This window comes from Phocaeicola sp. HCN-6420, assembly GCF_037890145.1.
Lineage (GTDB): Bacteria > Bacteroidota > Bacteroidia > Bacteroidales > Bacteroidaceae > Phocaeicola.
In genome coordinates, this window is the sequence record NZ_JBBKBJ010000002.1 from 57,672 (window position 1) to 254,368 (window position 196,697).

At 42.0% G+C, this 196,697-nt stretch carries 152 protein-coding genes, 9 tRNA genes and 2 pseudogenes (1 of these 163 only partly in view); 70 read left to right on the forward strand and 93 right to left on the reverse strand.

The window, feature by feature from the left end; genetic code table 11:
- Positions 1–554: the 5' portion of a 4-phosphoerythronate dehydrogenase PdxB gene (gene pdxB / locus WKT12_RS02025; RefSeq protein WP_340318639.1), read on the reverse strand. It extends 457 nt beyond the left edge of the window; only the first 554 of its 1,011 coding nucleotides appear in the window; its start codon is at positions 552–554; its stop codon lies off the left edge, out of view.
- Positions 555–705: 151 nt separating this feature from the next.
- Between pdxB and WKT12_RS02030 the strand changes: the two genes are divergently transcribed.
- From WKT12_RS02030 to WKT12_RS02055, 6 genes and pseudogenes are all read left to right on the forward strand, one after another.
- Positions 706–1,422 carry a glycosyltransferase family 2 protein gene (locus tag WKT12_RS02030; protein WP_204461083.1) on the forward strand — a complete coding sequence of 239 codons (717 nt, stop codon included), beginning with the start codon at positions 706–708 and terminating at the stop codon, positions 1,420–1,422.
- A gap of 11 nt (positions 1,423–1,433) precedes the next feature.
- Positions 1,434–2,900, forward strand: coding sequence for a glycosyltransferase (locus WKT12_RS02035; RefSeq protein ID WP_340318640.1), 1,467 nt, complete (start codon positions 1,434–1,436; stop codon positions 2,898–2,900).
- A pseudogene (locus WKT12_RS02040) lies at positions 2,897–3,737 on the forward strand (alpha-1,2-fucosyltransferase). Before WKT12_RS02035 ends, WKT12_RS02040 begins: the two are co-directional and overlap by 4 nt.
- A gap of 14 nt (positions 3,738–3,751) precedes the next feature.
- A complete protein-coding gene (locus WKT12_RS02045) occupies positions 3,752–4,660 on the forward strand; it encodes a glycosyltransferase family 2 protein (protein ID WP_445323111.1) in 909 nt (302 codons plus the stop codon).
- Positions 4,661–4,669: 9 nt separating this feature from the next.
- Positions 4,670–5,569 carry a beta-1,6-N-acetylglucosaminyltransferase gene (locus tag WKT12_RS02050; RefSeq protein WP_340318641.1) on the forward strand — a complete coding sequence of 300 codons (900 nt, stop codon included), beginning with the start codon at positions 4,670–4,672 and terminating at the stop codon, positions 5,567–5,569.
- 67 nt (positions 5,570–5,636) lie between these two features.
- Positions 5,637–6,620 (forward strand): glycosyltransferase family 2 protein, encoded by a 984-nt coding sequence (locus tag WKT12_RS02055; RefSeq protein WP_340318642.1) that lies wholly within the window; start codon positions 5,637–5,639, stop codon positions 6,618–6,620.
- Here the strand turns inward: WKT12_RS02055 and WKT12_RS02060 are convergent.
- From WKT12_RS02060 to WKT12_RS02070, 3 genes are all read right to left on the reverse strand, one after another.
- A complete protein-coding gene (locus WKT12_RS02060) occupies positions 6,617–7,894 on the reverse strand; it encodes a glycosyltransferase (RefSeq protein ID WP_340318643.1) in 1,278 nt (425 codons plus the stop codon). The genes WKT12_RS02055 and WKT12_RS02060 overlap by 4 nt on opposite strands.
- Before the next feature lie 4 nt (positions 7,895–7,898).
- On the reverse strand, positions 7,899–8,852 hold the full coding sequence (locus WKT12_RS02065) for a glycosyltransferase family 2 protein (protein WP_340318644.1): 954 nt from the start codon (positions 8,850–8,852) through the stop codon (positions 7,899–7,901).
- Positions 8,853–9,164: 312 nt separating this feature from the next.
- On the reverse strand, positions 9,165–10,997 hold the full coding sequence (locus tag WKT12_RS02070; RefSeq protein ID WP_340318645.1) for an ABC transporter ATP-binding protein: 1,833 nt from the start codon (positions 10,995–10,997) through the stop codon (positions 9,165–9,167).
- A gap of 127 nt (positions 10,998–11,124) precedes the next feature.
- Between WKT12_RS02070 and WKT12_RS02075 the strand changes: the two genes are divergently transcribed.
- A complete protein-coding gene (locus WKT12_RS02075) occupies positions 11,125–12,039 on the forward strand; it encodes a lysophospholipid acyltransferase family protein (protein WP_118483840.1) in 915 nt (304 codons plus the stop codon).
- A gap of 4 nt (positions 12,040–12,043) precedes the next feature.
- The gene (locus WKT12_RS02080; RefSeq protein ID WP_340318646.1) at positions 12,044–12,754 is read left to right on the forward strand and encodes a glycosyltransferase family 32 protein; all 711 of its coding nucleotides are present in this window, start codon (positions 12,044–12,046) and stop codon (positions 12,752–12,754) included.
- An 83-nt stretch (positions 12,755–12,837) separates the two neighbouring features.
- On the opposite strand, the gene WKT12_RS02085 is transcribed toward WKT12_RS02080, so the two are convergent.
- Entirely contained in the window at positions 12,838–14,199 is a 1,362-nt protein-coding gene (locus WKT12_RS02085) for a metallophosphoesterase family protein (protein ID WP_340318647.1), read from the reverse strand.
- 160 nt (positions 14,200–14,359) lie between these two features.
- Here WKT12_RS02085 and WKT12_RS02090 point away from each other — a divergent pair, with 160 nt between their 5' ends.
- Complete coding sequence (locus WKT12_RS02090; protein ID WP_340318648.1) at positions 14,360–16,324, forward strand: LTA synthase family protein; 1,965 nt, start codon at positions 14,360–14,362, stop codon at positions 16,322–16,324.
- A gap of 121 nt (positions 16,325–16,445) precedes the next feature.
- Here WKT12_RS02090 and typA read toward each other — a convergent pair whose 3' ends face one another.
- Entirely contained in the window at positions 16,446–18,248 is a 1,803-nt protein-coding gene (typA, locus tag WKT12_RS02095; protein ID WP_340318649.1) for a translational GTPase TypA, read from the reverse strand.
- Positions 18,249–18,553: 305 nt separating this feature from the next.
- Between typA and rpsO the strand changes: the two genes are divergently transcribed.
- Positions 18,554–18,823 (forward strand): 30S ribosomal protein S15, encoded by a 270-nt coding sequence (gene rpsO, locus WKT12_RS02100; protein WP_007560687.1) that lies wholly within the window; start codon positions 18,554–18,556, stop codon positions 18,821–18,823.
- Between the two features lie 86 nt (positions 18,824–18,909).
- On the opposite strand, the gene WKT12_RS02105 is transcribed toward rpsO, so the two are convergent.
- Positions 18,910–19,389, reverse strand: coding sequence for an S-ribosylhomocysteine lyase (locus WKT12_RS02105; RefSeq protein WP_007566136.1), 480 nt, complete (start codon positions 19,387–19,389; stop codon positions 18,910–18,912).
- A gap of 16 nt (positions 19,390–19,405) precedes the next feature.
- Entirely contained in the window at positions 19,406–20,101 is a 696-nt protein-coding gene (locus WKT12_RS02110; RefSeq protein WP_340318650.1) for a 5'-methylthioadenosine/adenosylhomocysteine nucleosidase, read from the reverse strand.
- Between the two features lie 97 nt (positions 20,102–20,198).
- Between WKT12_RS02110 and WKT12_RS02115 the strand changes: the two genes are divergently transcribed.
- Positions 20,199–22,694: a hypothetical protein gene (locus WKT12_RS02115; protein ID WP_340318651.1), complete on the forward strand. Its 2,496-nt coding sequence runs from the start codon at positions 20,199–20,201 to the stop codon at positions 22,692–22,694.
- A gap of 172 nt (positions 22,695–22,866) precedes the next feature.
- On the opposite strand, the gene WKT12_RS02120 is transcribed toward WKT12_RS02115, so the two are convergent.
- The 9 genes from WKT12_RS02120 to metG all read right to left on the reverse strand — a co-directional run bounded on the left by WKT12_RS02120 (position 22,867) and on the right by metG (position 33,918).
- Positions 22,867–24,402, reverse strand: coding sequence for a M48 family metalloprotease (locus WKT12_RS02120; RefSeq protein WP_340318652.1), 1,536 nt, complete (start codon positions 24,400–24,402; stop codon positions 22,867–22,869).
- Between the two features lie 72 nt (positions 24,403–24,474).
- Positions 24,475–25,230, reverse strand: coding sequence for a glycosyltransferase family 2 protein (locus WKT12_RS02125; RefSeq protein ID WP_021971600.1), 756 nt, complete (start codon positions 25,228–25,230; stop codon positions 24,475–24,477).
- Positions 25,223–26,485: a glycosyltransferase family 4 protein gene (locus WKT12_RS02130; RefSeq protein ID WP_340318653.1), complete on the reverse strand. Its 1,263-nt coding sequence runs from the start codon at positions 26,483–26,485 to the stop codon at positions 25,223–25,225. Before WKT12_RS02130 ends, WKT12_RS02125 begins: the two co-directional genes overlap by 8 nt.
- Positions 26,486–26,537: 52 nt before the next feature.
- Entirely contained in the window at positions 26,538–27,449 is a 912-nt protein-coding gene (locus WKT12_RS02135; protein ID WP_340318654.1) for a glycosyltransferase, read from the reverse strand.
- 3 nt (positions 27,450–27,452) lie between these two features.
- On the reverse strand, positions 27,453–28,346 hold the full coding sequence (locus WKT12_RS02140) for a glycosyltransferase family 2 protein (RefSeq protein WP_340318655.1): 894 nt from the start codon (positions 28,344–28,346) through the stop codon (positions 27,453–27,455).
- Between the two features lie 22 nt (positions 28,347–28,368).
- Entirely contained in the window at positions 28,369–29,376 is a 1,008-nt protein-coding gene (locus tag WKT12_RS02145) for a hypothetical protein (RefSeq protein WP_340318656.1), read from the reverse strand.
- Positions 29,377–29,383: 7 nt separating this feature from the next.
- Complete coding sequence (locus tag WKT12_RS02150; protein ID WP_340318657.1) at positions 29,384–30,316, reverse strand: glycosyltransferase family 2 protein; 933 nt, start codon at positions 30,314–30,316, stop codon at positions 29,384–29,386.
- Complete coding sequence (locus WKT12_RS02155; RefSeq protein WP_340318658.1) at positions 30,313–31,764, reverse strand: lipopolysaccharide biosynthesis protein; 1,452 nt, start codon at positions 31,762–31,764, stop codon at positions 30,313–30,315. Before WKT12_RS02155 ends, WKT12_RS02150 begins: the two co-directional genes overlap by 4 nt.
- Positions 31,765–31,875: 111 nt before the next feature.
- Positions 31,876–33,918: a methionine--tRNA ligase gene (metG, locus tag WKT12_RS02160; RefSeq protein WP_340318659.1), complete on the reverse strand. Its 2,043-nt coding sequence runs from the start codon at positions 33,916–33,918 to the stop codon at positions 31,876–31,878.
- A gap of 210 nt (positions 33,919–34,128) precedes the next feature.
- On the opposite strand from metG, the pseudogene WKT12_RS02165 reads away from it, so the two are divergent.
- Positions 34,129–34,359 (forward strand): annotated as a pseudogene (locus tag WKT12_RS02165) (helix-turn-helix domain-containing protein); the annotation flags it as partial.
- A gap of 268 nt (positions 34,360–34,627) precedes the next feature.
- Here WKT12_RS02165 and WKT12_RS02170 read toward each other — a convergent pair.
- The 5 genes from WKT12_RS02170 to xerD all read right to left on the reverse strand — a co-directional run bounded on the left by WKT12_RS02170 (position 34,628) and on the right by xerD (position 40,998).
- Positions 34,628–35,518, reverse strand: coding sequence for an EamA family transporter (locus tag WKT12_RS02170; protein WP_021970676.1), 891 nt, complete (start codon positions 35,516–35,518; stop codon positions 34,628–34,630).
- 54 nt (positions 35,519–35,572) lie between these two features.
- Positions 35,573–37,111, reverse strand: a complete 1,539-nt coding sequence (locus WKT12_RS02175; protein ID WP_340318660.1) for a YifB family Mg chelatase-like AAA ATPase — start codon at positions 37,109–37,111, stop codon at positions 35,573–35,575.
- Positions 37,112–37,124: 13 nt separating this feature from the next.
- Positions 37,125–38,141: a thioredoxin-like domain-containing protein gene (locus WKT12_RS02180; RefSeq protein ID WP_340318661.1), complete on the reverse strand. Its 1,017-nt coding sequence runs from the start codon at positions 38,139–38,141 to the stop codon at positions 37,125–37,127.
- A 103-nt stretch (positions 38,142–38,244) separates the two neighbouring features.
- Positions 38,245–39,921, reverse strand: a complete 1,677-nt coding sequence (locus WKT12_RS02185) for a tetratricopeptide repeat protein (RefSeq protein WP_340318662.1) — start codon at positions 39,919–39,921, stop codon at positions 38,245–38,247.
- 159 nt (positions 39,922–40,080) lie between these two features.
- Entirely contained in the window at positions 40,081–40,998 is a 918-nt protein-coding gene (gene xerD / locus WKT12_RS02190; RefSeq protein WP_340318663.1) for a site-specific tyrosine recombinase XerD, read from the reverse strand.
- Between the two features lie 65 nt (positions 40,999–41,063).
- Here xerD and aroQ point away from each other — a divergent pair, with 65 nt between their 5' ends.
- The 5 genes from aroQ (at position 41,064) to WKT12_RS02215 (ending at position 45,278) form a co-directional block, all read left to right on the forward strand.
- A complete protein-coding gene (aroQ, locus tag WKT12_RS02195; RefSeq protein WP_021970681.1) occupies positions 41,064–41,489 on the forward strand; it encodes a type II 3-dehydroquinate dehydratase in 426 nt (141 codons plus the stop codon).
- Positions 41,490–41,512: 23 nt separating this feature from the next.
- Entirely contained in the window at positions 41,513–42,973 is a 1,461-nt protein-coding gene (gene pyk, locus WKT12_RS02200; protein ID WP_340318664.1) for a pyruvate kinase, read from the forward strand.
- 10 nt (positions 42,974–42,983) lie between these two features.
- Positions 42,984–43,625 (forward strand): O-methyltransferase, encoded by a 642-nt coding sequence (locus WKT12_RS02205; RefSeq protein WP_340318665.1) that lies wholly within the window; start codon positions 42,984–42,986, stop codon positions 43,623–43,625.
- A gap of 8 nt (positions 43,626–43,633) precedes the next feature.
- A complete protein-coding gene (gene rbfA, locus WKT12_RS02210; protein WP_021971811.1) occupies positions 43,634–43,969 on the forward strand; it encodes a 30S ribosome-binding factor RbfA in 336 nt (111 codons plus the stop codon).
- A gap of 79 nt (positions 43,970–44,048) precedes the next feature.
- The gene (locus tag WKT12_RS02215; protein ID WP_340318666.1) at positions 44,049–45,278 is read left to right on the forward strand and encodes an FtsX-like permease family protein; all 1,230 of its coding nucleotides are present in this window, start codon (positions 44,049–44,051) and stop codon (positions 45,276–45,278) included.
- Positions 45,279–45,545: 267 nt separating this feature from the next.
- On the opposite strand, the gene rnr is transcribed toward WKT12_RS02215, so the two are convergent.
- Positions 45,546–47,696, reverse strand: coding sequence for a ribonuclease R (rnr, locus tag WKT12_RS02220; RefSeq protein WP_340318667.1), 2,151 nt, complete (start codon positions 47,694–47,696; stop codon positions 45,546–45,548).
- A 158-nt stretch (positions 47,697–47,854) separates the two neighbouring features.
- On the opposite strand from rnr, the gene WKT12_RS02225 reads away from it, so the two are divergent.
- Both WKT12_RS02225 and WKT12_RS02230 read left to right on the forward strand, forming a co-directional pair.
- Entirely contained in the window at positions 47,855–48,865 is a 1,011-nt protein-coding gene (locus WKT12_RS02225) for an NAD-dependent epimerase/dehydratase family protein (RefSeq protein WP_340318754.1), read from the forward strand.
- A complete protein-coding gene (locus WKT12_RS02230) occupies positions 48,856–49,830 on the forward strand; it encodes a phosphatase PAP2 family protein (RefSeq protein ID WP_021971687.1) in 975 nt (324 codons plus the stop codon). Before WKT12_RS02225 ends, WKT12_RS02230 begins: the two co-directional genes overlap by 10 nt.
- A gap of 6 nt (positions 49,831–49,836) precedes the next feature.
- Here the strand turns inward: WKT12_RS02230 and dusB are convergent, their stop codons facing one another.
- From dusB to WKT12_RS02245, 3 genes are all read right to left on the reverse strand, one after another.
- The gene (dusB, locus tag WKT12_RS02235) at positions 49,837–50,820 is read right to left on the reverse strand and encodes a tRNA dihydrouridine synthase DusB (RefSeq protein WP_340318668.1); all 984 of its coding nucleotides are present in this window, start codon (positions 50,818–50,820) and stop codon (positions 49,837–49,839) included.
- Positions 50,821–50,987: 167 nt separating this feature from the next.
- Positions 50,988–52,622, reverse strand: coding sequence for a RagB/SusD family nutrient uptake outer membrane protein (locus tag WKT12_RS02240; protein WP_340318669.1), 1,635 nt, complete (start codon positions 52,620–52,622; stop codon positions 50,988–50,990).
- A gap of 17 nt (positions 52,623–52,639) precedes the next feature.
- Complete coding sequence (locus WKT12_RS02245; RefSeq protein ID WP_340318670.1) at positions 52,640–55,741, reverse strand: SusC/RagA family TonB-linked outer membrane protein; 3,102 nt, start codon at positions 55,739–55,741, stop codon at positions 52,640–52,642.
- Positions 55,742–56,089: 348 nt separating this feature from the next.
- On the opposite strand from WKT12_RS02245, the gene WKT12_RS02250 reads away from it, so the two are divergent.
- A complete protein-coding gene (locus tag WKT12_RS02250) occupies positions 56,090–57,352 on the forward strand; it encodes a peptidase U32 family protein (protein ID WP_340318671.1) in 1,263 nt (420 codons plus the stop codon).
- A gap of 292 nt (positions 57,353–57,644) precedes the next feature.
- Here WKT12_RS02250 and WKT12_RS02255 read toward each other — a convergent pair whose 3' ends face one another.
- The 8 genes from WKT12_RS02255 to ribD form a co-directional block, all read right to left on the reverse strand.
- Positions 57,645–58,871 (reverse strand): anaerobic sulfatase-maturation protein, encoded by a 1,227-nt coding sequence (locus tag WKT12_RS02255; RefSeq protein ID WP_340318672.1) that lies wholly within the window; start codon positions 58,869–58,871, stop codon positions 57,645–57,647.
- Positions 58,872–58,923: 52 nt separating this feature from the next.
- The gene (murI, locus tag WKT12_RS02260; protein WP_340318673.1) at positions 58,924–59,754 is read right to left on the reverse strand and encodes a glutamate racemase; all 831 of its coding nucleotides are present in this window, start codon (positions 59,752–59,754) and stop codon (positions 58,924–58,926) included.
- 105 nt (positions 59,755–59,859) lie between these two features.
- A complete protein-coding gene (locus WKT12_RS02265; RefSeq protein WP_340318674.1) occupies positions 59,860–60,408 on the reverse strand; it encodes an OmpH family outer membrane protein in 549 nt (182 codons plus the stop codon).
- 81 nt (positions 60,409–60,489) lie between these two features.
- Positions 60,490–61,002: an OmpH family outer membrane protein gene (locus tag WKT12_RS02270; protein WP_021970091.1), complete on the reverse strand. Its 513-nt coding sequence runs from the start codon at positions 61,000–61,002 to the stop codon at positions 60,490–60,492.
- A 118-nt stretch (positions 61,003–61,120) separates the two neighbouring features.
- The gene (gene bamA / locus WKT12_RS02275; protein WP_021970092.1) at positions 61,121–63,760 is read right to left on the reverse strand and encodes an outer membrane protein assembly factor BamA; all 2,640 of its coding nucleotides are present in this window, start codon (positions 63,758–63,760) and stop codon (positions 61,121–61,123) included.
- Positions 63,761–63,763: 3 nt separating this feature from the next.
- Positions 63,764–64,501 (reverse strand): isoprenyl transferase, encoded by a 738-nt coding sequence (locus WKT12_RS02280; RefSeq protein WP_340318675.1) that lies wholly within the window; start codon positions 64,499–64,501, stop codon positions 63,764–63,766.
- A 17-nt stretch (positions 64,502–64,518) separates the two neighbouring features.
- On the reverse strand, positions 64,519–65,979 hold the full coding sequence (locus WKT12_RS02285; protein ID WP_340318676.1) for a DUF6242 domain-containing protein: 1,461 nt from the start codon (positions 65,977–65,979) through the stop codon (positions 64,519–64,521).
- Between the two features lie 133 nt (positions 65,980–66,112).
- Positions 66,113–67,147 carry a bifunctional diaminohydroxyphosphoribosylaminopyrimidine deaminase/5-amino-6-(5-phosphoribosylamino)uracil reductase RibD gene (gene ribD / locus WKT12_RS02290; protein ID WP_021970095.1) on the reverse strand — a complete coding sequence of 345 codons (1,035 nt, stop codon included), beginning with the start codon at positions 67,145–67,147 and terminating at the stop codon, positions 66,113–66,115.
- A 34-nt stretch (positions 67,148–67,181) separates the two neighbouring features.
- Between ribD and prmC the strand changes: the two genes are divergently transcribed.
- The 8 genes from prmC (at position 67,182) to WKT12_RS02330 (ending at position 72,047) form a co-directional block, all read left to right on the forward strand.
- Positions 67,182–68,024: a peptide chain release factor N(5)-glutamine methyltransferase gene (prmC, locus tag WKT12_RS02295; protein ID WP_021970096.1), complete on the forward strand. Its 843-nt coding sequence runs from the start codon at positions 67,182–67,184 to the stop codon at positions 68,022–68,024.
- A complete protein-coding gene (locus WKT12_RS02300) occupies positions 68,021–68,500 on the forward strand; it encodes a regulatory protein RecX (protein ID WP_340318677.1) in 480 nt (159 codons plus the stop codon). The genes prmC and WKT12_RS02300 overlap by 4 nt, the downstream gene beginning before the upstream one ends.
- Complete coding sequence (locus WKT12_RS02305) at positions 68,484–69,173, forward strand: ComF family protein (RefSeq protein ID WP_340318678.1); 690 nt, start codon at positions 68,484–68,486, stop codon at positions 69,171–69,173. The genes WKT12_RS02300 and WKT12_RS02305 overlap by 17 nt, the downstream gene beginning before the upstream one ends.
- 99 nt (positions 69,174–69,272) lie before the next feature.
- Positions 69,273–69,908, forward strand: coding sequence for an orotate phosphoribosyltransferase (pyrE, locus tag WKT12_RS02310; RefSeq protein WP_021970099.1), 636 nt, complete (start codon positions 69,273–69,275; stop codon positions 69,906–69,908).
- Between the two features lie 104 nt (positions 69,909–70,012).
- Positions 70,013–70,438, forward strand: coding sequence for an SRPBCC family protein (locus WKT12_RS02315; RefSeq protein ID WP_021970100.1), 426 nt, complete (start codon positions 70,013–70,015; stop codon positions 70,436–70,438).
- A gap of 18 nt (positions 70,439–70,456) precedes the next feature.
- Positions 70,457–71,797, forward strand: coding sequence for an argininosuccinate lyase (gene argH, locus WKT12_RS02320; protein ID WP_340318679.1), 1,341 nt, complete (start codon positions 70,457–70,459; stop codon positions 71,795–71,797).
- 76 nt (positions 71,798–71,873) lie between these two features.
- Positions 71,874–71,946 (forward strand) — tRNA-Gly (locus tag WKT12_RS02325).
- 16 nt (positions 71,947–71,962) lie between these two features.
- Positions 71,963–72,047: transfer RNA gene (locus WKT12_RS02330), tRNA-Leu, on the forward strand.
- 443 nt (positions 72,048–72,490) lie between these two features.
- Here WKT12_RS02330 and WKT12_RS02335 read toward each other — a convergent pair.
- The 6 genes from WKT12_RS02335 to WKT12_RS02360 all read right to left on the reverse strand — a co-directional run bounded on the left by WKT12_RS02335 (position 72,491) and on the right by WKT12_RS02360 (position 76,642).
- The gene (locus tag WKT12_RS02335; protein WP_445323114.1) at positions 72,491–73,960 is read right to left on the reverse strand and encodes an arylsulfatase; all 1,470 of its coding nucleotides are present in this window, start codon (positions 73,958–73,960) and stop codon (positions 72,491–72,493) included.
- Between the two features lie 286 nt (positions 73,961–74,246).
- The gene (locus WKT12_RS02340) at positions 74,247–75,194 is read right to left on the reverse strand and encodes a 2-hydroxyacid dehydrogenase (RefSeq protein WP_021970150.1); all 948 of its coding nucleotides are present in this window, start codon (positions 75,192–75,194) and stop codon (positions 74,247–74,249) included.
- A gap of 59 nt (positions 75,195–75,253) precedes the next feature.
- Positions 75,254–76,180, reverse strand: a complete 927-nt coding sequence (locus WKT12_RS02345; protein ID WP_021970151.1) for a magnesium transporter CorA family protein — start codon at positions 76,178–76,180, stop codon at positions 75,254–75,256.
- A gap of 190 nt (positions 76,181–76,370) precedes the next feature.
- Positions 76,371–76,444: transfer RNA gene (locus tag WKT12_RS02350), tRNA-Asn, on the reverse strand.
- A gap of 25 nt (positions 76,445–76,469) precedes the next feature.
- Positions 76,470–76,543 (reverse strand) — tRNA-Asn (locus tag WKT12_RS02355).
- A 25-nt stretch (positions 76,544–76,568) separates the two neighbouring features.
- Positions 76,569–76,642: transfer RNA gene (locus tag WKT12_RS02360), tRNA-Asn, on the reverse strand.
- Positions 76,643–76,720: 78 nt separating this feature from the next.
- On the opposite strand from WKT12_RS02360, the gene WKT12_RS02365 reads away from it, so the two are divergent.
- Both WKT12_RS02365 and WKT12_RS02370 read left to right on the forward strand, forming a co-directional pair.
- Positions 76,721–77,707 carry an adenosine kinase gene (locus WKT12_RS02365; RefSeq protein WP_021970595.1) on the forward strand — a complete coding sequence of 329 codons (987 nt, stop codon included), beginning with the start codon at positions 76,721–76,723 and terminating at the stop codon, positions 77,705–77,707.
- 40 nt (positions 77,708–77,747) lie between these two features.
- On the forward strand, positions 77,748–79,448 hold the full coding sequence (locus WKT12_RS02370; RefSeq protein ID WP_021970596.1) for a S41 family peptidase: 1,701 nt from the start codon (positions 77,748–77,750) through the stop codon (positions 79,446–79,448).
- 721 nt (positions 79,449–80,169) lie between these two features.
- Here the strand turns inward: WKT12_RS02370 and WKT12_RS02375 are convergent.
- From WKT12_RS02375 to WKT12_RS02400, 6 genes are all read right to left on the reverse strand, one after another.
- Complete coding sequence (locus WKT12_RS02375) at positions 80,170–82,014, reverse strand: 4-hydroxy-3-methylbut-2-en-1-yl diphosphate synthase (protein WP_340318682.1); 1,845 nt, start codon at positions 82,012–82,014, stop codon at positions 80,170–80,172.
- Positions 82,014–82,523 (reverse strand): 5-(carboxyamino)imidazole ribonucleotide mutase, encoded by a 510-nt coding sequence (gene purE, locus WKT12_RS02380; RefSeq protein WP_021972038.1) that lies wholly within the window; start codon positions 82,521–82,523, stop codon positions 82,014–82,016. Before purE ends, WKT12_RS02375 begins: the two co-directional genes overlap by 1 nt.
- 15 nt (positions 82,524–82,538) lie before the next feature.
- Positions 82,539–82,919, reverse strand: coding sequence for a glycine cleavage system protein GcvH (gene gcvH, locus WKT12_RS02385; RefSeq protein ID WP_021972037.1), 381 nt, complete (start codon positions 82,917–82,919; stop codon positions 82,539–82,541).
- Between the two features lie 44 nt (positions 82,920–82,963).
- Entirely contained in the window at positions 82,964–83,560 is a 597-nt protein-coding gene (locus WKT12_RS02390) for a hypothetical protein (protein ID WP_340318755.1), read from the reverse strand.
- Between the two features lie 113 nt (positions 83,561–83,673).
- Entirely contained in the window at positions 83,674–85,155 is a 1,482-nt protein-coding gene (rpoN, locus tag WKT12_RS02395) for an RNA polymerase factor sigma-54 (RefSeq protein ID WP_340318683.1), read from the reverse strand.
- Positions 85,156–85,266: 111 nt separating this feature from the next.
- Positions 85,267–86,940 (reverse strand): nucleoside kinase, encoded by a 1,674-nt coding sequence (locus WKT12_RS02400; protein WP_340318756.1) that lies wholly within the window; start codon positions 86,938–86,940, stop codon positions 85,267–85,269.
- 81 nt (positions 86,941–87,021) lie between these two features.
- Between WKT12_RS02400 and WKT12_RS02405 the strand changes: the two genes are divergently transcribed.
- Positions 87,022–88,716, forward strand: coding sequence for a Na/Pi cotransporter family protein (locus WKT12_RS02405; RefSeq protein WP_340318684.1), 1,695 nt, complete (start codon positions 87,022–87,024; stop codon positions 88,714–88,716).
- 353 nt (positions 88,717–89,069) lie between these two features.
- Here the strand turns inward: WKT12_RS02405 and WKT12_RS02410 are convergent.
- Positions 89,070–89,142: transfer RNA gene (locus tag WKT12_RS02410), tRNA-Phe, on the reverse strand.
- A gap of 182 nt (positions 89,143–89,324) precedes the next feature.
- Here WKT12_RS02410 and WKT12_RS02415 point away from each other — a divergent pair.
- The 9 genes from WKT12_RS02415 (at position 89,325) to WKT12_RS02455 (ending at position 95,159) form a co-directional block, all read left to right on the forward strand.
- Positions 89,325–89,397: transfer RNA gene (locus WKT12_RS02415), tRNA-Pro, on the forward strand.
- Between the two features lie 659 nt (positions 89,398–90,056).
- Complete coding sequence (locus tag WKT12_RS02420) at positions 90,057–90,662, forward strand: phage integrase SAM-like domain-containing protein (protein ID WP_340318685.1); 606 nt, start codon at positions 90,057–90,059, stop codon at positions 90,660–90,662.
- Between the two features lie 264 nt (positions 90,663–90,926).
- Complete coding sequence (locus tag WKT12_RS02425; protein ID WP_340318686.1) at positions 90,927–91,361, forward strand: hypothetical protein; 435 nt, start codon at positions 90,927–90,929, stop codon at positions 91,359–91,361.
- Positions 91,362–91,417: 56 nt separating this feature from the next.
- Positions 91,418–92,407 carry a virulence protein RhuM/Fic/DOC family protein gene (locus WKT12_RS02430; RefSeq protein ID WP_340318687.1) on the forward strand — a complete coding sequence of 330 codons (990 nt, stop codon included), beginning with the start codon at positions 91,418–91,420 and terminating at the stop codon, positions 92,405–92,407.
- Positions 92,408–92,509: 102 nt separating this feature from the next.
- Positions 92,510–93,100 carry a DUF6043 family protein gene (locus tag WKT12_RS02435; protein WP_340318688.1) on the forward strand — a complete coding sequence of 197 codons (591 nt, stop codon included), beginning with the start codon at positions 92,510–92,512 and terminating at the stop codon, positions 93,098–93,100.
- A gap of 3 nt (positions 93,101–93,103) precedes the next feature.
- On the forward strand, positions 93,104–93,337 hold the full coding sequence (locus tag WKT12_RS02440; protein ID WP_340318757.1) for a DUF6043 family protein: 234 nt from the start codon (positions 93,104–93,106) through the stop codon (positions 93,335–93,337).
- Between the two features lie 192 nt (positions 93,338–93,529).
- Positions 93,530–93,844 carry a helix-turn-helix domain-containing protein gene (locus WKT12_RS02445; protein ID WP_340318689.1) on the forward strand — a complete coding sequence of 105 codons (315 nt, stop codon included), beginning with the start codon at positions 93,530–93,532 and terminating at the stop codon, positions 93,842–93,844.
- A gap of 61 nt (positions 93,845–93,905) precedes the next feature.
- Positions 93,906–94,094 carry a hypothetical protein gene (locus WKT12_RS02450; protein WP_340318690.1) on the forward strand — a complete coding sequence of 63 codons (189 nt, stop codon included), beginning with the start codon at positions 93,906–93,908 and terminating at the stop codon, positions 94,092–94,094.
- Positions 94,095–94,115: 21 nt separating this feature from the next.
- A complete protein-coding gene (locus WKT12_RS02455; protein ID WP_340318691.1) occupies positions 94,116–95,159 on the forward strand; it encodes a DUF3987 domain-containing protein in 1,044 nt (347 codons plus the stop codon).
- Between the two features lie 109 nt (positions 95,160–95,268).
- On the opposite strand, the gene WKT12_RS02460 is transcribed toward WKT12_RS02455, so the two are convergent.
- From WKT12_RS02460 to sppA, 16 genes are all read right to left on the reverse strand, one after another.
- Positions 95,269–96,183 (reverse strand): helix-turn-helix transcriptional regulator, encoded by a 915-nt coding sequence (locus WKT12_RS02460; RefSeq protein ID WP_340318692.1) that lies wholly within the window; start codon positions 96,181–96,183, stop codon positions 95,269–95,271.
- A gap of 12 nt (positions 96,184–96,195) precedes the next feature.
- Positions 96,196–97,089, reverse strand: coding sequence for a hypothetical protein (locus WKT12_RS02465; RefSeq protein ID WP_340318693.1), 894 nt, complete (start codon positions 97,087–97,089; stop codon positions 96,196–96,198).
- A 52-nt stretch (positions 97,090–97,141) separates the two neighbouring features.
- Positions 97,142–97,336, reverse strand: coding sequence for a hypothetical protein (locus WKT12_RS02470; protein WP_340318694.1), 195 nt, complete (start codon positions 97,334–97,336; stop codon positions 97,142–97,144).
- A 30-nt stretch (positions 97,337–97,366) separates the two neighbouring features.
- Positions 97,367–97,819, reverse strand: coding sequence for a DIP1984 family protein (locus WKT12_RS02475; RefSeq protein ID WP_340318695.1), 453 nt, complete (start codon positions 97,817–97,819; stop codon positions 97,367–97,369).
- Between the two features lie 524 nt (positions 97,820–98,343).
- Entirely contained in the window at positions 98,344–100,035 is a 1,692-nt protein-coding gene (locus WKT12_RS02480; protein ID WP_340318696.1) for a LeoA/HP0731 family dynamin-like GTPase, read from the reverse strand.
- Positions 100,022–102,352, reverse strand: a complete 2,331-nt coding sequence (locus WKT12_RS02485) for a GTPase (protein ID WP_340318697.1) — start codon at positions 102,350–102,352, stop codon at positions 100,022–100,024. The genes WKT12_RS02480 and WKT12_RS02485 overlap by 14 nt, the downstream gene beginning before the upstream one ends.
- A gap of 41 nt (positions 102,353–102,393) precedes the next feature.
- Positions 102,394–102,651: a hypothetical protein gene (locus WKT12_RS02490; protein ID WP_340318698.1), complete on the reverse strand. Its 258-nt coding sequence runs from the start codon at positions 102,649–102,651 to the stop codon at positions 102,394–102,396.
- 32 nt (positions 102,652–102,683) lie between these two features.
- Entirely contained in the window at positions 102,684–103,286 is a 603-nt protein-coding gene (locus tag WKT12_RS02495) for a hypothetical protein (RefSeq protein WP_340318699.1), read from the reverse strand.
- A gap of 1,411 nt (positions 103,287–104,697) precedes the next feature.
- Entirely contained in the window at positions 104,698–105,918 is a 1,221-nt protein-coding gene (locus tag WKT12_RS02500) for an IS256 family transposase (RefSeq protein WP_445323112.1), read from the reverse strand.
- A 376-nt stretch (positions 105,919–106,294) separates the two neighbouring features.
- Positions 106,295–106,594: a hypothetical protein gene (locus tag WKT12_RS02505; protein ID WP_340318701.1), complete on the reverse strand. Its 300-nt coding sequence runs from the start codon at positions 106,592–106,594 to the stop codon at positions 106,295–106,297.
- 74 nt (positions 106,595–106,668) lie between these two features.
- The gene (locus WKT12_RS02510) at positions 106,669–107,901 is read right to left on the reverse strand and encodes a site-specific integrase (protein WP_340318702.1); all 1,233 of its coding nucleotides are present in this window, start codon (positions 107,899–107,901) and stop codon (positions 106,669–106,671) included.
- Positions 107,902–108,121: 220 nt separating this feature from the next.
- Positions 108,122–108,194: transfer RNA gene (locus WKT12_RS02515), tRNA-Phe, on the reverse strand.
- Positions 108,195–108,371: 177 nt separating this feature from the next.
- Entirely contained in the window at positions 108,372–109,412 is a 1,041-nt protein-coding gene (gene thiL, locus WKT12_RS02520) for a thiamine-phosphate kinase (RefSeq protein WP_340318703.1), read from the reverse strand.
- 7 nt (positions 109,413–109,419) lie between these two features.
- Entirely contained in the window at positions 109,420–110,229 is an 810-nt protein-coding gene (locus tag WKT12_RS02525) for a purine-nucleoside phosphorylase (protein ID WP_022231264.1), read from the reverse strand.
- Complete coding sequence (lpxK, locus tag WKT12_RS02530) at positions 110,186–111,295, reverse strand: tetraacyldisaccharide 4'-kinase (protein ID WP_340318704.1); 1,110 nt, start codon at positions 111,293–111,295, stop codon at positions 110,186–110,188. The genes WKT12_RS02525 and lpxK overlap by 44 nt, the downstream gene beginning before the upstream one ends.
- Positions 111,296–111,309: 14 nt before the next feature.
- Positions 111,310–113,076: a signal peptide peptidase SppA gene (gene sppA, locus WKT12_RS02535; RefSeq protein ID WP_340318705.1), complete on the reverse strand. Its 1,767-nt coding sequence runs from the start codon at positions 113,074–113,076 to the stop codon at positions 111,310–111,312.
- A gap of 557 nt (positions 113,077–113,633) precedes the next feature.
- Here sppA and WKT12_RS02540 point away from each other — a divergent pair.
- Positions 113,634–114,044 carry a PH domain-containing protein gene (locus WKT12_RS02540; protein WP_340318706.1) on the forward strand — a complete coding sequence of 137 codons (411 nt, stop codon included), beginning with the start codon at positions 113,634–113,636 and terminating at the stop codon, positions 114,042–114,044.
- Positions 114,045–114,130: 86 nt separating this feature from the next.
- Here the strand turns inward: WKT12_RS02540 and WKT12_RS02545 are convergent, their stop codons facing one another.
- Genes WKT12_RS02545 through WKT12_RS02570 form a run of 6 tightly spaced genes read right to left on the reverse strand, consistent with a single transcriptional unit; the run spans position 114,131 to position 124,538 of the window.
- Complete coding sequence (locus WKT12_RS02545; protein WP_340318707.1) at positions 114,131–116,494, reverse strand: ABC transporter permease; 2,364 nt, start codon at positions 116,492–116,494, stop codon at positions 114,131–114,133.
- Between the two features lie 18 nt (positions 116,495–116,512).
- The gene (locus WKT12_RS02550) at positions 116,513–118,873 is read right to left on the reverse strand and encodes an FtsX-like permease family protein (RefSeq protein WP_340318708.1); all 2,361 of its coding nucleotides are present in this window, start codon (positions 118,871–118,873) and stop codon (positions 116,513–116,515) included.
- An 11-nt stretch (positions 118,874–118,884) separates the two neighbouring features.
- On the reverse strand, positions 118,885–121,239 hold the full coding sequence (locus WKT12_RS02555; RefSeq protein WP_340318709.1) for an ABC transporter permease: 2,355 nt from the start codon (positions 121,237–121,239) through the stop codon (positions 118,885–118,887).
- A gap of 34 nt (positions 121,240–121,273) precedes the next feature.
- Positions 121,274–121,903, reverse strand: a complete 630-nt coding sequence (locus tag WKT12_RS02560; protein WP_340318710.1) for a GIN domain-containing protein — start codon at positions 121,901–121,903, stop codon at positions 121,274–121,276.
- 12 nt (positions 121,904–121,915) lie between these two features.
- On the reverse strand, positions 121,916–123,166 hold the full coding sequence (locus WKT12_RS02565; protein WP_340318711.1) for an efflux RND transporter periplasmic adaptor subunit: 1,251 nt from the start codon (positions 123,164–123,166) through the stop codon (positions 121,916–121,918).
- 13 nt (positions 123,167–123,179) lie between these two features.
- Entirely contained in the window at positions 123,180–124,538 is a 1,359-nt protein-coding gene (locus tag WKT12_RS02570; RefSeq protein ID WP_340318712.1) for a TolC family protein, read from the reverse strand.
- Positions 124,539–124,738: 200 nt separating this feature from the next.
- Between WKT12_RS02570 and WKT12_RS02575 the strand changes: the two genes are divergently transcribed.
- Both WKT12_RS02575 and WKT12_RS02580 read left to right on the forward strand, forming a co-directional pair.
- The gene (locus tag WKT12_RS02575; RefSeq protein ID WP_340318713.1) at positions 124,739–126,115 is read left to right on the forward strand and encodes a sigma-54-dependent transcriptional regulator; all 1,377 of its coding nucleotides are present in this window, start codon (positions 124,739–124,741) and stop codon (positions 126,113–126,115) included.
- Complete coding sequence (locus WKT12_RS02580; RefSeq protein ID WP_340318714.1) at positions 126,105–127,409, forward strand: sensor histidine kinase; 1,305 nt, start codon at positions 126,105–126,107, stop codon at positions 127,407–127,409. Before WKT12_RS02575 ends, WKT12_RS02580 begins: the two co-directional genes overlap by 11 nt.
- A gap of 4 nt (positions 127,410–127,413) precedes the next feature.
- On the opposite strand, the gene WKT12_RS02585 is transcribed toward WKT12_RS02580, so the two are convergent.
- Positions 127,414–127,815 (reverse strand): hypothetical protein, encoded by a 402-nt coding sequence (locus tag WKT12_RS02585; RefSeq protein WP_340318715.1) that lies wholly within the window; start codon positions 127,813–127,815, stop codon positions 127,414–127,416.
- Between the two features lie 181 nt (positions 127,816–127,996).
- On the opposite strand from WKT12_RS02585, the gene rimP reads away from it, so the two are divergent.
- From rimP to WKT12_RS02625, 8 genes are all read left to right on the forward strand, one after another.
- Complete coding sequence (gene rimP, locus WKT12_RS02590) at positions 127,997–128,464, forward strand: ribosome assembly cofactor RimP (RefSeq protein WP_340318716.1); 468 nt, start codon at positions 127,997–127,999, stop codon at positions 128,462–128,464.
- A 4-nt stretch (positions 128,465–128,468) separates the two neighbouring features.
- Positions 128,469–129,725: a transcription termination factor NusA gene (gene nusA / locus WKT12_RS02595; RefSeq protein WP_340318717.1), complete on the forward strand. Its 1,257-nt coding sequence runs from the start codon at positions 128,469–128,471 to the stop codon at positions 129,723–129,725.
- Positions 129,726–129,790: 65 nt separating this feature from the next.
- On the forward strand, positions 129,791–132,715 hold the full coding sequence (infB, locus tag WKT12_RS02600) for a translation initiation factor IF-2 (RefSeq protein WP_340318718.1): 2,925 nt from the start codon (positions 129,791–129,793) through the stop codon (positions 132,713–132,715).
- A gap of 127 nt (positions 132,716–132,842) precedes the next feature.
- On the forward strand, positions 132,843–133,343 hold the full coding sequence (locus WKT12_RS02605) for a CvpA family protein (RefSeq protein ID WP_340318758.1): 501 nt from the start codon (positions 132,843–132,845) through the stop codon (positions 133,341–133,343).
- Positions 133,344–133,355: 12 nt separating this feature from the next.
- Positions 133,356–134,831 carry a Fe-S cluster assembly protein SufB gene (gene sufB / locus WKT12_RS02610; RefSeq protein WP_021971664.1) on the forward strand — a complete coding sequence of 492 codons (1,476 nt, stop codon included), beginning with the start codon at positions 133,356–133,358 and terminating at the stop codon, positions 134,829–134,831.
- Between the two features lie 15 nt (positions 134,832–134,846).
- Positions 134,847–135,599 carry a Fe-S cluster assembly ATPase SufC gene (sufC, locus tag WKT12_RS02615; RefSeq protein WP_340318719.1) on the forward strand — a complete coding sequence of 251 codons (753 nt, stop codon included), beginning with the start codon at positions 134,847–134,849 and terminating at the stop codon, positions 135,597–135,599.
- A gap of 2 nt (positions 135,600–135,601) precedes the next feature.
- A complete protein-coding gene (gene sufD / locus WKT12_RS02620; RefSeq protein ID WP_340318720.1) occupies positions 135,602–136,945 on the forward strand; it encodes a Fe-S cluster assembly protein SufD in 1,344 nt (447 codons plus the stop codon).
- A gap of 13 nt (positions 136,946–136,958) precedes the next feature.
- On the forward strand, positions 136,959–138,176 hold the full coding sequence (locus WKT12_RS02625) for an aminotransferase class V-fold PLP-dependent enzyme (RefSeq protein WP_021971661.1): 1,218 nt from the start codon (positions 136,959–136,961) through the stop codon (positions 138,174–138,176).
- A 560-nt stretch (positions 138,177–138,736) separates the two neighbouring features.
- Here the strand turns inward: WKT12_RS02625 and WKT12_RS02630 are convergent.
- The 7 genes from WKT12_RS02630 to WKT12_RS02660 all read right to left on the reverse strand — a co-directional run bounded on the left by WKT12_RS02630 (position 138,737) and on the right by WKT12_RS02660 (position 151,455).
- Entirely contained in the window at positions 138,737–140,659 is a 1,923-nt protein-coding gene (locus WKT12_RS02630; protein WP_340318721.1) for an MGH1-like glycoside hydrolase domain-containing protein, read from the reverse strand.
- A gap of 20 nt (positions 140,660–140,679) precedes the next feature.
- Positions 140,680–143,790, reverse strand: a complete 3,111-nt coding sequence (locus WKT12_RS02635) for a glycoside hydrolase family 2 TIM barrel-domain containing protein (protein WP_445323115.1) — start codon at positions 143,788–143,790, stop codon at positions 140,680–140,682.
- Positions 143,791–143,881: 91 nt separating this feature from the next.
- Positions 143,882–144,484 carry a lysine exporter LysO family protein gene (locus WKT12_RS02640; RefSeq protein WP_340318723.1) on the reverse strand — a complete coding sequence of 201 codons (603 nt, stop codon included), beginning with the start codon at positions 144,482–144,484 and terminating at the stop codon, positions 143,882–143,884.
- A complete protein-coding gene (locus WKT12_RS02645; RefSeq protein WP_021971657.1) occupies positions 144,481–144,759 on the reverse strand; it encodes a LysO family transporter in 279 nt (92 codons plus the stop codon). Before WKT12_RS02645 ends, WKT12_RS02640 begins: the two co-directional genes overlap by 4 nt.
- Positions 144,760–144,849: 90 nt before the next feature.
- Complete coding sequence (locus WKT12_RS02650; RefSeq protein ID WP_340318724.1) at positions 144,850–146,367, reverse strand: RagB/SusD family nutrient uptake outer membrane protein; 1,518 nt, start codon at positions 146,365–146,367, stop codon at positions 144,850–144,852.
- A 30-nt stretch (positions 146,368–146,397) separates the two neighbouring features.
- On the reverse strand, positions 146,398–149,523 hold the full coding sequence (locus WKT12_RS02655) for a SusC/RagA family TonB-linked outer membrane protein (RefSeq protein WP_340318725.1): 3,126 nt from the start codon (positions 149,521–149,523) through the stop codon (positions 146,398–146,400).
- Between the two features lie 309 nt (positions 149,524–149,832).
- Positions 149,833–151,455 (reverse strand): tetratricopeptide repeat protein, encoded by a 1,623-nt coding sequence (locus WKT12_RS02660; RefSeq protein ID WP_340318726.1) that lies wholly within the window; start codon positions 151,453–151,455, stop codon positions 149,833–149,835.
- Between the two features lie 174 nt (positions 151,456–151,629).
- On the opposite strand from WKT12_RS02660, the gene WKT12_RS02665 reads away from it, so the two are divergent.
- The 6 genes from WKT12_RS02665 to WKT12_RS02690 all read left to right on the forward strand — a co-directional run bounded on the left by WKT12_RS02665 (position 151,630) and on the right by WKT12_RS02690 (position 158,712).
- The gene (locus WKT12_RS02665) at positions 151,630–152,232 is read left to right on the forward strand and encodes a ribonuclease HII (protein WP_340318727.1); all 603 of its coding nucleotides are present in this window, start codon (positions 151,630–151,632) and stop codon (positions 152,230–152,232) included.
- 196 nt (positions 152,233–152,428) lie between these two features.
- Positions 152,429–153,862 carry a calcineurin-like phosphoesterase C-terminal domain-containing protein gene (locus WKT12_RS02670; RefSeq protein WP_021971652.1) on the forward strand — a complete coding sequence of 478 codons (1,434 nt, stop codon included), beginning with the start codon at positions 152,429–152,431 and terminating at the stop codon, positions 153,860–153,862.
- Positions 153,863–154,081: 219 nt separating this feature from the next.
- On the forward strand, positions 154,082–155,596 hold the full coding sequence (gene gpmI, locus WKT12_RS02675; RefSeq protein WP_021971651.1) for a 2,3-bisphosphoglycerate-independent phosphoglycerate mutase: 1,515 nt from the start codon (positions 154,082–154,084) through the stop codon (positions 155,594–155,596).
- A 316-nt stretch (positions 155,597–155,912) separates the two neighbouring features.
- Positions 155,913–156,431: a PH domain-containing protein gene (locus WKT12_RS02680; protein WP_340318728.1), complete on the forward strand. Its 519-nt coding sequence runs from the start codon at positions 155,913–155,915 to the stop codon at positions 156,429–156,431.
- On the forward strand, positions 156,415–157,920 hold the full coding sequence (locus WKT12_RS02685; RefSeq protein ID WP_340318729.1) for a PH domain-containing protein: 1,506 nt from the start codon (positions 156,415–156,417) through the stop codon (positions 157,918–157,920). Before WKT12_RS02680 ends, WKT12_RS02685 begins: the two co-directional genes overlap by 17 nt.
- A 210-nt stretch (positions 157,921–158,130) precedes the next feature.
- On the forward strand, positions 158,131–158,712 hold the full coding sequence (locus WKT12_RS02690) for a DUF3109 family protein (protein WP_021971647.1): 582 nt from the start codon (positions 158,131–158,133) through the stop codon (positions 158,710–158,712).
- A gap of 83 nt (positions 158,713–158,795) precedes the next feature.
- Here WKT12_RS02690 and WKT12_RS02695 read toward each other — a convergent pair whose 3' ends face one another.
- Positions 158,796–160,175: a FimB/Mfa2 family fimbrial subunit gene (locus WKT12_RS02695; RefSeq protein ID WP_340318730.1), complete on the reverse strand. Its 1,380-nt coding sequence runs from the start codon at positions 160,173–160,175 to the stop codon at positions 158,796–158,798.
- 232 nt (positions 160,176–160,407) lie between these two features.
- Positions 160,408–162,162, reverse strand: a complete 1,755-nt coding sequence (locus tag WKT12_RS02700; protein ID WP_340318731.1) for a gamma-glutamyl-gamma-aminobutyrate hydrolase family protein — start codon at positions 162,160–162,162, stop codon at positions 160,408–160,410.
- Between the two features lie 80 nt (positions 162,163–162,242).
- Here WKT12_RS02700 and WKT12_RS02705 point away from each other — a divergent pair, with 80 nt between their 5' ends.
- Both WKT12_RS02705 and buk read left to right on the forward strand, forming a co-directional pair.
- Positions 162,243–163,163 carry a phosphate acyltransferase gene (locus WKT12_RS02705; RefSeq protein ID WP_021971644.1) on the forward strand — a complete coding sequence of 307 codons (921 nt, stop codon included), beginning with the start codon at positions 162,243–162,245 and terminating at the stop codon, positions 163,161–163,163.
- Between the two features lie 12 nt (positions 163,164–163,175).
- Positions 163,176–164,237, forward strand: a complete 1,062-nt coding sequence (gene buk / locus WKT12_RS02710) for a butyrate kinase (RefSeq protein WP_340318732.1) — start codon at positions 163,176–163,178, stop codon at positions 164,235–164,237.
- Between the two features lie 108 nt (positions 164,238–164,345).
- Here buk and WKT12_RS02715 read toward each other — a convergent pair whose 3' ends face one another.
- From WKT12_RS02715 to WKT12_RS02725, 3 genes are all read right to left on the reverse strand, one after another.
- On the reverse strand, positions 164,346–164,663 hold the full coding sequence (locus WKT12_RS02715; RefSeq protein WP_340318733.1) for a DUF4491 family protein: 318 nt from the start codon (positions 164,661–164,663) through the stop codon (positions 164,346–164,348).
- A 7-nt stretch (positions 164,664–164,670) separates the two neighbouring features.
- Positions 164,671–165,129, reverse strand: coding sequence for an Lrp/AsnC family transcriptional regulator (locus tag WKT12_RS02720; RefSeq protein WP_021971641.1), 459 nt, complete (start codon positions 165,127–165,129; stop codon positions 164,671–164,673).
- Positions 165,130–165,243: 114 nt separating this feature from the next.
- The gene (locus WKT12_RS02725) at positions 165,244–165,651 is read right to left on the reverse strand and encodes a hypothetical protein (RefSeq protein ID WP_340318734.1); all 408 of its coding nucleotides are present in this window, start codon (positions 165,649–165,651) and stop codon (positions 165,244–165,246) included.
- Positions 165,652–165,848: 197 nt separating this feature from the next.
- On the opposite strand from WKT12_RS02725, the gene WKT12_RS02730 reads away from it, so the two are divergent.
- From WKT12_RS02730 to WKT12_RS02770, 9 genes are all read left to right on the forward strand, one after another.
- Positions 165,849–166,376 carry an NUDIX hydrolase gene (locus WKT12_RS02730; protein WP_021971639.1) on the forward strand — a complete coding sequence of 176 codons (528 nt, stop codon included), beginning with the start codon at positions 165,849–165,851 and terminating at the stop codon, positions 166,374–166,376.
- 29 nt (positions 166,377–166,405) lie between these two features.
- Complete coding sequence (locus WKT12_RS02735; RefSeq protein ID WP_340318735.1) at positions 166,406–169,429, forward strand: tetratricopeptide repeat protein; 3,024 nt, start codon at positions 166,406–166,408, stop codon at positions 169,427–169,429.
- Positions 169,426–171,090 (forward strand): TonB-dependent receptor, encoded by a 1,665-nt coding sequence (locus WKT12_RS02740; RefSeq protein ID WP_340318736.1) that lies wholly within the window; start codon positions 169,426–169,428, stop codon positions 171,088–171,090. Before WKT12_RS02735 ends, WKT12_RS02740 begins: the two co-directional genes overlap by 4 nt.
- A 227-nt stretch (positions 171,091–171,317) precedes the next feature.
- Positions 171,318–173,648, forward strand: a complete 2,331-nt coding sequence (gene topA, locus WKT12_RS02745; protein WP_340318737.1) for a type I DNA topoisomerase — start codon at positions 171,318–171,320, stop codon at positions 173,646–173,648.
- Positions 173,648–174,175, forward strand: coding sequence for a shikimate kinase (locus WKT12_RS02750; RefSeq protein ID WP_021971635.1), 528 nt, complete (start codon positions 173,648–173,650; stop codon positions 174,173–174,175). Before topA ends, WKT12_RS02750 begins: the two co-directional genes overlap by 1 nt.
- A gap of 28 nt (positions 174,176–174,203) precedes the next feature.
- A complete protein-coding gene (gene speA, locus WKT12_RS02755; protein WP_340318738.1) occupies positions 174,204–176,096 on the forward strand; it encodes a biosynthetic arginine decarboxylase in 1,893 nt (630 codons plus the stop codon).
- 20 nt (positions 176,097–176,116) lie between these two features.
- Positions 176,117–176,890 carry an acetylglutamate kinase gene (argB, locus tag WKT12_RS02760; RefSeq protein ID WP_340318739.1) on the forward strand — a complete coding sequence of 258 codons (774 nt, stop codon included), beginning with the start codon at positions 176,117–176,119 and terminating at the stop codon, positions 176,888–176,890.
- A gap of 65 nt (positions 176,891–176,955) precedes the next feature.
- A complete protein-coding gene (locus WKT12_RS02765; protein WP_340318740.1) occupies positions 176,956–177,465 on the forward strand; it encodes an RNA polymerase sigma factor in 510 nt (169 codons plus the stop codon).
- A complete protein-coding gene (locus WKT12_RS02770) occupies positions 177,455–177,919 on the forward strand; it encodes a hypothetical protein (protein WP_021970899.1) in 465 nt (154 codons plus the stop codon). Before WKT12_RS02765 ends, WKT12_RS02770 begins: the two co-directional genes overlap by 11 nt.
- Before the next feature lie 184 nt (positions 177,920–178,103).
- Here the strand turns inward: WKT12_RS02770 and WKT12_RS02775 are convergent, their stop codons facing one another.
- Positions 178,104–178,412 (reverse strand): hypothetical protein, encoded by a 309-nt coding sequence (locus WKT12_RS02775; protein ID WP_340318741.1) that lies wholly within the window; start codon positions 178,410–178,412, stop codon positions 178,104–178,106.
- Positions 178,413–178,719: 307 nt separating this feature from the next.
- On the opposite strand from WKT12_RS02775, the gene WKT12_RS02780 reads away from it, so the two are divergent.
- Positions 178,720–179,424 (forward strand): M48 family metallopeptidase, encoded by a 705-nt coding sequence (locus tag WKT12_RS02780; RefSeq protein ID WP_340318759.1) that lies wholly within the window; start codon positions 178,720–178,722, stop codon positions 179,422–179,424.
- Between the two features lie 60 nt (positions 179,425–179,484).
- Here WKT12_RS02780 and WKT12_RS02785 read toward each other — a convergent pair whose 3' ends face one another.
- From WKT12_RS02785 to WKT12_RS02800, 4 genes are all read right to left on the reverse strand, one after another.
- Positions 179,485–180,762, reverse strand: a complete 1,278-nt coding sequence (locus WKT12_RS02785; RefSeq protein WP_340318742.1) for a histidine phosphatase family protein — start codon at positions 180,760–180,762, stop codon at positions 179,485–179,487.
- Between the two features lie 2 nt (positions 180,763–180,764).
- On the reverse strand, positions 180,765–182,444 hold the full coding sequence (locus WKT12_RS02790; protein WP_340318743.1) for a RagB/SusD family nutrient uptake outer membrane protein: 1,680 nt from the start codon (positions 182,442–182,444) through the stop codon (positions 180,765–180,767).
- Positions 182,445–182,461: 17 nt separating this feature from the next.
- Complete coding sequence (locus WKT12_RS02795) at positions 182,462–185,434, reverse strand: SusC/RagA family TonB-linked outer membrane protein (RefSeq protein ID WP_340318744.1); 2,973 nt, start codon at positions 185,432–185,434, stop codon at positions 182,462–182,464.
- 504 nt (positions 185,435–185,938) lie between these two features.
- Positions 185,939–187,573: a DUF6377 domain-containing protein gene (locus WKT12_RS02800; protein ID WP_340318745.1), complete on the reverse strand. Its 1,635-nt coding sequence runs from the start codon at positions 187,571–187,573 to the stop codon at positions 185,939–185,941.
- A 196-nt stretch (positions 187,574–187,769) separates the two neighbouring features.
- On the opposite strand from WKT12_RS02800, the gene WKT12_RS02805 reads away from it, so the two are divergent.
- Positions 187,770–187,858: transfer RNA gene (locus tag WKT12_RS02805), tRNA-Ser, on the forward strand.
- A 221-nt stretch (positions 187,859–188,079) separates the two neighbouring features.
- Here the strand turns inward: WKT12_RS02805 and WKT12_RS02810 are convergent.
- The 6 genes from WKT12_RS02810 to WKT12_RS02835 form a co-directional block, all read right to left on the reverse strand.
- The gene (locus WKT12_RS02810; RefSeq protein ID WP_340318746.1) at positions 188,080–190,455 is read right to left on the reverse strand and encodes an ABC transporter permease; all 2,376 of its coding nucleotides are present in this window, start codon (positions 190,453–190,455) and stop codon (positions 188,080–188,082) included.
- An 86-nt stretch (positions 190,456–190,541) separates the two neighbouring features.
- The gene (locus tag WKT12_RS02815) at positions 190,542–191,219 is read right to left on the reverse strand and encodes an ABC transporter ATP-binding protein (RefSeq protein ID WP_022232926.1); all 678 of its coding nucleotides are present in this window, start codon (positions 191,217–191,219) and stop codon (positions 190,542–190,544) included.
- A 42-nt stretch (positions 191,220–191,261) separates the two neighbouring features.
- Positions 191,262–193,643: an ABC transporter permease gene (locus tag WKT12_RS02820; protein WP_340318747.1), complete on the reverse strand. Its 2,382-nt coding sequence runs from the start codon at positions 193,641–193,643 to the stop codon at positions 191,262–191,264.
- A 13-nt stretch (positions 193,644–193,656) separates the two neighbouring features.
- A complete protein-coding gene (locus tag WKT12_RS02825; protein WP_340318748.1) occupies positions 193,657–196,026 on the reverse strand; it encodes an ABC transporter permease in 2,370 nt (789 codons plus the stop codon).
- 301 nt (positions 196,027–196,327) lie between these two features.
- Positions 196,328–196,510 carry a hypothetical protein gene (locus WKT12_RS02830; RefSeq protein WP_340318749.1) on the reverse strand — a complete coding sequence of 61 codons (183 nt, stop codon included), beginning with the start codon at positions 196,508–196,510 and terminating at the stop codon, positions 196,328–196,330.
- Positions 196,507–196,697, reverse strand: a 191-nt coding sequence (locus tag WKT12_RS02835) for a hypothetical protein (RefSeq protein WP_340318750.1), incomplete at its 5' end; no start/stop codon positions are given. The genes WKT12_RS02830 and WKT12_RS02835, both read right to left, overlap by 4 nt.

Below are 196,697 nucleotides of genomic sequence, written 5' to 3' on the forward strand. Positions count from 1 at the left end.
GTCTGATATTTTCCACTTCTTTCCAATGGAGTATGAAAAGTTATAATATCACATTCGTGCGCCAGTGTACGCAAATCGACAAACCCTTTTTCTCCATGGTCGGCCCGAGGAGGGTCATTCAGGAGCACACGCATTCCTAAACGCTCTGCCAGTTGCCGGATGCGGCTGCCTACATGTCCTACTCCGACAATACCCAGACAGGCATCTTTCAGTGTGATATTTTTTTCCTGTTGTAACAATAAAAGTACTGAGTGTATATATTGTTCTACGGCACCGGCGTTACATCCCGGGCAGTTACTCCATGTAATACCAGCTTCGTGACAATAAGCTGTGTCGATATGATCGAATCCGATAGTAGCCGTTCCGATAAACTTTACCTTACTGCCAGCCAGCAAAGTACGGTCGCAACGAGTACGTGTACGGGTAATCAGTGCATCAGCATCTTTTACGACTTCCGGAGTAATTTCTTTTCCCGGCAAATAAACCACTTCATCGGCGAGCGCTTCGATAGCTTCCTTTATATAAGGTATTTTATTGTCAACGATAACTTTCATACTTACTTTTTCTAAAGTCGTGCAAAGGTAGTATTTTTTACATTTATAATTGGATGAAATGAAATCTTTGTGTAGATTTGAAAAATGTTGGTATTTTGTCTACCTAGTGTTGGTAATTTATCTACCTTTGTACTTTAATAATGATGTTCATATGAAATGTTTGCATATCATAACTCCAGTAAAAGATTCGATAGATTTTACTCTCGAAACAGTGCGTGCCATTTTAGCTTCCGACATTAAAGTTCCTTTTACTTATACGGTGTACAATGACTTCAGTACAGAAGAGAACACCAAACGTCTGGAGGAAGCTTCCAAAGAATTGAATTTTCGTCTGGTTAATTTATCCGATATCACAACTCATCCTTCTCCAAACTATCTGCTGGTACTTCAACGCTCTCAGCAAGAGGCTATTGCCGACGATGCAGGCCTGCTTATTGTAGAGTCGGATGTTGTAGTAAAGAAGAACACCTTACAGGATTTGTACGACGGAGCAGCAGCACGTAGCGGATGTGCCATTGCAGCAGCCGTAACTGTAGACGAGAATGGAGTTATCAACTATCCATATTTGCATGCCAAAGGTAATGAAGGTAAGGTGTATCCGGAAAAGAAGCATTGCAGTTTCTGCTGTTCACTGCTTACGCCGGAGTTCCTTCGTGCTTTCGACTTCCGTCAGCTTGATCCGACAAAAAACTGGTTTGATGTAACCATTTCACACGAAGCCTTGAAACAAGGTTTTCAGAACTATCTGTTTACCACCCTTCCTGTCTGGCACCGTCCGCACGGAAGTCGTCCGTGGAAACAGTTGAAATATAAGAACCCCTTGAAATATTATTGGTTGAAATATACGAAAGGACTCGATAAGATTTAATGATTGTATATATGGATAAATCCCCTTTGGTTTCGGTTGTAGTACCCGTATATAATATGGAGTCTTTTTTACCGGAAACACTCGACTCTATATTGGCTTCCGTTTATCCGAACTTTGAAGTGGTGGTGGTAGACGATGGTTCGAAAGATGCCTCGTACCGTATTGCATGCAGCTATGCCGAGAAAGATAAACGTGTACGTGCCTATACGCAACCTAACGGGGGAGCCTGTGCAGCCCGAAATCATGCTGTCCGGCTGGCGAAAGGAGAGTTTATTCTGCCTGTTGATGCAGATAATCTTATCGAACCCGGTTTAATAACCGATTCGGTAAAAGAAATCTTAAAAGATCCTTCTGTAAAGGTGGTCGCTCCTCGTGCTGATTTCTTCGGAGAACGGACGGGTGAATGGAAACTACCTCCTTTTTCCCTGCATTTATTGGCGAGAAAAAATATCATGGATACTTGTGCGCTTTATCGGAAGGTAGAATGGGAGCGTGCAGGAGGATATTGTGAAAGTATCATTGCGCGTGAAGACTGGGAATTCTGGATTGCCGTTCTGAAAGACGGGGGAAAAGTTGTTCGCTTACCGGAAATAGGTTTGCATTATCGCATACGCAATGTGTCGAAAAGAGTAACAGACAGATCGCTGAAGCGTCATGTTGTGAAAACGCTGAATGTTCGTCATCCAGAGTTCTTCGAGCGTGAACTGGGAGGACCGCTCCGTTACCGTCGTTCATGGTCGGTCTTGTTAAACCGTATTTACCGTTTGTTTCATCCGCGTAAAGTTTATGTCGATGCGGGCTTTTGCACATTGACGAGTTATGTAAAAGCCCTGCCTGCTCTGTTTAAATACGATAGTGGAACGGTGATTTATAAAGGACGCAACGAACTGCGTGAAATGGACTGGTACGGAACGAAAGTCGTAATCAAGTCCTTCCGTGTTCCTAACTTGATAAACCGCATCGCATACGGAGTGTTCCGTTCGTCGAAAGCACAACGTTCGTTCGAGTATGCCGAAATGCTCCGTCGGGAAGGAATCGGAAGTCCTGCTCCAGTAGCCTATTATACCGAGCGTAACGGACTGCTTTTCACACGCAGCTATTATGTCAGTCTGAAGTCGGAATGTCCGTATTCGTATGTCAATCTGATGCGAGGCGATTTTCCCGGTCAGGAAGAAATTTTGCGAGCCATTGCCCGTACAACGGCTGCACTCCATGAGAAAGGATATCTGCATAAAGACTATTCGCGAGGGAATATCCTGTTCCGTCGCACCGACAAAGGTGTAGAGGTAGAAATAATAGACCTGAACCGTATCCGTTTCCGCACGGTCGATATGGAAGAAGGATGCCGTAACTTTGAACGTCTTCCGGGGACACCGGAAATGTTTGCCATTCTTGCCGATGAATATGCCAAGGCAAGAGGCTTCGATGCCAACGAATGTTTGAAACTGATTTTGAAGTATAACAACGCCCAAATATGAGATTAATAAAAATGACAGGTGGCTTAGGCAACCAGATGTTTATATACGCCTTCTATCTGAAAATGAAGAAACTCTTTCCTCATACAAAGATAGACTTATCGGATATGATGCATTACCATGTGCATCACGGATACGAAATGAACCGGGTATTTGCTTTGCCTCATACAGAGTTCTGTATGAACCGTACTGGGAAGAAAATACTGGAGTTTCTGTTCTTCAAAACTATATTGGAACGAAAGCAGAAAGGATTGGAGTCGTTTTGGAAAAGTTATGTCTGGCCACTGGTTTACTTCAAGGGATTTTATCAGTCGGAGCGTTTCTTTGCCGATATCGAAACAGATGTCCGTAAGGCTTTTACATTTGATATGACTCAGGCCAGCGAGCGTTCCAAGGAAATGGCGGCACGTATGGACGCTGACCTGAATGCTGTATCGCTTCATATACGGCGGGGAGATTATCTGGAACCAAAGCATTGGGAAAATACAGGAAGCGTATGCCAGCTTCCTTACTATCGGAACGCGATTGCCGCAATCAAGAAGGAGCTGGACAATCCGGTTTTTTATGTGTTTTCAGACGATCTGGCATGGGTGAAAGAAAATCTTCCGCTCGACAACGCCGTATATATCGACTGGAATAAAGGTAATGACAGCTGGCAGGACATGATGCTGATGAGTCATTGTCGTCGTCATATTATATGTAACAGTACATTTAGCTGGTGGGGTGCATGGCTCGATCCACACAAAGACAAGACAGTAATTGTGCCTGAGCGCTGGTTCCCGTCATACAGAAACACCCTATATTTATCCTGAAGGCTGGACAAAAGTCCCCATCAATTAAAAAACGATAGCTTTATGAACCTGTTGTTGCTTTTAAAAAAGGTAGCCTGTGCGATAGCAGAGATGCCTTTCTCCTTGTGCAAAGTAAAAAATCCGGTAGTATGCATGACACTACTGGTAAAGAATGAAGAAGACATTCTGGAGCAAAACCTGATTTTCCATAAGCAGAAAGGGGTCGATTTTTTTATCGTAACAGACAATAATTCCACAGACAAGACTCCTGAAATACTGCGTAAGTATCAGGAAAAGGGGTGGATAAAAGAGATAATAGAGGAGAAAGCCACCGACTATCGTCAGAAAGTATGGGTAGACCGTATGGTGTGGCGTGCCAAGACTGTTTATAAAGCCGACTGGGTGATTAATGCCGATGCCGATGAGTTTTGGTATCCTGCATCATCTTCTTTAAAAGATACGTTGCAGCAGACTTCGGCAAACGTGATAAAATGTGCCATGTACTGTGTATATCCCGAAGAAGGAAAAAACTTTGAAGCATGGAGCTACACGGTCGACCCGGTTGAAGATATTGCAAAATATGATTTATCGCTCTATTCATTGTTTGCCCGTCAGATACCTAAGGTAATGCACCGTACCCGTGGATACATCCAGATTTCGATGGGAAATCATAAGGTAGCCATGTTCCCCAAGCGTTCCGGCAAGAGTGATATCCGTATTTATCATTATAATATCCGAGGCCGTCAGCAGTTTCTGGAGAAAATGATTAATGGCGGAAAGCAGCTGGAGCAGAATCCCAGCAAACATGGCGGACGTCACTGGCGCTATTTTTATGGCCTGTATAAAGAAGGAAAACTGAATGAGGAGTACGACCGTGTGATAGGAAGCCGTGTCTTCGACCGTTTGCAGGCAGACGGATATATACACAAAGACCATACAATGGCAGATTTTTTCAAGAACCTGAATAAATAATTGGAAGATATGAAGCATGCATACCTGATAATAGCTCATAATGAGCCCGACGTGTTAAAAACATTATTGCTCATGCTTGATGATGAGCGTAATGATATTTATTTGCATGTGGATGCCCGTGCCGTTGAATTATTCAATCAGTTCAAGAATTTTCAGTTGAAGAAAGGTAAATTGATAATTCTGCAAAACCGTATAGCGGTATATTGGGGTGACCTTTCTCAGGTTGAAGTAGAATATCGGCTGTTTGAAGCTGCGTTGCAAAATGGACCGTATGCTTATTATCATTTATTATCGGGAGTGGATTTGCCGATCAAGACACAAGATTATATCCATGATTTTTTTCAGAAACATGCGGGAAAAGAATTTATCGGATTCTGGAATGAACCAAGTCATCGTAAAGATGTATATCGTAAAGTTTATCGATACTATTTATTTACCCAATATTTTAAAGAAGGTTCTTCCTTTGTACATGGTATAACAGCTTTTACCCGTAATGTTTTTTTAGGTATTCAGAAATTGATCAAATTTAAATGGAAGCACGATTGGGATCATTTTTATAAAGGATTTACGTGGGTGAGTATCACTAATGATTTTTGTCATTATCTGGTTGACAGAAAATCGTATATCATGAAAACATTCAGATATACACTGTGTCCGGATGAAATCTTTATTCAATCCTTAATATGGAATTCTCCTTTTCGGCCGAATATTTATGATTTTTCGGATGCTTCGAAAGGTAGTGTAAGAGCTATTGACTGGCGACGCGGAAGTCCTTATGTCTGGAGGCTGGAAGATGTTGATGAGTTAAAAAATTCCCCTTGCTTGTTTGCCCGTAAATTCTCTTCCAAGTATCCTGATATTATAGAACGTTTGTTTACTTTTTATTCCAGTTCTGAACAGCATATATGATGAAAGTTCTATATGTCGTTATTTTTATTTATGTATTTTTGCTGTTGAAACGTAGATTTCTGTGTTTATGAATGAAAAAGCTCCATTGGTTAGTGTTGTTGTTCCCAATTATAATTACGCACGTTATTTGGATGCGCGCTTGTCGTCAATCTTGAATCAGACTTTTCAGGATTTTGAACTGATACTTCTGGATGATGCTTCTACGGACAACAGTTTAGAGGTACTTGACAGATATAAGGACGATCCTCATGTTTCTCACCTTGTCGTCAATGAACAAAACACAGGAAGTCCCTTCAAGCAATGGATGAAAGGTATTTTGTTGGCTAAAGGTGAATGGGTATGGATAGCCGAAGCCGATGATTTATGTGAACCTACGTTTTTGGAAACTTGTGTGGAACAGGTGCAGAAATACTCTAATGTATCTGTTTGCATGACGGCTTCTCGGTATATAGATGAAAAAGGTAATATATTACCACAAGAAGCCAATTATTGGGGGAAGAAGAAGCCGGCTGTATCTGCTTGTAGGTTTTCGGGAAAGGCTTATGCAGAGCATAACATGTATTGGAATTGTTGTGTTGCCAATGCCAGTGGCGTATTGTTTCGCCGTTCTTATGCTACCAATTTATCCGATTCTTCTTTTTTAAGCATGAGATACAGTGGCGACTGGTGTTTCTGGTTCCAGATGCTGCTTCAGGGAGATATGATTGAGGTTTATGAGGAATTGAATAAGTTCCGTCAGCATACCGCAAAAGTCAGTGTAGAAGGTGTCAAGTCGGGGAATCGTATAAAAGAAGATATCGATGTACTTTCTTTGATGGAGAGGACTTTTCCAGAGATGAAGAAGTATAAGCGCAGGCTAGCCCATGGTATGATATGCCGTAAAATAAAAAAGCTGAACGATGCAAAGAAAAGAGTTGAGCTTAGTGAGTATTTAAGTGAGCGTTTGGGAGGAAAAGCCTCCGATTTGAGACTTTTCCATCTGAATAATTATTTAAGATTCATTTGTCCGTGGCTGATTACGATCAAGCGTGACAGACTCAAAGTATGTTAGCCTTTTTCCTCAAAAATTTTGTTATATAGATTTAATCTTCTTTCTAACATTCTATTTTGATCATATTGTGCAAATAACTGTTTATTTGCTTGTGTAGCAAGTCTTTCTTGCAAATCTGGATTGCTTAAAAGATGAGTGATAGAATTGGCGAATTCTTGAGGAGTATCACTTATTATACATTCACTTTCATTTCTGAAATTTAGTCCTTCAACCCCTTTTGTTGTTGTAATTATTGGGGCATGGGCTATGATTCCATCTAAAATTTTCATTCGCATACCACTGCCAATGCGAATTGGCACAAGTAATATACTTCCATTTAAAAAGCTATGTAAGTCTTCTATAAATCCAACTAATTCAATTTCTGGATATTGACTTTCAAGCTCTTTGATAAATTTACTTTTCCAACTTCCAATAATTTGGAGTTTAAATTTTGTTTTCTGTTCTCTTAAGAAAGGGATTATTTCTTTAACAAACCAATTTATGGCATCTAAATTAGGATAGTGATTTTCACTTCCTACAAAAGTTAGTCGGTATGTTGTTTTGGTAAACGGTTTTATTTTGTTGGTATCTAATTTGACAACAGCAGGAGAAGTGTAAATCTGATGATTTTTCCCAATAAAATTCTGTAATATTTCTTTGTCTGTATCTGTAAGTGCTATTATATAGTTGTAGTTTTTTAAAGCGGCTTGTTCAAAATCTTTGGCTATTTTATAATATAAATAATCAATTGGAGTTGTTTTTTTGAATAGAGGTAATTCATTCTTATTATGAATATATCGTATTTCGTGATGGACAAAAATACTAGTTACAGTAGGAGGCAATAAATATCCTAATGATATTAGTTCATAGAATTCTACTTGTACGATATCAAAGTCTTTACAAAGTTCAATTACATACTCCATGTATTGAGTTGATAAAGGCTTAAAGTATGAATTAAAGATGGTAGTCTTTTCACGGGCTAAATCTTTTTCTTTAGATTTAAGTAGTAGTCGACGTATTTTGCGTGTAGCAGAATCTTTGATTTTTTTTAATATCCAATAGTAGCAAGGAGAAGAAACTTGTGGAGCCTTTTCCGTAAAAATATAAAAGTGTACATTATTCCATATTTTTTTTAAATCTTCTATATGCTTTCTTTCAGAAGAAGAATGTGGAGCTAGTAGTATAGATACATCTATTTTGTTACGGATATAATCTATCATATTAAAGAAAGCTTGATTTCCGCCAGAGTTTAATGGGTAAGGAATATACGGAATTATAAATAGAATTCTTTTCATATGGCTATTTGTGAAATAATTTAGTTTTAAAAAAATGTTTATACATTACTCTACATGAAAGTTGGATATTGAAGTTGAATAATATTCTGCATAGTTTATATAATTCTGATAGAGTAATATCCTTATTTAGTGAATGGCGTATAATTGTATATAAATATTTTTCTAATGCTTTTATTAAATTTTGATCAGTAGGAAGGTTTGCATATCTTTTAATAATCCATTGTATAAATAGTAAAGTTGCTTCGAATTTTTCTTTATTATACTGTGATGAATTGCTGATATTTTTATTTGTTGCATTTCTCCAAAGTACTGCATTACCAGAAAGAAAAACAATTTGTTTTGTGTATTCCGCAAATTTAACCCATGTTGCATCATCTGAGCACCAAGCCATAGGAAATTTTACAAATCCTAAATTTTTTTCGTAGGTGTCGCGGCTAAAAACAAATTCACAGGCGGCAGATTGAATTTTACCGTTTAGTTTATCTAATAGAAATTGATATCCTGATATAGACTGTTTAGTTTCTGTTATTGATTTGAATAGTATATTATTATTTTCATCTATTACGTTAAGTGGAAAGCGAAATAATATCTTATTTTCTCCATAAATAGCAAGCGCTTCCATAATACGAACTATCCCATCTTTAGGCATTATATCATCGTCAGAGAATAGCCATATAATAGGTTCATGAGAAAGTTTGATACATCTATCCCAATGACTAGTAAGATCCTGTTTTCCCATATTATCTTCAAATTTGTGATAGATAATATCTAATTGATTAATGTATGGGGAAACAATTCTTTGTAAATTATGAGGACTATTATCGTCTCCAATGTATACTCTGAAATTTTTACAAGTCTGTGAACTAATAGATTCTAATGTTTGTTGTAAAAAATCAGGCTTGAAAGCTGGAATGATGATGGCTATTTTTTTATTTTCTCTTTCCTTTGATATGTCCATATTAAAATGATTTTTTATTGGGATATTTATCGAGAAGGTTTAAAATACAAAGTTAAGATATTTAGTAAATACATGCAATTCTATATCTTTAAAATCTTTGTATTTATATATGTTATAGTATACAGTTCTCTTTTTATATGTAAAATGTTCTTTTTTTAAAAAAACTGCTTGTCCTTTTATTTTTTGTACAAATTCCAAAAACTTTTGTACAAAAATAATTGAAAGCGGCCGAAGAGAAAATAAAAGATCTTGTACCAAAGAAAAATAGTACAAGATCTTTTTGTTATATTATGCGTTTGGTATGGTAAGAATTTACAGAGCCTGCATATCGTTTAAGCGTTTGTAATAGCCGTTTTTCTGAAGCAGCTCTTCGTGTTTGCCGCTTTCTACGATACGGCCTTCGTAGAGTACATAAATACAGTCGGCATTCTTGATAGTCGACAAGCGATGTGCGATAGCAATAGTAGTGCGGGTCTTCATCAAACGTTCCAAAGCTTCTTGTACCAGACGTTCACTTTCTGTATCAAGGGCAGAAGTCGCTTCGTCTAGAATGAGAATGGCTGGGTTTTTCAAGATGGCACGGGCTATCGAGATACGTTGACGCTGTCCTCCTGAAAGACGGCAGCCGCGGTCGCCGATGTTGGTGTCGTAGCCTTTTTCACTTTCCATAATGAAATCGTGGGCATTGGCTATCTTGGCAGCAGCAACGACTTGTTCCATGGTGGCATTGTCTACACCGAAAGCAATGTTGTTGAAGAAACTGTCGTTGAACAGGATGGCTTCCTGATTTACATTACCTATCAGTCCGCGGAGGTCTTTTACTACCAGATCTTTAATGTTTTTTCCGTCTATCAGAATTTCACCAGCCTGCACATCGTGAAAGCGGGGAACTAAATCGACTAGTGTTGACTTTCCTGAACCACTTTGTCCTACCAATGCAATAGTCTGTCCTTTGCGTACTTTCAGGCTGACGTCGTGGAGTACTTCATGCGTGCCGTAGCTGAACGAGATGTTGCGGAATTCCAGTCCTTCTTTCATTTCGGTGATGTGTTCGGCATCAGGACGTTCTACGATGTTGTTGGGAGCCTTCAGAATCTTGTCCACACGTTCCATCGAGGCGAGTCCCTTCGGGATGTTGTAACTTGCCTTGGAGAAGTCTTTCAGTGGGTTGATGATGCTGTAAAGTATCACCATATAGAAAATGAAGGTGGAAGCGTTGATGGTAGAGTTAGCACTTAGAATCAGTGAGCCACCGAACCATAGTACAAGTACGATGAGTACGGTTCCCAGAAACTCACTCATAGGGTGGGCGAGGCTCTGGCGCATGGCTACTCGGTTGGTCGCATTACGGAATTCGTTGCTGCATTTTACGAAGCGGTTTATCATTTTATCTTCAGCGATAAATGCCTTGATGATACGCATGCCGCCCAGTGTTTCTTCCAGTTGTGACATGGTTTCACTCCATTTGTTTTGGGCATCGAGTGACTGACGTTTCAGTTGTCGTCCTACGCGTCCCATGATCCATCCCATTCCCGGTAGTACAATGATGGTAAACAGGGTAAGTTGCCAGCTGGTTACTATCAGGGTTGCAAAATACGAAATGATAAGAATCGGATTTTTCAGCAACATATCAAGTGAACTGGTGATAGAGTTTTCTATTTCGCCAACGTCGCCACTCATACGGGCAATGATGTCACCTTTTCGTTCGTCCGACAAGAAGCTGAGCGGCAGATACATTACCTTTGAATAAACCATGATACGAATATCACGTACTACACCTGTACGAAGCGGAATCATGATGGCTGTAGAGCCGAAATAGCATGCAGTTTTCAGCAATGTCATTCCCGCAAGGAAGAGTCCCAGCCACAGCAGTGTAGTGGAAGGGCCGAATGTGTCTATCAGTTGGGATACGTAATAGTAGAAGTTGTTTACGGCAACATCTTTTAGTTCGCCGCTTCCCCATTCCATGAAATGGTATACTTTTTCTGAATCTCCGGTTTTAAACAAGATGTTCAGTATCGGGATGAGGAGTGAAAAAGAGAAGACATTGAATACCGCGGACAACAGGTTTAGACCTACTGCGCCGATAACATATTTCTTGTAGGGCGAGATAAACCGCCGCATCATTTGGAAAAATTCTTTCATGCAGGAAATACTTCTGTTATAATATAGTGCACAAAGATAGTGTAATTTATTGTTTTCTTTGATACAAAGAAGGGGCTTTTGCATATTATTTTATAAATTTGCAACTTAACTGAAACATGGCAATTCAATGAAATTCATATATTATCTGGTTTTTTTCTTCTGGTATCTGCTCTCTTTGTTACCATTGAGGGTGCTTTATTTTATTTCCGATGTATTGTTCGTGCCGTTGTTTTACGGTTTAAAATATCGTCGGGATATCGTGCATCGTAACATTGCCGGTTCATTTCCTGAAAAAAGTGAAAAAGAGATTCTGAAGATAGAAAAGGAGTTCTATCATTTTTTCTGCGACTATGTGGTAGAAACTATCAAGTTGTTTTCCATGTCGAAAAAGCAGATGATGAAAAGGATGAATTTTACGGGATTGGATAAGGTGAAGGAAACACTGGAAAAGGAAAATAAGAAATGCTGTTTCCTATACTTGGGTCATTATTGTAACTGGGAGTATGTAGCTTCCTTGCAATACTGGTTCCCAGAGATACATTGCGGACAGATTTATCATCCTCTGTATAATAAAGCTTTCGATAAGTTGTTTCTCCGACTTCGCGGACAGTTCGGTGGTGAGTCAATTCCGATGAAGGAAACGTTGCGCCGGCTGGTGACGCTCAGCCGGGGAGAGAAGAAGGTGATGATAGGCTTTATTTCTGATCAGGCTCCGGGATGGGAGGGGATGGATCACTGGACAACATTCCTGCATCGGGATACAGCTTTCTTTCAGGGTACGGAACGTATCGGTCGGCGACTGGATGCTGCGGTCTATTATGTAAAGATTACCAGAGTAAAACGTGGGTATTATCATGGTACGTTTGAACTATTGACCTTGCATCCTGCCGAATTGCCTGAGTATCGGCTAACCGATATGTATTCGGAACACTTGGAACAACAGATAAAGGAAGCTCCGGCTTATTGGTTATGGAGTCATAACCGGTGGAAGCGGACGAAAGAAGAATGGTTGAAAATGTCGTGGAACACTAAAAAATCGTAATATCATGCCCCCGAAAATTATTCATTTGTGCTGGTTCAGCAAGGATCCTTACCCATTGGAAATTAAGATTTGTCTTGCAAGCTGGAAGCGTGTTCTTCCTGATTATAAGGTACGTGTCTGGACGTACGAGGATGCAAAGGCTATCGGTTGTAAGTATATAGACCAGGCGCTGTCAGTCCGAAAATGGGCGTTCGCAGCAGATGTTGTCCGTTTTTATGCTGTATATAAAGAGGGCGGTGTGTATATGGACAGTGATATTTATCTGCGTAAGCGTTTCGACCGGTTTATTCCTGAAACCGGATGTGCTACGTTTAATGAGCGGTGGGAAGAAGGAGAAACGGATTATGGTATTCAGGCCGCATTCTTTATCGGTTCAAAGGGAAATGATTTCTGTAAGGAGGTCTTTGAGTATTATCAGACGCGTGATTTTATTCGTCCCGACGGTTCGCTGGATCAGACGGTTTCGCCGTATATCATGCGGAGTATTGCGGAGCGCAGGGGATATGTCTGCAAGGAGGAGGAACAGCATCTGAAAGGTATCGATATTTATCCTACGCATTGGCTGTCTCCAAGAAGCCGCTTCAAGCATAGTCCAGATGCTTTTGGGGAACATCGGGTGTACGGGAGCTGGCGCGACCATAAGTTCGGCAGGAAGCTGGAACGTTCGTTCAAGCATTTCTGTAATGCCGTGAAGTTTTATTTGTTTGGCAGGTAAGATAGATATCCCGTTTGGGCTGTTAAAATACAGAAGAGTCGCATCATAACTCTCGATGATGAGTTTGATGCGACTCTTTTTGATTATCGGATACCTTTCCGCTGTTTGTATTCATCAATTCGTTTTTGGAAGGCTTCTTCTTTCTTTCCTCCGTTGGAATGGAATATCAGTGCTTCGGGAATTTCTTTTCCGCGGTCTTCCAGTCGGGATTTTCCGGTTTGATCTTTTATTATATCGACAGCATCGTATAAGTCATTGGTGGTGGCATCGTAGGCGTTCATGGTAAGTGTATCGCCATGCACACGGATTTGCTGGTAGTAACGGCTGCCTGTTCCGAACTTGTCGAACCGCTTGTCGAACTCGATGTAGTAGTTTTTGGGTGAGCAGTGACTGACTGTATAAACCGGTGCTTGGGCTTCTCCATTTTCACCGTGGGCAGTCATACGGGCATAAGCGTGTTCGTGTCCTTGCAGTACGAGATCGACACCATATTTCTCTACCAGTGGGTTGAACATGGTACGTTGAAACAAGTTGTTCATACTGCCTTTAATGGAGTATAGCGGATGATGAAGTACGACGATCTTCCATCGTGCATTGCTTTTCTTGAGCTGTTCTTCCAACCATTTTTTCTGAGTCCACAGGTAGAAGAACTCGCGGTTGCTGTCGAGACAGAAGATTTGCATATCGTTATACTTCAGAGTATATACCTGATTCTTTCCGACCATTGAGTCGAGATAGTATGAAAATACCAGTGAGAAGCGGCGTTCCAGTTTGCGAATGATGTATTTCAAATATTCATGGTTGCCGGTAACCGTAATGACAGGATAGCGTTGTCCGATGGAATCCAGTCCGCGATATGTTTCCTCCCAGCGTTGTTCGGTTGGACGTTCGGTCAGGTCACCCCCAAAGACAAGAAATTCGGTATCGGGATGGCGGCGCAGAGCTTCGCGAAAGAAATCGTTGGCTTTTCCATGGATGCTGTCTTGTACATCGCCCACATACATAAATGAATAGTCTTTTCGGGTTGATTGATTGTACGTATGGAAACTGTACCATGGCGAAGTCTTGTCTTCATTGCATACACGATAGGTGTAATAGCGGTCGGGCTGCAGGGAACGGAGTTTGGCTACATAGTAAGCAGCCATTCCACTGCGCGAACGGAAGGTTTCTCCCTGTGCCTCAATCTGTATAGTATCTTTAGAAAGGGTGTCTACCAGGTCGACGTGTGACGGTACGACTATGGAATCGTATTGCCAACTGATGTTGCGTGACAATTCGTTCTCGTCACCGAAAGTGAGCAGTACCCGTCCCGGTTCTGATAATGGTGCATAGGGAAGTTCTTCTTCGTTATGGAACCAGGCGCTCCAGCGCGAGTTGATCCAAAGTCCGAGTGCTACAATGACAACCAGTGTAATGCTAAGTCGGATGATAGTTTTCTTTTTCATGTTGTGATAGATTGGTATTCGGTTACAAATATAGAAAATGGTGTTTTAAATATCTTATTTTGCGTCCTGTTTTACAGAAAAGTTATTTTAAAATAAGGTCTTGAAAGGGTTTGGAAAAATATCGTTAACTTTGCCTTTCCTAATCCCAAAAACATTGGCAATGAAAAAAGAATTGTTTTCGAATGTGCTTTCCTTAATATGGAATTTGTTTGTTATTTATGTGTGTTATTCGCTTTGCCGTCTGACTTTCTTGCTCGAGAACTTCCGTCTGTTCAGTGAAAATCTGACGTTAGGGTATGCGCTGAACATGTTCGGGGCAGGCATTATCTTCGATACAACGGCAATTCTGTATAGTAATGCCTTGTTTATTCTGTTGTTTTTGCTACCGTTTCACTGGAAAGAAAATGTCAAGTTTTATAAGGTGGTCCGCTGGATTTTTACGGTAGTCAACGGTTTTTTCCTGATATCGAATCTGGTGGATTGTGTATATTTCCGTTTTTCCGGACGTCGCACAACAATGAGTGTTTTTCAGGAATTTGGCAATGAAGGTGGAGGAAATTTAGCTTCCATTTTTATGGATGAATTTATTTCGCACTGGTACCTGGTAGTACTGGCAGCGGTATTTTGCTATGCTATCTATAAATTATATCGTGCACCGCGGAATATTCCGGTATATAGTAAATGGCAATATTATCTGTTGCAGACGGTTACCTTACTGATTGCCATACCGTTTACGGTGTTTGGTATGCGTGGAGGTATGACGACTGCTACGCGTCCGATTACTATTAGTAATGCAAATCAGTATGTAGATCGTCCGCTGGATGCGGGTGTGGTACTGAATACACCGTTTTCTATTTTCCGTACACTTGGGAAAAAGGCTTTTATTGTTCCCGACTATATGCCCGACAGTGAAGCGATTGCTGTATATTCTCCGGTGCATGTTCCTGCCGATTCGGTACAGTTCAAGCCGATGAATGTGGTTGTAATCATCTGGGAGAGCTTTACTAAGGAATTTGTAGGCAGCCTGAACCGTGATCTGGATAATGGAAAGTACAAAGGGTATACGCCGTTTATTGATTCATTGTTGACGAAGAGCTTGAGTTTTACATATACATATGCCAACGGGCGAAAGAGTATCGAGGGAATGCCTTCGGTATTGTCGTCTATACCGAGTTTTGTTGAGCCGTTCTTCCTTACACCGGCTTCACTGAATGATGTGTCCAGTATAGCAGGTGAACTGACCAAAAATAAAGGATATTATTCGGCTTTCTTCCATGGAGCTATGAACGGTTCGATGGGATTTCAGGCATTTGCCCGTTCGGTAGGGTTTACCGATTACTTTGGGCGTACGGAATACAATGAAGACCCACGCTATCACGGGGATGATGATTTCGACGGTACATGGGCTATCTGGGACGAGGAGTTCTTACAATACTATTGTGATAAGATGACAGAGTTTAAACAACCTTTCGTAACCTCAGTGTTTACGGCAAGTTCACATCATCCGTTTGCTCTACCGAAACGTTATGAAGGTAAGTTCCCCGACGGACCGACTCCGCTTCAGCGTTGTATCGGTTACACGGATCATGCCTTACAACTCTTTTTTGAAAAGGCTTCTCGTCAGCCGTGGTATAACAATACATTGTTTGTGATAACTGCCGATCATACCAGTTTTGGTACATATCCTGAGTATCTGACTGACTTGGGACTGTATAGCGTTCCTATTCTGTTTTATGCTCCCGGGATGCCGGAGCTTCGCGGTATGGAGGACAAGATTGTAGAACAGATAGATATTATGCCTACCGTACTGGGATTGCTGGGTTACGACCGTCCGTATATCAGTTTCGGACAGGATGCCCTTCAGACTCCAGCAACTGATAAGTTTTCGGTAAACAATGTAATGGGTACAAATGTCTATCAGTTTGTGAAAGGAGATTATATGATTCAGTTTGACGGAGAGAAAGTGCTGAAGGCTTATCGCTACCGTACCGACCGTCTGTTGAAAGATGATGTGAAGGATACTATGCCTCAGGACACACTTCGAGCAATGGAAACACAACTGAAATCGTTTATCCAGCAGTATATGCAACGTATGAATTCAAATAATCTTATTTACAGAAAATAAATTTGCATTTATTGTATTGCGTGCTGGAGGATTAGCGAAAAACTATGATTATCAGAAATAAAAAAATGGCAAGCTTTACGAAGCCTGCCATTTTTTTGTATTTATATATATACTGCTGTTATCAGTTCTTGTTGGCACGTTTACGTTCTGTTTCGTCCAGAATGATTTTACGCATACGCATACTCTTCGGAGTTACTTCTACATATTCGTCCTCTTTAATGTATTCCAGAGCTTCTTCCAGTGAGAAGATTACCGGAGGGATGATACGAGCCTTTTCATCAGAACCGGAAGCACGCATATTGGTCAGTTTCTTCGATTTGGTTACATTGATGACCAAGTCGTTTTCGTGAACGTGTTCTCCCACTACCTGACCAGCATATACTTCTTCTTGTGGATAGATAAAGAATTTTCCACGATCTTGCAACTTGTCGATAGCATATGCAAATGCAGTTCCGCTCTCCATGGCAATCATAGAACCATTGGTACGGCGAGGAATATCACCTTTGTATGGCTGGTATTCTTTAAAGCGGTGAGCCATGATGGCTTCTCCCTGCGAAGCTGTCAGTACGTTTGTACGCAGACCGATGATACCACGTGAAGGCATATCGAATTCAATATTTACACGGTCACCCTGAGTTTCCATAGAAACCATTTCACCTTTACGGCGGGTTACCATATCAATCATCTTGCTGGCAAATTCTTCGGGTACGCTGATAGTCAGCTCTTCAATCGGCTCGCATTTTACGCCGTCTATTTCCTTGAAGATAACCTGAGGCTGTCCTACCTGAAGCTCGTAACCTTCACGACGCATGGTTTCGATCAGTACAGACAAGTGCAGCACACCACGTCCGGAAACAATCCATTTACCATCTTCATTTTCCGTCTTGCGTACGCGCAATGCCAGGTTCTTGTCGAGCTCTTTCATCAGACGGTCGTGAATATGACGTGAAGTAACGTACTTACCTTCCTTACCGAAGAACGGAGAATCATTGATGGTGAACAACATGCTCATGGTCGGTTCGTCGATAGCGATAGGAGGCAGTGGTTCCGGATTTTCGAAGTCACAGATTGTATCGCCGATTTCGAAGCCTTCTACACCTACGATGGCACAGATATCGCCCGAAGATACAGACTGAACTTTTTTACGGCCCAAGCCTTCGAATGTATGCACTTCTTTGATTTTTGATTTAACCATGGTTCCGTCGCGTTTGGCAAGTGTTATATTCATGCCTTCGCTGAGTGTTCCACGATGTACACGACCTACGGCGATACGACCTGTATATGAAGAATAATCGAGTGATGTAATCAGCATCTGCGGGGTTCCTTCCAACTGTTGAGGAGCCGGTATGTATTTTATGATGGCATCCAGTAGCGGGGTAATGGTTCCGGTAGGAGTTTTCCAGTCTTCGCCCATCCAGTTGTTCTTTGCTGAACCGTAAAGAACCGGGAAATCGAGCTGGTCTTCGGTAGCGTTGAGGCTGAACATCAAGTCGAATACCATTTCGTAAACCTCTTCCGGACGGCAGTTGGGCTTATCTACTTTATTGACAACCACGATAGGCTTCAATCCAATTTGCAAAGCTTTTTGCAGTACGAAGCGTGTCTGCGGCATCGGGCCTTCGAACGCATCGACCAACAGGATACATCCGTCTGCCATGTTCAAGACACGTTCTACTTCTCCACCGAAGTCGGCGTGCCCCGGAGTATCAATAATATTGATCTTTGTACCATTGTAGTTGATGGAAACGTTCTTTGAAAGGATAGTTATACCTCTTTCACGTTCCAGATCATTGTTATCCAGCACCAATTCGCCATTGGTTTGGTCATTGCGGAATAAGTGTCCCGCCAGCATCATCTTGTCCACCAATGTAGTTTTTCCGTGGTCTACGTGGGCAATAATGGCAATGTTTCTGATATCTTGCATACTATACCTAATAGAAATATTATTTGGAGTGCAAAGTTACGATTTTTCTTTGATATTTGTAGTGAAAATCTTGATTTTGGGTGAATAAAGTTGGCGGATTGCGATATAGCCGGGCTCTACAGGTGGGTGTTGAAAACGTGATACTTGAAATCCTTGTCGATGAATTTTGTGTGCAGATGACAGGCGCAGGAATATATTTCGGGGCGATTATCAATATTTTTTCGCTTAACTCATTGTTATATGGAAGATTATCTTTACCTTTGCACCGCAAAATCAAAATTTATATATTTTAAACAGTCAAAATTATGTATTTAGACGCAGCTAAAAAACAAGAAATCTTTGGAAAGTACGGAAAGTCTAACACTGATACTGGCTCACCTGAAGCACAGATTGCATTGTTTTCATACCGTATTTCTCACCTGACTGAGCACATGAAGCTCAACAGAAAAGATTATAGCACTGAAAGAGCTCTGACAACACTGGTAGGTAAGCGTCGTTCTTTGCTGAATTACCTGAAGAGCCGCGATATCGAAAGATACCGTGCCATTGTTAAGGAACTCGGTCTGCGTAAGTAATCCGTTACTTGCTGCAACGAAAAACAAATCGAGCCGCCTCCTCAAGGAAGAGCGGCTCGATTTGTTTTTATAGGATTCGTTTTGGTTTATTCCGGATATTGAAGTTGTGCTTCTGTAATGTTTTCCAGTACTTCGTGCAGATATTTTGCAGCTTCCCAGCGTGCCATCGGAAGATTCATCATCAGATAGTTGCCACAGTCCTTTGCGCTGGCTCCGGGTACATCTCCCTCATAACCGGCAATGAAGCGGAAAGTTTCTTGCATCAGCGGGAGGATATCTTTCGATTCGAGATCACCTTTTACTACCAGATAATTGCCGGTAAGACATCCCATCGGGCCCCAGTAGATGATTTTGTCAGCCCACACAGGATGATTGCGCAGGAAGGTAGCAGCCAAGTGCTCCATGGTATGGATAGCCGACGGGCTAAGACACGGTTCGCGGTTCGGCTCTTTCATGCGGATATCGAAGGTTGTTACGATTTCGTTTCCTACAGTATCTTTGCGTGATACATAAATACCACGTAACAGGCGGATGTGATCGACGGTAAAACTTGGTATTTTTTTCATAATTCTCTTGGTTTTATTATAATTTGTTTGGCAAAGCCTTTAAGAATGTTTCAGTAACGTGGAAGGAACGGTCGGCCATTTCTCCCCAGAAATTCTGGTATTGTTCGAAGTGCTTGTCTGCTCCCGGAGTATCACTGATAATGCGGAAACTGATGAAAGGGACTTTATACAGGTAGCAAACCTGAGCTATAGCTGCCGATTCCATGTCGACGGCAAGACCTTCGGGGAAGTTACCCTTAATGGCTTCCAGTTCGCTGCGGTCGGTTATGAACTTGTCACCGCTGCAAATCAGTCCGCCATGGATAGCTGTTTCCGTATCGAGCGACATAGCACAGTTGTAAAGCGTTTCGTTGCCGTTAAAGAAAGTAGGGAGTCCCTGAATTTGTCCGTATGCATTTCCTTCGCCACACCATACGTCGTGATATACAATCTGACGGCTTACTACTACATCCATTACTTTCAGGCAAGTATCTATTCCTCCTGCCACTCCTGTACTGATAATGCAGTCGGGCTCAAAATTGCGGATCAGTTCTACGGCTCCGGCTGCTGCATTCACTTTGCCTATGCCGCATTGCATCAGTATGATGGTATTGTTTCTGATGGTTCCTTCGATATAATTAAAAGGACCTTTGGTACATTCGGTTTTTTCTCTCAGTTGGTTAGCCAGTTGCTTCTGCTCTGAAGACATGGCGGTTATGATTCCTATTTTCATATTATTTTTATGATTTTCGGTGACAAAGTTACTATTTTTCATGGACTATTGTGTTATCTTTGCTGTCTGAAAACATTAATTAATAAACTATTTCTGTATGAATCAATTAAAGAAACTTATCCCTGATATTGTGGCGATTGTGCTCTTTGCTATTATATCGGTTGCTTATTTCTTTCCGGCTATTACAGAAGGACGTATTCTGGCACAGCACGATGCTGTAGCTGGCATCGGAGCGGGAAGAGAACATCAGGAATATTACGAAAAGCATGGTAAAGCTACCCGATGGACAAACTCGCTGTTCAGTGGTATGCCGACTTATCAGCTGGCTCCGGGATACGAATCGAGCCGTACGCTGAATTTTGTTCAGGAAATCTACCGGTTGTTCCTCCCTACTTATGCCGGATACATCTTTATCATGCTGCTGGGCTTCTACATCTTGCTGCGCGCATTCGACTTTAAAGTCTGGTTGTCTGCTCTGGGAGCGATTATCTGGGCCTTTTCTTCTTACTTCTTTATCATCATTGCTGCCGGACATATCTGGAAGTTTGTGACACTTGCTTACATACCGCCTACCATAGCTGGTATGGTCTTGATATACCGCGGTAAATATTTGTGGGGCGGTTTGCTGACTGCTTTGTTTGTTGCTCTGCAAATTGTGTCAAACCACATGCAGATGACATATTATTTTCTCTTTGTCATGTTGTTCATCGCCATAGCATACGGGGTTTCGGCATGGAAGGAAAAACGGTTCCCGCAATTCCTGAAATCGACCGGAGTACTGGTTATTGCCGGAATTTTGGGAATATGTGTCAACCTGTCGAACATCTACCATACGTATCAGTATAGTAAGGAGAGTATGCGTGGAAAGAGTGAACTGGTAAAAGAGCACTCTGCCAACCAGACGGGAAGCGGACTGGAACGTGACTATATTACGCAATGGAGTTACGGTATTGGTGAAACGTTCTCACTGCTTGTTCCTAACGTGAAAGGTGGTGCGTCTGTTCCTCTTTCACAGAACGAAACGGCAATGAAGAAAGCCGACCCGACTTACATGGGACTGTACAGTCAGATTGGTCAGTACTGGGGCGAACAGCCGGGTACATCGGGACCGGTATATGTGGGAGCTTTCGTGATGTTCCTGTTCATTTTGGGATGCTTCATTGTAAAAGGTCCTATGAAATGGGCTTTGCTGGGCGGTACGCTGTTCTCTATTTTACTGTCGTGGGGAAAGAACTTTATGGGACTGACCGATTTCTTTATCGATTATATTCCGATGTATAATAAGTTCCGTGCGGTATCGTCTATTCTTGTCATTGCCGAGTTTACAATTCCGTTGCTGGCAGTCATGGCATTGAAGGAAGTGATTGAACGCCCTTCTCTGTTAAAGGAAAAAGCAAAAGCTTTCTATATCAGTCTGGGACTGACAGGCGGACTGTCGTTATTGTTTGCCATTGCTCCGCGAGTGTTCTTCCCAACCTATGTTTCGAGCATGGAAATGAGTGCTTTGCAGAACGCCATTCCGGCAGAACAACTTGCTCCTATACTGATGAATCTGGAAGAGATGCGCGTAGCCATCTTTACATCGGATGCCTGGAGAAGTTTCTTTATTATTCTAATCGGTGCAGCGTTGCTGTGGGCGTATTGTGCCGGAAAGCTGAAAGCAGGTTTGCTGATAGCAACTTTGGCTGTATTGTGTCTGGTAGATATGTGGAGTGTCAACAAGCGTTATTTGTACGATGGGCAGTTCGTGGCAAAAGGTACCGAGATGCAGCCTTTCTTGCAACCTTCGGAAACGGATAAGAAGATTTTGGAAGATAAGACACTCGACTATCGTGTGCTGAATCTGGCAAGCAATACTTTCAATGAAAACGAGACTTCGTACTGGCACAAGAGCATCGGAGGTTATCACGCTGCCAAATTGCGCCGTTATCAGGAAATGATAGAAGAGCATATACAAGGCGAAATGGGTAATCTGTTTAAGGAGCTTCCTGCTGTAGGTGGCGATATGACTCAGGTCGATCCTTCTCATTTCTCTGTATTGAATATGCTGAATACCCGTTACTTTATCTTCCCGCTTCAGGGAGGTTCTACCGTTCCTATTTATAATCCGTATGCATTGGGTAATGCTTGGTTTGTAGATAAGGTACAGTATGTGAATAATGCCAATGAAGAGATAGAGGCTATCCATCATATCGATCCGGCAAAGGTAGCTGTAGTCGACAAGCGTTTTGCTGAAGAAGTGAAAGATTCGGGTGCTGGAAAAGATAGTCTGAGTACCGTCGTGCTAAAGAGTTACGAGCCTAACGAACTGATTTATGAGGTTAACTCGCAGAAGGGTGGAGTAGTTGTATTCTCTGAAATCTATTATCCGGGATGGGAGTCGTATATAGATGGCAAAGAAACTGTTCACGGACGTGCCGACTACATTCTCCGTGCGATGGATGTTCCGGCTGGAAAGCATACGGTACGCTTTGTCTTCGACCCGAAATCGCTGCATATAACCGAAGCCATTGCTTTTGTTGCACTGGGTATACTGGCAGTGGTAGCCATTGTGGCCATCGTATTGCAACTGCGTAAACGTAAAGAAGCATAAAGGAAATTTGGATAAATCCTTTTCAATCTATCGAAAGAATTTGTACAAAAGTTTTTTTCTTTTGTACAAAAAATAAAAAAATGTCAGGACATCTCATCGAAAATGTCCTGACATTTTTTTATGTATAATGGTATCTTCTGTTTTTCTCTGAAGTAATTCTTTTATGAATCAGTTACAGGATATACAGTTGCTTCATCAGTGTAGTAGCCCAATGATATTCTTTTGCCAGCCATTGTTCGTCCATTTCACTGTGAGGGGCCTGCTGGATATCATTCAATAACTTAATGTACTGGTTGACTTCGGTTACGGCATCCTTCTGCTTGTTGTCGCGGAGCAGTAAAAGAATTTTCTGTTTCGAGATATTCACATTGGGAAATTCACTCATCGATTCTGCTTTTTCCAGCAGTTTTTGGCTCTCCTGATTACTTTCCGTGGTATTGCTCTGCTTCATGATACATTTTGCCATTACCACATAATCGTCGGCACAAGCCATTTTGTTATCGATGTTCTTTTGAGCCAGTTTCATGGCCTGCATATAATCTCTGTTGTACTCCATCATGGATGCAGAAAAGCTCACCAGTCCACTGGTACGTTTCAGATAAATAGGGTCTTTACTCGTTTCCTTCAGCGGATAGTCTTTCTGCAATTTCTCCAATCTGTCTTCCAGACTGCTGTATATACCGTATTTTTCCAGTACACTTTTATCTTTTATCTCTTCGTAATATTGGAGAATTTTGTTCTGGGCTGAAACCAGTGCGGTCGGATCTTTTTTCATGAACTGCATGAACTGAATAGCGGTATTGTCCGCTTCTTTTTCCTGTTGCTTGGAGTAATCCAGTCCCATCCGGTTATAAATATCATGGTTTACCAGTACCTGAACAATGTCGTTGGTTGTAAAGACAGCTCCCGGAATATAATTTTCGTATCTGTTGTCGAGTGCAGCTTCTATGGCTGTGGTAGCAACATCGGCCACAGCTCCCCAGAACGCAGCCCGGTTGGCACGGCTTATGTTTTTATTGACGGTTATCACAGCGTGGTCGAGTACATAATGTGCAGTTTCTCTGGCAAGCATACTGAATAATTCATCTTCCGTGTCAAGCAGCGTAAGCAGTCCGCTTGAAACCAGCATACAGTTGTTGCTCAACATCACGATGTCAGGATTCGGAGATTTCAGGATACGTACATAAGGCATTCCATATCGGTCGGCGATGAATTCTTTGGGAATCATGCTCAGCATAAGGCAGTGTACATAGTCTTCCATGACAGCATCCTCGTAAATCATATTAGCTTTTTCCAGTTCGTCGAGGTATGTATTGGCTTCATTCTCCATTTCTTTTCTCATGGTTTCCTGAAGCCCTTTACTTTCGTAATAGGGTACCAGTCCGGAGTTGATTTGTGCGGCCAGCCAGAAAGTCGTCGGATCGGTAGGCGTAAACTCCAGTCTGTCCATGTTGTTCAGTGCTACGCCTTGCTGTTGACCGTTGACTATCAGGACTGCTTGCCGGTAGTTGGGATCCGTTGGTTGATATTGTGTTAATTTTACGAAGCGCTGGAGTGTGAACGGAGTGCCTGCCTTTATGTTTCCGATATCATCTTTTACAATACCTTCTATATGGATTGACGGGCTGAGGCTCGTAATATGTTTCTGGGCGATAATTCCTGTGCATGCAGTACACAAGAAGAACAAAGTGAGTGCGAATTGTTTCATTGTCCTGTTAATTTATGGTTTCTGCCGCGCAATGTACCATCTTTTATCACTTCATCCAACAAAATAGCGTTATTATTTGTGAAGCAGGAGGCGTAATGCAAACCATAAGTGTCGCAGGATGGTTGAAAAATATCCGTAATGCTTGCACATGATACGGAAACGTTCTTTCAGCGAAGCCTTGTGGTTGCGGGTTGTCATCCCTTCGTTCAGGTAATCTATCAGGGTGAGATGCGTATTATGAAGCGTCTTGCTCTGCTTCATGATACGGATGCACCAGTCGAAATCGGCAGAAAAGCGATAGCGCAGGTCGTAGTTTACCAGTCTGTCGCGGCGGGCAAAGAAAGCCTGATGGCAAACCAGCATTCCTTCACGAAAACTTTTCCAGGTCAGTTGTTCGGGAGCAGCAAGGCGTCGCATCCGCAGGAAATGTCCTTCTTCATCAACGATGGCGGTTTCTCCATACATTACGTCCGGCAATTCGTTGACGCCAGCCAATGAATGTACCATCAGTTGCAGAGTATCATCCTCGTGAAGTTCGTCGCCGGCGTTCAGAAAGCAGACATAATCTCCCGTTGCCAGTGCCATTCCCTTGTTCATGGCATCATATAATCCTTTGTCGGGCTCGCTTACAACGGTGTGGATATGCTCCTTGTAGCGGTTGACTATTTCCATCGTCTTGTCGGTCGACTTACCGTCTACGATGATATATTCTACGTTTCTGTAAGTCTGGGTAATAACACTCTGAATGGTATCTTCCAGAACGTTTTCAGCATTATAAGTTACAGTAATAATAGAAAACTTCGGATGCAGATGTGTAATGTTATGCATTTTCCCCTGTAATGTGATTATAAATCTTAATATATTTCATGGCAACATTCTGCTCGGAATAGGTTTCTACTGCTTTTCGGCGGGCTTCTTCGCTGAGGCTGGCGTAATCTCCTTCGTTCAGCGACCAGCATATACCGTTGGCAAGATCTTCCGACGATTTATATTGTGCTACGTAGCCATTGTGCAGATGATCGATCATCTGCGGAATACCGCCTATGTTGAAGCCTACACACGGTACCCCGCATGACATTGCTTCTACAATGGTATTTGGCAGATTCTCCTGTAACGATGGAGTAACAAACAAATCGACTGCATTATAAATGTTTACCAAATCTTTTTCATTGCCTACATAATTCAGGCAATAGATGGGGAAGGGGAAGAGATCGGCATATTGCTGCGATTCTTTTCCTACTACCACGACTCCCAGCGAATTGCAGAAATCCGGATGGTTTTTCTGAATCAGTTTGCATGCTTCTACCAGGTAATCTATACCCTTTTTAGGGTCGGTTATCTTCATGGAACTGAACAGAAGCAGTTTCTTGTCGGTAGGGAGGTTCAGGCTATTGCGTACCTGTGTCTTGTTCAACGGGCGGAAAAGGTTGGTGTTGATGGGATTGGGAATATTGGTTACGGTATGTCCCAGTGCCAGTACACTATGCTTGGCCAGTCCTTCGAGCCATTGACTGCATGCAACGAAAGTGATGTTTGCCTTTTTATATAGTTTCTGTTTCTTTAGGAAAACCCGATACGATAGGTCGTGCTTGTAGCCTTTGTACAGCAACGGACAGGTGTGGCATTGTGTCTGATACTTGGTACAGTCCTGTGCATGATGGCAAATACCGGTGATGGGCCACATATCGTGCATGGTCCATACAGCAGGTTTTCCTGAATCGATGATTTTCTGTATATCTTTCAGGGAGAGCATTCCTTGATTGATCCAGTGCAGATGTATTACGTCAGCTTGCTGAAATTCCGGCAGGGAAGTAATGTCTGTTCCCGTATTGGCAATGTCGACGGCAAAGAGATTGTGCTTCTTGAAGTGGTTGGCCTTCCAGATTACTACACGTTCCCATACGAATTGCCAGATGTGTCTCCACGACTTTTTCAATGGTACCACAGTAACCTGATCGGTTTGTTTGTCGCGTACCAGCATCTTGGCTTTTATACCTTGCCCTTTCAACGCTTCCATTAAGCGGTTTGCCGCTATTGCCGCCCCTCCGATTCGCTCGGAAGTATTAATGATTAATACTCTCATAGCTTCCTGAATTTTGTGCAAAGGTAATTTATTTTCTTTTTGCTTGTCTGCATCAAGCGCCAAAATCTCCCTTCAGAGTACGTTTGATGCGACGAATTGCTTTTGCCCAGAAACAATTGGTGTGGTGATAGTATTTTTCGAATACTCTTCGTGCTGCCTTGTTCTCTTCTATGGGAGAAATAAGTTTGACGGGAAGAGGTTGTTGCCACAGGGTAGAGTCGTACAGGCCACCTCCGCCGCAGTTGGTTCCGCTTCCATCGAATCCGGTGTTCTGAATCAGCGATTTTCCCACGTTCAACGATAAGATGTCGGCAAGGAACAGGCTGGCATTCCAGCGGATGGCCCATGAATTGTTTTGTCCTGCAATTTGCCGGCGTAACATTCGGGTAAAAGGATAGTTACCGTTGAAGTCGAAATATCGTGTGAGCTTGCGCTTTTCCAGTTGGGCAAGCAGTTTCTTTCCATCGGGGTTGAAGTATTTCCATGCACGGTCCCAGGTTCCCCATCCCCAGCTTCCCGTCCATTTAATCAGGAAGGTATCGGGCAGTGAAGTGTCTTTGGTAAAATCGCATGCCTGAATGTGCCCTACTCGCTGTTCGTTCTTGTAGGTTTCCAGTGCATCGTTCATGAACTTCAGGAAATAAGGAGCAACTATCAGGTCGTCTTCCAATACAATGACTCTTCCAAACTTATTGACCTGCGTTGTTACGCCGTCGATGATGTTACGGGCGAGTCCCCAGTTGGACTCACGTTCGATGATGGTAATACTCTTAAATCCGCTGATACGATGTATGTATCGGCGTACTTCCTGTACGGCAGCATCATTGTCGGGAGTTTTACTTTGATCGGCGTAAATAAACAGCGGACTTTCGGCTGCTTCCTGATTACGAAGCAGTGAAGAAACAACCTGACGGGTATGTTCCGGCCGGTTGTAGACGAATAACAGAATGGGTGCGTATGTCATGGCTTAAAGATAATTGGCGTAATTTTGTTTGGTTTGCTTACGGACTTGTATCACCGCCTTACTTTGTACAAGTAAGGTGGCAACTATAGAGATATATCCCTTGGCATATTTGAGGTTGCCTTTCGAGAGAGATAGAATCAGTTTTTTGATTCCTGCCAAGATGCCATAGGCAAATGCTTGCGTGAAACGATAATTGATATTGGCATATTCGGAAAGCAGGTAGACACGCTCTGCCCGGCAGAATCCTTCGAAAGATACTTTACGGAATTCGCGGTCGTGACAGCCATATACCGTCGGTAAATAACCTATCTTATATTGGTGGAAATGCAGGCGGTTGACATAGTCTTTGTCTTCTCCGTAATGATAAAATAGAGGAGAAAAGCCTCCTACCTTGTGCAAGGTACTGACTGGGATAAACCAGAAAGCTGCATTGATGAACGGACACGCTATTGGCTCCTGACTGGTAGTCAGGTCCTTCGTACTTGCAAGTTGGGCGTAGGATGCAAATCCCTTATCCAATTCACTTTTACTTCCGTTTAAATGTACCGGAGAAAGTATGCCAAACTCAGGATGCCGCATGGATTGTTCTGCAAGTGCAGCCAGTGTATCATTTCCTATCCAGGCATCCTGATTCAGCAGGAATACAGCATCATAACCTTCTTTCAGGGCAATCTGCATACCGATATTATTAGCTCTGCCAAAACCCAAATTTGCTTTGTTCGCAATCAGTCGAACCCGAGGATATTCTTTTTTGATGATTTCTACGGTCCGGTCTTTCGAACAGTTGTCTATCACGATGATATCCGTAGGATGGGATGAGGCTTGCAGGCTATTCAGGCATCGGCTTATCCATTTTTCGAAATTATATGAAACAATGATAGTCAAGATTTTCATCATACAAGTTGTTTGTCGTAAGTAGTTATTTCAACTTCATCCACAGGGTGGTTAGACGGTCTTTCAATCTCTTGTGCAGACTGATGTGGGGAATGCCCGTATATCTTTCTGCCTTTTTCCAGAAATTGGTTTCGTCGGTTATCTCTCCTTCATTTTTTTCGATTAACTTGTATAAATAAAATAATCCACGTTTCTTTTCATACGGCAAGTGCCATACCGGATAGTTTTCATCGCCCGGCTGTACATTGTTGAAATGAGGAGTAGTCCACATGCGCTTCACATACCGGTTGGCTGTTGTATTACGTATTTGTAAATGTTCGGCAAGCAGACTCAGTAAATGCGCTTCTTCATTTAACTTGAACGGATGCTGCTTTCCATACTCCAGGTTGAAAGCCCACAGTTCCGGAAATGCAGTATTGATTTTACTGATTACATCTTTTCGCAAGGCTACAAATTCGCCCCCGTAGTAAGTCATTGAACCTTTTACCTCTTTTCCATAACAGGCCCGGTACACTTCTTCCATTTGAGGAAGCGTAATTCCGTTGATGGAATATTGTCTGTCGGTAATGAATTCATAAAGAGCACTACCGTCTTTACGGACGGCCCCGAACAAGGTATTGAGAGAGGTATGGCACAGACAGTCGGCATCGCTGATTAGCAAAGTTTCATTTTCTTGCATGCGAGTGTCCATGTACCGTAAAATATCGTACAGGTAAAACTGGTTCTGCCATGCCGGATACCAGTCTTTGGGAGGTTTGCAAGTATAAGGCAATGTGATAACTTCCACCTCCAGTTTATCGAACAACCGAGTAAGATAATCGGGCAGATTTTCTTTTTTCAAATTAGTGAAAAAGATGAATTTTGCTTCCGGATTATAATGTTTGAATGTCACGAAGAAAGGTACTTGTATCTGCATGTAAATAGAATGTACAAGCGAAGAGTTACCTTTCTGTCCCAGTTGAGGATAGAAACTGGCTTCCTCCTTCGATTCTTTATAGAACCAGGTTGTTATGTAATTGACGGGTGTATGCATAAATTAGTTACTTACCTTTTAACTTCTTATTTAGTTCGTATAGATCCGTTTTTGTAATCCCTGCTAAGAATGTAATTATAAACGATGTATAAAGTTTTTTATAGAAAGGGAAAATACAGAAAGCTTTAAAAAATTCTCTGAATCCGATTTTATATTTTCTATTTATTAAAGCTCCTGACATTCGCCTTTTATGCCAAGAAGATAGAAAAAGCCGACTCCCTTTTTTATAAGAAATTTGTCTATATAACTCGTGAAACATTGCATCTAAAGGATCGTGGTCTTTGATTGTTCGGATACTTTTATTATCAGAGTTTGTTAGATAATATAAAGATGTTGGTTCTTTAGAATAAGCAAAGTCGCAGACTGCATGTAAACGAGCAAGTGTAATAATATCTTCTCCTGAAGGTATTCCTGAAGGGAATCCTCCGATTTCTTGTATAATTTCTTTCCGTACAGCATAGGCGCTTGTTTGCATCGGGAAGTCTGTACCAGATGCTAATTCATAATAATTGTCGAGTACTCCCTCAGTCCCGGTAAAAGGGAATTTATTAGGTAGAACAGGGAGAGTCGGGTTTTCATTCTCTCTTTTAAAAAAATATGATGTTCCAAAGACTCCGCATTCCGGATAGCATTCTGCTAACTGATGGATTACTTCCAGATGATTAGGAAGCCATTCATCATCTGCATCCAAAAACGCAATGATATTTCCTTTAGCAGCTTTAATACCTGTATTACGAGCAATGGATACTCCACTGTTCTTTTGATTTATTAATCTAATAAATGGATGTTGCCATTGCATTACCATTTGAGGACCATTGTCGGTAGAACCGTCATTTACTACCACAATTTCAAAATCTTGATAAGTTTGATTCAGAACAGAATTGATGCTGCGTTGAATAAACTTAGCTCCATTGTATAATGGTATAATAACACTAATCATTGTTCTGTAATTTTATGCTTAACCAAATAATTGAATATCTCTTTTTGTATTTGTAATCCTATTATTTGCATGATTCCTAAATAAAGAATTGCAGCGGTAATGATTTTTGTTAATAATACAAATATTGGCATTTTTATAGGAAGGGTAATGAGATAACTTAATAGTATACTTAAAGTTGCAGTACTAACAAAGGGAGCAATATCTTTTATTGCGTTCAACACACTTAGACCAATTTCTTTTTTTATAAAATATAGCCATATAAATAACCAGATAATATTAAGGCTACTATATATGGCAATCATCATATGAATTCCCCATTTATGTACTATTAGTATAGCTACGATTTGTATTATACTTATGCCAATGGTGTTCCACATATAAATATTGGATTTACCTTTACTGATAATAAGATTTGAGCAAAGTGTTGTTATGGGGAGAAAAGCTCCCCAAATACATAGGATTTGCAGAATAGGTACACACGGCATCCATTTATCTTGTATGGTTAAATAAATGAATTCTGGAGCAATAAGGGCTAATCCAAACATTGCAGGAAATGATAGATAAGCAGTGAATCGCAACATTTTTCGAAAGGCATTTTGCTGACGATCTTGGCTTTCTGATAATTGTGATAAAACTGGTTGAGCTACACTACTTATCATTCCTCCAATAAATGATGATCCCATTATGTTCCATTTATTAGCTTGTGTATAGAGACCTACTTCTTTGGGAGTAAATAGTCGTCCTATAATGGCAGAAAATATATTGTTATTAATTTGTAAGAATATGTTGGTTAATAACATTTTGCTACTAAATCCAAACATTTCTTTTAATGGGGCAAAATTGAATTGGAAAGTGGGACGCCATGGAGAAAAATACCAAAAACTTAGATTGATGATTGCAATATAAATGAGACTTTGGATAGCTATACCCCAATATGACATACCGTTTAATGCCATAATGATACCTATTGTACCTGATAGAAGTAATGCTGGTAATTGTGATATGGCTTTTTGTTTTACCATTAAATTTTTGAATAAGTAAGCATTATGGGCGGTTGCAGTACTGGAAATGAGAAAGCCTAAAAAAGTTAATCGAGCTAATGGTACCAAATCAGGTTGTCGATAATAATCAGCTATTAAAGGGGCGGAAAAGAATAAAATTGTATAAAGGCTTAAGCCCATTAAGGTACTGAACCAAAATACAGCATTATAATCTTTGTGTGAGATATTTTTTTTGTTGGCTAGAGCAACTGTAAATCCGCTTTCTTGTAACGTGCCTGCAATGGCTGTAAAAATAGTAAGCATACCCACCATACCGTAGTCGGCAGGAGTAAGTAGGCGAGCAAGAAATATACCGAAAATTAGATTTAGCAATTGTTGTATTCCGTTACTTACGCCTCCCCACAAAAGTCCTTTTGCGGTTTTTTCTTTTAGTGATTGTTCGGGCATGTCACAAAATCTTTTTAATAAGTAGATGGGTGTGGGTGGTAATGAAAGCGAAGAACCTCAAAAATAGAAATTTGAGATTCTCCGCTTCAGTTATTATAGGGAGAAGGAAGATTATTTCACTTCACTTCCTGGTTTTACTTCTTTCAGTACAGAAGTTACGGCGAGTGAACCGTCGAAATTTTCGGCAGACAGAATCATACCTTCACTTACCAGTCCGTTCTTGAACTGACGTGGGGCAAGGTTGGCGATGAACAATACCTGCTTTCCTACCAGTTCTTCCGGACGGTAGTGCTGTGCAATACCGCTTACGATTGTACGGTTTTCCAGTCCGTCTGCAATCTTGAATTTCAGCAATTTCTTCATCTTAGGAACTGCTTCACATTCCAATACGGTTCCTACACGGATATCGAGCTTTTCGAATTCTTCGAATGCGATAGTCGGTTTGATAGGATTAGCTTTGTAGTTGGCTGCTTCATTAGCTTTTTTCGTAGCAAGCAGTTTGTCTACCTGTGCCTGAATGGCGTCATCTTCAATCTTTTCGAACAGCAATTCCGGCTTGTTCAGCTGATGTCCGGCAGTCAGTAAGTCGGTACGTCCCAGTTGTTCCCAGTCGAAGCTTTCCATATTCAGCATGTGACGTAACTTTTCACTACTGAACGGCAAGAATGGTTCGAAAGCAATAGCAAGGTTAGCAACCAGTTGCAGAGCAATGTTCAAAATTGTTGCTACGCGGTTCATGTCTGTTTTGGCAAGCTTCCAAGGTTCTGTATCAGCCAGATATTTGTTTCCGATACGTGCCAGGTTCATCGCTTCCTTCTGTGCATCACGGAACTTGAAGACATTCAGCAGTTTTTCAACTTCAGCTTTTACGTCAGCAAATTCTTTCAATGTTTCACGGTCGTAATCATTCAGCTCGCCGCAAACAGGGACTTTACCTTCAAAGTATTTGTTTGTCAAAACCATGGCACGGTTTACGAAGTTTCCATAAACAGCAACCAATTCATTGTTGTTACGAGCCTGAAAGTCTTTCCATGTAAAGTCGTTATCTTTTGTTTCAGGAGCATTGGCAGTCAATACATAACGCAATACATCTTGTTTGCCCGGGAAATCTTGCAGGTATTCGTGCAACCATACAGCCCAGTTGCGTGATGTTGAAATCTTGTCGCCTTCCAGGTTCAGGAACTCATTTGCAGGAACATTGTCCGGCAAGATGTAACTTCCTTCTGCTTTCAGCATAGCAGGGAATACAATGCAGTGGAATACGATGTTGTCTTTTCCGATGAAATGGATCAGGCGTGTTTCAGGGTCTTTCCACCATTTTTCCCATGAGTCGGGCAATAATTCTTTTGTATTCGAAATGTAGCCGATAGGGGCATCAAACCACACATACAATACTTTCCCTTCAGCCCCTTCTACAGGAACAGGAATACCCCAGTCAAGGTCACGGCTTACGGCACGAGGTTGTAATCCCATGTCCAGCCAGCTCTTGCACTGTCCGTATACATTAGGACGCCATTCTTTGTGGTCTTCCAGAATCCATTTACGTAACCATCCTTCGTGTTTGTCGAGTGGAAGATACCAGTGCTTGGTTTCTTTCATGACAGGTTGGCTTCCGCTGATAGCACTCTTCGGATTGATCAGTTCGGTAGGAGAAAGTGTACTTCCACATTTCTCGCACTGGTCACCGTATGCACCTTGTGCGTGGCAACGTGGACATTCACCGGTGATATAACGATCGGCAAGGAATGTATGGGCTTCTTCATCGTAATACTGCATAGAAGTTTTTTCGATAAATTCTCCTTTGTCGTACAATTTACGGAAGAAAGCAGAAGCTGTATCGTGGTGGACTTGTGAAGAAGTACGTCCGTAAACATCGAATGAGATGCCGAATTCCTTAAATGAATCACGGATCAGCGTATGATAGCGGTCTACAATATCCTGTGGAGTAACTCCCTCTTTTTTTGCACGGATAGTGATAGGTACTCCATGTTCGTCAGAACCGCCAATGAAGAGCACATCTTCTTTTTTCAAGCGCAAGTAGCGCACATAGATGTCGGCAGGTACATATACTCCAGCCAGGTGTCCGATATGGACCGGACCGTTGGCGTATGGTAGAGCCGATGTTACGGTTGTTCGTTTGAATTTTTTTTCCATATACGTATAATGTATTATATTTTAATGCGCATTTATCGTGTGCAAAGATAACGATTTTATTGCTATTTATGATTGATTGCAGAAAACAAGTGAAAAAGAGTTCTTTCCAATCATTTTTTGAGGTCTCTTTATGGCGTATGGCTGGAAATTGTTTTTGCTGTTCGAACTGTGAAAATGTTATAGAAAAGAGGAATTTTCCACCGTAACCTACTTTTGAAAATTTCGCGTACCAAGTTCTATTATAAGGTAAAAGGACTTACAGGAGAAAATCCAAGTGTCTTTTTCAAAACTTATAAATTGAACCGTGCGGCAGAGTTGTTGAAAGAGGGTAAATATACGATTTCTGAGATAGCGGATATGACAGGCTTTAATACATTATCGCACTTCTCGAAATGTTTCAAGCAACAGTTTGGTATTCCTCCCAGCGAGTATCTTAAATAGATTGAGAAGAGGAGGTTATAACGTCGAGAGGCTTCTTTGATTTTTTGTACAAAAGATTTTAGTTTTTGTACAAATTTTCGGAAAATGTGCCGAGGTTTTGGAAGTTATAAACTGTAGCTTTCTCGTATATAAAGAGTTTTATTTGCCTTTTTGCCGATTACCTTGTTTGATATAGCGGGTTTCCTCTGCTTCAGACGGAGCAGGTGAAGGCTGTGAAAGGCTAAAAAGTTACTTTTTTGTTTTAAATAACTTGCAGGAGAGTAAGGTATTATCGTTTGGTTTTGGCAATCATGAAAGTTATGGCGGCTATAGAGAGCAGGATACCCACAATGATATTTGTTGTAAGAGCTTCCCCAAAAACAATCGTACCGATAAGAATGGCCGTAACGGGTTCGAAGACACCAAGGACAGAAGCTTTGGTGGCTCCGATATTTCGTGTCGCTATGGCCAGCGTGGCTGTAGAAACTACGGTAGGAAGGAGGGCAAGGCCAACCAGATTCAACCATGCCATGTTGTGCTCAATTCCTGCTGTAATATCAATATCCGATAGGATGATTTTTCCCAGAAAGATAATAGCACCTACCGTCAGCGCATAGAATGTCAGCAGGCTGTTTGATATGGAGCTGATAACTTTACTCCGGTTGATGATGACGATAAACAGTGCATAGACTAAGGCTGAGCCAAGAGAAAGAATGACACCTGTCGGGCTGATGGTTTGGGTGGAGTCACTTTGCGTCATAATGACGACGCCTGCAAAGGTCAGGATAATAGAAAGCCAGACTGGCCAGGAGGGAACGACTCGCAAGAAGACCATGATAATAGCTACAAGTACCGGATAAAGAAATATGATTGTGGTTGCAAGTCCCGAGGCGATATAGTTGTATGCTTCGAACAAAAATATGCTGCTTGATGTATAAAGTAGTCCGAGGATAAGCAATACTCCGGCTTGCTTCCACGAAATTTTAAAACTTTGTTTGCTTATTAAAAGAAAGGCGCCTAAGAATAATACGGCGATGGCATAACGGAAGAAAAGAATGGATTCGATTGCTGCTCCGTCTTTCATTAATGGGACACCGAACAAGGGATTCAGACCATAAGTTATGCCAGTGATTATTCCGGCTGGGTAACCGATTATTGCGTTTCTGCTGATATTTTTCATCTTGGTTGCTATATTAATCGCTTGATATTGGAGTTTAAAATCGTTTGTGTCTGTTCATCCAGCCCAGTTCTCGCGGTCAAGATTACGGTAGCTTATCGCTTCAGCCAGATGATGGGGGAGTATCTGTGCTGAGTCTTCCAGATCGGCAATGGTTCTCGATACCTTCAGGATGCGATCGTATGCACGTGCTGAAAGGTGAAAACGTTCCATAGCGTTACGAAGCAATGCAAGTCCTTTTTCATCGGGCAGTGCATACTGATGCAGTAGGCGTGATGACATTTGGGCATTGCAGTGAACTCCCGGATCGTTGGCAAATCGGTTGGCTTGTATTTGTCTTGCCCGAATAACTCGCTCGCGTATGGCTGCACTTGGTTCGCCGTTAGTGCGCTCGGACAGTTTTTCGAAGGGTACAGGTACAATTTCTATTTGTATATCGATGCGGTCGAGTAATGGACCGGATATCTTGTTCAAATATCGTTGTACTTGTCCGGGACTGCAAACGCAATGGCGGGTAGGATGATTATAATAACCACACGGACAAGGATTCATGGAAGCTATGAGTGTAAAGCTGGCAGGATATTCTAATGTATACTTGGAACGTGAAATGGTTATACGGCGGTCTTCAAGTGGCTGGCGAAGTACTTCAAGTACACTTCGGTTAAATTCCGGCAGTTCATCGAGGAAAAGTACGCCATTGTGTGCCAGACTGATTTCTCCCGGTTGGGGAGTGCTGCCTCCCCCTACCATGGCTACTTGTGAGATGGTATGATGTGGACTCCGGAAGGGGCGTACGGCTATCAGTGAGGATTCTTTTCCCAGTTTCCCGGCAACAGAGTGTATTTTGGTCGTTTCCAGACTTTCGGCGAGTGTCAATGGGGGGAGTATGCTGGGAAGACACTTTGCCATCATCGATTTTCCACTGCCGGGCGCTCCTATCATAATAAGGTTGTGTCCTCCGGCTGCTGCAACTTCGAGGGCACGTTTTACGCTTTCTTGTCCTTTTACGTCGGCAAAGTCGAACGGAAAATTAGTCTGGCTCCGATAGAATTCTTCGCGAGTGTTGACGATTGTGGGTTCCAGTATACGGTTGCCGTTGAAAAATTCAATGACTTCGGTTATATTTTCTACTCCAAAAACTTTCAGATTGTTTACGACGGCTGCCTCACGAGCATTCTGCTTAGGAAGGATTAATCCTTCTAACCCTTGCTGACGGGCACAGATGGCAATCGGAAGTGCTCCTTTAATTGGCTGTAAGTTGCCATCCAGGCCCAGTTCTCCAATAATAAGGTATCGGTTCAGCTTTTCAGATGCAACAGTTCCGGTGGCAGCCAGTATCCCGATGGCAAGTGGTAAGTCGTATGATGAACCTTCTTTTCGGACATCAGCTGGTGCCATATTTACCACTATCTGGCAGGTAGGAAACTTGTAGCCATTTACTTGCAAAGCCGACATTATACGTTCATGGCTTTCTTTAACAGCCGAATCGGGGAGTCCTACCAAAAAGAATTTTATGCCGCGTGAGCTGTTTACTTCGATGGTTACGATAGTGGCGTCAATACCTTGTACGGCTGCGCCGAATAGCTTGGTTAACATGAAGGTGTAATTTTTATTTCTTCTCTTCTTGAGTGAGTTGCTTTACTTTTGTATATAGGGTATTGCCATATAAATCTTTGTCAATGACTTTTCGGTTACGGTCTACTAAAATGTTGGTCGGTAACTTATAGATATTGTTTTGTTTGACAACTTGGTTGCCCCATCCTTTATAGTCGCATATTTCGAGCCATTGTTTGCTGTCGTCTTTGCATGCATCGAGCCATTTCTCTTTTTCATAGTCGAGAGAAATATTGAGGACTCTGAATTTGTCTTCTGGAAGTTTCTTGACCATTTCGGCAAGAGAGTCGCGGACTGTTATACTTTTTTTATCCCAGCTGGCCCAAAAGTTCAGCAATGTATAGCTGTTTTCTACTGAACTACTCCAGGTGATGTACTTTCCATTTCTGTCTTTGCAAGAAAAATAGGCAAGATATTTTTCGTCTCGTTCATTCTTGTTTTTCGGAGGAATTGATTTCAATACGACGCCCAGAATACGGCTGTCCTTTACGCTTCCTTCCAGTGGGTCTATCAGGTTGCGGATTTTTTCAATGTCTGGTTGAGGAACTTGTACGAAATATTCGTTGATAAGATATGCCGAAATGAATGATTGAGGATGGAGTGTGATAAACTCCTCTGCTTTTTTTGATACAGCAGTGTGGTCATCCTTGATGCTTTGTATACTTTCGAGGAATTTGCCATATTCTCCATTCTCACCGTCACCGCTGATTATCGGACTTTCAAAGGAGCCTGTTAAGGTCATATGCAAGGTCTTATCGGCAACAACAGGTATTGTCTTGCCGTTATTTGGAGATACCAGGCGGAATAATGTCAGTGTATCAGGCGCGAATGTATAAGTAAATTTTCCGTCTTTAGGAACGATTGTATCAAGTTTGGAAACAGGGTCATCGTATACTACCAGAATTTCGTCGGAAGTATAATCTTTAAGCTCTGCCTGCAAGACAAATTCGGGTTTCTTTTTGCAGGAAATCAAGCTGGTTATTACTAAGAGTAGAAATAATATTTTTCTCATGTTTCCGTTTTCTTTTCTGCGAAAGTACATAATTTATTTGTAATAAAAAAGCCGGAATACAATGGAATGTATTCCGGCTTTTCAAAAGATATGATAAAATCAATTATTTGATTTCGTTTGCATATTTAGCAAATTCACGGTCATTCTGAGCTTTTGCAGCCAGAGTTGCATCTTTCTGAGCAACCTTAGCCATGCTAGTCTTAACCAAGTCTGCATTGTTTGTTCTTGCACCAACGATAGCCATCAGGTAGTCAGTGTAAGCATCAGGATTCTGAACTGCATTCAAAGTATTTTTAGCTTTGTTGTAGTCTTTAGCCAGAATCTGAGCCAAAGCAGCAGAGTTAGTCTTAGTATCACCGAATGCTTGTACGGCACGGTCGTACTGACCTTGTTTGATATACAAGTTACCCAGAGCTTCGTTAGCAGTGTTAGCACCAGTTGACTTGCTCAAGTAAGTTTCAGCGTTAGCAACGTTACCCTTAACCATTTCGATATAACCAAGGTTAGTGTTAACTTCAGGAGCGTTAGCATTCTTGCTAGCAGCTTGTTTGAAGTAGTTTTCTGCAGTTGTAAAGTCACGGTTAGCGTAAGCCATCATACCCAGATTGTTGTATGCACGGAAATCGTTAGGATACAATTCTGTAGTTTTCTTGTAGATAGCTTCCTGACGAGCTTTATCGTTTGTCAGAGTTGCAGCGTACAGCAATTCGTCTACGCTCAATACCTTAGCATCTGTATCAAATGCTTCGTTGATTTCTTCATCGCTACGACCGATAACATCATAGTTTGCAGTCAAGCGAGCACGACGCAACTGAGGAAGAATTTCGTCAGCCAAAGTCTTGTAAACTGAAGAAATGTTCTTGATTTCAGTTTCACGCTGTTCTGGATCGTTGTACATAGAAAGAACACGCAAGATCAGGTCTTTATCCTGGATATTTGATTTAGAAACCAATTCCTGGAAACCTTCCCAGTCCTGAGCAGTGTATTTAGCATCTACTGTAGTTTCGATCTTACCTTTCTTCAATTCTTTATTCAAATACTTTTCAGTATTGTTCTGACGATTTTCAGCCAAAGTAGTATTCAGCTTAACACCACCATCAGGAGAAGCATAAGCAGAGATTTCGATGTTGTTCAGTTTGTAGTTCTTAGTATCACCAGCAACAGTTACAACCTGTTTGTTGAAGTCTTTCAAACCTTCAGACTTCAGTTCGCTTGCGCGAAGGTTAGCCTGCTGGATCAAGAACATAATCTGAGCTTCTTTAGCCTGCTTGATAATACGCTGGAAAGCATCCGGAGCCAAAGCTGCGTTAGCTGAGTTTACTGTAGGAAGTTCTGAAGTAGCGATTACACCATCAGCGATCTTTACAGAAGGAATAGTGTATTCTTTTTTACCTTTCTTGATTTTGAAATCAAGGTACAATTCAGATTTAGCCATTTCAGGAACATAGTCGAAAGAGGCTTTCATTGTATAAGTACCACCAGTCTTGTAAGAGATTGTCTGGTCGTTACCTTGTACTTTTTCGCCCTGGAAGGTAGCTGGCTGACCTTTAGCTTCACCGCCATCCCATCTCAAAACCGGAGTAACTTCAACGATAGCGTTCTTTTTGAAGTACTTTTCAGGGAATTTACCTGTAATAGTAACAGGAACCTTACCTCCAACTGCCTCTAACACTTCAGGATTTGTTGTGAAGTAATCAGCGGACAATTCGCCCATCTTGCCACATGAAGTGAAAGCAAGGACTAACAATGCCACTAAAGGCAAATACAACTTCTTAATCATGATTTTTTAATATTAGGTTTGTTATAAAAATATAATCTAGTCGTTTTTATCTTCTTTTGGGGGCAAAGATAAGAAAAACTCTATTAGGTGTTGACGTTTTGACCTCCTTTTTTTTAAGAGATATTAAAAAAAAGATTAAAATTCTCTGTTTTTCTTCTCCTATGCCTGCCGTTTGGCGTTTCTGGGGTGGTGCTCAATGATTTCTTGCCGCAATCTGTTCTTATCTATGTGAGTATAAATCTCAGTTGTCCCGATACTTTCATGTCCCAGCATGCATTGGATAGCTCTTAAATTTGCTCCTCCTTCCAGTAAGTGGGTTGCGAAGGAATGTCTAAAAGTATGTGGACTTATTTTTTTCTTTAGTCCAATTTGGCTGGCAAGTTCTTTGATAATATGGAATACCATAATGCGAGAAATGTTCTTTCCAAAACGACTGATGAAGACAAAGTCTTCGTATCCTGGTTTTATCAGTCCTGTATCTCTTTCAATAAAGTAATTTTGAATTTCTCTGATGGCTCGTGGAGATATTGGAACGAGTCGTTGTTTGCTTCCTTTTCCTTCTACCTTAATGAAACCTTCATTAAAATAGAGGTCTGAGATTTTCAAATTGCATAGTTCGGAAACTCGAAGTCCGCAACTATATAATGTTTCCAGTATTGCACAGTTGCGTTGTCCTTCACGTGTACTTCGGTCTATATTTCCGATTAGGGTATCAATTTCTTCAACACTGAGTACATCGGGTAGGTGCTTCCCTATTTGAGGAGATTCCAGCAACTCGGCCGGATCTTGTTGGATATAGTCTTCGAGAACCAGAAAATGATAGAAAGAACGTATCCCTGATAAGATGCGGGCTTGAGAGCGAGGATGAATACCTATATCGTGAAGCCCAGCGGAAAAAGCTTCCAAATCTTGTAAGGTAACCTTTGTATAATCGATGTCTTCTATGGTCAGGTAGGCAAATAATTTGTCCAGATCGGTGAGGTAAGCTTGTACTGTATTATTGGAAAGCGATTTCTCCAAAGTCAGATATTGCTTATACTTTATTATTATCTTGTCTCTTTTCTCATAAGTTTTCATTTCTTTTTCGTATCTTTGTCCCAAATTTCTCAACAAAGGTATTAAAAGTTTTAGTTTGAATAAGTATGAGAATACAAATAATCAATGGTCCCAATATCAATTTGTTGGGGAAACGAGAGCCGTCTATTTATGGTGCAGTTTCTTTTGAAGATTATTTGGTGACACTGAAGGCGCTATATCCCGATATACAAATAGACTATTACCAGTCGAATATAGAGGGAGAGATGATTAACAAAATTCATGAAGTGGGATTTTCCTATGATGGAATAGTGCTGAATGCAGGGGCTTATACACATACGTCGATAGCTCTGCAGGATGCGATTCGTGCAGTAACCACTCCTGTGATTGAAGTACATATTTCGAATGTGCATACCCGGGAAGAGTTCCGGCATAAGTCTATGATCTCTTGTGCTTGTATGGGAGTAATATGTGGCTTTGGACTCGATTCATATAGGCTGGGGATAGAAGCACTTTTACATGCAAAGAAATAATACATTTAGAATAAGAACAAAATATGATGCTCAAACAAACAAAAATCGTTGCGTCCATCTCGGACTTACGTTGTGAAGTAGATTTTATCAGAGATCTTTTTAATGCTGGTATGAATGTTGTACGTATGAATACAGCTCACGCCAGCCGTGAAGGATTTGAAAAATTAATCAGTAACGTGCGTGAGGTTTCAAACCGTATCGCTATCCTTATGGATACAAAAGGTCCGGAAGTACGTACTACTGCCAGTGCAGAAGGTCCTATTGACTTTAAGACTGGAGATAAAGTTCGTATTGTCGGCAATCCGGAACAAGAAACAACTCGTGAATGTATCGCTGTGACTTATCCGGGATTTGTTCATGACTTGTCGGTAGGTGCAGACGTTTTGATAGACGATGGTGAACTGGAGCTGAAGGTTGTAGAAAAGAATGATAATACATTGTTCTGTAGAGTATGTAACGATGCTACCTTGGGAAGCCGCAAGAGTGTAAATGTCCCGGGAGTACGTATCAATCTTCCTTCTTTGACAGAAAAAGACCGTAATAACATTCTTTATGCTATCGAAAAAGATATTGACTTCATTGCACACTCATTTGTACGCAATAAGCAGGATGTACTTGATATTCGTGAAATATTGGATGCGCACAATAGTGATATCAAGATCATCGCTAAGATAGAAAACCAGGAAGGTGTTGATAATATTGATGAAATACTTGAAGTGGCTGACGGTGTTATGGTTGCTCGTGGTGACTTGGGTATTGAAGTTCCGCAGGAACGTATTCCGGGTATCCAGCGCCAGCTTATCAAAAAATGTATTTTGGCAAAGAAGCCGGTTATTGTTGCAACTCAGATGTTGCATACTATGATTAATAATCCACGTCCGACTCGTGCAGAAGTAACCGATATTGCTAATGCTATTTATTATCGTACGGATGCGTTGATGTTGAGTGGTGAAACTGCATACGGAAAATATCCGGTAGAAGCTGTGAAGACAATGGCTAAGGTTGCAGCTCAGGCAGAAAAGGACAAGATGGAGGAAAACGATATCCAGATTCCTTTGACTCCGGAAAATACCGATGTCACTGCTTTCTTGGCTAAACAAGCTGTACGTGCGACTACGTTGATGCCGATTCGTGCTATCATTACTGACTGTTTCAGCGGTCTGACTGCCCGTAACTTGGCTGCTTTCCGTGGTAAATATCCGGTATTGGCTATCTGTTATAAGGAAAAGACCATGCGTCACCTTGCATTGTCTTATGGTGTAGAAGCTATTTACATGCCTGAAAAAGCAAGTGGTCAGGAATACTATTTTACAGCATTGCGTAAGTTGCTTGCCGATGGAGTTCTTTCAAATAAAGACATGGTAGCTTACTTGAGTGGCGGTAAGAAAGGTACTCATACTTCATTCCTTGAAATCAACCAGGTGGGTGATGTACTGGATAGTGAAGATGTTTATGTATTACCTAACCGTAACCGTTACTTATAATTAATAATGTATGAAAGAAACGGACGCTCTTGATGAGTATATACTTCAGCATATAGATGAAGAAGGAGATTATCTGAAAGCATTGTACCGGGCGACGCATGTAAAACTTCTGCGTCCCCGTATGGCTTCCGGACACCTGCAAGGACGTATGCTGAAAATGTTTGTACAGATGATTCGTCCGAAACAAGTGCTTGAGATAGGTACTTACAGCGGATATTCCGCACTCTGTCTGGCAGAAGGACTGGAAGAGGGAGCTATGCTCCATACTTTCGAAATAAATGACGAACAGGAAGATTTTACTCGACCATGGCTGGAAAATTCTCCATATGCAGATAAAATTAAATTTTATATTGGTGATGCATTGAAGATTGTTCCAGATATGGATGTAGTTTTTGATCTTGCTTTTGTAGACGGTAACAAGCGTTTCTATGTGGAGTATTATGAGATGATTCTGAAAAAGATGAACTCCGGTGGTTATATTATTGCCGACAATACTTTATGGGATGGTCACGTGTTAGAGGCTGAACCACATCACACAGACACGCAGACGATCGGAATTAAGAAGTTTAATGATTTGGTGGCGGCCGATGCACGTGTGGAAAAAGTGATCTTGCCTTTGCGCGACGGGCTGACCATTATACGTAAAAAGTAATAATTGATATGGAAACAACCAGACAAAATAAAATTGCCCGACTCATCCAAAAAGAGTTGAGCGATATTTTCTTGTTGCAGACCAAGGCGATGCACGGTGTGCTGGTATCAGTCAGCGTGGTACGTATCAGCCCTGATATGAGTTATGCTCGTGTGTATCTTAGTGTCTTCCCATCGGAGCGCAGTCAGGAAATTGTGAAAAACATTAATGATAATATGAAATCCATTCGTTTCGAACTGGGCAACCGAGTACGTCATCAGTTGCGTATTATTCCGGAACTGAAGTTCTTTGTTGACGATTCACTGGATTATGCCGCTCATATTGATGAGTTGCTGAAAAAATAAACTCTTGTTATTCACCACAGATCGTACTTAACATACTTTTGTATGATGGGGTACGGCCTGTGGTGAAAAATTATAAGCCATGAATTTTCCCTTCTATATAGCCCGAAGATATTTGTTTTCCAAGAAGTCGCACAATGCCATAAATGTGATTTCAACAATTTCTGTTTGTGGAGTTGCACTTGCTACATTGGCATTGGTATGTACACTTTCCGTATTCAACGGCTTTCAGGATTTGGTAGAAACTTTTTTTACGGCATTCGATCCGCAACTGAAGATAACAACAACTCATGGTAAGGTTTTTGATGGGCAGGACAGCAGAGTCCTTCAACTGAAAAAATTGCCGGAAGTAGAAGTTTATTCAGAATCATTAGAAGACAATGTGATGGTGCAGTATCAGGGAAGGCAGGCCATGGCAGTAATAAAGGGAGTCGAAGATAATTTCGATCAGCTGACACCTATAGATAGTATTCTTTTCGGAAGGGGAGATTTGTTGCTTCACGATGAAGTAGTTGATTATGCTATTCCCGGCATTCAGTTGCTTTCTACTTTAGGTTCGGGAATTCGTTTCCTTGATCCGTTGGAAATATATGCACCGCGACGTGGCGCGAAAGTAAATATGGCAAATCCTTCCACTGGTTTTGTTACAGGAAATCTATTTTCGTCGGGACTTGTATTTGCCGTAAATCAAGAGAAATATGACGCGTCGTATATCCTTACTTCCATGGATTTTGCACGCAAGTTGTTTCAGTATACTACCGAAGTGAGCGCCGTTAATCTGAAATTGAAAGATGGTGCCAGTACAGATGCTGTCAAGAAACGTATACAATCATTGCTTGGTGATGATTTTCGAGTACAAGATCGCTACGAGCAGCAAGCAGATACGTTTCGTATCATGGAAATAGAGAAACTGATATCTTATTTGTTCCTTACTTTTATTCTCATGATTGCCTGTTTCAATGTCATAGGCTCACTCTCAATGCTTATTATCGACAAGCGTGATGATGTGGTAACCTTACGTAATCTGGGCGCCAGCGATAAACAGATTGTACATATATTCTTATTCGAAGGTCGTATGATTTCTCTTTTTGGAGCTTTAGCGGGCGTGATATTGGGACTGCTGTTATGCTGGCTTCAACAGGAATATGGTCTGATTTCATTAGGCGATTCAGGAAGCTTTGTAGTTGATGCTTATCCGGTAAGCGTTCATGCTTCGGATGTTATAATAGTATTTGTAACCGTGCTGCTGGTGGGTTTCTTATCGGTCTGGTATCCGGTTCGTTTCCTGAGCAAGCGCTTGCTGAAGAAATAAGTACCATTGGGAAAGAAGTGGTAGTTTGCAAAGAAAAATATGAAAGAGGTTGTCTCAAAATAGAATTGCAAAAGTAAAATCTGATAGATTGAAATTTAGAAATAAAAAGATCTCCTACTTTTAGTCCTTTAATTGAAGAAAACAAAGACTAAAGTAGGAGATCTTTATGTCGTAACTTATAGATAAGTAAGCCTATCTCAGTTTCCCATTTTGAAACAGTCTCTTTTATTATATCAACTCAACGGATTGGTTCCTTTGAAATGTCTGCTATTCGTCGGCAAGAACGAAGTCCAGTTGTTTCTTTTCCAGATTTGTACGTGCCACTTTAATTTTTACCGGGTCACCCAGACTGAACTTGCGATGATGACGGCGTCCGATAAGGCAATAATTCTTTTCATCAAATTCATAATAATCATTGCCTAAGTCGCGCATGGAAACCATACCTTCGCATTTATTTTCATTAATTTCTACATACAGTCCCCATTCTGTTACTCTAGATATTACACCATCGTATACGTTTCCGATACGTTCACTCATAAATTCTACCTGTTTGTATTTGACGGAAGCACGTTCAGCACTTGCTGCTGTCTGCTCCATAGCAGAACTATGCTCACACAATTCCTCGTATTTGTCGGCCTGAGCACTGCGTCCTCCTGCGAGATAACGTGTTAGTAGGCGATGTACCATCAGGTCCGGATAACGACGGATTGGAGAAGTAAAGTGTGTATAATAGTCGAAGGCTAGTCCGTAGTGTCCGATGTTATAAATAGAGTACCTTGCTTTTTGCATAGCGCGCAATGAAACTGTTTCTATCAGATTCTGTTCTTTCTTGCCTTCTATATCGCTCAATAAGCGGTTGATCGATTTTGATACTTCTGCTTTACTTCCTCCTGTACGTATCTTATAACCGAAGCGGGCAATAAACTGGCTTAAGTTATCCAGTTTGTCCGGGTCAGGCAAATCGTGTATACGATAAGGGAATACTTTCGGCTTTTTGTTCTTAGGAACTTTTCCGATGTGTTCGGCAACCGTACGGTTTGCTAACAGCATAAACTCCTCAATCAGTTTATTTGCTTCTTTAGAAACTTTGAAGTATACGCTCAGCGGCTTGCCTTTCTCGTCAATTTCAAACTTAACCTCGCAGCGGTCGAAATTGATAGCTCCGGCTGCTATTCGTTTTTCACGTAAGATTTGAGCAAGTTTGTTCAGCTCCAGAATTTCTTCTTTGTAATCTCCCTCTCCTGTTTCTATAATATTTTGAGCTTCCTCATACGTAAAGCGACGGTTCGATTTTATGACAGTATGCCGGATACGATAGTCTTTTACTTCTGCCTTTTCATTCATATTGAAAATTACAGAGTAAGCCAGTTTCTCTTCATCAGGGCGCAGCGAACAGATGAAATTACAAAGACGTTCGGGCAACATAGGGATAGTACGATCTACCAGATAGACTGAAGTTGCTCGTTTTACTGCCTCCTTGTCGATAATGCTACCTTCTTTTACATAGTGTGAAACATCGGCAATGTGTACACCTACTTCCCAAAGTCCTGGCTTAAGCTGGCGAATAGAGAGTGCATCATCAAAGTCCTTAGCATCTTTCGGGTCGATAGTGAAAGTTACGACATCACGGAAATCCTCACGCTCAGCATAATCTTCAGGAGTGATCTCTGCCGAGATTTTATCGGCAGCAGCTTCCACCGACTGAGGATAAGTATAAGGTAAACCGTATTCTGCAAGAATAGCATGCATTTCAGTTGTATTTTCTCCTGCCTTACCCAGAATATCGATTACTTCACCGAATGGATTTTTAGCTTCTTCTGGCCATTCTGTAATACGGACAACTGCCTTGTCACCATCTTTGCCACCTTTCAGTTTTTCCTTTGGAATAAAAATATCGTTTGCCAGCGTATTTGTTTCTGTCAGCAGAAAGGCATAATTCTTACTTACTTTCAATGTTCCTACAAAGTTAGCATTGGCATGTTCCAGAATTTCGATAACCTGTCCTTCTACCTCATGACGGCGACGTTTGGCACACAGGGCAATTTTTACCTTATCATTATTCATGGCATGTGCCGAGTTGCGTTCTGCTACGAAAATAGGTTCACCTCCATCGTCAGGAATAAACAAGTTCTTTCCATTGCTTTTGCGCTGGAAGGTACCTGTCATGATCTGTCCCTTGTCATTCAGTTTATAATGCCCTTTCTCTGTTTCTATTAAAAAATTGTCTTCTACCATTTCCTGAACGATGTCGGCACAAAGCATTTTCAATGGATGCGTAGTCAGGTTTAATCCCGTAAACAACTGCTTCAAGCTGAAGCTTTCCATTGGCTTGATGCGGAAATAGTTGACCAGCAATTCTGCCAGTTCTTTCTTCTTCATGCGTTTTCCGCCTTTTTTCTCTTTCTTTTTCTTAGCCATAATCGTAATGTTTTATTTACTGCCGTCTTCTTTGGCGATATCTCGTATAAGTATCAGGCAGATGTTTCTTTTACAAAGTAAGCAAAATAAATGGAATAAAGATTCAATAACTCTCTATATTTTAAGGTAGAAAGATGAGAAACTATTATCTTTGCTGCATGGAGAAAAAAGTATTGGTAACCGGAGCAAGCGGCTTTATCGGAAGTTTTCTGGTAGAAGCAGGATTGGAACGTGACATGCAGGTATGGGCGGGTGTGCGTAAAAGCAGCAGCCGACGATATTTGCAAGATGCCCGTATCCGTTTTGCCGAATTAGACTTTACCGATTCAGACCGTTTGGAAGAACAATTGAAGAAACATAAGCAGGAACATGGGGGATGGGATTATATCATTCATTGTGCGGGGGTGACGAAGTGTTTGGATAAGGCTGATTTTGAAATCGGCAATTATTGGGCTACTCGTCATTTCATCGAAACACTGATGCGCCTGAATATGGTTCCTGATCAGTTTATTTACATCAGTTCGTTGAGTGTATTTGGCCCGATCCGTGAAAAAGATTATTCTCCTATTTGCGAACAAGATGTTCCTCGACCGAATACTGCTTATGGGGTAAGTAAACTGCATTCGGAAGAATATCTGCATACCTTGAAAGACTTCCCTTATGTCATCTTCCGTCCGACAGGTGTCTATGGTCCCCGTGAACGAGATTATTTTCTGATGGTAGAATCCATAGCACAGCATTTAGATTTTGCGGCAGGATTCCGTCGTCAAGACATTACGTTTGTCTATGTAAAAGATTTAGTTCAGGCTGTATATCTTGCGATTGAAAAGAAAGTTATACGGCGTGCCTATTTTGTAAGTGACGGACAAGTATACAGCAGCCGTACCTTTTCCGACTTGATTCGTAAGGAACTGGGTAATCCCTGGCTGATACGTTTTACATGTCCTCTGGCATTATTGAAAGTCATATCATTCTTTGCAGAAAACATTGCTCGCTTGTTCCATAAATCGAGTACGCTGAATTTGGATAAATATAAAATAATGAAGCAGCGCAACTGGCAATGTGACATTGCCCCACTGGAAAAAGAACTTGGCTATCGGGCAGAATACCCGTTGGAGAGAGGAGTAAAAGAGATTATTGCATGGTATAAGAAAGAAAAATGGCTATAAAACTATTTGAGCGTGTAGAAAGTGGAAGGGGACTGTTTGCTGTAGAAACAATCAGTTTGATCTACAATGCTTTAACATCCTTGCTGATATTATTGCTGTTTCCCCGTATGGATCATCCCGGTATGATGCTGCTGGAACGTTTGGGCATTGTTATCTTGACATTTGTTCTGATATTCTTATATCAGGCTTTTCCGTGTCGTCTGACTGCTTTTGTGCGTATGACTGTACAGATGAGCCTGCTTGCCTATTGGTATCCCGATACCTTTGAGTTCAATCGCTTGTTCCCTAATCTGGATTATTTGTTTGCTCATGCCGAACAGATACTGTTCGGTTGTCAGCCGGCAGTCGAGTTTAGCAAGCATTGTCCTTCCATGTGGTTCAGTGAGCCTTTTAATATGGGATATTTCTTTTATTACCCGATGATGCTGGTTGTAGTAGTATATTATTTCCTCAATCGTTTTGAATGGTTTGAGAAAATATGTTTTGTACTGGTTACTTCGTTTTTTATTTATTATTTTGTTTACATAATGTTGCCTGTAGCAGGTCCTCAGTTCTATTTCCCCGCTATCGGTATGGACAAAGTGAATGCTTGTGTTTTCCCCGCTATCGGCGATTATTTCAATACAAACGATTATCTTCTTCCCGGTCCGGGCTTTGAACATGGATTCTTTTACCAGTTAGTAGAAGCTTCTCAGGAAGTAGGGGAGCGTCCCACAGCAGCTTTTCCAAGTTCACATGTCGGAATTTCTACCATTGTGATGATAATGGCATGGCGTGTAAACAAGAAGCTTGCCTATGTACTGGCTCCTTTCTATATCCTTCTTTGCTGTGCTACTGTATATATTCAGGCACACTACCTGATAGATGCTATCGTAGGTTTCGTATCAGCGTTCTTTGTTTACCAGCTCGCTACGCTGATGTATAAAAGATGGTTTATCTCACCAGTCTTTAAGTTGATGGGATAAACACACTTATTCTCCAAACGTTTCTTCTATGTGGTCGAGTATACCGTTCAGGTCGGCCAGTGTTTCTGCACGGAGCATAGCAATACGTGTATCTTTAAAGTTGGGAATGCCTTTAAATAAAGGAGAAGCTGCCAGATGACGGCGGACATGCAAGATACCCCTGCGTTCATCAAGCAGATTAACACTGTCTTGCACTTCACGGCGCAACACATCCATTTTCCACTTGAACGATAAAGGAGGAAGTTCCTCACCGGTTTGCAGGAAGTGTTTTACTTCCTTGAATATCCATGGTCGTCCGAAGCTGGCGCGGCCTATCATGATAGCATCTACTCCGTAACGGTCGAAACATTCCTTTGCCCGTTGTGGAGTAGTGACATCACCGTTTCCTATAATCGGAATATGCATACGTGGATTATTTTTGACTTCACCTATCAGCGTCCAGTCGGCTTCGCCGGTATACATTTGTGCCCGCGTACGGCCGTGAATAGTCAGTGCTTCAATTCCACAGTCCTGTAGCTGCTCTGCCAGTTCGACGATAATTTTGTGTTCGGCGTCCCAGCCCAGACGAGTTTTTACCGTTACCGGAATTTTTACAGCATCTACAACAGCCTTGGTTATTTCCAGCATTTTCGGAACATTCTGCAACATTCCGGAACCGGCACCTTTACCTGCAACACGTTTTACCGGACAGCCGAAATTCAAGTCCAGAATATCAGGATTGGCCTGTTCTACGATACGTGCGGCTTCTACCATCGTATCAGTATCTTTTCCGTATATCTGGATAGCGACAGGGCGCTCTGCATCGCTGATATTCAGTTTCAGCATCGTTTTTCCTACCGAGCGGATTAAGGCATCGCTCGACACGAATTCGGTATATACCATATCGGCTCCGAACTCTTTACATAGTAAACGGAATGCAGGATCGGTCACATCCTCCATAGGAGCAAGCAGTACGGGTTTGTCGCCTAAGTCAATGTTTCTTATCTTCATTATAATATAATGTTCTATAGTGTTTTACTGCCAAAAGTAAATGACAGTTTGCATAAAATATTAACAGACTGTTGAAATCGCTGCAAAATTAATAAATAAAAGAAATCCTCCCAAACGGGAAGGGTTACCTTTCGTCTGGGAGGATTCTGTATTGTGAGAGTTATGGCTTATCGATAAATACTCAATTTAGGATGGTCATTGTACAAATTCTTGTTCTGGAGTTCTTCCTTTTCTGTGATACGGAACAGATAATATTTGCTGTTTGCTTCGAAATCTGAGTCATCGGGGAATTTCAAAGTAGAATGTCCGCTGATTAGCATACAGTTCTGTTCTTTATATTCATCTGTTGCATCTTTAGGAGCCAAAATTACATCGCCGTTCTCATCCAGTTTAGGAGTTCTTATTTCCTGGCCTTTGCTGTCGTGTGTAATGTCGGCCATTGCATATTCTTCGTATTTCTTACGGTCTACCGACTGCTGGTTACGGATGATGTCCGTCAGCGAGAAACCTTCTCCCCACAACTCTTTACGACGTTCCAGCCAGATTTCCTTCAACAATTCGTCACCGGTTGCTGTAACGACGGGCGATTCGAATCCTTCTTTCATACGTGCATCACGAAGTTCTTTCAGTAATGCTTGAGCTTCGCTTGTCTTGCCTGCCAGGTGTGCAGCCGCTTCTGCCTTGATCAGATACATTTCTGACACACGCATCATGATGACATCTCCCAGCATGTTGTTGATATCGGCGAACAGGAACTTGTAGTTCAGCATGGCACACTCGCCGTAACCAGTATTCAAGCCCCATTTGAACAGATCTCTACGGTAGTCGTTCTTGTCGAACAGTTCCTTAAAGTGAGGGTCTGTATTGAAGTTGGTATAACCACCACCCGGAGTCGTAGTATCCTTATAATAGAAGTTGTAGGCAGGAAGGTTGTCATCCAGTGTACAAGAATATCCCCACATCCATTCTTTGTTCAGTGCATTGTTGAAACCTGACTTGTATTCAGCTTCGCTCATCAGGTAATTATTTTTCAACTTCATGGCTTCATCTGCATACTTGTAAGCATCTTCCCATTTGCGGGCGTATAGACTGGTACGTGCCATCAAACCTGTTACGACAATGTGGTCGATTTTGTACTGGTCAGTTGCATTCGAGCCTCGGTTATAGTCTGTCGGAATCAGGTCGTAGCCCCATTTCAAGTCCTTCAAGGCTTGTTCGTATACTTCCGATACACTTGCAGCCGGCTTTCCGGTTGTCGCCATATCATAGTCGGTTGGTTCTGTATAGATAGGCACACATACAGCATCCGGATCTTTGTCGATAGCAAAAGAATAGTGGCTTGCCAACAACATATACAAGAAACCACGGGTAGCATAAGCCTGTCCTTTGATGCGGTTCTTTTCTTCCTGATCTCCCGAAATACCATCGATATTCTTGAGAACGGCGTTACAGTTGTTAATCGGGTCGTAAACCATGTCCCACATTACATCGTTTATTTCTCCACGTCCGTAGCCGTTTGTCAGTTTATAGCTGGAAGAGTAACCGTAGCTGGTAGTTCTTACTACATCGGAGCCGGCAAAGTCATCGTTTATCATGATAGCTCCGTAGCCGATAGAGGCATACGTAGAACCGGAATTAAAGATATAATTCCAGGCTCCTCTGATTACGCGGTCAGCATTTTCCAGATTTTTGAATACAGCGTTTGCTTCGAGTGAAGTTGTTGGAGCTGTGTCGAGATCGCAGGCTGTTACGGAGCAAGCAGCCAGTGCGGCAAGGCATATGTTTTTATAATTGAATTTCATATTTCGTCTATTTATTATTAAAGGGTTACATTAATACCAAATGAGAAAGTCTTCATGGCCGGATAGCGGAATGAAACGACACCGCTGATAGGCTGTTCCGGATCAAGACCTTGCTGGTGACTGAATGTCAGCAAGTTTTCTCCTTGAACAAAGATGCTGGCATCTTTCAGTGTAGCAAAATGTATCCAGTTCTTAGGTAAAGTATAGCTTAATGTAACTGTTTTCAAACGCAGGAATGAACGGTTTACCAGCCAGCGGCTTGAACTGCTGGTAAAGTAGCTGGTCTGGTCGTACGACAGACGTGGAATATCTGTGTATCGGTTTTCCGGAGTCCAGCGGTTCAGCATGTCTTCACTCATAGAACTACCGTTTCCGCCCTTAACGCTCATCATCTGTATTTTATCGTTGTTGTACAATTTACCGCCGATGGCATAAGAGAACAGCATAGACAGTGACAGGTTCTTCCAAGTAAGGTCTGACTGGAAACCACCGCTCAGTTTAGGAAGTGAACTGCCTACTTTTACCTTATCGTCCGGAGTCAGACTTGAGTAATCCTCAGTAACCTGACGGCTGCCGTCGCTGGCAGTATAATACCACTGCGGTTTACCGTTTTCCGGATTTACGCCAGCCCACTCATACAACCAGAAGTCGTACAACGAACCACCTTTTACCCATTTCTTTGAGCTCTGCCACATAACGTCGGTTGGCAGCTCAACAATTTCGTTTTTATAAGTTGTAGCATTCAAGCTGAGCTTCCAGGTCCAGTCTTTTGTCATGACCGGAGTACCACTGATGGTAAATTCCCAACCATAGTTTTTCAACTTACCGATATTGGCATCGATGCTTGCAAATCCTCCTGACGGAACCAGATCGCGGGCGAACAGCAAATCTTTAGAAGAACGCTGGAAGAATTCGATGGTACCATTCAGTCGGTTGCTCCAGAATCCGAAATCCAAACCTACGTTCAGGTTCAGGTTTGTTTCCCAACTCAAATCGGGAGTTTCCAGACGTGAAGCGTGCAGTGTCGATTCACCCAGTGAACTGCCGATTTCGTAAAGTGCCTTATAAGCATAGTAGCCTACATTGTCATTACCTTGTGCACCGTAACTTGCGCGGAGTGTCAGGTTGCTCAGCCAGTTGTTGCTTGCTGCTTCCAGAAATTTCTCACGTGAAATCTTCCATGAACCACCGAATGACCAGAAAGTACCCCAGCGATGATCCGGATGGAAACGTGAAGAACCGTCGGTACGTACCGAAGCTGATACGAAATATTTGCTCTGATATGAATACTCGGCGCTTCCGAAGAAACTCAACAACTTGTACTGGTCGCTGTTTCCGCCGAAGCTGCTCAATGTAGAGGCTACATCCGGCTCAAAATAACCGTCGGTAATAACACCGGTTCTTGAACCGTCGAAGTTAGAAGTATTGTATTCGTAATATTCCTGACCTGCCATCAGACGAACATCGTGATCTTCCTTGAAAGTATGGTTCCAGTTGATGACGTTGTTATAAGTCATACCGGTAGTACGGTCGTTACCTTTTTCAACGCTACCCGTCAACGGCTGCTTGCCGTAAGTCGGGTTACTGTAGTTGTGTGTAAACTTACTGTCGTAGTCAATGTTCAGCGACATTTTGTAGCTCAATCCTTCGAACGGAGTAATCTGCAAATATCCACGGATAGAAGCAGCATCACGTTTGTACTCCTTTTTATCGTACAGCATAGACTGTGCGAAGTTATAGCCGTTGTACGAACCTTTACGGTAAGTTCCATAATCATAAATGCGATTTCCGTTTTCATCCAGAATATATTCTCCGGTTGTCATGTCGCGTTCGTAAACCGGATAGAAAGAAGGTATATCGCGTGCAGCCAGTACGATATTGCCGATGGCTGTATCATCCTGTTTCGGATAGTTCTGAATAGAATGGCTGGCAGACACATTCAGTCCCACCTGCAACCATTTACGTAAATCGGTAGTAATGTTCGAGCGCAAGTTATAACGCTTGAATCCTGAACAGATATAAGCACCCTGATCGTCCAGATAACCTAATGAGAAATAATATTTGGTTTTTTCACTACCTCCAGAAACGCTTGCACTTAAATCGGTGTAGTGAGCATCCTGCGACAAAGCATCTTCCCAGCTATCATTCCACAAAGGAGTGGCACCGGCTACAATTTTTCCGTCTGTTCCTACCGGTTGTGGATAATTTGTACCATAAGGGTTGATACCCAGACCACCTGTTTGAGTTGTAGCAACAATATAGGAAGCTTTCTGTGCTGCGGCAACAGGATCTGATCCGTTGTCAATATAGCTGTTGCGCAATGCTTCCCATTGCAACATAAAATAATCGTCAGTACTCAGCTGGTCGTAATCGCGTACGGCACGGCTTGAGAAACCGTACTTGGCAGATAACTGGATAGTCGGGGCAGAACCGTTCTGTCCTTGTTTGGTTGTAATCATGATTACACCGTTTGCCGCACGAGAGCCATAAAGAGAAGCGGCAGCAGCATCTTTCAATACTGTAACAGAAGCGATATCCTGTGAAGAAATAGATGAAAGCTTACCGTCGTAGGGAACACCGTCGACTACATACAATGGAGTTTGTGAAGCATTTGCAGAACCTACACCACGGATATAGATGTCGGCGTCTTCACCCGGCTGTCCGCTGGTAGAGAAGGACTGCAAACCTGCTACAGTTCCCTGCAAGGCTTTTGATACACTTGAAACCTGTGATGCGGCTACAATCTTTTTGTCGATGACGCTGGCAGAACCGGTAAAAGTAGATTTTTTGGCAGTACCATAAGGCACGGCAATAACAACTTCATCGATAGCTACAGACGATTCTTTCAAATCGACGTTGATAACCTTCTGGCCTTTTACTGGCATTTCTACGGTTTCGTATCCGATGAATGAAAATACCAATGTACTTTTAGCATCTACTTGTAGTGAATAACTACCGTCTATGGAGGTAATTGTACCATGGGTTCCTCCCTTGACCGCTACTGTTACTCCCGGCATCTCTTCGCCGTTGGCCGTAACTTTTCCGTTCACAGTAATTTCCTGTGCGTAAGTCGCTACACAGATTAGCAAGCTGCATAGCAGTGATAAGAATTTACTCATAAATCTCTCTCTTAATGATTTTGGGTTAATATAATTTTTCGGTTCTTTCTTAGCTTATGCCTTATGTTTTCTTGTTTTCATCTTAATGAAAACATTGATACTTTTTTTAAAGGTTTTTGTGTCTTTTTGCCTTATGTTTTTTGTCGAACGACAAAGATATAAAATAATTTATATAAGATGTAATAAAAAGTAATATTTTTTGTTCGTTTTTCTACTTTCTGCATACTGACACTATATGTATGCTTTATTTATGTACTGTTTTAGAAAGATCGTTCAGGGGTTTCTGTCCGCTTGTTCGTGTGTTTGCCGGAAATTCGTTACCTTTGCGTCCGAAATCAATAAGAAAAGATGAATTACTCAATAAAGGACTTCGAAATTATGGCACCGGTCGGCTCCCGAGAGTCACTGGCTGCGGCTATTCATGCAGGGGCAGATTCAATCTATTTCGGCATCGAAAGCCTGAACATGCGTGCCCGTTCGGCAAACACTTTTACCGTAGACGATTTGCGCGAGATTGCCAAGGTCTGTGATGAAAACGGTGTAAAGAGTTACCTGACCGTGAATACTATTATCTACGATGAGGATATTGCTCTGATGCGGAAAATCGTGGATGCAGCAAAGGAAGCAGGCATCAGCGCAGTAATTGCTGCCGATGTAGCTGTCATGGCTTATTGTAACCAGATTGGGCAAGAAGTACATTTGTCTACTCAGTTGAATATCAGCAATGCAGAAGCTCTGAAGTTTTATTCGCAGTTTGCCGATGTCGTTGTGCTGGCACGTGAGCTGAACTTGAAGCAAGTGCGTAAGATTTACGATGCTATTCAGGAACAGCATATCACGGGACCTATGGGACAGCCGGTACGTATCGAGATGTTCTGCCATGGGGCTTTGTGTATGGCCGTGTCGGGTAAATGTTATTTGAGCCTGAATGAACTGAATGCTTCGGCAAACCGTGGAGCCTGCATGCAGGTGTGCCGCCGTGCATATATCGTGAAAGATAAGGAAAGTGATATCGAACTGGAAATCGATAACCAGTATATCATGTCGCCCAAGGACTTGAAGACCATTCATTTTATGGACGAGATGATAGAAGCCGGCGTTCGGGTATTCAAGATTGAAGGACGTGCGCGCGGACCTGAGTATGTACGTACTGTGGTAGAATGTTATAAGGAGGCTATTCGTTCGTATCTGGAAGGTACCTTTACGGAAGAAAAGAAGGCCGATTGGGATACTCGTCTTAAAACAGTATTCAACCGGGGCTTCTGGAATGGTTATTACCTGGGACAGCGCTTGGGAGAATGGAGCAAGAATTATGGCTCGGAGGCTACAGAGCGTAAGGTATATGCCGGACGCGGTATCAAGTATTTCTCGAATATCGGTGTGGCAGAATTCCTGATCGAAGCTTCTGAAATCAAGGTGGGCGACAAGCTCCTGATTACAGGACCTACAACAGGGGCAATGTATGTTACGCTGGACGAAGCGCGTGTGGACCTGAAACCGGTAGATGTAGTAAAGAAAGGAGTACATGTTTCGTTCAAGGTGCCCGACCGGATTCGTCCGAGCGACAAACTTTACCGCATTGTTCCTGCCGATGAACTGAAAAAGAAATAATCTTTATCGCTTATATAAGATATACCCCTTTGGCGTCTGTTTCCTCTTGTTTAAAAATCAAGTTTCCGGGAATGGGCGTGAAAGGGGTATTCTGTTTATGGGAACTTGCAGGGAGTTGAAAAAGATGTGGTGCTGTCTGGTAAAAAACGTCTTGACGTTTTTTTATTTTTTGTACAAAAAAATCGAAAGTTTGTACAAAAAAAGATGAACTCATGCCGATACCTTGAGAAAAGCCGGTATCGTGTGTCCGAGTTCATCTGTATCTTTGCTGGAAAGTGAGAGATAGTCAGTGTCAGAGTTCTCCCTTTCGGATAGCTTCCATGATATTGGCTGGCGGGCGCTGTGCCAGCAATTCTTTTTTCATGAAATCCATGTAAGGCGCTACATGGTCGAAGTACTGGTAGTATCCCTTGCACAGATAATTCAGTCCGGGCTCTCCGGAAGCGGTCTTGCAGAAACGGTTCTTCGGACATTCGCCGTTGCAGGCAAACAGATACTGGCATTCCTTGCACTGCGTAGGCAGCTTTTCCGATTTATCGCGACCGAATTGCAGTTGTTTTTCGCTGTACATCATTTCTACCAGCGATTTTGAATAGATATTGCCCAGCTTATATTGTGGAAAAACAAAATGGTCGCAAGCATATACGTCACCGTCAAATTCCATGACTCCCGCATGCCCACAGTTCTTTGCCAGTGTACAAATGCCGGGCTGTTCGCCTACCCAGTTGGCAAGGGTTGAGTCGAATAGCTGGATAAAATATTCGCCTACGTCATTTCGTACCCATTCATCGAATATGGTGCAGAGAAAGTTTCCCCATTGCTCGGGAGTAACCGAGAAGTCGGTTAGCGTTTCTTCAGCTCCTTCTTCTACCGAGGCAAGATAGCGTCCGTCGGCATGTCGGAAGATACGTTCCACAATCGGAGTAAACTGAATATACCGGCAACCTATTTCCTTAAAGAAATGATAAAAATCGAGCGGATAGTCGGCATTGAAATCGTTTACGACGGCCAGTGCATTCCATTCTACCTGATGTTTGTTCAGCAGATTGATTCCTTGCATGACCTTGACAAACGAAGGCTTTCCCTGTTTGTTTTTCCGGTATTCGTCGTGGAACTCCTGTGGCCCGTCGATGGAAACCCCTACCAGCCAGTGGTTATCGTGAAAAAAACGGCACCAGTCGTCGGTCAGTAAAGTACCATTTGTCTGGATGCAATTGTCTATGCTTCTGCCTCTGCCATATTTCTTTTGTAACATTATCACCTTTTTATAGAAATCGAGGGGACGCATCAAGGTTTCTCCGCCATGCCATGTAAAAAGAACCTGTGGCATGGTCTGACTCTCTATGTATTCTTTGATGAACTTTTCCAGCAGATCGTCACTCATGATTTGCTTGGGAGTGTCCTGATAAAGTTTGGCCTTTTCCAGATAGTAGCAGTAGTGGCAGGCCAGATTGCATAGTGAACCGGCTGGCTTTGCCATGATATACATCGGGCGTGCAAACGGGGCGAATGTAGTCATAGTATGATGGTTTAGTGTGATGTTAGCTGAATGGTAATTATATGTGTGAAGATTATTCTAAAGTAATGCTTCGTACGTGTACTTGCTGGTGCAGGAAAATAGATGCAGCTTCCTGAAATTTTTCGACCGATTCGGTCGTGAGAAACTCGCAGCTTCCCCCTGCCGTACAGCGGGTCCTTATTTCGGGATGACGGCGAAGGTAATCTTTCAGGCTATGTGCTACGTATTCTCCCTGAGCAATGAGGCGAATATGTGGCGGAGTAAACTGACGTATCTTGTCCATCAGCAGGGGATAGTGTGTACAACCTAATATAATGGTATCTATTTCCGGATCTTGTTCCAGCAATTGGTTGATGTACTTACGTACAAAGTAGTCGGCTCCCGGCGAATTGAACTCGTTGTTTTCTACCAGTGGAACCCAGAGCGGGCATGCTACTCCGGTGAGTTGTACGTCGGGATACAGCTTCCGTACTTCCAGCGGATAGGACTGAGATTTTACTGTTCCAGCTGTAGCAAGAAGTCCGACGTGGCGTGTAACAGTCAGCTCGCCTATACATTCGGCTGTAGGACGAATTACTCCCAGTACTCGCCGGCTTGAGTCGATATGCGGCAAGTCGTTTTGCTGGATGCTTCTTAAGGCTTTTGCCGAAGCCGTATTGCAGGCCAAGATAACCAGCGGGCAGCCTAACTCGAACAGTTTACGTACGGCTTGCAGGGTGAATTCGTAAACGACTTCGAAAGAACGTGTGCCGTATGGGGTACGGGCATTATCTCCCAGATAGATATAATCGTACTGAGGCAGTAATTCACGGATCTTGTCGAGGATAGTCAGTCCTCCGTATCCAGAATCGAATACTCCGATAGGTCCAGTAGTGGAAAACATGGGGAAATTTGATTAAGAGGTGAAAAAAAGAATTGTCATTGACCTTATCCGTTTCTGGGATAAAGCCAATGACAACTTTATTTTTGTTACGTTGAAAACACGTTTTTACTGAGCAGGAGTTGCTGCCGGTGCTGCAGCCGGAACAGCTGTCAGGCTGATACCTAACTTCGTCTTGATGTCGTTTGTTACATCTTTCGACATTGTTTCGTTTACGTAAGGGATGTCAGTACGGTTCAGGTCGAATACATAAGTATAGCCACCTGCAGTACCAATAGCTTTTACAGCATCTTCCAGTTTCTTATAGATTGGTTCCATCATATCGCTGTAAGCTTTCTGCAGTTGCTGCTGTGCATCCTGCTGGAACTGCATACCTTTATCAGAAAGTTCCTGAAGTTCTTTCTGACGACGTTCCTGAATATTTTGTGGAAGAGTTTTCTGTTCTTGCTGATATTCGGCAAATTTCTTGTTGAACTCATCAGATGCACGTTTGATTTCGTCTTCATACTGTTTCTGCAATGCCTGAATGTCAGTTTGAGCTTTTGCATATTCCGGCATAACCGGGATGATGTCCATAGACTTGAAGTGTGCGAACTTCTGTGCAAATACACTCATCGGAGCGATGAGTAAAAGTAATAAAGCAATTTTTTTCAACATAATCTTATTTGTTTCTATTGTGTTATTAATTTATTTTTGGTTTTACATGTTGTTTATCTTAGACTTTGCAAAAGTATAAAATTAATTTGAATATCCTAATTTGGCAAGGACTTCGTTGCTTATGTCTATACGTGGAGAGGCAAAAATCATGCTTTGTGCCGATGCTCGGTCTATTACTGCATCATAGCTCTTTTGTGTTGCGATTTCCTTTATGGCATTGTATATCGCATCCTGAATAGGGTTGATTAGTTCCTGACGCTTTTTCATGCCTTCACCTTCAGGACCAAAGTATTTTTTGCGCAAGTCGGCTGCTTCTTTCTCCTTTGCAATGATGGCGTTTTCTCGTTCTGTCTTTTGGGTAGCCGACAGCGTAGAAGCACTTTTCTGATAATTATCATACAGTGTCTTGGCTTCTTGAGTCTTTGCTTCTATTTCACTTTGCCACTGTTTTGAAAGGTTCTCCATTTGCTGGTTTGCTTGTTCGTAGGCAGGAATCTGCTTCAAAATGTATTCCATGTCTACCAAGGCAAATCGTTGTGCTTGTGTGGCGATGCTGCACACGAGCAATGCTGCTAAAAAGATGACTTTTTTCATAAGCGATGTTTTTAATATAATGAAGAATGATAAATGAAAAATCTGTCAGCCAAGCCGGCCTCTTGTTTTCAATTTTCATTTCTCATTCTTCAGTTCTTCATTAATTGGTCTTTCTTTTTTAGAATTCTTGTCCGATGATGAAGTGGAACTGACTTCCGCTGTACTGAGTAGAACCATTGATCTTGTCGAAACCATAGGCCCAGTCAATACCCATCATACCAATCATCGGCAGGAAGATACGTACACCTACACCGGCAGAACGCTTCAACTGGAACGGATTGAACTTGCTTACATCGTTCCATGCATTACCAGCTTCTACAAATCCCAGTGCATAGATACTGGTTGAATTTTCCAGCATCAACGGGTAACGTAATTCGGCTCCTAAGCGGATGTAAGCATAACCTTCACTTCCGTACGGAGTCAGAGAACCGTTTTCGTAACCACGCAGTGCAATGGTTTCAGAAGCATAGTTGTAACTGTATCCTGTCATACCATCACCTCCTACGTAGAAGGTTTCAAACGGTGAACGTTTATATTTATTGAAGTGTCCCAAAATACCAAATTCGGTACGTGTCATAATAACCGGACATTTCTGGATATCCATCAGGGCTGTATAAGTTTTTGCTTTGAATTTCCATTTGTGGTATTCAATCCACTTATACATGCTGGCTGCTTCTTCGTAGTTGTCTTTTCCGTAAGTAGAATAATCTTTCTTACTGAACAGTGAGTAAGGCGGAGTAATCTGTAAAGAAGCGCTGAATTCTGAACCGTAACGCGGGAAGATCGGGTTATCGGTTGAATTACGAGATAATGTTAAATTCAAGCTTAAGCTGTTACAGTTACCGGTATTCATATACTGTCCGTTGTTCAGCATGATGTACAAATAACTCCAGTCTTTCAACATGAATCGCTGGTATGACAATTCGGCTGTTAACGTGAAGTAGTCATCCGGCCAGCGAAGACGTTTACCCCAACCTAATGAAAGTCCGAACATCTTGATTGACTTGTCCGGGTCGTAGTAAGACTCGTAGTTATCATAATAACCACCATAGTAGTTTCCGTAACCGCTCAGATAGTTGTAATAGTTGTTCATGTAAGCAGAGTTATAATACTGACTGCTGACATCGGTCTGTACAGAGTAGAATGCTGATACAGATAATGAATTCGGACGTTTGCCTCCGAACCATGGGTCAAGGAATGAAATACTATACGACTGGTAGTACTGACCGTTGGTCTGACCACTGATGGTTAATGTCTGACCATCACCTTGTGGTAGGAAACCACGGAAATTATCGTTTTTGCGGAAGAGGTTAGCAAACGAGAAGTTGGTAAATTTCAAGCTCAACTTACCGATGATACCTGTTTGTCCCCAACCGGCAGAAAACTCTACCTGGTCGTTCGCTTTAGATTCCAGTCCCCAGTTGATATCAACTGTTCCATTTTCGTAGTTGGGCTGTACATCCGGTTTGATATTTTCTGGATTGAAATGTCCCATCTGTGCAATTTCACGATAGGAACGTTCCAGTGCTTCTTTACTGAATAAGTCGCCCGGACGAGTACGGAGCTCACGACGAACTACGTTTTCATACAAGCGGTCATTACCATTGATGCGTACATGACTAATACTTGCCTGTGGCCCCTCGACGATACGCATTTCCAAATCGATAGAGTCGCCGTCGATATTAACTTCTACAGGGTCGAGGTGATAGAATACATAACCTCGGTTATAATAGTTGTTACCGATAGCATCTTCATCGTTACTGATACGGTCATTCAAAAGTTTCTGGTTGTATACATCACCTCGCTTCATGCGTAACTGTTCGTTCAGCAGGTCGGAAGGATATACCGTATTACCTACCCATGTAATATCTCTCAGGTAATACTTGTTACCTTCGTATATTTTCATGTATACATCTACGGTCTTTTCATCGTATGGAGAAACACTATCTAATTCGATAATAGCATCACGATATCCCAACTCATTATATTTATCGATAATCTTCTGTTTATCTTCTTCATATCTTTCGTTGATAAACTTCTTGGCTCGGAACAAGTTAATCAGTTTACCTTTTTCGTTGGTCTTCTTCATGACACGCTTCAACTTCTTGTCACTCAGTACACTGTTACCATCGATCGTAATTTTGTGAACTTTTACCTTGTCCTTTTTGTCGATGTTTACGTCTACATATACTTGTTCTTTGTTTGCAGGATCTTCACGTTCTACGATATTGATTTCAGCATTCTTGAATCCTTTGTCGTCAAAGTGTCTTTTGATAATAATCTTTGCACGGTCTATCAGGTTAGGAGTAATCTGACTGCCTTTAGCCATACCCAGCTTTGCCTGCAAATCTTCGCGTTCACTCTTCTTTACTCCATTGAAGCGGATATCAGTGATACGTGGACGTAATGACAGATGGATGAACAAATAAATTTTGTTACCTTCTATTTTCTCTGCTGTGATTTTGACATCAGAAAACAGTCCATGACGCCAATAGCGCTTGATTGCACTTGTAATATCATCACCCGGTACAGTAATTGTCTGACCTACTGCCAGTCCTGATATACCAATCAAGACATAGTCTTCATAGTTCTCAATATCTGTAACCTTGATATCGGCTATTTCATACTTTTTGGGAGTGCCATTGTATAAAATTACCGGCTGGTCATTTTCTGTATTGTTGTTTTCTTGTGCATGTGCCGTTGAAAAACTGAATACACAAGCCAGAGTCAATAGAATGAGGTAAAAACAGTATCGCATTTCTTATTTCAATATTTGTTCACTTGTTTTGCCGAATCGGCGTTCTCTTCGTTGATAATCACAGATCGCTTTACATAGCTCTTCTTCCTTAAAGTCGGGCCAAAATGTATCGCAAAAATAAAGTTCGGAATAAGCACATTGCCATAACAGGTAATTGCTCAAGCGTATTTCGCCTCCCGTTCGTATCAGTAAATCCGGATCGGGCATGAAATTAGTCGCCAGATACTGGTCGATGGTGTGGTCGGTTATAGTGTCTATATCCAGTTCACCATTGGCAACTTTGCCGGCAATTTGCTTGACAGCCTGGGTTATTTCCCATTTGGAAGAATAACTCAAAGCCAGAACCAGACACATGCCTGTATTTTTTGAAGTACGTTCTATGCATTGATTCAGCCGCTTTAATACGTCGGCAGGTAGTTTTTCAGTTTCTCCGATGATTCGGAAACTGATATTGTTTTTCATAAATGTTTCTTCCTCGATGGAATCCATCAGGAGGCTCATCAAAGCTGCAACTTCATCTGCAGGGCGGTTCCAGTTTTCGGTAGAAAAGGTATAGAGAGTTAAATATTTTACTCCTAAGCGTGCCGCTTCTTCTGCAATGACATGAACTGTTTCCGCACCCGCTTGATGGCCAAACGAGCGGGCTTGTCCCCGTTGCTTAGCCCATCGTCCGTTGCCATCCATGATGATAGCAATGTGGGCGGGTATTCGTGTCTTGTCCACTTGGTCTTTATATAGCATAGCTTTTGAATTTAGATTTATTCCCATTTAGGAAGGAAGCCAAAATGATTTACACGACCTCTGCTCATATAGCCATCGTTCCAGATGATCCAGATAAAGTTGTTCTGGTCTACTACACATGAGTAGCTTCCTTCACCTTTGCTTTTTCCTCTATTATACAAGTCGACGAACGATGTACCTTCTGTAGCAAATGTCATATCTTCCTTTACAGGCTCCCATGTCAGTCCGTTATCTGTAGAATAGAATAATGCGCTAAATGGTGATTTATAATCGGTATAATCTTTACTTGTGATTTCACCACCGAATACATATAAATTCTTGTTATAATAAATGATAGATGGATCTACGATATTCGGACATCTGAATGTGTCTGCTTGTTCGTAGTTGTATGTACTCCACATCCTATCGTTTGTCATTCGTGTGGAAACGAAGCCGGAACCGTCTGCTTTGTCTGGATTATATCCCATAAGGACAGCACGGGTTAAGCTGCTATTATAAGATACAGGCAGGTTGGCAGAGAGGATTTTTTGTCCTTTGTCGGGAAAATCGGTAAGATTGAAATTCTCTGCAGTTCCTGTATTATTTTGTACATCGTATATGAATGATTCATTGTTGGCAGTACGGGCATAAAGTGAATTGTCTATACTTGCTAAAAGTTGGTCGAGGCCTACCGTTGTGTTGTGAGATTCATATCCACTTTCTGTCAGTTTATACAATGTCTGATTAGCAAGGAAGTAAATATTTCCCTGGCATAATGTAGCCGAATAAGTATCAGTTTGCTGCGGTAATTCGATGGCAGTCCATGTACTTCCCGGGTTGCCGTTTGATACAGTGGTATATTCGGCAACAGCTTTTCCTGCTGATGTTTTTCCGAATACATATATCTTATTATTTGTATAAATGGCTTTTTGTTTAATTAATGAGCCTGAAGTAAATTCACTGCCCATTGGCTCTTTGCTCCATTGTAATGAGTCTGGCTCCTGTTTGTGTACGTTGATTTTTACATGATAGGCTCTTCCTTTAACTCCGCTGTAAGCCCAAACTGTGAAAGCCAATCCTTCAGCAGGAGCAACTGCGAAGTTGATAGAATCGGTTGAAGTCCAAAGTGTATCGTGCGGCTCTGCTCCTTCCGAATCAATCTTACCATATAAAATATAGTTTGTGTCAGCTGTGAGATTCGTTATTACCCTTGATATATCTGTTCCTACCGGGAGAGAGTCTTTGTTCTCTATCGTTCTCATTGTCTGATCGATAGTAAACGGATAATTCGCCATGGAAATAGTATCGGTATACGTAGAATCTTCTCCTTTAGAATCTTTTCCTACTCGTTTAACGTGTAACGTTCCGAGTGAAAATGATGTAATACTGGTTTCCGAACTATAAGTAACTTGCTCAATATCACTGTCAAGACAAGAAGTCATAGTCGACATTGCTGTCAATAAACTAACCAGTAGTATAGGTAAAAACTTTATTTTCATTTATAAAATGGTCTTTGATTACAAGTTGCAAAAGTAGAAAGTTTTTTTTCGAATAGGAACTTTTATGTCAAGTTTTATATAAAATTATGGATAAGCGTAACTTTTTTATCTACGAACTGGCATATTTTTTTGCTTATCTCTCATAATGAGTTACTGTAACACCATCACGTAACAGAAAGTCTTTCTTATATCCGTTGGGTATGACAGGGCTTTTTATGCCATCTCCGAGGATTTTGACAGCGTGTTCTACGTAAATTTCATCCCAAAGTTCTTCGTCTATGAAAGATTGTAACAGTTGGCTGCCTCCTTCTACAAGTAATGCTTGCAACTTGTTTTCGTAAAGCTTTTGTAGAATTTGCGGAAGGATACTCTGGCTAAAGTCCAGTTTAAAATAAGTAACTTGTGGTGTAGAGGCTTTGTCGAGGGCTGTAAATACCCATGTCGGTGTACTTCCGTCGAAGAGTTTCAGTGATGCAGGAAGAGTAAGCTCCTTGTCTATTACCAGACGAACCGGATTTTTTCCATACCAGTTGCGTGTTGTTAGTGAAGGGTTATCCAATAATGCAGTTTTTCGGCCTACCAGAATTGCATGATGTTCTGCCCGCTGTTTGTGTACATACATCGATGTGATGGGGGTAGACAGGACAACAGGCTGGCCTTCTTTTCGGTTTATATCAATGAAACCATCTGCCGACTCGGCCCATTTTAAGGTAATGTATGGACGTTGTTGGGTGTTGAATGTTATGAAGCGTTTGATCAACTTACGGCATTCATCTTCCAGTATCCCTACTTTTACGTCGATTCCTGCATCTTTTAACTTTTGGATGCCTCTGCCTGAAACAAGCGAAAAGGGATCGACGCATCCCACTACTACACGAGGAATTCCTTTTCTTATAATTAAATCGGCGCAGGGTGGTGTCTTCCCATAGTGAGAACACGGTTCGAGACTGACATAAATGGTTGATTCCCGGAGCATACTTTCGTCTTTTACCGAACGAATGGCATTGACTTCGGCATGCCCTTCTCCACAGCGTGCATGATAACCTTCGCCGATAATGCGGTCGTTATGAACAATTACAGCTCCTACCATGGGATTAGGGGCAGCATTACACATTCCGTTGCGTGCCAGTTGAATGCAACGCCGGATATATTTTTCGTCTTTTGTCATAGTCCGTTTCTTTTTTATTCTTACATTTGTACCTATGCATCCTACATATACTTATATCAAGCAATCGCTCGCAGGCATATATTCCGATTCGGAAGCATCGGCATTGGCAAAGTGGATATTGACAGATGTGTTCTGTCTTTCCACAATAGACCTCTATGCGGGCAAAGATATGAATTTTTCTACGAAAGAGTGTGCCAAGCTGGAAGATATTCTCTCTCGCCTTAAAAGGTATGAACCATTACAATATATATTAGGTAAAACTACTTTTTGTGGCTTATCTTTTGAGGTTGCTCCTGGCGTGTTGATACCTCGTCCGGAAACGGAGGAGCTGGTAGACTGGATTGTGTCAGATTATGCGGACGAATCAGCAGTTCGGATACTTGATGTAGGAACAGGCAGTGGATGTATTCCTGTTGCACTGGCTAAACGTTTGACTAATAGTAGAGTGACATCATGGGATGTGTCGTCTGAAGCCTTGGCGATAGCAGAGCGGAATAAACGTTTGAATGGAGCTGAAATAACATTGGCTCAAGTTGATATACTCAGCACTACGCTTCCTGAAATTTATACTGACATTTTGGTTAGTAATCCACCTTATATTACAGAAAAAGAACGGAGCGATATGGAACGTAACGTTTTGGACTGGGAACCTGAGCTGGCATTGTTTGTTCCAGATAACGATCCTTTGCTGTTTTATAGAAGAATAGCGGAAGTGGGATGCAATATTTTATCTCCGAAAGGTGTATTATATTACGAAATAAACCGAGCTTATGGTAGAGAAACAGTTGAGCTATTGCAGCAGATGGGATATAAATCTGTCGAATTGCGGAAGGACCAGTATGGTAATGATCGTATGATAAAAGCATCCAGACCATGAAAGAATATACAGAAGACGAGTTGAAATATAAGGCTGAAGCATATTGTTCTACTACAGAACATTGTCCTGCTGAAGTAATGGCTAAGCTTATTCAATGGGGAGCTGATGGAGAAATGTCGGAGCGCATATTGGAGCATTTACAAAAAGAACGCTATGTAGATTCAGTTCGTTTTTGTCGAGCTTTCGTGCGCGACAAATACCGTTTCGCGCGCTGGGGAAGAGTAAAAATTGTTCAGGCATTACGTATGAAACACTTGTCTTCAGAAGAGATTGAAGCTGGAGTGGCTGAAATTGATGAGGAAGAATATGCAAAAGGCCTACGCGATTTGTTGCGTCAGAAAAGTAAGTCGGTCTCGGGGAAAAATGAATATGAGCGTAATACCAAGCTGATTCGTTTTGCAGTCGGTAGAGGATTTACGATGGGTGAAGTGTTACGTTACGTAAAGCAGATAGATCCCGATGAGTTTATGGACTGACATACGAGATTTTTTCTTTCCACGTTTGTGCTTGTCGTGTGGAAGAAAACTGTTAGTGGGAGAAGAAGGACTTTGCATATCCTGCTTTTCGTCATTGCCTTATACTAATTTAGGTAATACCCCCGGTAATGAAATGGAAAAATGTTTTTGGGGACGCTTTCCTATTGTTCGTGCCTCTTCACTCTTTTATTACGCCAAAGGAGGAGATGTAGCTTTGATTCTGTATGCTATGAAGTATCATGGACGTAAAACTCTTTGTTGCAAGATGGGAGAGTTGATGGCAGGTGAGCTGCTTGCTTCCGGCTTTTTTGAAGGAGTGGATTGTTTGTTGCCTGTTCCATTGTATCGTGCTCGTTTACGTCAGCGTGGATATAATCAGAGTGAGCTTCTTGCCAGTGGAATATCAAAGGTTACAGGTATACCTCTTGTTACGGATGCAATAATCCGTTCACGTAATAATGCTACACAAACCCATAAAAGCGGATATGCGCGTTGGAAGAATGTAGAAGGTTTGTTTCAGGCAACTGTAACAGCATCTTGTTTAGAGGGAAAGCATGTTTTATTAGTAGATGATGTGCTGACGACAGGTGCTACGTTGATAGCTTGTGCTGATGCTTTATTTGAACTGAAAAATATAAGAATAAGTGTGCTAACTTTGGCATGGGCAAGATAAATAATATGCTTTCTTTAACTAAAAAATGTACACATATATTTCATATTCACGTAGGATTTACATAATTTTGCACCAACGTTTATCAGATATATTAAGGTTATGAAAGCTTTGGAAAGATTATTTGCAGAGAAATTATTAAAAGTAAAAGCCGTAAAGATTCAGCCAGCTAACCCGTTTACTTGGGCTTCAGGTTGGAAATCGCCTATTTATTGTGACAACCGTAAGACATTGTCTTATCCTACTTTGCGTAATTTTGTAAAGTTGGAATTGTGTCGCGTAATTCTTGAAAAGTTTGGTGAGGTAGATGCTATTGCCGGTGTTGCAACAGGAGCAATTGCTCAGGGTGCTTTGGTGGCAGAAGAGTTGAACCTTCCGTTTGTATATGTACGTTCAAGCCCTAAAGATCATGGATTGGAAAATCTGATTGAAGGTGAGCTTCGTCCAGGTATGAAAGTGGTTGTTGTAGAAGATTTGATTTCTACAGGTGGAAGTAGTTTGAAGGCAGTTGATGCTATCCGTCGTAATGGATGCGAAGTTATCGGTATGGTTGCTTCTTTCACTTATGGATTCGATGTTTCAGTAGAAGCTTTCAAAGAAGCAAAGGTAGAATTGGTAACACTGACCAATTACAATGCTGTTTTGGATGCAGCTTTGAAAACTGATTATATCGACGAACAGGATATTCCGGTTCTTCAGGCTTGGAGAAAAGACCCTGCACATTGGACAGGAAAATAATTCAACGTTAAATATATTGGAGCACGGATTACACGGAGTGCACGGTTTCTCAGCAAATCGTGTTATCCATGCAATCCGTGTTCTTTTTTATGTAAAAACAGCTTATGGTACAATTTGAAAGCACTGTAAAGCATGTTCCTTATAGCCAGGAACGAGTATATACTAAGTTGTCCGACCTGAGTAACTTGGAATCAGTACGTGAACGTCTGGACATGATGAAGGAAAAATTGCAAGGAAAGGTGGAAGATTTGTCTTTCGATCGAGATTCTTTGACCGTGAAGGTACAAGGAATCAGCCTGACTTTGCGTATCATCGAGCGTGAACCGATGAAGTGTGTCAAATTCGAGGGAGATAAGACTCCTGTTCCTTTGAATTTGTGGATACAGATACTTCCGGTTACAGACGAAGAGGCTAAGATGAAAGTTACTATTCGTGCCGAAGTAAACATGTTTATGAAGGCGATGATTTCGAAACCGCTTCAGGAAGGAGTTGAGAAACTGGCTGATATGCTGGCTATGATACCGTATTAATATTAATCAATAAAAACTATGGCTCAGAAACTTTGGGAAAAGAGTGTTCAGGTAAACGAGGAAATAGACCGCTTTACCGTTGGGAGAGATCGTGAACTGGATCTTTATCTGGCAAAACACGATGTATTGGGTTCGATGGCTCATATCACGATGCTGGAGAGTATCGGGCTGTTGACTGCTGATGAATTACAAGTCTTGCTGAATGAATTGAAAAATATTTATGCATCTGCCGAACGCGGAGAGTTTATTATTGAGGATGGTATAGAAGATGTGCATTCTCAGGTAGAGCTGATGCTGACGCGTAAACTGGGAGATATCGGTAAAAAAATACATAGCGGACGTTCTCGAAATGATCAGGTGCTGGTTGATTTGAAACTTTTCACTCGTGAGCAGCTTAAGCAGATAGTTGAAGCTGTAGCAGACTTGTTTCATGTGCTGATTTTCCAAAGTAATAAATATAAGGATGTCTTGATGCCTGGATATACTCATTTGCAGATAGCTATGCCTTCCTCATTTGGTTTGTGGTTTGGGGCATATGCCGAGAGTCTGGTTGATGATATGATGTTCCTTCAGGCTGCATATAAGATGTGTAATCGCAATCCTCTGGGCTCAGCCGCTGGCTATGGTTCTTCATTTCCCCTCGATCGTGAAATGACAACTCGTTTGTTGGGATTTGACTCAATGAACTATAATGTGGTTTATGCTCAGATGGGGCGTGGAAAGATGGAGCGTAATGTAGCTTTTGCTTTGGCTTCTGTTGCGGGGACTGTTTCTAAGATGGCTTTCGATGCTTGTATGTTCAGTTGTCAGAACTTTGGTTTTGTGAAGCTTCCGGACGAATGTACTACGGGCTCCAGTATCATGCCGCATAAGAAAAATCCTGATGTATTCGAATTGACTCGTGCAAAATGCAATAAATTACAATCACTTCCTCAGCAGATTATGATGATAATGAACAATTTGCCGTCAGGATATTTCCGCGATTTGCAAATTATTAAAGAAGTATTTCTGCCTGCATTCGATGAGTTGAAGGACTGCTTGCGCATGTCTGCTTATATCATGGATAAAATTAAGGTAAACGAACATATATTGGATGATGATAAATACATCTATATGTTTAGTGTAGAGGAAGTGAATCGTCTGGCAGCAGAGGGTATGCCTTTCCGCGATGCTTATAAGAAAGTAGGGCTGGATATTGAAGCCGGCAACTTTACACATAGCAAAGAAGTACATCATACTCACGCCGGAAGCATTGGCAATTTGTGTAATGATAAAATTACCGAGTTGATGGAAAAAGTTTTGAAAGACTTTAATTTTGCAGCTGTTGAGCAGGCAGAAAAGCAACTTTTAGGTCGTTAAAAAAGTTTTTTTGATAAGAAAACGGGAGAAATGTTTGGAGCTTATTATAAAACTCCCTACATTTGCACCCGTAAACGCGGAAATAGCTCAGTTGGTAGAGCATAACCTTGCCAAGGTTAGGGTCGCGAGTTCGAGTCTCGTTTTCCGCTCTTTTTTTGAAAGGCTGCTCGAATGGTGGAATCGGTAGACACGAGGGACTTAAAATCCCTTGGCCATTGCGGCTGTGCGGGTTCAAGTCCCGCTTCGAGTACGATAAACGCTAACTGCTTGATGATGAGTAGTTGGCGTTTTTCTTTTATCTTTTGACCTGATGCTTTTGGCGTTGTTATTATGATGTTATTACCTTTGGAGAAACTATCTTTCTCATGATCGGATAAATCAGAATCTGTATTAAAACGCATTTGGGTAATCAGGCTTTGGCGTTCCTCATAGCTTAAAATAGATGTACCCTACTTCTCTTTAGCTGTTTCATGCATGGTAGTCGTCAAAGATGGTGAAAGAATTAATGCCCTATCAAGTGATAGCCACAAGCTTTGCGGCTATCACTTGATAGGGCACTGCATTATTGAAATGCTTATCTATGAGGTTTTTACTTTTTTGTCAAACTGACATTTGTTAGCGTATCTAATTGTAATTTGCAACACAGTTTGTTGTCCCCATTGTTATATATTTGCGTATGATTATGAATTGTTTTTAAAAATTAGGCAGTGTAACCTTAAACAATTCGCTGGGCTGATGTTCACGCTGGATAATACCTAACATGGTCTTTACAATCGATGGATTTTGTGCTGCTACATCATGGTCTTCGTGAATGTCTTCTTTCAGATTGTACAATGAAGGAACCCCTTTCTTGACAAGGAGTTTCCAGTCGCCCATACGTACTGCCATCTGATCGGTTTCATGGAACTCCCAGTATAGGAATTCATGTTCTTTCTGTTTTTTATCATTTCCAAGAAGCGTCGGGGCAAAGGAAATTCCGTCGAATTCATCTTTTTTATTTTTTTCGATGAACTTCTTGTCGCCAATCAATTCGCAGAATGTAGGCAGAATGTCGTAGAAAGCAAGCTGGTGGTCATTGGTGGTTCCGCTTGTAATATGTCCGGGCCAGCGTACGATAAATGGAATTCGGATTCCTCCTTCATAACATTGACGCTTAAGTCCTCTCAGTTTTCCGTCACGTCCGAAAAATGCCGGATCGGCTCCACCTTCTTCGTGAGGTCCGTTGTCGCTACTGAAGAATACGATAGTATTTTCATCCAAACCTTTTTCTTTGAGTTTTTTAAGTATTTCTCCGACATAACTATCCAGACGAGTAATCATTCCGGCGAAGTGGGCATGTGTATGATCTGAAGGATTATATCGTGATCCTTCTTCACCGCCCCACGTTTTGTCGGTAAAGAATTTCTTTTTATAATCGTTGAATATGGAATCGTGAGGCTGAGCCAGTTCGGCATGGGGAAGAGTATATGTAAAGATTCCACAGAACGGCTGATCTCCTGTTTGTGCATCCAGCCATTTCAGAGTTTCCTGATGGATGAGATCTGCCGAATATTGCGGACGCTTGAAATAGTCATCACCAAACATCGGATACTTGATATTTTCTTCCAGTACGATTCGTTTCACTTCCTTGTCACCTTTCGAGCGACTATAGCGGTTCAAGAAATTAGGATAGTATAAGTGTGCCTGGAACTGGCAAATATATCCGTAAAATTCGTCTACACCTCGTTTGTCGGGAGTAGACCAGGAACCTTCGTAGCCTCCTGCCCATTTACCGAACATTCCGGTTGTATAGCCATGCTTTTTCATGACCTCGGGCAGGATGACATGGGTAGAGTCATACGGCTCCTGACCAACGACAGCGTAATCTTTGTTCTCACCATAGGTTACGACAGCCGACTGTGTCCAGTATTCCTTGTTGCCTCTTACATGAGTATGTCCGCTGTGCTGGCCGGTCATCAGAGTTGCGCGTGAGGGAGCACTTACCGGACTTCCCGCATATGCTTGCGTAAAAAGCATTCCCTCTGCTGCCATTTGGTCAATATTAGGAGTGTTTATAAATTTTTGACCATAGCAACCTAAGTCGCCATATCCCATGTCGTCGCATAATATGAAGATAATGTTTGGAGCCTTATTATGCTGGGCGAAAGCTCCCGAAGCGACCATTAAAGCCGATAAAATCAGACCTTCTTTTTTCATAATATTTATATTCTTAGGGGTTATTTGCTTCTGTCCGATAAAAGTCCGGATTGTGTTTTCTTTTCGTGCTTCTTGTCGAAGCATATAATTTACAAATTTAGAAAAATATTATTGTAGTTCATTGCTCTGCTTTGAGATATATTATTCGACCGCAGGTTTGACAGGTGGGAATATGAAGCAAAAAGCCAGCCTGATTATGTATCGGGCTGGCTTTTTGCTATAGTTACTTCTATGTGAAAAGGTAAAAAATCATTTATAAAATGACATTCTGTTGCTTTCCTTCCATCCAGGTTTTAATATTCTGGAAAACGATTTCGGCACGGGCTTCCATCGATTCGGCTGAAGCGAACGCAACATGTGGAGTCACAATTGTATTTTTACTGTGCAGTAACGGGTGATTGGTATCGAGGGGAGGTTCATTTTCGAAAACATCAATACCTGCCCCACGCAGGCGGTCTTCGTTCAACGCTTGAGCCAGTGCTTCAGAGTCGACTACTCCTCCTCGGGAAGTATTGATCAGATAAGCTCCCGGTTTCATGTGGCTGATACGTTCTGCATTCATTAAATGATGTGTTTCGGGAGTAAGCGGGCAGTGGAGCGATACGATATCCGATTTTTCCAACAGCTCATTTAGCGCAACGAAATGAATGAACGAAGGTTCATTGCCCGTTACATGGCGTTTGTTGCCTAAGACCGTACATCCGAACGCATGACACAGTTCGGCTGTGCGAGTTCCTATAGCTCCTGCTCCTACGATACCGACTGTTTTCCCTCTCAGTTCACATCCTACTAAACCATCTTTTGTTTTTCCTTCCCTGCAGCGTTCTGATACCTGAGGGACATTTCGCAGCAAGGAGATCATCATGCAGAGTGCAAGTTCTGCTACCGATTGTGTAGAGTATCCTGCAGCATTGCTTACCTGAATTCCTTTAGCACGGGCGGCTTCGAGGGCTACATGATCTACCCCTGTGAAGGCTACGTCAATATATTTAAGTTTTGAACAGCTGTTGATAACTTCTGCGCTAAGTGGCATATTGGCTATCATGATAATGTCGGCGTCCTTAGCTTCTTCTATTTGAACAGCCGGATCTGTGTTTTTAGGATATGCCTTAAACTCGTGTCCGGCCTCTGTCAGCGGAGCTACATGACGTTGCAAAGAAGCTTCGCTAATTCCCAGCGATTCTAATAATACGATTTTCATTATTCTATTATTGTTTAATGTAGATGAATTTTCGGAATATGTGTATTATCAAATGGTCATCAGAACCATTTTATTCTTCGGAAAATGACAAATGCCATAGCCGAAAGGAAGATTGAAGAGAATACAATGATAGAAAAAGCATGAGGAAGCTCTTCTATATGTATGTCGACATTCATTCCGTAAAAACTGGCTATCAGTGTGGGTACCATCAAGATAATGGACAAACTTGTCATGCGTTTCATGATTGTATTCACATTATTCGATATGATGGAAGCAAAGGCATCCATGGTTCCGGTCAGAATATCACTGTAAATGTTTACCATGTTGTGTGCCTGTTTTAGTTCAATCAGTACGTCGTCTGTCAGTTCCGGGTTCTGATAATCTTTTTCATTAAAAATGTTTTGCAGCTTGCCAACCATAACTTCATTGCCACGAATAGAAGTATTAAAATATACCAATGTCTTTTGTAAGTTCATCAGGCGGAGCAAATCCTCGTTTCTGATACTTCGTTCAAGCTCTTTCTCGGCTGTACTTACTTCATTGTTTATCTGCTTCAGGTATTTCAGAAACCATACGGCCGAGGAATAAATGATACGTAAAATCAGTTCGTGCTTGTTGGGTACATTGATTGCCTTGCGGCGGGTATGCTGAATGAAATCAGGAATCATTTCGGTGGAATAATAGCAAATAGATACAATAATCTCGTTGTTGGTTATAATGCCGATGGGAACAGTTGTATAAGGTACTTTCTGGTTGCGTGTCTGTATAGGAATACGTAAGATCGTGAGCAACCAGTTCCCTTCCGTATCGGTACGGGGACGTTCATCGGTATCTGCTATATCGTTTAAAAAAGAAGTTGGGACTTTCAGTTCTTCCTGAAGAAATTTGAAATCATCGTCGGTAGGGCATTCTACGTTAACCCAGCAGTTGGGTTGCCAGTTGGGGATTTCCACAAATCCGGCTTCGCTGTAAAGATACTTTCTCATTGCATTGCTCCTTTCTTGTTTTGTGTCCGCCGGCAGCAGGCAAGGCAATGAAAGACAGATTCAAGCCTCGGCTTACTCCCGTAGGAGAAGGTTAATACTACATGTACACGTTCGCGAGTTTGAATCGTCCATAAATCGTTTTTTTTATTTTAGGTTACAAAAAAAGCTCGCCTTCTGACGAACTTTCTTGCTCTTCAGGTTGGACTTGAACCAACGACCCTCTGATTAACAGTCAGATGCTCTAACCGACTGAGCTACTGAAGAAGATTTAATATGTTTAAAAAGAATGCTCTTCAGGTTGGACTTGAACCAACGACCCTCTGATTAACAGTCAGATGCTCTAACCGACTGAGCTACTGAAGAATCATTTTGCAATCTGAGTTTTTAGCTCTTCAGGTTGGACTTGAACCAACGACCCTCTGATTAACAGTCAGATGCTCTAACCGACTGAGCTACTGAAGAAGGTTTTTCTCAATTGCGACGCAAAGGTAGTAGGATATTTTGAAATATGCAATATCTTTGCAAAAAAAATTAGAATAAATGGATAAAATTGTTGGAATGGGCAACGCTTTGGTTGATGTATTGGTCCTGATGGAAGATGATGGAATGCTTGAGGACCTGCATTTGCCTAAAGGGAGCATGCAGTTGATAGACGAAAAAACATTATTGGAAATACGGGAAAAGACAGCCGGACAACGGTTGCATCGGGCAACAGGTGGCGCTGCTGCCAATACTATATGTGCCCTTGCCGGTCTGGATGCTCAGGCAGGCTTTATCGGGAAAGTCGGAACCGATGAGTTTGGAAAGTTTTTTGAGCAGACATTGAAGAAAAGGGGAGTGGAAACTTCCTTGTTGAAATGTGATTGCCCTTCGGGGGTTGCTTCCACATTCGTGTCTGCTTGTGGTGAGCGTACGTTTGGAACATTTTTAGGAGCCTCGGCTACGTTGTGTGCCGATGATTTGACACGTTCTATGTTCGAAGGGTATTCTTATTTATATATAGAAGGGTATCTTTTGCAGGATCATGACCTTATTGTCAAGGCAATGCGTCTGGCAAAAGAAGTCGGTTTGCAGATTTGTCTTGACATGGCGAGCTTCAATGTCGTTGAGGCTGAACGCGATTTTTTCGATATGCTGATAACAAAATATGTTGATATTGTTTTTGCCAATGAAAGTGAAGCGCGTGCTTATACCGGAAAAGAGCCGGAAGAGGCTTTGGGAGAGATTGCTTCGAAATGCAGTATTGTAGTTATCAAGACAGGGAAAAAAGGGTCACTGATAAAAAAAGGTACGGAAGAAATTCAAGTAAAGCCCTTGCCGGTAAAGAAAGTTGTCGATACGACTGGAGCAGGTGATTTTTATGCAGCAGGATTCCTTTATGGATTGACGTGTGGTTATTCGCTCGAAAAATGTGCTCAGATAAGTACTATTCTGGCGGGATATGTCATTCAGACTGTAGGAACGGCTCTTACAAAGAAGAAATGGAACGAAATAAAGTTAAATATTGAAGCTGTTCTGCAAGCCTGAACGGAATAATGTGTTTATTTGTACGTTAAAATCATTGACTATGAATAAGAAAAGAACGTTGGTGGGAGCATTCGTCGTTTTATTGGGGCTGGGGTTGTCCAGCTTTAAGGACGATGACCGTAATTTTCAGATAGCAAAGAATCTGGATATCTTTAATTCTATTTTCAAGGAGCTTGACTTGTTTTATGTTGATACAATCAATCCTGAGAAAATGATTCAGAACGGAGTGAACGGTATGTTGGCTCTGACCGATCCGTATACCGAGTATTATCCTGAAGAGGGCGTCAGCAGTCTGAAGGAAATGATTACCGGAAAATATGGAGGTATAGGGGCTGCTATCCGATATTATAAGAAGAAAGACCGTATAGCCATTGTGGAACCTACGGAAGGTATGCCGGCGGCAGAAGCAGGACTGAAGGCTGGAGATATCATTCTTTCGGTGGGTGGAAAAGAAATGGTACGTGGCGATATGAAGCCTCAGGACTTTTCGTCGAAGGTAAGCGAAGCTTTGCGCGGAGAGCCGGGTACATCTTTTATTCTGAAAGTGCTCCGTCCGCTGAAGAACGACAGTACGGTGATGGAATTTAAGATAACCCGTAAGAATATTCGCAACAATCCGGTTCCGTATTATGGTATTCTGAAAGATAGCATAGGCTATTTGTCGCTGACAGGATTTACGGATAACTGTGCAAAGGATGTGAAGAAGGCATTCATCGAATTGAAACAACGTGGAGCTAAATCGCTGGTAATCGACTTGCGGGATAATGGAGGTGGTTCGTTGCAGGAAGCTGTCGACATCATAAACTTCTTCGTTCCGAAAGGTAAGGAAATTGTGGTGACGAAAGGAAAGATTCGTCAGGCGGCGGGTTCGTTCAAGACACAAAACGAGCCGATTGATACAGAAATGCCTCTGGCTGTACTGGTAAACGGCAACACGGCTTCGGCTTCCGAAATTTTGAGTGGCTCGATGCAGGATATGGACCGTGCAGTAATTATCGGTACGCGTACGTATGGTAAGGGGCTGGTGCAAACTACTCGTCCGTTGCCGTATAATGGTACGCTGAAGGTGACCACGTCTAAGTATTATATTCCAAGCGGCCGTTGTATTCAGGCTATCGACTATGCAAAAAAGAATGCGGATGGTTCGGTGGCACGAATCCCCGATAGTTTGACAACTGTTTTCCATACGGCTGCCGGACGTGAGGTTCGCGACGGCGGAGGTATTCGTCCGGATATTGAAGTGAAGGGAGATAAGTTCCCGAATATCTTGTTCTATCTGCTGAACGACGATTTGATATTCGATTATGCTACCCAATATTGTCTGACACATCCGGCAATTACTTCGGTCGATTCGATACAAATTACCGATGCCGATTACGCTGAGTTTAAGAAACAAGTCAAGGCTGCCAATTTTACTTACGACCGTCAGAGTGAGAAAATGCTGAAAACACTAAAGGAGGTGGCCGAGTTTGAAGGATATATGGAGGGTGCCGCAGATGAATTTAAGGCTTTGGAACAGAAATTGAACCATAATCTGGATCGTGATCTTGATTATTTTGCTAAACCGATAAAGGAGCAAATTGCCGAAGAAATTGCAACCCGTTACTTTTATCAGCGTGGAGCGGTTATGCAGCGTCTGAAGGATGATGAGGATCTGGATAAGGCTATTGAAGTCCTGAACTCTCCAGAAAAATACAAAGAGATATTGTCGGCTCCTGTAAAAGTTGCAGACAAGCAATAATTAATCGTTCTCAAGGTTTTCTAACCTGAGGAAAAAGCCCTGTTATTCTTCAGAAAATGAAGATTAAGAGGGCTTTTTTAGGTTCATCCTCCAAGGTATATAACTTTTTAGAGTTGCTGGCTTACATTCGGACCATTCTTTTTCCTATGTTAGCTTTGAGTATCACACAAAGAACAGTATCTATTATTTAATCGGTGAAATCATTTTTGTGAATGTCTCTTGATGTCTTTTTTATTTTTGTACAAAAACAAAAATCTTTTGTACAAATTTTGAAAAAAGAAGCCGAGGCTTTTTCTGAGGTTTTCAGGAATGTTAAATTAATTGATATGATCCTCTATCGATATGGAGATTTCTCCAACGTAAGATTACCTGATTTATTGGCTGATGGTGGTTGAGATGAGGATTGAAAAATTTCGGAAGAGAAAAATAGTTATTTCTAGTGGTAATATTCTTTTTCATAAATGAAGAGGAATTGGAACGAAAATTTTCAAAGAATTGATAGTGTAACGTAAATATGAGGAGGGGCCAAAACTGAAACGATTGCTTCGAAGTATAATCATAGCGTACAAAATGGTCATATCACATTCTATTTTGAGAGTGATATGACCATTTATTGTTTCTTTTAGAATGTTCAGATTTCAAATTATGAGTTCATAATCTCAAAAATTGAACATTGACACACATCCCATTTGGTCAAATTGTAAATCGAAAAAAATTTCGATTATTTTTCCTTGTAATCTCCGTTTGCCTTAATTAGTTCAATCAACTTTTCTACGGCCTGTTCTTCTGGAATATTTTTTTCGATACACTCCTTTTTCTTGTATAGGCTGATTTTACCTCGTCCGGCTCCTACATAGCCGTAGTCTGCGTCGGCCATTTCACCAGGACCATTGACAATGCATCCCATGATACCGATTTTCAGTCCTTTCAGATGAGAGGTTGCAGCTTTGATACGTGCAATGGTAGCTTCCAGATCGTAGAGAGTACGTCCGCAACCAGGGCAAGAAATATATTCTGTTTTTGAAGTACGTGCTCTACCTGCCTGTAAAATACCGAAGGCTGTTTCGTCAACTTTTGTGTCGGCGATGGCTTTCCCGTGATTATACAGCAAGATACCGTCGCAGAAACCATCGAATATAAGAGCTCCCATGTCGGCAGCCGATTTGATTTGTAAATCTTCGGTATTGTCTTCCTGATAGAATTGGAAAAATACCAGTGGGTTGGTCAGACCTTGATTCATCAACTGGTGTGCGATGCCTCGAAATTCACCAAGCCGGTTGGGGTGATTGCTTTGAGCAATGATGATAACTTCCGGATGCAGGCGTAAGCAGGCTGTCGCTTCTTCGTTCAGTCCCATATATGGAGTGAATAAAAACTTGACTTCCGCATTGCAGTGATGTAGTTCGACTAACTGTTGGTAATTAAAAGCAGGATAAGTACCTTTTTCTCCATCCCAGATATTAGCATCTACGATATAACCGATATCAGTGCGGCGTGCCTCTGGAAGATGCTGTCCGCAATAAATGTAATCCGGGCGGAATTGCTCTTCAATTTGCATATTACCGTCAAGACGGGCAGAAATGACAACTGGCACTTGCTCGCCTCCTATGTTCCTGACAGCTGTTGTTTTGCGTCGGCTCGGATTGGTATAATTGAATTCAGGTGCTTCTGCTCCGGGAATATAGGGATGGTTTTCCCGTTGAAGTATATAGTTTACTAACTTACGGGCTACCGGAATCTCTGCCTCGGGTGCTTCACTCAGTGATACACGGATAGTATCTCCCAGTCCGTCGCATAACAACGCTCCGATACCTAATGCCGATTTGATACGCCCGTCTTCTCCATCACCTGCTTCGGTTACTCCCAGATGAAGCGGAAATGCCATGTCTTCCTTTTCCATTTGTTCTACCAAAAGCCGGACTGTCTTAACCATTATGACGGTATTGGATGCTTTGATAGAAATAACGACATCCATAAACTGTTCGTCTACGCAGATACGCAGGAACTCCATGCACGATTCTACCATGCCTTCGGGAGTATCACCGTAGCGTGACATGATACGATCGGACAGCGATCCGTGATTTACTCCAATACGAATAGCTGTATGGTTTTCTTTGCAGATGTTCAGAAAGGGAATGAAGCGGTCACGTATCTTCTGAATTTCCTGAGCATATTCTTCATCTGTATATTCCAGTTTCTTGAATGTACGTGCGGCATCTACATAGTTTCCCGGATTGATTCGTACGCCTTCGGCATACAATGCTGCAACTTCGGCTACTTTGGGATTGAAGTGTACATCGGCTATCAATGGAGTGTTATACCCTTGTGAGCGCAGCCCGATGTTGATGTTTTTTAAATTCTCGGCTTCGCGTACTCCCTGAGTAGTAAGGCGTACATATTCACCACCCGCTTCGATGATGCGTTTGGCCTGCTCTACACATGCCTCGGTATCCATGGTTACCGTATTGGTCATACTTTGTATACGGATAGGATTAGTGCCACCCATAGGAGTGGCACCAACGTATACCTCATTTGCCTCTCGGCGTGAATAGTTGAAGTAATCCATTAATTTGTTTTATAAGCGTATTTTACTTCTTTCAGTTCTTCGTTTGCTTTGACAATCTTGTTTTTCAGTCCTTCCTTGTAAGCTGCAAATTTAGCTGCAAGCTCTTCGTCGGACAGTGACAACATCTGTACGGCAAGGATAGCTGCATTCATGGCACCGTTGATGGCAACAGTTGCTACAGGTATGCCGGGAGGCATCTGAATAATAGAATAAAGTGCATCTACTCCATCCAAAACAGAGCCTTTTACTGGAACTCCGATAACTGGGAGGGTAGTATTTGCTGCAATAACGCCGGGCAGTGCTGCTGCCATTCCAGCTGCTGCGATAATAACTTTAAGTCCTCGTCCCGCAGCTTCTTTCGCAAATTTTTCAACCTCGGCAGGTGTACGGTGTGCCGAAAGAGCATTCATTTCGAAAGGAACTTGCATTTCGTCGAGCAGTTTTGCCGCTTTCTCCATAACGGGAAGGTCGGATGTACTACCCATGATGATACTTACAATTGGTTTCATGTCTGTTATTTAGTTTTACTCATTAATGATCTGTTTGTATGCTTCGGCATCCAGCAGTTCATCCATTTCGGCGGTGTCTGTCGGCTTTATTTTAATAAGCCAGCCTTCACCATACGGATCTTTGTTGACCAGTTCCGGATGTTCTTCCAGTGCCGGGTTTATTTCAAGTACCTCTCCACCGATGGGGAGGAAAAGGTCGGATACCGTTTTTACAACTTCTATTGTACCGAATACTTCACCTTTATCTAATGTTTCACCTTCGGTTGTTACATCAACAAAAACGATGTCCCCCAATTGGTCTTGTGCATAATCAGTAATACCTACATAAGCTTCGTCACCTTCCAGGCGAATCCATTCGTGTTCGTTCGTGTACTTTACGTTAGTTGGGAAATTCATAATCTTAGTATTTTAGAGGTTAATGTTTAATTATTATTTCTGTTTCAAATAAACAAAATTCCGATGATACCGCAAAACAAACCGACCAAAAAACCGCCCCCTACTTCGTTTAAAGTATGTTGCCGGACGATGATTCGTGCCGATCCTAACATCCCTGCCAGCAAGATAAAACCACATAGCCACCAGATAGGATTAAACTGGAAGATGAAACTGTACGAAAGTAAGCCACCGATAATCATGCCGCAACTCGCCATGTGGGTACTGATTTTCCATTTCAGGTTGATGCTGGTACAAATAACCATGCAAAGCAGTGTCGCAATAATAATACCGCTCATATAGCGTGGAAGATGAATGCGGTACATTGTCAGGAAGCATCCGGTATAGCTCATGATCGTAATCAGGTAAGGAATGAAACGTTTCTTTCTGTTCCCCAGTTCCTGAAGGGTCCATCCGTTGATTTTCTGAAGCAGATAGATGCCGAGCATCGGAAGCAGGATGGTGAAACAATATACCATAATCAGAACAGTCAACTTATACTGCAAGGGGAGAACTCGCAGGTAAGTAAAGAAAAAGAGAAGCAGAAACGCGACAAAAGGAACCATGAAAGGGGTGAAAATGGCAGATATGATACGTGCCGCCATAAATAATGTGTCCCTCTGTTCTTCCTGGTTCCTGGGGGCAGGATCATGATATGTCAGTTGGTCGGGAATATTTGTTTCTTCCATTCTTGTGATTATATTTGTTGTCGTTTCATTTATCTTCTTAAGCGCGCAACAGGGATATTCAGCTGTTGGCGATATTTGGCGACAGTTCGTCGTGCTATCGGGTAACCTTTTTCTTTTAGCATGTCGGCCAGTTCATCGTCTGTATAAGGCTTTTCCTTATTTTCTTTATCAATACATTCTTTCAGGAACTGTTTGATTTCTCGTACAGAAAGCTCTTCTCCATTTTCGGTCACATATCCGTCGCTGAAAAAGAATTTAAGTGGATAGATACCGAAGTTGGTTTGTACATACTTGCTGTTACTTACTCGTGAGATAGTCGAAATGTCCAACTTTGCACGTTCTGCAACATCTTTCAAAATCATCGGGCGTAATGAGGATTCATCGCCGTCTTGAAAAAACGGGCGTTGCAAGTCGATAATAGCTTGCATGGTACTGAGCAAGGTTTGCTGCCGTTGCTTAACCGCATTGATAAATCCTTGAGCAGCGTCGACCTTTTGTTTCAGGAACATCATTGCATTTTTTGAATCCTTGCTTTGGTTAGCCTTATTGCGTGTATGCTCGTCCAGCATTTCTGTAAATTCACGGCTTAGGCGCAATTCGGGAATATTCCGGTTGTTGAGGCTCAGATTGATTGTGCCGTCCTCTTCCGTTTCGACAATGAAATCGGGAATAATCTGCTGTAAGTTCTTTCCGATTGCTTCTCCCATTGAACTTCCCGGGCGAGGGTTTAATTTTGTCAGTTCTGCTACGGCTGCATTATACTGTTCTTCAGTTATGCCTAATTTTTGCAGAATTTTATCTTTATTCTTTTTCGTAAAATCGTCACAGCACTTGCTGATGATGTCATACTCAATTTGTTTCAACGGGGAATTCTCTTTCCGTTTGATTTGCAATAGCAAGCACTCTTGCAGACTACGTGCACCGATTCCTGCCGGATCAAAATCCTGAATGATAGATAAGACATGCTCCAACTGTTCGGGAGTGGTGGAAATACCCTGGTAAATGGCAAGTTCGTCAATTAAGGCGTCTGTCGTTTTTCGCAGCAGTCCGTCATCGTCCAATGATCCGATGAGATATTCTCCCAATTGCTTTTCTTCGGGAGTAAGTTCCTGCATGTCGAGCTGTTCCTTTAATGTTTCGTAAAACGATACGTTGTCCGAAAAAGGGATCTCTTCGGGGGTTTCTCCTTTAGAACGATTGTTCTCCTGAAGTTTATAATCGGGTATGTCATCTTCAGTGCGGTAATCACCTAATGATAAATCTTCTTCATATTCGCCGGAAGTCTGTTCTCCGTCCTCATTGTTGGTATAATCGTCCTCATGGTCTTCCGCTTGTTCGGAAGGCTCTTTGCCTTCTTCTAAAGCCGGATTATCCAAAAGTTCAGAGTGAATACGTTCTTCCAGTTCCACTGTAGGAAGCTCCAGTAATTTGACAGCCAGAATCTGCTGCGGAGATAAAGTCTGCACTTGCTGCTGAGCCTGTGTTTGTACCTGACGTGAATTTATAGCCATAAAGATGAATTTGATTTATCGCTGCAAAAATAACAAAATTAGGTACGGATTACATGAGTTGGAGCGAATTTTATTTATGCGCCACCATGTAATCCGTACCAGAAGAATTTATCAATATCTGAAACTGCTTCCTCCCAAAAACTCACGTAACAGTGAAGTAGGAGGCAATTCCTTATCTTGTACCGATACAAAGTAAGCCAGGAAACGCAAGAGGCGATGTGCTTCTGAATAGGCTGGACAATTGTTAGGTACCTTGCGTAAGATAGGTTCTGCATAATCCTTCAATACGGCAAGTTCGAAAAGTAGAGCCGAATTGAACATTGCATCAGCATATTCCTGATAGGGGAATATCCATTTATCTTCGCCAGCACGTACACTTTCCCAGCGCTCGATGGTTGCCTCTGCCGAGTAATTACGATACCTGTAGTCGCGTATAATACGGCGGATCAGACGATTGTCGGTAGTCGGTATGTAATTGTGATTGTCAAGCTGGATAGTTGTCAGTGCCGATACGTATATTTTGTATTTATTTTCTGCCGGAATATTCGGAGTAAGTGCAGGGTTCAGGGCATGAATGCCTTCCAGAATCAATATCATATTGTCGTCGATACGCAACTTTGTTCCACTGTTTTCTCGTTTTCCTGTGGTAAAGTTGAATCGGGGAAGTTCTATTTCTTTGCCCTCCAGAAGTTCTTTTAACTGTGCTTCGAAGAAAGGTAAATCTAATGCATACAACGATTCGAAGTCATGTTGTCCGTTTTCGTCCAGCGGAGTATCTTCTCTGTTTACAAAATAATCATCCAGTGAAATGGGATAAGGTTTCATTCCGTTTGTCATCAGTTGAATACTTAAGCGTTTGCTGAATGTTGTTTTTCCAGATGATGACGGACCGGAAATTAGGACAAGCTTTACCCGTTTTCCATTCTGGTTCCGGTGAGTGATTTCATCTGCTATACGAGCTATTTTCTTTTCTTGCAGAGCTTCCGAAACCTTTATTAAGTCGGTGGCATGTCCTTCGTTGCATGCAATGTTAAAGTCGCCTACCGTACTGATACCTAAAATCTGATTCCAGCGATGATATTCCTGAAATACTTCCAGCATCTTTTCTTGCTTTACAAGTTCTTCCAGTTTTCTGGGATCCTTTCGGTTGGGGATACGAAGCAGTAAGCCATCGTAATATTTTACGATATCGAACAACTTGATGTAACCGGTGCTCGGAACCAGACTACCGTAATAGTAATCGATTGTATCGCCCAGTCTGTAATAGAACGTATACAACTGTCCGGAAGTTTTTAATAATTTGGCTTTATCGAGCATGCTTCTTTGACTGAATAATTCTACAGCCTGTTCTGTGTGACATTCGATGCGCTGGAAAGGAATATCGGCTTCAATAAGCTCCTGCATTTTTTGCTTAATGCGAGTTACATCGTCCAGTCCGATTGAACGGTCTAAATGTAATGTACAGTAATACCCCTTTGAAACAGGGTGCTCCAATGAGATGCTTCCTTGTGGATAAAGTTCTTCAACTGCTTTTACTAATATGAAGCAAAGCGAACGGAAGTAAGTGCGCATGCCTGAAGGGTTTGTAATATCGAGGAACTCTACATCTTTATTGTAGTAAACTTTAAAGTTGAGTCCTTCTACTTTGTTGTTAACTTTTGCACTGACAGGCCCGTAAGGCATGGATAGATTAAAACCATTATAAATATCCAAAAGCGTGCTCCCTTCAGGGAAATCTTTTGTTAAATTATTATTTTTGCAATATATTTGTAGCATAATTGTAATATGTGTTACTAACGTGGTGATTTGGCAATTAATTTACACATTAAACAATTAAAAGCCTACCCCCGACTTAATTAATTACAAATGGAATATACTTTTTATGATTTTTTAGCGTTACTCGGCTCGTTGGCGCTTTTCCTTTATGGAATGAAAATCATGAGTGAGGGGCTTCAGAAGTTTGCCGGTGACAGACTTCGTAGTATCCTGACTGCAATGACGACAAACAGAGTAACCGGTGTTCTGACGGGTGTGCTTATTACAGCCTTGATTCAATCTTCTTCTGCAACGACAGTAATGGTAGTCAGCTTTGTCAATGCAGGATTACTGACTCTTTCGCAATCTATAGGTGTAATTATGGGCGCCAATATCGGTACTACAGTTACAGCCTGGATTATTTCCGCTCTCGGCTTTAAAGTCGATATTTCCATGTTCTCATTGCCTCTTCTGGCGTTTGGTATTCCGTTTTTATTCTCTCAAAAGAGTTCCCGTAAGTCTATCGGTGAATTTATTTTTGGCTTTGCATTTCTATTTATGGGGCTTAATCTCTTGAAAACTAATGCTCCCGATTTGAGTGCAAATCCTGATATGTTGGCTTTTGTGCAGAATTATACGGATATGGGATTCATTTCTGTACTCTTGTTTGTTTTTATCGGTACTATTCTGACCATGATTGTGCAGGCTTCTGCAGCGACAATGGCAATTACACTTATTATGTGTGCCAATGGCTGGATTAGTTTTGAGCTGGGAGCTGCATTGGTTTTAGGAGAAAATATTGGAACAACCATTACGGCAAATCTTGCTGCTCTGACAGCCAATACGCAAGCACGGCGTGCAGCTATGGCTCACTTGATGTTTAATATATTTGGTGTTGTTTGGGTCTTGATTTTGTTCAAGCCATTCTTGTCAATGGTGGATTGGATTATTTCCGATTTAATGCATATCAGTGAAGCCGACGGAGTTGCGGTTTCGTTTAAACTTTCGGCTTTCCATACTTGCTTTAATGTGTGCAATGTGTTGATTTTGATATGGTTTGTCAAACTGATAGAAAAGACGGTTTGCAAATTGATTCCTCAAAAGGAGCAGGAGGAAGAGTATCGTTTGCAGTTTATTACGGGAGGTATGCTGTCTACAGCCGAATTGTCAGTATTGCAGGCTCGTAAAGAAATCAATTTGTTTGCAGAACGTATTCAGCGTATGTTCCGTATGGTACGCGACTTATTGCATACGGAAAACGAAAATGAATTTAACAAATTGTTTAGCCGTATCGAAAAATACGAGAACATCAGCGATAATATGGAAGTGGAAATAGCCAATTATCTGAATCAGGTATCCGAAGGTCGCTTAAGCTCTGAAAGTAAATTGCAAATACGCGAGATGCTTCGTGAGGTAACTGAGATAGAAAGTATCGGAGATAGTTGCTATAATTTGGCACGAACCATCAATCGCAAGCGTCGTGGTAGCATTGATTTTACAGAAAAGCAGTATGAACATATTCATCAGATGTTCGGGCTGACAGATAGCGCACTGACGCAGATGATCGCTTTGGTAGAAGATGTACATCATACGGTGGATGTGAATAAATCGTTCAACATCGAGAATGAGATAAATAATTATCGGAGTCAGCTGAAGAATCAAAATATAATTGATGTAAACAATAAGGAATATAGTTATCAGATGGGTATTCACTACATGGATATTATTGCCGAATGTGAAAAATTGGGTGACTATGTAGTAAATGTTGTGGAAGCACATTCTGATGTGAAAGAGAAAAAGGCATGAGTTCTTTCTGATAATTGTAGTGCCAAAACGTCGCCATGTTTTTTTAAAACGTGGCGACGTTTTTTTTATCCTTGGTGAGGAGTTGATAAAAACATCGGCTCGTTTTATTGGGGGCTTGGAGTGTTGTTTTGTTCAGAGTTGTGGGAAAATATGTGTCTATTGCTGATTCGGAGTCATTGGTATAATGATTTAACCGCATATTTTGCGGCTTATTATCCGCAAAATTATCATTGTTGCAGAAGAAGGGGGGGTAGTAATCTTATTTGCTTGTCAAGACAAGTTGGAAAGTCTTTGTTTGGTTTGGGATTGCTGAAAACAAAAAATCCCGATTCAAAAAGAATCAGGATTTTGAGTGGTGCCACCAGGAATCGAACCGGGGACACAAGGATTTTCAGTCCTTTGCTCTACCAACTGAGCTATGGCACCAATGTGTCGTTGCAAAGAATTTTTCTCGTTTGCGGTTGCAAAGGTAAATTAAACTTTTGGAGTATACAAATATTTTGGGAAAGAAATGATGAAAAATATTTTATGTAAATTTTTTCTTTATTTGTTTGGCTGTTTCTCAGAATATGCATATCTTTGCACCGCAAATCAGAAATGACTGCAATCGGAATGTAGCGCAGTTGGTAGCGCACTACGTTCGGGACGTAGGGGTCGGGCGTTCGAGTCGCCTCATTCCGACAGAAAAGGTTTAACTCTTCTCTCTGAGTTAAACCTTTTTTTGTGTCTGTTTGCAAACTGCTGTGCCGGTATGTAATCGGGATGAGAGCAGAGGCTGGGGTTTTATTAAGCGTGTGGAAGATGGAGTTTGCTTGAATTGAAAGGGTTGATGGTGCTTGTGAAGTCTTTTGTAGGTATGGATGGTGTTATTTTAAGCTTTGAAGGCGATTGTTTGTTTTTAGAAAAAGCGAATCTGTAGTTGAAGGTATTTGGGGTGATTGAGTTATGAAAGTGCGGGGTTGTATGTGTGAAAACAAAAAATCCCGATTCGGAAAGAATCAGGATTTTGAGTGGTGCCACCAGCACTATTAAAGTTAAACTTATATCAAGTATCTTAAAATCAAATTACATCTAATACACTGTGTTTCAATTACTATTAAGTGTATTAAATATAGAGTCGTTAAATCTGCGATAGATTTTATAGGTAACTTTTGGAAATAAATGTTACCTTTGCCATTGTAATAATAGCCTCTATTAAACGATTGTGCTATGGCAAAAACACTTTCCAGATTCTATTTCCTCAAAAAGGACGAGTATAAAGAGAAGGCTACACTATTTGTGAGGGTACAAGATCCAAGTAGAAAAATAGATGTACATTTACCACACGTATTCAAACAAGTGTGGTAGAATGGAAGGGTGCTGTAGCTGACGAGGATTCTTTGGCACGTCATCGAAAGCAGAACCCTAAGCTGCATGATAAGTTAGGTAGGATTGAAGTCATGTTAGAGCGTGAAATGTCAGCTCCAATATTTAATCGACAAAACATCAAATCAGAAATTCTCGCTATTGCAGATCCGGATAAGTTTGAAATCTTGCGTGTACAAAACGAAACAGAACAGAATGCGAAGCTGGAGGAAGAGCGAGCACGCAAGGAACAAGAAAAACTAATACAGGCCGGCATTGAAGCCGAACGTGCCAAGATTTGGAATTTCCTTTCTCAATTCTGTGCAGACATCAAGTCTGGTAAACGCTTAAATGGTAACGACAGATATTCTGCAGGAACGGTTAAGGCTTGGCATAGCTTTATGAGATTGTATGGCAACTTTGATAAGAAGCACCAATATACTTGGGAGATGGTTAATCGTGAGTTCGTAGCTAAGTTTCTTGCCTATATGGAGAAACAGAATTATATGGTCACGGCTCAAAACAAGTATCTGGTTACGCTCCGGGCATTGGTAGGCTACGCTTATACGGATGGCATACATAATAATGATAGAGCCACGTAGTGCTTTTCAAAAAAGAAAATAGAAGAAAAGGACAAGGCTGCTGAGATTTATTTGACCTCGGCAGAACTTCAAGCGTTGTATGAAATACCACTAACAGGGTGGCAAGACCAGGTACGTGATGTCTTCTTGGTTGGTTGTTATACTTGTCAGCGTGTTAGCGATTACAATAATATTTCCTCTGAAAGTTTCACAACGACAGCCAAAGGGACACCTATCATTAGGCTTGTCCAGCAAAAGATACGTAAAGAAGTGAAAATTCCTATAATGAATCCCAATTTGCAAGCAATCTGTGAGAAGTATAATTATAATCTTCCATCTGTGGTGGACGTTATCCTCAATCGCTACATTAAGGAAATATTGAAAGACCTTTCAGAGAAAGTGCCTTCACTTGCAGAACAAGTGCCGACCAAATTAACTATAAAGCAGAAGAAACAGGAAGAGGATGGCAGACTTTTGGTAGAACGTAACAGTAAGGGAGAGGTGATGATGCCACGTTATAATTGTGTCACCACGCATACGGCACGTCGTAGTGGGATAACGAATATGTATCTTTCCCACAAATACACTATACTCCAGATGATGCACGTTAGTGGTCATAAGACACAAAAGACATTTATGGATTACATCAAACTATCCTCCGATGAGATAGCAGATGAGATTGATGCTATTGCCAATGGTGCGAAAGCGGATGTGTTTTAGTGTTGATTAGAAGCAGGAAGTGTCGTATTTTCAAAACTTTATCATAACTTTGCTTTATGAATGCTCAGAATGAAATAGTAATTTATCAGATGCCCAATGGCGAGATGCAATTGGACGTGACTGTTAGTGGAGAGACAATATGGTTGACTCAGCGTCAAATAGCAGAATTGTTCGGCACGAAAGTTCCAGCTATCTCTAAACATCTAAAGAATATATTTGCCTCTGGTGAATTAGACCGAGATGCGACTATTTCCAAAATGGAAACAGTCGTGAACAGAGGATTTAGAGGAGCATCCATAGAGATAGTTGACCATTACAATCTTGATGCAATCCTTTCGGTTGGTTATCGTGTAAATTCAAAAAATGCTACAGCATTCCGCATTTGGGCAAACAAAATCCTAAAACAATACCTGCTCCAAGGCTATGCCATCAATGAACGTATTGCGGTGCAGAAATTTGATGAACTAAGCCAGTTGGTTAAGGTTCTTGGTCGTACTATTCAGAATCAGGAGAAGCTGACAGAGGATAGTCGCTCGCTGTTGAACGTAGTGGTGGATTACACATACGCCCTTGATACACTTGACCGATACGACTATCAAGAACTGAAGATTGAAAAAACGACAGAGAAGGTCGCATTTCACGCCACATACGAAAGTGCCATGGAGGTTATTCATGGACTGCATGAGAAATTTGGCGGCAGCGCATGGTTCGGTAATGAAAAAGATGATTCATTCAAAAGCTCCATCGGGCAGATATACCAGACCTTTGGTGGCATTGACCTCTATCCGTCTGTTGAGGAGAAAGCTGCCATGTTGCTGTATCTTGTTACAAAGAATCACTCATTCAGCGATGGCAACAAGCGTATTGCCGCTACACTCTTTCTGTGGTTTCTCAATGGCAACGGTATTCTTTACAATGAGGATGGAAGTAAACGCATTGCCGATAATACCTTGGTGGCGCTGACATTGATGATAGCAGAAAGTCGCACCGAAGAAAAGGACACTATGCTGAAAGTCATTGTAAACCTCATCAATCAGAACAACTAAGAGGGAAAATAATGCTTATGTAGCAGAATTTTGTTGTGCATTTCGTTCAGAAGTATGAATGGGCATAACTTTGTCATTTTCAAATCTCATATAGATAAGTTTATGAACAAAAATGACAAAGCGTTCAAAGAACGTATGGACGAAATCAAAACATGGATGGAGACACATCCACAAGAGTATTCGCAATTTGCGGAAAAAATGAGCCAAGAAGGGATTGGAGGAATATTAAAATTGGGAGAGGTTGCTCTTTCATCTTCGTCAAAGTTCAAGAAAGAAGTGGAGAAAATGATGGAAAGCGACTCGTTTGATAGCATTTCTCTTTTGGAGAGTCTTTCGATGTCCGACTTTGCTGCCGATTATTTCAGTGAAAAGAGTGATGACAGAATGGCTATGGCTGCCTGGATTAAGTATGGTGAGTCACCTGAACTGATTCTTGACGAGTTGGATAATGCAGTTGTACAACAGGAAAAGCAGAAATATAGAGAGATGCTATCCAACTTGGGTAGAATGCTTTTCGGCAGATTCTTCTATCGGAAAGAGCAACCAAACCGCGAATTCTACTATCAAAGACACCAGGCTCCGAGCAATAGCCCCTTTCTGGCATTACTTGCTTCCCACGATGAAGACCTCATAAAACGAATTGGAGAATGGGGTATTTATGGGGGTTATAGCGGAATGAACATAGCGCACTAGTATATCGCTCTTGTAGAAGCAGGAGAGATAAGCACCAAGTTACCATTAACGAAATTCTTGGATGCCATGAAAGAAACTTATCCTAAGCATCCCACTATTGGTGTACGTCAACTACAGAAAAGCGTATGCTACCTGCAAAACCTATCGCCCAACAAGAAACAGTATGGCAAGGATGAACTTGAACACCGCTATGCAATAGACCTGATAAAGTCGGAAGTCATTCTTGTAAACACCTAATCGGTAGCGTGAAATAGATTCGTTTCTATTCGTTTGCTTCGTTTTGAGGTTCGCGAACTAAACGAACTCTTATTTCTTTTTATTTCAATGGATTGCACTTTATATTTGCGTCATCGTTCCATGTCGGAGCGATGGCGTTTTCTGTTTCAGTCCGTCTGCAGAAACGTTCTTACAAAGACGGTATTGATTGTTATGGACAAATTATTCAATATTCTCAGTGACGGTAAAGCCCATGTGAAAGTGGAAATGAGTGCGGAAGACCTGAAAGCGTTTTCAGACGAGCTTATCCACCGTGCAAAGGATGAACTTGGCTTAATGGTTGAAGAAGCCCGGAAAGAACGGATGCTTTCCAAAACGGAAGTCAAGGAATTGTTCGGTGTGTGTGATGCTACACTTTGGCATTGGGCGAACAAGGGCATATTAAAACCTATAAAGACGGGCAATAAAGTGCTCTACCCAGAATATGAAGTACGAAAGGCTCTCGGACAGCGCAACGTAAAACTCTGAACTTATGGACAACAATATTTCTTTCCCTCTTGGCGTATTTCCGCAATCCATACTCCACATAGTGGAATCACTACAGCGGTATGAAGGCTACCAAGTGGATTTCACAGCCGCAGCATTTCTGACCGTATTTGCCGCTGCGATGGGCAATACATGGTCGGCACGGTTCATGACCGGATGGGTAAGCCGTCCGATAATTTACATGGTACTGGTCGGTCCGCCGAGTTGTGGAAAGACACCGTCACTCCGGTAGGCCGTATTTCCGTTATTGAAGTTGGACGAGGAATATGACCGTATCTATGTCCGTGAAATGAAAGAGTATCGCAAATGGGAACGGCTTACACCTAAACAGCGTAAACAACAGTCTCTGCCTGATGAAATGCCAATACCACTACGCAAATCACACGTGGTGGTCAATTCCACTATTGAAGCACTTATATCCGCCATGCGTGATAATCCCCGTGGAGTACTTATTTACAATGACGAGATTGACAGCCTGCTTTCCAACTTCAACCGTTACAACGGTTCGGACGAAAGCTATTTTCTAAGTCTGTTCAGCGGTACACCTTTCAAATACACCCGAAAGTCGAATAATGAGTACATTTTTCTGTCGCATCCCTACTGCTCAATCATCGGTTCTACTCAGCCCGGTATGCTCTCCACGCTGTTTGGTGGAAAACGCTCATTGAACGGCTTTTCTTCACGCTTTTTGAAAGTTTATCCAAACATATCCTCCATGCCGTCTTGGAATGAGGCTCCTATGCCGGAAGAAGTATTGATGGAATGGGAACGTATCATTCGCAAGGTGGATAGCTTTCAGCCTCCTTTGGGACAAGAGGGAAAAGTAAGTTCCTTTGAACTTCCATTTTCATCGTCAGCAAAACATCTGCTGATAAACTGGAAGAATGAAGTGAACAGTCGTATCTACTGCGAATCGGAAAGCGAAAATGAGAAAGCCCTGTGCGGTAAGTTAGAAACCTACCTTATCCGCTTTTGTCTGGTTGTTCAAGTCATGCGAGGTATATGTGGAGAAGCCGAAATGAATGAGATTGATGAAGAAAGTGCTATTCGTGCTATCCGGCTGACAGAATACTTCCGTGCCATGGAAAGTCGTATCACTCCAGAAATGGAAGTTGGAGTGTTGGATTTGCGTCATACCGAATTGCTTTCCCTCTTGCCACAATCATTCACAACCTCTGAAGCCGTTGCCATTGGTAAGAAACTTGGACTATCTGAATCCACTGTTAAAAGATTCCTGCGCGAAGGCGCACGTGAATTTATCCGTAAAGAAGCGCATGGGCATTATTGTAAATCGTAAAAAGTTAATGATACTTTGACATTTTTGATACGATGACACTACTTGATATTAATAATAATAACGATGCTTGATACTATGCCTTGGGGAATTTTAGAATTGGGACTCCATTTTACAAATAGTTTTTCAACATCGCTTCAATTAGTTCTTTGCACTCCTGCCGTACCCATTCAGGAGAAAGTATCTCTATCTCTGGACCATGCGAAAGAATCTCTTGAAAAAAGTCGTAGGTAGGATACAGGCGATAAGTAAAAATGGAATAATCCGAATGTCGTTCTGTTTCCTCCTGTGATACATGTAAGGGAAGCAAACGCAGGTATTTCCGCTTGTTGTTTTGGTCTGTTACCTTGATACGTATGGTCTCCACATCCAGCTCCTCGGGTATCACTATGATGCCGTAGCAGTTGCTGAAATAAGTTTCTGCATCAAAGCTGTCAGGGAAAATGAACGTCTCCTCTGTTTTCTCCAATTTCAGGATACGGTCAAGGGCGTAGATTTGGATATGGTCTTTTTGGAAATTACGGGCCACCATATACCACCGTTGCTTGAACACCTTGACGCAGTAAGGTTCTGCCATGACCGTAATCGGACAGTCGTGCTGGAAGCCCTGATAGGTCAGGCGGAGCATCTTGTTTTCCTGCATGGCCTCAATGATGCGCATCAGCGATTCATTTCCTGATGGAATGCGTTCGAATAGGATTCTTTGTTTCAGTTTGCGACTTTCCTGAATGCAGTTGTTTACGGCAAACGAACTGAGCAACCAACTCTTGATCGTGTCATTCCGTAAAATTTCCGCATCATATAGTTTGTATTTATAATCATCAGAAGCATCACACTGAATGTCAAGGTCGAAAGTTTCCTCTATTGCATGGCGATAATCATCGAAGGTACGCTTGGCAAGGGGAGTCCCTTCATCGTTCAATATGCTACGCTTCCATTCCTTCGCTAAATCCTTGTAAGAAATACCGCCGGTTGTGTATAGCTTGTTCACAATCCAGAGGTACTTTTTAAATCTGTCTTTTACCATCTTTATCAAAGTTTATCCCATATCTTTCGTCCATCTATGACTCTGTAGTGGATAGTTCCCAAATTCCTGTTGCTTTCGCTTTTCTTCCGCTTCTTCCTCGACCATGTGCCGTTCCCGTTGCTCGCAATCTTCGTGGCTATATTCCAGCGTTACGCTCACATTGAAATCATCCATGTGCAATAAGTCAGGAATTGAGTAAGGCAGATGGGTGCATACGGCATGTACGGCATAGCATACGCAAATGTCTTTGAATGCCTCGTGGTGCAGATACCCATCTGCCCAAGTGGTGTCGTCATCCATCATGTGGGCATTCGCCTCCAAGGCATTTTCTTCACCGAAATATAACGGACTAAAACCGTTTATCAGATTGGTATCCTTGGGTATCCTCTCTATTAAGTCAGATATAAGATGCAGCATATAGCCGAAGTCGGAACCGTAATACTCATCGTTTGCCATTTTTATCACGGCATCCTCGTCTCCCCATGTAAAGGTTAGTCTCTTTTCGAGGTTGTATGCCATGGTGTCCTGTTCCCGGTAAGGTGTATGATAAAACATCTTTATCATGTTCCGTTCCTGCCGATTAGCTTCTTGGGTTAACCGAAACAGTTTGTCGTTCTGATACCTGAACCGCTCCATCTCGTCCGATGTATGTAGCATCATTTCGTTCAGAATCATGCTGCGAGTAGAAACAAGAGATTCCAGTTCATCGGCTTCTTTTTCACTGAAAAGTTTGAAGAACCAATGCCTTTCTTCATTGCCGGCAATTTCTTTGATTGTGCGCTCCACCGCCAGCAATGCCTGTCGTTTTTCCTTTGTGCTGATACCGTCACGTATATAGTTGCATAATTCTCCTACGTCTGAATTCTCTTTCAAAGAATCCTTTAACATATCTTCAAAAGTCCTCATAAACCGGTTGTTTTAATAAATGAATATTCCGTATAAAATTTACATACTGATTTTATCCCGCTATCCCTCCCTCATTTTTCCGCTTTTTATAGTCGGCACATGGTAATGCACCATAATTGAGAACATTCTTGTCCTGATTTGCCCTTTGCAACCTATACGCCGTGCTGAATTTGCCGCTTGCATTTACGTCTTTCCATTCCAATGCATACGATTGTTTTCCTTTCGGAAGATTTGGTTGTACCGCCACTATATTACCGGAAAAACTACCTGCGTTACCTTAACGCAAATCGGTGTTCCAGTTCAAGCCTTGTATCTTTACATTCAGCTCCCTTAATTGACGGGCATAACCGTCTGTTTCTTTTTGCAGTTCGGACACGTTCACCTGTCGGATATACTTTAGCTCGTTTCTTCCAAAGCGGGTATCGTTCTCCGTAACGTGTTTCAACAATTCTCGCATCAATGCCACACGTATGGAAAGCACATCTTTCCGTGCCATCATGCGGGTAAGGCTCTCGCCTTCGCATAGTGTGTGCATATTGGTATCGTTAATCCGATAAATCAGCCCTTCCAGTTGCGCAAGCATCCCGTCCAGTTCGTTGAACAGTTCTTCCATATTCTCGGCAGGTTCATCACCCTCTTGTACTTTTGCACTATTTTTCATCCGAAGTTTCAGTAGGCTTACCCGTTTCTGTAAGTCGGCCTGCAGGCTGAGTGCTTCTGCAAGTTTCATATCCGTTCTTGTTTTAAGTTTACGAAGGCAAAGGTAGTAGAGGGAAAGTGCGCGAAAAACCTGCGTAGCTATGGCTTTTTTCAGATAAATGAGATATTTAATTTAGGCAGTTATATGCTAACCTATTGTATATAACTGCCTAAATTAGTTTCATACTGTATATGCATGAACTTCATTCACTTCTCTAGTTCTTTCCATATTTTCTTATAGACAATCTGGATCATTAAACCAAACGGTCCGGCAGGCCTTGTCCGAATACTTTTGCATTTCGGACAAGGTTGCGGCGTAGAGAACGCAGTTGCCATATATTCAACGTCTATTGCGAGAAAAAAGTGGCCGCAGTTGGTACATTTAAATAGTGTCTTACCTCTTATCATTACTTTATTTCCCTTTTTGGAATCCAATAACAACCGCAGCAATAAGGCTTGCGACAGCCAATCCGGCTTCTACAAGTTTACTCTTAGTTTTTTTCTCTTTCTTTTTAGTTTCAATACTCATAACATTCGTTTTTTAATGGCTATACTTTATATTTCATTGTATTCAACATATTCTCCAGATTTCTTCCACTGATCAATCTTTTGCTTGTATTGTTCCAGCTTTTTCACTTTCTGCTGTAAACTTTCAATCTCCTTATTTCGCTCATCCATTGTTTTGCATAACTCGATGTATGATGGGGCAAAGTTTTTATAATAAAGGTCTTCGGAGCCGAATAAGTTGAAAATGTCAGCCATACAATCGTTGACAGCCTTTTCCAATGCAGCCTTTAATTTTTCCAACTTCTTCTTATCTTTATGCTGTTTGTACCAGCCATATACTTCGAACGCAAATCCTAAACCAGCTCCTATCCATCCTGCCCATTTAGTGATACTCTTGCCTAAGTTGATTGCCCCCCATGGCTTAAATTTGTAACTGCTGGCGATAATATCACGAACGGCTTTTACCTGTTCTCCTGTTACAGTCAGGTTCTTCAGTCCATTTATACCAAACTTAACCGCTTCATTGAGCATTTCGTTTTGCATAGAATAACTGTTCTCCAATTTTACAACCGCAGTATTGACAGCTATTGCATTTGTATCACAGCACTGTTCTATGAGAGAGTTTATTTTCTCTTGAAAGACATAAAACGTAATTTTTCCGCCCTGTTCTCCCAAATAATTTGAAATAACTTCTCCTATAGTTTCCAAAGAAGCACTTTTGATTTCTCGCAAGGCATCGTTTTTCACTTCGTTTAATGCAGCTATAAGGTCACTTTTTGACAAAGAAAGTTCTTTCTTTAACTGCTTTTGATCTTCAGCAAGATCCTCGGCTGACTCCTTTATCTTGGAAAGAGCTTTATTTACTGGTTGGGTAGTTCCATCAATGGCTTTTCCTAAACCATCTACCACATCCTTAACAGATGTTTCATACGTTGAGGATGAAAGCGAGTCTGCATCGGTTTTGTCAACGACAGCGTTGATACAATTTCTCAAATCCTTTATGTGCGAACGTTCGTAATAGCTATCCATTTTGGAGAACCAATGTGCTAGTCCTTTGCCTTTGGGATCGGCAGCAATGCAAACGATATGCAAACGTTTCTCTTCATCTGGAGTCAAGTTAATTGTGCTGCGAAGTCGCGAGATGAGATTTGCTTTTTTAATCTCACAACCTCTGCTAAAATCATCGGTGTCTAACAAATCATAGCCTGCTTCATCCATTTTGTTGATTGCAAAGATGGTATTATCCAACTTATGATAATTGCGCATAATGCGGCTGATTATCTCCACATGGCTATCTTTTAATGGCACTACAGCATCACATACATATATAATAATTTGAGCTTCAGAAATGTATCGTTCGGTTATTTGGGAGAACTTGACATCTTTCCCATTTATCTCTTTCTCCTTTGTTCCAAAAAGTCCCGGAGTATCCACAATCTTAAAGCCTTTCTTTAAATCCTTTGGACGGTAAACAGTCAGTTCATCCGATGACTCATCGTTGTCAATTTTCATGTTATCCTCCAAACGGCCTAACAGCCCAGCAATTGCACTCGTTTTACCATCTGAGAAACTACCTAACAATACAATACTAATTTCACCATCGTTTACGTTGCTTATGATGCTGTTGATCTTGTCAATGTAGGTTTGCAATTCCGGGATGTTGCCAAGTCCAGACTCCAGCAAACGTTTTAACGATGTAAGTTTGCTGACACGCTTACTCAGTATATTAAATTCTTCCATATCCATTGTCTTTTAATCGTTTCACAAAAGCTTCTATTCCCTCATTAAAGCAGTCTATAGATTCATTCAGCATTTCTATGTTATTCAGTTCCCTCCTTGCTGAAGATTTAAGTTTTTTCTTTTCGTTCTCAATGCTTCTTAAAACAGGAGATAGTACTTTCTCTAAATTCTGTTTTGCTTTTCCCTTGGCTCTGCTGACTGCATCAGAAACGCTATTCTTTGCATTAGCTTTCCCTCCATCGCCACTGGCTGCATGAGCTATTCCTCCTATAGCAGCACCAACTACGGCACCTATTACAGTTCCTACACCTGGAATTATAGAACCGATAGCGGCACCTGCAGTAGCCGTTCCCGCTGTTTTGGTTACCCATCCTAATATATCATCTAAATCAATATCCAATTCAGACAGAGCTTCAGTGAAATCAATTTCCGCATCAAGGTCAACATTAGCATAAAAATTGATGGATGCCAAGCGAATACCATCAAGTTCTTTAATTTTTCGATTTGCGTTATTGTTCGCCCGTGAAAGTTCATCGCGAACAATATCTATAATACGACTTTCAAGTTCTTCCAATAAGCATTCTTGTATGCGCTCGACACGTTCCTTAATATCCTTTTCCTTATTATCTATAAGCTCAAAAACCTTAGCTTTTAAACTACCATATATACTATCTATTACATTCTTTGACTTATTTAAGATATTCCTATAAGCAGAATCAAGATAGTTGTTGCAAACCTCTCGTTCAACAATTTTCAAATTGTCACCTAATCTCTTCAAACCCTCCTTTTGTACTTTCATAGAAATAGAAATCTGAGTGGAAATCTTACCAGCTAGTGATGTCAATTTCTGCTTGTTGGCCTCCAAAATCTCTGAATGGAAGTTGGAGGCTTTTTGTTCTACAAGATTGATTAAAGTTTGAAACTGGCTGAATTGTAGAATTCGATCAGCACTCCCGAAATATCCAAGCAACTTTTGTTGAGTTTTAATCAAGTCTTCACGCTGTTCAGAAAAAACAGCCTTAGCACACATTGCCAAAAGAGCCTGCAACGTGATATGTCCGGCATATACATCACCCAATATTCTTTTAAACTCTATCTGGATCAGGTTTTCTGTCTTTAGGATACCTTCTGTCAAAAGTGCTTCACGCTCTTCCTCTTCATCGTAATTGCCAGCTCCACCACGCACATTATAAATAGAATATACCTTTACCCAGTCACCAAGATAATTCTTTATTTTCCTTGCAGTAGCTTCATCAGGCTTTTTATTGTGCCCTTGCACATAGAATACGCAATGAGCCTTGTGGAGCGCAACTTGAATGACATCTTTAAATTCCTCCTCATTACCTTCTATGCCAGGCACATCTATTAAGGTGAACTGGTGACCGCCAATAGACAATTTGTATTCCTCATAAGTTTTAGTGAAATCATGCCTGCCATCTCCGACAATCAATCCGTCTCCTCCCGGTCTATTTAAATCAAACAAAATACGAAAAGTTTCTATAATAGTACTTTTACCGGCATTGGTTTCTCCAAAAAATGCGATTACAAGATTATCCCAAACTGTATTATTTAACGCTTTAGACAGTTCCTTACCTGCTATTTCAACTTGTTCATTCAGTCTTTCTATAATATTTCGTTTAATGGTATTGAAAGAGGAATTTACTCCTTTCAGTTCCGAAACATCTTGTTGGGCATCACGGATTATATACAACAATTCATTATATAAGTTCTCAATACCTTTTTGAGTATTATCTGAGGTTTTGCTTTCCGTGTTTTGGGTTTGTTTAAAGTCACTATTTGTTGCATTGTTACAGTTTGATGTGGCGCGCTTTTCCAGTTTCTCTTGAATTGAATAAACAATGCTATCTACATCATGAGCACGTTTAGTAAGTTCTTTCTTTAACATCATAATCCCAAATTTTTCTTGAATCACTTCAATGAGTCTTTTCCAATCAATATGGTAATTTGAACCCAAGCATTCATGATAAATTCCTTCCCCATTCTCAATATGAGAATCATCGGTAATATCCAGCAGTATATTGACTTGGTCACCTGCTTCCCCCATTTCTATCTCTTCAAGAGTCCCTTCCAATAGAATGCCTTGAACTATTCCAGGCCTACCCCACCCAACTCTAACAGAATCATCCACATATACAGTACCAGTTGCAATTAACCCACTAACTACAGCCCTCCCATCATCTGTAGTAGACACATCATCAATAGTCATATAAAATGGAAGTTCCCTATAAGGGCAATCTTGAACCGACGGGCTTCTAAAACACTCGGCTATCGCCAACCAAATTTCCAACTTAGTCATTCTAAAATGTTATTGTAACAATTACTAAAAACTAATATCAATCACAATGCCGGCGCATGACTTCCCTTATTGCTTCCTTTCGGATGATAAGGACACGTTCCCCCTACCATCACTTGAATGGACGGAAACTGCTTGCCGCAATATTTACAAGTGTATTTTGTCATTTCGCTACCCTCATAGAGTTTGTGATACCCTTTATTACTGCCGTCAGGGTGGCGTAGACAGGTGCCTGTCGCAAACAATCTGACATTAGGGAACTTGTGACCGCAATACTCACAATAAAAATTCTTTTGTTCCATAACTTTTTGTTTTAAGATAAATATTAATCTGCCTATAATGTTCTATTGATAAATGCCTGCATCGCTTCATGCCAATAATCTGATGCAAAGCCTGCAGAGGGGTGTGTAATAGGCAGTACTTGCACGACATGGCCACTTGCTGTTTCATATGCCCATGTCTCGATATCGTCATTATCAGACAAAGTTAGGTCGGGAAGCTGGTAGCCTTTGCAGGGAAGGTGATTGTAAAGACGTTTGCCCCATACGATAATGTAGTCGGGGTGGTAGGTGTCAAACACTTCAAAGAAGGCCGTTTCGGATATGGCGAACTCTTCTTCGGTGGGGGCAATTCGGGCGGCTGGCAAGGGGACTTGCACATAATTGTAGAAAAGGACTGAATGCCAAAACGCTTTTTTCTCGTCAAAGGAGAGTGGCTTTCCCATCAAGGCATTGCCAAACTTTGTAAAGGTGTTCTTGTAGCTTTCATGCTCGCTGTTTGCATCAAGCAAATCTGTCATAACCCGGTTGGTGATTTGCGGTACGGCTTCTTCGGGGGAAAGGCAATAATGACTTTCGCCCAGCACCAGTATGCGTCTTTCGTTCCATCCGATCTGATAACGATCGCCTACCCAAGGCAAAAACTTCACGTGTTTCATATTTATAAGGTCTATATCTGTCCACGGCAACAAAAAAGAAAAAGGAGCACGTGCTCACTCTTCTCTTATTTATCTGGTTGGGTTCTGGAAAAACCGCGGAGTCTAAATAAGTTAAAGTCAGTCCATGCCCCTTGTCGGGGTACAGAACATGCTTTGACCAAATCATTATAGACTCCTATGTTTAAATTTTCCAGATTCAACCAGGTCTAATAATTCGTCAGTACAAGTTTTGCAATATGTGTAGAACTATTTCTGTTTCGTTGTTGTACTTCCTTTTTGTTTTTTCTTTACACAAAGAAAGCCATTTTCCTTGAAATCAGCAAATAAAATCCTACATTTTGTATCATGGACTGTTTGTTTCTGTCATTTTATCGCTGCAAAAATAGAGAAAAGGTACGCGAAAAGTCTGCGCAGGTAGTAAAAATAGATACTCTCACGTTCAGTAAAAATGTTAAAAAGGAATCAGGTTATAAAGTTAGCTGAGCATTTCGGGGTTGATGTTAATAAGATACTTGTTCTTTGGTTGGCTGATAAGGTTATCGATGTTTTTGAAGGCAAAGAAGTATTTGGACTTGAAGCTTTGGAAACCGTAAAATGTAGGTATAAAGATATTTAGGCCTTTGGTTTAGATAAACGATTTATGGGTAATGAATCTTTGTTTAGCGAGTGCAAAAGACTTATATATCAAAGTTGCTTTAACTGAGGTATTTTGTGGCCGTAGTAACCTCATATCATGTAGCTACGGATAGTCTAAAATGGTTCGTTCTTCAAAGAACAAACTTTTTCGCCTTGCGAAACAGCGATTCATTGCTCCGCTGCTCCGGCAGTCGGCAAGTCACTTTTGAAACCGCAAAACGAATTTTGTGGTGACAAAAGTACAACTTGCTAGGCAAATCCTGTAAGCCTGAATCATATTCTGAAAGGCTGTTTTTAGACTGGTTTATTGGGTAGAAACAAAGGTTACATTAACCGAGGTACTCATTTCCTCCATAATCATTAACTTAGGTTCAGCAGATTGCTGATTATTACATCTTGATTGATTGTGGAATATTGGTTACTTATATTGAGTTTGCTACAAACCGAGATACAATACCGGGAAGTTTTTTAAAGCCGGCATACGTAGGTTTGAAAGTTGTATGAACAGAGATAGAAAGGCATTTTGGATAGCGGTGAGCAAGAATAATAAAGATTGCACAAAAGTTCAATAAGTTCAAAATGTCATCGTGTCATTTGATATTTTGATAATTGTATGAATGCAAAAATGGGGCGAGAGGATAGTTGCTTTGAGTAGTGGCAATATAGACAAGAGGGAAATGAGTACTATCTGAAAAAGTAATGTAAGGAATGAAGATTTAAGACACTGTCCAAAATTTTGTGTAAATAGAAACAGGATTCAGTTGTAAGTTTCTTCTTATATCTGGATTCTGTTTTCAAAAATAAGCATAAATTGGTTCATAATCAATCCCCAGTTTGAAATAGGCATTGTCCATTTCTTTTCAATTTCCATAAGCGAAAGATATACGGTCTTTTTTACGGCATCGTCCGAAGGGAATGACAGCTTTGATTTTGTGTACTTTCTGATTTTTCCGTTCAGGTTTTCAATGAGATTAGTTGTATAGATTATTTTTCTGATTTCCAGCGGGAACTGGAAGAAAATAGTCAGATCATCCCAGTTGTTTCTCCATGAAAGTATGGCATATGGATACTTTCCTCCCCATTTCTTTTCCAAGTTGTCAAGTTCTGCGGCAGCAACTTCCTTATTGGGCGCAATGTAGATATTCTTCATATTCGCCGTAAACTCTTTCTTATCCTTATAAACGACATATTTACAGGAGTTTCTGATCTGATGTACCACACAGATCTGAGTGGATGACTGGGGGAATACGGTGCGGATGGTATCCGTAAATCCATTCAGATTGTCGGTACAGGTAATCAGTATATCCTGTACTCCACGGGCTTTTAAATCGGTCAGGACGCCCATCCAGAAAGAAGAACTTTCCGATTTGCCGACCCACATGCCAAGAACTTCCTTCAAGCCGTTCTGTTTCAGTCCGACACAAAGATAAACGGTCTTGTTTATGATCTTGCCGTTATCCCGTACCTTGAAGACAATACCGTCCATCCAGACAATGAGGTAAGCAGGATCAAGGGGGCGGTTCTGCCACTCCTGGGCCGCCTGATTGACTTTGTTGGTAATGATGGAAATGGCAGATGTAGAGAGCTCTATTTCATAAATCTCACGCATCTCTTCTTCTATATCAGAAACGCTCATTCCTTTGGCATATAGGGAGATAACAAGCTTTTCTATAGAAAGTCCACGGCTTTCATGTTTGGGCACTGCTATCGGTTCAAATTGGCCGTTACGGTCACGTGGAATGAAAATGGCAGACTCTCCATGTTCGGTCTGGATTTTCTTCGGATAGCTGCCGTTGCGTGAATTACCACTGTTATTACCGGCCACTGAGTTCTTTTCATAGCCCAGATGGGCATCCATTTCGCCTTCAAGCATCTTCTCAAGCACCTGGGCATGCAACTGTTTCAGAAACTTGCTCACATCGGCTTCTGTCTTGAACTGGCTAAGGAACTCCTTGCTTAACACCTCATCGGGCACTACTTGATTCTTTTCTTTCATAATCTTCTTCATTTTGCAAATCTATAAAATAAAAAATACGAGACTCTAAATTGAATCCCGTATTTCCATTTACACAATATATTTTATAGTGCCTCATATACAAGTATGTATCATTGATAAAACTTTTATTGGGGAAAGTAATTTTAAGGTGATATATCCTTCCGTATATTGTGATGATTATACGATTTAGTAGTTGGTTATAATCTTAAGTGTAGTAAGGAATGTTTCCCTTTAAATACTCTTATGCTATTGAGGTTAAAACGGATCTATACAATATGTTTCTAATTTTAAGGGTAATTATGTTAGGTACGCTATGTAGTATTAACCGCAAATTTTGCGGCTTATTATCCGCATGAAATAGTAAAATCAATATTTATCAGCATTTTAGATATGACTTATGATTTCCATTCACCATGCAGATAACCATTGACTTTTCAGATTGTAACAGTCTGCTTATTATATACTCACGTAATTGTTGTGCCGGATAAGTATTAATCTGAAAGGCAAGCGCAAATATCATTTCCAGGTTATAGACTACCTGATACCCCTCTTTTAACGGAATATGTTGTTCTGCGGTGAATGGTTGCAAAATCTCAAGTTTATATATTCTTTTTTTCGCTGCTCGTAAGGTCGGTGCAACCACATTGAACAAGCCGACAAGTTCGGCTTCGTCCATACGAATCTTATCAGGATGGACAGCAGGAATACAATTCTGCCGTCCTCCATATGGATAATTTCTCTTTTCATAAGCTACAGACAATTTGAAAGTACATCCCTTACATTATTCATATCTTTCAGAATGGAACTGTCGAGTACCCTTGCATAGTGCTGCGTCATCTTGATATTGGAGTGACCGAGCATTTTGGCTACATTCTCAATGCTTACCCCATTGGCCAAACAGACAGATGTGGCGTATGAGTGACGGGCGGTGTGGGTAGTCAGGTTCTTCTTTATCAGACACAGGTCGGCAATCTCTTTCAGATAGCTGTTCATCTTCTGATTGCAGGGGACAGGCAGCAATACTCCTTTCTTTTTGCAGGCCGGATAATCTGCATATTTTCTCAGGATTTCCAAAGGAATATCCAGTAGCGGAATGTTACACATGTTCTTTGTTTTCTGACGTGGCTTCCTGATCCACAGGTTTCCGTTGTTATCTTTTACGATGTGCCCTGGGGAAAGTTGTTGCACGTCGATGAAAGCTAATCCGGTAAAGGCGGCGAAAATAAAAACATCACGGACTACGGCGATTCGCTCCAGAGAAAACTCCTTGTGGTAGATAGTCAGCAGTTCGTCCATGGTAAGAAACTCACGGATTACTTCTTTTTCGTGGAACTTGATACCGATAAACGGGTCTTTGGCTATCCATTCATTAGCCAGTGCCAGATTGGTAATCTTCTTCAGACATTTCATATAACGGATGACGGTATTCTGCTGACATTCCTTTTCCGTCTTCAAATAAAATTCAAAGGCACGTACCAGCTCACCGTTGACTTCCGCCAGCGGCAGATCATCCTTTCCGTATTTCTGTCTGATAAGTTCGGCAAGATAGCGCTTGCAGCTTTCATAACGGCGAACGGTAATCAGGGCATAGTCTTTACCGACCAGGGCACGGCATTGGTCATTGTGTTCCTGCATGGTGCCGATGAGGGTGCGGACCACTTCCGGTTCTTTGTCCTGTCCGAAAAATATTTCCTGTAACAGACGTGCCGTTATAGGCTGGTTCTGTTCTTCCAGCTCACAAAAAATCTGATGTAATTTGATTCTCGCATTTTCGATATAGGCATTCAGATCACATGACTTGCGGCTTTTGCCTCTGGCGGATTCCTTAGCCTGACTCCAGAGAGACGGGTCAATGCTTTTGCGGATGTTGTTTTCAACTCGCGTACCATCTACAGTGATACGCATACAAACGGATGCTTCTCCGTTTTTCAGCAGCTTGGTCTTCTTCAAGAAGAAAAGCACATTGAATGAACTTCTTTTCATTTTCCTACAGTTTTTAGTTTGGACAAAAGTAGGAAACCGACCACGTTTTCTTGACACGCAAAATATTGCAAATCAGCGAGAAAGACTCTAATTCGGTGGAGATTTTTGCTTCACCTTTTATCTCCACCTTTTGCTCCACCTCGAACGGTAATATTTTGCCGTTTTTTGCGTGCCTGGGGAAAACAAAAAATCCCGATTCGGAAAGAATCAGGATTTTGAGTGGTGCCACCAGGAATCGAACCGGGGACACAAGGATTTTCAGTCCTTTGCTCTACCAACTGAGCTATGGCACCAATTTGTTATTGCAAAGAGTGTTTCTCGTTTGCGGTTGCAAAGGTACGCAAAGTTTTTGAAACTGCAAATTATTTATGGAAAAAATGTAAAATAAAATGCAACTTCTGTAGGAATTATATAAAAAATCCCGCTATTCCGTAAAGGAACAGCAGGATTTACAATATGTTTGTATTGGATTATTCTGCTTTCAGCGGATTCCATCCCTGAGCTTTCAGCTCCAGTTCGTTACCGTCGCGAGTAACCAATGCACAACCCAGTTCGGGCTTTGTAATATGACCGATGACTTTCACTCCTTCTATTTGTGAAACTCTTTCGTGATCGGTCAGAGGGACTGTAAACAGAAGTTCGTAGTCTTCACCACCATTCAGCGCGCAGGTTGTCAGGTTCATGTTGAACTCTTCTGCCATGACTGCCGTCTGGTAGTCGATAGGAATACGATCTTCGTATACACGGCAACCGGTCTTGCTTTGCGAACAGATATGCATCAGTTCCGAAGAAAGACCGTCGGAAATATCCATCATGGCTGTTGGTTGGATGCCGGCTTTGGCCAATCGTTCGATGATGTCACGGCGTGCTTCCGGTTTTAAGAAACGTTCCAGCAAATATTCTTTGCCAGCAAAATCGGGTTGCACATCCTTTTCTCCCTGAAAGACCGCTTTCTCACGTTCCATCAGCTGAAGTCCCATATAAGCAGCCCCCAAGTCACCACTTACACAAATCAAGTCAGTATCTTTGGCTCCGTTGCGGTAAACCACCTTATCCTTGTCGGCTTCACCGATGCAAGTGATAGAAATAGCAAGACCCGTAACCGAAGAGGTTGTGTCGCCACCCACGATATCTACATGATGCAGCTGGCAAGCCAGTTTCACCCCGTCGTAAAAATCTTCCAGATCTTCGATGCAGAAACGTTTGGATACCGCCAGCGATACAGTAATCTGCTTAGGGGTACCGTTCATGGCATAGATATCCGAGAAATTCACCATTGCCGATTTATATCCCAAATGCTTCAGTGGAGTATAAACCAAATCGAAGTGTACACCTTCCATCAACAGGTCGGTTGTGACCAGCACCTGCTTTCCGGCAAAGTCGAGCACGGCAGCGTCATCGCCTACGCCGTACTTGCTTTCCTCATTCTGTAATTTAATATCCTCGGTGAGATGCTTGATCAGTCCGAACTCACCGAGAGTTGATATTTCAGTTCTATTTCCTTCGTGCATAGTTTTTTTACGCTCTGTTAATAAGTTCTCTCATGATGGTAGTCATGCGCGGCTGTGCTTCGTCGGCAGCCTTCTGTACCTCTTCGTGTGAAACCTCGACAATCTTGCCTTCCACGCCCAGGTCGGTAATGACTGATACGCCGAATACCTTGATGCCACAATGATTGGCTACGATTACTTCGGGCACGGTGGACATACCTACTGCGTCGGCTCCTAAAATACGGAACATCTTATATTCCGACGGAGTTTCGAAAGTCGGTCCCTGTGTGCCGATGTATACACCCTGCTGCACTTTAATACCCTTTTCTTTCGCAATTTCGAGTGCTTTTGCAATCAGCTCCTTCGAATAAGCCTCGCTCATATCCGGGAAGCGAGGTCCGTAGTCGATGTTCTTTCCACGCAGCGGATGTTCGGGGAAGAAGTTGATATGATCGGTAATGATCATCAGGTCGCCGATTTCGAAATTCGGGTTTGTACCTCCCGCAGCATTCGATACGAACAAAGTCTTGATGCCCAGTTCACGCATGACACGTACGGGGAAAGTTACTTCCTTCATCGAATAACCTTCGTAAAAGTGGAAACGTCCCTGCATGGCCATGATATCCTTGTTGCCCAGCTTGCCGAAAATCAGCTTACCGCTGTGACCTTCTACTGTCGATACCGGGAAGTTAGGAATTTCGGAATAGTTTATTTCATATTTATCGGTAATTTCGTGTACCAAACTGCCCAGACCTGTGCCTAAAATGATGGCCGTTTCGGGATGAGTGTGCATTTTAGCTTTTAAAAAAGCTGCTGTTTCTTGAATTTTTTCTAACATACTCGATTATATTTTGGTTAAATAAATGTTCTTCTTCGTTCAAAAAAGCTACCTCTACCGGCAGCACATATATATAAGGTTTCAGCGCTTCATCCAGTAGCGGATGGGTGATAAGCCGTGCCGCATCCTTTTCGGTGGTAACGATAAAGCGCTTACCTTCGGGAAGTTTCTTGAAGGCTTCCATTATCAGTTTCATATCCGTCGCATCAAAGTCGTGATGGTCGGGAAAAGTCGACGGGGTAATGAACTGCGTGTAATCCGACAGCTTGTCGATGATAGCTGCGGGCGAAGCAATGCCTGTTACCAGCAGGATATGTTCATCCTTTCGGATTTCTTCTAACCTTTTTTCCGGTTCTGCCGAAAAGAGAGGTTGCAGCCTACCATACGCCAGCGTAGTAAAATAGAGCTGCTGGCAGGGCAGGGGAGCAATTGCATTTCGCAGAGCCTCTTGTTCCGCTTCACTCAGTTGTGCCGGACATTTGCTCACGATGATGATGTCGGCGCGTTTCTTGCCACTTTCCGGTTCCCGCAATCGTCCTGCCGGCAACATCCGGTCGAGATGAATCGGGCGATTGTAGTCTATCAGCAGGATTGTCAGTCCCGGCTTCACGTAGCGATGTTGGAAAGCATCGTCCAGTACGATGACCCGTACTCCGGGAGCCGTATGACCGTCCGTCAGTTGACTGATGCCGTGACAGCGGTTGCGGTCTACAGCCACATAAATATCCGGAAATTTATGTGCCATCTGGTAAGGCTCGTCGCCTATCGCTTCGGCAGTCGTTTCGGGAGTTGCCAGCACAAATCCTTCAGATTTCCGTTTGTATCCACGGCTCAAAACTGCTACCTGATAGTCTTTCCGCAACAGCCGGATAAGGTATTCCGTATGAGGAGTCTTTCCAGTTCCACCCACACTGATATTGCCTACGCAGATGACAGGTATCGGAAAGGACTGTGAATGAAGAATACCTCTGTCGAACATCCAGTTGCGTATACTTACCACCAGCCGGTAAAGGCAAGCCAGCGGCAGCAGTCCGTAGTAGATTTTTATTTTTCTTTTAGGTTTCATCAGGCACCGGCGCTTTATTTGATAACCAGATCAAACGGCATACGAGCCTGTAAACGGTCGGCATCCTTGAGATTCTTCAGGAAACGAAGCCCGCTGTAATATTCACCGAAGTTATTCTGCATACGGCTGTTGATGTAACGTTCCGGAGTTGTGTTAAGCAGAGAAGTAAAGAAATCCTCTTTTTCCGGATAGTTTACCACGGTATAGCGGTCTATTTTGGCACGCGAAACCGCTGCATCTACAGCCTTATCCAGTCCTCCCAGTTCGTCGACCAGTTTCAGATCCTTTGCCATTTCTCCGGTCCATACACGTCCTTCGGCTATCTTTTTGATATCCTCAATATCCATTTTTCTGCCGTCGGCACAACGTTTCGTAAAGAGTTCATATCCTTTGTTGACCATATTCTGCATCAGTGTTCTTTCCTCTTCGTTGAACGGACGGGTTAAAATACCCAAGTCTGCCAGCTCATTGGTTTTAACAACGTCAAAATTCAGTCCTAACTTGTCTTTCAGTAATCCTTCCGCATTGGGAACCAGACCGAAGATTCCGATAGAGCCAGTCAGAGTTGTCGGCTCGGCTACAATCCAGTCGGCAGCACAAGATATATAGTAACCGCCCGAAGCGGCATAGTCACCCATGGACACAACAACCGGTTTTTCCTGTTTCAGCAGCGAAACCTCACGCCATATCTGTTCGGAACCGTAGGCACTTCCTCCCGGAGAGTTAACACGCAGCACAACTGCCTTCACGCTTTCATCTTCGCGTAACTTACGCAAATCCTTTATGACCTTTTCGGAGTTGATGCCTTCTCCGTCGTTTGACTCACTTCCGTCTATTTCACCATAAGCATAATACACGGCAACGATGTTACCACTTTTATCTTTCGGTACATTCCGTTTTACGTTTATCATATCTTCCAGCGAAAGCGTATTCAGCTTATCATCTTCCTTACAGTCAGTCAACTGTTTCAGATAGGCCAGCACTTCGTCCTTATACATCAGTGTATCAGCCAGACCGGTACTGAGATAGAGCTCTGCCGGCTGAAGGTCCATGTTGCGACTGGCGAGAGCATTCAGAGAATCGGCAGGAATCTTTCTGGATTCGGAAACCTCGTTCAGAATCTGTTGCCAGATAGAGCCGATAAAAGCCTGTGTCTGCTCGCGGTTTGCCGGACTCATTTCCGTAGCAATGTAAGGTTCCACAGCCGATTTATATGTTCCTACACGGAAAACCTGCATTTCCACGCCCACCTTGTCGAGCAGACCTTTCAGGAACATGGTCTGTGCAGCCAGACCGTGCCAGCCGATGCTTCCCGAAGGATTGGCTATGACCTTGTCGGCAACACTTGCGATGTAGTAAGTTCCTTGTGAATAGGTTCCGGCATAAGCCACGATAAACTTGCCGCTTTTCTTGAAGTCCACCAGCGCGTTTCGTATCGCCTGCATGGAGGCTGTCTGGCAGGCAAAAGCACCAGCATCAATGTAGATTCCCTTTATTTTGTCATTTTCCTTTGCTTTGCGGATGGAAGTCAGAATGTCATCCAGTCCGTAAGTCGTATAGTCTTCTCCCAAGAACTGCATGAGCGGATTCTCCTGGTAGCGTTCTATGACACTGCCTTTCAGTTCGAGAACAAATACCGAACGGTCTTTTACCACGGTTTCCGTTCCGGAAGAAGAAGCAACTATTCCGGCAAGACTGATGATTCCCAGAATTGTAAAGACTACTCCCGTCAGGATCAGACCGCAGACGGTAGCAAAGGTGTATTTCAGAAACTCTTTCATTGTGTGATGCTTTTTAGAAATTTATCAAATAACAAAGTTAGTCTTTTTCATGGAATAACCAAAAGCAAACGATTTTTTTCCTGACGCTGGGAGAAGGAGTTGAAAGATATTAGGCAGGATGCGGGCATGTGTGAAATAAGCTTCAGCATGTTTAGAGAAAAACGTCTCGATGTTTTTTTATTTTTTGTACAAAAACAAAAAAAGTTTGTACAAAAATAATGGAGATTTTACGGTCTTTCTTTTTTGTGTCGGCAAGTCTTTTGTGGAATGTCGGCAATTATGTATATTGTTGCTTTAGTCTCTTGTTATTAAATTGCTTATTTATGAAGATAAAATAATATACCGCGATGGTGGATAAGAAGTTATTAACGAAGTTAGTGAAGAAGTTGTGGCTGATTTTTTCTGTTGCAACACAGATTCTTTGCAAACATCATCCGTCGTACAATAAAATTCTGTAAATTTAGGCTTTAAGGAAATGGTAGTAATATGAAATGCTCTTATTTTTCAATAGATTATATTTTCCCCATATATTCACGTTAGATAATGACCGATAAACCATGAAACAAGTATATAGATCAAAAGTAGATAGTTGGTTGCTGATTCTCATTCTGGTAGCCTTGGGTATACCGTTGACACTTATCGTTGTGAACGAGTTTTCTGTTGTGGAATTCAGTATTATTTTGTTTATGCTTATTTTTACCTTGTTACTTCTTTTCGGTATAAAATACACGATAGAAGGAAAGGTCTTGCGGGTACATTATGCTTTTTTCTATAGCGAGCGCATTAATATTGACGAGATAACAGAAATTGCCAATACCCATACGCTCCTATCGGCTCCTGCGGCATCCTTAGACAGAGTCAAGATAACGTATGGCAAAAAGTATGTTATACTATCTCCGAAAGATAAGCAGATGTTTGTGAAACAGCTTTGCGATATGTCTGCAAATCAGATTTGTGTGAATATATAGCTGCCTTATTTTTGCTATAAATGTGAAATAAGAGTGAATCTGTTCAGGACATTGCTTTTCCGCAAGTGCCCTGAACAGATTTATTGTTATTCGGTTTTAATGTTGTTTACCGGATTCTCTCGCACAGCTTTCCGGCTGATCAAGAATACCGAACCCAGTGAGATAAGGGTGATGACGGCAAAAGCTGTTGGCGGAACCCACCAAGGGAAGCTACTGTCGTAGGCTACAATCTTGTCGATGGTGTGTATGCCGAATATCATAAGTGGTACGGCTATTATCAGGCTGATGAGCAACGATGAGAATGAGAATTTCATCAGTTGCAGCATTTCGTTGCGGCTGCTGGAGCCGAAGGTCTTGCGAATGGCAATATCACGCTTGCGCTGAGCGATGAAATAGATACTCATGGCAGTCAGTCCTAACAATGAGATGACCAGTGCGGCACAAGTGAAAATACCAATCAGCTTGTTCATGCTGATGATATCGCTGTACTGTTCGACAATCTGGTCTTTGTACCAGCTTGAACTGAACGGCGCTCCTTTGGTTATGGTGCTGTATAACTCGTTGATTTGCTTGCCATAGGCAGCCGGATTTCCGTCTTGTACTTCCACCAGAATAGTCCACGGATAAATTTTGTCGGCGGGGAGTATTTGCAGCCGTAAGGGGTGCTGCTCACTCATGACCGAACGGATGTGAAAATCTCTGAACAATCCGGCAATGGAGAAACTACGTCCCCGCTCGTCGCTTACATAGTCGGTTGCACCTCCGAGGTCTTTGGAGGCCGATTCACTGATAAACCAGTTGTTCTTGTCGAATGACATTTTGTGGTCTTCGTAGATTTGTATCCGGAACATGTCGATAAAGGCTGAGTCTACTTTAAATGTCTGAAAACTCATGTCCTTGGGAGCCCCTTGAACCATAACCACCATCGTATGATTATTCCCTCCGTCTATCGGAGTTCCTTGGGTAAAACTTACCCGTTTCACAAAAGGTAGTTTTTGTACTTCATTGCGGAAAGTGAGCAGAGTTTCCTGTTCTGCTGCTGGAGTAAGGCAGAGAATGTTTCCGTAGGTGTAGCCTAATGGTTCGTCCAGTATGCGGTAAATTTGTACACTTAAGTAAATGGCACAACTCAACATGGCGATGGTCAGTCCGTCTTGTACAATGTTCAGCACACGCAAATATACAGTTTTGGTTTTCCGGCGGAAGTGTCCTTTTACAACGTCCAGTGGATTATAATTAGACAGGATGGTAGCCGGTACAAAGCCGGAGATGAATGACAGCACGACGATAAGCAGCAGGTAAGCCAGACAGGTCACAAAAGACAAGTCGCCCGTCAGGTCGAGCTTTACGCCCAGCAGGTCCATGGCAACCGGTTCGGCGGCTTTTGCCAGCAGAAATCCCAGTATGAAGGCGATAACGGTCATAATGGACGATTCGCCTATCATGCGCCAGAATATGTCGGAACGGGAAGAACCGAGCAACTTGCGGGTTGCCATTTCCTTGGCGCGGTAGGTGGTTTGTGCAATGCTCATGTTGACATAGTTGAAGATGGCCATGAACAAGATGATAATTCCGATGATAAAGAAAAGTACGACCATGCGGAAGCTGTACTGGTTGACTTCTGTAGAACCGGAAGGCGTTTCTGTGTGGAAGTAAAACTGATTGTATGGCACGAACTGTACTTCCTTGAACATTCCTCGGTTATAGATCCACCAGCAATCTTTCAGATAGGAGAGAATGTCGTTTGCCTTCGTATTCAGATCGGCGCCTTTTGCGGTGCGGAAGAATACAAGTGCGCTGGTGGCATTGCCCATCATACCATCTGTCAGGCTGATTGTTGAGTTCAGTTCGCTGATGTTTTCGTAAGGGATAACAGCTTCTGTCGATTCTTTGAGCAAAGAGTTTTCGATGTTTTCCATAATACCGGTTACGGTGAACTTCTGGTTGCTGTTTCCTTTCGCATCCGGCATGTCCAATTCCAGTACTTTTCCCAAGGCAGGTTCATTGCCGAACAGACGATTGGCGCACGAACGGCTGAGAACGATGCTATGGTCGTCTACCAGTACTTGTGCCGGATTCCCTTCTGCCAGCTTATAACTGAAGAACTGAAAAAAGTTCTTGCGGACAACGAGTGTCTGAATCTGGGTCGGGTTTTCGTTGATGCGGGTCTGTATTCCGAAATTTCCGGTGTAAGCACACCAGTCTTCTATTTCAGGATAACGGCTTTGCAACTTTTCTCCCAGCAGATAATGTCCGGCTGCTGTATTTTCGCTTGCAAATACACAGATACGGTCGGTATCTTTTAAATTTTTGTCTACCGATAGTTGGCGGGTTACCATGTCGGCTATTAGCAGAACAAACATCAGTGAGATACTTAGTCCTGCGATATTGACAACCGTAAACAGCTTGTTACGGTGCAGAAAAGTGAAGTAAGTTTTTAGTCCTTTCATATAATTAATTTGTTTTTATTATTCGGTTTTGATGCTGTTTGCCGGGTTCTCGCGAGCATTTTTCCAACTCTGTACAGTGATGGTAAGCATGGTAATGAGCGTAACCAGCAGGAATGACAGTATGAATATCCACGGGCTGACAGGAGTCTTTTCTGCGAATCCTTGCAGCCAGTGCTGTCCGATCCACCATCCGAACGGTGCTGCCACGATGAAGCATCCGGTAAGTATAAGTATATATCTCCGGTTGAACATGTACAGAATCTGTGTGGTCGAGCTTCCCATAATCTTTCTGATTCCGATTTCCTTTCTTCGGTACTCGCTTTCGAACATGGTGAGTCCGAACACTCCTGTCAGGCTGATGGCAATGGCAATGAGTGAGAAGAGCAGGATCTGCTTGGTGAAGCGCAATTCGTTCCGGTAGTTGGCATCGAGTACTTCATCCATGAACCGGAAATTGAAGTCGTGTCCGGGGGTAAACTTTTCCATCGTTTTCTGGAGTGACTGGATAATCGCAATCTTATCTACTCCTGCCGATACACGAACATTGATGGCTTGCTGCCATTGATGACCTATTTTCTCAAAGTTTTTTCCATAAATGAAAAAGGCCATAGGCTGCGTGTTGTCATCGTTACGGAAGCTGCTGTATTTGATGTTCTCACAAAATCCTACGATTAAATGATTGTCTGGAGCGGTCTGGTCGACTTTCATCCAGGGATATTTTTTGCGTGCCGCTTCGTTGAAGATATAGACATCTCCGTCGCCCGGCTTGAAGTTTCGTCCTTCTGTTACATGGATTCCCATTACATCCAGAAAATGATAATCAACAGGCATTACATCAAATTGTACAACTGTATTGTTGTAATCCATGGCCCAGTTCATGTAGTTGTCGGCAGAGCTTAGAATGAACATTGAAAAAGCTACTCCTTTTACCCCGGGAATACGGGACAGGTCGTTTACTACGGCATCATTCTGTGCCTGAGTTTCCGTTGTCATGTTTCCTGTGATGATGACCTCTTTATCATATCCATAGTTGGATGTCCGGATATAGCGGCTCTGCATATACATGATTCCTACTCCGATTATGAGCATGTAGGCAACAAAGAACTGGATACATACCAGAGCTGTACGCAAGGTACGTCCTTTAGGAGAAAGACCAAAAGAGCCTTTTAGTGCCAGTGCCGGTGCAAACGATGTAACATAATAGGAGGGATATATGCCGGCTAAGAATCCCATGAGCAGACTCAGGCAGAAAGTAATGGTGAGCAGTATCGGATGTTCCAAAGGCTGTAGTCCGGCACTTACCAGGTCTTGCAGACCGGAATCTTTCAATAGCAGTACCTCTATCAGAGAAAGTATGAAAGCAATGGTACTGATAAGTACGGATTCTGCTATCAGGCTGAGGCGAAGTGAACGGGTTGTTGCTCCCAATACTTTCTGGGTATTGATGCTCTTGATGCGCATCGGGGTTTCTGCCAGCGAGAAATTCATGAAATTGATAGTCGCTATTACTACAATCAGGAAAGAAATACATATCAACAGGTAAACTGTAGTACGGCTGCTTGCACTTTTGTTTGCTATGGTAGAAAAATGAACGTCCGCCAATGGTGATAAATGAACTATAGAGGAGGAAATGCTGTCACTCCCTTCTGATGCATATTCGGGATTATTCTTCTTGACAATTCCCTCAATAAGCGTTTCTATTTCGGGTGCCGAATCCGGATGATCCAAACGTATGTAACAAGTGTAATTCCAGTTGTTCCACCTGTCTTTATTTTCTTTGGGATCGTTGGGCATCATGATCCAGTTTCTTATCTGTGCGTTTTCTGGAAAGTCTTTGTATACCCCTCCGATAGTCCATTCATTATTGCTGGACCGTTTGTCTTTGAAAATGCTTTGTCCAACCGCATCTACTGTTCCGAAAAAACGTTTTGCCATTGATTCTGAAATGAGAATTGTTTTGGGCTGGTTCAGTGCATTGGCAGAACCATTTATCATTTTGGGCTGGAACGTTTCCAGAAAATTGCCAAAGCCGCAACAAGTCGTTTCGTTGAATACATTTCCGTTTACTTCATAGTCGGCTTGCGCCATAAATGCATTGGTTATGGATATTGACTTTACGTGTGGTGAACAAGTCTGTATCAGTTCACATAACGGACGGGGCATCCACAACTGCCAGTCGGAGTTTGGTGTGGGTTTGACTTCCACTCGGAAAATCTTTTCGTAGTCTTTATATCCTTTATTGAAATTATAGTCATAGTCCACCTGTGTCATGATGACAAAGAAGGATGCAAAGGCTATGCTTAGCCCTAAGATGTTCAGTATGCTTGCAGTAAAGAAGCGTCTGAACGTATGCGAAAAGTTACGGACAAGTGTTTTCATGGGAAATAATATTATTCGGTTTTGATGCTTCGTACCGGATTCTCGTTGGCATTCTTCCAGCACTCGAAGGTCACTGTCAGTATCGTAATGAGGCTGACCAGCAGGAAAGAAATGACGAATATCCAAGCATGGATTGGGGTTTTGTCAGAAAAACTTTCCAGCCAGTCATGCCCAATCCACCAGCCGAAGGGGGCTGCCAGCAGGAAGCAGATCACCAGCATGACGAGATAACGCTTGGTAAACATATAAAGAATTTTACCGGTAGAGCTTCCTAAGATTTTCCGGATTCCGATTTCCTTGCGGCGGTATTCACTTTCGAACAGCGTAAGGCCGAATACACCAATTATGCTGAGTACGATAGCGATTAAGGAGAACAACAGAATCTGATGAGTGAAACGCAGTTCCCGATGGTAGTTCTGGTCAATCACTTGATCCATGAACCTGAAATTGAAGTCACGCCCCGGCGCTATCTTTTCTGCGGCCTCTGTCAAGCGGTGAAGCATGTCCACCTTGTCTACTCCCGGAGCTACCCGGATGTTCAAGATGCTGTTGGCATCCCAGTCAGCATGATCTTTTCCGTAAATAAAGAAGGCCATCGGCTCTGCGGCATCGTTGTTGCGGAAGCTGCTGAAACGGATGTTCTCACAGAATCCCACGATCGGATAATCTTCGGGGACAGCCGGTTCATCGACTCTCATCCAAGGATATTTCTTTCGGGCCGCTTCGTTGAAAATATACACATCTCCGTCACCCGGTTTGAAATCACGTCCTTCAGTTATCTTGATTCCCATCACCGACAAGTAGCGGTAATCTACCGGAAAACAGACCATATTGATGGAACGGTCTTCACTTCCTCTTCCCCACGACATGTAGTTATCGGACGAGTTCAATACGAACTGGGAAATGGAGATTCCTTCTATGCCCGAAATTCCAGACAATTCACTGACAATCGCTTCTCTGCGATCGAGGAGTTCGTCAGGAATTTCACCTACCAGAACCACACTCTTATCGTAACCATAATCACTGTTCTGTATGTAATGACTTTGCAGGTACATGATGCCTACAGAAATAATTAGCATGAAAGAGACGAAAAACTGGAAACAAACCAAAAACGTACGCAGCATTTTGCCTTTCGGGGAAAGACCGAACGAGCCTTTCAATGCCAGTGCCGGCTGGAAAGAGGTGACGTAATAAGAGGGGTAAGCTCCGGCCAGCAAACCCATGCATACGGCGATTCCCCCTAAAGCGGCCAGCAGGATCGGATGAGCCGTCAACGAAAGATCGGATGCCACTAAGGTACTTAGAGGGGTGCCTTTCAGCAGGTAGAGCCAGAGCAAGGACAACAGGAATCCGCATACACAAACCAATACCGATTCTAATAGCAGATATATCCGCAAAGAGACAGTGGAAGCACCCAGCACCTTCTGGGTATTGATGGAACGTAACCGCATGGGAGTTTCTGCCAGTGAGAAGTTCATGTAGTTGACTGCTGCCGTTAGCAGAATCAGTACTGATACACACAGCAGTAGGTACAAAGCTGCTTTGCTGGTAGCTGCCTTGTTGCCTATCGTAGAATAGTGTACTTCGTCCAGCGGCGTAAAATGAATGAAATTCTCCCAATCTTCAGTTCCGCTGATCCGGTCTCTTGGAATCTTCTGCTTGCAGTTTTCGATGACCGACTGCTGTACATCGGCCAATGAAGCCGGATTGTCGAGCCGGATATACATAGTATAATTCCAGTTTGTCCAGGAATCTTTGTTCAAATCCGAACGAAAAGAAGAGAACACACAGTTACCCAACTGGGAGTTTTCCGGCATATCCTGATAGACACCTCCAATTACCGATGGATAATTATGAGATTTATGGCCTGTGTAAAGGGTCTTGCCAATGGCATCCGTGGTACCGAAAAAACGACGAGCCATGGATGCGGAAATCAGGACCTGACCGGGTTCATTGAGAGAAGCAGTCGTGCCGCATACCATAGTAGGCTGAAATACCTCCAGGTAATCCCCAAATCCGGTAAACTCAAGTTCTGAATAAATGTGTTCATCTACTTCAAAATCACTGGGATAGTTTGATAATGAAGTTATCGAAAAGGCTTGTATATGAGGGGATGCAGTTCCTATTAGTTCACAGAATGGACGAGCCAGCCAGATTTGCCAGCCGTATTCTCCACCTGGATTTACTTCTACCCGGTAGATGCGATCGTGTGCCGGATAGGCTTTGTTGTAGTTATAGTCGTAGTCTACCTGTGTCAGGATGACAAAGCAGGCTGCAAAGGCGATGCTTAACCCCAGCAGGTTTAGTATGCTGGCCGTAAAGAAACGCCGGAAAGTATGTGAGAAATTTCTGAAAAGTGTATTCATAATTCGTTTTGTGCTTAACTTGTAGCTGTAATTTTTAGTCACCGACTTTCAATCGTCGGGTAGAAACACTGCCGAGGCCATCTTTTGAAATATGAGCCGATTGGGCTTTCCCGCTCAGGGTAAGACTACCCACACCGTCCACATTGGCATCCAGTTGGTCACAATCTACTGTCAGTTCACCACTGCCTACTCCTTCCAGAGAGACTTTTACGTTGCGGGCATGCAAATCGGCTACATTCAGGCTGCCTACCCCTGCTATCTCAAATTTGATGTTTTTCAGGTTCAGACGGGATTTACACTCAAAGGAACCAACTCCGTCTAAAACAACTTCCTGTAAATCGGGTGCACTGAGGTAAATGAAAAGTCCATTTACCTGCTTGCTTGTTTTCTTTCTTTCTTTGGCCCACGTAATCAGTAATTTCCCATTCTTAACGGTGCATCTGGTCAGGTCCACCCATTCTTTTTCACCTTCTACACGAAGCGAATAGGTGTCGGATTGCGTGAAATATACTCCTGCTATACTTTCCATTTCGATGGAATGGAAAGCACTCACACTACGGGTTTCACTTACTTGTTCTTTGTTTCCTCCTTTTGCACTGGCACAGTTTACACATAAACAGGCCATTACCAAACTCGTTAATATAGTTGCTATCTTTTTCATCATTATCTTAGCTTTTTAGTTTAGTACCAGTACTTCGTTGTCTTTGTAACTTTCATATCCGGAAACAATAACTCGTTCTCCTTTTTCCAGTCCTTCCAGTACTTCGTAATACTGCGGGTTCTGTCGTCCGATACGGATTTTACGGCGATAAGCTTTCTTCCCTTCTTTGTCGACTACGAAAATCCAGTTACCTCCGGTTACTTGGAAGAAGGTACCTTTAGGTATCAGAACACTTTCAGTAGGCTCTCCCAACTGCAGGTCGATGTAATAAGTTTGTCCGCTTCGGATGTTATCAGGACGTTTACCTTCGAAAACAAAGTCGGTGCGGAATCGGCCTTCACGAACTTCGGGATATACCTTGCGGACTTTCAACTTGAATGTGTTTTCCTGTCGTTCAAAGGTAGCTGGAAGTCCATTGGTTACCCGATCGATATAATGCTCGTCTATCATGGCTTCTATTTTGAAGTCGGAAAGGTCGTTTATTTGCCCGATCATTTGTCCGGCGGTAATATTCTGTCCTAATTCCGCATCCAACAGCCCAAGCTCACCGTCGATAGTAGCGCGAACTTCCAGCTTATCCTTTCTTTCACGAATCAGCAGTACATTTTTTCGCATGTTCTGTAAATTGTCCTCCATCTGGTCCATTTGTATGTTGCGATAGATAGAATCTTGTACCAGTCGCTCGGTAATCAATCCATGTTTCTTTTGTGCAACTTCGTAGTCTTCTTTAGCCTGAAGGTATTCTTCCCGACTAATAAGGCGTTCTTGATATAAACGTTTATATTGAAGATAGGTACGTTGCTTGCGGCGTGTATCAATATCGAGCTGTACTTTTTCGGTTTCGTTGTTTAGTTTATCTTGTTGCATGGTAACCTGCGTATTACGCAATAAGTTTTGTTTTTCGGCAAGTTCTGATTCTGCATTCAGAATCTGCAAGTCTAAGTTTGAATTGCTGAGGCGGAGAATGACATCTCCTTTTTTTACATGTGCTCCTTCTTCTACTACCTTTTCCTGTACGATTCCTCCTTCTTCCGGGCTCAGTTGGACGACGGAGATAGGCTGTACTTGCCCGTTCAGTCGGATATAATCATTGAATTTGCCGAATGTTACATCAGCTATGTTAAGCGAAGAGGCTTCCACTCTTAATGTAGATGCGTGGTTACCGAAAATGATCCAGATTAATAGTAGCAGAACGATGACTCCTCCAGCTATGTAAGGAATGTGTTTCTTTTGAATGCCTTTTTTCTTTTCCAGTTGTATATCCATAGTGCGTAATATTTTATTCTTTGTTTCTGATAATATCTTGTCCTTTATAATAATCTACCAGTCTGCATTTCATCAGATAGGTAAGTTTACTCTGTAATAGCCCTGTTTGGCTTTCCAGTAGTGTGGCAGCGTTATTTTGTACGTCAAGTGAAGTCATAAGTCCTTCTTCGTATTTGCGTCGCGTAACGTGGTAGGCGAGTGAATCGGAAGCTACCTTCTTTTCCATCTGGATGCTTTCTTTCAAGTAGCCTTCACGGTCTTGTACGGCTTGTTGTACCAGTTTTTGAAGTTCTTCTTTTTGAGCTTCGTACTGTTCGGTAGCTATGCGATAATTATTCCGAGCCTGACGCATGTTGGCAATACCCGACAAGCGATTGAAAATAGGGATACTCATACTAATGCCGAAATAAGAACCAAAATTGTTTTCGAACTGAGTGGAAAACTGCGGATATCCCGTTTTATGTAATTCTTTATAATAGGAACTTGAAATGCCTCCGTAGAAAGTAATAGATGGAACTACCGAGCTCCATGCTATTTTACGATCCATGTTGGCCGAACGTTTTTGCATTTCGGCTTGTCTTAGTGTTGGATTGTATGTCAGTGCAAGACGGAATACTTCGTCGGCGTGTTCTGTTGTCAGTTGTATTTGTTCGAAAGCTGATTGCTCCAACAGACATGTATCGAGTATCAGGGAGTCTTCGGTTGGAAAATTCATTTTTTGTTTCAGAGTCAGCATGGCTGTTTCGTATAGATTACGCTGATGAGTCAGGTTGTAGGCATCAGTAGCTTGTTGTGCTTCCATCTGTGCAACATCCGACATTCCTTTTAAACCCAGCTCTTCTTGCCTGCGAGTTTTATAAAGCAAGGAATCACTTTCTGTCAGTTTCTGTCTGGCAAGTCGTGTAGTGCCATAGTAATAAAGTGCGTCGATATATGCCTGAAATGTTTCCAGTGCGGTATTGTCGCGTGCTTCTTGCAGGGCTGCTTTGCCTAATAGCAGGTTGGCTTTGCTTTTTCGTACTTGATTAATCAGACTTCCTCCTCGGAAAATAGAGATGGAGGCTTCCATACTATAACCATTATTGAAAGTTGATTCCGACTTGTAAGTATTGGTTTCCGGATCGACCGAACGTCCGAAATTATATTGTGCACTTACTCCTCCTGATACACCCGGCAAAAATTGTCCGATTGCTTTCATGCGTTCCAGACGGTAGTTGTCGGCTTCCAGATTACGCTGCTTAACCGTGCGGTTATGGTTGACAGCATAAGTCATGCACCGGTCTACGTCCCAAGCTTCTTGCGCTGTCAGATTAAGGCTGCATAAGCAAGTCAGTAGCAAGATTGATTTCTTTATTGTGATATTTCTTTTCATGCATTGTTCGTTTTATTCGCTGTCTTTAATTCAAATATCGTGCCAAAAGAGTAATGTATTGATTATCAGTTGTTGTGTTGTGCTCGTCTTTCCTTGTTGTGTCAAAAAATTAGACAGTAGGTGTCTAATTTTTTGTCACCTGTTACCCATTTCGTTATTTTATCTTTACGTATCTTTGCATGACTGCAAATAAAAAGAGTATGGCTAAACAAGGAATTTTGCTGGTTGTTGATGATAACCGAAACATTTTGACTTCCCTACAATATTTGTTAGGAGAATACTTTGAGCGTGTAATAACAATAGATTCTCCTGTTACAGTCCCAACTTTGCTGAACCGGGAGGCTGTCGATGTGGTATTGCTTGATATGAATTTTTCATCAGGTATTAATAGCGGGAACGAAGGGCTTTATTGGTTACGCGAGATTAAACGCCTCCGTCCACAAACTGAAGTGGTGCTTTTCACGGCGTATGCTGATATAAACCTTGCTGTAACTGGAATAAAAGAAGGTGCTTCCGATTTTGTTGTAAAGCCTTGGGAGAATGCCCGTCTGGTACAGACGCTTCAGGAAGCATATGCCCGAATAGCAGATGCGCGCAAAGGTAAAAAAAAGGTAGTAACAGTTCCGGCAACATCCGATGCCGGTATGTATTGGGGGAATTCGCAGGCAATTCGTCCTTTGCGTATGCTGGTTGAGAAAGTCAGTACGACCGATGCCAATATTTTGATTACAGGAGAAAATGGTACGGGAAAGGATATGTTGGCACGTGAGATTCATCGGCTGTCTAATCGTAGAGAGGGACCGATGGTTGCTGTGGACATGGGAGCCATTACAGAATCGTTGTTCGAAAGTGAGTTGTTTGGTCATGTGAAGGGTTCATTTACGGATGCGCATACCGACCGTGTTGGACGATTTGAGGCTGCTGATGGGGGAACGCTCTTTTTGGATGAGATTGCTAATCTGCCTTATCATTTACAGGCGAAGCTGCTTACGGCTATTCAAAAACGTTGCTTTGTGAAAGTCGGAAGTAATACACCTCAGCCTACTAATATTCGTTTAATTTGTGCTACCAACCGTAACCTGGAAGAGATGGTGAAGAACGGAGAGTTCCGTGAAGATCTGCTTTATCGTATCAATACTATTCATTTACATATACCTGCTTTACGTGAACGTAAGGAGGATATTCTTCCTTTGGCGAAACGTTTTCTTGAACAGTATGCGCAGCAATATGGCAGACCGGTACAATCTTTCAGCCCTGAGGCTGCCCGCCGTTTGCTTGATCATCCTTGGTTTGGTAATATCCGTGAGCTGCAGCATACGGTGGAAAAAGCTGTTATTCTGTCTGATGGTGATGAGTTGCAGGGAGATATGTTGCAGCTTACACCAACGTCTTCTTCAGTTGATTCGGTAGCCGTGCATACAGAAGTTGAGACTCCTTTTCATACGCTTGATGAAATGGAACGTAGTATGGTGAAACGTGCTATCGATCAATGCGAAGGGAATCTTTCGCAAGCCGCAGCTATGTTAGGTATTACTCGTCAGACGCTTTACAATAAAATGAAACGTTATGGGCTGTAGGTGGATTTATTCGATTACTGTACGTACGTTACTGCTTGTTGCTGGAGTTGCGCTGATTACTTTGGGATTTACCGAAGGAAAAGGGCTGTTGATGGGGGGTGGGCTGTTGTCATGTGCTGCTTCCGTTTTTATTTTCCGAAAGATGCAGCAACAGTTGCGTGAAAAAAGTTGGTTGATGTTGGAGGCTATTCGTAATCGTGACTATTCATTTCGTTTGCCGATATCAGGTTTCTCAGGAGGAGAACGTGTGTTACAGGATACGCTCAATCGCTTTGGCGGGCTGATGAGTGAACAGAAGCAACTGATGGAGCAGCGTGAACGCTTTTACGAACAAATCCTTTCGAGTGTAACGTCGGGTATCATTGTGCTGGATGAAAATATGAAGGTTGTACAGACAAATCCGGCTGCTGCACGTTTATTGGGGTTACCTGTGCTGAGTACTTTGCAGCAATTGGAACGTTATGGTACGGAAGTCTCTCATGTATTTCGTACATTGGGTGCCGGAGAAAGATATAATATACAATTCTCTACATCAAAGGGAGAAGTGCAGTTGCTGGTACGTGCTTCGGTTATGCAACTGGGTGAACAGAAGGTACGGATTCTGGCCTTAAATGATATTCGCAATGAACTGGACGCAAAGGAACTTGACTCGTGGATAAAACTGACTCGTGTGCTGACACATGAGATAATGAATTCCATAGCTCCCATATCGTCATTGAGTGAAACGTTCTTAAAACGCAGTGATGTTGTCGGAACTCCTTTATACGATGGTATACGTGCCATTCATGAAACTTCTACAGGCTTAATATCGTTTGTTGATAGTTACCGTAAGTTTTCTTCCTTGCAAAAGCCTTCACCCGAACCTTTTTATTTGCTGGATTTGCTTCATCAGATAGAAGGGCTCACGCTTGTTCCTGAAAATATTTCTCTTACTTTGCAAATTGAACCGGTGGAACTGATGCTTTATGCAGATCCCAATTTGATACGTCAGGTGCTTATCAATCTGATAAAAAATGCGGTACAGGCTATTGGTGGAAGTAAAGGAAGGATACATGTGCGTGCATATAGTTCAGCCGATGAGCATGTGTTTGTGTATGTCAGTAACGATGGTCCGGCGATACCGGAAGCAGAAGCAGAACAAATTTTCGTACCGTTCTTCACAACCCGTAGTGAGGGAAGTGGTATCGGGCTTTCTTTGTCGCGTCAGATTATGAAGCTTTCAGGAGGAACTATCAGTCTGCTGCGTTCGGGTACGAATGGCTGGAATACAACCTTCGTGCTGGAGTTTGAATAAGAATTTATTCTCGTTCCGATTCTTTTATCGCAATTTTTCCGTTCTCCTTTTCTATATTGATGATGCTGCCTTTAGGATTCAGGCTGAACGGAGTGATTTCATCACTTTGATTGTCGACAATCATTAGTGCGTTTTCCTCTGCAAACCGGTTAACTTGAAGAGTGAGAGCTGTAGATCCCATTGTACAGTTGAGCAGCAGGCTATCGTTTACATATACCGAGATGCTGTCGCCTGCCAAACTGTTCCCTATTTGAATGGTATATAAATCACTTGATACTTTCTGCTCGGTTTTAGGAGCACGAAAACTCAGGTAGAGGAACAAGCATACGATGAAAAAAACTCCAAAGGCTAAAATGCCATTTCCTATCATAAATTGCTTGTTGCTATTGATGCTTTTATTGTTCATAATGAGATAAACTGTTTTATTTTGTCTGCAAAGATACCCCAAAAAGATAAATCTTGCTAAAAATGAAATATTTATTCTAATATTTTGCAGTACATTATATTATTTGTATCTTTGCAACCGAGATGGATGAAAAGGTGGAGGGGCGGTTAAGCTCCTTTTTTTGTTCTTATATAGTTAATACATGATAGATAAAAACGTTGTAACCCGGATAGTTGAAGAATGGCTGGAGGGTAAAGATTATTTTCTGGTAGATGTCACTGTAACTCCGGATGACAAAATTGTAGTTGAAATCGACCATGCGGAAGGCGTATGGATTGATGATTGTGTGGACTTAAGCCGTTATATCGAGTCGAAGCTGAACCGAGAGGTTGAAGATTATGAACTTGAGGTTGGCTCGGCAGGAATCGGGCAACCCTTTAAGGTACTTCAGCAATATATTATTCATATCGGAAAAGATGTGGAAGTGCTGGATAAGGATGGAAAGAAATGGACTGGCGTATTGGCAGAGGCGAATGAAGCTAACTTTACGATTACGGTACAGACAAAGGTGAAGCCTGAAGGCGCAAAACGTCCGAAGCTGGTAGAACAGAATGTTACCTTTACTTATGACGAAATAAAATACACCAAATACTTAATAAGCTTTAAATAAAATTATGGCGAAGAAAGAAGCAACTGTCAGTTTAATTGACACGTTTTCGGAATTTAAAGATTTGAAGAATATCGACCGCACCACGATGGTGAGCGTACTGGAAGAATCATTTCGTAGTGTGATTGCAAAGATGTTCGGTACCGATGAAAATTACGATGTGATTGTAAATCCCGATAAAGGCGATTTTGAAATATGGCGTAATCGTGAGGTGGTGGCTGATGATGAGCTGACAAACCCGAATATGCAGATTTCACTTACCGAAGCTCGCAAAATCGATGCATCGTATGAAGTAGGAGAAGAAGTAACTGATGAGGTGATATTCGAGAAGTTCGGTCGCCGTGCGATATTGAATCTTCGCCAGACATTGGCTTCTAAGATTTTGGAACTGGAAAAAGATAGTTTATATAACAAGTATATCGATAAAGTCGGCACAATTATTGCTGCTGAGGTTTATCAGATTTGGAAGAAGGAAATTTTGTTGCTTGATGATGAAGGCAATGAATTGTTGCTTCCGAAAACAGAACAGATACCAAGCGATTTCTATCGTAAAGGAGAAACTGTACGTGCGGTTGTAGCACGGGTAGACAATAAGAATAATAATCCGAAGATTATTCTGAGCCGTACATCTCCAGTTTTTTTGCAGCGCTTGTTTGAACAGGAGGTTCCTGAAATTAATGATGGACTGATTACAATCAAGAAAATCGCACGTATCCCGGGCGAACGTGCAAAGATTGCTGTGGAGTCTTACGATGAACGAATTGATCCGGTTGGAGCATGCGTCGGCGTAAAGGGATCTCGTATTCATGGTATTGTTCGTGAATTGCGTAACGAGAATATTGATGTTATCAACTATACTTCGAATATACAGCTGTTTGTACAGCGTGCACTGAGCCCTGCCAAGGTTTCTTCTATTATTATGCATGAGGAAGAGAAAAAGGCAGAGGTATACCTGAAACCAGAAGAAGTTTCGTTGGCTATCGGTAAAGGTGGTATGAATATCAAGTTGGCAAGTATGTTGACTGAATATACTATCGATGTATATCGTGAGCTGGATGAAAATGCAACAGATGAAGATATCTATCTGGATGAATTCAAAGATGAAATCGATGAATGGGTTATCAATGCTATTAAAGGTATTGGTATTGATACGGCAAAAGGTGTACTGAACGCTCCACGTGAAATGCTGATCGAAAAAGCTGATTTGGAAGAAAACACAGTGGATGATGTGTTAAGAATTTTGAGGGCAGAGTTCGAGGAATAAATAAAACAGACTATCCGTGACTGAAAACCTTTTTCCCTGAACTCTATTAAAAACTAAAAGAATTTATGACGATAAGACTGAACAAAGTAACAAGAGATTTGAATGTAGGTATTGCTACGGTAGTGGACTTTTTGCAGAAGAAAGGATATACTATCGAGGCAAATCCGAATACTAAAATTACTGATGAACAATATGCTGCACTTGTGAAAGAGTTTAGCAAAGACAAAGATTTGAAAATAGAGTCTGAAAAGATTTTTCAGGAACGGCAGAATAAGGAACGTAATAAAGCTTCTGTTTCTATCGATGACTTGCAGGCTGAGGCTAAGCCGGAAGTGATAGAAACAGTTGTGCCCGAAGATGCACGTCCGAAATTTAAGCCTGTAGGCAAAATTGATTTGGACAATCTTAATAAGAAGAAGGTGAAGCCGGCTGTGGTGGAACCTGCTAAGGAAGAGAAAAAGGAAGTGGTGGAAGCTGTAAAACCAGTGGAAAAGCCTACACTAGTACAGGTGGAGGAGAAGACTGTGTCGGAAGTTGTACAGCCGCAACCTCAGATTAATGAACAACAGAAACAGCCGGAACAGAAGAAGGCAGAAGATTTGAAACCGGATTTAATGGAAGAAAAGAAAGAAGCACCCGAAGCACAGACCGTTCAGCAGGACAAGGAAGATGAAGTGTTTAAAATCCGTCCAACGGAGTTTAAGTCGAAAATAAATGTAGTAGGTCAGATTGACCTGGCTGCACTGAACCAGTCTACTCGTCCGAAGAAGAAAACTAAAGAAGAAAAACGTAAAGAGCGGGAGGAAAAAGACAAGCAGCGTCTGGAACAGCGTAAACAGATGAAGGACGCTATTATTAAGGAGATAAGAAAAACCGACGAAAAAGTTGATAAAGGCGGTCAGGGCGATGTTGCGGGTAAGAAGAAACGTAATCGCATCAATAAGGAGCGTGTAGACATTAATGCAGCAGGTAGTATGGCTGCACCTCGTGGAGGAGATAATAAAGCTGGCAAGGGCAATTCTAATGCTGCTCAAGGTAGCGGTAAGCATAATAAAGATCGCTTCAAAAAACCGGTTGTTAAGCCGGAAGTAAGCGATGAGGATGTTGCTAAGCAGGTAAAAGAAACTTTGGCACGCTTGACCAACAAAGGAAAGAATAAGGCTGCCAAGTATCGTAAGGAAAAGCGTGAAAGTATACAGAACCGTCAACTGGAACAGGAAGAACTGGAACAGGAAGAAAGCAAGGTACTGAAGTTGACAGAATTTGTTACGGCAAATGAGTTGGCAAACATGATGGATATTTCGGTTACTCAGGTTATTTCTACTTGTATGAGTGTGGGTATCATGGTTTCCATCAACCAGCGTCTGGATGCTGAAACTATTAATTTGGTTGCAGAAGAGTTTGGTTATAAAACGGAATATGTAAGTGCGGAAGTTGCTCAGGCTATCGAAGAAGAAGCTGATGCAGAAGAAGATTTACAACCGCGTGCACCGATTGTTACTGTCATGGGTCATGTTGACCATGGTAAAACTTCGTTGCTGGACTATATTCGTAAAGCCAATGTAATTGCTGGTGAGGCCGGAGGTATTACACAGCATATTGGAGCATACAATGTGAAATTGGAAGACGGACGTCGTATTACATTCCTCGATACTCCGGGACATGAAGCGTTTACAGCTATGCGTGCTCGTGGTGCAAAGGTTACCGACGTAGTTATTATCATTGTGGCTGCCGATGATAATGTGATGCCGCAGACTAAAGAAGCCATCAACCATGCAATGGCTGCGGGAGTTCCTATCGTATTTGCCATTAATAAGATTGATAAGCCCAATGCAAATCCAGACAGAATTAAAGAAGAACTGGCTGCAATGAACTTCCTGGTAGAAGAATGGGGAGGTAAATACCAGTCACAAGATATATCAGCAAAGAAAGGTACAGGTGTTCCAGAGCTGTTGGAAAAAGTCTTGCTGGAGGCTGAAATGCTTGACCTGAAAGCTAACCCGAACCGTAAGGCTACTGGTTCTATCATTGAATCTTCATTGGATAAGGGACGTGGATATGTAGCTACCGTATTGATTTCAAATGGTACATTGCATGTTGGAGATATCGTGTTAGCCGGAACGAACTATGGTAAGGTTAAGGCAATGTTCAACGAACGTAATCAGCGTCTGAAAGAGGCAGGTCCTTCTGAACCGGTATTGATTTTAGGTCTGAATGGAGCTCCGGCTGCTGGTGATACATTCCATGTATTCGATACAGATCAGGAAGCTCGTGAAATTGCCAATAAGCGTGAACAATTGGCTCGTGAACAGGGCTTGCGTACACAGAAGATGCTTACTTTGGATGAAGTTGGTCGTCGTTTGGCACTGGGTGACTTCCACGAATTGAATGTAATTGTGAAAGGTGACGTGGATGGTTCTGTAGAAGCATTAAGCGATTCGTTGATAAAATTGTCTACCGAGCAGATTCAGGTAAATGTTATTCACAAGGGAGTAGGTCAGATTTCAGAATCAGATGTATCGTTGGCCGCTGCTTCGGATGCAATTATTGTCGGTTTCCAGGTTCGTCCGTCAAGTAATGCTGCTAAGCTTGCTGAGCAGGAAGGTGTGGATATACGTAAGTATTCTATCATTTACGATGCAATAGAGGAAGTGAAAGCAGCTATGGAAGGAATGCTTGCTCCTACATTGAAAGAACAGGTTACCGCTACCATCGAAGTCCGTGAAGTCTTCAATATTAGTAAGGTGGGTATGGTTGCCGGTGCTATGGTTAAGACAGGTAAGGTAAAACGTTCTGATAAAGCCCGTTTGATTCGTGATGGTATTGTAATCTTTACAGGAAGCATCAATGCATTGAAACGTTTCAAGGACGATGTGAAAGAAGTTGGTACAAACTTTGAATGTGGTATCAGCCTTACCAATTGCAATGACCTGAAAGTAGGTGACGTGATTGAAACTTATGAGGAGGTAGAAGTAAAGCAAACTTTATAATTACATTATAATATCTTTAATGAGGTGATGTCATCCTGAGCATAGCGAAGGATCTGTAAACGCTATCGGATGTGTACAGATTCTTCCCTGCGTTCAGCATGACATTTCCTTTTTTATGGAAGTGAATATGACAGTCCTCGATTGGATTATTATAATAGTGATAGGTATAGGAGGTGTATTGGGATTCACAAAAGGATTTATTAAACAACTCGCCTCTATTGTAGGACTGATAGCAGGTCTGCTTATAGCTCGTGCTTTGTTTGCTTCGGTAGGAGAGAAACTGGCAGAAGAGTTAGGTACCCCGCTGACATTTGCTCAGGTTATAGCTTTCATCTTAATATGGCTGCTGGTTCCAGTAGTATTTTTGATGCTGGCTTCAGCTCTGACAAGGGTTATGGATATTGTCCAGTTGGGTTTAGTAAACCGAATGTTGGGGGCAGGTCTGGGTGTATTGAAGTATATGCTACTTGTCGGTGTTGTTATACACTTTATTGAGTTTGTCGATTCTAAAGATAACTTAATAAAGTCAACCGTCAAGCAGGCTTCTGTGTTATATCATCCGATAGAAGATTTTTCGGGTATTTTTTATCCGACTATAAAGAATGTAACTAAACAACTAATAGACTGATATAAAAAGTATATGCAAGAAGAACTCAATAAAAAGGAAGAATCCCAGAAAAACGAGTTTGTAAAGCAGCTTACGCAGGAAAAATACAAATATGGTTTTACTACGGAAGTGCATACAGATATCATTGAAAAGGGATTGAATGAAGATGTGGTACGATTAATTTCGGCCAAGAAGGGTGAACCGGAATGGTTATTGGAGTTCCGTCTGAAAGCTTATCGTCACTGGCTGACAATGGAAATGCCTACATGGGCTCATCTCGATATTCCTGAAATAGATTATCAGGCTATTTCGTATTATGCCGATCCGACTCAAAAGAAAGAAGGGCCGAAAAGCATGGACGAGGTAGACCCTGAACTGGTGAAAACATTTAATAAACTGGGTATTCCGCTGGAAGAGCAGATGGCGCTGAGCGGAATGGCGGTAGATGCCGTTATGGACTCTGTTTCTGTAAAGACAACCTTTAAGGAAACACTGATGGAAAAAGGAATTATTTTCTGTTCCATGAGTGAAGCCATACGCGAGCATCCGGATTTGGTGAAGAAATATTTGGGCTCTGTTGTGGGCTATCGCGATAATTTCTTTGCGGCTTTGAACTCGGCTGTATTTAGCGACGGTTCATTCGTCTATATTCCCAAGGGAGTACGTTGCCCGATGGAACTTTCTACTTATTTCCGTATCAATGCGGCGAATACCGGACAGTTTGAACGTACACTGATTGTTGCCGATGACGATAGTTATGTTTCTTATCTGGAAGGATGTACGGCGCCGATGCGCGATGAGAACCAGTTGCATGCCGCTATCGTAGAAATTGTTGTATTAGACCGTGCCGAAGTAAAATACTCCACAGTACAGAACTGGTATCCGGGTGATGCTGAAGGTAAGGGAGGCGTATACAACTTTGTAACGAAGCGAGGAAACTGTAAGGGAGTAGACAGCAAACTGTCGTGGACACAGGTGGAAACCGGTTCTGCTATCACATGGAAATATCCAAGCTGTATCCTCAGTGGAGATAATTCTACAGCTGAGTTTTATTCGGTTGCGGTAACCAACAATTACCAGCAGGCCGATACGGGTACCAAGATGATTCATCTGGGAAAGAATACTCGCTCTACCATTGTAAGTAAAGGTATCAGTGCCGGAAAGAGCCAGAACTCATATCGTGGACTGGTTCGTGTATCGGAACGTGCAGACAATGCCCGCAACTATAGTCAGTGCGACTCTTTGTTGTTGGGAAGTCATTGCGGTGCACATACATTCCCTTACATGGATATACACAATGAAACGGCAGTTGTTGAACACGAAGCTACCACTTCGAAGATTTCGGAAGACCAGTTGTTCTATTGCAACCAGCGTGGTATTCCAACCGAAGATGCAGTAGGCTTGATTGTCAACGGTTATGCGAAAGAAGTATTGAACAAACTTCCTATGGAGTTTGCCGTAGAAGCACAGAAGTTGCTCTCTATTTCGTTGGAAGGCAGTGTAGGATAAATAAAAAAGAACGTTATGTTAGAAATAAAAGATTTGCATGCCACAATTAATGGCAAAGAGATATTGAAAGGAATCAACCTGACAGTAAAGTCGGGTGAAGTACATGCTATCATGGGACCGAATGGTTCTGGTAAGAGTACATTGAGTAACGTACTGGTCGGTCATCCGGCTTATGAAGTAACAAAAGGCTCGGTAACTTTCGACGGAAAGGACTTGCTGGCTATGAGTCCGGAAGACCGTAGTCACGAAGGATTGTTCCTTTCGTTCCAGTATCCGGTAGAAATTCCCGGAGTAAGCATGGTAAACTTCATGCGTGCAGCTGTAAACGAACAGCGTAAGTACAAAGGACTTCCTGCTCTGACTGCAAGCGAGTTTCTGAAGCTGATGCGCCAGAAACGTGAAGTTGTGGAACTGGACAGTAAGCTTGCCAACCGTTCTGTAAACGAAGGATTCTCTGGTGGCGAAAAGAAACGTAATGAAATCTTCCAGATGGCCATGCTGGAGCCGAAGTTGAGCATCCTCGATGAAACAGACTCCGGACTGGATATTGATGCGCTCCGTATCGTAGCCGAGGGAGTGAACAAACTGAAGACTCCTGAAACAAGCTGTATCGTGATTACTCACTATCAGCGTCTGCTGGATTACATCAAGCCCGATATCGTACACGTACTTTACAAGGGACGTATCGTAAAGACTGCCGGACCGGAACTGGCACTCGAACTCGAAGAAAAAGGTTACGACTGGATTAAGAAAGAATTAGGAGAATAAGCATGAAAGCAGAACAACAATATATTGACCTTTTCTCGCAGTGTGAGGCGATGATTTGCCGGCATAGCGCAGAGGTGCTGAATGCTCCTCGTGCAAAAGCGTTTGCCGACTTCGAAAGTCTGGGCTTTCCTACACGCAAGCAAGAGAAGTATAAATACATGGAGGTAAGCAAGTATTTTGCTCCCGACTACGGACTGAACCTGAATCGTTTGGAGTTTCCGGTGAATCCGTACGAAGTGTTCAAGTGTGATGTGCCGAACATGAGTACTTCACTCTATTTTGTGGTAAACGATGCATTCGACAAACATGTACATCCTTCTGCACAATTGCCCGAAGGTGTGATATTCGGCAGTTTGAAAGATATGGCGGATCAGCATCCTGAACTGGTGAGAAAATATTATGGCAAGCTTGCCGATACGTCGAAAGACGGGGTTGTTGCCTTCAATACCATGTTTGCGCAAGACGGTGTGCTGATGTATGTTCCAAAGAATGTAGTAGTAGAAAAGCCGATTCAGCTGGTTAATATTTTACGTGCCGATGTCAATACGATGGTCAACCGTCGTATGCTGATAATCCTTGAAGACGGTGCGCAGGCCAAACTGTTGATTTGCGACCATGCAATGGATGAGGTGAATTTCCTTTCTACGCAGGTGGTGGAAGTATTCGTTGGCGAAAATGCCGTATTCGACCTGTATGAACTGGAGGAAACGCACAACAGCACGGTTCGCTTCAACAATCTGTTCGTCAACCAGCAGGCAAACAGTAATGTATTGCTGAATGGCATGACGCTTCACAACGGTACGACACGCAATACTACCGAAGTAACGCTTGCCGGACAAGGAGCGGAAATCAACTTGTGTGGAATGGCTATTGCCGACAAAAACGAACAGGTAGATAATAATACGTTCATCGACCATAAGGTCCCCAACTGTACCAGCAATGAGTTGTTCAAATATGTACTCGACGATCAGGCAGTAGGAGCCTTTGCCGGTAAGGTACTGGTACGCGAAGGAGCACAAGGTACTTCATCGCAGCAGACCAACCGTAATATTTGCGCTACGCGTGAAGCGCGCATGTATACTCAGCCGCAACTGGAGATTTATGCCGACGATGTGAAATGTTCGCACGGAGCAACGGTCGGACAACTCGATGAAAATGCGCTGTTCTACATGCAGCAGCGTGGTATCAGCCTGAAAGAAGCACGCTTGTTGCTGATGTTTGCCTTTGTAAACGAGGTTATCGACAATATCCGGATGGATGCATTGAAAGACCGTTTGCACTTGCTGGTAGAAAAACGTTTCCGTGGCGAGCTGAATAAATGTCAGGGATGTGCTATTTGTAAATAAATAATCGTGTGAAATGTTTTACGATGTACAAAAAATAAGAGAAGACTTTCCGATACTTTCGCGAAAGGTGTACAACAAACCGTTGATTTACCTCGATAACGGAGCAACTACCCAAAAGCCCCGTGTAGTGGTAGAGTCGATTACAGACGAATATTATTCGGTCAACGCCAACGTACATCGCGGCGTACATTTTCTTTCGCAGCAGGCTACCAACTTGCACGAGGCTTCGCGTGAAACCGTACGTAAGTTTATCAATGCTCGCAGTACTTCGGAAATTGTCTTTACGCGTGGTACAACCGAAAGTATCAATCTTGTGGCATCGACCTTTGTCGACAGTCAGATGAAGGAAGGCGATGAAGTGATTGTTTCGGTCATGGAACATCACAGTAACATCGTTTCGTGGCAGTTGCAGGCTGCACGTAAGGGAATTGTGCTGAAAGTGATTCCCATGAACGACCGCGGCGAACTGTTGCTCGACGAATATGAGAAGCTCTTCTCTCCGCGTACCCGACTGGTATCGGTGGCTCATGTTTCGAATGTGCTGGGAACCATTAATCCCGTAAAGGAAATGATTGCTACGGCACATGCACACGGGGTTCCGGTGCTGATAGACGGTGCACAGAGCATTCCTCACATGCCGATTGATGTGCAAGATCTGGATGCCGATTTCTATGTGTTCAGCGGACATAAAGTATATGGTCCTACGGGTATCGGTGTGCTTTATGGAAAAGAAGCGTGGCTCGACAAGCTCCCGCCTTATCAGGGTGGAGGAGAGATGATCAAGAATGTCAGCTTCGAGCATACTACGTTCAACGAGCTGCCTTTCAAGTTCGAGGCAGGAACACCCGACTACATTGGCAGTACGGCACTGGCAAAAGCACTCGATTATGTTTCGGCTATCGGAATGGATAAGATTGCAGCTTACGAACACGAACTGACGGTATATGCCATGAACCGCCTGAAGGAGATTCCCGGCATGCGTATCTTCGGCGAAGCTGAGCACAAGGGAGGAGTTATTTCTTTCCTGGTGGGAAATATCCATCACTTCGATATGGGCACGTTGCTCGACCGTTTAGGCATAGCCGTGCGTACAGGGCACCATTGTGCTGAGCCGTTGATGCACCGGATGGGCATTGAAGGAACGGTACGTGCCTCGTTGGGCTTGTACAACACCAAAGAAGAAATCGATGCACTGGCAGCCGGTATCGAACGGGTAAGTCAGATGTTCTGATAGACTTTTCGACTGTTTCGTAATGTTGGAATCCGATAGTGCGATGCAGTTTAGAACGTGAAAGTCACTTGATAAATCAAATATTTATACAAAGGAAATCTCCTTGTTCCACCTTGTACAAAGAATGTCAGGGTTGGAGCAAGGAGATTTTTTATATCGTAATCAGTGGGTTTGTCGGCTGCTTTGAGACAGGTGCCAGCAGCTATTTCCTGTCGTGTATAAATTCTCGCCTTGTTTCGGAAAAAACGTCGGCGGGAAGTGGCGTAAACGTCCGCATGTTTTCAGAAATTTATCGCGACGTTTTTTTATTTTTTGTACAAAAAATAAAAACGTTTGTACAAAAAATAAATAGAAACAGCGAGGACTTTTCTTTTACTTGCAAAGTTCTTCTGCCTGTTGTCCTCTTCTTCATTTGTTGACATTATATTGAAATCCTTCGAATGAAGTAGGTACTGTGGACAAAGTACTTGTAACAGCCAAATAAGAATCATAAAAAAGGAAGAATATCCGATTTAAAGAGATACCCTTCCTTTATGAAAGTGTGATATGAAAAAATTATTCTATTTTCCGTAATCTTCGTACATCATCAATAAATGTGATGAACTCCAACTGAAGTGAGGAGCTTGAAGACGTTCTCCGTTGTGTGTACCATAATTTTCGTGTATCGGGGCATCTCCTGTCAGTCCTTGACAGCGTTCGAAAACTTGCTCGGTGTACTGGTCGGCAAGTTCCCCGTAACCGTAATTACGTAACCCTTTGATGGCCTGATATGTCTGGTCGAGCCATATCGGTCCTCTCCAGTAACCGTTCGGGTCGCACTTAGGATTGTCGGCGGCTGCCGTAGGGAAAGGTATATAGGTTGAGAACTTGGTCGTATCGGTAAGTAGTTTTATAGCCTTGTCCATTTGTTTCTTGTCGGCTATCTGTACCCAGAATGGAGTATATCCTTCACAACCGGGTTCTTCGATGAAGCCACCATCACTTAGCCGGCGGTCGCAGAACCATCCGATTTTGTCGTCAAAGAAATAATCGGCAATCTGATCACTATAATCAGGTCCGTCGAAGTGTGTACCGATGAGTGTCGCAAATTTTTTCAGCAGTTTACATTCATAGGCAAGATATGCGTTCAGGTCTACACTTTCCTGGTCCATACTCCATGCATCATCCGCGTTTTTCAGCATTTTTGTATTGTCGAAGCGGATGGCATTGTCCATTCCGCTTTCCCATGCGGCAGCTTCCAAGGTACCGTCAGTTGAACCAAATTCACAGATACCGTTATGGTTATGGTCACGTTTGTTATACCACCATTTATAGTAGGCAAGCAATTGTGGATACATTTCCTTGACGAAAGTTGTATCTTGAGTATGAGTGAATATCTCGTCTACTGCCCAGCATACCAAAGGCGGTTTGCTGTCGCGGGTATTATTATCGGCAGAATTGGTATAGATGCAGTCGATGATCATACCGTCGGGCAACTGATAGTCGAACATAGCCCGGATATTGTTTTTTGCCAGTTCGGGAGCGAAGCTTGCTAATGCTGCCGAAAAACGCCAGCTGTCCCATGCCCAGAACCCGATAAAATAGCTGACTGCATGACTTGGTATGACACCTTCGTGCAATAATCCTCCGCGATGTGTGCGCCAGTTGGAAATTAAGGTAACAGCCGATTTTACAGCAATGCGGTCGTATTCCGGCTTCATATCGTTACGCAGAATCTTGCTCAAGTATCCGTTCCATCGTTCGGCATTTGCTTTCAGGTCTTGTGAAGGGTTGTTCAGTAAAGCCCGTATACGTTGTTCACTTGCCGGCAATTCTTTTTCGGAAGCGAAGAATGAAATGGCAATATCGGTTTGTTTACATCCCGGTGCTGTTTTTGCTATATAGTTTTGTCCGTTGCAAGTAAGAGTTACGTCAGAATCGAAAGTAATTGTGATAATTTCTCCATTTGCATGGCATGCCGTAACTTTGTTGCGGTCGGCTTCCAGATACACATTGTTGTTCCATTGTCTGGCTGTGAAGCTGAGTCCTTTGTCACTATTGCTTTCTACCTGAAGTAAGGCAGTTGATGCATTTATAAAATTCAGGCGTTGGCAGATTGTTCCGGCATCGGATGATGCAGACATGTAAACTTCTCCTGGAAAATAAGACGTAGAGTCGGCAACCATGGTTGTAGTAGCTCCGGTGATATTCGCTTCGACGGCCGACTGTGCAAACCATATCCGGTTATCTATGCTGAACGGTCCGCAGAATCCATTTATCCATTTATCTCGTTGCGGAATGGTAAATCCCATCCATGAACCGGCGTCAGTAAAACATCCGACACGGCGGACAGTGGAATCGGGTGTAATTGCAATATTCAGGATGTTGCCGAAATCGTATCGGTCTTTCCCTTGAGAAGCATCTTGTCGGGAGAGCGTCGTGCAGGCAGAAATACCTGCAATCACTCCCCATAACATGAAGGCCTTTACTGTATATTTTTTCATGGGCTATAAATAAATATTAATTACTGGATGTTGTCATTAAAAAACTTTTTATGTGCTTGTTGGGCAGCATCTGTTTTTGCATTCAGAGGCTGTATGGTAAAACTGTACTGCCATGCATGAGGTGTGATAGTGTACTCGGGATGTACTTGTGCTCCCCATGTATTATCACCGCCTATACCCATTTGCAGGTGATCGATGTTCAGCCATACAAGATCTTGTTTCTCTATGCTGCCTCCGTGCCGGCGTTCTATGTTAAACGGGCGGTAGCCGATATCTTCGAGTGGAAAATTCCAGGCACTTACACTTAACGGCTCTTCACCGGTAACCAGCAGTCCTTCTCCCTGCTGGTTGCGTAGGGCTACCCAGCGGACATCACATTTATTGGCTGTTTCCTGAGCACGTACATAAGGATGATACTGTTCCCAAACATTGGCTGTATATAAACCTATTGCAGCGCTATTCTTTCGGTCGGAATAGTTCTCGTGCGGACCTCTTCCCAGCCATGTCATTATTTCATATTCGGCAGGCAGAACCATGCGCATTCCCAGACGAGGCATCTCAGGCAATTCTTTCTGTCCTGGAACAAACGACATTGTGACTTTTACAACGCCGTCAGGTCGGATTATATAGTTGATGCTCAAGTCGGCATCTTGTTCTTCCATGCGATACAAGGCACAGACGATGGCCTGATGCTTATCTGTACTTTCTTTTAGATTTAAGTCTTTTAGTCTGGCATTTTCACCGGCTTTTTGCCAAGTCCGGCAGCGTTCCGGAGTGCCATTTGCTACATCATTATCTGTCAGTCCACGCCAGAAGTTAGCCTGCAATCCTTCTTTTATCAAATTTTTGCCGTTGAATTCGAGAGCCGTCATTTCTCCGTTGGTCGTAGAAAAGCAGATACGGAAATTAGTCCCATTTAGATTGATACTTTCGGGTGTACGTTCTGCTGTCAGTGTTCCGTCGACAAGTTCAATATTCTGAGCCGTATGTTCTACAGGTAATTTCCATTGTTCCATTGCTGCGACATGGCCTGCCGGAATCATAGGGGCATCTTGACGGGTGATAGCTTCCAGTTTCAGAAAATATTCCTTTTCACTTGCTGTTATGGCGTGCATAGGAATTACAATTTCCCGGCTTTGCCGTGCTGCAATCATTGGAAAGTCCATGATGCCTTGTTGGATATTCTTTCCGTCTGCCTCTATCGTCCAGCGTAACCGATAGCCGGAGAGGTCAATAAAATCGTGCCAGTTGGTTACATTGATACGATTGGCTGTAAAAGCTACGGGACGGAAGTGGATATACTGATAAACCTTTTTTACTTCATAGATATGGGGATGCAATGAACGGTCGGCCGCAACCAGGCCGTTGGCACAGAAGTTGGAATCGTTATGTACTCCCACATAACCCATATCTCCACCATAGGCCCAGATATTTTTCCCTTTTTCATCTTTCTTGGCAAAAGTCTGGTCTACCCAGTCCCAGATAAATCCTCCTTGTAGCTGATCGTATTTATAGATTAAGTCCCAGTAATCTTGCAGATTCCCGACACTGTTGCCCATCGCATGGGCGTATTCGCACATAATCATTGGGCGAGCATCTCGTTGGTTGATGTGACGGCGGAGTGACCAGATACGGGGATACATCGGGCAGTAAATGTCTGACTTGGCTTCATAACCTCCTCCTTCGTACTGTACCGGACGAGTAGGATCGGTTTCCTTTGTCCAGTTGTATATTGTTTCAAAATGTTTTCCATAACCAGATTCGTTCCCCAGCGACCATGTAACAATGGCGGTACAATTACGGTCGCGCGTTACCATGCGGCTCATCCGTTGCATGAATGCAGGTTCCCACTCTGGATAGTTGGCGAGTGTACCGTCTTTGTGACTCATCATTCCGTGACTTTCAATGTTTGCTTCTCCTACCAGATACAATCCATATTTATCGCATAGTGCATACCATTGGTAGTGATCTGGATAATGACAATTACGTACAGCATTGATATTGAATTGCTTCATCAGCCGAATATCTGTCAACATACTTGCCACATCGATGGAACGTCCTGTATAAGGATCGTGTTCGTGTCGGTTTACTCCTTTGAATAATACGGGTACTCCGTTGATAAGCTGCTGCCCGTTTTTCATTTCTATGGTGCGGAAACCGAACGGGTGTGCAAACGATTCCATCGGTTTTCCTTGCTTGTCGAACGTGTTGACTACCAGCGTATAGAGATTAGGCGTTTCAGCATTCCATGCTTGGGCACCTTTAATAAGTTTATTTCCCGATAACAATGTATCGGAGCTGCTTTTTATTTCTTTTTCTTGCGTATAAATAGTCTTTCCTTTAGTATCCAGAATTTTAAATTCGACATGCTGGCCTTGTTGAGGCTGGTTCAATAAAATATTTATATCGAAATCCCCATCTTTGTATTGGTTTATTAGTCCTGCGGTCAGTTTGAAATCTTTTACACGGCTTTGCGGACGGGCATATAAGTATACATCGCGTTCGATACCACTGTATTTCCAATAATCCTGATCTTCCATATACGAGCCGTCGCTGTAGCGAAATACCTTGACTGCCAGCTTGTTCTTTCCTTTTTTTAATAACTTGGTTACATTGAAGTGAGCAGGCAGACGGCTGTCCTCACTGTATCCGGCCAGTTCTCCATTTACCCAGCAATAATAAGCCGATTCTACTCCTTCAAAATCGAGGAAGATATCCATTCCGTTCCAGCTCTCGGGTACGGAAAACTCACGGATATATGCTCCTACCGGATTGTAATCGGCAGGAACGTAGGGAGGGTTACAAGGAAAAGGATAAGACACATCTGTGTAGATGGGAACGTCGAATCCCTGAAGTTCCCAGCTGCCTGGTACCTTTATGTCTTTCCATTTACGTGTACTATATCCTGGCTTGTGGAAATCGGCCGGACAAGCATCATTATTTTTTGAGAACAGAAATTTCCATGTTCCATTCAGTGAGATGCGGCGCTCGGTACGGGCATTGATTTCGAAACGTTGTAAATCGGGAAGAGCTTGTTGTGCCAGTGCTGCATTTTCATCGATGAAAGGGAGAAAATGGGCGTGCATCGGTTCACGGTTTATTTCGTTTATCTGTGGATTTTGCCAGGGCATATTGTCGGCCTGAGCCGGCAATGTAGCAGTAAAGGCAAGTAAATATGTAATATAAAAAAAGTGTTTCTTCATAGAATGGGTTGATTTGTTTTTAAATGGAGCAAAAGAATGTTACAAGAAATGGTACACTGAAATCGGTGACGAAACCGTGAAAAATGGAAACTACGACAAACTGCTGACCTGCGTAGCGGGTTATGATAGGTAAAGTAGTATCCATTGTAGTAGCTCCTCCGGCCGAGATTGGTGCAAGATTTCCGAACCAGCGTACCAGTAAAGGAGCACACAGTAAAGTAATAATTTCACGTGATATGTTGGAGAGTAAGGCTATGGTTCCTAATTCCGGCCCTTTATATTGTGTTATGAAGATGCTGGAAAGTGAATAATAGCCGAATCCGGAGCCTACTGCCATGCACTCGGCTGCACTTCGGTGTGGCAATACGAGGCTGACCAGTGCAGCAGCCGATATGGTTCCCAGTATGGTAGCTACAGGCAGGAATATTAACCTGGGATTCAGTGAACGGAAGTTTCTCAACGTTTGAGGATCACTTCCTATACTTAATCCTACACTGAACATCAGGGCACATAAGGCATAAAAGCTAATGTTGCTTTGTGTCAAATCGAATGGAATGATATGGAATAATCCGCATAGTGTTCCGATGACGAAAAATCCGACAATAATCAAACTTCCTTTCATGCTTTCCCTCCTTTCTTCTTATACAGGATATACCATAACCCCCAGGCAAAAATGCAGCTGCCCAGCACGCATGCAAGCGTAATGGCGAAGGCTTCTACTCCCAGAGTGGCAAGTCCTTCCATTATCTGTTTGTTACCTCCTACTTCGATGCCGAGCAAGAAAAGTAGTATCCAGATAAGTGACGTTATAACTTTATTTATCCACGAAAAATTCTGGCGACGGAGCAGGAAACCGATAGCCATACCTCCTAACATAAATCCTATAACTGTAAACATGTTCTTTCTTTGTTGTTTTTTATAAGCAAAGATAGTGGTTATTTATCAAGGCAGAGATATGGTCTGCCTTGATAAAGAGAACCAGACTTGTTAATTGATTTCATTGTTACTTTGAATTTCCATCAACGGGATGGGTAAGAATTCATCTTCTGCAACGTTGAAATTTGTTCTGCCGGCAGCTTGCATTGCTTCTTTCAACTTACCCCATCGGCGCAAGTCATAGAAACGGACGTTCTCTAATGCAAACTCAACGAGCCGTTCGTGTTCTATTTGTGCTTTTACATCTTCATAAGACTTTCCTGTCATTTCGGGAAGTCTGCCATGGATCTTACGTATTTTGTTTATTAATGGGATTGCTTCATCCTGAAGATTTTGTTCATTATATATTTCAGCTTTCATTAACATAACATTGGCATATCTCATCAATGGAATGTTTGTTGCTACTGCACTTTGGTTGAATTCTTCAAGTGAAGCTGGCAAATATTTCTTGAAGCAGTTTGAAACTTCCGGATTACCTTCGAATACTTCATCATATTTCATGCCATAGATGTTGGGATTCTCGGTATAATACGGGTCATCGAAAATCATGGAGCCGTATGCACGTGCATCATACATGTTGTTTTCTGCAATTCTTCCTTCTTTTAAGTATTCATTATACATCATGGAACTTATTCTGATTTCATCCCATCCTCCCATTGATGGAGCTGCTAACCAATAGTGTAAAACGTGTTTGTGATAGGTCCCGTCGGCAGTTGTATTGGTGAATTGTAATTCGAAAATTGCTTCACTGCTGTTTTTATTTGTACCGTTGAACAGACTTTCATAATTGTCTACCAGTTCATAACCGGAAACATTGTTCAGCGCCTTCATGGCTTCCGACAAGAAGAATTCCTTTTGTTCGGGTTCTTCATAGGCTCGTGTCAGATAGGCCCATCCCAGATAAGCGTAGGCTGCTCCTTTGGTTACACGTCCGGCTTCTTGTGAAGGACGAGTTTCGGGTAACATACTGCCTGCACGTGAAAGTTCAGAGCAGACAAAATCCCAGCAGTCTATACGCGAAGACAGGGCTTTGTGCGTTTGTGCTTCACTGGTCAGGTACTCGTCGCGAATGATAATTTCTTTCCAGTTCATAATGAGCTTGAAATGATAGTAGGCACGAAGGAAAACGGCTTCTCCCATGGTGTGGCTATAATCTTCCTGATTCATGGGGTTATTGCCAGCTTGTACTTTATCTATTCCAAATATGACATTGTTTGCATAGTTTATTCCGTTGTAGTTGTTCATCCAGTAACTTTTTATGCGGGAGTTTTCATTGGTATAAGTGAAATTATACATTTGTCCCCACTCCGGATAGTTGTTGACATCCTGTCCGGTTGTGATGTCATCTCCTCTGAATGTTTCTACTACGGCTCTGATTTCGCCGAGTGCGTATGCATCGGTACGATTCTCTAACTGACCATATACGGCTGACAGTCCAGCTTCTACGTCGTCTTTGTTACGCCAATATTTATCCGTTGAAAAATCCGGAGATTCTACTGTTAGGAAATCATCGCATCCGGAAAATATACTTGCGAAGAAAATAGATGCTATATAGATAATCTTTTTCATTATTCTGTTCTTTTAATAGATTTGTTAAATTTAGAATGTAACTTGCAGACCAATTACGTATGAACGTGTAAATGGATATACAAACGAGTCGACGCCGGTATCTAAAATGTCAGATGAAAATTCCGGATCGATTCCTGAATACTTGGTGATGGTAAACAGATTTTCACCGCTTATATAGATTCTACATTTTTCGAGATATGCTTTCTTTGCCAGTGCGGACGGTAAAGTATATCCCAACTGTAATTGGCGCATACGGACAAAATTTCCATTTTCCAGGAAACGGTCGGATTCTCTGGTGTTCTGGTTAGGATCTCCCAATACGGCTCTTGGCATATCTGTATCCGTGTTTTGTGGTGTCCATGCATCTTTTGTCGTGGTAAACTGGTTAATTCCCGCGTCCATTGCTTCATAATACAGACGGTTTGCATTGTATAGTTTGGCTCCCCATGCGCTTCCCAACTGGAAAGAAAGGTCGAATCCTTTGTAAGCACCGCTGAATGATAAGTTCGCTTCTACTTTAGGTATGCCGGAACCACAATATTCTTTATCGTTGGCATCGATAACTCCATCTCCATTGAGGTCTTTAAAACGTATATCTCCGGCTTTTGCATCAGGTTGCAGACGTTCACCATCTTTGTTTACATAAGCTGCTGCTTCAGCATCGCTTTGGAATAGTCCGTCGGTACGATACAAAAAGAAGCTGGCTACCGGGTATCCCTTTAATGTTTGTGTGACGAAGTGGCCATCGCCTTTCCAGCCTGAGCCGTAAAGAACCTGGTTAGGATCTGCTTCCAGCATTTCGTTGCTGATAGTAGATAGATTGAAGCCAATATTGTAATCGAAGCCACTGATGCTGTTGGCGTAATTTAGTTCAAACTCAAATCCGCTGTTGCGCATTTTACCAACATTTACTGTCGGGTTATAAATACCGGCGGAAGGGGCCATGACCTTCTCGATAAGCAGGTCGCGGGTTACGTTATAATAATAGTTGATACTACCGCTCAGATGGTTGTTGAATAATCCGAAATCGAAGCCAATGTTCTTCGAATCGGTAGTTTCCCAGCGTAAATCGTCGTTTACTAAATAAAGATTTGACATACCTATCCATGGATTTCCGCCTTGTATATAACTCATCCATTGAGTATTGTCGTTTGTCATAGTTGGTGCATAATAGTATCCCAAGGCATTTTCATTTCCTAATTGTCCCCAGCTTGCGCGAAACTTTAAATTGCTTATGACTGTATTTTTAGGGAAGAAGTCTTCTTCGCTGATTCTCCATCCTACAGCAACGGATGGGAAGACCCCCCATCGGTTGTTTTTTCCGAACTTTGAGGAACCATCGGCGCGTACGGTAGCCTGCAATAAATACCTGCTTGCGAAAGAATAGTTCAAACGTCCAAAGAATGATGCACGATTATAATTGTAGAAAGTACCTGTACCATTGAATGTACCTCCGTTTCCAGCATTGATAGTGGGAGAGGTCGGATCGAAAAAGCCTGAGGGCTCTTCGTTGGAAATCAGTTGTCCGTTTTCTACTTTATAGACTGTTTTTTTACCTTCTACGGAAATGCTGCTTTCGTCTTGTCTGTTTGCAATAACGGAACTACCAGCCATTACTGTAACAGAATGTTTGTCGAATTCTTTATTGAAAGTCAGTACGTTTTCTAAAGTATGCGAATAAAAGTATGAATTGGCTTCATAATTGTAAGGATATAGGCGGGGCTCCTGTGAACTGGCTGTATATGCGTCATAGTGTGTCTTGGTTGTTGTATACAGGCCGTCGTAAGTGTATGAACTTTTGAAGGTAAGCCAGGGAGCAAAATGGATAGTCAGACCAATATTGCCTGTAATGTCATATCCGTTTGTTCTTGATTGCTTGAAATGATCGTCTGCCATGATGTTACGGTTGGTCGGGAACTCCATAGGAACACCATCAACGGTCATGTTAGTTAATCCGTAACCGGATGGCTGGCTTTCATCGTAAACAGGGACCAGTGGGCTTAAGGAGTACATTTCCTTCAGTGAGTACTGAGGTTGTTTGTTTCTTGTTGCCTTAAAGTTTAAGGTAGCATCGAAGTCGAAGATGTATTTTGACATATTCAGTTTCATGCGTGCATTATCCTGAATGTATGAGTTACTTCTTAATATGCCGTCTTCATCAGAATGACCGTATGATAAAGAATATTTTGCGTGTTCGGAACCTCCTATGAGGTTTACATAATAGTTTTGTGAAAATCCATTGCCTAATACTTGATCTTGCCAGTTTGTATTATAGCCTGTCGGGTTTTTAAGATTTCCGTTTGCATCTTTAAACGTCAGATAGCCGGGCTTTTCTTTATTGGCATTTTCATAAGCCATGTTGTTGACCTGCATATATCCGTCAGCATCCAGCATTTCGAATTTCTTTGCTGGCTGATTGAAGGTCATATATGTATTGAATGACACTTTTATTTCTCCTTGTTTGCCATTCTTTGTATTGACTATGACTACTCCATTTGCGGCAACAGAGCCATAAATGGCTGCAGCTGCTCCATCTTTTAATATTTCCATAGACTCAATATCTTGTGGGTTGATGGTATTGATATCTCCTGGATATCCGTCTATGATATAGAGCGGTTCATTGTCTCCCATTGTTTTGATACCTCGGATTTTTACTGAGATACCTGCTCCAGCATTACCTCCAGACTTTAAAACGCTGACTCCAGCGACTTTCCCTTGTAGGGCTTCTGTGGCACTGGTTGTAGCACGTTTCATCAAATCTTCGGATTTGATTGATGAAATGGCTCCGGTCATATCGCTTTTTTTCATCGTTCCGTAGCCTACCACTACAACTTCATCCAGCACTTCGGTATCTTCCTTTAGGGTGATTTTAAAGTTTTGCTGATTGTTGACAGCGATTTCCTGGGTTTGGAAGCCTACATAAGAGATAACAAGTGTACCATTGGGTGATACACTTAATTCAAAGTTTCCATCAAAGTCGGTAATTACTCCGTTGGTGGTTCCTTTTTCTAATACACTGGCTCCGATAACAGTCATTCCTGATGCGTCGAGCACTGTACCTTTCACTTGGATTGCTTGTGCGAATCCTGACATTGGAAACAATAAAGCAAGCAGAACTATTAGCTGCCATGCTTTGCTACAACTTCTTTTTTCCATTTGTGTTTTTTGTTTGTATTAAGGTTAGTCATTGAATTTTTTCAATGCTCAAATGTATTCAAAATGGAGGGTGATTATTCTTTTGGAAAGGTCACAAAGTGTCTACATAGGTGGAATTTGACGATGAAATAATGTCTACCTTGATTTTTGTAATAGTTTGATTACCAATAGGTATTTATGTCTACTTGTATCTACAAATGGAGTGTAATGGAGGTGGGCTGTATTTGGCGTTCTAAAATACTCAGAAAATAAAAATACCGGTAAAACTGTAGAAATCAATTTAACCGGTATCCTTTATATTTATAAAGATTAAATGGACTGAATGTAAGCAACGAGATCTGCTTCCGGTGATAATTCCAAAGCTTTCCGTAGGCGATATCGGTTCATATTGATTGTTTTGGGCGTGTTACCAGTAAGCATGGCAATTTCTTTGGTCGATAGATTTACACGTAGCAAGCTTGCCAGATGTTTTTCACCTTGTGTCAGGTTGGGATGTTGTTCGCTTAAGCGCGAAAGAAATTCTTTCATTTTTTCATCTATCGTTTGCAATGTCATACTGCTGTTTTTGTTGGTTGTCTGATATTGACTGATAAATGCATTAATTTTTTTCAGGTGTGGAATTAATTCTTGCTTTTCCATCCGGTATCCTTGTCGGACCTGTTCTTGTATTTTATCCAATAGTTCGTTTCGACTTTGAAGGAAAATGGCAAAATTAGTGGTTTCTTGTTTGCTGGTTTCTAATGCATGTTGTACGTTTTCCAATTCTGCTTTTTGCTGTTGCATCTTCAGCTTGGCTATTTCGTGTTCCGACTGTTCAATCTGGTATTGAGCGTTGAGCAGCTGAATTTTCTTTTTACGTCTGAAACGTTGCAATAGTAAGAACCCTATAGTAATAAGGAGGATGGTAACAGTAAGAATTGTGATGATGTTACGGCGCAGCAATCTTATCTTATATTCTTGCTGCTGTAACTCTTCCTTTTGTTGTTGTGCTAACAGCTTTTCCTGTGCTATGCGCTGTTCAACAGTACGCAGTTTATTCTCACTTTGTATTTCTTTGCTTAGTGCGTACAGTGAGGTTTGTTTTTCATAGGCTGCTTGATAATTGCCAATAGCGCTGTATACTAGTGCCGAATACTCATAATTGTCGCATATAATACCTTTGGCTCCTATATTCTGTGCCAATTGGTAGGCCTTCTCGAGCGCGGTTATTGCTTGAGGATATTTATGAGCGTAATAATATAGTTTGCCCAAGTTATTGTAATTCTCTCCGAGCGACCAGATTGCGTTTAGGTGCTTGTTGATAATGATTGCTTCATTAATCCATTCCAGTTGCTTGTCAATATTCCCTTCGAAAAGACATAGGTTATTCAGATTGCTGGCTATGCTCTTTAGATTTTTTGAGGAACGATTTATTGCCAATGCTTGCTTCAGGAAGCGTTCTGCCTGTTGAAATTCATTAAGATATGTATGGATGATGCCTCTATTATTATAACATGAAGCAAGATTTGATGAATCAGACTCCATTTTAAATAATGAGATGGCTTTGTCACTTAGATTAATGGCTTTGCTATAGTCCCCTAAATTGCAATATCCTACGCTCATCAAATTGTAAATATGACCTTTTAACTTCTTGTCGTTCTTAGGTAGTAACTCATCTGCTTCATACAAGGCTTGAATGCATCCGTCGAAATCGCCCAGTAACTTTTCGGCTTGTGCATAAATATAGAGCGATTGTGCACGTAAAAGTGGAGAGTCTGTTTCCGTTCGGGCTTTTGTTGCATAATAAGCTGCCTGCTGGGGGCTAGTGTATAATTCCTTTTCGGCTTTTTCCAATAGCGCATTTATCGTCTTTTGAGGAGTGCCTGCATAGATGAATTTGAGGGAAAAAGATAGGAATATTACTATTGTTATATATAAACTAATGTTTTTCATGGTCATTTCTTGATTGGTACAAAGTTATAAAAACTCTTAGAATGATGAAAAAAAGCTACGAGAAACCGGATATTAACAAACATAGTAAATAATTGATTGATAACTTTTGGGATAAATAGATATTGCTTTTTGCAGAAAACCGTACCTTTGCACCCCGAATTTAAAACGACGTATATGTTATTGCCTTATTTGCATAAAGACCTGATTGAAGCCGGATGTGATGAAGCTGGACGAGGTTGTCTGGCAGGAGCCGTATATGCAGCAGCGGTAATCTTGCCTTCCGATTATGAAAACCAGCAGTTGAATGATTCTAAACAGTTGACGGAACATCAGCGTTACGCATTGCGTGAAGTGATAGAACGGGATGCAATAGCATGGGCTGTGGGGGTTGTTACGCCACAGGAAATCGACAAAATAAATATTCTGAATGCTTCTTTTCTGGCTATGCACCGTGCAATAGATCAGTTGAAGGTACGTCCGCAACATTTGTTGATTGACGGAAATCGGTTCAACAAGTATCAGGATCTTCCGCATACTACGGTTGTAAAAGGAGATGGCAAGTATTTGTCGATTGCTGCCGCCTCTATTTTGGCCAAAACTTATCGTGATGATTATATGAATCGGCTTGCCGAAGAATATCCTCAGTATGACTGGCAGAAGAATAAGGGCTATCCGACCAAGAAGCATCGGGAGGCAATCGCTCATTATGGCACGACTCCTTATCACCGGATGTCGTTTAATTTACTGGGAGACGGACAACTTTCATTCGATTTTTAAAAGAATTTTGTAGCTTTTGCTCCATAAATATGAACAGCCTGTTAATAACTTCGAAGTTATTAACAGGCTGTTCATATTTATAAGGCTATGTAATAAAGCTGAAACAGAATTGTCGCTCTATATTAAAGGCTCTGTCGCATATTCTTAAAACTGTTTCTGTTATTTTGCCCCGAAAAAATAAACCAATATAATATATATGAGAAAAATGTACAGGCAATGGCTATTCCTGACTGCTTTGCTTTGTCAGATGACAGTACAGGCCGCCGGAAATCAGGCTGTGGTAAAAGGAACAGTTAAAGATATGCAGGGCAATCCTATAAAGGGAGTCGTTGTAACGGATGGAAAGAATATGACGATAACCGATAGTTTGGGAATGTATTTGCTGGATACCGATCCGCTTCGTCAGCCGATGGTATATATTTCGACTCCGGCCGACTATGTACTTCCTGAAAAGAATGGAATAGCTGATGGCTTCTATCGTTATCAGGATGCAGGAAAAACAGAGAATCAGTGCGATTTTATTCTTCAAAAGCGAGAAAAGGAAACAGACGAGTTTGTCTTTATTCCGATATCTGATCCTCAGGCTAAAACAGAAAAGCAATTGGAACGTTTCCGCACAGAAACAGTTCCCGATTTGGTTCATACAGTTGATTCGCTGAATGTTTCCGAAACGATTGGTATGCAACTGGGGGATTTGGTATGGGATGCCATGAATTTATATAAGCCTTATCGGACTACCATCTCGAATCTGGGACTGACCATGTTTCAGGTAATGGGAAACCATGACTTTAACTTGCAGTATGCCGATATGGAACGTACGGCAGAACCTGCGAAAGGATACGGAGAGAAGAACTATTATGAAATGTTCGGTCCTACGGACTACTCTTTCAATGTAGGGAAGGTGCATGTTATTGCTATGAAAGATATCGATTATGAAGGTGGTAAGAAGTACACAGAACGCTTTACTGAAGAACAACTTGAATGGTTGAAAAAAGATTTAAGTTATGTCCCCGAAGGAACTACTGTCTTTTTGAATCTTCATGCTCCGGTGGCGAATACTACAGTCGAAGGTGGAGATAATGTACGCAATGCCAATGCTTTGTTCCGTATCTTACGACCTTATAAGGTTCATATATTCTCCGGCCATACACATTTCTATGAAAATACGCTACCCGCAGCAGCCATATATGAGCATAATATAGGAGCAGCTTGCGGAGCCTGGTGGGCAGGTGACGTAAACCGTTGCGGTGCTCCTAACGGATACTTGGTAGTAACCGTAAAAGGGGATGATGTAAAATGGCGCTATAAGGCAACAGGGCGTCCGGCAGATTATCAGTTCCGTCTTTACAAACCGGGGGAATTTGAAACTCAGAAACAATATGTTGTAGCCAATATCTGGGATTGGGATATAGCATACACTGTAAACTGGTACGAAGACGGTGTGCTGAAAGGTGCCATGCAACAGTTCGATGATGAAGATCAGGATTATCTGAATATGGAAAATGGTAAGCGTACCGGTTATCATACCCGCCATTTGTTCCGTGCATGCCCTTCCAAACAGGCAAAGAAAATAAGGGTTGAGGTTAAGAATAGGTTTGGCGAAATTTTTACACAGGAAGTAGAATTGTAGAAATACCTGTTTTTTATTTTGATTATTCCCCCTTTCAGTCTGCGTGAAGATAGAAAGGGGGATTGTTTTTTCCGGCAGTCCTGTCTGTAAGAGTTCATTATCCGGTTGCTGCGATACATAAAAAGAGTGAAAACTTATTCTTAATACGAGGGATATTTTGTACTTTTGCATGTTGTAAAGCATGCACTCGATATATCAACTTTTAAACAAAATAATATTATGGCTAAGAAAGCTCTTTTAATGATTCTTGATGGTTGGGGATGTGGCGACCACAAGAAAGATGATGTGATCTTTAATACTCCTACTCCGTACTGGGACAGTTTGCTGGCAGAATATCCGCACTCACAGTTGCAGGCCAGCGGCGAAAACGTAGGTTTGCCTAACGGTCAGATGGGTAACTCTGAAGTAGGTCACCTGAATATCGGTGCCGGACGTATCGTTTATCAGGACTTGGTGAAGATCAACCGTGCTTGTGCCGACGGTAGCATCATGCAGAATAAAGAAATCGTTTCTGCTTTCTCATACGCTAAGGAACATGGAAAGAATATCCATTTCATGGGATTGACTTCAAACGGTGGCGTACACTCTTCACTGGATCACCTGTTCAAATTGTGCGACATCGCTAAAGAATACGGACTGGAAAATACATTTATTCATTGTTTCATGGATGGTCGTGATACAGACCCGAAGAGTGGCAAGGGCTTTATCGAACAGCTTACTGCTCACTGTGCACAGTCTGAAGGTAAGATTGCTTCTATCATCGGACGTTTCTACGCAATGGACCGTGACAAACGTTGGGCTCGTGTAAAAGAAGCTTACGATTTGCTGGTAAACGGTGTGGGTAAGAAGGCTACCGATATGGTTCAGGCTATGCAGGAATCTTACGATGAAGGTGTAACCGATGAATTTATCAAACCTATCGTAAACGCTAACTTCGATGGTACTATCAAGGAAGGTGATGTAGTTATCTTCTTCAACTACCGTAACGACCGTGCTAAGGAATTGACTATCGTGCTGACTCAGCAGGATATGCCGGAAGAAGGCATGAAGACTATTCCGGGATTGCAGTATTACTGTATGACTCCGTACGATGCTTCATTCAAGGGCGTTCACATCTTGTTCGACAAGGAAAATGTACAGAATACATTGGGCGAATACTTGGCTGCCAACGGAAAGACTCAGTTGCATATCGCTGAAACTGAAAAATATGCTCACGTTACTTTCTTCTTCAATGGTGGTCGCGAAACTCCGTACGATAACGAAGATCGTATCCTGGTTCCGAGTCCGAAAGTTGCTACTTACGACTTGAAGCCTGAAATGAGTGCTTACGAAGTAAAAGATAAACTGGTTGAGGCTATCAATACCAAGAAATACGATTTCATCGTAGTAAATTATGCTAACGGTGATATGGTTGGACATACTGGAATCTACGAAGCTATCGAAAAAGCTGTGAAGGCTATCGACGACTGTGTAAGAGATACTGTAGAAGCTGCCAAGGCTAATGACTATGAAGTCATCATCATTGCCGATCATGGTAATGCAGATCATGCATTGAATGAGGACGGTACTCCGAATACAGCTCACTCTTTGAATCCGGTTCCGTTTGTTTATGTAACAGCAAACAAGAACGCAAAGGTGGAAAACGGTGTATTGGCCGATGTTGCTCCTTCTATCTTGCACATCATGGGTATGGCTCAGCCTGCTGAAATGACTGGTAAAGACTTGATTAAGTAATTGATAAGTTCCTTTATATTCTTTATATCAAAAGGGGAATAGCCCGACAGGCTATTCCCCTTTTTTGATTGAAACAGCTTGCTTCCCGTTTTCTCCGAATCGGACTCTCGGACATTTCTTCGTATTATTGCTTCTCTGTGTATCGGTAAACTCCTTGCAATAATTTTTTGTTATATGATAAAATTCTGTAATTTTAGGCTCTGAGGGTAATGACTGTCCTTTTACTTGTTATGTCTGGTGTTATTAATTGGCTACCTTGACAGCTGTAGTTGGCAGTCGGTTGACTCATCTTGAATCGAACTTATGAAATATACTTATGACGAACCGGCAATTGGATTTTGAGCATATCCATAGAGTGGAAAATCTCACATACGAACCTTTGGAAAAGAAATACATTAGAGTACAGGTTGTAGGAACTGTATTGACTTATATATGCCTTATGCTTTTTTCCCTGTTCTTCCTTTTTGCGGAAGAACTTCCTTATCGCATTTTCATTGTTGGGGGTGTGGAATGTCTGTTGCTTTGTACTGCTGTTATCAATTTGATGCTTCTTCCTAAAGCGTATGCCTATAAAGGATTTGCTTTTCGTGAGCATGACATCACCTACCGGTCCGGACTCTTTTTCCCTTCTGTCGTAACGATTCCTTTGGGTAAGGTACAACAAGTGAGTATACGGCAGAATCCTGTCAGTAAGCTATTCGGTTTGTATTCGATTGCTATCGTAAACGGCGCACAGTTTAAGGCAGAAACGGTTATTCCGGGACTGACAGAAGCAAGAGCAAACGAAATGAAAACAATTATAATGGAGTACATACAACATGGAAAGATCCGGTGATTTCTCTGCGCCACGCAGAATGAGCAAGAGCGCCTATGCCATATTTTTTGTAAAGGAGTTGCGCCGTTATATCAGTCTGTTTCTTATTCTGATGCTTCTTTATGTGTTCGATCCTGAAAAACATCGTTCCTTCATGGAAACAATGGAAGCACTGTTGTATGTATCTGTTGGGTATCTGCTGCTTGCAACAGTCGTGGCTTTTATCAGTTATTATTACAAGAAATATTATATTAAGAACGGAAATCTGATTTTTATCTATGGATTATTTAAAAATGAAACAACCATACCCTTGCATAAGGTACAGTCGTTGAGAACCCGACGGGGCTTTATGTATCGGTTGTTTGATATGAAAGGAGTTTCATTCGATACGCTTGCTTCGAAAACAGCGGAAGTAGAACTGATTCTGGATTATAAAGACTGGAATATGTTGCTCGAAAAGATTGAGCAACAGGAACAGGTGCCGGAGGAAGATAAGCAATCGGTAGAAGAGAATGTGATGACCAAGGAATCGAAGTCTGTCAATGATAAATGTATTCTGAAACTGAGTAATCTGAATCTGATAAAAGGAGCCTTTTGTCAGAACCATTTTAAGGGAATGGTTGTGCTGTTGGGTATTCTGTTTACTTTCTACGATAAAATACTCTCGGCAAGCGATAGAATCTTGAATCTCTTCATCGATTATGTCAGTGAACATGCCGATTATACTTCCCTCTCGGTCACGGTGTTTGTTATGCTTCTTCTTATATTGTATGTTATTGTAATGGTATTATGGATCGTGAAAGTATTTATGCGGTATTATAACATGGAGATACATATGGATAAGGCCCAGCTCTTTTTCGAGAGTGGCTTGTTTACACGGTTCAGCAGTCGCTTTTCGTACGATAAGGTGTGCACGGTTTATGTAAAACAAAATATTATAGAGAAATATCTGGGATGCTGTACTGTCATGTTGAAACAGGCATTCAATGCTACTGAAAAAAAGGATGAGAGCGATGTAAAGATATACGGCTCGAATTTCTCCGGGCATTTCCTGAACTGGTGGCTGGGTAAGGATTATGCTTCTTCGCAAACGATTCTGTCGGCGAAATCAGGGAAAGGAATGATTGGTTATACCGTGCGGTTTGATATTCCTGTTGCACTGATTGTTTGTGCCGTACTATGTTATTGCAAATTATATCCGTGGCTGGCAATACCTGTTGCGTATATGCTTATATCTTTGGTAAAGGGAGTTTGGGCAGCTCGCCGGAGTAGTATCACATTGAAAGATGATTATGTTGAAATACATAACGGTAAGTTGGCCGATGTCAGGAACTACATTAAATACGCCAATGTGGAAGTGGTCTGCCTAAGACAAACTCTGTTTACTCCTTTCTTTCATCGTGTGAATTTGATTGTTTCTACTAATGGAACTTCCTTTGTGGTAAGAAGTTTGAAAGAAAAAGAGGCAAACGATGTCTATGAGTATCTGATAGGTAATAGCCGGTCATAGGAAGCAATCAAAACCTAAAGTGACAAACAATGTGAGTCCGATATAAAATCGGGGAAATGGCAAGTTTGCATTCCTTCACTTTCTATTACAGCACAAAGTACTACGCTCTTATTATGCAGGTAATACCTACTTTTAGGTATATTGTGTGGCTGCTGTGCCATACTTTTTTGTATTTTTGCGGTATAATATAAAAAGGTATACTATAACGAAATGGTACAGATAGACGATGTGATAGTCAGCCTGGATGTTTTCCGCGAGAAATTTCTGTGTAACCTCGATGCCTGTAAAGGGGAATGTTGCATAGAAGGTGATGCAGGTGCACCGGTAGAATTGGAAGAAGTAGAGAAACTGGAAGAGGTATTACCCGTAGTATGGGACGATCTCTCACCCGAGGCGCGTGAGATTATCGATAAACAAGGAGTGGTTTATACCGATTCGGATGGTGATCTGGTTACTTCTATCGTAAACGGAAAGGACTGCGTATTTACGTGTTACGATGAAAAGGGATATTGTTACTGCGCAATCGAAAAAGCCTACCGGGAAGGACGTTGTAATTTCTATAAGCCGATATCGTGCCATTTATATCCTATACGTGTAGGCGACTACGGGCCTTATAAGGCAGTAAACTACCATCGGTGGGATGTTTGTAAGGCAGCCGTTTTGTTAGGCAAGAAAGAGAATGTCCCCGTTTACAAGTTCTTGAAGGAGCCTTTGATACGTAAATTTGGCGAAGCATGGTATGCCGAGCTGGAAAACGTAGCGGAAGAATTGGAAAAGCAACATATTATTTAGTAGATAGCAAGTTGGTGCAGAGAGAGCAGGGGCAGGAATGCCTTGTTTTACTCTGCACCTTTTTTATATAAGAAAAGGTTGCCTTATTTTAATTTGAACCGTACGGTTTTTATAGGACGCAAGTAATAATCGACAGTCTTCCCGGCATCGAGAATGCGGTTGTTTGCCAGACTGAAAGTCGATTGTCCGTTGTTGCAGAGGTAACGCGCTCCGTCGGTATATTTAAACCAGTCGAATCCGTATTCGGAGATGAATTTATTCAGTTCATTTACCGTCCCCTGAAATTGAGTTCGGAAAGCTGTCGCCTCCTCTGTTGTAAACATTCTCCATCCACTGATATCGTCTTTTTCATAGGCCTCCAGCAGTCCGGGAGCATCTGCTGCCAGTGTATACCATTGGTCGGGTGCAATAAGGATAGCCTTGCTTTCGGTAGCCGACAGTGATGTGACCTGCCAGACATAAAAATACCCCCATATCGTATCGGCATCTGGTAGCTCTGGGACGATGAATGTATCGGTTTCTTCTGTATCATCTGGTGTTTCCGTAGCGTCGGTATTGCCCGAACCGTTGCCTCCTGTTCCACCGTCTGTATGATCATCTCCGCCTTCGTCGGGAAGAATTTCATCAAATCCGAATTCACAATCTACTTCCGGTTGCCAGCCTTCAGCCTGAAATTCTCCGTCGAGCGATACGCCTCCTTTATAATATCCGGTAAAATGATAGGGATATCCTGCTTTCAGATTGGCTTGATACGTATAGCCGTAAGTTTCATTGCTGTCGGGCAGCTCTATGTTTATCGAGAGGTGCGTCTGTGAACTCTCGTTCGGGAAGATATATACCGCATCGCTTATCCAGCGGTTGCCTTCTTTCCGGCATGAAACGGTACATTGGCGTTTGTCGTTCTTGTTATCTCCATTGAATGAGATGCCTGAACTGACCGGAGATACATTGACCTCTGTCGTGACGGCATTGTCGGGGATTCCGTAAAGTGTAAACGTAAGCGAAGCTACCACATACGACAAAGTTACAGAAATTCGGGTAGATTGAGTCAGATTGATACTGGCCTTTCCCATTTGTAACGGTTTATCCGACCGGTTATTATTGTTCAGCGTGATGTAACTGTCGGGAATGATTTCGAGGGGATAGGAATAGTTGTCGTCCGTCAGTCCCGACAATAATACAAGTGTGTATTTCCCTTTCGGCATCGACGCGCTGTATTCACTGGTTTCTTCGGAGATGCTTTCCTGCGAAATGCAGTTGTTTTTGTCGTCGAACATATAGAGCGACAGCGGATAATTTATTTTAGCGTTGTCTTGACTGCCGATATTCAATTGCAAGGTGTACGTAACTTCGCTTTCGGTTTCTCCGGTTGTTCCGTTTTCTTCTTGTTCCAACTGGTATTCTCCACAGGCACAAAGCAGAAACAGGCAGGTAGTAAAAAAGATGTTTTTCATCGTTTCCATAGATAGCTTATTGCTTTTTCTCTTTACTAACGCAAGTTGATGAAAAAATGTACCGTATGATGAATTTTTTTTTCGGGAGGATGGGGATTTTTCTTCGCTGGAAGAGAACTAAAATTTGTACAAATTTTCGAAGTTTTTGTACAAAAAATAAAAAAATGTCCCGACGTTTTTTCGGAAAGAAAGTTTGGAGTATCCGAAAACGTCGGGACATCTCTATAAACGTAAGATGTAGCTATTTTTGTACCTCTTCCATTACTCTCAGGAAATTTCCTCCCCATATCAGGCGGAGGTCGGCTTCGCTGTAGCGTTCATAAAGTAACCGGCGTGTCAGATTGATCAGTTCCGAAGAATCGTTGCAGCCGATGATACCTCCGTCGCCGTCGAAATCGGTTCCGATACCCACATGTTCTATTCCCATGATGTTGACCATGTGATGCAGGTGCTCGATGGAATCGCAGATAGTTGCCGGTGCGTCCGAGCGAAGAAAACCGCCGTACAGACAAACCTGTACGACTCCTCCCTTGCGGGCGATGGCTTTCAGTTGGTCGTCGGTCAGGTTGCGCGGATGGTCGCACAGTGCGCGGCAGGAAGAATGGGAGCAGACAACCGGCTGGCTGCTTATCTCCAGCGTATCGTAGAAGGTCTGTTCGCCTGCATGCGACAAGTCGACCATCATACCTGTACGGTTCATCTCACGGATAACCTGTTCGCCGAAAGGTGTGACACCGATCTTTTCATCATTGTATCGTGCCGATCCGCAGATATCGTTGTTACCGTTGTGGCAAAGTGTCATATAAACCACTCCACGCTTGCGGAAACGTTCTACATTCGTCAAATCTTTTCCGATGGCATATCCGTTTTCTATTCCCAGCATGATAGCTTTTTTACCTTCCCGTTTCAAGCGATAGAGGTCGGCGGGTGTGTAAGCAATATCTACCGCCGTGCAGTTCATGGCAACCATACGCTCTATTTCATTCAGCAATTGGTCGGCTTTGGCTGTCGCAGCCAGTAAGGCTTCGTCGGTACGTTCCTTTTGTGCCAGATAAGCCACCATGATGGTTGCGTCCTGACGTCCTTCGGTCATCTTGTGTAAGTCGACCTTTATCTTAGGGTCGCGTGTGGCAAAGTTGATGTTTTGCCCGAAAAACATCGGTGTGTCGCAGTGCGTGTCCAGTGTAAGTATGCGGTGGTGCATCCGTTTTGCCTGGCGGAAAGAAGTAGCCTCCTGCAACAGCCATTCGAAGAGCGGCATCATATATTCATCATCGTTCAGGATAAAGCATTCGGGATGCCATTGTACACCCAGCATCGACTTATATTCTGTACTTTCTATTGCCTCTGCCACGTTGTCGGTGGCGCGGGCCGAAATACGGAATCCCGGAGCCGCTTCGTTTACTGCCTGATGGTGGAACGAGTTGACTGGCAGAGAGGTTGTCTTCATGATTCGTGCCAGCAGGCTGTCGTCTTCTATCTGTATGGTGTGGGATGCGAAGGCACGGTCCATATCCTGACTGTGCTTGATGCGCGTACCTTCCATTTGTACGTGAATATCCTGATAGATGCTTCCCCCAAGTGCTACGTTCATGATCTGCATACCCCGGCAAATACCTAATATCGGAATCTGGCGGTTGGCTGCGAGTCGGGTAAGAAGTAGTTCCTGACGGTCGCGGTAAGGGTTTATACTGTGTAATTCTTTTACCGGCTCTTCGTGCAAGAACAGCGGATTTATATCTCCTCCTCCTGTCAGAAGAAGTCCGTCGAGACTGTCGAGTAAGCTTATCAGAATGTCAGTATTTTCGAAAGGAGGAATGATGAACGGAACACCTCCTGCTTTCAGAATGGAAGTATAATATCCAGGGGCAAGCGTTAAGTTTCCGTCACTGAAATTACCGGTAATTCCGATGACCGGTGCATCTTTATGATTTGGAAATCGGCTGTGGAGTACCTTGTAGTCCGCTTCGATGTCAAATGTTTGAAACGTTTTCATAAGTTAATATTTCGTAGAAACCGAACAAATATAGAGATAAATTCAGATTTATTTTTCATATTTGCTAAAAATCTAATGGTATGGAATTGATTCGAACCCTTACCCAGTTGGTGAATAATTTGCGTTCGCTTGGCATCCGCCGGCGAGTTGCAGTAGTATGTCCCAATGACCCCCATACGGAATACGTTATCATTCGTAGTCTGCGTGAAGAAATAGCAGAATATCTTCTGGTCACCGATGAGGCGCATGCTGAAGTGGCACATAGCCTGCATGCAGCTTCTCCCGATTTTGTCCGTATATATATTACTTCCACCCCCGATGAAGCGGCTGCTCTTGCTGTGGAACTGGTGCGAACCGGTGAGGCCGACATCCTGATGAAGGGGCTTATTAATACCGACAACCTGCTGCGTGCTGTGCTGAAAAAAGAAAAAGGTCTGTTGCCTCCAGGAGGTATTTTAAGTCATGTAGCTATAGCACAGATACCTCTTTATCATAAACTGCTGTTGTTTTCGGATGCTGCCGTCATTCCTCGTCCCGGTTTGGCGCAGTTTCGGGCGATGATAGCCAATGATATCGCCTTGTGCCGTAAGTTGGGCAACGAAGAGCCTCGGGTGGCGCTGATACATTGTTCGGAAAAAGTAAACGAAAAGTTTCCTCATACGCTGGATTATGTACAACTGAAAGAAGAGGCCAGACTTGGGAAATTTGGTACTGCTTTCATCGACGGCCCCATGGATGCCAAGACAGCCTGCGACCGCCATAGCGGGGAGATAAAGGGACTGAGTTCGCCGGTTATCGGAAATGCGGATATCATGATTTTCCCGAATATTGAATCTGGCAATACATTTTATAAAACCCTTTCGCTGTTTGGTGATGCGAACATGGCCGGCATGCTTACAGGTACCGTTGCCCCGGTGGTCGTTCCTTCGCGCAGCGATTCGGGAAACTCTAAGTTTTATAGCCTTGCACTGGCGTGTCTGGCTGGTTCTCAAAACGATTAATATTGACCTTATATGAAAATACTTGTTATAAATCCCGGCTCAACCTCTACCAAGCTGGCCGTGTACGAAGATGACAAGCAGGTGTGGAGAGAAAGTGTGTTTCACTCTGCTAAAGATTTGTCGGAGTTTCATCATATCAATGAACAGTATGAATATCGTCGCCGGCATGTGACGGAGGCTTTACAGAAGGCGGGAATTCCCTTATGCTTCGATGCCATCATTGCACGTGGCGGGCTGCTCAAACCTACACCGGGAGGAGTATATCGGATCAATGAACGCATCAAGCATGATTTGTGGCATGCGGATATGGAACATGCGTCGAACCTGGCTGCCTTGATAGCCGACGAACTGGCTGCTTCGGCTGGATGTCCGGCTTTCATTGCCGATCCGGTTGTCACCGACGAGCTTTGTGACGTGGCACGTCTGACCGGTATTCCGGAGATTCCTCGTATCTCTATCTTCCATGCGCTGAACAGCAGGGCAGTTTCCCGTAATTATGCGGCACGGATAGGCCGGAAATATGAAGAACTCGACCTGATTGTCGTTCATTTGGGTGGAGGCATTTCGGTCAGTGCGCATCATCATGGTAAGGTTATCGACGTGAACAATGCATTGAACGGTGAGGGACCGTTCAGTCCGGAACGTGCGGGTACTATTCCGGCACGGCAGCTCGTCGATTTGTGCTTCAGCGGAAAATATACTTATCAGGAGATACGTAAGATGCTGAATGGCAGGGGAGGTTTACTGGCCCATTTAGGTACAACGGATGTTCCAACTATTGTCCGGTGGGCACACGCAGGCGATAAGAAACATAAACTGGTGCTGGAAGCCATGATTTATACGGTTGCCAAGCAGGTAGGAGCCATGCATGTCGCTTTACACGGGCAGACAGATGCCGTCATTCTGACGGGGGGAATTGCCAATAATAAGTATTGTGTGTCCTTGCTGCGCGAGTGGCTGGAAGGTATCGCGCGTATTGTTGTCATTCCGGGAGAGGATGAAATGGGAGCACTTGCCATGAATGCGCTGGGAGCCTTGAGAGGAGAGTTTCCATTGCAGGAGTATAATCCCTGAAAGTTTATAGAAAACACCGCTTCCACCGGTCTTGACTGATTAAAATATCAGGTCAGGCCGATGGAAGCGGTGTGAAGGGACTGCTATCGTTGAGGGATTGCTCTCCCGTCAAGATTCGTATTCGTGTTTGCGCTTAGGATTCATTGGGAACCATCCTTTCAGAACCCGCTCACGTTGTTCGAATACTTCTTTAATTGTCCAAAAAGAAGAAAAGGAGAATACGCCCAATAGAGTAGAAATCAACAGGTCGCTGACGAGTAGTGAACCAATGATTCCCGCAATGCCCAGTAGCAGAAACCACCACCAGCAACGCGTTCCCCAATAATATTCGGCTTTAACCACAACCGGATGAAATAATCCTATAATCAGGAATGTGCATATACCTATCACGATTCCTTCAAAGTGGAGAGTTGAAAGCCATTCCATCTCTTAATTATTTGCGGATAGGAATTTCTTTTTTGATACTCTGCTCCAGTGAAATCAATGTTTCCGTTGCAGTTACACCCGGTATTTCCTGTATTTTTGAGTTCAGTAATTCCATCAGGTGCTCGTTGTCTGTAGAATATAGTTTAGTCAACATTGTGTACGGTCCTGTTGTAAAGTGGCATTCTACGATTTCAGGAATCTTTTCCAGCTCTGCTACTACACTTTTGTACATAGAACCTTTTTCCAGTTTAATTCCCACATAGGTGCAAGTGCTGTATCCTAAGCTCTTGGGATTTACATGGTAGCCTGAGCCTATAATGACCCCTAAGTCTATCAGTCGCTGTACACGTTGGTGGATGGCTGCGCGCGAAACTCCGCAATCGGCGGCAACGTCTTTAAACGGAATACGAGCATTCTGAGAAATAATTTCCAGAATCTGTTTGTCTAGGTTATCAATTTTTTCCATAATAAGCAATCTATATTATCATTTTGTAAGCAAATATAGAAAAACTTTTTTATAAGTCTTATAGAAACCGACGAAAAACATAATTTTTTTACTAAAAAGAACAAAAAATAGTAGCTATTGGTATATAAGTTCTTCGATTTCTGCTATTTTTCGTCTTCTTTCGAAGGAAAATGTATCACTGTGTGAATCCAGATAGTTCATCAGAAACAATGCTTTCTGGTATAAGATTTTTCTTTCTTGAGGCGACTGCTGGATAGAGGCGTCGTAACATAGCAAGTCGGAAAGCATTTCTATGCGATGCAGGAATTCTTTCTCCGGAAATTCTGTTTGTAGATAAGAAAGTATGTATTCAGCATCTTGTTCGTAGAAGAAACTTTCAGGTTGACGGAAATAGGCACGATACATACTGTGGATATCTATCCGTAATGTTTCTACCGGCTTGGTGGCTTTCTCTTCTTTCAGTTTTTCCAATGCTTCGAAAAACTGTCTGATTAATCGCATAATGTAATCTCGTTCTAACATATCCTGCTCTATTTTTATATCGTAATTGGCAGGGCAAAGATAGATAGTTTTTCCGGACGGACGTTCTTCTTTGGGGCAATGTTTGGAAATCCTTCTCGAAATGAGCCTTGTAGTCGTGTTTTTTTGTGTTAACTTTCCCCGTCATGTTCTCATTTCTTCTATCTTTGTGGAGTTAAATTTTATAAATCTTTTAAAACATGCACCCGCTGGATTTGTTTAAATATTGTCCCAAGTGCGGATCTTCTCATTTCGAAATACGGAACGAGAAAGCAAAAAAGTGTGCTGACTGCGGCTTTACTTATTATTTTAATTCGAGTGCTGCTACAGTAGCTTTTATTTTGAATGGTAAAAATGAACTTTTGGTCTGCCGTCGAGGCAAGGATCCTGCAAAGGGAACACTCGACCTTTCAGGTGGTTTTATTGACATGGCAGAAACCGGAGAGGAAGGAGTTGCTCGTGAAGTACGTGAGGAAACCGGACTACAAGTGGTACAGGCTACTTACCTGTTTTCTCTTCCCAATACTTATTTGTATTCGGGATTTTTAGTACATACCCTCGATTTGTTTTTCCTTTGCCGGGTAGCAGACGACAGCCGGTTGATGGCAATGGATGATGTGGCCGACTCGTTCTGGATGCCTTTGGATCAGATAAATCCGGAAGAATTCGGACTTGATTCCGTACGTAAGGGCGTTGCTCGTTTCCTGAAAGAGCATAAAAATAAATAAGAACAATAATATTCTATCAAGATATAGATATGAAGAACAAGAAACATGTATGGGTGGCAGGAGCCATGTGTGTGTTGCCGTTCATGGCGATGGCACAGCAGGTTGAGCCACTGATAGACTCTCGCCGCCTGTTTGACGACGGCAAGGAGTTATTTCTTCGTCGTGACTATGCGGCGGCGTGGCAAACGTTGTCTCGCTATGTACAACAGAAACCGCAAGCTTCACTGGCCGATGAGGCCGCTTATATGCTTGCATGTACGTCGTATGAGCTGAAATCTCCCGACTGTATTCAGCAGTTGGAGCGTTATCTGGAGCAATATCCTGATTCGCGTTATACGAACCGGGTACAGTCGCTCATTGCTTCAGCTTATTTCTTTCAGGGAAAATATCCGGAAGCGATTGCTACATTTAAGGCTTGTCTGTTCGACTTGCTTGCTGACGAGGAGCGTGATGCCTGTACTTTGCGTATGGGAACGGCTTACTTGAAAATGGGAAACTTGGACGAGGCTTCTGTATGGCTTAATATTCTGAAAGAAGTCAGTAGCGAATATCGCATAGATGCTGTTTATTATCTTGCATATATCGACTATGTACAGAAACAGTACAATAAGGCTTTGCAGGGATTTCGTGAAGCAGGGGCTACTCCAAAGTATGCAGCACTGGCACCTTATTATATTGCCGACATTTATTTGATTGGGGGTAATTATCAGCAAGCACGGCAGATTGCTTCTACTTATCTGGAAGCATATCCTCGTCAGGAGAAGGCGGTGGAGATGAAACGTATTTGCGGCGAGGCATGTTACGGATTGAAACAATATGCTGGCGCTATCAGTTACCTGTCGGCTTATCGTAATGAAACCGAAACCAGTGCAGATCGTAATGCATTGTATAAGCTGGGTATGAGTTATTTTAATACCGGAGTGTATTCGGAAGCTGCTGCTATGCTGGGGGAGGCTACTACACGGCAAGATGCATTGAGCCAGAATGCGTATTTACATATGGGACTCGCTTATTTGCAGTTGAAGGAGAGAAACCGTGCACGTATGGCTTTCGAGCAGGCTTCGGCCATGAACTACGATCGGGGTATTAAGGAACAGGCTTTTTATAATTATGCTCTGTGCATACACGAAACGTCTTATTCTCCTTTTGCCGAGTCGGTCACTGTGTTCGAACGTTTCTTGAATGAGTTTCCTAATTCGGCATATACAGAAAAGGTCAACGACTACTTGATTGAGGTTTATATGAATACACGCAGTTATACGGCTGCACTGAATTCGATAGCTAAGATCAGTCATCCGGGAAATCGTATTTTGGAAGCTAAGCAGAAATTATTGTTCCGTCTGGGAACACAAGCTTTTGCACAGGCTGCTTTTGAAAATGCCATTGACTATTTTTCCCAGTCCCTTCAATTAGGACGCTATAATCAGCAGACTCAGGCAGATGCTTATTATTGGAGAGGTGAATCGAAATATCGTTTGGAGCAATATAATGCTGCGGCATCCGACTATCGTCAATTCTTGGAATTTGCTCCCGACCGGCGTAGTACGGAGTATGGATTGGCTTTGTATAACTTAGGTTATACCGCATTCAAGCAAAAGCAGTATGACAAGGCATTGACTTGGTTTACACGCTGTGCCGAGTCGGGTATCCGTCTGGAAAATGATGTTGTGGCTGATGTCTATAACCGAATGGGTGACTGCAATTTCTATGCACGACGGTTTGATGCGGCCGATGTGCAGTATGTTCAGGCATCCGGTTATTCCATGTCGTTGTCGGACTATTCGCTGTTCCAGCAAAGTATCATTAAGGGCTTACAGCGCGAATATGGAAAGAAGATTGATTTGCTGAACCGTCTGATTGCCGGATTCCCTGAATCTCAATACATAGATGATGCACTCTATGAACAGGGACGTGCTTTTGTACAGATGGAAGATAATGCCAATGCTATTAAACGTTATTCTTTGTTGGTACAGCGCTATCCGGAAAGTCCGCTGTCGCGTCGCGCAGCCAATGAAATCGGTTTGTTGTATTATCAGGATGATAAATATAATGAGGCGATAGCTGCTTATAAGAAAGTAATCTCTACTTATCCAGGTAGTGAAGAAGCTCGTTTGGCCCAGCGTGACTTGAAGTCAATCTACATCGACCTGAACAGAGTAGATGATTATATGGCATTTGCCTCTACTATTCCGGGTGGAGCTAATTTCGATGTGAATGAACGTGATTCATTGACCTATGTGGCTGCCGAACGTGTATACATGCGTGGCAATATTGCTGAGGCCAAGGCCAGTTTTGTTCGTTACCTGCAATCGTTCCCGCAGGGAGCATTCAGCGTAAATTCACATTATTATTTAGGATTGATAGATTATAATGAGAAAAATTATACAGGTGCAGCTTCGCATTTGGATAAAGTGGTTGCATATCCTGACAATAAATTCTCGGGCGAAGCAATGGCTATATGTGCCGATATGGCTTACAAAGGAAAAGAGTATGAAAAGGCTTTAGGACTTTATAAGCGTATGGCAGACCGGGCTGTTTCGCAGGAAGAACGTGTACAGGCTCGTACGGGGGCAATGCGCAGTGCCTGGATGATAAAGGATTATCAGGAAATTGTGGCTATGGCTTCGGGCTTGATTGCTGAAAGTAAGCTGACTCCGGAACTGAAAAATGAAGCTTATTATTATCGGGCAAAGGCTTTGCTTGCCGAAGGACAGTCGAAAGAAGCGATGAGTGACCTGAGCTTCTTGTCGAAGGATACTCGTAATGTCTATGGAGCGGAGGCTAAATATTTGCTTGCACAGCTATATTTCAATGCCGGACAGACTGATAAGGCTGAAAAGGAAGTACTCGATTATATTGAAGTCAGTACGCCGCATGCTTATTGGCTGGCAAGAAGTTTCGTGTTGTTGTCGGACGTATACATGAAACTTGGACGTGACTTGGATGCCAGACAATACCTGCTGTCGTTACAGCAGAACTATCAGGCAGACGATGACATTGCTGGCATGATAGAAACTCGATTGGCTAAACTAAATAAGGGAAGTAAACAATGAAACATATATCTGCTATTATAATGGGAGTTGCACTGCTGCCTGTAGTAAAAGGTTATGCACAGGAGCAGGCAAAAGATTCTACATTGAACCGTACCGTAGTGGTGGAGAATCAATATAATCCCGAAGTGATGGATGCCTTTAAGGTAAATGTGTTGCCAAAAGTGGAGGAGCCTGCTGTGGCAAAACAGCATATTGACTATGCAACTTCGGTGCGTCCGCTCACAACATGGAATTTTTCGCCGATGGCTCCGATTACCAGTGAACAGAAACAGCCGGATGCTCCTCGAGGATATATCAGAGGAGCTTATGGTAGCCGGAACAATGCCGACCTGAAAGCATCGTATTTGTGGGGTATTTCCCGTCGTGACCGTTTGCAGTTCATGGGTTCCTTATATGGTATGTATGGTAGTATTTCTTCTTTACTACCCGAGGAGGGGGATTGGAAATCTCGCTTTTACCGTACGGATGTAGCACTGGATTACAAACATGATTTCCAGAAGGTTTCACTTACATTGGGAGGGGCTTTTACTTCACAGGTATTCAACTATATGCCGGGGAAAGCAAAAGAAATTCAGAATATGTATGAAACTACCCGACAGCATTATACATTAGGTGAAGGATATGTAGGGGTGTCTTCTGTAGAGGGCCAGCTTCCTGTAGAGTTTTCTATACAGACAGGCTTGCGTAGCTTTAGCCGTAAGTATGATATTCCTTATATGCGACATGGATCGGAAAATATATTCCATACGGTTGGATTTATTGCCGGAGCTTTGAACGAGGAGCAGCGGGTAGGTATAGCATTGGGTATGGATAATTTGATTCACGATGTGGAACAAACTGACTATACATTGCTGAAGCTGAATCCTTATTATACGTTGGAAAGTGATGATGTACGCTTGCGCGTGGGAGCGCATGTCGACTGGCAGTCGGCTAATGGCAGTGGCATAAAGGCTGCTCCGGATGTAAAGGTTGATTATACTTTTTCTGATACATATGTGATGTATTTGCATGCTACGGGAGGTACTCAGTTGAACGATTTTCGTCAACTGAATGAGATTTCTCCTTATTGGGGACAAATTAGCCAGATGCGCACATCGTATACTCCGGCTGATATTCAGGCGGGATTCAAGGCTTCTCCAATACCGGGACTTGGCTTCCAACTGTTTGGAGGGTATCGTGTTACAAAGGATGAAATCTTTCTGATTCCAGGAGCTCTGGAGGAACATTTTCCGTATTGCTATTCTCTGTTGTTGCAGGAAAAGGCAAAAGTTGGCTATGGAGGTGCGAAAGTAGCTTATGGCTATAAGGATATTTTCGACTTTTCAGTCAACGGAACTTATTATGGCTGGAATGTAAAAGATGAGGCGGAGGCGCTTCTCTATCTGAAGCCTCAGTTTGTACTGGAAGCTTCGGCACGTGCGAAAGTGTATAATGAATTTTGGATCTCGGCAGATTATCGTTATGAGGGCCGTGTCAAAGTAAGTAATTTGGAGAGAGCTGATGCAATGAATAATCTGTCACTTTCGGCAGGTTATGAATTTTTCAATTGTCTGAATGTTTTTGCCCGTTTCGATAATGTATTGAATCGCGATTATATTACTCAGTCAGGTTATCTTTCTCAAGGATTTAATGCTTTGGCTGGTATAAGTTTCCGGTTCTGATAACAGTATACTCAGAGCAAAGCCTGTAGCGGACCTATTTCCGTTACAGGCTTTTTTTATGATAGGCTGTAAAAATTGTTTGGAGTAAAATGTATTCTCCTTTTCGTATTTAATGGGCCTCATGATCTAAAAAAGGAAGAATTTTAGAAAAACACACCTTATTATATGGTGTACTTCAGGTTTTTTCATACATTTGTCCCAAAATCACTAAATGGATTACAGAAGTTATGCAAAATAATCTGGTAATAGTTGAGTCCCCTGCTAAGGCAAAAACCATTGAAAAGTTCTTGGGAGAGGGATATAAAGTACTTTCAAGTTACGGACATATTCGCGATTTGAAACAGAAGGCGTTCAGCATCGATATAAAGAACCACTTCGCTCCGATATACGAAGTGCCGGAAGATAAAAAGAAACTGGTTACGGAATTGAAGAAGGAAGCGAAGAAAGCCGATATGGTATGGCTCGCATCCGATGAGGACCGTGAGGGAGAAGCTATATCATGGCATTTGTTTGAGGTGCTGGAACTGGATCCGGCAAAGACAAAGCGTATCGTGTTCCATGAAATTACCAAGACTGCTATTCTGAAAGCCATTGAGCATCCGCGTGACATTAATGTTGATTTGGTTAATGCACAACAGGCTCGTCGTGTCCTTGACCGTATTGTAGGTTTTGAACTCTCCCCGGTATTGTGGAAGAAAATCAAGCCTTCTTTGTCGGCTGGACGTGTACAGTCGGTCGCTGTACGTCTGATTGTGGAACGTGAGCGTGATGTACATGCGTTTGTAAGTGAAGCTTCTTATAAAGTTACCGCTATTTTTACCGATGACAAGGGAGCTGAAATTAAGGCTGATTTAGGAAAGCGTTTTAAAACTAAGGAAGAAGCAAAGGTTTTTTTGGAGAGTTGTAAAAATGCCGGATTTAAAATAGAAGATATTACTACTCGTCCGATAAAGAAATCGCCTGCTGCTCCGTTTACCACTTCTACCTTGCAGCAAGAGGCTGCACGTAAGTTGGGCTATACGGTAGCACAAACTATGATGTTGGCACAGCGGTTGTACGAAAACGGACAGATTACTTATATGCGTACTGACTCTGTGAATTTATCGGATCTGGCTTTAAGCACGAGCCATGATACAATTCTTTCACTGATGGGGGAAAAGTATGTACATACACGCCATTTTACGACTAAAACCAAGGGGGCGCAGGAAGCTCACGAGGCTATTCGTCCTACGTATATGTCGAACGAAACAATAGAAGGAACTTCTCAGGAAAAGCGTTTGTATGATTTGATATGGAAACGTACATTGGCTTCACAGATGGCTGATGCTGAACTTGAAAAGACGACTGCCACCATTGCGATAAGCGGACATGAAGATAAGTTTATAGCCGTGGGAGAAGTTGTGATTTTCGACGGTTTCTTGCGTGTATATAAGGAGTCGTTCGATGAAGATATGGAACAGGAGGATGAAAGTCGTCTGCTTCCGGCTTTGGAGGTAGGACAGTCACTCGATTGCAAGGAGATTATCGCCATGGAACGTTTTACACAGGCTCCTCCGCGCTATACGGAAGCCAGTTTGGTGCGTAAATTGGAGGAACTTGGTATCGGTCGTCCTTCTACCTATGCTCCTACTATTTCTACTATTCAGCAGCGAGGTTATGTTGAGAAGGGTAATCGTGAAGGAGTGGAACGCAGCTATGAAATTTTGCGGCTGAAGGATGATAAAATTACAGAAAGTACCAAGACTGAAATAACGGGAAGCGAAAAGGCTAAGCTGATTCCTACGGATGTGGGTATTGTTGTCAATGACTTCCTGAAAGAATATTTCCCGCAAATTATGGATTATAATTTCACGGCAAGCGTGGAAAAGGAATTCGATGAGATTGCGGAAGGAGATAAGAAATGGACGGATGTGATGGAACATTTCTATGATGGTTTCCACCCGTTGGTAGAAGATACAATGGCTGCCAAGTCGGAACATAAGGTGGGTGAACGTATGCTGGGGGTAGACCCGGTAAGCGGAAAACCTGTTTCGGTGAAAATCGGACGTTATGGACCGGTTGTTCAGATTGGTACTGCCGATGATGAGGAGAAGCCTCGTTTTGCTCAGTTGAAGAAAGAATATTCACTGGAAACTATAACATTGGAGGAAGCTCTCGATTTGTTTAAACTTCCTCGTACACTGGGTGAGTTGGAAGGAGCTGTTGTTACCGTTGGTACAGGACGCTTCGGACCGTATATACGTTATAATAATACATTCGTTTCCATTCCTAAGAATATGGATCCGATGGCTGTTACACTGGATGATGCAGAGAAGTTGATTCGTGAGAAACAGGATGCAGCTGCCAAGAAAGTTATCAAGACTTTTGATGCCGATCCGGATATGCAGATTTTGAATGGACGTTATGGACCGTATATTGCATATCAGAAAAAGAATTATAAGATTCCTGAGAATGTAGAAGCGGCCGACTTGACACTGGATGCTTGTTTCAAGGTAATTGAATTGCAGAAGGAAAAAGCTGAGGTTCGCAAAGTGCGTGGCGGTGTAAAAAAGAAATAATGAAGAGAATCTTTTTGATTGGTTATATGGGATCGGGTAAGACGACATTGGGAAAAGCGTTTGCCCGGGCCATGCAACTCCAGTTTATTGATCTGGACTGGTATATCGAGGAACGTTTTCATAAGACAGTGCAGGACTTGTTTGCCGAGCGGGGGGAAAGTGGTTTCCGTGAGGTGGAAAGGAATATGCTGCATGAAGCTGGAGAGTTTGAAAATGTTGTGATTGCAGCCGGAGGGGGTACACCGTGCTTTTTCGATAATATGGATTATATGAATCGTGCAGGTGATACTGTCTTTCTGGATGTTTGTCCTGAAGTATTATTCCGCCGTCTGAAAATAGCTAAGGCAAAGCGGCCGTTGTTGGCTGATAAAACAGATGGAGAATTGATGGATGTCATAAATACAGCTTTGCAGAAACGTATGTGTTTCTATAAACAAGCTAAATATAAGTTTAATGCTGAACGGCTGGAAAGCCATGAACAAATTGGCGAATCAGTAGCGCAACTGAAATTATTATTAGATAAATAGATTATAAACGTAGACTTTATGTTGTGAAATGAGAAAATGGCGTATTGAAGATTCTGAAGAACTCTACAACATTACTGGGTGGGGTGTTTCATACTTTGGTATTAATGACAAAGGTCATGTAGTAGTAACTCCGCGTAAAGACGGTGTGGCCGTCGACTTAAAAGAATTGGTCGATGAACTTCAGTTAAGGGATGTCACAGCTCCGATGCTTGTCCGATTCCCTGATATTCTGGATAACCGTATCGAAAAGATATCCAACTGTTTCACTATTGCTGCTGAGGAATATGGATATCAAGCTCAAAATTTTATTATTTATCCTATTAAGGTGAATCAGATGCGACCGGTTGTCGAAGAAATTATCAGTCATGGTAAGAAGTTTAATCTGGGACTGGAGGCTGGTTCGAAGCCCGAATTGCATGCTGTTATTGCCATTAATACGGATTCTGATTCGCTGATCATTTGTAACGGATATAAGGATGAAAGTTATATCGAACTGGCTTTGTTGGCGCAGAAAATGGGTAAGCGTATTTTTCTGGTAGTGGAAAAGCTGAATGAACTCCGTCTGATTGCCAAGATAGCCAAGCAGTTGAATGTACGACCTAATATAGGAATTCGCATTAAACTGGCTTCTTCTGGAAGTGGAAAATGGGAAGAAAGTGGGGGTGATGCAAGTAAGTTTGGGTTGACATCCAGCGAGTTGCTCGAAGCGCTTGACTTTATCGAAAAGAAAGATTTGAAAGATTGCCTTAAGTTGATTCATTTCCATATTGGAAGTCAGGTAACCAAGATTCGCCGTATCAAGACGGCCTTGCGTGAGGCTTCTCAGTTTTATGTGCAGTTGCACCAGCTCGGCTTTCCGGTGGAGTTTGTCGATATAGGTGGCGGACTGGGTGTTGATTATGACGGAACACGTTCTTCATATAGTGAAAGTAGCGTAAACTATTCCATTCAAGAATATGTAAACGACTCAATTTCTATTATGGTGGATGCCAGCAATAAGAACAATATTCCACATCCGAATATTATAACTGAAAGTGGACGCTCATTGACGGCACACCATTCTGTCTTGATTTTTGAGGTACTCGAAACGGCTTCTTTACCAGAAATGGATGAAGACTTTGAGGTTAGTCCTAACGATCATGAACTGGTTCAGGAATTATATCAGATATGGGATAACTTGAACCAGAGTAGGATGCTGGAAGCATGGCATGATGCACAGCAGATTCGTGAGGAAACGCTGGATTTGTTCAGCCATGGTATTGTTGATTTGAAGACGCGTGCACAGATTGAGCGTTTATATTGGTCGGTTTGTCGTGAAATCAATCATATTGTATCCGGCTTGAAACACGCTCCTGATGAATTCCGTAATGTGGATAAACTGTTGGCAGATAAATATTTCTGTAACTTCTCTCTGTTCCAGTCTTTACCGGATTCGTGGGCGATAGACCAGATTTTCCCGATTATGCCTATCCAGCGTCTGGATGAACGTCCGGACCGTACGGCTACCTTACAAGATATTACGTGTGATTCAGATGGCAAGATTGCCAATTTCGTGTCTACGCGTAATGTATCGCATGATTTGCCGGTACATTCCATTAAGGCGAAAGAGTCTTATTATATAGGTGTATTCCTTGTAGGAGCTTATCAAGAAATCTTGGGTGATATGCATAACCTGTTTGGTGATACGAATGCTGTGCATGTGACTGTCAATGAAAAAGGCTATACGATAGACCAGGTTATTGATGGTGAAACTGTGGCAGAAGTGCTGGACTATGTACAGTATAATCCTAAAAAACTGGTTCGTACGCTCGAAACATGGGTTACCAAATCTGTAAAAGAGGGTAAAATTTCGTTGGAAGAAGGAAAAGAATTTTTGGCCAACTATCGTTCTGGGTTGTACGGATATACATATTTGGAATAATAATACAAAATAAGTATACGATGAAAGAGAAACTGACTATTGTAAAAGTAGGTGGAAAAATAGTAGAGGAAGCTGCTACTTTGAATCAGTTGCTTTCCGATTTTTCGGCCATTCCCGGTTATAAGTTGCTGGTGCACGGTGGTGGACGTTCGGCTACCAGAATCGCGGCGCAGTTGGGTATCGAAAGTAAAATGGTAGATGGACGCCGAATTACTGATGCCGAAACATTGAAAGTTGTTACGATGGTTTATGGAGGACTGGTAAACAAGAATATTGTAGCCGGACTCCAGGCGAAAGGCGTAAATGCAGTCGGACTGACAGGCGCAGACATGGATGTGATTCGTTCGGTAAAGCGTCCTGTTAAAGAGGTAGATTATGGTTTTGTCGGAGATGTAAAACATGTCAATGCTGAGGTGCTTGTATCTCTGATTAGCCGGGGAGTCGTGCCTGTTATGGCTCCGCTTACTCATGATGGCGAAGGTAATATGCTCAATACCAATGCTGATACGATAGCGGGTGAAACAGCAAAGGCACTGGCTGAAGCATTTGATGTTACTTTGATTTATTGCTTCGAGAAGAAGGGTGTTTTGCGTGATGCCGAAGACGATGATAGTGTCATTCCGGTTATAACTCCTGAGCTGTTTAAAAAATATGTGTCAGAAGGGGTGATACAAGGAGGCATGATTCCTAAACTTGAGAACTCTTTTTCGGCGGTTGAGGCCGGAGTTTCCCAGGTCGTAATAACCTTAGCATCAGCCATTGACGGTAAGTCGGGTACAGTAATAAAAAAATAATTCAAAAAAAATAGGCGGGTGGGTGTAACTTTTGTGTAACTCACCCGTCATTATTATAGAAAGCAATGCGAGAAATTAGTTTCCGAAATGATATATTGCCGCTGAAAGACAAACTTTACAGGCTGGCACTCCGGATCACTTTCGATAGTGCCGAAGCGGAGGATATCGTGCAGGATACTATGATTAAGGTGTGGAACAAGCGAGATGAATGGTCGCAGTTCGATTCGATTGAAGCATATTGCTTGACTGTCGCAAGAAATCTTGCAATCGACCGCAGCCAGAAACTGGAAGCTCAGAATATGGAATTGACTCCAGAAACGCAGGAAATGCCTGATGCATTGACGCCCGATAGAAAATATGAACAGGACGAGCAAATCAAGCTGGTACATCGTTTGATAAACGAGCTTCCAGAGAAACAACGGACTATCGTACAACTTCGGGATGTAGAAGGGAAAAGTTATAAGGAAATTGCTGATGTCTTGCAATTAACAGAAGAACAGGTAAAGGTAAATTTGTTTAGAGCAAGGCAGCGGATTAAATTAAAATATAGCGAGATAGACAACTATGGACTATAAGTACATTGAACAACTTTTAGAGAAGTACTGGAATTGCGAAACTTCCATAGAAGAAGAGCAGATTCTTCGTTCTTTCTTCCATCAGAAAGAAGTTCCGGCACATTTACTTCGTTATAAGCCTTTGTTTGCTTATCAGGAAGCTGAAAAGGAAGTAAAGTTGGGTGATGACTTTGATTCACGTATTCTGGCTGAAATTGAAAGACCGGTAGTGAAGGCTAAACGCCTTACTTTACGTACACGTTTTATGCCTTTGTTCAAGGCAGCTGCGGTAATGGCTCTTTTATTTACAGTGGGCGGAGTGGTGAAACATTCCATGGATGGAACCAAAGGTGGTATCGTGTATGTTTACGATCAGTTTGAAAATAACACACACGATCCGCAGGTAGCTTATAAGGCTGATTCGGTAAAGGCTCCGATGAAAGTTTCAGAGCAGCCTGATTTGGAAAAACAGTAAATTGACATTTTCATTTGCTTTTATATAAATAGTTAGTGCTTATTTAAGAAAAATCATTGATGAGGCTGTGAAGTTTCAATTCTCTCACATTAAAATTTACTAACTCAATAAAAAAGGATTACCGCGTGAGCAGTAATCCTTTTCTTGTGTACCCACTAATAGTATGAAATGAACGACGATGTCCTTATTCTATGATTTCACCATTTTCTGTAAAAAGTACATTGGCTTCTGAACCTTCGGCATCAACAAGTGTTACCAGATAAGTTTTCACTCCATCTTCATCTTGTTGATAAGCTGCACTTTTAACTGTATATTCACTGAGATTTTTCGCCAGAGTTTCTTGTATAGCCTGTGGTAAATCTTTGACTTCAATCGGAGTATAATCAGTTGCACTTAGTTCGATGCTGACTGCGTTTGCTGTTTCTGTTGCTGCAAATGAAACGGATGTTCCTAAACTTGCTATTAATGCTATTGCTACAAAAATCTTTTTCATAATCGTTATTTTTTATAGTTAGACAATTGTTTCTGTAAATGTAAAGACAAGTAGCGTGCCAAAAGGCAAAGTTTTTCTTAAATAATTGATTTTATGGGCTTTGCTATATGATTAATTTTTATGGTACCGAAACGTATTGAGGAATTGTTCCTCGAATATGTAGAGCTTGAAATGTGAAAGCCACGAAAAATCTACAGAGAAAAGGTTAAGAAGCTATTGAAAAGATATATACCAGGCGACAGTAGAAAGCTAAAAGCAGTATGACGATAGAAGATATATGAGGTTTTTTCCGTAAGTTTGCTGTATGATAAGTAAGAAACAAACTATTCCCGATAAAGATTTTGGGCAGATTCATTTTATGGTCCGCCGCTCAGCTCGTAATATAACAATGAGGGTAAAGGAGAATGGATTACATGTAACGACTCCTCCTTATCGGAGTATAACAGCCTTACTTAATGCTATTGCTCCTTTTCGCGAGAAATTGCTTCATGCATGTGCAGAGATAAAGCCTCGACCTTTTGATTTAAGTTTTTCTATTGAAGCAGAATGTTTCCGATTGAGATTAGAGGCTTCTCCTTTAAAGAATTTTACGGTAAAGCTAAAGGACGAAACGGTCGTCATAGCTTGTCCCGTTACTGCTGATTTTACGACTGACAGGGTTCAGGCTTTAGTGAAGAATGCAGTGATGCGTGCAATGAGAAAGAAAGCGCAAGATTATCTTCCTCCGTTAGTACAATATTGGTCCCGTCAGTTTGAACTACCTTATCATAAAGTAAGTATTTCGAAAGCTCGTTCTCGCTGGGGAAGTTGCTCTTCGAAAAAAGATATCAGTCTGTCGTTTTACCTGATGCTTTTGCCTGTACACTTAATGGATTATGTTATTTTGCATGAGCTGGCACATACTCGTGAGATGAATCATGGTCCGAGATTTTGGGAATTATTAAATCAGATGACAGATGGCAAGGCTTTAGCACTACGTAAGGAATTACATGCATATCGTCCTGTTTTTTAGCAAGTGATTTTAAAATGATATGAAAAATCCTCTTATGGTTTGTATAAGAGGATTTTATTATTACATAAGCAGCTGGGTATAGTAGCTCTTGACATCTTTCCATCTATAATACGGAAATATATTTGTGTTCAGAGGAATTTTTGCTTCTTGTTCATTGAGAAGAAATTTTACAAGGATATCTTCATTGTTATTGTTTCTTTTGTAAAAAACAATTTGAATGTTTCCTGCCATTGGTACTACCTTATAATCTGACCAAACCTTATATACATCTTCCGGCCTGTTGACAGATACATCACAATCATTCAGATGCAATATAGCTGCAAGCGGAATGACATTACCGTCATGTCCGAAACGTAAAGTAGAGGCTATAGAGGGATCAGCGATGGCTTCTTCTGCACTATCAAGGATATTTTTTAGAAGAGATTTTGCATTTGCTATTACTATCCCTTTACTGTCTGCATGGTTTGCATTACATACATAAAAACGATAATTAATACATTGCCACAAGTCAAATAATTCATCTTTTTCGAATAAATCATAAAAAGAGACCTTTGTTTCTACATTTTGCATATCGCTGGCTATCCAATATAAACCCCACATCAAGTTATGAGGATTTACATGTTTACGTATAAAATTAGTGTTATTGAATAAACTGTTTATTATACGTTCAGGGTGAGTATGTTCTAATTCGAATTTGCGATATTCTTCTACCCATGGCCCAGTTTTGTCAGAAGTGAACATATTAGATTCATCGGAATGATAATTCAGATAATTCATATATTTAGGACTTGCTTCATACGAAATGATGAGTTTCGGGTTAAGTTCTTTTAGCTTGTCACCAAAAGCTACCATACTCATTGCACAGCGCAATACAATAGTCGATCGGGCCGAAATCTTTTTATTATCAGTGAAAACTTCTGGGTACGAATGATACATTCTTTCGGCGATACCTTGATGCTGACGTACCCCTAATGGTGTGAGATCGCTTCCGTGGCCTTCAACTTCTTTCCATAATAGTTCAAGCCGTTTTAGCGCATCATACCCTAATTCTGTCAGTGCATTTTGTTGCTTGGCTTGTTGAAAAAGTTCAATAACCCACTTATAGTCGTTATCAGCTATTAGGTATCTTGAGCCATGACGTCCATAATGGCTGATATAGAAAGGTTTGTATCCTTGAGGAACTTTAGTTTGCGGTTGCAGGTCGGATATGGGATACGCGTAGTATACTCCTGCTGTTTTATTGATGTTATCAGTCATTTCCTGTTGGGTAGTCTGCCCTAAAGCGGGCAGACCGGTCAGCAGGATTATTGCTGTGATAATATAATTTTGTAATTTCATTGTTAATATCCTTCGTTTTGTTTTAAAGTAGGATTATTTACTAATTCACTTTCTGGTATAGGGAATAAAAGATATTTATCATCGACATCTGTTCCCGTACGTTCACCATTTTTCCAGTCCCAGTTGTTGTTTTTAGTGAATTTACCAAAACGAATTAAATCAGTTCTTCTTACAAGTTCACTGGCAAATTCACGTTGACGTTCTGCAAGGATGAAATCAAGATTAAGCTCCGATTCGTTAATTTTACCAGATACATCCGAACGTATTCCTGCTTGAGCATATTTGTCAGACATATATGCACGTTCACGTATTTCATTTACATAATCCAGTGCTGTACTTCTGGGAGCATTAGCTCCTCTGAGAATTGCTTCTGCCGCCATTAGGTAAGCATCGGCAGTACGAAATAATGGAAAATCAATTGAGGTATATGTATCTCCGGCAGCGCATAGCTGGTCATCTTTGGTTACATTTCTCCATTTAATATAACCATATCCGCAAGTGAAAGTACTTGTCATAGCCATGTTTTCATCCCATGTTTCTTTTACTTGTCCGGGTAGTGCTGTCATGAATTGTGCGCGTTTGTCTTTCTTTTGATTTCCCCAAGTATCTTCTGTGTTGAATATTACATCATCGGCATCAAACGCATCTACTAATGTTGTTTTAGCTCGTACGTTGCCCCATCCTCGTGAACCGACTCCAGTCTGATAAAGTTCATCCATCGGGCCATTAACAAAAGCTTTTACGAAAAAGTTTGTGCCAGCTGAACTCTGTGCATGTTGACCATCTTGTACTAAAGGCCAAATGATTTCACTACATGTTTCATTATCGGCAAGAAATATATGACGGTAGTCTGATGCCAACGGATAATGTCCGTCGTCTATTACTTTTTTTGCATATTCGTAGGCTTTCTGATAATTTTCTTCTCCTGTCCAGACTTCAGCATTCAAATACATACGTGCTTGTAAGAACCAGTCGGCTACTCTGTCAACCCTACCGTATTCATTCTCTCCTGGTGCAGCCAAGTCATTTTCTATTTGTTGTAATTCGGTAAGTGCAAAATTGAAAATCTCTTTTCTACTCCATTGTTGTGGAATATCTTTTACTCCTGTATTTTCATCTATGTAAGGGACAGAGCCAAATAAATCACATAACATTGAATAACAGTAAGCACGTATAAAACGAGCTTCTGCTCGGTAGTGTATATAGTCATCTTTCAGAGCATCCCATACACCTCTCTCTTGCAGTTTGCTTTCAGTGCATTCGCGTAAAATTTCGTTGGTGTAAGCGATAGTCATGTACAGGCGTTGATAAGTCCATGTAACTACAGATGCATTTGCTGCGTCCCATTGGAGGTTTAAGCATTGTCTTAATCCATTTGAAGTCGAAGGCATTAGAAAATTATCTGTATCAAGTTCCTCCAGATAAAATAGTAAACGGATGTATCCAGAATAACCTTCGTTGGCTCCTTCAAGGTCACCGTCACCACCATCACCACCTTGCTGTCCGGTTAGAATTAGTGATGCATAACATTTTGCAAGTACTCCGGTATAACCTTCGGCAGTGCTATATACTTTTTCAGTAACCAATTGACTCTCATCCAAAGGCATGGTATCTAAATCTCCAAAACAGGAAGATAAGATTAGACAGAATAGAACAGATAAGCTATATAATATTTTTCTCATAATAATAATCTTTTAATTTAGAAGGTAAGATTTGCGCTAAGTGAGTAAGTTCTCGGACGTGGATATACTTCACGATCTATTCCACTATATATTTCGGGGTCTAAGCCAGAGTAACCAGTAAAGACTGCTACATTTTGAACTCCGAAAGTAAGTCGTAATGAGCTTGATTTATTCCAAAGTTTATTGAAAGTATAACCTAATGAAATATTGTCTATACGGAAGAATGAAGCATTCTCTAAAAAATAGTCAGAATAAAGTTGTTGGGTTTGGAAGCCGGTGTCTCTTGTTACTTTCAAGATATTCGAATAACTTCCTTGGTCACTGTATACGGATTGTAAATATTGGTCGGCAGCTACATAATTATACATATAATTGCCAAATGAGCCGTGTCCGCTTATGGCGAAATCCCAATTTTTATAACTCAGTTGGGTGTTAAATCCGAGATAGGATGTCGGCAAGGCACTTTTACCTGTTGCATAACGTGTTTCTGTGGAAGAAATGCTTCCGTCCGGTTGTATATATTTACCTTCTATCGGCTTTCCGGCTTCATCATATGCTTGTTTGGCGAGATAGAATGTATATGGACGTTCACCTACCATGAAGACTTGTACTGTTTTCCCTGTATCTGAAATTGAGCCAGTTTGAACAAAGTTATTTTCGGAGTCTACCATATTCAGTTTGGTTATTTTAGAGTCATTCCAAGTATAGTTGAAACCTACGTTCCAGTTCCAGTCTTTGGTACTTATGGGAACAAAATTTATAGAGAATTCGGCTCCTTGATTATCCATTGCCCCGATATTGGTTGTTAAGACTGGTGCATAATTGGTTCCAGCAATAACATTAATTGTATTTAATAGGTCCTTGGTATGTCGTTTATAGTAGTCGATAGAGCCATATATCCGGTTATTGAGAAAGCCAAAATCGATACCTGCATTGTAGGTTGTAGTTGTTTCCCATTTGATATCCGGATCATATCCATTAGGCCGGTAAGTACGATACCAGGTATCTCCGAAAAGATAAGACGATTCAGGATAAGAAACATTGAAGGTAGTCATATAAGGATAATCATTCAAAATATCTTGTTGTCCTGTTTGACCATAACTTAAACGAAGCTTGAAATCTGTCATCACATCTTGTTCCTTAAAGAAATCTTCTTCACTGATTTTCCATCCTAATGCAACGGAAGGAAAATATCCCCAGCGGTTGTCCTTGGCAAAGCGTGATGATGCATCAGCACGTAATGTAGCTGTAATCATATAACGGTTATTGAATGTATAGTTCAAGCGTCCATATAATGATAGCAGGTAGTATTCTGTTTCATAATGTGTAGGTGAGAAGAGCTCTGCTCCATCAGGAGATAAGGTTGTTGTATTAAACTTTCTCCAAAAATGTTGCCATCCGTAGCCTCCCATAAAGCTGAAACTATGCTTCTCGCCTAAATCAGGGGAGTAGGTACCATAAAAGTCGAGTAGTGTATTCTTTTTCTCTTGTTTACCATCGTATGCCAAACCAGTCCCATCTTTCATGTTAGAAGTATACATCATACCTGCCAGTGCTGGGACGTCCTTGTTTTCTTTACTGGAAAGGATATCGTAGCCCATGTTAAGGGTAAATTGCAAATCTTCAAAGCCATGTACTTGGTAATTGATATTTGCGTTACCGATAGAACGAAGAATAGCTGTGTTGTCTTTCTGTAGTTCAAGTTGTGCTATTGGATTATCTGTCTGGATAGCCATTGGGGAGTTCCCATTCATCCAAATGAAATAGCCTAATCCTGGGTCAGTTGCAGCAGTAGCACTACCTGTTTTTACAGGACGTGTTGGGTCATATCTCAACGCGTTGCTTACAACACTGTCGTCCACTTTATCATTGCTTTCATATGATAATTTTAGATTTAAGTCAATTGTCAAGTGATTATCAAAGAATTTGGGTGATGCACCTCCATTAAATGTTACACGTTGGTAGTCATTGTTTCGGATAACACCTGCTTGGTTTGTGTAGCCAACAGAAGCACGGAAAGGAGTTTTTTCCTTTATTTTTCCTGAAACAGATAAGTTGTGCTCTTGTGAAAAAGCTGTACGGTAAATTTCATCTTGCCAATCGGTGGAAGCTGTTCCAAATGATGGGTTGGCAGGTACACCGGTTACTGTAGGGACAAAACTTTTGAATTCTTCGGCATTGAGTACTTCTAGACGTTTGGCTGTAGCACTCATTGCCAGATTCAATGAATAGTTTATTTGAGGTTTATTACTTGTCCCTTTTTTAGTTGTAATAACTATGACACCATTGGAAGCACGTGATCCATAAATGGCTGTAGCAGAGGCATCTTTTAATATTGTGAATGTTTCGATATCATTGGGGTTTATTGCACCAATAATGTTACCTCCACCTTCTATTGTCGAATTATCTACGGGTACTCCATCGATAACGATAAGCGGATCATTAGAAGCGGAAAGTGAGGCCCCGCTACGGATACGTATTGTTGCGCTGGAACCTGGTGCACCTGATCCGGATACAACATTTACTCCAGACATTTTACCAACTAAGGCATCTTGTGCTGTCGTTTGTAATCCTTTGTTAAATTCATCAGGTTTTATTGCTGTAACAGAACCGGTAGCATCAGATTTCTTTACAGTACCATAGCCGATGACTACTACCTCATCCAATAATTCTGTATCTTCTTGCAAAATGATATTCAGGGGAGTTGAGGATACTGGGATTTCTAATTCTTTATAGCCTATATATCCGATATGGAGAATTGATTTTTTATCAGGAGCCTCTAAAGTAAAATTTCCATCGTAATCAGTTATGGTACCAATTGTCGTTCCTTTTACAACTATATTGGCTCCGATAACAGGTTCGCCATTGCCATCAGTTATGTGGCCTTTTACAATCAAGCCCTGCGCGTGTATATTTACGCAAAGCAATAAGGCAGACAGTAGAGTTCCTATCAGCCTTAACAAATTACTGCGTGTCTTTGCTTTTTTCATAATGCGATGTTTTAAATTTTTGGTACAAAAGTATGGTCTGAATATTTCATTGGTTTTACAATGTGTCTTTTACAACTGTAAAGTAACATGTGCTGAAATGTAATGCACAGGTAAATAGAATGTTAGCGTATCTTCTTAGCGCGTTTTAAGTAACTTTTTTATAAGTTATTTACATTGATTTGAGCTAAATAATATGAGGAAAAGAGTAATGAGAGAGAAGATCTCTTTAATGGATAATCCTTTTGACGAGGAAAAGTAAAGGTTTTAAGCCGATTGCATTTTTTTAAGGTTGACTGGTTTTTCATAATGGTAGTTTTTTAATAGTTGAATCGAATGGTATTATATCCATTGGACACATACAAAATTAGCTGGAACGTTTTTATTCGTTCTGGCTTGAAGAGAAGAGTAAGTATATATGAAAAACGGTCAAGGCTAATGCGTTGATATATAATGTACTATAACCTTTAGTGAAAAGGCCGGAAGTAATATGTGAGTAACTGGTGTTTAGAGCGATTGAACTTGAGAAATAAGATCTCTCTTTTCAGGAATTGCCTTATTTCTCATTTTCATTCTGTAGTTGTATACGGTTTGAAGCGAATAATGCAGAAAACTGGCAATCTTAGCATTATCATGGATACCTAACCGCATTAATGCATAAATACGCAGTTCCGGTGTTAATAATTCACCTTCTTTAGGGCGTATACGTTCTTCCGGACGAAGCAACTGGTTAAAATCTTCTATGAAATTTGGGAAAATGTTAAGAAATATATTATCAAACTTGTGGATGAATTCCTTGAAATCATCAGAACTGCTTTGTTGTTCACTGATAAATTTTGACAGGTCTGCTATGCGTCCATTGCTGGTGATACGATTCAGACCTTTATAGAGCATATTTTGCTTCTTGAGGTGTTCTGAACAAACGTTAAACAAAAGTCCGATGTATTCTTCTTGTATATGCTCTTTTTCTTTTATCTGTTCATTCATTAATCTCAAATTATCAGATAATTCTGTTAAGTGTTGATTTTGTTCCTTTAGTATATTTTTCGTATCTTCCAATTTATCTGTTTTTTTCTTTAATAAGATAAACGCTGTAATTAATAACAGAATAAGAATAGAGAGTACAGATATAAAAATAACAAATTGCGTTTCGTTCTTTTGGACTCTCATTTCATTGGCAGCACTGATAATGGGGAGATAAGCTAAAATATCTGTAAATCGATATCTGGCGTGTCCGAAGTTTATATCTTCCAGTGCACATAATATATAACTGTATGCTCGTTCTATGTCGCCCTGATAAAATAAGAGCATAGCCAGATCTTGTAAAGACATATATACTTTCTTGGCATTTTTAATATCTGTCAGAGAAGATAATATTAAGTAATGTTTAGCTTTAACCGTATCTTTATGTAGAAGATAAAGATTGGCTATTTCATATTCTATGCTGGCTTTATTGGGCTTAAGGCTGTCTGGATTTGTTTCCGTATAAAATTTCTCCAGCAATTGTATCGCTCCTATGGTATCTTTTTCTGATAAGGTTTGTTTATATAAATTAGATATATATCCATACGTGCCGGGTCTATTGGCTTGTATGGCGTCTTTACAATAGGTTAATTGTTTATTGTTGGAAATATTGTTATTATTCTTTGGGTGTATTTCATTTGAAATAGATAGAGGTATAGCTTGTCGTAGATAATGGAAATAGCTATTACTGTAAATCGTTGAATCTGGATAAATTTCATTCAACATTTCGGAGGCTTTGTGATAATTGCCCAGTTTGTATAATGCGTCAGCATTATTCATCAATGCTTCTTTTATACATGCACTATCCAGTTGTTTAGCTACTTGTAGACGTTTTTGGGCAACTTCCTTAGCTTTGTCAACTTTATATGAACGGTAAATGTTAAAAAGCTTGCCTAATAATTCAAATTGGGCTTGTGGATTCTTATCTGATGAATAATCTAATATTTTATTTAGGTTATCTATTTTTTCTTCTATTGCCTGATTATATTGGGTACGTTCCTTTATTACTGAATCCAATTCTTTTAATAGATCTTCATCATCAGTTTGATGTTTTGAACATCCAGACTGAAAAAAACATATAATGCTTATCAGTATAAAGGAAAAAATATTTTTCATCATTCAATAAGATTTTAGATCTTAGTTTGTTGCGGGTAAAGATACGAAAATCGCTCAAAAAGGGAAAGTTGTTGGACTAAATTCGTGAAATGATTTTAGTCTGCTGTTTTGTAAGAGAAATAAATGTAAAGATTAAGAGAAAATTTCAGCTTTGGCGATGACAACGAAACAGAAAAGGTTGTATATTCGCGGCGGATAAGGAAAGATGCCAGAGTGACCGAATGGGCCGGACTCGAAATCCGGTGAACGGCTTTGTCCGTTCCGTGGGTTTGAATCCCACTCTTTCCGCTTTTATGATTCGATAATATATTCCCTTTTTATTTTTGTTCTAAGAAAAAAGTTGTATGTGCAGTTTGTTTTCATTCCTTCGTTTTTTCCTGATTTTCAAAAACAGGAAGGGGTTCTTTGTGTTGTGGCTTTTCGGTTGCTTTATGATGCAATAAAAAAGAGGTTATCCCGTCCTGATAGTTGGGAAAACCTCTTAGTCAAAAGCGCTTACACTTATTATTTTATTCTGTTCTTAAATTATTGATTGGATTACTGCGTGCTGCCTTCCATATCATTGAAGTGCTGAGAATCAACATGATTATGAGTACTACCAGGATACATCCTCCGAAGATATACCCTGTGAGGTTGATTTTGAACGCAAACAATTCCAATAGGCGGTTGCTGGCAAATAGTGCAAATGCGGTTCCAATCAGAACAGCAGGAATGGCTATTTTCAGAATATCCTTCAAGAAGAGGAATTGTACATCCTTTACTTGTGCTCCGTGAATGATACGGATAGCTATTTCCGAACGTCGGCGGTTTACTTCATCACGGATATAGGCTATCAGGCCGATAAGTGCAATTACCAGAATACATAGTCCGACAAAGAGTATACTGTTTCTTACGTGTAACAGCATGTTGTACTGATTAGCCATTTCCAGGTCGAGACTATATACGTGTTTTTCCTGACTGGGCATGGTACGGCTGACTATGTCTTGTACCTCCTTTATTTGCTCCGGCCCCATTTCTTTCAAACGAATGTAAAGAAGATGGTTAGGATGCGTGTTGTAGAACATCACCGTTGGGCGATCGTCGAAATCTTCCGCAACTTGAGAACCCAGATGAATTTCTTCGTACACACCACAGATAGTATAAGGACGACCTTGATGCTCTGTGATAAAGACTTGCTTACCAATAGGAGAACCTGTCCATCCGGCGAGTTTTTCCATCTTGTCGATGAAGCTACGGCTCACCATTACTTCCTGACTCACACTATCTCCCAGTTCGGTGGTAAAGCCCGTTCCTTCCAAAATGGGGATACTGAATACTTTATGATAGTCGGGACCTACATCATACATATCGGCAATATTCATGTATTCCTTATCGTTTTGTGAATCGTATACATTGTTTCCGCTGCATTTCATAAACATTTCCTGATATCCCCAGGTTACTCCGTTTACATTAGGAAGCCTTTTTAGTTCTTGTATGCAACGTTCACGCTCTATGTTCTGAGTTCCGGATAGGGAAGTATAAAGTATATTCTTATATTCGAATCCGGTGCGATAATTGGTCAATGCCTGATACTGAAGTCCGATAACGGTAAGCAGACAGACAAAGAAGGTAGTTAGCATGAACTGTACGAATAAGAGTCCCAGCTTCCATTGTCGTTTATTCTCTGTATATCGACGATAGGCGTAAGTGACAGGTATGCGTGTATATATATAGCTGGGCATTACTCCGCAAATTATAGCAACAGCAATAACGACCATCAGGCACAGCACTAAAGCAGTGGGAGAAAATAAGGCTCGCAAACTATGTCCCATTTGTTCTTGCAGAAAATCTTGCAGACCGAAAACAATGAGTACGGCAAGTATCAGAGCGATGAAGCAGTGCAATGCTGACTCTACCAGTATCATGCGATAAATATCCTTGCTTTCTGCTCCGTAACAGCGGTAAGTAGCAATACTTTTAGCTCGTTTCACTACCGATGAAACAACCAGCAGGATATAGTTCAGGACTGCTACAGCCAGCATGATAAAGGCAAAGACGAGGAATACGATGTTCATGATACGGTTGTATTCCGAGGATAGAAAGATCTTGCTTACAGGTTTCAGGTTCAGGTAAAACTGGCTGCCCGAACGTTCCAGCTCTTCCATCGGAGCATTGGTGTACAGCATGTGCTTGATGTTAGGTTCCAGCGTTTGCGGATCTGTACCGGGCCGCAGGCGGATATATCCGGAATAACGGTCGTTCCCCAGCCAATTGTTTCTTCCGTCTCCCATTATTTGGCCAATGGTAGGCAAAGCTACAGCAATATCTATTTTCGGCAGATGAGTATTTTCCGGGAAATCCTCAAAGACTCCTACTACCGTCAGATGAAAATCCGGGAAGACTTTCCAAGTCAGTTGTTTGCCTATAATATCATTTCCCAGTACTTTCAGCAGTTTGGCTGATATATAAGCATTGTTGGCTTTTTCCAGTCCGGTATGGGGCGTTTCTCCCATTAAGATTTTTCGTGGAAAGACCTCGAAAAAAGAGCTGTCGCACAAATAAGCATTACCTTTTATGGTACGTTGGTCATCGGTTGTTAACAGCAGATCTTCATTCAATATGGTAAAACGAGTGGCGGCTTCTACTTCCGGACAATATCGTTTGATACCCGGGGCAATAGCTCCCGATACGGTGTTGTGATTTTTCCAGTCATTACCTTGATGCTTATAATTTTCCTGTATGATATAAGTGTCTTCCAGATGGGGAATAAAGTTATCATACGACCGTTCGAAAATTACTTCGGCAAGCATTACCAGTCCGATGGCTATTCCCACACCCAGACAGAGAATTTTTGTTAGGTTACCTTCTCCTTTCCGGAAAAGATTCTGTAGGGCTCTTTTCATCATTCGCTTGGATTGAAGTTAAAGTAAGAAGGCATATCCAGCTATATTGCCGGCATACCTCCTTACATATAGAGAAAACTTAAGAGAGATTACATTTCACTGATAGAGGATACAATCTGCCCGTCGAACAGATTGATCACACGTCCGGCAAATCCGGCATCACGTTGGCTGTGGGTTACCATTACGATGGTAGTTCCTTCTTTGTTCAGTTCGGTAAGCAACTCCATTACTTCCAGACCGTTTTTAGAATCCAAGTTACCGGTCGGCTCATCGGCGAGGATGATTTTCGGATTGGAAACTACGGCACGGGCGATGGCCACACGCTGCTGCTGACCTCCGGAGAGCTGCTGGGGATAATGTTTGGCACGGTGACTGATATTCATACGCGACAGCATTTCGGTTACGCGTTTTTTACGCTCTTCGGCAGGGATATTCAAATACGTAAGCGGAAGCTCGACATTCTCGAAAACATTCAGTTCGTCTATCAGGTTAAAGCTCTGAAAAACAAAACCGATATTACCTTTACGTACATTGGTACGGTCTTTCTCTTTCAGATGTCCGACCTCTTTGTTGTCCAGATAATAGTTGCCTGAAGTCGGATTATCCAATAAGCCGAGGATATTCAGTAAGGTTGATTTTCCACAACCGGAAGGTCCCATGATGGCCACGAATTCTTTTTCATTGACTTCCAAGTTTACATTGTTCAAGGCAATTGTTTCTACTTCCGTTGTACGGAATGTCTTGCAAAGGTTTTCAATCTTAATCATAGTGATAAGTATTAAATTGTTATTATATTATTCTTTTGTTTATTATTCTGCTTTTAAGTTGTCTGTCGGATTGCTGATGGCCGTTCGGTAATTCTGTACTGTAATCGTTATCAGTGTGATGAGGCTGATGACGATACAGGTCAGAATGAATATCCACGGCGTGATGGCTATCCGTTCAGTAAACTGTTCCAGCCATTTGGATACGATATACCAGGCTATCGGTGTCGCAATGACGGAACTGACTACCGACAGCGTAAGATATGATCGTCCGAACATCCAGAGAATCTGACGGGTATAGGCTCCATATACCTTTCGGATACCGATTTCTTTGCGGCGCTGTTCTGCTTCGAAGATAACCAGTCCAAAGACTCCTACCAGTGAAATCAGAATGGCAAGCAGACTGGACAGGGTAATCAACTGTTGCTGATCGGCCTCTTTCTGGTAGAGCTGACTATATACTTGGTCATAGAATTTTATATCGACGGGATAACCGATAAAACATTTGGCAATGGTTTGACGGATGTGCTTCAAGGCTGTTTCCATATTGCTTCCGGCTTTTACACGAATGTAGGCAAAAGGCAGAATATTGCTGCCGTATTTCCCGTTTGGACAGAATATATAGGGAAGTGCTTCAGAACGGAGCGAGGTTAATTGTACGTTGTTGACGTAGCCTTTTAGTCGGGCATTCACACCCCAGACGAAGAAGTCCAGTATTTCACCGGCTGGAATGCCGGTTTGTTGCTGTAAGTCTTGTGTGGCAATAAAGTTCAGATCACTGTGATAGATGGAGTCGCTGGGGAGGAAATCTTCTCCCGATACAATTTTTAAGCCCATTACCTTACAGAAGTTTGTCGTGACGTCGATGTAGTAATGTCCGTGCATTTCTCCTTTATATAAGAAAGCATATTGAGTATATCCGCTTCCTCCGCCCAGATTTGATTTTGCATAGGCGATATCATCTATTTCTGCAAAACTTTTTAGGGCATTTGTAAAGTTGCGGTATTCGGAACTTTGATAAGGCATTTGTGGGAGAGAAGCAACCAGTATCTGGTCTTTGTCAATGCCTGATATATAATTTTGCATATAGCGGTTTTGCAGAAAAATGAATCCGGCAGTTACAATCAGCACAAATGAAATGATGTACTGGAAACCGATAAGTGACATGCGGAGCCGTTTGCCTCTTCCGCTTAGCGCATAGTTCCCTTTCAGCACGAGAGCAGGAGAGAACGAAGTCATGTACCATGACGGATAGAGTCCGGCAATGATTCCTGTCACCAGTGCAATGATTCCGGTATATCCGATGATGTGCCAGTAGGTAATCAGTGAAGGGGTGAATCCCATAAAAGAAAGTACCTTCAGACGTATGAGTATTTCGACAATGCCCAGTGATACGAGCCAGCTTATCAGGACGGTACCGACAGATTCTGTTAATAAGGCACGGCGTAGTTCCCAGTTGCTGCTGCCCAATACTTTTTGTGTATTGATACTGCGTATGCGAACCGGAGCTAAGGCTGTACTGAAGTTGATCAGGTTGATGCAGGCGATAATGATAATCAGTAATCCGATACTTACAATCAATACCATTGTACTACGGTCCCCTGTCTTGAGGTAATAGGATGCCGACATATCGTAATAAAGTTTCTTGATGGGGAATACGTAGAGTCGTTGATTTCCTTTGTCTACAATATTCAGTCGCTTGTTGGCACCGCTGGCTTCTATTTGCTGATTGATATCGGCTGCGCTAACTCCCGGTTTCAACCGGAAAAAGGCAAAATAGTTCTGGCTTGCCCAGTCATCTTTTTGGTAATCACTCATCCGGATGAACATATCATTTTTAAACTGGCAATTCTCAGGGAGGTCTTTAAAGATACCACATATCTTGAACTTATCTATTCCCTTTACCAGCCCATTGTCGCCTTCCGTATAGAGATAGGAGCCCAGGGCGTTGCCTTTAGGGAAAAGTTTGCGGGCATAGCTTTCCGAAATAATGATACTTTCAGGTTTATTCATGTCCTTGTCACTGCCTTCTACGAACTGCAATCCGACAACTTTTGCGAAATCGGGGTATACGGCCCACGGGGTTTCATAGAAATATTGCGGACTTTCAGGATTGGTGCAGAATGCCTGTTTCTGCCAGCAGGGAGCATAGATGGTTCCATATTCAATGCCAGGTATCTGCTCGATGAGGAAATCAATCGGTCCTCGTGGAAGAGCCATGATGGAGTTATCTTTCTCTTCTCCCAAATTTAGTCCGACCAGGCGGTCGGGGTTGGGATAACAAGTATCGAAGCTATATTCGTAACTTGCTTTCATCATAATCAGTATGAAAGCCGCAAAGGCAGTCGACAGTCCTAATAAGTTGAGTACGGAAGCTGTCCGAAAGCGCTTGAGTGTATAGAAAAGATTACGTAGTATTGTTTTCATAATGTTGTAATGTTTATTCTGTCTTTAAGTTTTTTATAGGGTTCTCGCGGGTCGCACTCCGACTGATCAGATAAACAGAACCGAGCGATATGGCAGTTACGGTAATAAAGGCGATGATTCCGCTCAACCAAGGCATGGTACTTTGATAATGGGTTATCCGGTTGATTTGCATAATGCCGATGTAGGCCAGCGGAAGTGCAATTATAATACTGATAACCAAAGAACTGAATGCGAATTGTATCAGTCGCTTCATTTCTTGTCTGCTGCTCGATCCAAATACTTTACGGATAGCCATATCGCGTTTGCGTTGTGCTATGAAATATAGACTCATGGCGGTTAGCCCGAGCAAAGAAATCAGCAGGGCGGCACCGGTAAAGATTCCTATCGTATGCTGTAAATTGGTCAGGTCTTTGTATATTGCTTTTACCTGATTGTGATACCATTCCGATTCGAATGGGATTCCCTCTATTGTTTCCGAATATAGCTTGTCGAGCTCTTTTTTATAGTAGGTTAGCTCGTTGCCAGCTACTTCTATCAGAATATTCCACGGATAGATACTGTCCGGATGCATGATGGATAGCATGGTTGGGTATTGGGTATCCAGTATGGAACCGGACTTGATATCCTTGAATGTTCCTGCTATAGGATAATGCATGCTTCCCGTTTGGGGACTGCTTCTTAGATAATCTGCGTCATGGCTGAGCCCCAAAGCATTGAATACACTGTCGGAAAAGAAATAGGTTGTTTCTTTCGTAACCGGGAGATGGTTGTTTATGAGGTTCAGATGAAACAGATGGATGAATGTTGAATCGGCTGTCAGACTTCTCCATCGTATGTTTTGTATTTCTCCTTTTCCGTTATATATCTGTACGGCATTGTTTTCTCCCTGAAGGTCGGCGGGCGTTCCTTGGGTGAAACATACCTCGTTTACAAATGGCAGTGTGCGCGCTTTGTCGCGGAATGTCTGCAACTTCTGTTTATTGACCAGTGCCGGATAGTTGAGGATATTGCCGTAACTGTATCCCAGCGGCTCATGTAAGATATTATATAGTTGGATACTTAAATAGATTGCACAAGTCAGCATGGCAAGGGTAAGGCTGCTTTGTATGATGTATAATCCGCGTAAATAAACGACTTTTGTCTTGCGTCGGAAATTACCTTTTACTATATCCAGCGGATTATATCGTGAGAGCAGGGTTGCCGGAACAAAGCCTGCAAGGAGAGAGAGCAGTAGGATACCGGCCAGATAAATGCTCAGAGTAAGAATATTTAAATCACCAGTCAGGTCAAGTTTCACTTGTAACAAGTCCGAAGCAAATAGCTCAACAGCTCTTGCCAGTAGAAAGGCGAGGAGAAAAGCGCCTAATGTGAGCAGGAAAGATTCTACAATCATACGCCAGAAGATATCGGGGCGTGAAGAACCCAGCAGTCTTCGGGTAGCCATTTCTTTGGCACGATAACTGGTTTGGGCTACGCTCATGCTGATATAATTGAAGACTGCCATCAGCAGAATGAGTATTCCTACGCAGATGAAGATTACTACTTTTGTAAAACTGTATTGCAGGAAGGTACCATTCGAGGGAATTTCACTGAAATGAAAATCGTGCATGGATATCCATTTTACTTCCTTCATATAGCCAAGCGCATATATCCAGTAATACTTCTTCAAATAATCGAGCATTTGTGTAGCTTTATCATTGGGATTAGTCCCTTCGTGGAAGCGGGCAAAGACAGTTGCACCTCCGGCATTGTTCATGTTGCGTTCATGCATACTGCTGCTTTTGTCGATATAGTCGATGAAATTGTATGGGACGATGGCTTCTATATCACTGGGGAATAGTGAGTTGCCGATGTTTTTCATAATACCTGTTACGGTATATGTTTCTTGGCTGTTGGCGGATAGTCGGAGAGCCTTTCCGATAGCTGGTTCATTGCCAAAAAGTTTTCTCGCCCCGTTTTCGGTTAGAACAATGCTGTTTTTGTCTGTTAAAACCTGGTCGGGACGTCCTGATAGTAATTTGAAATAAAAGAACTGAAAGAAATTGTTGCGGGATGCCAAAATCTTTAATTCTACTTTTCTGGTTTCTTGTAAGACGTAGGTACCGGTATATGCCAAATTGCTAACGGCACACCAGTCTTCTATTTCCGGATATTGGGTGCTTAGTATTTCTCCTACCAGATAATGTGAGCCGATGTATTGTTCATTGCCAAATGCATAAATACGAGAAGCATCGGGTTGCTCTTTGTCGATACTCAGTTGTCGGCTCACCATGTTGGCTATTAACAACACGAACATTAGTGAAATGCTTAGTCCTCCCATATTCACAAGTGTGAACATCTTGTTCTTATTGAGAAAAGTAAAATATGTTTTGAGTCCTTTCATCTGTTTATTAATGGTTTGTTCGGTTATAATATAGCAAAGTGCGTGCCATTGTTGCAATGTGCTGATAATCAAATTGTATATAAAATAATACTTAGCTGGAGGTGTCTAATAATTTGACACATGGTGTATGATTTTTAGACACTTTAATAAATAAATTAGCCGCTTTGCCCTTCACGCTCTTCGCATGAATGGTGTTGAGGCATCTATTATAGCAAATGAATGTCTGGAATTTATCATGTCGATAGGAAAATATTAATGGTCGTCAGAGGAGCTGTTATCTCGGATAAGAGCAGTGATGGTATTATTGGTGAAGGGCGTGAAGGGCAAAAACAGATGTTTTTTCTTTAAAAAGTGCCTGAAATGGTGGAACCAGCCCTTCACGGTCCTGCTGAGGTGTGCTTGTTTTTATTCTTTTACTCGGATTTCGTAATAGTTCCCGGCAGAGGAGGGGGCTTTTTCCCTTTTTTGCATAAAATTTCATCATTTTTCTGTTCCGGACCGTACTATTACGCGGTGTCTAGGAAAATTTTCATTCGTATTTCCTTTGTTTTTTCCCGCTGCTGTCTTATGTTTTTGTACAAAACTTTTAGGAATTTGTACAAAACAGAATATTTTTTGTACAAAAAGCAGAGGAAATTTCAGCATGTCTTTTCGGACTTTCCCGTATTTTT

Bases quoted from the DNA above. Each gene is read 5' to 3' on its own strand.
- WKT12_RS02770 (WP_021970899.1), top strand. From the start codon at position 177,455: ATGGACTATAAGTACATTGAACAACTTTTAGAGAAGTACTGGAATTGC.
- WKT12_RS02045 (WP_445323111.1), top strand. From the start codon at position 3,752: ATGAACCTGTTGTTGCTTTTAAAAAAGGTAGCCTGTGCGATAGCAGAG.
- WKT12_RS02510 (WP_340318702.1), bottom strand. From the start codon at position 107,901: ATGAAAAGAAGTTCATTCAATGTGCTTTTCTTCTTGAAGAAGACCAAG.
- WKT12_RS02640 (WP_340318723.1), bottom strand. From the start codon at position 144,484: ATGAAAGGAAGTTTGATTATTGTCGGATTTTTCGTCATCGGAACACTA.
- WKT12_RS02105 (WP_007566136.1), bottom strand. From the start codon at position 19,389: ATGAAAAAAATACCAAGTTTTACCGTCGATCACATCCGCCTGTTACGT.
- WKT12_RS02300 (WP_340318677.1), top strand. From the start codon at position 68,021: ATGAAAGAATATACAGAAGACGAGTTGAAATATAAGGCTGAAGCATAT.
- WKT12_RS02070 (WP_340318645.1), bottom strand. From the start codon at position 10,997: ATGAAAGAATTTTTCCAAATGATGCGGCGGTTTATCTCGCCCTACAAG.
- WKT12_RS02490 (WP_340318698.1), bottom strand. From the start codon at position 102,651: ATGGAACAAAAGAATTTTTATTGTGAGTATTGCGGTCACAAGTTCCCT.
- WKT12_RS02265 (WP_340318674.1), bottom strand. From the start codon at position 60,408: ATGTTGAAAAAAATTGCTTTATTACTTTTACTCATCGCTCCGATGAGT.
- WKT12_RS02285 (WP_340318676.1), bottom strand. From the start codon at position 65,979: ATGAAAATAAAGTTTTTACCTATACTACTGGTTAGTTTATTGACAGCA.
- WKT12_RS02795 (WP_340318744.1), bottom strand. From the start codon at position 185,434: ATGAAAAAAGCAAAGACACGCAGTAATTTGTTAAGGCTGATAGGAACT.
- WKT12_RS02075 (WP_118483840.1), top strand. From the start codon at position 11,125: ATGAAATTCATATATTATCTGGTTTTTTTCTTCTGGTATCTGCTCTCT.
- WKT12_RS02430 (WP_340318687.1), top strand. From the start codon at position 91,418: ATGAATGCTCAGAATGAAATAGTAATTTATCAGATGCCCAATGGCGAG.
- WKT12_RS02135 (WP_340318654.1), bottom strand. From the start codon at position 27,449: ATGACATACGCACCCATTCTGTTATTCGTCTACAACCGGCCGGAACAT.
- WKT12_RS02180 (WP_340318661.1), bottom strand. From the start codon at position 38,141: ATGAGAAAAATATTATTTCTACTCTTAGTAATAACCAGCTTGATTTCC.
- WKT12_RS02185 (WP_340318662.1), bottom strand. From the start codon at position 39,921: ATGATTAAGAAGTTGTATTTGCCTTTAGTGGCATTGTTAGTCCTTGCT.
- WKT12_RS02670 (WP_021971652.1), top strand. From the start codon at position 152,429: ATGAGAAAAATGTACAGGCAATGGCTATTCCTGACTGCTTTGCTTTGT.
- WKT12_RS02660 (WP_340318726.1), bottom strand. From the start codon at position 151,455: ATGAAAAACATTAGTTTATATATAACAATAGTAATATTCCTATCTTTT.
- ribD (WP_021970095.1), bottom strand. From the start codon at position 67,147: ATGACAAAAGACGAAAAATATATCCGGCGTTGCATTCAACTGGCACGC.
- murI (WP_340318673.1), bottom strand. From the start codon at position 59,754: ATGTTTTCCACTACTGGACCTATCGGAGTATTCGATTCTGGATACGGA.
- rbfA (WP_021971811.1), top strand. From the start codon at position 43,634: ATGGAAACAACCAGACAAAATAAAATTGCCCGACTCATCCAAAAAGAG.
- WKT12_RS02390 (WP_340318755.1), bottom strand. From the start codon at position 83,560: ATGGCGGCACGTATCATATCTGCCATTTTCACCCCTTTCATGGTTCCT.
- purE (WP_021972038.1), bottom strand. From the start codon at position 82,523: ATGAAACCAATTGTAAGTATCATCATGGGTAGTACATCCGACCTTCCC.
- rnr (WP_340318667.1), bottom strand. From the start codon at position 47,696: ATGGCTAAGAAAAAGAAAGAGAAAAAAGGCGGAAAACGCATGAAGAAG.
- WKT12_RS02480 (WP_340318696.1), bottom strand. From the start codon at position 100,035: ATGGAAGAATTTAATATACTGAGTAAGCGTGTCAGCAAACTTACATCG.
- WKT12_RS02485 (WP_340318697.1), bottom strand. From the start codon at position 102,352: ATGACTAAGTTGGAAATTTGGTTGGCGATAGCCGAGTGTTTTAGAAGC.
- WKT12_RS02240 (WP_340318669.1), bottom strand. From the start codon at position 52,622: ATGAAATTCAATTATAAAAACATATGCCTTGCCGCACTGGCTGCTTGC.
- WKT12_RS02500 (WP_445323112.1), bottom strand. From the start codon at position 105,918: ATGAAAGAAAAGAATCAAGTAGTGCCCGATGAGGTGTTAAGCAAGGAG.
- WKT12_RS02140 (WP_340318655.1), bottom strand. From the start codon at position 28,346: ATGATGAAAATCTTGACTATCATTGTTTCATATAATTTCGAAAAATGG.
- WKT12_RS02475 (WP_340318695.1), bottom strand. From the start codon at position 97,819: ATGAAACTTGCAGAAGCACTCAGCCTGCAGGCCGACTTACAGAAACGG.
- WKT12_RS02505 (WP_340318701.1), bottom strand. From the start codon at position 106,594: ATGGACGAAGCCGAACTTGTCGGCTTGTTCAATGTGGTTGCACCGACC.
- WKT12_RS02270 (WP_021970091.1), bottom strand. From the start codon at position 61,002: ATGAAAAAAGTCATCTTTTTAGCAGCATTGCTCGTGTGCAGCATCGCC.
- WKT12_RS02690 (WP_021971647.1), top strand. From the start codon at position 158,131: ATGGTACAGATAGACGATGTGATAGTCAGCCTGGATGTTTTCCGCGAG.
- WKT12_RS02115 (WP_340318651.1), top strand. From the start codon at position 20,199: ATGAATCAATTAAAGAAACTTATCCCTGATATTGTGGCGATTGTGCTC.
- WKT12_RS02495 (WP_340318699.1), bottom strand. From the start codon at position 103,286: ATGAAACACGTGAAGTTTTTGCCTTGGGTAGGCGATCGTTATCAGATC.
- WKT12_RS02375 (WP_340318682.1), bottom strand. From the start codon at position 82,014: ATGGATTACTTCAACTATTCACGCCGAGAGGCAAATGAGGTATACGTT.
- WKT12_RS02585 (WP_340318715.1), bottom strand. From the start codon at position 127,815: ATGAACAATAAAAGCATCAATAGCAACAAGCAATTTATGATAGGAAAT.
- WKT12_RS02545 (WP_340318707.1), bottom strand. From the start codon at position 116,494: ATGAAAGGACTAAAAACTTACTTCACTTTTCTGCACCGTAACAAGCTG.
- WKT12_RS02700 (WP_340318731.1), bottom strand. From the start codon at position 162,162: ATGAAAACGTTTCAAACATTTGACATCGAAGCGGACTACAAGGTACTC.
- bamA (WP_021970092.1), bottom strand. From the start codon at position 63,760: ATGCGATACTGTTTTTACCTCATTCTATTGACTCTGGCTTGTGTATTC.
- WKT12_RS02815 (WP_022232926.1), bottom strand. From the start codon at position 191,219: ATGATTAAGATTGAAAACCTTTGCAAGACATTCCGTACAACGGAAGTA.
- WKT12_RS02150 (WP_340318657.1), bottom strand. From the start codon at position 30,316: ATGATTAGTGTTATTATACCATTATACAATGGAGCTAAGTTTATTCAA.
- buk (WP_340318732.1), top strand. From the start codon at position 163,176: ATGAAAATACTTGTTATAAATCCCGGCTCAACCTCTACCAAGCTGGCC.
- argH (WP_340318679.1), top strand. From the start codon at position 70,457: ATGGCTCAGAAACTTTGGGAAAAGAGTGTTCAGGTAAACGAGGAAATA.
- prmC (WP_021970096.1), top strand. From the start codon at position 67,182: ATGCATCCTACATATACTTATATCAAGCAATCGCTCGCAGGCATATAT.
- WKT12_RS02460 (WP_340318692.1), bottom strand. From the start codon at position 96,183: ATGGTAAAAGACAGATTTAAAAAGTACCTCTGGATTGTGAACAAGCTA.
- WKT12_RS02080 (WP_340318646.1), top strand. From the start codon at position 12,044: ATGCCCCCGAAAATTATTCATTTGTGCTGGTTCAGCAAGGATCCTTAC.
- WKT12_RS02655 (WP_340318725.1), bottom strand. From the start codon at position 149,523: ATGGAAAAAAGAAGTTGTAGCAAAGCATGGCAGCTAATAGTTCTGCTT.
- WKT12_RS02695 (WP_340318730.1), bottom strand. From the start codon at position 160,175: ATGGAAACGATGAAAAACATCTTTTTTACTACCTGCCTGTTTCTGCTT.
- xerD (WP_340318663.1), bottom strand. From the start codon at position 40,998: ATGAAAACTTATGAGAAAAGAGACAAGATAATAATAAAGTATAAGCAA.
- WKT12_RS02405 (WP_340318684.1), top strand. From the start codon at position 87,022: ATGGAATATACTTTTTATGATTTTTTAGCGTTACTCGGCTCGTTGGCG.
- WKT12_RS02145 (WP_340318656.1), bottom strand. From the start codon at position 29,376: ATGCATACACCCGTCAATTACATAACAACCTGGTTCTATAAAGAATCG.
- WKT12_RS02725 (WP_340318734.1), bottom strand. From the start codon at position 165,651: ATGTTAGAACGAGATTACATTATGCGATTAATCAGACAGTTTTTCGAA.
- sppA (WP_340318705.1), bottom strand. From the start codon at position 113,076: ATGAAAGAGTTTCTGAAATACACCTTTGCTACCGTCTGCGGTCTGATC.
- WKT12_RS02775 (WP_340318741.1), bottom strand. From the start codon at position 178,412: ATGAAAAAGATTTTTGTAGCAATAGCATTAATAGCAAGTTTAGGAACA.
- WKT12_RS02130 (WP_340318653.1), bottom strand. From the start codon at position 26,485: ATGAGAGTATTAATCATTAATACTTCCGAGCGAATCGGAGGGGCGGCA.
- WKT12_RS02340 (WP_021970150.1), bottom strand. From the start codon at position 75,194: ATGAAAATCGTATTATTAGAATCGCTGGGAATTAGCGAAGCTTCTTTG.
- gcvH (WP_021972037.1), bottom strand. From the start codon at position 82,919: ATGAATTTCCCAACTAACGTAAAGTACACGAACGAACACGAATGGATT.
- WKT12_RS02255 (WP_340318672.1), bottom strand. From the start codon at position 58,871: ATGACTACATTCGCCCCGTTTGCACGCCCGATGTATATCATGGCAAAG.
- WKT12_RS02810 (WP_340318746.1), bottom strand. From the start codon at position 190,455: ATGATGAAAAGAGCCCTACAGAATCTTTTCCGGAAAGGAGAAGGTAAC.
- WKT12_RS02565 (WP_340318711.1), bottom strand. From the start codon at position 123,166: ATGGATATACAACTGGAAAAGAAAAAAGGCATTCAAAAGAAACACATT.
- WKT12_RS02085 (WP_340318647.1), bottom strand. From the start codon at position 14,199: ATGAAAAAGAAAACTATCATCCGACTTAGCATTACACTGGTTGTCATT.
- WKT12_RS02305 (WP_340318678.1), top strand. From the start codon at position 68,484: ATGAGTTTATGGACTGACATACGAGATTTTTTCTTTCCACGTTTGTGC.
- rimP (WP_340318716.1), top strand. From the start codon at position 127,997: ATGATAGATAAAAACGTTGTAACCCGGATAGTTGAAGAATGGCTGGAG.
- typA (WP_340318649.1), bottom strand. From the start codon at position 18,248: ATGCAAGATATCAGAAACATTGCCATTATTGCCCACGTAGACCACGGA.
- WKT12_RS02560 (WP_340318710.1), bottom strand. From the start codon at position 121,903: ATGATGAAAAAGATAGCAACTATATTAACGAGTTTGGTAATGGCCTGT.
- pyrE (WP_021970099.1), top strand. From the start codon at position 69,273: ATGAAAGCTTTGGAAAGATTATTTGCAGAGAAATTATTAAAAGTAAAA.
- WKT12_RS02605 (WP_340318758.1), top strand. From the start codon at position 132,843: ATGACAGTCCTCGATTGGATTATTATAATAGTGATAGGTATAGGAGGT.
- WKT12_RS02055 (WP_340318642.1), top strand. From the start codon at position 5,637: ATGAATGAAAAAGCTCCATTGGTTAGTGTTGTTGTTCCCAATTATAAT.
- WKT12_RS02205 (WP_340318665.1), top strand. From the start codon at position 42,984: ATGAAAGAAACGGACGCTCTTGATGAGTATATACTTCAGCATATAGAT.
- WKT12_RS02630 (WP_340318721.1), bottom strand. From the start codon at position 140,659: ATGAAAAAATATACAGTAAAGGCCTTCATGTTATGGGGAGTGATTGCA.
- metG (WP_340318659.1), bottom strand. From the start codon at position 33,918: ATGGAAAAAAAATTCAAACGAACAACCGTAACATCGGCTCTACCATAC.
- WKT12_RS02790 (WP_340318743.1), bottom strand. From the start codon at position 182,444: ATGAGAAAAATATTATATAGCTTATCTGTTCTATTCTGTCTAATCTTA.
- WKT12_RS02645 (WP_021971657.1), bottom strand. From the start codon at position 144,759: ATGTTTACAGTTATAGGATTTATGTTAGGAGGTATGGCTATCGGTTTC.
- lpxK (WP_340318704.1), bottom strand. From the start codon at position 111,295: ATGAAACCTAAAAGAAAAATAAAAATCTACTACGGACTGCTGCCGCTG.
- WKT12_RS02155 (WP_340318658.1), bottom strand. From the start codon at position 31,764: ATGCCCGAACAATCACTAAAAGAAAAAACCGCAAAAGGACTTTTGTGG.
- WKT12_RS02175 (WP_340318660.1), bottom strand. From the start codon at position 37,111: ATGTTAACCAAGCTATTCGGCGCAGCCGTACAAGGTATTGACGCCACT.
- WKT12_RS02525 (WP_022231264.1), bottom strand. From the start codon at position 110,229: ATGTTAGAAAAAATTCAAGAAACAGCAGCTTTTTTAAAAGCTAAAATG.
- WKT12_RS02785 (WP_340318742.1), bottom strand. From the start codon at position 180,762: ATGAAATTACAAAATTATATTATCACAGCAATAATCCTGCTGACCGGT.
- WKT12_RS02425 (WP_340318686.1), top strand. From the start codon at position 90,927: ATGAATCCCAATTTGCAAGCAATCTGTGAGAAGTATAATTATAATCTT.
- argB (WP_340318739.1), top strand. From the start codon at position 176,117: ATGAAAGAGAAACTGACTATTGTAAAAGTAGGTGGAAAAATAGTAGAG.
- thiL (WP_340318703.1), bottom strand. From the start codon at position 109,412: ATGCACGAAGGAAATAGAACTGAAATATCAACTCTCGGTGAGTTCGGA.
- WKT12_RS02720 (WP_021971641.1), bottom strand. From the start codon at position 165,129: ATGGAAAAAATTGATAACCTAGACAAACAGATTCTGGAAATTATTTCT.
- WKT12_RS02110 (WP_340318650.1), bottom strand. From the start codon at position 20,101: ATGAAAATAGGAATCATAACCGCCATGTCTTCAGAGCAGAAGCAACTG.
- WKT12_RS02065 (WP_340318644.1), bottom strand. From the start codon at position 8,852: ATGGACATATCAAAGGAAAGAGAAAATAAAAAAATAGCCATCATCATT.
- WKT12_RS02635 (WP_445323115.1), bottom strand. From the start codon at position 143,790: ATGCCCTGGCAAAATCCACAGATAAACGAAATAAACCGTGAACCGATG.
- WKT12_RS02575 (WP_340318713.1), top strand. From the start codon at position 124,739: ATGGCTAAACAAGGAATTTTGCTGGTTGTTGATGATAACCGAAACATT.
- dusB (WP_340318668.1), bottom strand. From the start codon at position 50,820: ATGAAGATAAGAAACATTGACTTAGGCGACAAACCCGTACTGCTTGCT.
- WKT12_RS02120 (WP_340318652.1), bottom strand. From the start codon at position 24,402: ATGAAACAATTCGCACTCACTTTGTTCTTCTTGTGTACTGCATGCACA.
- WKT12_RS02090 (WP_340318648.1), top strand. From the start codon at position 14,360: ATGAAAAAAGAATTGTTTTCGAATGTGCTTTCCTTAATATGGAATTTG.
- WKT12_RS02680 (WP_340318728.1), top strand. From the start codon at position 155,913: ATGACGAACCGGCAATTGGATTTTGAGCATATCCATAGAGTGGAAAAT.
- WKT12_RS02685 (WP_340318729.1), top strand. From the start codon at position 156,415: ATGGAAAGATCCGGTGATTTCTCTGCGCCACGCAGAATGAGCAAGAGC.
- infB (WP_340318718.1), top strand. From the start codon at position 129,791: ATGACGATAAGACTGAACAAAGTAACAAGAGATTTGAATGTAGGTATT.
- WKT12_RS02245 (WP_340318670.1), bottom strand. From the start codon at position 55,741: ATGAGTAAATTCTTATCACTGCTATGCAGCTTGCTAATCTGTGTAGCG.
- WKT12_RS02665 (WP_340318727.1), top strand. From the start codon at position 151,630: ATGTTATTGCCTTATTTGCATAAAGACCTGATTGAAGCCGGATGTGAT.
- nusA (WP_340318717.1), top strand. From the start codon at position 128,469: ATGGCGAAGAAAGAAGCAACTGTCAGTTTAATTGACACGTTTTCGGAA.
- rpoN (WP_340318683.1), bottom strand. From the start codon at position 85,155: ATGGCTATAAATTCACGTCAGGTACAAACACAGGCTCAGCAGCAAGTG.
- aroQ (WP_021970681.1), top strand. From the start codon at position 41,064: ATGAGAATACAAATAATCAATGGTCCCAATATCAATTTGTTGGGGAAA.
- WKT12_RS02465 (WP_340318693.1), bottom strand. From the start codon at position 97,089: ATGAGGACTTTTGAAGATATGTTAAAGGATTCTTTGAAAGAGAATTCA.
- WKT12_RS02740 (WP_340318736.1), top strand. From the start codon at position 169,426: ATGAAACATATATCTGCTATTATAATGGGAGTTGCACTGCTGCCTGTA.
- WKT12_RS02730 (WP_021971639.1), top strand. From the start codon at position 165,849: ATGCACCCGCTGGATTTGTTTAAATATTGTCCCAAGTGCGGATCTTCT.
- rpsO (WP_007560687.1), top strand. From the start codon at position 18,554: ATGTATTTAGACGCAGCTAAAAAACAAGAAATCTTTGGAAAGTACGGA.
- WKT12_RS02230 (WP_021971687.1), top strand. From the start codon at position 48,856: ATGGCTATAAAACTATTTGAGCGTGTAGAAAGTGGAAGGGGACTGTTT.
- gpmI (WP_021971651.1), top strand. From the start codon at position 154,082: ATGGCTAAGAAAGCTCTTTTAATGATTCTTGATGGTTGGGGATGTGGC.
- WKT12_RS02345 (WP_021970151.1), bottom strand. From the start codon at position 76,180: ATGAGAAAGTATCTTTACAGCGAAGCCGGATTTGTGGAAATCCCCAAC.
- WKT12_RS02030 (WP_204461083.1), top strand. From the start codon at position 706: ATGAAATGTTTGCATATCATAACTCCAGTAAAAGATTCGATAGATTTT.
- WKT12_RS02705 (WP_021971644.1), top strand. From the start codon at position 162,243: ATGGAATTGATTCGAACCCTTACCCAGTTGGTGAATAATTTGCGTTCG.
- WKT12_RS02625 (WP_021971661.1), top strand. From the start codon at position 136,959: ATGTTTTACGATGTACAAAAAATAAGAGAAGACTTTCCGATACTTTCG.
- WKT12_RS02570 (WP_340318712.1), bottom strand. From the start codon at position 124,538: ATGAAAAGAAATATCACAATAAAGAAATCAATCTTGCTACTGACTTGC.
- WKT12_RS02550 (WP_340318708.1), bottom strand. From the start codon at position 118,873: ATGAAAACACTTGTCCGTAACTTTTCGCATACGTTCAGACGCTTCTTT.
- WKT12_RS02280 (WP_340318675.1), bottom strand. From the start codon at position 64,501: ATGCTATATAAAGACCAAGTGGACAAGACACGAATACCCGCCCACATT.
- speA (WP_340318738.1), top strand. From the start codon at position 174,204: ATGAGAAAATGGCGTATTGAAGATTCTGAAGAACTCTACAACATTACT.
- WKT12_RS02435 (WP_340318688.1), top strand. From the start codon at position 92,510: ATGAACAAAAATGACAAAGCGTTCAAAGAACGTATGGACGAAATCAAA.
- WKT12_RS02225 (WP_340318754.1), top strand. From the start codon at position 47,855: ATGGAGAAAAAAGTATTGGTAACCGGAGCAAGCGGCTTTATCGGAAGT.
- WKT12_RS02650 (WP_340318724.1), bottom strand. From the start codon at position 146,367: ATGAAAAAGATTATCTATATAGCATCTATTTTCTTCGCAAGTATATTT.
- WKT12_RS02735 (WP_340318735.1), top strand. From the start codon at position 166,406: ATGAAGAACAAGAAACATGTATGGGTGGCAGGAGCCATGTGTGTGTTG.
- pyk (WP_340318664.1), top strand. From the start codon at position 41,513: ATGATGCTCAAACAAACAAAAATCGTTGCGTCCATCTCGGACTTACGT.
- WKT12_RS02370 (WP_021970596.1), top strand. From the start codon at position 77,748: ATGAATAAGAAAAGAACGTTGGTGGGAGCATTCGTCGTTTTATTGGGG.
- WKT12_RS02820 (WP_340318747.1), bottom strand. From the start codon at position 193,643: ATGAAAACAATACTACGTAATCTTTTCTATACACTCAAGCGCTTTCGG.
- WKT12_RS02825 (WP_340318748.1), bottom strand. From the start codon at position 196,026: ATGAAAGGACTCAAAACATATTTTACTTTTCTCAATAAGAACAAGATG.
- WKT12_RS02250 (WP_340318671.1), top strand. From the start codon at position 56,090: ATGAATTACTCAATAAAGGACTTCGAAATTATGGCACCGGTCGGCTCC.
- topA (WP_340318737.1), top strand. From the start codon at position 171,318: ATGCAAAATAATCTGGTAATAGTTGAGTCCCCTGCTAAGGCAAAAACC.
- WKT12_RS02215 (WP_340318666.1), top strand. From the start codon at position 44,049: ATGAATTTTCCCTTCTATATAGCCCGAAGATATTTGTTTTCCAAGAAG.
- WKT12_RS02540 (WP_340318706.1), top strand. From the start codon at position 113,634: ATGAAACAAGTATATAGATCAAAAGTAGATAGTTGGTTGCTGATTCTC.
- WKT12_RS02800 (WP_340318745.1), bottom strand. From the start codon at position 187,573: ATGATGAAAAATATTTTTTCCTTTATACTGATAAGCATTATATGTTTT.
- WKT12_RS02830 (WP_340318749.1), bottom strand. From the start codon at position 196,510: ATGATGAAATTTTATGCAAAAAAGGGAAAAAGCCCCCTCCTCTGCCGG.
- WKT12_RS02580 (WP_340318714.1), top strand. From the start codon at position 126,105: ATGGGCTGTAGGTGGATTTATTCGATTACTGTACGTACGTTACTGCTT.
- WKT12_RS02765 (WP_340318740.1), top strand. From the start codon at position 176,956: ATGCGAGAAATTAGTTTCCGAAATGATATATTGCCGCTGAAAGACAAA.
- sufD (WP_340318720.1), top strand. From the start codon at position 135,602: ATGAAAGCAGAACAACAATATATTGACCTTTTCTCGCAGTGTGAGGCG.
- WKT12_RS02365 (WP_021970595.1), top strand. From the start codon at position 76,721: ATGGATAAAATTGTTGGAATGGGCAACGCTTTGGTTGATGTATTGGTC.
- WKT12_RS02035 (WP_340318640.1), top strand. From the start codon at position 1,434: ATGGATAAATCCCCTTTGGTTTCGGTTGTAGTACCCGTATATAATATG.
- WKT12_RS02050 (WP_340318641.1), top strand. From the start codon at position 4,670: ATGAAGCATGCATACCTGATAATAGCTCATAATGAGCCCGACGTGTTA.
- WKT12_RS02315 (WP_021970100.1), top strand. From the start codon at position 70,013: ATGGTACAATTTGAAAGCACTGTAAAGCATGTTCCTTATAGCCAGGAA.
- WKT12_RS02445 (WP_340318689.1), top strand. From the start codon at position 93,530: ATGGACAAATTATTCAATATTCTCAGTGACGGTAAAGCCCATGTGAAA.
- WKT12_RS02170 (WP_021970676.1), bottom strand. From the start codon at position 35,518: ATGAAAAATATCAGCAGAAACGCAATAATCGGTTACCCAGCCGGAATA.
- WKT12_RS02125 (WP_021971600.1), bottom strand. From the start codon at position 25,230: ATGCATAACATTACACATCTGCATCCGAAGTTTTCTATTATTACTGTA.
- WKT12_RS02060 (WP_340318643.1), bottom strand. From the start codon at position 7,894: ATGAAAAGAATTCTATTTATAATTCCGTATATTCCTTACCCATTAAAC.
- WKT12_RS02335 (WP_445323114.1), bottom strand. From the start codon at position 73,960: ATGGTCGCTTCGGGAGCTTTCGCCCAGCATAATAAGGCTCCAAACATT.
- WKT12_RS02715 (WP_340318733.1), bottom strand. From the start codon at position 164,663: ATGGAATGGCTTTCAACTCTCCACTTTGAAGGAATCGTGATAGGTATA.
- WKT12_RS02750 (WP_021971635.1), top strand. From the start codon at position 173,648: ATGAAGAGAATCTTTTTGATTGGTTATATGGGATCGGGTAAGACGACA.
- sufC (WP_340318719.1), top strand. From the start codon at position 134,847: ATGTTAGAAATAAAAGATTTGCATGCCACAATTAATGGCAAAGAGATA.
- WKT12_RS02555 (WP_340318709.1), bottom strand. From the start codon at position 121,239: ATGAATACACTTTTCAGAAATTTCTCACATACTTTCCGGCGTTTCTTT.
- sufB (WP_021971664.1), top strand. From the start codon at position 133,356: ATGCAAGAAGAACTCAATAAAAAGGAAGAATCCCAGAAAAACGAGTTT.